The organism is Parabacteroides caeci (genome assembly GCF_023656795.1).
Lineage (GTDB): Bacteria > Bacteroidota > Bacteroidia > Bacteroidales > Tannerellaceae > Parabacteroides > Parabacteroides segnis.
Genome location: NZ_JAMOKT010000005.1, coordinates 1 through 172,162, shown reverse-complemented (window position 1 = coordinate 172,162; position 172,162 = coordinate 1). Strand labels below are relative to the sequence as shown.

Below are 172,162 nucleotides of genomic sequence, written 5' to 3'. Positions count from 1 at the left end.
CTTTGCCAAAGGCCACCATTTCTTCGTAAAAGTCAGCCCGAAGGCGTTCCTGAGCTAAATCCTTCTTGAGAGAGGCGATCTCACCCAGTAACTTTTTGTAATCTTCCTCTGTTACCTCTTTGCCTTGTTTCTTCATCATTGCTGCTTTTTGGGGGTTATCAACCTCAAAGATAGTTAATGCACGGTAAACTCGAGAACGACTTATACCCAGTTTTTCTACTATCGCGGCGACTTCCAGGCCTTCTACTACACGAAGGCGATAAATCTCATGACACATCAGATGATGCTCTCTCTCTTGATAATAATTCTTCTTTTTCATTGTTGATTCTTTAAAGAGTCAACCTTATTTACAAAAAGACAGCCTTGATAACGTCTGCCGGATTGATACGGGCCGTTCGTAGTATCTTAATTAGGATAACGACGGCTGTAAAGATCGTAATGACAAAGAAGATGCCGAACCAGAATAACGGATTGTTGTAGTTGAAACGGATAATCCAGTTTTTAAGCATTTCATCCGTGATCATCCACATAAGAGGGAAAACAAACAATGTCGCGATCAGTAGCAACCCAAGGTAGAACTTCATGAACAGGTACGATATGTTTTTCAATGACGCTCCATTGATTTTGCGGATAGCAACTTCTTTCTGCCTACGTTCCGTGTCTTGCGAAATAGCTGCGTAAATACCTAACAAAGTTATTATCAGACAAACTGTAGCAAAAAAAGTAAACACATTGCGGAGCATACGTTCTGTCGTTTGTATTCGGGTACATTCATCTTTTAAAGTATGTATTTCCGGCTGTATGCTTTCCGGGAGAAATTCTTTGACTGTTTGTTTAAGATAAGCTTTTCCTTCTTTTTCTTTTTCTGGCTGGAAGCGTACATAACAATTCCCTTGCTTTTGTAACAATCCGATTGCCAGAGAAGCAAAATGCTCAGATCCGTCAACGAAACGGATTAAAGAACTGGTGACTCCATTGATTTTGTATTCTTTGGGAGCATTATTTATCCGGACAATTTTATTTACCGGATTCTCTTTGATCGCATTCATGAATGTTTCGTTGATCAACAGGCTTTGTTCGTCGAGGAGTAATGAACCTGCAATCGGTTTGAGATGAAGAAAAGAACCGACATTGGCCGAAGCATACAGAATACCTCCAAATGTTTGTTTCTCTCCGTTTTCCCATATATAACTATTTATTCGGGTATTGGGTAATTTATCATGAACTTCAAGTATATCTTCTATCATACTATTTGCTTTCCATTTGGAAAGTAATATCGGATAGGTTGATTCCATATATTGGTAGTCGGTACGGACGAAAAATATTCTTTCTTTTTCATCGTTATTGAGTGAGCTGAATAGCTGTTGTTCTCCGGTTTGGGTTTGAAAAGTTGCTATTGCTGCCCCGGAAAGAAAGAAGAGGGCAATAAAATATTGAATGCCTAATAAGGTATTCCTAACACGGTGTCGGGAGAAGCGGATACCTTCTATCAGGGATATTCGGTCTAATCGGATACAAGCGATTCCGCAGATGATGGCGGACAGAATAATACAGCCTAATAGATATTCAACTATTTGACCGGACAGTGACAAGCTATCGAAATCTACTTTTATCCGGAAGAAAGAAAACTGAAATCCGGGTGTTAATAACTCGACAAGGCATAATGCGAATATTGTGGTAAAGAACAATGATAAACAAGATTCTGTGAAAAGTAGAAAAAATAGGTGTTTTTTGTCTTCCCCTATGCCTTTCCGGATACTGAACTCTTTTGTCCGGTTATAAAAATTACCAGTTATAAAAGAAAAGTAATTCAGTAGTGATGATAGAAAGATTAACAGGCCGATTAAAAAGATGAAGCCATAAAATAGTGTGTACCCTGTATTTTTATATTTAGTATGTCCTAGCTGGAAAGCTCTGACTGGCGAAGGATTTTTATCGAAAAGTAAAATCCTCAGGTTTAAATCGCGTAGCTGTTTATCCAGATCATCTGGTTTGAAATTCGGAAGGGTGAGAGCATACGTATTGCATCCTGTTCTTTCTTTGATTTGTTGTTCCAGAAATCCATCGAGAACGGATAGGGTCAGCGCTTCTATGGGCTCGTAAGGACTGATGCTGTTGTTGGCGGGGAAATCTTCAAATATCCCGCCAATGGTATATGCTTTCTGATCTTGTCCGATCACTTTTTTACCGATAGGGTTTTCGTCTCCGTATATTTTTTTTGCCGCTGATTGGCTTAACAAGAGAGTGTTCGGCTGTTTATTGATAGCAGAGATATCCCCGCATACCAAATGTCTGTCAAATACAGTAATGAAATTTGTGTCTGTTTCCATTACATATAGTTGATAAGGGAGCGTTTTACTTTCTGATATTTCGAAAGATAAGTTTTCCGGATTATTATAGGTTGCTCTTGTGATACATTCGATTATTGGAAATTGTTTGTTCTGGATATCTACTCCTAAAAATGCGGGAGTTCCAGATACAAGATGACCATCATCCTGTACCAATACGATTTCTGCGATCTGCTTTTTATTATTAAACTCATTGTCTTCATTCATCCAATAGCGTAATAGGTAAGTACATAGTGCAAAGCAGAACAGACCCACTGCAAGACCAGTGACAGAGATCAATGTTTGCCCTTTATTTTTTAGCAGGTTGCGCAAGGCAACTGTCAGATAGTGTTGTATCATGTTTCTCTTTTTTATTCACTTTTTACCGATTCCGCCGGATTTGCCAGTGCTGCTTCTTTTATCTGACGGAAGATGGAAAGGAGGACAATTATACAGGTAATGAAAAAGACGGCGATGAAAGGCCATATCGTCAGGTGGATGTGGTTGGCATATGTTTCCAGCCAGCGATTCATCAGGATATAGCCTATCGGTAAGGCAAACAGGTTGCTGATCACGACTAATATCAGGTATTCCCTGAAGAATAATTGCAGGATATGGTAAAAAGTCGCACCGTTCACTTTGCGGATGGCAATCTCTTTTTTACGTTGTTGGGCGGAGAGGCTGACCAGGGAGTAAATACCGAAAGTGGAGATCAGGATACAAAGGATTGCAATAATACTGAATACACTGAAAATGACTTTTTCCGGCTGGTTGAACTTATCCACTAAATCCGTTAGTGGAGTACATAAACTAGTGTCTGTCACTCCGCTTACGTTGAACTTTTTTGCTACCTGCCTGATATGTTCGGTTACTTCTTTTTTATGGCCTGGAAGATAACGGACATAGAAGTATTGAACAGGCGTATAATTCTTTGCATCTTTATCGGTATAAAGACGGAAAAAGATACTTAATACAGGAAATTGCATAGGAGCATAAATGTAATCGTTTATTATGCCCGATACTTTTTGGGTAGTTGCCGAATATTGTTTTTCATCATATCTGTAAATGCTTCTTTCCAATAAGTCTTTATAACCCAACTGACGGTAACCGGTTTCATTGACGAGATAAGAACCCGGATTACTCTCGTCCAGCCATTTTCCTTCTTTCAGGCCGATATGGAACAGTGAAAAAAATTCTTTACTGACCAGCATCAGATTATCTTCCCGGAACGGATCAGTTTCGGCCGGATCAAATGATAAATGTATAATTTCTGTTCCATACCAGTCTCCTTGTTCCGTAAATACCGGAGAGTTTACAGCTGTGTAGCAGACTTCTTGTATATAAGGATGATTTCGTAACTCCGGTTCGAGAACTCTCAGGTCATTCTCGTATGCATTTTCGTATCCCATATCCATCTGAAGCACATTTTCATACTCTACACCTTTATCTTTGTTCAGAATAAAATGCAATTGCATGAAAAGAATAATAGATGTAATGAAGAACAGCGATCCGATAAATATCTGACCGGCTATTAATCCTCTTTTCAGAGAAACGGACTGAGTGCCAGGGCTGCAAAGTATCCTGCGGATCGGCAGATAAGTAATTATCCAGAATAATAGCGTACTGGCGAGGATTGCTGTTATCGCATTAAACACTAATGCCGATTGGTCGATATGGCGGGATACGCCTTCGTACATTCCGTAACGATTCCAGGTGGTGTAACTGTCATAATAGGGATAAATGACTTCAATCAGGCAGAATGCCAATAAATAAGCGATGAACATGGGGAGGAATAATTCCGTCCAGCCTTTTTGCATCATCTCTTTGGTAGAAGCCCCGATACAAAGGTATGTCCTGTTTTTATTCTTTTTCCGTTGTTGCTGTCCGATAAAAAGGACCAGCAGGTTCATAAGGGCACTCATAAAGGCCATTAAACCGGCGAGCGCCAGGATATGAATGTTCCGTATCCTGTTATCCAGTTCCGGATGGCAATATAAATGAACTTCCGAAGGAGTCCGCAGGTTTATTTTCCATTGGTCTACATGCTCGTCTCCATAAGGATCATCAGCATGGCTTTTATAAGCTGCCAGTTTTTCTTTTACTTTTTTGATATTACAATCCCGGTGTAAACGTACATATGTTTTATTTCGGTTTACGTGTGTCATCGGTTTTACCTGATCGATTAAAAGGAATTCGAAGATAAAGTCTGAATTATCCGGATAATCTTTGATCACTCCGACTATGGTAGGGCGATACTGCCCTGTTAAATCAAAGACTTTCCCGATGCAATCGGTCGTTCCGAAAAATCTCATAGCCGTGCTTTGGGTGAGAACAACCGATTGGCCGTCGAGGACAGTCCCTTTGTATGTCCCGGCGACAAAGTCGGAACGGAACATTTCGAAAAAGGAATGATCGCAGACAAGCCCGTAAATATATTTGCTGCTATTATTTTCTTTTATCGTGAAATTGCAGTTTGCGAATTTGCATACTTGTTCGATCTCAGGCAATAGTTTTGTTAGTTCGGCCAGATCGTTCATATGTAACTGGTCCAGGTCGGCATCCGCTCCGGTTGCTTTTTTCACCAGTCCGGTGGTGGTCAGGCAATAAAGCCGGTCGCCGTTCGGATGAAAGTTATCGAAGTGTGTTTCCCACCACAGCCAGTAACCGCCCAGGATAAAGGCCGTGAAGCCGATTGCCAGTCCGATAATGCTGACCAGTGATTGGGTTTTATATTTGGCAAATTCCCTGAAAGTGACTTTTAAATAATGACGTATCATAAGATTAATTTTTTATTCGCTTTTTATGACTTCGGCCGGATTCGTTTCAGACGCTTTCAGTGTCTGGTAAAGGACGGTACAGATAATCAAAGCGCTTGTTGCTAACAATACTATGGCATACATCCATAAACCGATACTGATGCGATAAGGATATTGTTCCAGCCATCCGTGCATAAACAACCAGGCTAGTGGAAGGGCAACCGCATTGGCAATGACTACGATTGTCAGATATTCTTTGAAGAACATGCTGATAATTGTTTTCGACGAGGCACCCATCACCTTACGTACGGCTACTTCTTTCCGACGTTGTGCAATGTTGCTGGATGAAACGGAATAGATTCCGAAGATCGAGATCAAAGTACAGAGTATGGCCAGCAGGGAGAAGAGTTGCAGGCTGGCATCCTCCGATTTGTTCAACTGGTTGAAAATAGTTGTCATTGTCTGTATGTTAGGTACGGTGTCTCCTTCTTTCTTGTGTTTTTCAAAAACCTTACGTATTTCTTTTATGGCGGCCTGTTCATTTTCAGGCTTTACACGAGCGTAATAGTAGTAACTGTTCCATTTACTTCCGTCGAGTGTGATAACCATCGGGTGTATAGGATTGCGCAAGCTGGCAGATTGGAAGTTTTTAACGATACCGACAATTTCAAACTCTTTCCGTCCACGGGTTCCATCACCATGGACAGAACCATCCCATACACTGATCTTTTTCCCGATAGGATTGTCCATACCCATGATCCGGGCGGCTTCTTCATTGATGACTGCTGTCTTGCTTGGCATGTGCCACTGTTCCGGATCCGAGTCGCTATCGTTTATAAAACGACCTTTTAATAAGCTTATTTTGAATGCATCCAGGAATTTACTGCCTACTCCGATTACTTGGAAATTCGGGTTAAAATTGTCCGGTTTTCCTTCCCAGTGTACTTCATTTTGCGTATGAGGTTCGTGGGTGATGGAGAAGACACTGCATTCAACAAACTCATCGATTATAGGAAGAGTTGCCAGTTCGTGGGTGATTCCTTCACGGTCACGATAATCCATTGTGAGATGAATCAACCCCTCTTTCTGGAATCCTAGGTCTTTATGTTTCATTAATGAAATCTGTCGGAGCATGATGAAGGTGCTCATCAGGAAGAATACGCAAATGCCGAGTTGAATAGTCATGCTGACTTTGCGGAACGAACCCTTCCGGTTAGCAGAAATACCTCCGGACAACATCAGTGAAGATGTTCGTATGAAACGCAGTAATAAGGGGAATGAGACAACTATCAATACCCCCCAACTGACTAAAGTGATTATAATCAAACTCGTATAAAAATCAGGGTCGGCTATCTTCGTATCGAAGGTTTTACAGAACAGCGAAGAAGTGAGTTCCAGCAGACAAAAGGCTAGGACAAAGGCTATACTGGTTTGTAATGTGAGTTCGGTCAATAGCTGTATGATCAGCTCCCGTTTACCGGCACCGATCGAATTTCGGAGCCTTATCTCTTTTATGCGCTGGTAGATACGGTTTAGAAGGAGATTGATGAAATTGAAGAATACGCACAGTAATAGCAAAATGGTTGTTATGGCAAAAGTACGGATATAGGATAAGTTGAACGATAGCTCGCTTCCAAAAGTATGCCGCATGTCTGTTAACGGAATCATCTTTACCGCAAGCGTATTCAGGTAGTTGTTTTTCTCCAGATAGGTTTGCAACTTCTTTTTGAATATATTTGCACTGACATTGTCTTCCAATAGCAGATAAATTTCGTTATCCAACTGACTCCATTGTCTATCTTCCGGTATCCTGTCCGTCATTCTGGTGGTAAACTCGTCTAATTCGAATACATCCTGTTGGAATGCGGAATTAGCAGGCGCATCTTCTACAACCGCCACGATGGTGAGTGTTTCCCTGTAGCCGTTTTTCATCACTTTCCCGATCGCTTCCTCCGGGCTTTTGAAATATTTGAGGGCGAAAGACTTGGTTATGACAATTTCATCCGATGAATGCAATAGTTCTGTTTGTCGACCACTGAGAACTTTCCGGGGGAAAAGGGTAAAGAAGTTTTTGTCGATAAATATTTCTTTCGGGTCTTCCAGTATCTGATCGTTATATCTAAAAGTAGAGCCGAAATTATTGTATACCATTGCTGTTTCTTTTATCTCCGGGAAATCCTGTTTAAGTTTGCGGGCCAGGACGAGTGGTAATTTCCGCTCTTTTTTTCCGGTTTGTTTGTTGATGCCGTAAAGTGTGTACATTTGTTTGGACTTCGGATAAAAACCGTCGTACGAGGTTTCGTATTCCAGCCATTTCATCCCGTAGGTGAAACAGACGAGTCCGATAGCCAGTCCGATAACGCTGATAAATGTTTGCAATTTGTATTTGATAAAATTGCGTGAGGCGATAGTGATGTAGTGTTGTATCATGATTCTCTTTTAATAGTAATTTGTTTTGATCTTAATACAAAATATGTGCCAATGTTATAATGTTATGATAACTAACGATTTGTAATTCGTTGTTTTTCTTTGGGTAAGTGCGTATACGCACAGTAATTGTTCGTATATGCACTTTTTATTCAGATTTTATCGATACTGCCGGATTCGCTTTTGCTGCTTTTAAGGTTTGGTAAAGTACGGTGCAAATGATCAGTATGCTTGTGAACAATAGGATGGTTAAATACATCCAGGCACTGATATTGATCCGGTATGGATATTGTTCCAGCCATCCGCGCATGAATAACCAGGCTAAAGGCAAAGCGATCAAATTGGCTACTATTACAATAGATACATATTCGCGAATAAACATGCCGATAATCGTTCGGGAGGATGCCCCCGTCACTTTCCGGATAGCTACTTCTTTCCGCCGTTGGGTGATATTGCTGGAGGATACGGAGTATAGTCCGAAGACCGAGATGAGTGTGCAAAGTATCGCCAGCAGTGAGAAAAGTTGCAGGCTGGCATTTTCCGACCGGCTTAACTCTTTTAATACATCGTTGACCGTCGTTATTTCCGGTTGCTGGTCATACGGGAAAGTATGTTTTTTGTAAACGTTCCGGATCGCTTTGATGGCGGTTTGTTCATCCCCCGGATTTACTTTGACATAGTAAAAGTAACTACGCCACTGGGAAGGATTTAATATAATGACAACAGGGAGAATCGGATTTCTCAGGCTGGTGGACTGGAAATTCTTTACTAAGCCGACTATTTCTACGTCCTGTTGTTCGTTGTTCCAAAAGCTGATCTTTTTCCCGATCGGATCATGATATCCCATGATGCGTGCAGCCTCTTCGTTAATAAGTGCTTTGGAACCTACCAACCGTCTTCTTTTTCCTTTGGCCAGATCTGTGTCTTCAAGCTCCCGTCCTTTTAATAAAGGTATCTGGAATACGGACCGGAAGTTTTTACTGACTTCCAGCATATGAAAATTCACTTTAGTATCCGGGCTTTTTTCTTCCCACTCTACTTCTGTTAATGAATAAGGTTCGTGCATGATAGAGAAAAATGATGCAACCACCAGTTCTTTTACGATGGGAAGGGATGCGATCTCACGTGCGGTACCTTCTCTGTCATCATTCAGCATGGTAATCTGTATCAAGCCTTCTTTTTCGAATCCTAGATTTTTGTTTTTCATCAGAGAGGTTTGTTTGAGCAGGATGAAAGCGCACATCAGGAAAAATACGCAGATACCCAGTTGGATTGTCATTGCTATTTTGCGGAATCCGCTTTTCCGGTGAGGTGCAACACCACCGGATACCAGTAGTTGAGAGGTTCGGATAAACCGGAATGATATAGGAAGCGAGATCGAAAGAGTGATTATCCAGCTGAATAATGAGATTTTGATCATGTCGACATACAACTCTTTACTATCAATTGTCGTATGGAAAATATGCTTGAACAGGGGAAATGTAATTTCCATTAAACTCCAAGCAAATAAAGTAGCTATAAATATCATCAATGAATATTCCAGTAATAGCTGGCTGATCATTTCTTTTTTACAGGCTCCGATAGCGTTGCGCAGTTTCATTTCTTTGATTCGTATATAGGTCCGGTTGATTTGCAGATTGATAAAGTTGAAAAAGACGCATAGAAGCAATAATAATCCGGTTATAGCAAAAGTTTGGATATAAGTAAGATTAAAGGACAATTCGCTGCCGAATGTATGCCGGACGGCTGTGACGGGTATCAGCTTCAAAAAGATGGTCTCATTGTATTTGTGGATAGAGGTGTAGTCTGTTATCTTTTTTTCGAATGCGTCGATATGTGTGTGTTTATCCAGCAACAGATATATTTTAGCATTCAGATACATCCACTGGTTTGCCTCCGGTATCTCTTGTTCTGCTTTTCGTGCGTGTCGATCCAGTTCGAAGGCATCTCCTTTAAACTGGGAATTATCAGGTGTATCTTCCAACACGGAAACAATCCTGATATTTTTTTTCGTAAGCACTGCTTATTATTTTATCCAGTGCTTTTTCGGGAGTGCCAAACAGTTTAACGGCAAAAGAACGGGTTATTGCGATATCGCTTAATGATTGTAAGATATTGTCTTTTCTCCCACAAATTACTTTTCGGGGGAAGAAAGAGAAGAAATTTTCGTCGATAAATACTTCATCGGGATTCGATATACGTTTCTCGTTGTAGGAAAAATCAGATGCAAAATTCCCGTATATTTGTGTCGTTTCTATTACTTCCGGGAAATCCTGTTTTAATCTTCTTGCCAATATCAGGGGTAGTTCTTCCGTTTTCTTGCCGGTCTGTTTGTCTACCCCGTAAAGCATGTATATCTGTTTGGATTGCGGATAGAAGCCATCGTATGAGGTTTCATATTTCAGCCAGTTGATGCCGTATGCAAAACATACCAATCCGATAGCCAGACCGGCAATGCTGATGACGGTCTGCAATTTGTATTTGAAGAAATTACGTATGGCTATGATAAGATAGTGTTGCAACATGCTTGGTGAATGTTTATCAGTTATTTATTTCGTTATTCGCTTTTTATGACTTCGACCGGATGCAGAGTCAGATTTTGTTCTTTAAGCTGTATTTAATAACATCTCTGCCTCCTTGCCCGTTGGGAGACAAAGCTAATAAATACTCGCCGGATTTCTCTGTGGCTATTTTCCGTAAATTGCGGTCTGCTTGTAATACGGCTTGTTGTTTGCCGTCCCAGTCGAATACGTAAATAACCGAATTACCGGTAAAGTTTGTCGATCCGTCGAACAGACAGAATACATATTGTTCTGAACTGCAAATGTCGATGAAACATTTCTTGCTCTGCTCTGCATCCAAGTATTTATTGGAAATGTCGGGAACCGGTATGGTATAATAATCAGCAAAAGAAACCGATGCAGTCATATCACAATTCATATCGTAGAAGTTGACACAGTCGATAAATCGCAGGGCGGCAACGATCACTCCTTTTTCCTCGTTGAGCGTCAGGTCGCTGGCATACCCCTTTTGAAGGACTGTTGCCGGTATCGGAACCGTGATCTGAGGATAACCCGGAACAGCATATTGTCCGTTTGTTTTATTGGACGAAAAGAATACCTGTGGTTTGCGGGGATTGAACTGAACGGCATATAATTCCTTGGAAGTGATACAACAGTTCGTGCAAGCGTCTTCCAAGCCATAATCGGACATAGACTCCAATTCAGCAGAAAGAGCCGGAGATGTTTGATCCAGATCCATACGTTTCAATTTACGTGAATCGTTGTCCCAGACAGATACCTTGTTTTTATTATTCTTGTTGATATAATCATATTTAGTAAAAGACGGATAGGCGATTATAAAAGTATCTTTTTCTCTTTCTCCTATTCCGTGAAGCGATAAATCTTTTTTACTTCTTATTTGCAGAAGCGTGTCGCTATAATAGTCCATAAACGCGTAGTAATCGTTGGTAATCGCTACATCGTAATAGTTATGTATCCCTTGTCCGGCGAAAATAACTTCGCCGGATAGTTTGCTTGTAATATCCGTAGTCGCTTTATACGTTTTTACACTGTCTTTGCTGTTAGGGGTGGAACAGGCAAAGAATACGGAGAGACTGGTGAGTAGACATAGTAACTGTTTCATATTTGTCATGTATTTATTATTCGGAACGTATGATTTCTACCGGGTTTGTACGAGCGGCCTTTCGTATTTGCCAGATCAGAGTGAGAAATGAAATACCTCCGGTCAAAAGGATCGCGATGGCAAAAATCCACCAGGCAATATGGGCTTTGTAGGCAAAATCGACCATATATAAAGTGATGGCCAGCCAAGATAAAGGCAAACCGACCAGACAGGCTATTCCATATAATTGACTGTATTTGATAAATAACATTTGCCATATGGCTTTGGTCGTTGCTCCGTTTATTTTCCGAATCGATATCTCATGAAACCGTTGTTGTATATCGAATAGGGATAAACTAAACAAGCCCATAGCAGAAATCAATATGGCTATAATCGCGAAAAGGGAGGCGACACTGACCAATTGCTTATCCTCCTTGTAAATAGACAACACTTCATCTTTCAAAAATGTATAAGGGAGTTCATTTCCACATGACTCGTTGTATATTTTTCGAAGAAAGTCGATTGCTTCCTGTTTTTTATCCGGAACGATACAGACTAATAGACCGGATGAAAAGCCTTCTTTATAATAAAAGAAAATCATCGGTTCATAGCCTTTAGACAAATGTTGTGTACACATATCTTTAATAACTCCGATAACTTGATACCTGGGAGCCGGTTGCTCTTTCGTTTGCGGACTGTAAACAAGCAGGCGGTCCAGAATGACTGGTGTTTCATCGATATCTGTAATACCCAGTTCTCTTTTTGCCGATTCATTGATAACAATCGAAAGATCCATATCATTATCGATGGAGTCATTCCATAGCCGTCCTTCAATCGCCTTTATCCCCAGAATACGGAAGGAATTTTGATTGCTTACTTGGGTTCCTATACTTGTCCATTCTTTTCCCGGAATATGTGCCCAGCAATTTTGCCCTAAACGACTGATCGGGCCGGGAGAATAGCTGTGCAGCTTGATGAGCGAGGGAGTATTTTTCAGGTTTCTGTCCAGTTGTCGAACAATCAGATTGTATTTATTCCACATGCTCATATCGCTTCCCCGTGGCCCTTCTATTGGTGAGATTTTGATAATATTATCTGTTTCATATCCAAGATCGGTATTCAGCATAAAGTTTAACTGATGGATAGAATAGATAGATACGATGGTTAAAGCTAGTGTGATAATATATTGTAAACAAAGGAATACTTTTCTGGATATAGTAGATTCTCCGCCTCTCCCGATCTTTTTTAAAGAAGTTACCGGAGAAGAATAATTATATTGGAAGAAGGGGTATATGGCCGTGATAAAAGGCAACAGGAATAGAATCCCTACAGAAAGGCTGGCGTCAAATAAAAAATGCGAAGGAATTCGGATCATTAGAAAAGTATTGACCAGCAACGTCCCTGTTTCTATGAATACCCATGCCAGAAATAAAGCTACGAGAGTCATACATAAGTTTTCAGTATACAATTGAACGGCCATTTGCCGGGTATTTGCTCCGAATACTTTTTTCATACCGAATTCACGTGCCCGTTTCTGGATCAACACAGTGTAGACATTGATAAAATTGAATAATCCTACCAGCATGATCAATACGGCAATTGCTATTAGGATAAGTACGTGTGTATAATTCCCTACCAATCGTTTATCCAGGTATGTGACTACCTGTTGATCGAAATATAGCTTCTGTAAAGGGTAAAAGCAGATGCGCAGGCGGTTGGTGAAATTGGACATTTTACGGAATGCTTCGTATTCCTTGTTGACGGAGGCTGCAGAATGGCCTTTATGTAATTTGACAAGGGAATGGGGCATTGAATATTTTCTGTAGTTGGCCGATTCATTCGATATCAGTAGGTCGAAAGGCATGGAAAATCGGGTATTCGGTTTACCCATGACGGCAACGACAGTTACAATCTTTCCCATCGAGGTAGTGATTTGTTGACCGATCGGATCTTCCTTCCCGAATACTAATCGGGATAGGTCTTCCGAGATTATTGCGTCTTGCGGATTCTCTAATAATTTATTCCGGGACGTTTTTAGTATGGGGATCGGTACTATTTTCAGATAATTCGTGTCTGCGGCTAAAGAGGCAACATTGTACAGTTTGTTATCGACTGTAATCTGATCTTTGTCACTCGGGAATAGCGTAGATACAATTTCTACAGCCGGGTCTTCCAATGGGCTTGGGGTATATCCATATTCAGGTAACAGACCGTAGAGTCTTTTCTGGTGGGTTACTTCATCCTCCATCACTGTATAGCAAACCCTGTCTACTTCCGGAATAAAATGATCGGTAGTCATTTCTCCGTAGACATACCGGAATATCAATATACAACAGGCCAGGCTGAGTGCCAGACCCAGTATGTTGATTACCGTATAAAGCCGGAATCGGAGGAGGGTTCGTATAGCTAACAGGATGATTTTCATTTTTATTTATTCTGATTTAACGACTACCGCCGGATTTTGATTGGCTGCTTTCCAGATCTTCCAGCCGACGCTAGCTATGATAATAAGTTCGGTTACAATAAATAATAGAGGGTAGATCCATATATTTATTACTGTTTGTTTTACGTAACTCTCCAGCCAGTATCTCATTGCGAGATAGCTGACAGGGAATGCTATGGCTGTACTTATTGCGACAAGGAAAAGATATTCATTGAAGAATTTTTTCAGAATGCTTTTGGTTGTCGCTCCGTTGACTTTCCGTATGGCTATTTCTTTTTTACGCTGTTCGCAAGTCAAGGTAACGAGGGAAAAGACACCGAATATTGAGATAATAATGCAAACAGCAGAGGTGAAATGAAGCATCTTTAATAGCGCATCTTCCGATTTAAGGTACTTGTCGTACTCTTCTGTCGCATTGTAGATATATGTATATGTTCCTTTCATCTCTTTCTTAACGCTTTCCAAATGCTTTTTTATTGTTGTCCAACTTCCTTCTTTGTATTTGAAAATAATATCTTGGGGAGAATTATAAAATAGTTGTTTGTATTTCTCCGGAGACAAATATAATGTCGGATTGACTGGTGTCGTAGGAGATGCATTATAAGTATCTTTGATCAGTCCTTTTACTTGATATACGTCTTTAGGTTGAATAATACTTTTGCCTATGGGATCGTTCCATCCGAATGCTTTAGCTGCTGCTTCATTGATCAGTACTTGACCGGACAGATCGGAATCGTGGATCATCTCGCCTTTAAGTAAGGTGAGGTTATAAAATTGGGCAAGCGATTTCGTGCCGCAAACGACTTCCAGACTGATTGGCTGATCATTTTCCTTTTTATCGCTCCAATCTTCAATATGATAAGAAATCCGGCTTCGGTAAGGTAATAGGCTGCCATGTTCTGTCAGTATATCCGTTACTTCGGGCATTTGAGTCAGTGTCTGTTTATATTTTTCTGAATAAGGATAAATGGAGATGGAAGCGATATTTTTTCTTTCGATACCAATATCTGTATTTCTTAAATAGTGGAGTTGTTTAACCATGATGATGGAGCAGAAAATGATTCCGATGCTAATGATCAGTTGGAAGATAATACACACTTTGCGAAACATATTATTCCCCTGTCCTTTGGTAGCCCTTTTGATGGAAGATTGTAATGTTTTATGGTGGAAATAGCTAAGAACAATTAATATTAATGTATAGGAACAGAGTATGATAACTCCAATATAAACTAATGCTTCTGTAAATACGAGTGTTTTATTGGAATGAATCTCCGAGAGTTCCTTGAAAGATGGATACACAAGTTCGATTAGTACCATTCCAACCAGAAGTGCAATAAAGAACAATGTGAAAAATTCGGTAGATAAGAGTGCCAGTAATCCTTTAAAAGAGGCTCCGCATATTTGTCGTAAAGCGAGTTCCCTGTTTCTCATGTGTATTCGGGAAACAAACAATGTCAGGAAATTGAATAAGGTGCAAAGAATAACCAGTCCACCGGCTAATGAAAACAAGAGGATGTGATTGAATTTTATTTCTGTTTTAGTTTGCGGATGATCATAGCGTAAAGACGTCAGAGGTGTTACTACCAGTGGTGCTAATTTTATATCATCTTGTTTTATCTCCATTTTGTCCATTTTTTCCGAAAACTTATTAAAGTCGGTTTTGGGATATAATTTGATGTATGTCTCATGTGAGAAGTAGGTCCATTGCTTTTTATCGCTATCACTACAAACGAGTCCGAATGGAATATTACTGTGTTCTGACCAACCCTTTACAATAGCACAAATCTTCCTTTTTTCTTTATCGGCACCGAACTCTATTTCTTTCCCTATAGGATTTTCATTACCAAAAAGTTTCTTAGCTAATGCTTCTGTGATAGCCAGTTCTTCATTATAAGGAATGAGAAAATTAGTATTGCCTGATATGATCTTTATATCGAAGAAATGCATAACAGTAGAATCTGCTTTTAGTATCCTTGTTTCATAAGGTGTACCGTTTAATGCAATGTCGTTTGTCCATGAAGTCGTAGCGCAGGCAATCTCTATTTCAGGGCATGTTTGTTTTAAATATGCAGCTAAAGGTCTAGGAGTATTGCTCATTCCGGATTCGTCAAGAATACTTTTTTGCCGCACCAGATAAATCCGGTCGGCATCTTTGTGAAATGAGTCATAAGTCATTTCATAATGGATCCATAGACTTCCCAGGGCAAAGCAGGTGAACCCGATTGCCAGGCCGAAGATGCTGATAAACGATTGTGACCGGTATTTCAGCAAATTGCGTATTGCTATTTTGAGATAATGTTTTAACATACCTGTTTTATTCCGATTTAATAACTTCTGCCGGGTTCTGATTGGCTGCTCTCCATATTCTCCAACCTGTACATAAAGTGATGAGTGCTGCTAATACCAGTCCTATTGCCGGATAAATCCAGAAGTCTATCCGGGTCTGAAGTACATAACTTTCCACCCACGGTTTCATGATGAGGTAACCGGTCGGGAAAGCAATGGCAGAGGCGACCAGTAACAAAAGCATATATTTCAATAGGAAAGACTGCATGATATGAGGTGTTACTGCACCGTTCACTTTCCGGATGGCAATCTCTTTGCGGCGTTTCTCACAGTCGAGGGTGACGAGTGAGAAGACTCCGAACAGGGAGATCAATACACAGACCAGCGTCACGAAATCCAGCATCATCAGCAAAGCGTTTTCCGATTTCAGGAATTTCCCGTATTCTTCTTCCATATTATTGATCCGGCAATTTCTGACGTCCGGATTTAGCTTTCTCACTAATGCGTCCAGCCGTTGTTTGCAGTTAGTCCAGGTCCCTTCCTGATATTTGAACAGGATGGAACTGTCGTTAAATTCGGTTTTTTTCTTGAATACCATAAAGCCAGGCTTGCATGGTACTGTCGGAGGTGCAATATAGAAATCTTTAATGACACCGGAGATTATCCAGGGATTGTCGCCTCCGATTGTTTTCCCGACCGGGTGATCCATATTCAACTCTTTGATTCCGGCTTGGTTGATTAATATATGATCGCTGTTCCCATCGGCAGGGATCTCTCCTTCAAGAAGTTGGAATTCATAAAATTTGAAGTATGCCTGGTTACAGTCGAACATCTCTAAGCTGACGGAAGCAGTGGAATCCTGGCGTCCATCCCATCTGTCTATTGTACTATAAGAACGGGCATAGCGGGGGAAGATGGCTGAAATGCTATCGGGAAATATTTCGGTTATAAATGGGACTTTCGCCATTTCTTCTCTTAATCCGTCGATGGACGGATATGTATTAATACAGGCCCGGTTTGTCCGTTCGAATCCAAAGTCAGCCTGGTTCAGATGGTGGATTTGTTTCATCAGGATTACCGAGCAGAAGATAAAGCAGATACTGATCACGAATTGTGCTACCATGCTGACTTTCTGGAATATGTTTTTGCTTTTGCTTCCGGTTGAACCTTTTAGCATGGCATTCAGTGTCTTTTGCCTGAAATAATAGATCGGGTATAAGGATAATAAGAAAGAAAGGGAGGCTACGATTGCGGCATATTTAATGGCAGCCAGGTAGATATCCATATTATCCAGTTTTATTTCTGATAACTCCCTGAATGTCGGCAATGCTAGTTCTATCAGGATTAAGCCGGTGAATAAAGCGAGCAATAAGGTGATCGAATATTCGACTCCAAATAAAACCATCTGGTTTTTATCTGACGATCCGCAAACTTTCCGTAAGGCAATTTCGCGGCTACGCATCCGGATCCGTGTAATAAATAGAGTCAGATAATTGAATAAGGCACATAATATGACCAATCCGCCTGCCGAGGCAAACAGGAGGATATGTTCGTATTTGACTGTTACCACCCGATTGGGACGGTCATAGCGCATGGAGGTAATAGGTGTCAGTACGATCTTATCGACAGAAAATGTTGGGTCGGGCTTCGTCTTATATTCATCGAGCTTTTTTCTGAATGCCTGAATATCGGTACCTTCCCGCAGTCTGATAAATGTTTGCCAGGCAGAGGCATTCCATTCTTTTCCGAAACTGTTTGATTCAAGAAAATCGAACGGCAGATTACTATGCGTATCCCAGGGCTTAACGACTGCACAGATGACCTTATCTCCATAGATATCGATTTCTTTTCCGATAGGATCTTCTGCGCCGAACAATTGTTTGGCAAACCGGTCGGTGATAGCCAGTTTATTATTATTCTGAAGCATAAAATCCCGACTACCGCTGATTAGCTGAAAATCGAACATGTTTACTGTCGCAGAATCGACTCCGATCTTAAATGAAGTATATTCTTTTCCTTTATATTTGAATGCCATCCCCCAGGCTTGCATATTGCAGGCATCTTCCACTTCTGGAAATGTCGCTTTCAGGAAACCGGCTAACGGATAAGGCGTAATTTCCGATATGCCGCTGCTGGACATATATGATTCAACGCGTACCAGATAAATCCGGTCGGCCCCCTTATGGAAAGTGTCGTAAGTCTGTTCGTATCGTATCCACAAGGTAGACAGTGCAAAACAAGTAAAGCCGATAGCCAGTCCGATAATACTGATAATGGATTGTGATTTGTACTTTCTCAGATTACGGAATGCGAGTTTGATATAGTGTCTTAATAGGTTCATGATATTAATTGTTTTGTTTATTCGGATTTAATGACTTCTGCCGGATTGATCCGGGATATTTTCCAAAGTTGCCATATAATAGTGAAAGCAACTATGATCGCCATGACTAAAAATAAGATGATGAACGGCCATATACTTATGGAAATATGATTCATGTAATTTTGTAACCATCTGTTCAACAGCAATACTAATATCGGAAAAGCAATAGCAGCCGAAAGTGCCAGCTGTATCAGATTACTTTTGCAGAATATGGATAGAATGGTTCCGGAGGTAGCTCCGTTTATTTTGCGTATGGCCACCTCTTTTTTTCTCCGCTCTGTCGATAAAGTTACGGATGCATAAATACCCAGCAAACTGATAAGTATGCAAATAACGGAGAAGATAGAGGTCATCCGGAAGATTTTCTGTTCTTCATCCAACCGCCTTGTAACATCTTCTTTCATGCTGTGGATGTAAATGGGAGTGGCTGGATTTACATAGTGGGATAACGTTGTCTTTATCATCTTAGAAAACTCTTTCTGGTATTCCGGTTTTACTTTTACGATACAGGTCATATTGATATTGTTTTCAGGGAAAGGTAAATAAATACAAGGTAAAACCGGACGAGTATTCATCTCAAACTGGTTGTTGATAATATCGGGCACAATCCCAACAACCTGATAGTTTGTCATTCCATTTCTCCAGTAATCAATGCCTATTTGCATACCGATCGGGTTTCTGCCCAGCGATTTTGCAAAAGATTCATTCACAACAGCCTTGTCTGTTTCTGTTATTGTATATAGACGTCCATCCTTTGTTTTTTGATTGATTAAATCAAAGTAGTTGGCATCTGTATAAATATGGGTAAGCGTCTCTTTGGCTTCTCGTTCGCTGATTCCTTCCCAAGTGAAACGGCCTTCTCCCAGATGCCAGGCACCGGAAAGTCCCATTCCGCTACGGCAGATTGTTTCAACCTGTGGGTTCTGTTCTAGTTTTCTTATAACTTCCGGTCGAACGGGATATAGCTTGTCTCCGTTCAGAGAAACTTCGATAATAGAAGCTTTGTCTGCTTCAGTCAGTCCGAAGGTTAATTGATATTCCATAAGATTACTTTGTTCTTTTACGAACCAGGTTGTTCCCAGAAATAGAAAACAGATAATTAATTGTACGGAGATGAATGCATTACGCAAGAGACTGTTCTGCCGTATTGTTTGGTTACTGAACAAGCTTTGTCTGACTGATATTTTTCTGATTTTATAGATCACAAGCAGACAAAGAATGGCTATTCCCACTAATCCTATCAGACTATATTGAATTAAGAGCAGGAAGATATACGTCGGATCTAATGTAAAATATAGATTGAAACTGTTAACGTAAGGCATCACTAACTCTGCGAGTATGAAGCTCAACTGGCAAGCTGTAATAAAAGCCATCGCTGCTTCCGTGAACAGGAGTTTAAACAAAGACGTTCCGGAGGCTCCGTTTACTTGCCGGATACCACATTCTTTGATCCGGTTGGCAATACGGCCGATGATAAAGATGACATAATTGAATAAAGCGGTCAACAGGACAAGCAGACCGATAATAAAGAAGAATGTATTTATATGCTGGAATTCACTTTTAGGATAAAGCTCTGCCCGTTTTGCCAACGGTTGTAGTTGAATAGCAAGTTCTGCTGTCTCATTTTTCCATCTTGGGAACTTGAGTGTATAGTTTTTGAGCTTTTCATTTAGTTGTTTGAGGTTTATTCCTTCTTTTAGTTTGACATAAGTACAAAAGCCTTGATAATTCATAGGGGAGTTTGGATTGCATATATCATCGTTGGTCGTATTTAACTCAATGCCGCTAAATCTTTCCAAAGAACTTTGCTTGGGGAAATTTTCTATTACTCCCTGAACTGTAAAAGTTTCTTTCTTATCGTCGAAATCATTGATGTCGGTAAAAGATTTTCCTACAACATCAATGGTACCGAATAGTTTATAAGCAGTCTTCTCGGTTAATAAAATAGCATTAGGTGTCTGACTGAACTTCCTTATATCTCCGTTTATTACATGAATATGGAAGAAATCCAGAAAATTATCGTTTGCGAATAAGAAGGTTTCCTGAAAATAGTTGACAATGCTATCTGTTGTTTTTACTTCACATAATTTATCTGTGTAGCCTCCCATTTGACTATAGGAAACGGTCGATTCTATTTCTGGGAAATCTTTGGCTAAAGCATCAGCCGCATAATTTTCATAACATTCTTTGGGGCCTGTTTCTGATTGTGAATAAAGGATACAGATTCTTTCTATATCCTTGATGTTTTTGTCCCAGTTCAGGGAAACCCTCAAAGCATAGGAACAAAATGCAAAACAGGTAACGCCAACAGCTAATCCGACGATACTGATTAGTGATTGATGCTTGTTCTTTAGCAGATTACGAATTGCTATTGTTAGGTAGTGCTTTAACATTTTGTTTGTTCTTATATTAATATATTCCTATTCGGATTTAATGACTTCTGCCGGATTCCTGCCTGCGGCTTTCCATATGCGCCAACTTATGCACAAGGTAATAATAAATATGAGACAGATCAAAAGAACCGGATAAATCCAGGCGCTTATCTCTGTTTGTATCACATAATTCTCCAGCCAGGGCTTCATGATGAGGTAACCGACAGGCAAGGCGATGCATGCTGCCAAGCAAAGCAGCAACATGTATTCCTTAAAGAACATGCGTATAATCATTCGGGCAGTAGCACCATTTACTTTGCGGACGGCTATTTCTCTCCGGCGTTGTTCGCAGTTGAGGGTTACCAGGGAGAAAATACCGAACACAGAGATGAGGATGCAGACTACCGTAACGAAGTCGAGCAACTTGATCAGGGCATTTTCCGATTGGAGGAATTTGTTATACTCTTCTTCGGCACTGTCTAATCTGTAGAAGGTAAACTCCGGGTGCTTTTCTTTGATCAATGCGTCGATCCGTCGTTTGCATTCCGGCCATTGTCCTTCATGAAATTTGAAAAGCAGCACTCCGCTGGAACTGATCGAATAATAGTATTCCTGAACGGTGAACACAATCGGTTTCACCGGTATAGTAGGCGATTCTTTACAGAAGTCGCGTATAACACCGATAACCTGTAAACGGGTTGAATCGAACTTTTGGAAATATTTGCCGATCGGGTCCCGCCATCCGAACTCCCGGACTGCTGCTTCGTTGATCATCACTTTGTCCTTTTGATCGTCGTCCTTTAGCATTTTACCACTCAGAAGTTTCAGGTTATAGTAATTGCATATTTGTTCGCCACTGGGAATAAGTTCCAAGCGTATTTCATTTGCTGATGCCGGTTTTTCATCCCATTCCTTCGTTGTCATATATTGTTTTCCTGTGAAAGGAATGAAAGCATTATGATTGCCCGGAAGAATTGTTGTAATCATAGGTATTTGTTTCAGTTCTTCCCGCAGACTGGCTTCGGACGATTTGGTACTGAATACGAGAGATGCCCTTCCGGCCCGTTCCACGACACGGTCGGAATGTGAAAGGAAGTGTATCTGTTTAATCATTACGACCGTACAGAAGATAAATCCGATACTGATGATAAACTGGAATACCAGGAAGAACTTCTGGAAATAATTCTTTCCGTTCCCTTTCTCCGTCCCCTTGATTGCAGCGTTCAACGACTGGCGGCGGAAATATTGGATCGGGAATAAAGAGATAAAGAATGACAGTACTGCCACAAAAAGCGAATAAAAGATAGCTTCCAGGTAGATTCCGTTGGTGGCCGTATGGATTTCGGATAATTCCCGGAAAGTCGGTAATACCAGTTCGATCAGCAACATGCCGATGAAAATGGCGGCCAGCAAGGTCAGTAAATACTCTATGGAGAATAAACCCATCAGATGCTGGTCTGAGGAGCCGCACACTTTACGTAAGGCAATCTCTTTTCCGCGCATTCGTATCCGGCTGACGAACAATGTCAGATAGTTGAACAGCGAACAGAGGATAACCAGGCCGCCCGATAATGCAAACAGCAGGATATGATTGAATTTAACGGTCGCTTCCTCTATCGGATGATCGTAACGCAGCCGGGTGATCGGGGTCAATACAAAATGTTCCAGTAGCGTATGATCCTGTTTAATCGTATGTTCATATAGCTTTTTACTGAAAGCCTTGATGTCTGTTCCTTCCCTAACTTTGATATAAGTAGACCAGTTGAAAGCGCCCCAATATGCATATTGATGATTGGCTTCTATTATATCGAAGGGGATATTGGTATGTGTTCCCCATGATTGGACGACTGCACAGACCGGTCTTTTCTCATTATAAATCATCAATTCTTTTCCGATCGGATTCTCTTTACCGAATAGTTTTTCGGCAAGTTCTTCGGTGATGGCTATTTCTTTATTATCAGGTAACAGGAAATTGGTGTTTCCGCTTATCAACCGGACCGGAAATGTTTTCATCAGGGCGGAGTCCATATCTATTATACTGGATTGATGGGTAATTCCCTCATATTTGAATTCAGAATCGCCACCCCGTGTATTGCCGGCCTGTTCTATCTCAGGAAATGTCTCTTGCAGGTAAGCCGCCAGCGGGGAGGGGGTGACTGTCGATAAACCGTTTTTGCTGTTTTTGTCTTCGTTCCTGACAAGGAAGATACGTTCGGCTCCTTCACGGAAGTTGTCGTAAGTCATTTCATATCGTATCCATAATGTTGCCAGGGCAAAACAGGTAAATCCCATTGCCAGGCCGATGATGCTGACAATCGATTGTGTTTTGTATTTTAATAGGTTGCGTATAGCAATCAGTAAGTAATGTTTTAACATGGTTTCAATTGTAATTGTACATTGAAAAATACAAAAGATGTGCCAAATAGATAACTGCTTGGTGGATATGTTGTTATCGGCTGTATGGTGTTGGGGTCTGTGTGTGTATCCGCACGAATTACGTTCGTTTGCGCACGGTGCTGTGCGGATGGTACGGAATAATTAACGTATTCTTCCTTCTACTTTGCCGTAGAAAATGTAAAGCGGATTGGTTATATTTTATAGTTTTGCGGTTTATAACTCTATAAGTATGCAGATACCCGTATCACGATATATCTTTTTAGTGGCGATTTCTCTGTTTGTTAGTCTTCATATGCAGGCTCAGTTTCTGGATTACGGCTCCGATCCGGCACGGTTCAAATGGAACATTGTCAAGTTGCCCCATTATAACCTGGTGTATCCGCAGGGTAATGATTCGATGGCTTATAACTACGCCCTTTATCTGGAAAATGCTTATCCACATTTGCAGAAGACGATCGGGACAGGGATGCAGAAGAAATTTCCGGTGATTCTCCATCCGGCCAATATGTCGTCCAACGGATTGGTATCGTGGGCGCCGCGCCGTATGGAACTGATCACGACGCCTTCCTCCAAACTCGATGGGGTGAGCTGGGACAAACATCTGGTGCTGCACGAGTCGCGGCATGTCCTCCAGATAAGCAAGGTGATGCGTGGCTGGTTCAAACCTTTATATTATATAATCGGTGAGCAGGCGGCGGGTGTTGCTGCCTTTTTCATGCCGAGCTGGTTCCTGGAAGGCGATGCAGTGGGAACCGAGACTTCCATGTCAAACGGCGGTAGAGGGCGGTTGCCGGAATTCAGTATGCCTTACCGTGCCCAGATGCTGGGAGAAGGAAAGAATTACTCGTTCGATAAATGGTATCTAGGTTCTTATAATGATTATACGGGCGATTATTATGCATTGGGTTATAACCTGACTTCTTTTGCCCGCCACCGTTTCGGGGCGGATATATGGGATAAGACGACCACCCGGTATGTGAACCGCTTCTTTGCGATTCCGATGTTCAGCAATGCCTTTAAACATAATGCCGGGATAAGTATTGACGGACTGTATAATGAGACGTTCGACTTTTTGCGCGACGAATGGAGGAAGATGGACACTGCCGCTGTTATTCCTGATTATCTTTCGCCGAAACCCGGAAAATATACTTCTTACCGTTATCCGCAGGCTGTGAACGACTCGACGGTTATTGCCGTTAAATCAGGTTTGCAGGATATCAATTCGCTGGTTTCGGTAACGAACGGAAAGGAAAAGCGATTGTGTTATCTCGGAACGATCAACAGCCGTTTGAACCTGGCCGGCAACAAGGTGTACTGGACAGAGATTGTTCCGGGCCTGCGTTGGACACATGAAAATTATTCCGTTATAAAACAATATGATTTAGAAACGGGAAAGGTGACGATACTTACTCCCCGCGGGCGTTATCTGGCTCCGGCTATCGACAAGGACAACCGGACGGCAGCCGTTTCCCGTTTTACGGTAAGCGGTGAAAACCAGTTGGTGCTGGTCGACCTGGCAACGGGAAAGGAACAGCGTTATTTTACTGTTCCGGATAATGCCTTCATCAAAGAGCTAACTTACGATGATAATGGAATGATTACTGCCGTAGCCGTAACCGCTACCGGCATAAGTCTGCTGCAACTGGATACGCAGACCGGTGCATGGAGTGAATTGCTGGCAACCACTTCCGTAAATATTACCGCCCCGCTTTGGAGCAACGGCAAACTGTTTTTTGAATCGGGAGCCAACGGAACCAATAATATCTATTATCTGAATCCGTCGGATACGGCCACTTACCGGTTGACATCTGCCCGTTTCGGGGCTTTCGATCCGACTTTTACTCCCGGTAAAGACAAACTGCTTTATTCGGATTACCAGGCAGACGGGTATCGTATCGGTTCTTTGGCGGTGGATAGCCTGGAAGCGGAAAAGGCGGACTTGGGTGATCCTTATCATTCTCCGCTGGTTACTTCGCTGGTTGAACAGGAGCAGTTCAATCTGGATTCAGCCAAACTGACTCCTGTCGAGTTTAATCCGCGGCCTTACCGCAAAGGAGCGCATACGTTTAAGTTGCATAGTTGGGCCCCCTTCTATTATGATGTGGCGGAAGCGATGAATACGGGGGCTGACGATCTGAGTACGATCGTGAAACCGGGTGTTATGGTCCTTTCGCAAAACACGTTGAACACGGCTATCATGCAGGCAGGATGGTATTATCGTAAGGGTGAACATCATGGCAAATTATCATTTACCTATAAAGGTTGGTTTCCGGTCATCGATATCGCTGCCGATTATGGCGGTAAAGCATTCGATGTGACCTGGGTGACCAACGACAAGGATAAGGAAGTGGCACAGGCGGCAACCGTAAGACGCACCTTGCTGGAGGCTGAGGCGCGTGTCTACCTTCCTTTCAATCTTACCCGCAACCATTATATCCGGGGAATACAACTGGCGGTTGCCTATTATTTTACCAACGACAGGTATCAGCAATATGAAAGCCGTACATACAGCAATTTCCAGTATATCCTGCCGGAAGTATTGTTTTACAGTTACCGCCGGAAAGCCCAGCGTGATATCCTGCCCCGCTGGGGATATCAGTTGCGGTTGCAGTATCTCCAGTCTCCTTTCAATAAGGAAAACTACGGAAGCCTGTATGCCGGACGCCTGACGACTTATTGGCCGGGTATCCTGCGTAATCACGGATTGATGTTGCGTATGGGATACCAATACCAGAGTGTGGACAATAAAACCTTGTATTTGCCCAAACATTTAATAGATAAGCCTCGCGGATATAATTTCATGTATCAGACCCGTCAGCAGATAGCCTTTAAGGCTGATTATGCTTTTTCAGTCTTTTCACCGGATCTCAGCCTCGGGCAACTGGCTTATATCCGCCGCCTGCGGGCCAACCTATTCTACGACCTGAACCGTAACCAGGCTGCCAAAGGCCGTGACTGGACAACACAAAGTTCATTCGGTACCGACCTGATTTTCGACTGGAATGTCTTCCGGATGAGTTTCCCGCTGACAACCGGCGTACGGTTGATACAACCGATCGATTATGGCAAGTTCCAGGTCGAGGCACTGTTTTCTATCACATTTTAGGAAATTAATAAGTGCTCATCTATCCGGTCTGTGTCATCAATGTACCATAGCGAAGTGATGTTATGGCCTATATCTGACAAGGAGTGAAACAATGGCTATCACCAACAAAAGTTTTCTAGTTTTTTTCCTTCATTCCTTCATGTCTGTATTTATATATTTGTAAATCAGCTAATAGAAGATGAAGGCGATGAAGACAATGAGGGTTGCCACATGATGAATTTCATATTTTATCGTCACGCAGCGAACGACGTGCGGATATAAGTTACCCCCAAAATCCATCCAATGTACCTGGTGGCATAGTGGTATAAAAGGTATATCCTATCTACTTACTGGTAGATATCTAAGAAGTAACAGATATACTTCTATACCCAAAGTCCCGTATTCTTTCTTGTTTGTCAGCTGTCAAACGCTTGTTCAGTATCTGTCGTACGCTTATTTGACAGCTGTCAAACAAGCGTATGACAGATGCAAATAAAGAAAAGAGTTCCGACTAAAGATTTAAATATTAGTAGGATACATGCTTGCGGCATACTACTTGCCCTCTTGTAGATAGGCAGATAAATCCCCTTTACCCATATTTGCGATGGGAAATTTGAATTATGGTAAGATATTGGATGCTAATCTTCATTGCCTTCATTTGTAATAAGCTTTTTATTAGTATTATACCATGTGAGATGAAGGAATGAAGGAAAAATATTAGAAAACTTTTATTAGGAGTGGTACTCATGACGGAAGAACTGAACCACCCTGGTATCCTCATAGGCAGCTATTTATTTCCCGTTAAATAAATAGCTGCCAAAGACTATCTTAACATGATCTTTTGAGTTCCGCTTAACCCATACTGGTCTGTAAAGCGTACTATAACAGTACCTTTATTATTCGTATGAATTGTATTTACATTAGAGGCAGATCGGATAAGCCTGCCATCCATCGTAAATAGATCTACTTTTCTGACTGTCTCAGAGAAAATAAGATTGTTGGAAACTAAATCGAAATAGACAGAAGTTTCCGGCTGTTTAGCTATTCTGTCATTGCCGGTTGCTTTCAGTGAGTTTAATTTCCATGCAGCAAAACCGTTATTTGCTGAAAGGACGTATAGGATAGGAGAATTATCTGCAGCTATTCCGATCTCTATATCTCCGGCTATGCTTGGTTTATTTCCTAAAACGGGAGAAGAAGCCCATAATGTTTTTGTATCTGGTTTACCTGGCTCCAATGTGTAAACATCTACTTTGTTTTCATTTAAAACGGCCAGATAGTCCAATCCATCCTGAGTGAGAATATACCGGATAGCTGTACCTTCCAATGTGGATTGCGATTCACTTATTTGTTTCCCGTCACAATACAGGAACTTTCCTCCGTTTGCGTTCCAGTAAAACGATTTATCAGGTTTCACGGCCAGATGCCCTTTGCCGGATGAAGGGATTGTAAATTCTTCCTCCGTGTAAAAGCCATCCCATTTATTGGGAGCACCCATGCCAAACGTATAGACATAGTTTTCCGTTTCTGATTCAGTTGTTGCATATATTTTGGCTGTACCTTGATTCACACTGCCTGAGGCAAAGATGTTTCCTCCTAAAAATGCGGGACATTCAGAATCATAGGAAAAAGTAATGTCATTGAGACTTCCCTGATGTGTATTGTCCGGGAATGAAAAAGCATTCATGGTTTCTGTCTCTTCTACGACAAAAGTGGTCATTAGTATTCCATCTTCTGTAACAGTAGCATCATGCATTTCCCTACCCCAGATGCCGCTTATTGAAAGTTCCCCTTTTATGTGCCCTTTTTCGGCATCATATATGAATATATTTTTCCGGTATTCTCCGCTTGGTCCCCAGGTGTCTTCCCAATCTTTAGGCTGGTCCGGGTCGATATAAAGATTCTTGACAATATAAATGCACATCTCTCCGCCCACTGTTCCATAAGCCATTCCTGTTGTTTTATCCTGGTCGGATTCAAGGTCTGAATAGAAACCGGGAAGATTGTTCCCTTCTATTGAATTTTCCCATAACAGAGTAAAATGATCGTTCGAGCGATTGGCTGGTGCGTCGTATAATCCCGTTACTTTAAATGCGGCAAAACCGTTGTTTGAAGATAAGCAATAAATATACAAGTCATTCTCTTTCCATTTGAAATCGATATCCCCCATGTTCCCGCTCAGATCACCTAAAGTAGGGCATTGGGCAACACAATTGAATGAATGTAAATTCCCCGGAAGCATGGAATAGATTTTAGTCACGATGCCATTGCCCGGAAAAATACCTGAGGCATTGCTATAGGAGTTTAAGAGGTAATAATACCGTCCGTTATGAGGATTTGTTCCTATATATCGGATTGTCTGGGAAAGGGTTAACTCCGGAGTCATGTTCTGTGTATTGCCGGCATAAGAGCCATCGGGTGTAAGCATATGCAATGCTTTGTGGCTCCCTTTTACTAAAATGCTGCCATCCGGGTTGACAGTGCAGTTGTAAAGTGTGTTATTGTCGGGAACTTGTCCGAAGTCGGTTGCTGAAGTAGAAATTGATCCGTCTTTCCCCAAAGCGAAATGACGGATATATACCGGTTTGTCCGGATTGGGATTTCCCAGGCCTTCTGTTGATCCGGCTATCCAGAGTTTGGCAGTCCCGTCAGCGATATTCCCGGCAATACTTAGTTTTTCCACACGTATGTCGGTCGTTTCAGGAAGCGAAGTAATAACAGGTGTTGCATTGAGTCCGTCCCACATACAGAAATCAAGGCTGTTTCCGATAACCGACAGACTTACGGTATATATTTTCCCCTCTGCGATTTCAATATCGGCAATCTTATGGATGGAACCTAATGTGGAGGAATTAACCGGGTCCATATTCAGCCTGCCTGCCCAGTCACCTGTTCCGGCATCATAATAATTGATAGCATTGCCGTCGGTATTGCTGCCTGTCGTTATAAAGACATACTCTTTGTCTCCGAATTTCCCATAAGCCAGCCCTCTGTTGAGGTTTTCCCCTAAGCCGTCAACTCCTGAAAAGTCTTTTGCCTTGTCTAACGTGTTTTGAACATGGGATATCTGCCAGATACTGGTGATATCAACAGTCGCATACGATGCGCTCCCCAAAAGGAGCGTTGCCATAATAAAAGTAATTTTCTTATTCATAAACGATAATAATTAGGTAAAATATGAAAGTATTTCAATAATCAGGAATCAGTAGAAGGGCATCGGCAAAGAATGGTCCGACCGATCGCTCTCCTACTAATTTTAGTTGAGTTTCAGAATCTTTATCCAGCCAGTAAGAACCCAAGAGAGCCCAGTCCCCTGCTTTCTCCGTTGGATTGACAGTTGCTGTATATATATTCCGGTTAGCCGTTATCTCAAAGGAAATACAGGAACTCATCTCTTCCGGACTCATGGGCGTACAGTAATAATAAACAGAATAATTCCCAGACTCCCTGATCACAGGAAAAAAGGAAAAGAAGCAATCGTTCGGGGCGGCCCATGAAAACATAAAGCTGTTTTTATAATGATCGCCAAAACGTTTGAACCAATTATCCGAGTATTTTATTTTATCGATATCTGTATCGTCTACGAGTATGTCTGGTTTTGAGCCATCCAGATAAGGGTCTTCCCTTAACTTTTCTCTCAGTTCTTTTGAACTTACTTTTTGTATGGCGCAACCTGTCTCTGCGGCGATGGATGCAGCCATGCCTGCAACTTGTCCGAGCATCATAAACACTGGTTCCATTCTTATGGAGCCATACGCTATATGTGATGCCGAAAGACAGACGGAAACCAGTAAATTCTGACATTCATTATACCGTGGAAAGAGGCTACGGTATGAAATAGGGTAGGGAGGGAAGCCATGGTATTGCACGTCTCCTTCATTCTTTACCATTCCGTTCACGACTATTCTCCGGCAGTTATGAGAATCCATACCATAGGCAGCCAGTGCTATGCCGTCTTCTACAATTTCATTTCCCTGGCAATTATGTTGTGTCATTACATATTCACCTTTCAGCCTCCGGCCTTCCCTGATATATAGTTGGGGTGGAAAATTGTCATTGGCTGTGAATTCATCTTTTGCCCATCCCCATTCAGAGGCTTCTTTCCGTAATTTGGCCGGTACTTTTTCTTCATTTGCCAGGAAATATAATAATCCTTTGATGTAAAGTTCGTGTTCATAGGCTATCTTTTTACGTTCTTCCGGACTGCCTTCTATATAAGAGTGATTCATGCCGATCAGGTCCGTAGAAAAAGGACCGTTGTTATTTATGTCGTATTTCTTATCCGGCATGTCCCGGTTGATCGAAAGTATCTCTCCCAATTTATATTCCTTTTTCTCCAGCATACGAAGGAGTAATTCATATTGATCCGGGTTATACGTTTCCGGTTTTTCAAAAGGACGCCGGAGTTGTTGGTCATTTGTCAGGCACAGCCGGTAATTGTATGCCTGTACACTACTGTCTCCTGTCCCTTTGGAGGCTAAAGGATGATCGCTGATTCCCCAGCACAATCCGGAAGGAGGATTTCCTTTCTCTTTATATGGATCGATACTGTCGGGAAACTGGTGCTTGTCAAATAACTGAACCCCGTTTAATGTTTCGTTGTATATTGAATTATCCTCTCTGCCGACGGTATATGAAATACCTGCCGCAGCCATAAGATCTCCTTCATAAGAACAATCGATGAATTGCTTTGCTCTGATGGTGATGAATTCGGTAGTGCCTTCTTCTCCTATCCGTTGTAAACGGACGTATCTTATCCGTTTACCTGATTTCACAGCCGATATAAGCCGGTGGTTCTTTAAAACAGGAAATTCAGAACTGTCGATGTATTCGTCGAGTACCTTTTGAGCGACACTAGGCGGGAAAGACCATTGTTCGAATTTCTTATAATGTTGCCCTATTTTCCTGTAAAATAAGCGGGACAGACCTGTAATGGCATATTTATTGCCGATGTCCGTATAACCCAGTCCACCCGTAGTCATACCTCCCAGATGATCGGATGGCTCAATCAACAGTGCTGATTTTCCCATCTTTTCAACTGAATAGGCTGCTATGACGCCGGATGCGGTTCCTCCATATATACAGACATCCACTTCTGTTTGTTTATCCTGACAGGAAAAACAGGAAACCAGAAATAATATGGATACAATATAGTGTTTCATCGTATTTCAATATCCTGGATTTTGTTTTAATATCCCTTTATATTCAATGATATATTGGGTTGGTATCGGGAACAGTATCTGTTCCGGGCGTAAAACGCTGTTGGGCATCTTGCTGGCTACTTCATAAAATTTGCCGTGACGGACCAGATCCTGATAGCGGTGTCCTTCCAGATAAAATTCATGTGCACGCTCCATAAGTACTGCATCTCTGAATTCCTGCTGTGAAAGTCCGTTGGGTAAATTGGCCAGTCCCGTCCGTGGGCGTACTTTATTAAAATAGGCCCTTGCTTTATTGGTTGGCCCGTTCAGTTCGTTTTCTGCTTCAGCCATGGAAAGCCATACGTCTGCATATCGTTGACGCACAATGATATGGTTTGAGTTATGTCCGACCATTGCTGGATCTTCATCATATTTCATCGCAATAGCACCGATCATATTACTCCGGTTATATTGTTTCCCGTCTGTTCCAATATAAGATTGGGGTAATCCTGAAAGGCGACTGTCTGCCGGATCAAATGTGTCTATGAAAGACCATCTTACATAATACACCCCCCATTTTGTCCCTTTCCAGGGATAAGATGAAGGAAGGGATATGGCATGCCAGGTGTTGCCGTTATTAGGGATACTCTGTTTACGCGGCACTCCGTAAATAACTTCCTTGTTCCGTTGATTATTAATGCTGAAAATACTTAAATAGTCATCTTGCAGTTCATAATAGTTCAGGTCGATGATCTCCTGCCCATACTTTGACACCTTTTCCCAGTCTTTTTCGATCATATAAAGCTGCATCAGGATCATATAAGCTATTCCTTTGTTCATGCGGCCGTATTCTTCCTCGGGTGATTGATCTTTCGGATGTTTCAAATAAGGTAATGCCTGGTTTATCTCCTCCTGGATAATTTTGATGTATTCTTCTTTGGAGGGACGGGGAGTATATTCCACGATATTAGGATTCAATACCAATTCATCCGGAACGATAGGGACCGTACCGAAATAAATATAAAAATGGTGTAGGAGATAGGCGCGTATCACTCTTGCTTCCGCAATATAGAGGTTCTTGACATCTTCGGAGATATTGTCGAGAGCCTGTAAACGGAGAACAAACGCGCGGCAAGTCGTGACTTCTTTGACTTTGGAAAATTTGTCAAGCAAGTCCATTTCAGGCCGTGCGAAATTATCCGGGGTATAGCGGTGCTCCATGAACCAATCCCATCCGTTGTTTCCTCCCAGAATGTCGGCAGCCATGTCACTGATCAGAAACGCACCTAATTGATTCCCATTAATCCAGCCGCCATGGGGACCTTGCATGATTTCGTAAAGGGATGCCAGTGCCGCTTTACAATCATTCTCATTTTTAAAGAAATTCGATTCTTCCAGCTTTGAATATTCTTCCATCTCCAGTGTACAACTGAAACAGAAGAGGGATAATACTAACAGATAAATATTTTTCATATATAATAGATTTAATAGATGTAAAATCAATAACTGAATTGAAACCCTACGGAATAAGTCCGTTGATTGGGATAGGATGCTGCCCGGCTATCCGATTCAGGATCTAATCCTTTATAAGGTGTGATCAGGATCGGATTCTGTAAAGAGGCAAAAAACCTTAAACTTCCTTTCCGGAGGGGCAGCCTGTATCCGAAGTCGATGTTGCTAACCCTGATGAACCAAGCCTTCTGCAGGTAGTAATCGCCAATGCCATATCCGCTGAACCTCTGTAAAGAGGAAGGAAGAGTTCCTTGCCTGTTATCGCTGTTCCAACGGTCTTTTACATCGACCATCTGATTCAAACCTTGTTCCAAGTTGGTGACATCTGTCAGCAATGAATAAGTCGCATTGGTCATCCATCGGTTGAAAACGCCGTACATACTGATATTCATATCCAGGCTTTTGTATCTGAATGTGTTTGTCAAGCCTAATGTGAAAGGGGTATTGACTCCAATGCGTACCTTATCAGCGTTATCCAGAATACCGTCAGGCTTGCCGAGACGTTTGGGAATTCCGTTATCATCGAGCACCAGGTTACCGTTTTCATCTTTCAGGTAGCCATCGATGTCTTTGAATTTAATTGTTCCGGGAATAGCCCCGGTAGTATAAGGAAGAGTTTCCCCTTCCTGCACCAGTCCGTCGGATTGATGATACCATAATTCTCCGAAATATGCTTTTTCCGAATCATATATATCCGGCCGCCAGCTATCATCTCTTTTAAGCCATCTGTCCCGGTAGTAGGTGTAGGTCAAGTTGGTTTCCCATGAGAAGTTTTTACTTCGTATATTCTGGCTGTTCAATGTAAATTCAAATCCGTAGGTTTGTTTTTTTTGATCGAGATTAGCGGTGATACCGGTAGCTTCGCCTGTCGACAGAAGTGGTTTCCATCCTAAGATATCGGAGACTACCCGGTTGTAATAATCAAACGTACCCGACAATCTTCCCTGCCATAAGTCAAAGTCCAGTCCGAGATTGAAATCTGTTTGTGTCTCCCATTTTAAATCAGGATTCCCCAATCCGCCTAATTTGATGGAAGAAACGATCTGCTCTCCCCAGACAATAAGGTCACCGGGAATATAATAGTTTGAAAAGGCTGTTCCGATATTGTCATTTCCGGTTTGTCCATATCCGATACGCAGTTTCATTTGGTTAATAACGGAGCGCGTATCATCCATGAATTTTTCTTTTGCGATATCCCACCCGAGTGAGACGCCGGGAAAATATCCCCATTGGTGGTTTTTTGCGAAATTAGAGGAACCATCTACACGCAAATTGGCTGTCAGGAAATATTTTTCATCATATGAATAATTGACTCGTCCGATATAAGCCAATGCTTCCGATTTGCTTCCGTATGAACCTATATTCGGCCGGTCGGTAGCTAACCCCAGATAGTTCCATGAGAAGTTATCAGAAGGGAAATTCCATCCGGTTGCACGGGTGCCCTGCCGGTTAGTCTGGATATACTCGGTTACAAACATGGCAGTGAGGTGATGTTTATCCACAAATGATTTGTGATAATTTGCTGTAAATTGGAACTGATAATCATTCTTTTCTCCGACAGCCTTGTCTGCACGGCCACGGGTCTTTTCCCCTACGATTGTTGTAGTGGGAATATATGAAAATCCCTGGCTTATGTATATATCCGTGCCTCCTCTGATTTTCAGGTCGAGTCCCGTGAGCAAATTATATGAGAAGTAGATATTCCCTATTATACGGTCATTCTTGGTTTTATTCGACATTTCAAGTATTGAAACTGGATTCGATAGAAAAGAAGCATATTGGTTGATCGTGTAGGTACCATTGTTGTCTTTGACCTCAAGGTTAGGAGGAAACTGATAGGCTGTCCGCAACAGATCGGATGCTTCGGCAAATCCGTCCTGCAGAGGTACATTATCCATATTGGTGCGGTTGGCATGGAGGGTTATTCCCAGGGTCGCTTTATTACCAAACTTCTGGTCGATATTAATCTGGGCAGTGAACTTCTTATAATTATTGTTTTTTATCACTCCTTCCTGATTAAAATAGCCGAATGAGGCATAATACTTTGAAGACTGGCTTCCTCCCTGTATGTTTGCCCCGTAATTTTGAATCATGCCGACCCGGGATATTTCTTTAAACCAGTCAGTTCCTTGCCGTCCTTTCCATGTGTCAAAATCGTCCGCAAGATACCGGTCCCTGTATTCCGGCAATCCCGCATCGCCCCACTGCCTGTTGCCGTAAGGGGCTATTTGGTTGTCGTACATGAAGCGTTCTTTTATTGCACGGTTCGTTTCAGACATAAAATCGGACGCATTCAATAAATCCGGAGTGTTGTAAGCATGTGACCATCCTATATTTGCCACTCCTTCTACACGCGGCTCGATGCTTGTTCCCCGTTTGGTGGTTATGAGGATAACACCTCCTGCCGCTTTAGATCCGTAGATGGAAGTGGCAGAGGCATCTTTCAGTATATCGATACTCAATATATCATTCGGGTTGATTGAGGCAAGTGCGGCATCTGTGTCTCCTGTGCTGTATTCTCCGGTGGATACATTCGAAAAGGAAGAAGTGATCGGGAATCCGTCGACGATAATCAACGGCTGACGGTTAGAGGCTCCTCCCCTGATCTGAAGATTCACCCTTCCTCCCGGTTGGGCGGAGGCCAATGTTGTGGTTAACCCCGCTGCTTTTCCTCCGAGAAATTGGGTGACGGTTGCTCCTCCTATAGGTGGTATGGTGTTCATTTTTACACTGGTATGGGAACCTGTGATTTCTTTTCTTTTCAATGTCCCGTATCCGATAACGACAACTTCCTCCAGTGTTTTCTGATCTTCCTTAAGAACGACTTTGATGTTTGTCTTATTCCGGACAGGGATCTCTTGGGAGATGTATCCCAAGTAAGATACAACTAAAACTGCATCAGGCCGGGTATTCAGTATGAATTCGCCATTCGCATTGGTTATCACTCCTTGTGTAGAACATTTAACAGATACACTGGCTCCTATCAGAAGTTCTCCGGTCTCATCCGTTACAACTCCTGAAACCAATATTGTCTGTTTTTCTTCCAGGTGTTTCCGGGTGTTGAGAATGATATTTTTATTCTCAACCAGGTAATGGATGGGGGTATTTACAAGTGCGGAATGCAACAGGCTTTTTACATCGCCGGTTTTTAAAGGGACGGACGATAGCATCATTTTTATATCTATCTCTGTCTCATTATAAACAAATAAATAATCGGATTGTCTTTCAATCTGCTGAATCAGTTCGCCTAAAGTTATTTTACTTTTGGGCAATTGGATAGGTTGTGCACAGATGTTGGTGTGGATAAAAAGGAACGTCACTGCCAACAAATGGAAAAACAAACTAAAAGTGTTACAACGGGTTGATTTTTTCATCTTGTATTTTCTTTTTATGGTTTTTATTATCATTGTCAATAGATTATGTATGTGTGGGTGTCTTCTTCTTTCGTGAAAGAGAACTGATAGTTTTTCTGCAATGTCAGGAGTATATGTTCGATGCCATCCTTATTCCTGAATTTGCCGGTACACATTTGTGCTCCTATCTGCGGATTTTTCAATTCTATACTGACTTCATGTAATAGGGACAGATGGGCAAAAACATCTGATAACGGCTGGTTTTTGAAAGAATAGATACCGACCTTCCATAAGAAATTTTCATCCGGATCAATGGAAGAACGGATAAGGGTTCCATTGGACAGCCGTACTTTCTCGTTGGGTTGAAGACGCATATCTACTGTCTGGCTTTTATCCTGAAGACTGACAGCTCCTTCTATTAAGGAACATTCAAATAATCCGGACTTCTGATAAGAGAACACATTGAAGGAGGTACCCAATACCGTAATATCATACATTTCTGTTTGAACGATAAAAGGATTCTTTTTATCGGGAGTAACCTCGAAATAAGCCTCTCCGTCTAATTCCACTATCCGGGTATTTTCTTTTTTATTGTTCTGAAATGACAGTATCGAATTAGAGTTCAGCCAGACTTTAGTCCCGTCCGATAAAACCAGTTCCAGCCGTTGTCCCTGCGGACAGGTAACGGTCTTTACTGCCATTTGCGATTCTTTATCCGATACCAGGAGGTAACTTAATCCCAAACTTAATAAGACCAGAAATACTGCGGCTACTCTCCATAATACATTAACCGTTGAATGTCTCTTGATTTTCTTATCAGGAATGTATTCCGTATTCCAAATGGAGATGTCATGAAGTTTTCTAAGTTCCAGAAACTCCTTTTTATTCTTCTCTTCTTTCTCTATCCACGCCATGACGTCTTCTCTTTCACGGGTGGATATTGTTCCTTTAAGATATTTCTCAATCGTTTTTTGATCCATCTTTGTAGCTTTTATATAATTAATACGGATGAAATGAGCCTATCCCTAAAAGGGTGTATATAATTTCTCCCTTATTATTTGAAATAATCAGGGGCGTTTGGATGTAAATCCTTTAAACTTAAAGGGTGATTTATTCTTGGGGGGGCGGTTTTTCAGAAATAAAATAGGATATATGTTGTTTCCCTGTAAATATTAAGCATACAAGAATAGTATTACAGGTAAATAATCTTTCAGTTTTTTTCTCAGTAAAGACAATGATTTCGTTATATGGTATTCTACGGACTTTATACTTATTCCCAATTCGCCGGCTATTTCGTTAGCCGATTTATTATCAATGCGGCTGAGTTTAAATATTAGTCGTGTCTGTTCCGGTAATTGTTTCAGTGTATTATCTACTATCTTTTGGATATCAGATATAAATAGTTCCTGAGGTACTGTCGATTCGAGTAATGAAATCCGGAAGACCAGTTCGCGTTGTGAGATTTCCGTTAATTCTTCATGTGTTTTTGTGTTGACTTGTATCTTTCTTAAATGATCCAGACATTTGTTCCGGATAATAGTTAAAAGGAAAGCTTTACGTTGGACTGTGGTGTATGATTCATCCCAGTTTTCCCACAGCTTTATGAGTGCTTCGGATGCAATATCCTCTGACAAATGTTGGTCATGTAAATAGGATTGTGCATATACAAAGCTGCGGTGAAAATAATCAGGGTAATTTTCACTAAAAGTGATTGTTTTGGAAAGGGTCTCTTTGTGTAATTCCATTCTCCTTATAACTCTTTATGTACAAATTTAGCATTTTGGACTAAATAAAAAAAGTTATCTTTACTTTTAACTAAATTGGTCTGAAGTAAAGAAATGTCCGGATTTCTTTTGCTTTATATAAATACGAATTAGAAGGAGTGTACCCTAATTGAACGGGTGTTTTTTGTATAGCCGGTCTGTTTTAACCGGCTATTCCGTCTTGATCGCTTTTGCCGGGTTTGTCCGTGCCGCTTTTCGGATTTGCCAGATCAGGGTGAGCAGGGAAATACCTGCGGTGATCAGGAAAGCAATAGCGAAAATCCACCAGGATAACGGAGCTTTATTGGCAAAGTTTTCCAGATATTTCGTGATTGCCAGCCAGGAAAGAGGAGTGGCTATCAGGAAAGAGAATACGAGTAGCTTGTAATATTTCCGCAATAACAAATTCATGATGGCTCCTGTCGTTGCCCCGTTCACTTTGCGGATCGCTATCTCTTTGTAACGCTGTTGAATGTCGAAAAGGGAAAGGCTGAATAATCCCATAGAAGAGATCAAGATGGAGACGAGGGTAAAAACGGAATAGATCCGGGCAACCAACCGGTCCTTTTCGTACATGGCACTGATCTCGTCTTCTACAAAAGTGTATTCAAATTCTCCTCCGATAGTCTTGTCATGGAGTTCTTTCAGAAGTTTGATCGCTTCCGGCCGGCGTCCGGGGACAATGGATGCCATGAGTTTCCCCGGATAGTATAGTTCATTCTGCACATCTTTGAAAGTCATGATGACGGGAAGATTACGCTGGGAGAGATGCACTACCTGAAATTCGGGAGTAAAACCTTTTACCAGAAGCGAACTGATGCCATTATACGAATCTTTTTCCAGTTCCGTAGGAGGGATTCCTCTTTTACTGAATAATTTTTTGGCCGTTTCATTCATCAGGATTTCTTTTTCGCTCTTCGGAAAGCCGTCTGCGGAAACTGGTATTTGGTATAAATCAAAGAAACTTTTATATAGTTTGACATGAAGTACCTCCTGCCATTCTCCTCCGGGGATGCGCATACTGACCTTATCGTAGTTATCAGTTGGTAATTCATACGGACTTTCTCCATAGGAGAACGACTGGAACAGAGGGGATGCTTTGAGTGTTTCCTGTATGGCGGAGGAAACGCTTTCAGTCTGTTTCTGTTCTTCTTCACCATAGAACATCTTTGAAGAAGGACGTATAAACCAGGCTTTTATAATGTCTTTAGTCCGGTATCCCAGGTCTGCATGCAACATGAAGTGCAGTTGCTTCATAAAGAAGATGGATGATATGATCAGGCAACAAGTGATAACATACTGCACGACCAGAAACAACGAACGGGTAGCCATCTTGTTTTTTCCGGGGGTGACTCCCTGAAGTGAACGGATGGTTTGCCGGAAGCTATAGTTGAAAAATGGATATAACGTAATAATCAGTGGAAGTCCCAGCAAAAGAATAACGGTTAATATCATATTGAAAGAAGAGCCGACGGTGGCAGTGATACCTAACTGGTTTTCTTGTATCGGCAGGGTGATTTCGATAATCATCCAACTGAGAAAAAGGGAGATAGTTGTCAGTACCAGATTCTCTGCGTATAGCTGGATGAATAATTGTGCGGGTCTTGCCCCGAATACCTTTTTCATTCCCAGTTCCCGGCCTCGTTTAATGATAACGACCGAATTGATATGGATAAAGTTGAACAGTCCGATCAATAAAAGCAGGATCGCAACGAAGGAAAGGATTTTCAGGCTGTCCGGGTTTCCCTGGCGGAACGTATTTACTCCTTTGTCGACAGCTTTGTCCATGTATAGTTTATCCAGTGGGATGACCCGGAAAGAGAACGTTTTTTGGGCGGCTTTATGGTTTTCTGCTTTGAGTTTTTCGTTAATGCGATCCGCATCGATACCGGGATAGGCTAAAGCAACACTAAAGTAATTAACCGGCGGCCAACGCCATTGCAGTTCTTTAGATATCAACAGGTCGAAGGTTAAAGAACTGGGTGTCTCCGTTTCTCCGATAATTCCCTGGATAGTCAGTATATTTCCGTTATAGTCGACGTTCTTACCGATCGGATTTTCTTTACCGAACAGTTTCCGGGCGAATCGGTTTGTGATAACGGCTCCTTTAGGGTCGGCCAACAGTTGTGCACGGTTCCCTTCTACCAGCGGAAAATCCAGTATCTGAAGGAAAGCAGTGTCTGTAGCCAATACATGTGCTTTGAATTTGTTCTCATCTACCTGTATTTCGACATTACTGAGGGAGACAAAGGAGGTTTTTTTCTCTATTTCCGGTATATCCAGGGGATTGATATAGTTCTTTTTCAGGACCACATTATCTGTTGTAAATAAAAGAGGTATCCGTTCACCGCTTTCCCACTGACGTGCACTCAGATATATCCGCTCATGGTTGGTATTGAAATGGTCTGTTGTCGCCTCACTATAGACATACCGGCTGATAATGATCACACAGGCCAGGCTTAATGCCAAGCCAAGGACATTAATAACGGTGTATAAACGGAAACGCATCAGTGAGCGTATGGCTAGTAGGATGATTTTCATAGGAATATATTAATCAATAGTTACGTATTCTTATTATTTGAATTTAATAATCCTTACTACCGGATTATCATCTTCGTTAAGTGTCTTTATAAACTTTTCAACATTGCCTTTCAATTGCTTTTTCTTATATGCGTTTATTATTGACGATGGCTGAATCAAGTTGGCAATCCTATTCTTGGCTATGGCAGGAGAATTTCCTGGATTCCAATTAGTGCCATACTCTGCATCATAAAATGATATCCTGGTTACTTCCCCTGTTTCAAATTCATACATAAAAGACGGAATCTTACCTCCTCCCGAATTGAAATTTAATGATATTTCATCGACAATCATAAATTTTTCGGTTGTTAAAGAAGTAACCCATACTTTTCTTGGATCCTCAGAAACATGAACCGAAGGCTTACGAGTCAATATGGGAATTAACTTCCTGCCTGGAGTTAACTGATAGAGTGTATCAGACGATATATCAGCAAGCATAATATCTTGACCATAATACATACTTTCAGTATAAAACATATAAACAAAACTCCAACTATTTTTATCTATTTTAGCAAGACGAATTGAATATCTTTTAGGGAAATGAATATTCAAAACAGAAATCAAGCTACCATCCTTTTTTGACACAAGCCGGTAAGGATATTCTTTTGTATTACCTTCAAGGCCTGGATCTACAATCACGTCGTCATATACAAGCAGTGCTTCATCATCAACATTAAAAACTTTTGAATAATTATCAACCGTATTTATTTTCAAAGTTCGTTTGTATTCTCCTTTCAGCGAATAAACCAGAATGGATTGGTTACATACAAATATTTCTTCATTCTTTTCATCCAAAATTGTACCGGCGTCTCCAATCCATGCATATTCCCGGCCGCTTTGTCCTTTATGGTTGAAATGAGAATATATTTTACCGTTTCTATTGAAAACAAATATATTACCTCGCCAAGGTTCATGTATAAGAATATATTTGTCGGAAATACCAGAAAGCACAAGTCTATCTCCCAACAAAATATCATCAGTTGTCTCAAGCGGAATATATTCACTCTCAGCAATATCTTGAAGAAGTATCTCTTTCTTTGGATATTGTTTTGAAAAATCAATTATTGGCAAGTCCCCTTTTTTTGATTGGGAACTTACTGTCTGACTTCCGGTAAAGAAGAACAATATCAATAAGATAAGATTATTAATCTTCATAATATTTGATTTATCAGTTGGTTATATGATTATCCTTATTTTTATTCTGCTTTCATTGCTTTAGCCGGATCTGTTTCTGCCGCTTTCCGTATTTGCCAGATCAAGGTTGCCAGCGATATTCCGGCAGTTATGAGCAGGGCGACGGCGAATATCCACCAGGATACCGGCGCCTTATGGGCGAAGTCCTCCAGATACCGGTTGATAGCCAGCCAGGAGATTGGTGCGGCTATCAGGAAGGCTATTCCCAAAAGCATGTAGTATTTTTGTAAAAGCATCCGCATGACGACGATAGTGGTTGCCCCGTTTACTTTACGGATGGCTATTTCACGGTAACGCTGCTGTACGTCGAAGAGGGATAAGCTGAACAATCCGAGTGAAGAAATCAGGATGGCTATCAGGGCAAAGATCGAGTAGACCAACGTGATCTGCACATCATTCCGATAGAGTGCCTTATATTGATCTTCGATAAATGTATATTCAAAATTACCACCGATCAGTTCGTCATGAAGTTCTTTCAGGAATTGAATGGCTTCCCGGCGGCGTCCGGGGGCGATGGATGCAATCAAAGGTTCTTCATACCAACTGCTGCTGGGATGTATGATTATCGGGTTGTTTTGTAATTCCTGGTGGCAAAGGTTGAAATCTTTGAAAGTCCCTAATATGCGGTAAGGAGGATTGGCATCCATATCTCCGTCTAAATTGTACCATAAACGTCTTTCCGGTTGTATTTCAGTCGTATTGATATCGGTTATATCCAGTAACTCTTTTCCGGACTCACTAATATATAAGGTATAGTCCATAGATGGGGTTTCTTCGGACAGTTCCCCTTCTGTGAGTTTTATATCAAACAACTTCATCCATTCCGGGGAAACATATATTACCGAGAAGTCTTTGTATTCTCCTCCCAATCTTTTAAATTGGAAATCGTTCATGCCTTTTCCTACCGGACTGTCTCCATATGTCCAATGTTCAATAAGAGGGGAGGCGTTCAGTTTTTGTTTGAGCGCCTCTACTATCTTATTCGTTTTTTCACGTTCTTTTTCTGCGGCTTCCCGTGTGGGAAAACTATAAATCCGGTTATCTCTCACAAACTGGGCCTGAATGACATCTTTAGTTCGGATACTCGGATCGGTATTCAACATGAAGTGAAGTTGTTTGATAAAAAAGAGGGAACAGATAGTCAGCACAAAAGTAATAATGTATTGTGTGGTCAGAAATATTTTCCGTGAAACAACCGAGTTGCCATCCCGATTGATCGATCTTAATGAGGTTATGGGGGTAGAGTAATTATAGCGGATAAAAGGTATTAAAGAGGTGAGAAACGGGAGAATGAATAGGATACTGACCGATAGAATTATATCAAATAGTTTGTTGGCAACGGGAGTTATTTCCAACTGGTTGCGTACGATCGGATCACTTATTTCTACCAATACCCAACTGATGAACAGGGCGATACCTGCCATAAGAACATTTTCAAGGAAAAGTTGTCCGAATATCATTTTTGTCCCGGCTCCGAATACTTTTTTCATACCGAACTCCCGCCCTCTCCGTAAAATAACAACGGAATAGATGTTGACAAAATTGAATACGCCGACCAGTAGGATCATGGCAGCTACGAGCGACAAAATCCAGATATAAGTGAAGTTACCTGAGCGGAAAGATATCTTATAAATGTTTTTATTGAAATAGACTTCTGATAACGGGTAAAGTTGATGGCGGATACTGTATTTCCAGAGATCCATGCGCATGAACTTGTTATATTGGTTGTTTACTTGTTTATAATCAGTCTTGGGGTATAGTCGGACTAAATGAATACCCTTCCGGTTCCAGTGACGAGACAAACGGTCGGATATAACGAGGTCGAAGTGCAGGCTGCTTGCCGTAGTGGGTTCTCCGACAATACCGGCGATGGTCACTGTTTCCCCGATAGAGAGCTGTACTTGTTTTCCCAATGCATTTTTGTTTCCAAATAATTTCTGGGCGTATGATTGAGTGATAACAGCTTCATCTGGTTTGGAAAGTGTATTTGTTCCTGTCAGTAACGGGAATTGTACAATCTTAAAGCAGTTACTGTCTGCGATTAAAGTTTGACATGAATACTCTTTTTCCTTATACCAACAACTGACCTCATTATCCAGCCGGAGCAGAGTGGTACATTCTACAGCCGGATGTTCCAGTATGCTACTGAATGATTTCTCATTGTTCGGATTCATAACGGCAGAAAAAGAGATATCACCGGAACCTCTGTCTGTTTCTTCTGTCGTAGTATATAACCGTTCCAGATCCGGATAAAAATGATCTGTCCGTAATTCGCTGTAAACATACCGGCTGATGATAATCACGCACGCTAAGCTGAGTGCCAGACCTAATACATTGATGAGTGTATAGGTCCGGAAGCGCATTAAAGGGCGGATAGCCAGTAAAAGTATCTTCATTTTTTTAGTTTGTTATGTCTTTTTATTCTGCTTTCATTGCTTTAGCCGGATCTGTTTCTGCCGCTTTCCGTATTTGCCAGATCAAGGTTGCCAGCGATATTCCGGCAGTTATGAGCAGGGCGACGGCGAATATCCACCAGGATATAGGGGCTTTGTTGGCGAAGTTTTCCAGGTATTTGAAAATAGCCAGTAATGAAACCGGAAGAGAAATGACGAAAGCTAATCCCAATAGTTTGAAATATTTGCGTAGCATCATTTGCATGACTATACGGGTGGTTGCTCCGTTCACTTTGCGTATGGCAATCTCACGGTATCGCTGCTGAACATCAAATAGAGACAGACTGAATAACCCCAATGAAGAGATCAGAATGGCTATGACTGTAAATAAGGAATAGATGTAAGCCGCCTTTTTATCATCTTTGTAAAGAGCGCTGACTTCGTCTTCAACAAATGAATACTCGAATTCGCCGCCAACGGTATCGTTGTGGAGTTTCTTCAGAAAGGCGATCGCTTCCTGTTTCTTTCCAGGGACAATCGAGGCCATTAGCTTTTGGCTGTTGTAACTTCCGGAGTTGGAAATGACTAGCGGGGCGTTGGGCTTTGACAAGTGTGTGAACTTGAAATCCTTTACTACACCGATAACCTGATAGGGAGGATTGGTACTCATATCATTCCGGCTGGTTATCCATAAACGGCTCTCCGGCTGTAATAATGCTGTTTCTATATTGGTTATGCCAAACAGTTTTTGTGCCGTCTCGTTAATGATGAACTGGTAACCATATGTATTATCAATGGAGTCATTCCAGAACCGTCCTTCTTTTAACTGCAAACCATACATCTGTATATTTTCTGCGGACATGTACGCTGAGCAAACCTCTTTATATTCCCCTTCCGTAGTTTTCAGACGGATACCACTTTCCTGTATCGTGTGAGGGCTGTCTCCATATACCCATTGAAGGAAAAGGGGACTGGCATTCATTTTCTGCTTTATCTCACCATCCAGCCGGTTAATGTTGTTGAAATATTTTTGTCGGTCTTCATTGGGCATACTCCATACGTTGCTGGGGTGCTTGATGAACTGGGCTTTTATAATATCTTTGGTTTTATATCCCAAGTCTGCATTCAGCATAAAATGAAGCTGTTTCATAAAGAACTGGGAAACAATTATCAGGCAGCAGGTGATAATATACTGAAAAACGATGAAAACAGCACGTGAGACCACTGAATTACCGCTGGTATTTACAGAGCGAAGCGAAGTTATGGGCGGTGTGTAATTATATTTGATAAAAGGATACACGGAGGTTATGGCCGGTAACAGCAACAGGATACCTATTGAAAGCAAAAGATCGAATGTCAGATTATTTACCTGCGAGATACCCAGGGTCGATTCGATAGCTCCTCCGCTTATCTCGATTAATATCCAGGCAATAAAGAGGGCACAGCCTATCATTACAATGTTTTCACCGACGAGTTGAACCAGCATTTGGAAGGCTCTTGCTCCAAATACTTTTTTCATTCCCAATTCGCGTGCCCGTTTCAGCATCAGGACGGTGTAGATATTGATAAAATTGAAGATGCCGATAAGTAAAATTAAAAAAGCGACACCGGCGAGCACCAGGACATTGTTATAGTTTCCTCGCAGGTAAGTATCATCAAACATATTGACGGTCTTGTCGAAGTACGATTTGCCGAGGGGAAGCAGTTGGTTGGGGGTTTCCTTATTTCCTTCTTCCCGGCTACTGATAAATTCTTTATTCAGTTTATCGATATCAGTACCGGGAGCCAGTAATACGAGAGCGTGGAAAGCACGTCCCCATCTTTCTTGCAGTTGCAAGGAAACGAGCAGGTCAAACTGGATAGAACTTTTCTCGACAGGTTCGTCGAGAACCGTGGTGATCGTAATAGTTTTACCGTTGGAATGCTGTATGCTTTTTCCGACTATATCTTTGTCTGTGCCGAACAGTTTACGGGCAAAGTTCCGCGTAATAACAGCTCCTTGCGGGTCTTGCAGCGGGATTTGTTTATTGTCGGATACTACCGGATAATCCAGAATCTGCAAAAAGGTAGTATCGGCAACCAGGATACGTGCATTGTATTTTTTATCATTGACTGTTATATAGTCTTCTGTAAAAGAAGAGAACGGGGCCACTTTCTCGACAGATGGATTATTTATCAACCGGGCGTCTCCTATGCCTGTTTCGGGATTGAAATTGTAATAAAAACGAGGCCTTATTTCTTGTTCGAAATGTTGTGTGACCAGACATATACGATCCAGGTTTTTATTGAAATGGTCTACTGTCAATTCCCTGTACACGTGCCGTGATATGATCATGACACATGTCAGGCTCATTGCCAGTCCTAATATGTTGATGACTGTATAGAGCCGGAAACGTGAAAGAGACCGGATAGCAAGTAGTAATATTTTCATGGTAGTTCTTCTTCTGTCTTTTTTATTTCAAAATCAATTCTTCCGCGTCGCCAAAAGTACTGTATCCGGTGACAATAACCTTATCGCCTGCTTGCAATCCGCCGGTAATCTCATATTGCTGCGGGTTCTGTCGGCCGATGCTGATGTTTACTTTGCGTGCTTTTGTCCCGGCCTCGTTCAGCTTATAGATCCATTGGCCGCCGGTCGTCTGGAAGAAGTCGCCGCGTGGGATGACCAGCGCCTCTTCGGGTTGTCCCAGTTCGACCTGTACGCGGAAGCTCTTTCCGATGCGGACATTCTCGGGTGACTCTTCGGTAAAGACAAGATCCACGTCGAAGTTACGATCTTTTACTTCCGGTACGACCTTGGTGATGCGTAGCGGATATTTCTTTCCCTGCCAGGTGATGGTGGCGGGAAGGCCGGTTGTGATACGGTCGATATAGTATTCGCTGAGTGACGTATGTATTTTGAATTGATCCAGAACCTTGATCTCGGCGATGGCTTCGGTGCTTTGCACCTGCTGGCCCGGAGTTACCTTGACAAAACTGAGTTGTCCAGCCAATGGGGCGCGGACGATCAGGTTCTCCATGCGTTCCTGGGCACGGTCGTATTTCTTCCGTTCACGTTCCAGGTCATTCTTCATTAACTCACGACGGAGGATGGTGGCAGCGCTGTCATGGCGCAGACCTTCCAGTTGCAGGGCGGTACTTTGGGTTTTATATTCGAATTCGTCCCGCTGTACTTCCAGCTGCGCTTTACTTTTTACACCCATGCGGAACTCTTCTTCATCGAGGGCGAAGCTCTTTTTCAGGCGGTTGAGTTCATAGGTTGTCTGCAATGTTTGTTTTTGCAGGTCCAGGCTTTTCTGTTCCATTTCAATCTCTTTTTCCTGGAAGGAGATCAATTGTTTTTCCCATTCGTCGCGCTGGTCGTCGATGGTACGTATCAGGTCCGGATTGGTCAGGGAAAGGATGGTGTCTCCCTTCTCCATCATCGTACCTTCTTCAGCTACGATGCGTTCGACGCTACCGGCTTCGCGGGCGTTTATCTTAATGGTGAGGATGGGTTGAACCACGCCTTCCACATCCACATATTCCATGAATTTATCGGCCTGTGCTTCGCCAATGATGAGGTTGTCCGCTTCGGTGCGCAGTTTGCGTCCGCCTGATGCAACGATCGATACATACACCAGGAGGATGACAAAAGCGACACATCCGGCGATATGCCAGCGGTAACGGTAATATACGGGTTTCTTTTCAATAGGTTTGTCCATTATCTTATTTCATTAATTGTTCATAATCGAATGTCAGTTCACGGTTCCGTTCGAAGTCGTAGCCGGTCATGCTGCGCAGGCCGTAGTACAGGCTCCAATAATTATATAAGGCTGTTATATATTCTCTTCGTGCCCGGTCCTTTTCGCTGATGGAAGCATTGAGGTCGAGGATAGTCGATTTACCCAGCAGGTACAGTTTTTGGGCAACATCGTTCCTGCGTTGGGCGGTCTGGTCGGTTTTCTGTGCGATCATCACTTTATCAGCCTGTAGGTTGAACTGTTTGACCATTTTGATGACATTCAGTTCGAAGTCGTTGCGTGACTGCTCCACCTCGGTATATACTTTGTCGCGGTTGCTGAGGGCAACTTTTACCTTTCCTTTACCGACACCCCAGTCCAGGATCGGGATGCGTATGCCAAGGCTGACTAATTGTTGATCCAAAGGGTCCCGATAAGCCTCTTTCAGTTTTTCGTTTGTTTGCGTCAAGCCGAATTGCATATAGAGGTCGGCTTTGAAGCCGCGGGATGCTTTCGCCTGTGCTACGGCACTTTCGCTCTCCAACCGGCGGCGCTGGAGGTATTCCGGTTCCGGATTATTCTCGTAAGCCAGTTCGAGCGCTTGCTTTACTTCCACATTGAAACGGGGGATTTCTTCGTTTAAACTGGCAACCAGTTCCGACGCATTGGTGATACCCAGGTAGCTGCGCAATGATTGGATGCAGTCGTCTACTTCGATACGCGCGTTCATCATATTAGTCTGTTCGGTCAGGAGGTTCAGTTCCAGTTGTAGCATTTCATTTTCGGTGATCGTCCCGATATTGTACCGTCCCTGGGCATATTGATAGAGGGTGTCGGCATTTGCGTAATTATATTGTGCGATTTCCCAGTTGGTCTGTGCGGTGGCCAATTGGAAAAACTGTCGGGTTGCCTGTGCGGCGACCAGTTCGAGTGTTTCTGTCAGGTTCTTTTTTGATTCGGTATAACGGATAGGTTCGATTTTCCGATCCCATTTGAACTGGTTATATCCGAACAGGTTTTGTTCGTAGCCGAGCACGATGGGAGTGGTGTTATACGAACTTGTCTTTTCCGAAAACAGATCGAGTCTTTGCAAGGCCGTTTTCACGAAAAGGCTTCCTCCGGTGAATGGTATATTCTGATTGATCGTGAGTCCGGCATCCACCATCAACTGGTTGCGGTGTACGAAACTTTCGCCTCCGTCGGGCAAGGTCACCGAACTGATTGACCGGTTCAGTGAAGGGCTGGAGGTGAAGGTCAGACTGGGTAGCATGTTGGCACGATAGGAACGCCAGTTCCAGTAAGCCGCCCTGAAAGTGTGTCGGGCGGCGATGGCCTGTGGAGATTGTTCCTGGGCCATGCGTACGGTCTCAGATAAAGTGAGGCGTAACGTATCCTGCGAGTAAGCCGGGAAAGCGGCCAGTGCAGCAAGGATTATTGATAATATGTGACTTCTCGTATGTTTCATATATTATTAAAAACAAATAGTATGCCATGTTTTTAATGTCTTGAATATTAGATACTAAGTAGTATGTTCGTTTTTGTGGCCAGTGCGTCAGCGCACAAAAAACGTTCGTATTCGCACATCTTGTTTATTGTTTTAATGTTTATCTTTACCCCCACATATTTAATATACGCATACGATATGAAACAAGGGAAAATACTGATCATCGACGATAATGAAGATGTGCTTTTTGCACTGAATCTGCTGTTGGAACCTTATGTGGAGCAAATCCGTGTGACCACACAGCCGGAGCGTATCGAGCATTTTATGGAAAGCTATGTGCCGGATGTGATCCTGCTGGATATGAATTTCCGAAGGGATGCCATTAGCGGGCAGGAAGGTTTTTTCTGGTTGGAGAAGATCAAGAAGGCGGATCCGGATGCCGTCGTCCTTTTTATAACAGCTTATGCCGATACGGAAAAAGCCGTGCGTGCCATCAAAGCCGGAGCGACGGATTTTATCCCTAAACCCTGGGAGAAAGAGAAGTTGCTGGCCACCTTATCCGCCGCCTTGAAACTTCGTGAAAGCCGTACGGAAGTGCGGTCGCTGAAACGCCAGGTAGCGGCTTTGGAGAGTTCGGATGAGGAGGGTTTCGAAATTATCGGTGAGAGTAATGCCATGCAGGAAATCTTTGTGACAATCGAGAAGTTACGTCATACGGATGCCAATATCCTGATTCTGGGGGAGAACGGAACAGGCAAGGATCTTGTTGCCCGTGCCCTGTATCATCATTCGCCGCGTAACGGACAGGTCTTTGTGGGTATCGACCTGGGAAGCATTCCCGAATCGCTTTTTGAAAGTGAACTGTTCGGTTATGAAAAGGGAGCCTTTACAGATGCCCGTCGTGATAAGCCGGGGCGTATGGAGGTGGCAACCGGCGGGACTTTGTTTCTGGATGAGATAGGGAACCTGAGCATGCCGATGCAGGCCAAACTGCTTACTGCGATCGAGAAGCAGCAGATCACCCGGCTGGGGGCTACCCGTCCGGTTTCGATAGATGTCCGCCTGATCTCTGCTACCAATATGAATATTCGTGCAATGGTGGAGGAGGGGACTTTCCGCCAGGACTTGCTTTACCGTATCAATACCATCGAACTGCATATTCCTCCTCTTCGGGAACGTGGTAATGATATCCAGTTGCTGGCAGACTATTTTCTGACACGCTATGCCCGTAAATATAAGAAAGAGATAAAAGGTTTATCCCGCGAAGCCCGGAGCAAACTGCAAAACTATAACTGGCCGGGGAATGTCAGGGAGTTGCAACATGCCATCGAGCGGGCTGTGATCCTTTCTGACGGGCTGATGCTGAAACCGGAGAATTTTATGCTCCAGCCTTCCGTTACCAAAAAGAAGGCGGAACTGGAAGAACTCAACCTCAGCATTCTGGAGAAAGAAGCGATCGAGCGTGCTCTGCGGCGTGCCGACGGGAATGTGACCCGTGCCGCCGAGTTGCTGGGTATCACCCGTTTTGCCCTTTACCGGAAATTGGATAAATTGGGCCTATGAAACGGTATACCATCCTGATAAAGATCGTCCTGATCGTTATATTGTCGTTGACAATTGCGTTTCTGATACTGAAAAGCCTCTATTTTACTTCGGTAATGATGAGCGCTATCCTGATCGTATTGGCTTTCTCTTTGTATCTGGACCAACGGAAAACGATTCGCCGGATGGAACATCTGATTGCGAATATTCATTACGGAGACCTGAATCTGTCTTTTCCGGTTCCTACTTCCGGAGGGGCGGAAGCCGAGTTAACCCGTTCGATGAATGAGGCCCTGAATGCTTTCCGTTCCCGGCTTTATAATTCGGTGGTGGCGGAGGCTGAGACAGAAGCCTGGCAGAAACTGATCCGCGTACTGACGCATGAGATTATGAACTCGATCGCTCCTATTATATCCCTGTCGGAAACGGTGACTGAGCGTGCCGCCCTGAATGGTATGAATGAGCGCGATTATGCGATTATGCTGCAAGCGATACAAACGATTCACCGTCGGAGTAAGGGATTGCTCGACTTTGTGGAGAATTACCGCAAACTGACGCGTATACCGACTCCTACCATGCAAATATTTCCGATATCTGTTTTATTCAGCGATTTGCAGAAGCTGGTCCCGGCTGAAGGCATCCACGTTGTCTATTCTATCCGCCCGGCAGAATTACGGTTGTATGCAGACCGGAGCATGATCGAGCAGGTTCTGATCAATTTACTGAAAAATGCCGTTGAGGCGTGCTGCGACAGTGAATCCCCTGAGATTCGTGTAGAGGCTTTCCGGCAGGATGGGATGCCTGTGATAACGGTTTCGGATAATGGCAGCGGGATTGTCCCGGAGGCTTTGGATAAAGTCTTTGTTCCTTTCTTTACCACGAAACAAGGAGGATCGGGTATTGGATTAAGCGTTTGCCGTCAGATATTGAATCGTCATGGGGGAAATATAACCGTTACTTCGGAAATGGAGAAAGGGACGGTGTTCACCCTGCAATTTCCGGGTACACGTTCCATATAACAATAGTCTACAGAAGTTCTGTTATCTTTTTTTTCAGATCGTTGGGTTTGATCGGTTTGGCTACGTAATCGCTGAATCCGCTTTGTTTCACCCGTTGTTCGTCTTCGGCAAAGGCAAAAGCTGTCACGGCGATGATAGGGATAACGGTATTGTCTTTGCGTATCTCTTTCGTTGCCTGGTATCCGTCCATAAGCGGCATTTTTAGATCCATGAGGATCATGTCCGGATGATATTTTCTGTATAAGTCTACTGCTTCCTGACCGTTCCAGGCATGTACCAGGTTGTATTCCTTGAGGATTGCTTTTATATACGTGTAGTTGCTTTCGTTGTCTTCGGCAACCAGTAAGGTTGACTTTTTATTGTTATTCTCAGTAAAGGCATTATTCTGTATTTCTATTTGTACAGGTTCTGCCGCAGCAACGTGCGATTCTTCAATAACCGTATCGGGTAGGGTGAACCAGAAAGTCGAACCTTGTCCCAGTTCAGATTCCACGCCGATCTCTCCTCCCAGCTTCTGTACGATCATCTGGCTGATAGACAGTCCGAGCCCGGTTCCCTGAGCGAAACTGTCTAACTTGACAAAGCGCTGGAAAACGCTGTCTTTGATCTTTTTATCGATACCGCATCCTGTATCGGAGACAAAGAATAGTAATTTGCCGTCCTTATGTTTATAGCCGAAACGTATTCCGCCTTCTTTGGTGAACTTGATGGCATTGTTGATAAAGTTGGTTATTACCTGCGACAGGCGGTTCTTGTCTGTCCGGATGATGCAATGAGACATCTTTTCGACAAATGAAACCTGCACGCCTTCTGCTGCTTTCAGGCGGGAGGTCTGCTCTATATCACATAATAACTGATTGATATCGACATCTGAATAAACAAATTCGAGCGTATTGGCCTCGATCTTGGACAGGTCCAGAATATCATTGATCAATTGCAACAGGAGTTCATTGTTGTTATTGATAATATTGATGTATTCTTCGCGTTCCTCCAATTCTTCGGTCATGGCAAGCAGGCCGGAGAAACCGACAATCGCATTAAGCGGCGTACGTATCTCATGGCTCATATTTGCAAGGAAGGCCGATTTCAGGTGATCCGATTCTTCTGCTTTTTCCTTAGCCAGTCTCAATTCGTTCTCAGCTAGTTTCTGCTTGGTGACATTTTCTTTCTTGAATACTACCCCCAAAAGATTTTCCTTTGCATCGAGTATCGGGTTGGCAAATACATGTGTATATTCACCCGGGGCACATTGCTTGACGAGCTCAAACGGTTTCCGGCTTTCCATGGCGGAAATCAGTGCACATTCATCGCAGAATGGTTTTTGCCCGTCTTTAACCAGGCAACAGTTTCTAGGACCATATTGCGGACTGCAAGGCATTTTTATCTGATTCTCCCATTTGACCGAATAATCCGGTTTGATGAAACGGATAGAAGACTGAATGTTATTCATAATAATAACATTGTCTTTCTGCAGGTCCATCAGTTCGTCTTTCAACCGGTTGGTTCTGAACAGGAAGAACAGGATCATTATCAGGAAAAGCAACAATACGCATGCAACGATCAGCAGGATCTCAAATCTGTATTTGATAAACAGATTCCCCTCCACATTGATCAGCGTGGAATCGGCAGGCAGACGGTCTCTTTCTATATTGAACTCTCTTAGTTTTTTGGCATCGAAAGTATATCCGTTGGGAATACTTACTGCCTTCATCTCTTTTTGGAGTACTTTCTTTGTTTGGATATCGATAGCCTGTTTGGCAAGATCTTTACCGATGGAACGATATTTAGGCATGTAACCGCCTATTGCCCAATGGCTAAGTCCGATAGAAGTCAGTGTAATAGCCGGAAGATTCGGGTTACCTGCCATCATGGTGTAGGTTGCGTTACCTACATAATACCCGTCGTTTACATCTACACGCCAGGTTCCCAGTAGGATTACGGTTTCCTTTGGAAGTCTCTTTATTTGTTCAACAATGGTGTAGATATTATTTTTCCGGCCGTCCAGTAGTATGAGATTCTGGTCCGGGAACTTTTTCATTTCCTTTTTTACCAGTGCTTGCAAGGAGATACCTCCGTAGCTGTTATCCGTTATTAAAGCAAAATGTTTTGTTGCGGGATAAAGATTCAAAGCCAGTTCTATATTCTTTTTTATATCATAATTATAGATAAAACCAGACAGATAGAATCCGTTGGCTATGTAACTTTGGATATCGATACTCTCCGGGTCCCAGTCTGCCATTACGGTATTGGAGTCCGGCAGAATAACTGCATTTCGGCTAACCATCCCACACAGGATAGGAATATCTTTTAGGATCGGTTCATCCTGCGACAGGTAAGAAGACCATCCTTCCTGGCCTAGAATGACTATGGCCTGCGGAGTGTTCTCGTTGTTATATTTTTTTAGCAAGGTTGCCATTTTCCCTTTCCATAAAGGAGCCTCCGGCAAACTTTTACAGTTCATGTTTTCTATGATGACCGGAGCTGTACCTCCCAGACGTTTGTACTCCTCCATGAATTCGGAGATATTTTGCGTGGTGTTACGGGTATCCGGGTTATAGGAGCTGATAATAAGGATCGGATGGGTGTCTTCGGCATGAATAGGAACGACCATAATAAGACATACAAGTATGAATAGTATTTGTATGTGGCATATAATATTTCTTAGAATCACTTTCAACATTGATATCTTCTCTGTTACTGTCTGTTTCCCGGCTACAAAAATAGGAATTATTTGTGATCTATGTAGAACTATGGTCAATAAAAACAGAAGAAAATCAAGGGTATTATATTTCTATCATGATTCCTATACTGGGCAACATCGTTCCCGTCATGCGTTCTACCGGCTTCAATTCATACCGTTGTTCGCCTTTAGGGGCATCGGGGTTCAGTATTTTACCTGTTTTTATATAGACGTCCTGTTCTTTGTATTTCGAATTAAGTACGTTCTGAAGATCGATATAGAATCCGAGCATTACTTTTTTCAGATAAAATGTTTTATCTATGCGCAGGTCCAGCTGGGTGAATGGTTTCAGGCGTTCGCTATTGAAGCGGCTGTAGTCGTAATAGAGACTGCCGCTGGCATCCCAGGCTTCCACATAACTGCTTTTCTCCACATCGTAAGGCGTGTATGGTGCGCCGCCTACTACCCGGAGTTTGGTGCCTATGTCCCAGTTTTTGGGGAGTGAATAGGTGCCGCTGAAGGTGAACAGATGTTTGTTATCCCAGGCGGAAGGAAGGTATTTACCTGTATTTCTTCCGTCTTTATATTCACTGCGGACATAGGTGTAGGAAGCGATGAAAGTGAGTCCTTTGTAATTATACCAGCGTCCCATCAGTTCCATTCCGTAAGCTCGTCCGGTAGCGGTGGAGGTGACGGCTTCATTTCCCAGAACACCGTAGTCGGTTCCTTTCGAAGCCAAAGGAATGCTGTCGATGACCGACATCGGATAGCGGTTATAATGTTTGTAAAACCCTTCGGCTGTGAATTTAAGGAAAGAGGAGGGACGATATTCCAGTCCCAGTCCGGCCTGGTCGCTGCGGATATATTGAAGGGCGTTTCCTTTGTTGACATAATTCCCGTCGTTATCCTTAAATCCCATAACGGTGTACGGAGGTAACTCATAGTAACGCCCGGCGTTGGCATTCAGGTAGATATCGCCGGCTATCCGGTAAGACAACGAAAGGCGTGGCGAGAGTTGGTCAAGCATATTCTTCATTTTAGATGAATAATTGTTGGCATCGGCACGAAGTCCCAGCGAGGCGGTAAAACGCTCATTGTCGCTTTCGTAGATGGCGGTGGCATACAATCCCCATTTCCAGATTCCCAGGTCGGTCTGATAGGTGATCTCACGGGGAATAGTGGTAAATTGTTTCTGGAATGTATGGTTGGTATACTCCGAATAATCGATGTTGCCACCTGCCTGGAGTTGTATGTAAGGGAGGCGGAAGATATTTTCGCTACGGAGTTTGTTCTCTATCTCGTCCGAGCGGTAATTGAGCGTAAGATTTTCCGGCATGCTTTCGTCGTTATCCCGGTATTTGATGTTTTTGTTGTTCATCTGGCTACGGCTGACGATAACTGAATAGATGTTTTTCCCGGTATAATGCTTGTAGACGGCTCCCAGGGTATAGGTCTTTTGTTTTACAACCGGCAGATAAGCCAGGATATATTGGTTCTTTTCGCTCATATCTTTCATCCCGGTATTCAGTTTCATATCATCTATGGCTCCTAATCCGAGAAAAGTGAGTTCGTTTTTCTTGTTGAAAGCATGTTTGATCTTGAACTGGGCATCGGTGAAAGTCGGCAGGAACGGCAGTCCGATCATGTCGAACAGAAATTGCAGATATGAACGCCTGATGGAGACCTGGTAGGTTGTTTTGTCGCCCATCGGTCCGTTAACCGACAGTCCGACATCGGAGGCTCCGACCACCCCGCGCAGGGAGAACTTTTCTTTATTCCCGTCCTGTAGTTTGAAATCCAGCACGGAGCTTAATGCATTCCCTCTGGCAGCGGGAAATGCTGCCGAATAGAAGTTTACTTCGCGTATGAAATCAGGATTAATGATTCCGACCGGTCCGCCCGAAGCGCCTTGTGTAGAAAAGTGATTGATATTCGGAATTTCTACTCCATCCAGGAAGAAACGGTTCTCGGAAGGGCCGCCGCCTCTTACCATCAGGTCGTTCCGGAATGCAGCCGTGGAAGCGACTCCGGGAAAAGATTGTACGACACGCGATATGTCACGGTTACCTCCGGCACTCTTTTCTATCTCTTTGAAGCCTATAACGCGCAGTCCGAGCGGACTTTCGGCTGTTTTACGAAATGGGGAAGCCACAACACTGACTTCCTGCAGGTTTTCGCTGCCCGGCTCCAACTCGATCGGGAAAAATATATCTTTATTGGCAACGCGGAACTCGGCGGTTACTTCCGGCTTATATCCCAGGAAGGAAGCCTGAAGACGATAACTGCCGGGGGCGACTCCGGTGATCTCGAAATTACCGACGGAATCGGTTGCTGTTCCTTGTGTTGTGTTCCAGATCACCACTGTTGCGTAAGGCACCGGTTCACCACTTGCAGCTTCCTTTACGATCCCTTTTATGGAATAGCTTTTCTGGGCCTGCATGAACTGGATGCAGACAATAAATAATACCAGGAAGATATATGCTCTTTTATACATCGCTATCGGTTTTTTGGCAAAGATACTATAATATTAGGGAAGGATTGGTTCTAATAGGATATGAACTGTAATTATTGCATCATTACCGGGCGCATACTAGGATTCCCCAAGTTCTTATCCGGTGAAGGATGGAAATATCATATATTATGATACTGCATTTTCATATATTATGCGAATTAAGTATTATAATATATGAGAAAGTAATATCATAATAAAGGCTACTAATGTTCTTAGTATAGGGTTGACTTTGCCTGAAATAGGGTTAATGCATGCCTCTGCCTAACTCTGTTTAATTTTCCTTACCTTTGCAGTCAAATGCAAGTATAGTAGTGCAGAATCAGATGAAACGGGAATTACAGCAGACGGCTGACGGTAGCCATACATTATTTATACCGGAGATGGATGAACATTACCATTCGGTAAACGGGGCGGTACAGGAATCGCGCCATGTATTTATTGAAGCCGGATTGCATCATCAGGCAAAAAAGAATATCACTGTTTTTGAGATTGGTTTTGGGACAGGGTTGAATGCTTTCCTTACTTTATTGGATGCAGAAGAGAATAATCGCTCTGTGAACTATTATTCCATAGAACTTTATCCGCTTGGAGCCGAACTGGTCCGGGCGCTGAATTACGGCGACGTGATTTGTCCGGAAAAGAAAGAATGGTTTGAGGCCCTGCATGTTGCCACCTGGAATGACGCTGTAAGAATAACCGATCGTTTCACTTTGCATAAAATACAGGGAGATAGTAATCACTGTGAATTGCCGGAAGAAATAGACCTTGTTTATTTCGATGCTTTTGCTCCGGATAAGCAACCGGAAATGTGGAGTCAGGAGATATTCGATAAATTATATGCGCATATGGCGGAAGGAGGAATCCTTACCACCTATTGTGCCAAAGGAGTAGTCCGCCGTATGATGCAGAAAGCCGGGTATTCCGTTGAAAGAATACCCGGCCCTCCGGGAAAACGCGAAATGCTCCGCGCTATAAAGTCTTCATTATAGAAGTGCGTCGATTTTAGCTACGAAAGCCGATTTCTGTGCTGCACCTACTTGTTTGTCTACTAATTTCCCGTCTTTAAAGAAAAGAACGGTCGGAATATTGCGGATACCGAACTGGGCAACGACATCGTTGTTGTTGTCTACGTCCATTTTACCGATTGTAACCTTACCTTCGTATTCGGTAGCCAGTTCGTCGATGATCGGACTTACCATGCGGCAGGGGCCACACCATTCAGCCCAAAAGTCAAGGACCATAGGCTTGCCTGCGTTTACTAACTCTTCAAAATTTGCATCTGTAACTTCTAGTGCCATAATTATATATCTAATTTAAATTGTTCCCTTTTGAGGTGCCAAAAGTAGTAATTCTTTCCACACCGTACAACTTTACCCGTTAATTTTGAAATCAATAGTTGAATTCTCCTGCAGGAACTCAATCAGCTTGCCTGTTACGTTTAACCGGATATTCTGTGAGAAGAAATTTTGTGAAATATTATGTTCGCCATCTACCACTTTGAAATATAACAAGCTCTGTCCCGGATTGTTTTTGATGAGCACCGATAATTCATTGACTGTAGGCTCGTCGAGATCGTGGATCGGCAGAGTGATACTGATTTTTTCGATCAGCTTATCCTTTTCGTCCTGCAACAGGCGGATGGAACCGATATTGAAATCGAGTTCGTTTTCGTTCCAACGGCGAGGCTCTACGCGGGCTGTGATGAGCAGGTACATACCGGGTTTGCAATATTTGCTGTATTCGATATAGTTATTACCGAACAAAGCGATCTCTCCACTGCCGGTGAAATCTTCTATTTTAACTACTCCGTAAGGCTTTCCTGTCTTGGTCATTCCCTCACGGAAATCGGTTACGATTCCGCCTAACAACATTTCGCGCCCTTTCAGGCTTTCCCGGTCGTTGATCTCTGCCATGCCCGTATTGCATACGTATGTCAGAACGATACGATATTCATCCAGCGGATGGGCGGAGAGGTAAATACCTATCAGTTCCTTTTCTTTATTCAGGCGTTCCAGATCACTCCAACGCTGGCAAACCGGAATTTCGGGTTTGGCGATGGCTACAAGCAGGTCATCTCCACCGAACAGGGAGTTGGCTGCTGAGTTTTTATCCATCTGGAACTTATTGCCATAACGCACCAGCGTATCCAGAAAGACTTCGCCTTTGCCTGTTTCTGCAAAGAATTGTTCGCGCTGGATACCAAAATTATCGAAGGCACCGGCCAACGCAAGCGATTCGATATTTTTCTTATTACATGCTGTCAGGTTGACGCGTTCCACAAAGTCGAAGATATTTTTATACGGACCGTTTTTCTTCCGTTCCTCGATTATATTCAATACGGCCGATTCACCTACGCCTTTCACGGCGCCTAGCCCGAAACGGATGTTCTTGTTTTTATCTACGCTGAACTTCAGGATGGATTCGTTGACGTCCGGTCCTAATACCTGCATACCCATTGCTTTGCATTCGTCCATAAACTTCGTGATATCGACGATGTTGGACAAACTTCGGCTCAGAACGGCTGCCATATATTCGGAGGGATAGTTCGCTTTCAGGAAGGCCGTCTGATAAGCAACCCACGAATAGCAGGTGGCGTGGCTCTTGTTGAAGGCGTAGGAAGCAAACTTTTCCCAGTCGGACCAAATCTTTTCAAGCGTTTTTGCCTCGTATCCATTATCCTGTCCACCTTTCATGAACTTCGATTTCAGGTGGTTCATCTTGTCGATCAACTTCTTACCCATCGCCTTACGCAGAGCGTCACTCTCACCACGGGTAAAGTTTGCCAGCAAACGCGACAGAAGCATGACCTGTTCCTGGTAGACGGTAATACCGTAAGTGTCTTTCAGGTATTTCTCCATGACCGGTATATCATATTCGATCGGCTTGCGTCCGTGTTTACGGTCGATAAAGTCGGGGATATAATCCATTGGTCCCGGACGATACAGGGCATTCATGGCGATCAGGTCTTCGAATTTGGAGGGTTGAAGCTCCTTCAGGTATTTTTGCATACCTGCCGATTCAAACTGGAATGTACCGGTCGTTTTACCGTCGCAATATAATTTATAGGTTGCCGGATCTTCCAGGCTGATATGGTCGATATCGAGTTCGTGTCCGGTAGTCAGGCGGATGTTTTCAATAGCCTCTTTGATGATGGACAACGTTTTCAGTCCCAAAAAGTCCATTTTGATCAATCCGGTTTCTTCGATCACCGAACCTTCGTATTGAGTAACCAGCATTTCCTCGCCGGTTTCTTTATCTTTTGCCGTACTGACAGGCACGACGTCCGAAATATCATATCGTCCGATGATGACACCACAGGCATGTACACCGGTATTACGCACGTTGCCTTCCAGCATTTGTGCATATTTTAATGTATCGCGTGCCAACGGATCGTTACCGGTCGCTGCTTCTTTCAGTTCAGGAACGTAGTTGATCGCATCTTTCAGTTTGAACTTCTTCATATCCGGTATCTTATCCGGTACCAGCTTAGCCAGACGGTTCGATTCGGAAAGCGGAAGTTTCTGTACACGGGCAACGTCCTTGATGGCCGATTTGGTAGCCATTGTACCGTAGGTAATAATATGTGCCACACGGTCAGCTCCGTATTTTTCCGTTACCCAACGCAATACTTCGCCACGACCGTCATCGTCGAAGTCGGTATCGATATCGGGGAGGGAGATACGGTCCGGATTCAGGAAACGTTCGAACAGCAGGTCATACTTAATCGGGTCGATCTTGGTGATTCCCAGGCAGTATGCAACTGCCGATCCGGCAGCCGATCCACGTCCCGGTCCCACCGATACGCCCAATTCTTCGCGGGCAGCGGCGATAAAGTCTTGCACGATAAGGAAGTATCCGGGAAAACCCATTGTCTTCATGATGTGTAACTCAAAGTCCAAACGTTCCCTGACTTCATCATTCAGGTTGTCTCCGTAACAAACCTTTGCACCGTCGTATGTCAGTTTTCTCAGGTAGTCGGCTTCCAGCTTGATACGGTATAATTTATCGTATCCGCCGAGTTTCTTTATTTTGTCTTTGGCATCTTCTTCGCTTAATACTACGTTGCCGTTTTCATCACGGGTGAACTCTTCGAACAAGTCCTGTTCCGAGAATTTTTCGCGATATGACTCTTCTGTCCCGAAATCTTCAGGGATGGCGAAGGTTGGCATGATAGGACCACTGTCGATGGAGTAGAAATCTACTTTGTCTGCTATTTCAAGCGTGTTGCTGAGTGCTTCCGGGATGTCTGCAAAGATGGCATTCATCTCGGCTGTCGTTTTCATCCATTCCTGCTTGGAATAACGCATACGTGTCGGGTCGTCCAGATCCTTTCCGGTACTGAGGCAGATCAGGCGGTCGTGTGCTTCGGCATCTTCCTGATTAACGAAATGGACGTCGTTGGTAGCGATCAGCTTGACATTATGTTTGCGGGCGAGTTCGATCAGGACCTTATTCACTTCCTGCTGTTTGGGATACGTGGTGCAATCGGCGTTCGGGTCGTGTGTCTCGTGCCGTTGCATTTCCAGGTAATAATCTTCTCCGAACAGTTTTTTGAACCACAGGATGGATTCTTCAGCTTTATCTATCCGATCATGCATAATATGCTGCGGTATTTCGCCACCCAAACAAGCGGAACAGACAATCAGGTCTTCGTGATATTTCTCCAGTAATTCATGGTCGATACGCGGACGGCCGTAAAAACCTTCTGTCCAAGAGATGGAAACCATCTTGATCAGGTTTTTGTAGCCTTTTAGGTTTTTAGCCAGTATGATCAGGTGGTAACCGCTACGGTCTTCCTTCGCTGTTTTGTTATGCCTTCCGTTGCGGGCACAGTAGCACTCGCAGCCGATAATCGGTTTGAATATCTTTTTCTTTTCCGCTTCTATCAGGGATGGAATCTCCTGCAGGCGTGCCTGCTCTTCGGTGGAAAGAGTTTCTTTCCCTTTGAGGGCTTTCTGTTCTTTCTCCAGGTCTTTGATGGCTCCAAGCGGTTTCCCGTTCTTCTTGGAGACCTTGTTGAAGAACTCCTTTATACCGAACATATTACCGTGATCGGTAACAGCAATGGCGTTCATGCCGTCTTTTTGTGCCTTGTCAATCAGTGCATCGATCGAGGCTTGTCCGTCCAGCAGCGAGTACTGGGTGTGGACGTGTAGATGTATAAATGGTTCCATATATGATTGAAAAAACTTTTATATTTTACCAAACAAAGATACGACATTTGTTTGGTAAAATAGGTGCTGGTTTTCGAAACAGATATGTCTTTAACTATCCGTCTGTCCGAAAATGTCCTCAAACTGCCGCATTAATGCGGGCGGTGTGAGTTGGTATATCATTCCACTTTTTACAAACAGGTAATTACATAGATAAATAATGTTATTGAATGAGATATCCATCCGGATATCATGTTTGATCAGTTTGTGTAAAATAACATTGCGCTCTGTTTTATAAAAAGCTTTTGCCAGGTCCTTATCGAAATTGAAAAGGGTGATGATATTTGTATCGCATGTTATGTTCTATCTCGTGCCATCCTTCCGAAAGGGTAGTGCGTACCTGAATCTTGAAAGTGGAATCGATATTCTTGAAGCTTTCACTGTAACGCTTTTTCCAGGTGTTGAACTCCTCTAACCTTTTTCCGATCTTTCTTTTAGATAAAAATAAGAGAAAACCAATTTGGCTAACATTTGTTAGTTAGATAGTTATCTGTGATATTAATGTATATATTATTTGCTTGATTTTAGTTATTTTCTACATACGATGTCTGGAAATACGTTAAAATCATAGAATAAGTATCATCATTAGAAAAAAAAACTATCTTTGCTCATGGAAAAGAGGATATAATATGAAAAAGATAGGATTGGTAATAATATGGGTGATGTTGATGATTGTGCCGGCTACAGCACAGATCACTTGGGGTGTGCGTGGTGGTTTGGCTTATTCTTCGCTGGTGCAGAAAATAGACAACAATTATCAATCGGGCGCTCGTTTCGGATTTAGTGTGGCGGGACTGGCTCAGATTCCTTTATATAAAAGATTGTCGCTTCAGCCGGAAGTCGCTTTTGTGCATCAGGGTGGTAATTACTTGTCAAAAATCTCAGAAGGAGACGGTATGGATTTAGCTTATCCGAAAACAAAATGTAACTATTATTCTATTCTTGTACCTGTAAATCTGGTATATACCTTTCAGTTTACCGATGTTTATTTCAGTGTGATGGCCGGTCCGGCTGTCGATTTCTCCCTGTTTGGAAAAATGCGTACTAAGAATGTGGATAGCGATATCGTTTTCGGACAATCAGGCGAAGCCGATCTTAAAACTTTCGACTTGGGGGTAAACCTTGGGTTGCAGGTAGAATATTCAAATTTCTTCTTCTCCGTATCTGCCCTGTGCGGAACACTCGACCGACGTACCACCAAACACGACGGCGAATCATCCCTTTATCAGAATAATGTAACTTTCTCGTTGGGGTATTATTTCCGCCGGTAAATTTTTTCAATTAAATAGGAATTAGGGAAAAGCATAACTCTCCGGCAATTCCCTTTTGTTGTATATCTTCTGCTCATAATCGTTTGGGTGCGAAAAAGATGTACAAATGTTTTGTATTTCGAAGAAAAGCCGTACCTTTGCAAGCCGAATATTATCAAATTGTACTAAGAGTTTAGTTTCTAGCACATTATTACGTCAAGTGTCCGTAGTGATAATGACAGCGAAAAACTAGGCGCTTGTTTTTTAGAGTTATTAATTAATTAATTTATTAAGCAGTGGATACTTTAAGTTTTAAGACCATTTCTGCAAACAAAGCAACTGTAAACAAAGAGTGGGTCATCGTTGACGCTGATGGACAGACTTTGGGACGCCTTTGTGCAAAAGTAGCAAAGCTTTTGCGCGGCAAGTACAAACCCAACTTCACTCCTCATGTTGATTGTGGTGATAATGTAATCATTATCAATGCAGATAAAATCGTTCTGACAGGAAACAAATGGAACGATCGTATTTATTTGAGATATACCGGATATCCCGGTGGACAGATCGAGTACACACCTAACGACTTGATGAAGAAAGGTGCCAGCCATCTGTTCAGAAAAGTAGTAAAAGGTATGTTGCCTAAAAACCGTCTGGGTGCTAAGTTACTTGCTAACTTATATGTATATGAAGGAACAGAGCACAAACACGAAGCTCAACAGCCTAAGTCAATCGATATAAACTCACTTAAATAATAACTATGGAAGTAGTAAATGCAATAGGAAGACGTAAAGCAGCAGTTGCTCGCGTATTCGTTAGCGAAGGAACGGGAAAGATAACTATCAACAAACGTGATCTTGCAAATTACTTTCCTTCTACAATCCTTCAGTTCATTGTTAAGCAGCCGCTTGCAAAGCTGAATGTTGAAGAACAATATGATATCAAGATCAACCTTGATGGTGGTGGATTCAAAGGTCAGTCAGAAGCTGCACGTTTGGCTATCGCTCGTGCTTTGATCAAGATTAATCCGGAAGATAAGTCTGCCTTGAGAGCAGAAGGATTCGTAACTCGCGATCCTCGTTCTGTTGAACGTAAGAAACCGGGTCAGCCAAAAGCTCGTAAGAGATTCCAGTTCAGCAAACGTTAATGTTATTTGTGAGTTTCTTACAAGGACAAAGCGTTTAGTATCTAAATTGTCGGGATTTCTTTTGCATGCAGACATGCCGGGGGACTACCTGATAGTTGAAAATTAAACAGAAAGTAAACGATTTAAAAAGAAAAAAATGTCAAGAGTTAATTTTGATCAGTTATTAGAAGCTGGTGTACACTTCGGACACTTAAAAAGAAAGTGGAATCCCGCTATGGCTCCTTATATCTTTATGGAGCGCAATGGTATTCATATCATTGATTTATATAAAACAGTTGCTAAAGTAGACGAAGCAGCAGAAGTAATGAAAAACCTGGCAAAACAGGGTAAGAAAGTACTTTTCGTTGCTACTAAAAAACAAGCAAAACAAGTTGTCGCTGATAAGGCTGCTTCAGTAGGTATGCCTTACGTTATCGAACGCTGGCCGGGTGGTATGTTGACTAACTTCCCGACTATCCGTAAAGCCATCAAAAAGATGACTACTATCGATAAGATGACAAAAGACGGTACATTTGATAACCTGTCAAAAAGAGAAAAACTTCAGATCACTCGTCAGCGTGCTAAGTTGGAAAAGACATTAGGTTCTATCGTAGACCTGACTCGTCTTCCGTCTGCTTTGTTCGTTGTTGACGTGATGAAAGAACATATCGCAGTTCGCGAAGCTAACCGTCTGGGTATCCCAGTTTTCGGTATGGTTGATACTAACTCAAACCCGAACAACATCGACTACGTGATCCCGGCTAACGACGACGCTACTAAATCAGTAGAAGTTATCTTAGGCGCTATCTGCGAAGCTATGAACGAAGGTTTGCAGGAACGCAAAGCTGAAAAGATCGATACAGAAGCAGCAGGTGAAGGCGAAGGCGCTAAAAGAGAACGCAAAGCTAAAGCTGCTGTAAAGAAAGAACGTACTAAGAAGGAAGACGAAGATGCTTTGAACGCTAAAGTTGCCGACAAGTACGCTAAAGATATCGAAGAATAATTCGGTTGACAATTGCCGGTTGACAATTGACAATTAGAATATAAATACAATGGGCAATTGGCTTTTGACAGTAAGAGATTGTCAATAGGTAATTGTCCATTGTTCGTTAATAAAGAAGTAGAAAGAGTATAAACATTAAATAAGAAGGAAATAAGATTATGGCTGTAACTATGGCTGATATTACCAAGCTGCGCAAGATGAGCGGAGCTGGTATGATGGACTGCAAGAAAGCGTTGACCGAATCTGATGGCGACATCGAAAAGGCAATGGAAATTATCCGTAAAAAAGGACAGGCTATCGCCGCTAAGCGTTCAGACCGTGACGCTGCAGAAGGTTGCGTGTTGGCAAAGAAAGAGGGCGGTTTTGCTGCTGTTATCGCTTTGAAATGCGAAACTGACTTTGTTGCTAAGAACGAAGACTTCGTTGCTTTGACTCAGGCTATCCTGGACGCTGCTGTGGCTAACAAATGTCAGACTTTGGATGAAGTAAAGGCTTTGCCTATGGGTAAGGGTACTATCCAGGACGCTGTTACTGACCGTAGCGGTATCACTGGCGAAAAGATGGAACTGGACGGTTATAATGTGGTAGAAGGTGCTTACACTACTGTTTATAACCATATGGGTAAAAACCAGCTTTGTACGATCGTTGCTTTTAACAAAGAATCAGAAGAAGCTGCTCACAACATCGCTATGCAGATCGCTGCCATGAATCCTATCGCTATCGATGAAGCTGGTGTTCCTGAATCAGTAAAAGAAGCTGAAATACAGGTGGCAATTGAAAAGACAAAGGTTGAACAGGTACAGAAGGCTGTTGAAGTTGCTTTGAAGAAGGCAGGTATCAATCCTTCACATGTAGATAGCGAAGACCATATGGAAAGCAATATGGCTAAGGGCTGGATTACTGCTGAAGACGTAGCTAAGGCTAAGGAAATTATCGCAACTGTTTCTGCTGAAAAAGCTGCTAATTTACCGGAACAAATGATCCAGAACATCGCTAAAGGTCGTCTTAGCAAATTCTTGAAAGAAGTTTGCTTGCTGAACCAGGAAGATATCATGGATGGCAAAAAGACTGTAAAAGAAACAATGAAGGAAGCAGATCCTGAATTGCAGATTCTTGCATTCAAACGCTTCACTTTGCGTGCTGAATAATTTTGCGTTAGCAGAATAAAATAAAAAAGGGGCTTCGATTATCTCGGAGTCCCTTTTTCTATATATAAAAGTTTACTTTCTCTTATTTCAGTTTAGCCAAAGCCTCTTTGATACGTTTGATGGCTTCCACGATGTTTTCATCGCTGGTAGCATAACTCATACGGATACATTCGGGAGCACCGAATGAAGTACCGCCTACGCAGGCAACGTGTGCCTTTTCCAGCAAATACATAGCCAGGTCGTCAGCATCTTTGATTGTGTTGTTTCCGTCAGCTTTACCATAATAGTAACTACATTTCGGGAACAGGTAGAAAGCGCCTTCCGGCTTATTTACTTCGAATCCCGGAACTTCTTTAGCCAGATTAACGATCAGGTCACGACGGCGTTCGAATGCTTTACGCATTTCTTCAACCGGTTCCTGTGAGCCAGTGTAAGCAACTTCGGCAGCTTTCTGGGAGACAGAGCAAGGACCTGAGGTGTATTGACCTTGTAATTTGTTTACAGCCTTCACGATCCATTCCGGTCCGGCAATGAAACCGATACGCCAGCCTGTCATTGCATATGCTTTGGATACACCGTTTACAATAACGGTGCGATCTTTCATGCCGTCGACAGAAGCGATACTGTGATGTTTGCCGATATAGTTGATATGTTCGTAGATCTCGTCAGCAATAACGATGATATCCGGATGTTTTTTCAATACTTCAGCCAAACCTGCCAGTTCTTCTGCACTGTAAACAGAACCAGTCGGATTGGACGGAGAGCAGAGGATCAACGCCTTTGTCTTCGGCGTGATAGCTGCTTCCAGCTGTGCCGGAGTGATCTTGAAGTCCTGTTCGATACCTGCTGTAACGATTACCGGTTTACCTTCAGCCAGTTTGACCATTTCAGGATAGCTTACCCAGAACGGTGCCGGAATGATAACTTCGTCTCCGGGATTAACCAACACCAGAATTGTGTTACAAACGGATTGTTTAGCTCCGTTCGCGCAGGAAATCTGTGTAGCTGCGTATTCCAACCCGTTTTCATTCTTCAGCTTGGTAACGATAGCATTGCGTAATGCCGGATAACCGGGAACCGGAGAGTAGCGAGAGAAATTGTCGTCTACCGCTTGCTTGGCTGCTTCCTTGATGTGATCAGGTGTGTTGAAATCAGGTTCTCCCACACTCAGGTTGATAACATCGATACCTTGTGCTTTGAGCTCATTGCTCTTCTGAGACATCGCCAACGTAGCGGAAGGCGATAAACTTGCTAAACGATCTGAAACTTGTGTCATGACACTGCTGTTTGTATAGGTTATTTTAAATAGTTGCGACAAAAGTAATTAATAATCGGATTCTTTGCAACAAATTGCTAATTATTTGATGTTATGGAGAACATGTCCCATACGCTCCTTTTTTGTCTTCATATAAAATTCATTATATTTGTTCGGAGTGACTTCGATAGGAACGTTTTCCACAATTGTTAAACCATAAGCTTCCAGGCCTACACGCTTGATCGGATTGTTTGTCATCAAGCGCATTTTGGTGATGCCGATGTGCTTCAGGATCTGTGCTCCGACGCCATAATCACGTTCATCAGCCTGGTGTCCCAGATGCAGGTTGGCGTCTACCGTATCCAATCCCTCTTCCTGAAGTTTATAGGCTTTCATTTTATCCATCAGGCCGATGCCGCGTCCTTCCTGGTTCAGGTAGACGATAGCTCCGCGTCCTTCTTTTTCAATCATTTGCATGGCTTTGTGCAACTGTTCGCCGCATTCGCAACGCATAGAACCGAAGATATCGCCGGTTGCACAAGATGAATGTACGCGAACCAAGACCGGTTCTTCTCCGGATATATCACCTTTTATCAAAGCGATATGCTCCAATCCGTTACTTTTCTGCCGGAAAGGGATCAGGTGGAAATGACCGTACTGGGTTGGCATATCGACTTCTACACCTTTGTCAACAATGGATTCTGTTTTCAGGCGGTAGGCAATCAGGTCCTTAATACAAATGATCTTGATATCGAACTTTTTAGCTACTTCCACTAATTGCGGCAGACGTGCCATTGTTCCGTCTTCATTGATGATCTCGATCAATGCCCCCGCAGGATAGAGGCCGGCCAGACGGGCCAGGTCGACAGCTGCTTCGGTATGACCGGCACGACGGAGCACACCGCGTGAACGGGCTCGCAGCGGGTTCACATGTCCCGGACGTCCCAGGTCAGACGGCTTTGTCTGCGTATCAGCCAGTGCACGGATCGTTTCGGCACGGTCGAACATGGATACACCGGTCGTGCAACCTCCGCCCAGTTTGTCGACAGTTACGGTGAACGGTGTCTCAAGCATAGAGGTGTTTCTGGCAACCTGCATATCCAGGTCCAGTTCCTGGCAACGTTCTTCGGTGATCGGGGCGCATAATACACCACGACCGTATGTCATCATGAAATTTACTTTTTCGGGCGTTATCTTTTCCGCAGCAACAATGAAGTCCCCTTCGTTTTCACGATCTTCGTCGTCAACAACGATCAGGAATTTACCTTCACGAAAATCTTCGATTGCTTCTTCGATGGTGTTTAATTTGATCTCACTCATATCTTTTTTAATTTTTAATTTCTAAGTTCCGGATCATATCTTCCAATTCGCGGCTTGTTTTTTGTACTACTTGTATATCATGGCGTAATAATTTACGCTGGTATGTAGCAAGCAAATAGACCGGAAGCCCGACCGGGAAAAATATTCCGAATGCCAGTCCGATCTTTCCGTTGATATTTGCATTCAGTTGGTTGTATCCGCCGATAACGGGATAATCCATCAGTTTGTTCAGTACCAGATTCTGATCGGAGTTACCCAGTTCTTCAATGATACCTTCCATTTCTGTAGCCAGCTGTTCTGCCGTATGATCCTTTCCGCCTTGTTTCCAGAAAGTGAAATAGTTCAACCAGCGTTTATGGCTTTTGAGATATTCGGCACAGTTTTCCGCCAGCTTATCCAGGCGTGGCAACATGGCTGCATAGTCAGGATTAAAAATGATTACCTCTTTTTTCTCCACTTTACGTCCGGCCCGTTTACCTATAAAATTCTTTATGGCATTCAGATAAGTGTCCGCATTCAATATAACACTGTCATTAACAGCCTTATAAGTCAGGAAAATCCCTAGTGGTGCCAAAATAGCGGAACTCAGCCACATTCCTTCCCAGGCTTCCCATATACCGTCGCGTGCCATTTTAAATCCGATATTATCTATAATATAATAGAATATAAACAGGATTACGGAAATAACGACCGGCATTCCCAGTCCTCCCTTACGGATAATCGCTCCCAGTGGGGCACCGATAAAGAAGAAAACCATACAAGCGAAGGATAAGGTGAATTTCTTATGCCATTCAGTCAGGTGGCGGCGTACTTTGTAAGCCTCGTCTCCTAATGTTGCAGCTTTGAAATAATAATCGGCCTTTACACTTTCAATGTTTGATTTGGCACGGACCAATAAGGCGGCTTGCCCGCTTGGTGCTTCGGCTTTATACAAACTGTCGAAATTGATTATTTTGACCGGTTCGTTTGATATTTTGGTCAGGGAATCAGTATCGTTTACTGTTGCAGTATTGCCGGTTCCCATTTCTGCTTGTTGGGATAATTCCCTTTTTGGTTTGGAGAATGTCTTTTTATAAGACATGTCATACACATTTTTGGAATTGATCGCCTTGATACTGTCGAGCCGTACGGTCATGGAGTCAATAGAAGTCTGTAAATCCTTCAGTTGCTTACCCATATATTGGTTTTGCATAAAAGATTCATCCGTGCGGGTGAAGTTTGCATCGAAATCTATCAGAATATCTTTGGTGCTGAATGTCTCCCTGCGGTAGGGAACAGCTGTTTTCCGGTTGTTACTGCCTGTCTGGCCTTCGGACAGGTTTTCAAACGACTCCCCATTAAAAAGGGATAAGACCAGAAACAGCTTGTCCGCAGATGTTTTCAGTCTGCCGGAGTCTGCAAGGATCACACGTGCGTTATTGAAACCTTTCGAATAGTCATAGATCATGACATCTTTCAGCAATCCGGTCTGATTGTTTTTTTCTTTTACATATACATTATATCCTGTGATTTCCCCATAAAATACACCTTCCGGAATATCCAGCTCCGGCGACTTCTGGCGCATGGAGTAGAGAAGGGAATATAGTTTCACCTGTACGACAGGCATTGCATTGTTCTGGAAAAAGAAAGCGCCGATACTGATAATCCCGATTGTGATGATCAACGGCCGCATGATATGTATCAGCGATACTCCGGCAGATTTCATCGCCAGCAATTCCAGGCGTTCGCCCAGATTACCGAAAGTCATCAGAGATGCAAGCAAAATGGCCAAAGGTAAAGCCATGGGGAGGAGGAATAAAGCAGCATAAAAAAACATTTCGCCGAGCACAGGAATCCCCAGTCCCTTTCCCACCATGTCGTCTATGTACCTCCAAAGGAACTGCATGAGTACAATAAACAGACAGATACCGAAGGTCATAATGAACAACGGCAGGAAAGTCTGCAGCATAAATGTATATAATCGTTTTATCTTCAACATTGCCTATCCGGGTTGACGGGGCAAAAGTAGTGTAAAAAACGATAAGAACATTACATTATTCTCTAAAACAACCTAAATCCCGAGTGTACGTTTCAATTCATAGACTTGCGAGTCCCATAAATTGATTGAATCTTTCTTTTCATCCGGCTCGGCAAAGTCGGTTATTTCAAGAGCAGTTGCTCCGGTAAGTTCAACCGTGTGAATTAAAAATTCGAAGTAGACATTATCTTCTTCCTCATCTGTCCACCGGTAACGGATACTAATTTCCGGTTTTATCGACAAAACCTCTGCCTCCTGCTCATCCCTGTTCCACTTAAAAACATACGTGTTGTCATTGATCGTTACGTCATCAGCAAACCAGGCAGACAATCCTGGAGGGGTAGTGAGGTGATTCCATAAACTTCGTCGCGAAACTTTATCGAAAATGTATTCGATATGAAACTTCTCTTTTTTCATCTTTCATACAATTATTTGCGCAGCAAGTTACTCAAAAGATTCATATTTCCCAATATTATTAGAGTAAAAAAGCTTCTAATTTTTAACGCCTTAGCTGAAAGCCCTGAAAAATAAAAGATTTTTTTTCGCAAAAGTGTTGCATAATATAAAAATAACCTCTACTTTTGCAGCGTCAATAAGAAAAGTTGACGACATGATGGCGAGATAGCTCAGCTGGTTAGAGCGCATGATTCATAATCATGAGGTCCCCGGTTCAATCCCGGGTCTCGCTACTGCAAGGTTTACAAGAAATTGTAAACCTTTTTTGTTTGTATCTCCTCTGTTTCTTATCTCTCCATTTAAGCTATTATTCGGATAAATCCTGCGAAATGTACTTTTTTTGAAAAAATATTGCTAAAAAGTTTGGCGGAGTGATTTTTCTTGTATCTTTGTCATATAATAATAGTACAATGTTTCTATAATATAATATACATCTATATGATTAAGTTTTTATTGGATTATTCCAGCGGCGTACCGGTGTACCGTCAGATTATCGACCAGATCATATTTGGCATAGCATCCGGACAACTGAAATTGGGTGAACAGCTTCCTACAGTCAGGGCACTTGCTGTGGAACTGAAGGTAAACCTGAATACGGTATCCAAAGCGTATAAAGAATTGGAGATCAAAAATATTCTGGAGACTCAGCAAGGTACCGGCACTTTTATCAACAAAACAGAAAATGTGGTGTCGGAAAAGGAAAGGGAAGATAAGCTGAAAGAGATTTGCATGCAGTTTTCTTCCGTAGCGTTTAGTTATGGCTTTAATCTGGATGAAGTCATGCGGGAATTAAAAGACATTGAAACCTCTAAAAAATAATAGTTATGACAACAAATGTAATTAACAAGGGATGGTTTAATCCAATTTCTCTTACAGTATTGCTGGTATTGATTTCTGTATCGATCATTCTGTCTGTTTTACAGATTGTAAATGTTCAGGTCTTTGTGCTCTTAATCCTCTTTTCCGGATTATTTGCTACTTCTATCCGCATTGCCGACCAGTGGGAGCGGGCAGTGGTGTTGCGAATGGGTAAATTCAAAGGTTTAAGAGGCCCTGGCCCATTCATGATTATTCCTATTATAGATAGTGTCTCTGCTTATATCGACCAACGTGTGAGGGTAAGCGCTTTTAAAGCAGAGCAGACCCTGACCAAAGATACGGTACCGGTGAATGTGGATGCTGTTGTGTACTGGACGGTTTGGGACGTTGAAAAAGCTGCTTTGGAAGTTCAGGAATATCAAAAAGCCATCGAACATATTGCACAGACCGGTTTAAGAGACACGATCGGTAAACACGAATTATCCACTCTCTTGCAGGAACGTGATAAAATAGCCGAAGACCTGCAACATGTCCTGGACCGGAATACAAATCCCTGGGGAATCACTTGTCAAACCGTTGGTATTAACGACATCGCCATACCTCAGGACCTGGCCGACGCCATGAGTAAAGAGGCACAGGCCGAGCGTGAAAGAAGAGCACGCGTCATCCTGGGAACGGCCGAGACTGAAATTGCCGAAAAGTTTGAACTGGCTAGTCGAAAGTACACGGATAACCCGGTAGCCCTGCATCTCAGGGGAATGAATATGTTGTTTGAAGGCTTGAAAGAAAAAGGCTCTATGATTATTGTCCCCAGTTCGGCGCTCGATTCCATGAACCTGGGTGCCATGGGAGGTTTGGTTTCGTTGGCAAAAAGCAACGAGGCGTTTGCACACGAATGATATTTGTCTTAAAAATAGCGATTATGCGAGTTTACCTTTTTATTCTAGTATTATGTTGCTGTTTATTAGCCTCATGTAGTTCGATTGGTTCCGGTTTTCCCCTCGAAGAAACATTGACACAGGAATTAATGCCTTTGCAGGGGATAACCAATCCTATGCTGGTAGAAATAAAGTCTCCTTTTCTTATTTTAAAAAATTGGAAGATGCATGATAGTATATTTCATATATATGATCTTACCAGCCATGAATTGAAATGGGTTTTTGGTACAGAAGGACAAGGGCCGGGAGAGTTTATATCTCCGTCATTATTTCAAACGCAGCTCCCCGGTATTCTTATCGGTGATTTTGGAAAAAATGAGGTTATTCGTTTCGATATAGATCGAAACGGACAACCTGTGTTCAAAGAATCCCAGAAACTGGTTTATGACAATGCCCTCTATGATGCAGCCTTTATTAATGATTCTTTATATATTGCAGATCCTAAGTATATGCTTATTCCCAGTCTGTATCTTTTAGCTAGGGGGGATTCATTACCACGGAAGATATGGACATACAGAAATCCAAACATACTGGATTATTCGTTAGATCCTGATAAAGGTGAGGTATATGCGAGTGAAAACCATATTGTTTTTTGTTACAGTTATAAGAAGCAGATTGATTTTATGGATACTGCCTTTAACCTTGTCAAAAGAGTGAAATTTGAGTATGATGATCCGACTGATATTACAGGAGATAATTATGATGATGTCAAAATTAGTTATACTAGAGGATATTTAGGTAAGCGTTATTTCTATGCTATGTTTTTGGGAAGATCATGGAAGAAACATCGCGAAAATTTTACTAAGGGAACTTTTCTTGAAGTATTTGATTTGGACGGTAATCCAATAATCCGATATTATTTGGAAGGAAAGTGTCCGAGTAACTTTGCTGTGGACGAAGAAACTTTCACTCTTTATGGAGCAACAGAAGACGGGGAACCGGAAGATTATTTATTAATGTACAAATTAAAAGGACTGTCATAGCTTTATGAATATATGCCATCGGCAGTGGGAAAGAATATTTTAAATCGCGTATATCCCTCTTCTGTCGACAGGCTGAATCGGCATCGATGGTTTGTCAGTACCTCTCTGACAAACATCAGGCCGATCCCCTGTCCGGAAGATTTGGTGGTGAAGAAGGGGGTGAAAAGTTTTTGTTTGGCCTCCTCGCTTATTCCGGGACCATTGTCTTCTATAATAATGGATAAGGGGGAATGGTGAGTACTGATTTTTATCCTGCCGTTTTCCCCGATTGCCTCGTAAGCATTTTTGATGATATTGACCAGAACCTGTTCAAACTGGATGCCGTCTACGTGGATATATTGATCATTATCGGTCAGGGATAAAGACAATTCTATATTTCTTTGCCGGCATTCGATGCTGGTCAGTGAATACACCGAACGGGCCTGCTCATTCAGGGAGATCAGGGAAAAAGTCGGTTCGGGAATGCGGATAACCTGCGCCAGGTTGCTGATAAAACTGGCCAGATGCCCGCAACGGTCGAAAGAGGCCTCGATAGCCGGCAACACATATTCCCATTTGTTGCTCCCGTCCTGCTTGAAAATATCGGCGACAACATTCAGCGTGGAACCGATCGCCCCGACCGAATTATTCACCTCGTGAGACATCATACGGATGATGCGTTCGTATGAATCTTTCTCTATTTTAAGCAGTTCATGTGTGATCTCTTCAATCAATATGAAAGGATGGTTGAATCCCTGGTCGATAAAAGACGAACGGATACAACGGTATACTTTGTTTACCGAATTGCGGACCATCACATCGTCGCCCTGCTTTAATTGCCCTAAAGCGGGGGCCAGTTCGAATGTGGAATCGTTGAAAGTCTTCCCTTTGATTTCTGAAATATCGGAAATGTTTAATAGTTTCAACCCCGAAGGGTTTACTTCTACGATCTGTTTATCAAAGTTCAGAATGATAATCCCCTGTGGCGATGCGTGGATAAGCAGGTCAAGGAACTGGTTTTTTTCGCGTACTGCCAGTCGTTCACTCCGTAACTGTGAGATCATCCGGTTGAAAATCCCAATCAGTTCGTTGGCATCTTTATTTTTGACCAGACGTAAATGGGTTGAGAAATCCTGGTCTTTGAGTAATTGCATTCCGCTAAGCAGAATGTGATAGGGCTTGACCAGTTTATGATAGATAAAGGTAGCCAGCAGGAGCGATAAAATGGCAATGCACTGTATTACCCAGAAAGGAATCGGTTCATTCCGGAACAAAACGAACCCTATACCGCTCGATATACAAGCGATAAAGGCCGCGATCGTCCAGAATATCCATTTCGATTTCATTCGGGGAGTTTAATGTCGTACTTTTCGAGGCGGCGGTATAAAGTCTGTCTGCTCAGTCCCAATGCCGCAGCTATCCTGGAATGATTACAACCATACAATTCGACCGCTTTTTGTATCATGTTCCTTTCCACCATTTCGAGGGAGAGGATCGTGTTTCCGCCGGCAGGTTGGCTGGCAGGAACTTCAATATATTGCTGTTTGAAATCAATATCTGTGATGACATCCTTTCCTGAGATAAGAATTGTCCGTTCCACCAGGTTTTTCAGTTCGCGGATATTTCCGTGGAAAGGCAGTTTTTTCAGATATCCGAATGCTTCCTGCGATATTTCCGCTTCAGGCAGATTGTTCTGTTCCGCCTGTTTGCGGGCAAAATATTCAACCAGCAGGGGAATGTCTTCGGGACGTTCGCGTAAAGCCGGCATCTGTATGGTGATCAGGTTGATCCGGTAGAACAGGTCTTCGCGGAATGTACCTTGCGCCACCATCTCCGGGAGATTCTTGTTTGTCGCACAGATGATACGGGTATCCACCTGCCTGGGCTTGCTTTCGCCCAGCGGTTCGAATGTCTGGTCTTGTAAAACTCTCAATAGTTTTACCTGGCAAACCAGATCCAGTTCCCCGATCTCATCCAGAAAGATCGTCCCTTTGTCCGCCAGTTCGAACCGTCCGGTCCGGTCGTGGCGGGCGTCGGTGAAGGCACCCTGTTTATGGCCGAACATTTCACTTTCGAACAGCGACTGAGAAATGCCTCCCAGATTGACTTTGACAAACGGCTTGCCCTGCCGGTTGCTGTTTTCGTGGATTGCTTCGGCAATCAGTTCCTTACCTGTGCCGCTTTCGCCGGTGATCAGCACAGGGGCATTCGTCTGGCTGATACGTGAGATCGTATTTAAAACCTGTTGCAGAAGAGGAGATCTGCCGATGATCTTGTCAAAACGGTCCGTTCTTTCCGTTTTCCCGTTTTTCGGGTCCGGATTTTTTTCTTCGCTGTCCCTGAGTTGTATGGCTGTTTCTATTGTTTTCAGCAAAGCCAGGTTGTTCCAGGGTTTCGTGATAAAATCGAAAGCACCGGCACGTATGCCCTGGACAGCGAGGTTGATGGAACCCCAGGCCGTGATCAGGATAACCGGGACTGCCGGGCAAAATACCCGTACTTTGGCAAGCAGTTCCAGTCCTTCCTCCCCGGTCGTTGTGTTGCTATAATTCATATCCATCAATATCAATTGCGGACAGGTATGGCGCACGAAATCAATGGCCTCCTGCTGGTTTGCTGCCGTAGCCACTTCATATCCGGCCCGTTTCAGGACCAGGGTAAGCGAAGTCCGTACCGTTGTATCATCGTCACAGATAAGTATCATAACTTTTGTCTTTTTTGTTGATAGTTGTCAACTGTATTTTGTAAAGTTATAAATTTTATTCATCCCGTAAAGCCTCTGCCGGGGGAATCTTTGCGGCTTGCCGGGCCGGGTACCATACGGCTATCAGGGATATCGTTGCCAACAGACCGAAAGTCAATACATAGTTGATAAACTCCTGTTCCATTCCTATGCCTGCCTCCATTCTGTTGGAGATAGGGATGTCCAGCAATTCCAGTAATTCCGTCTGATTGATGTTAAGGCAGATATTTACACCCACCACACTGGCGATAAATAATATCAGCAATGTCTCCCCGAAAATCATCCGTTTTACTCCCTGCCGGGTTGCCCCGAGTGCCAGCCGCAGGCCTACTTCGCTCCGGCGTGTCTGCGTCCGGTACCAGAATGTCCCGATAATCCCCAGGAATATATTCAGGATCAGAAAAGCTGTGATGGCATATATCCCGTTCAGGTCGCCTGTCGGCCAGTTCATTTCTCTTGCATTTTTCGTCGATGAAAAGACGGAAGCCAGAAAATAAGGCCCCAGCATCAGTTGGTCACGCATTTCCCGGGTAAACCGTTCCGCAAAATCCTTGTCGGCTTCCGGACTTACACGGATATATATCTGCATATCCGCCAGGTCATATTCTTTTTTATCCAGCGGTTGTATCATATTGCTGTAAAAAGAATCGAAATAACCGTCTTTCATTTTATCGGCAGTTCCGATAATAGTGTAGACCGCCTTGTCATAGGTGGCGGTTAATTGTTTTGCGTCGGATAGCGGTACAGCATATTCCGAAGAACCGAACTCCCCGTTCCGGCCGGGGCTGATCACGATCTTTCTTGTTCCCGGTATCCCCCAATCGCTGAGGTTTTTGACCGTGTTTTTTATTTTGAACACATCGAAGAAACTGTCGCTGACCCATCTCATCCGTAGGGTTACCATATTGGCTGTGTCTTCATTAATATAATAACTGCTCATATAATTCGACCAGGCAAAAGGAGCGCCCCATTTCGAAAAACTCACACTTTCCACTCCCGGATAGTTGTTTACACGATTCAGAAAAGTCATAGCTAGCGCTTGTTTGTCCGTCTCTTCCGTCTGCCCGTCTTCTGTAGGGAATGCGGCACTGTCTGCCGGCTTTCTCTGCATATTGATCTGATAGGTATGTTCTATGTCGAAACCATTCGGTTCAAAATAACATTTTCCCATATAGAAAAGATAATCGACGCAAAACCAGAGTACACAGAATACAAGTACATACTCTAGGGTGATCCACGCATTCGTTTTACGTTCGTTCCAGATGATTTTAAATATGTGGCGTATCATAATCAGTTATCATTTTGATTGAGTGAATTAATAATTTTCATTCGTGAAGCCCGGTAGGCCGGTATTCCCGCAGAAAGCAGGTTGATGACCAGGCAGACGGCAAATACCGCCAGCAGGACCGGGATGGAAATCAGCGTATTGACCGGTATCGTACTGCCGGACGGAATATCGAGCAACCAGTCCCGCATCCGGAATACTACAACGTACGACAAGATCAGACCGATCACCCCGCCGATCAGCGAAGTAATCAGATTTTCAAAAAGCACCTGTATCAGGATCGTATATCTTTTTGCACCGAACGCTTTCCGTATCCCGATTTCTTCCGTCCGTTTTTTCATGCGCGAAAGACTCAGTCCTGAGAGGTTGATAGCCGGTATCAGCAAAAGTATCAGCAGGATGAAGATCATTTTCCTGTTCTGGATGGTGATCGATTTCGTAATATCCTCGACGCTGTTCCCCCAGATGTCTTTCTGATAGAATTGGTTGTCCAGCGGTCCTTTCATAAAAAGCGTCCAGGGTACATTTTCTATGTTGTATTTTTTCTCCATATTTCTCACCTCTGCGGTTATTGCCGCAAAATCACTGGTTTTTTCAGCCATTATAACCACATCGAAATATAGGTTTTCTTTTTTCAGGGATGAATAGGGGACCCATAGATCTCCGTAAGCCCGTTTGAATACCGGCGACACATCCTTCACGATTCCTATGATCCGGTATGGTTTGAAGTTGACCAGAATCGTTTGTCCGAGTGCTGTTTCTCCTTTGAATGCTTTTTTTGCCAGCGTTTCAGAAACGACAGCGACGGATATTCCGGAATTAAATTCCCCTTCGTTGAACGGACGTCCTTTTATAAAAGAAAAAGAAAATATTTTCCAGTAAGTGGCATCGGTGAGCCTTTGGCCTGCATTTATAATCTCGCTGGACCCTTCCCGGCTGACCAGTGTGGACGGGCGTTTGGGATCTACCGAATTAACGGCCGAAACATAGCGCGGAGTTTTCAACGGATACAGGTAATCTTTTACGACATCATACGATAGAGTGCCCGATTGCCAGCTGTTTTTTGTCGTGTCTTTTTTTACCTGGTAGTTGATATGTAAGGTTCGCTCCCTGTTTATTTCCGGTGTTGAACTGATGCCTTTTATTTCGTCGGCCACAATGATTGTCATAATCATCATGATTGCAAGTGCCGTTCCTATGATTGCGATGGCGCTGATAAACTTGTTTTGTTTCAGCATCAGCAGCGACTGTTTGAAATATATCCTGTACATAGTGGTTCCTTTATAAAATTATTCAACTCGTCTTCCGTCGAAAAAACGGACAATGCGTTGCGTCGACTCGGCAATATGCTCGTCATGCGTGACCATTACTATGGTTGTACCATCCTCATTCAACTGAAACAGAAGTTCCATAATCTCCGAACCCATTTTGCTATCCAGGTTTCCGGTTGGCTCATCCGCCAGAATGATCTGCGGATTCCCGACAATGGCCCGCGCCAAAGCTACACGCTGGCATTGTCCACCCGATAACTGTGTAGGTAAATGTCTCATCCGGTGTGATAGTCCTACCTTCTCCAATACTTTTTCAGCAGCTTCCCGTCGGCTTTTAGCCGTTGAATTACGGTAGAGCAGGGGCAGTTCTACGTTATCCAGTACATTCAGTGAATTGATCAGGTGAAAACTCTGAAAAACGAATCCCAGCATTTTGTTCCTGAACTCAGCCATTTCTCCGTCTTTCATCTGTGTGGTTTCCGTCTCGTTGATCAGGATTTTTCCCTGATCCGGCAGATCCAGCAATCCCATTAGATTGAGCAGGGTACTCTTTCCGCATCCCGATGGCCCCATAATAGAAAGAAACTCACCTTTTCTGATTGTGAGATTCACATTTTCAAGTGCAGTGGTTTCTACTTCCGTTGTGCGGTATACTTTTGTTATACCTTCCAGTTTGATTATTTCCATATTATCCTCAGTTTATCTGTCTCTATAGTAACAATGTATATGCCAAAACCCTATTGTGTTGAAAATGAGTGTCCGCTTTATGGGGAGGGTGTCCGAATACGGACAAATTTGTCCATAAACCGGAATAAAAAAAGCCCGCATTCTCAGATTGTCGTTTATAAACAACTTGAGAATGCGGGCTTATTAATTATGTAACCTCACGGTTATATTAATTAAGGTTTGCTTGCGGAATTAAGGGTTCACACAAGCAGAGTATAGGGTAAAATTTCACAAATTGTATTGTGTCTACAAATGTACTATGTTTGGTTGTATTTGTAGCACGTGTATTTCTATCATACGTGAGAGGTGTACCTGTCAATCTTTGTTTTGATTTATTGTGTGGGTGGTAAACATCTCAGTTGTGATCTGTTTGCCTATGCTATAAATGTAGACGTTGTAAAACAACGCTTATGTTATGAAAATTAACACATGTGTTACTATCATAAAGGGCGGTAAAGCTATCACGGAGAATCGCATATATGAAAAAAAACGGCGCACACGCGGAACTATCCGAATGTGCGCCTTTATGCATATAAAAAATTGAGGGTCAAATTTTAACCAATTGTAACATGTTGAATAACTGTACCCCAGTCTGTTACAACAATATTGCAATTATTTTTTGAGAGGTCAAAAGTAATTTCTGACTGTTCTCCTTCGTTTACAGACACTTTCTCTGAATTTTTGACATTTTTTGAAGAAAGGATCATGTTATCGTCTTTGTAAAGCTCTATAGTCACGTCGGAAGCTGGTAAAATAGCTGTGTTGTCAGCAATAACATTACCTTTTGCATCCATGGTTGCGGGGATGATATATTCAATTTCTTCACCTGTCAATTCACCGTTGTGATCAAAAGAAGCTTTTGTTTTCTTTACTTTATAATAAAAATTACCTTCTCTGGAGTCAAGGACTTTAATAACGCCTTTTGTGATCAGAGAAATAGAAGACACTTTGCGTTCGATCTTTAAAGTTTCAGCACTCGCCTTGGTGGAAGTGCTCTTTAAAGTAACCTGTCCGTAGAATAAATCTCCCGGTAAAGCGGCTGCAACGCCGTTGTTCTGCTTCAGGCTAACCTGTAGGTCAGAAATAATATTCGCTTTGCTCATGGCGCTGATATTTTCGCTATCGGAAGAAAGACCTGCCCATGCAACAACTGTGATCTGTTTTGAACCCGGACAACTGATCTCAACCGTTTTTGCCTGTAACAAATAAGTTTTGTCAAGAGACACTTGTGTGTAGTAGTCACCATTCTGATCAAAAACGAACAGAGTAGTCTGGTCTACGTCACCCTTAACAGTAATATCTTTGTTATCGGAATAAGCTTTCAGTACAACAGAGAAAGGAGCCTCGGTCTGAGAATCAGCGTTTTCAATTACGCCTTCGTCAATACCTGAGTAAGAAGAATCGCTATCAGCGGAACAGCTAGTGAAAGAAATTGCTGCAATCAGTGTGCAAACAATAAACAAACAATTTGTGAAAATTCTACCCTTTTTCATGACCTTAATTTTTTATATGCTTAAATTACCCTATACTGTCCAAGAGATTTTCTATCCGGTTAAGACCCTCATCAAAACCTTTTGTCTCTCGTTGACATTGCAAATATAGATACAAAAATGATATGATTATCAAATACATTGACAATAAAAGTTAAAACAATCAAGAAAGTTGCTGAAAGTATCACATTGGGTGGTGTAAAACTCTCAAAAGGCGGTAAAAGAGTCATTTTATACTCTTAAAATGAAAATGTATTTGATTAAAATATATTGGATGGCGTGATATGAATACATATTATATGATAGAAATACAACCTGTGTGGGGCGGGGATTTGTTGATTTGGCGATGGCGTTGTTGGTTTTTCTATATAATAATGTGTACATCTGTTTTTTTTGTGGGGAAGATATTTCTATTATTATCAGATATGAGCTATTTAACTATCAACTGGTTGTAACTGACTCCCCTCTAGAGAGGGGGAAGGGGGTGTGTCATATTCCCGCCTATACAACCTTCATAATCAGAGTTACTTAACTATTACAGGTTCATTTGCCGTCTGCTTCAGCTGACGGTTTACAAATTGTTTCTCTCTTTTGGCTTCAGCCACATTTCTTTTAGATAGAGATCTGTAAAAAATGTGACTAAAGTCCGGAGAAATAGATAATTTACCAATCCGTCAGCTGAAGCAAACGGCAAATAAACCTGTAACAAGGTCTGTTTTATTGACTGGCTTTAACACACCCCCTACCCCCTCTCAAGAGGGGAGTCAGTTACAACCGGTCACCATAGCAACACACTAAATAGTTCAATTATTTCTAATATCTCTTCTTTAGGTGGGGGTGGATTGAATGATATGGATTGGTTATTTTACGAAGGGTGGTAAATGTGTCATATATGATGTATTTGCCACTGATATTGATGTGAATATTGTAAATCAATGCTTTTGATATGTAAATTAACATATGTATTACTATCATAAAAGGCGGTAAAGCTATCACGGAGAATCGCATATATGAAAAAAAAGCGGCGCACACGCGGAACAATCCGGATGTACGCCTTTATGCATATAAAAAATTGAGGGTCAAATTTTAACCAATTGTAACATGTGTGATGACTGTGCCCCAGTCAGCAACAACAATATTGCAATTATTTTTTGAGAGGTCAAAAGTAATTTCTGACTGTTCTCCTTCGTTTACAGAGACTTTCTCCGAATTTTTGACATTTTTTGAAGAAAGGATCATGTTATCGTCTTTGTAAAGCTCTATAGTCACGTCGGAAGCCGGTAAAATAGCTGTGTTGTCAGCAATAACATTACCTTTTGCATCCATGGTTGCAGGGATGATATATTCAATTTCTTCACCTGTCAATTCACCGTTGTGATCAAAAGAAGCTTTTGTTTTCTTTACTTTATAATAAAAATTACCTTCTCTGGAATCAAGCACTTTAATAACGCCTTTTGTGATCAGAGAAATAGAAGACACTTTACGTTCGATCTTTAAAGTTTCAGCACTCGCCTTGGTGGAAGTACTCTTTAAAGTAACTTGTCCGTAGAATAAATCTCCCGGTAAAGCGGCTGCAACGCCGTTGTTCTGCTTCAGGCTAACCTGTAGGTCAGAAATAATATTCGCTTTGCTCATGGCGCTGATATTTTCGCTATCGGAAGAAAGACCTGCCCATGCAACAACTGTGATCTGTTTTGAACCCGGACAGCTGATCTCAACCGGTTTTGCCTGTAGCAAATAAGTTCTGTCAAGAGACACTTGTGTGTAGTAGTCACCATTCTGATCAAAAACGAACAGAGTAGTCTGGTCTACGTCACCCTTAACAGTAATATCTTTGTTATCAGAATAAGCCTTCAGTACAACAGAGAAAAGAGCCTCGGTCTGAGAATCAGCGTTTTTAATTACGCCTTCGTCGATACCTGAGTAAGAAGAATCGCTATCAGCGGAACAGCTAGTGAAAGAGATTGCTGCAATCAATGTGCAAACAATAAACAAACAATTTGTGAAAATTCTACCCTTTTTCATGACCTTAATTTTTTATATGCTTAATTACCCTATACTTTCGAGAGATTCTATCCGGTTAAGACCCTCATCAAAACCTTTTCTCTCATCTTGATGTTGCAAATATAGAGACTAAAATGATATGTGTATCAAATATAGTGGTAATAAAAGTTAAAACGATCAAAATAATTGCCGAAAATATCAAAATAGGTGGTGTAAATGTCTCAAATGAGTGGTATAAGTGTTATTTTAGCCCTTGAATCTGGTTCTGGTATTGATGTGTTTATCTCTTATTTGATAGAAATGGCTTGTGTGAGTGATACGAATACACCTGCTTTTGTTCTGCCGGTTAATAATAGTGCTTATTTCTGCTCCGGTCAATCCCTTTATTATTCTAAATATCACTGACAGATTGGTTTGAATATCGGAAATTGTGCGAAAAAAATATGATAATCATTTCTTTTTACGCAAATAATCTTGCATTGATGTTCGCTAAACGAAAATTTATTATCATCTTTGCATAGATGATTATACACAGTTGTGAGGAGATTTTACTGTTGGTTCTGAAATACTCGGGAAAAAATTATCTTAGAAATTAAAATATATATATCATTATGAATAATAGAACTTTGTTCAGGAAGTGGTCTGTCTTTCTTGCATGCTTTGCTTTTTGCGGTCAGCAGGCATTTGCTGCAGGAGACTCCGCTAACCCTTTGGAGATAACTGTTCTTGTAGTGGTCATTCTTTTGGCATTGTTGTTTGTCCTGGCGGCTTTTTATTTAAGAAAAATGTATGCCGGTTTTTCAAGCCAGTCCCAGAAGGCGGTAAAGGAAAAGGAGTTGCTTGCCCTGAGCCAGATTGAAACTGAGCAAAAAAATAATGAGTTGGAAGCTGCTAAGAAGGAGTTGGAGGAGCAGAAGGAGGCTATTGAGTCCAAAGCGGCAGAACTCGAATCTGAGAGAAATGAACTAGAATCTCAATATAATGTATTGTCAACAGCGAACAAAGAGCTGGTTCAGAAACTTTCCACGCAGGAGACGATGATCTCTACGCTGAACAGCAATAAAAAAGACCTGGAGCAGTTGCTCGTCACCAAGATCAAGGAGAGCGATGCCATGCAGCGGGAGGTTGCCGACAGGCTTTCGGAAGCTGAGTCCCGTTTGAAGGATGCCGAAATGATCCACGATAACTTCTTTATCGAGACAATCCACGAAATGCGTACGCCTCTTTCACTGGTGCTCGGTTCATTGGCGTTGGTGGTGCAGAATAAGGACGACGAAAAGGATATGTCCACCCAATTACTTTCGGCTTATCGTAACACACTTGCTTTGCAGGACCTTGCCGACCAGTTGATCGGGACCCGCCGGGCAAATGATGTTGCCAATTATCTGCGCATCGCCCGTTACGACCTGGTGGAAATATCCCGGCAGATCTGCGACCTGTTCGTCGACTGGGTTGCGATGAATAATGTCGATTTCCAAGTCAACACCCAGACGGCCATGTTATGGATCTGGCTCGACCGTCGTAAAATGGAATATGCTTTACGTACATTATTATCTAATGCATTTAAGAATACATTCGTTTACGGCAAAGTCACGCTGGATATTTCCGTCGTGAGGAAAGACGGGAAAGCATATTGCTCTCTGTCCGTACAGGATGAAGGGTTGGACGAGAATGAAAGCGCCCGCCGCGGTTTGAGGCAGGTGCACGATATGGTGGATGATATCGGCGGATTTTATAGCAACGAAACGACTTCGTCGGGCACTGTCTATACATTATTAATACCGTTAGGCAAACAGCACCTGATGGAACGTCGGGTGGAATTTGTAGAACCCGAAGCCGACCTGGTGAGATTGAACGACCGTCAGAAGGAAGAGATCGCCGAATTTATCCAGGTTGTCCCGCAGAAAAAGCTCACCGGCAAGAAAATCCTTGTCATCGATGACAGCGACCAGATCCGTTGGTTCCTGAAACATGTCTTTGCCAAGGAATATGAGATACTCGAGGCCCGTAATGGGGAGGAGGGAATAAAAGTTGCCTTTGCCAACAATCCGGACCTGATCCTTTGTGACGTGATGATGCCTGTGAAAGACGGTTTTCAAACCTGCAAGGAATTAAAGGCTGATCCGCGCACTTCGCAGACGCCGGTTGTCATGCTGACGGCAAAGGTGGAGAGCGAAGACATCATCGTCGGTCTCGAAGCCGGGGCGGACGATTATATCACTAAGCCGTTCGATGTGGAGATTCTTCGCAGCAAACTGAACAACCTGGTGAAACGCCGCGAACAATTGAAGCAGTTCTTCACCAAGTCGCTGGCAGGAACAAGCGCGCCGGATACGGATGAAAGCGATTCCGCCATACCGAGCAATCCGTTTATGGACCTGGTTGTTAAAAATATCGAGATGCATCTTGACGATTCCACCTTTGAGGCAAAGGTGCTCGCAGACTCATTAAACATGAGTCTGCCGACATTGTATCGTAAAATTAAGCAATTCTCTGATTGCAGTATCCTGGAACTGACCCGTACGATTCGTTTGAAAAAGGCAGCCGAGTTGATCCAGACGCAGCAGTATTCGGTGCAGGAAGTCGCAGAAATGGTCGGCTTCAACGACACGGCCACTTTCCGCAAACGTTTCACGGAACAATACGGAACGACGCCTTCGCAATATGGGCAGCCGTAAGATTTTATATTGTACGGATTTTAAATCTGTCGAAATGTTTTGAATAATTTGATTTATGTATCAATATGCTGCATAAATACTTTATGTGGTAACTAGAGAATCTTCCGGAATTGGTCTTTCGGAAGATTTTTTGTTACAATAATTAACGGTTCGATTCTGCTATAGCCCGCATCCAGTTCGTTTAAGAGAAATTGCCATCTCGTTTAAAACGAATTTTTTTTCGTTTTAAATGGATTGACGGTTTATTCAAAGCAAAAATCAATGTGAATATAAGTTAATTGAAGACTTTTAGAAAGATTTTTTACCCTCAAATTCTATGTTTTACGACATTTTATTCTTCTGGAATGTTCGAAAAACAAGTTGTGGTGTGAGTGATATAATTGAGGGAATTTCCTGTATATATCAGAAAAAAGTTTCGAATAGCCTGTTTTTTGGTTTTAAGTAATATTGTAATCCTGCTATTGCTGTCAATCTGATGAAATTAAACTCTTCGACATTTGCATAAAAAACGCCATCTCTGCCGTATGGCCGATATAATCTCTTCAATAACCACTTAAAATAGCATTTTGATATTTTATAAGTCGTTTTTCGTTATGAGGGTCTGTCAGGTGAGTAATGTGCCAAAGTGATAATCGAGAAATCTGTACTATCAGACAAAATCCTGGAATTTAAAGGCTGATTTATAGTTTTGCCTATTTTATGATAGAATCGCCTTTGCCCGAAAAGTACATAATTTATCCTCTTTTTGAAGATGATAGTTTTATCTATTAAGATAGAGAGAACCACCTATACCCCATCCTTTTCATAACAATTACTTTTGCTACATGAAAATAAGGTAAAATATAAATATAAGGATTAGGGTAAAGTCAATCCGAAATTATTAGATTATGGAGCATAATAAATTAATTACAAAACAAACCATTTTTTTGGCGTTGGCGATTGTAGCTCTGTTTGCTACAAGTTGCGTAAAAGACGACTTGGACGCGTGTCCGGGTTTGACGCTCAAAGTTGTGAATCAGGATAATGATGATGTCACTCCGCTGGGTGCAGTATCCTCTACAACACTCTATGTATTCGATGAGAATTTGAAATTACTGGAAACTCGTCTTTTAGACGAGACTCTGATTAAGAACCGTCAAAGCATACAGCTTAATTATCCGGTGAATACTAAACTGCATTTGGTTGCGTGGGGTAATCTGACAAAAGAAAATCAAATTGTTCCGGATGTAAAAAGCGCTGAAGATCTGAAGATCATGCTGAATACTAAGAATGGGCAGGCTGAGTCGCCGGATGATTTATTCTATGGCTCTAAGGATTATACTATCCAGCCCGGCGATAATCAGGAAATTGTGATTGCTCCGAAAGTAGGACAGGTTACTATGGTTACCCAAGGCTTGCAATACGCTATTAAAAATAATCCCGGTTTACGTTCTGCCTCTGCTTCCGATTATGAGTTTCAGTTGAATAAAACATTAAGCGGCTATAATTATAGAGGTGAACAGATCGGTGACAGCGTTTATTATAAACCTGAAAGCAACTGGGACGAAACGGCTACCGAATGGATAACGCCCGAACCTAGTAATGTTTGTGACGGGCAGCGTCTATCGTGTTCTTTTATAGGTGCAGATGGGATAAAACAGACCGTTGATCAATTCGAATATAAAGGGGTAGTTGGTCCGATTGACGTAAAAGTTTACGAAAACATTCAGATACAGTTTGAGTGGAATGACGAAGGAGCTTTTGTCGGTGCCAAAGTAACTGTTACTCCCTGGGGAGTTGTGGAAGATAATCCTGATTTGAAACCTAAAAATTAATCAATCATGATAAATATGAATAAGATATTATATGCAGGATTCGCTTTATTGCTATGTGCTTCCTGCTCAAATGACAATGATCGGGATATAACTTCGCTACCGGAAGCAAAGATTTCCTTGCAGGTGAAAGCCAGCGGTACGAACAAGAAAAGTCCCCTGAAAGCTATCACAAAAGCCGGTACGGATGCAAACGAACTTGCGGGTGAAGCTTACATTAATAATATTACTGCATTCGTGTTCAACGAAGACGGTTCACAATTGCTTTCTACCACTCCCTATTATCAGGAAACAACTCCAGCTGATGGTGAGTTGACTATTCCGAATATTCCGGCACGTGCAGCCAAGGCCCGGATCGTATTGGTCGGGAATGCAAACGGAACTTTGAGTAATATCACCTCATATGCAGGTCTTGAAGCCGCTCTTTGCCAACTATCATCACAGGTGCAGGATAATCTGACCATGAGTAGTCTGGTAATCGAAACAGAGGAATCACTGGTAGCTGGTGATGAAAATTATATCGGTTATGAATCAATGGGTAAGGATAATATCAACGGAATATCTACTCCGTTGGAGTTGACTCGTTTGGCAGCACGCTTGGACGTTGTCGGGATAAAGACAAATTTTACACGGCCTGAACTACTGAGACGTACCGTAAAAATTGAATCCATCACGGTGGCTAACCAAAAAACAGCTTCACATTTTTTCAGTCACGATTATTGGGGTACGGTTGTTGCCGACGGTAATCTTGGAACAAGTGCAACTACAGCTATGGATCTGGTAGTCGACAACAATACATCGCTCAGTGAAATAGCTTACCGTACTTATGTGATGGAGAATGACGGAAGCGAGCAGCCGACCGAATTGCTCATCAAGGCAACTATCAGCGCCAAAGATCCTTATCAGGCTCGGACACGCGAATTCAGGGCCGTTATCAATGAAAAAGGCTTGTCAGCTTACGGACATAATTTTGTAAAACGTAACTACGTATATAAGATAATCATATCGTTCAATGATGACAGTTTTGAAGAAGAGGAATTATATGTATCGGCTGATATAAATATCATAGTTGCTGAATGGGATAGGGAAATTATTGAAATACCTGCTATTGATAACTAATTAAATGTTCCGGTAAATCTCTCAAACGATGATTGTAAATCTATCTATTTAATATGATATAGAATCACCCGCATTTTTTGAGACTTTTGCCAATCTGATAATAATGAAACGTCCTCTACATTTGCAATGTCAAACAAAACAAAGAAGTTCAAACATTCTTTTAGTGTAGGGTAAACTAAAAATAAAATATATCAACAATTTAAACATTTTGTAATATGAAGATCAAGAATCTATTTATTATGTCATTGGCAGCGTTTTCATTCGTTGCATGTTCTAACGACGAAGAATTGTCAGTTCCTCAAACAGCCGACGTAGTGGTCAATCTGGCAAGCGTGGCTCCTGAAACAAAAGCAACAACAAAAGCATCAGCTTTTGGCGAAGATGCACTTAAGAGTCTGGAAGCTGAAAAGGATATTACTTCTGGTTCATTATACGTGTTTGAAGGAGCAACTTTTATCACAAAGGTCGCTATTACGGGCGAATCGGTTTCAGTGCCTAAACTGACTGTCGGTAAATCCTATACTTTTGCCGCAGCAGTTAATACAACAGATCCTAATGTAACAACGATCGCTGGATTGGAAGATGCAGTTATTGCGTTAGGAAGCAGTAAAGAGAAAGGTGCTTTTGTTATGTACGGCAAAGCAACTGAAAAAATTGGCGCAGCCGGTGGTGAGCCTGCAACACCCACCAGTGTTCAAATTACTGTAAAACGTGTACGTGCTGGTGTACAGTTAGTTTCTATTAAAACTAATTTCGGTGGAGAAGTTCCTGTATATGCTAGAGAAGGTGAAGCGTTTGTTAAATCGTTGAAAATATTAGGTACAAATCCGACATCTCAGTTGGATGGAGGTGTAATTAAGGCAACTTCAGGTAATATAAATGGTATTGAGGCTTCTTTCGGAGATGGTCTTGGCTTCGATTCTAATCTAACAAGCGTTGAAGTTAAAGACAACGGTGTTCGCGCATATTGCTGTCCGGGTGCGTTGACCTATGTCGTACTCAACGTTACTTATACATATCAGAAAAAAGATTATAACAGAGTATATAACATTACTACATTGAATACCCTTAATCAGGGTGAGGGTTTGCTTGCCAATACATTATACGGTTTGGAGGTTGTGTTGACCGGTGCCGGTTCTGAAGAAGAAGGTGAGCCTGATGCATTTAACTCTGCTACTGTAACTTTGGCTGTAGCCGACTGGTCTGATGGTCAGATTCATGATGTTCCTAACCAAGAGAATTAATAGAATAATACTTTCTGCAATAAAAAAGCTCTGTCAACCTTTTTGACAGGGCTTTTTTTCTTTAGGAAACCCCGACAACCCGATTCTCTCCCCTTTCTTTCCACGGGAAGCATTAAAAATCGGATTTTTCTCCGAATCAATTAGAATATCTGCACTCAATCACTTCCCTTTATTACCCTCAAGAAAAAATAAAGTATTTATCCTAAATTTAATGCATATGAAAGAAATTGCAATATTAAATCTGAACATTCTCCATGTAGAAGAAAGTTTCGGTTTCTTGAAACTGGTCAATGCAGAAACCCTTTTACTGAATCCCGGAGGTGGAGGAGACCGTCCGGAGATCGAATCTGTACGCTAATTTCCGTCGGCAGAAGAAAAAAGGAGGCTAATGCGTTAAAAACCATTAGTCTCTTTCTTTTTTTGACCTTCCAACCTTTGTAAATCTATCTCCCGTTAGGGGTGTAACTATCAATTTTCACTACTTTTCCACATTGCCACTTTTACCCCTTAAACATGAGATTTTGACCTATCCTCACTTATTTCGGCATACCCTACATTTGCAGTATAAAATCGAACGAGATAGTAAATAAAGCAATAAAATATAGGGTCATGAAATTACAGAATATCTTCGCATTAATCGTTACATTGATTGGTTTCGCAGCTTGTACTTCTGAGAGCGAACTACTTGATACCGCTGTAAACGATGATTTAGTTCCAGTAACAATAAGTTTAGGTTCTATACAGACAAAAGCCTCTGTCGGTTTAGATACAGATGAGGGCACAATCCAAAATGCAGTTATCGGTATTTTCGATAGCAAGGGGATACCGACAATTACTCCGATAGTATTAGAATCGGGTAATAGCGAATTGATTCGTATTCCTTTGGTGAAATCAAATGCTTATGCTTTTGTAAATGTTTCAACTGAAGATATTAATACATTGAAAAATATCAGCAGTATGAATGACTTTAAAAGTTATGCTATAACTAAACAGCTTACTCAGGTTGCTGCAGCTTTACCGAAGTTTGGAGAAAAAACAAATTTTACTCCGACTGCAAATGGTAATATCGAAATTCCGGTAAAGCAGTTGACAGCACGCTTGGATGTAAGAGTCTCTGTTGAATTAACAGAAAATGGTCAAACTGTTGATGCTTCTTTTGTAAAAGAAAGTCTTATGTGGACTGATATTTTTGCGGAATCATCTTCTACCTCTGGTAATGATGGAAATTTTACAACCATAATAAATAGTGTTACGTATGACAATGTAATAAATCGTACATATTCATATCCAGGTGTTACACCTTCTATAACTTTAGTAGGTACAATAAATGGTGAAAGAAGATCTTTTTCTTACACTTTTAATAGTACTTTGGAAAAAGATAATGTATATCTATTAAATGTAAAGATGAAAGGAGATGTTTCTAAACCTGTAACTATCACAGTAGATTATCAGATGGTTAACATGGGTAGAGAAAATATCAATGTTCCTGAATTTAATTAATAGAGAGAATAGGGTAATAATTATAAAAAGTTGATTGTATGAAAAAATATAGTTTGCATGTATTAAGTTTATTAGCGGGTATATTTTTATTATCTGCTTGTGTAGATGAACAAGCAATTAAATCTTCCACAGATGTGGAAGAAGGACGTGCTGTTAATTTATCTTTATCTTTTGCCACAGGTGATCCGGAAATAATACAGACGAAGAGTGCTTTGACAGAAGGTCGTGTATCTGATTTGTATGTACTCCTTTTTGATGAAAACGGAACACGTGTTCCTGTAACAAGTGAAAATAAGGGGTATTTTGAACATTTGAGTGGATTGTCAGGCTCTATTTCTTTTCAGACAACGACAGGTAAACGACGCATTTATGGTATAGCCAATCTAAAAAGCGATGCAACTCAAAGTCTCAAGAGTTCATTAGATAATATTGCTGAAGAAAGTGATTTAGCAACAATACCAGTCTCTTTAAAAGATAATATCGTTTCTTTTACTGGTAATTCTTTTCTTGCGTCCGGCTATTATACAAGTGGTAAAGAAGCAACAAACGAACCGGAAGAAGCAGAACTTGTTTCTATTGACTTAAACGATGGTGGACAAACTGTTATTAAAGATGATAATGGCAAAACAATCGATGGTTCAATTAAATTAATTCGTTTGTTTTCGAATATAACATTTTCTATAAGCAAAATTGGTGATAAAGTAGATTCGTTTGAACCAATTTCGTGGAAAATTGTTAATGTACCTGTGACATCTTCTCTGTATAAGGGGGGGAGTTCATCTTCAGAATCTTCAGATTATTTTCCTACTTCAGTCAGTCAGCGATTTGTTAATAATACATTTGAATTTGCTATGTTGGAAAACTTGCAGTCCTCTACTGATATTTCAGATAAAAATATTCGCGAAGCAGCAGACAAGCGTCCGTCAAATGCAACTTATGTTGAGTTGAAAGGACATTTTGTTGGCACAGGAAAGAGAGAGGGGTATCAGAATCCTGCAAAGGTCGATGCTAATGTAACATATTTCATAAGCTTAGGTATGGGGTCTGATAAGAATTCCACTGATTTAGGAGATTATAAGAGTAAAAGAAATAAGATTTATGTATATAATATTCAGGTAGCAGGTGTTGATGAAATTATAACAGAAGTGAAAGAAAAGAGTCCTTATCATAGAGCGGATGGTGATGTGACTTATGTCGAAGGTGAAGTTGATAATTATGATGCCCACTATGAAAGTAGTGTATATACTTTTAATATAAAAGATATAGATGCATATGGCACGGATTTCTTGGTTAAAACACCATTTACAACAGGATATATTAAACTCTCAGACGCAAAAGAGGAAAATGATGATTATGCTGAAAATTGGCAGTGGATTCATTTTATGGTAAATGAAAAATTTAGCGGACAGTATTCAGATAATAAGCAAAGATATCCCAATGAGAGTAATAAGTTCAAATTAATGGATGTGAAAAAATTCTCAGAGTATCTTAAAGAGAAAAAAAATTATCTTAATAATGAACTTAAAGTTACATGCTTTATTGATGAGTTTTATTATAAAAGTAAGAACTGGACAGAATTTGTAAATACTGAACCACGTGTTATGCAAATAATGTGTAACATTGATAGTTATACTCATAATACTAATCATTCCAGCTCTTTAAGAGAGGCTCGTTATACAATTTCCCAAAAATCAATACAAACGATCTATGCTTTAGATTCTAAAAAAACAGCTTGGGGTATTGAGTGGATAAATGAGACGGATCCTATCTCTGCTGATAATTATGGAAATAATACCAAGGGGGATAATATGAATAATGGATATGCCAATTTATTAGCAGAAACACAGTTAATAGGTAAAGATTGGTATGCTAATGGGGCGGATTTTAGTTCTGAATTAAAAAAAGCTTATGCAGCATGTATGTCTCGTAATAGGGATGAAAATGGTGATACCAAAATTAGTAAAGATGAAATGAAATGGTATTTGCCTGCTATTTATCAGTATATGGATATTTGGATGGGGACATTCGGGTTGCCGAATGGTTTCGCTCTTTATCAGAAGAACGGGGATTATGATCATTTTTATGCAAGTAACAAAAAACGTATTTTGTGGGCAGAAGAAGGGTCTTCGTTTGGAAATGATAATGATGGATCTGACACAGGTCGTGATTATGGGAGATCTATTCGTTGCATCCGCAATTTAGGCATGTCTAGTGAACAAGAAGCTGCAGGTACTTATCCGGATCAATATTATTCTGAGAACAATTTAGTATTTGATATGTCAAATATGAATAGTCAATCAATTCGGGAACAGTATTTGGAGGGAGAGTTGGATGAGCATGTTCATACTGACTTTAATGGTGCTAATGCTCCCTATAAAAAATTTAAGTTTGCGAAAGATGTTGTACCCAATTTTACAGTTAAAGTTTTAAGTTCAGAGAATAAAAGAGTTTATGCTACCGGAGGTGAAACTCATGAAAATAAATCAGGGTATTTTGAACAAGGGGAGGGACCAACAGGATATTCGCCAGATTACACCCAAAAATTCACTACAGGCTATGGCTGGAGGAAAAAAACTTATTATCGTTTTTATAAGGATGAGGAACAAGAGGTGTGGAAAGATAAAACTCAAAGTCAGATAACACGTACTGATTTAACAACTAATATGAGATTAGGTAATTCTCCATGTAAATATTATTCAGAGGATGGAGACTCAGAGGGTTGGAGGGTACCTAACCAAAGGGAGTTACAGATGTTGATACGTGCAGAAAAGACCGGAAATAAAACGGTGTATTCATGGACAAGTTATGCTTTTACGGAGAATCGTGTTTATATGTTTTATGAAAATATTTTACAATTAACAAGTCCTGGGAATCCAAAATATGCTAATCCTCTTTTATATATCCGTTGTGTGAAAGATGTAAAGTAAAATATATATAGCAGGTTGCGATTAATAAAAAGGTTGTAATTTAAACTGTGTCAGTAAAAAGGAAGTCGGTTTCCATTTTGCTGACACAGTTTTTTATGGATATTACAATAGACTGCATATTTTCTGACGTTTTTATTTTTAGTTCTCTACTTTTGTTCAACTAGAATACTCCAATTGACTGAACAGAAATGCAATTAAATGAAAAAAAGTGTCGTTTCGTCACGTGAAAACACATAGGTCTTCAAGGCCATAACCTCCCGCCGTACCTTTGTTTCATAATCATTTAAAACAAAATAGTATGGCATTAAAGTATGTAATAAAGAAAACTGTTTTCGGGTTTTTATGTCTTTTTCAAGAAAAAAGTGCCCGAATGTTCCCGTATCCTTCCGTAGGTTCCTTTGGCCCCTGACCGGTGTCTTATCTTTGTAACATCATCGAGAAACAAAGGTCTGACGGTGTTTGGATGAAAAAACGGTTGCGATTAGGAACATATATGGCAGTAAACCGATTTATTCCTATTTAAACCTTCTTATTCCGCTCTAAACCGCTCTATCCCGTTTTCATCGGAACGGCCTGCTGTACCTTTGTTTCGTAATCATAAAACAAATAGTATGGCATTAAAGTATGTAGTTAAGAAAACTGTTTTCGGGTTTGATAAAACCAAGACAGTGAAGTATGTAGCCCGTCCGTTGATGGCAGGTACAGTAGGTTATTCCGCTCTTTGCGATCAGGTAACCAAGGTTGGTATGGCGCCTCGCGGCGTAGTGAAAATGGTGACCGACGGTCTGATCGATGCGATCATGTGGAATCTGGAAAATCATTTGTCGGTGAAGCTGGGTGATTTTGGGACGTTCCGTCCAGCTTTTGGTAGTAAGAGCCAGGATACGGAAGAGGCTGTGAATGCGGAAACTTTGCGTCATCGTAAAATCATCTTTACTCCGGGTTCTTATTTCAAGGACATGCTGAGCGAAGTAAGCATCCAGAAGTTCGAAATCCCCAAAACCGATGAAACCGGCGGTTCTCAGGGCGGCGGTTCGGAAGACCGTCCGGAGATCGAATAGGTTTCGCTGGAGTAAGTGACGTATTAAAGTATCTAAAATATTGCTGTTTCAGAGAAGCAGTGAGAACAGGAAAAAAGCTTCTTCTATGAGTTTTTATTGAGGTCAATGCTTTGTTTATTAGAATGTTATTGTGTTTTGATATCCTGTTCTTATTGCTTTTTACCCCTTTGAGCATAGTATATCTTTGCAGTGTAATCGATTATTTATTGAAAACAAAGAATTCATTATATCCTTTTTTATAATCATTTAATAATAACTAGTATGGCATTAAAGTATGTAGTCAAGAAAACTGTTTTCGGGTTTGATAAAACCAAGGCAGTGAAGTATGTAGCCCGTCCGTTGATGGCAGGTACAGTAGGTTATTCCGCTCTTTGCGACCAGGTAACCAAGGTTGGTATGGCGCCCCGTGGCGTAGTGAAAATGGTGACCGATGGTCTGATCGATGCGATCATGTGGAATCTGGAAAATCATTTGTCGGTGAAGCTGGGTGATTTCGGGACGTTCCGTCCTGCTTTCGGCAGCAAGAGCCAGGATACGGAAGAGGCTGTGAATGCGGAAGCTTTGCGCCATCGTAAAATCATCTTCACTCCGGGTTCTTATTTCAAGGACATGCTGAGCGAAGTAAGCATCCAGAAGTTCGAAATCCCCAAAACTGATGAAACCGGTTCGGGCAGTGGCGAAGGCGGTGGTTCCGACCGTCCGGAAATCGAATAGGCACAATTCTTTCTCTGATTAACAAAGCAGGCACGAACCGGATAACGGGGTCGTGCCTGTTTTGTTTTAGTAAATATTTATGTGTCTCATACATTCCTATTCGAAAAAAATCACCATATTTGCAGTATGAGCAATTGGGAAAAACAGCAGGAAGTAAAGAAAGAAGGACGGGAAAGGGACAGATCTCGTAGAGAGAATCTGAGTAAATTCTTCTATGACTTGGCTAAACTGACGTTTGCTGCTATTGTTTTAGGTGAAATGTTAGTTTTACAGAAAGACATGGCAGATCCTATGAGTTGGTATATGATTTGTGTAGGAATTTTGCAAACATATATATTAGCGTATATTGGAAATAAAATATTAAAGTGAAATGATATGAACGGACTAGCATTATTTTTTACAATAGGTTGTGTTGTTGCCGGTGCTTTTTTAGCTTGGCTTTATACCAAGCCCGGCAAAAAATGGCTTGAGAATTTGTAACGGAATTTTCTCTTATATAGAATAGATAAACTATAAGAAACTCCGGGAAGTATCTGTAACAGGATATTTCCCGGAGTTTTTTTATGCCTTTTTCAACTGCTATCTATCGGCAATCCTATCCGAAAATGAGAGCTCAGGTGGTGTTTCTATCAAAACCGGCTAATTTGGTAGAAACACCCTATCAACTTGAAAGACTTGCCTATTATTGGGAATAAAGTAAATAACTACTTTTGTAAACGTTGAAAATCTTTCTTTTTAATTAGATTTGCAGGGTAAATGAAATTATAATAATAATGTATATGAAAAAAGTACTTTTCCTCTTTTTGCTTTTGGCAGGTATGACGAATGTCTATGGACAGAAGTTTGCGGTGAAGTCTAACTTGCTTTACGATGCTACTGCTACCATTAACCTGGGAGTAGAGGTCGGATTGAGCAAAAAGTGGTCACTGGATTTGTCCGGTAACTATAACGGCTGGATGCTGGGAGACGAAGCTCGTTTTAAACATTGGCTGGTACAGCCGGAAGCACGTTATTGGCTGTGCGAGAAATTTAACGGACATTTCTTCGGTGTGCATGCTCATTATGCCGATTATAATGTGGGCGGCCTGAAGATTCTGGGTGATAATATGGAAAATCACCGTTATCAGGGACATCTGTATGGGGCAGGTCTGTCGTATGGTTATCAGTGGTTGCTGAGTAACCGGTGGAGTATGGAAGCTGTGATCGGTGTGGGTTGGGCACATCTGGAGGACGACAAGTATCCGTGTGCTGTTTGCGGCTCTATCGAGAAAAGCCGTACCAAGGATTATTTCGGCGTGACAAAAGCAGCTCTTTCCTTTATTTATTTCTTTAAATGATCGGGACAATGAAAAACAGAAAGAATATCTATATTGTAGCCGCTTTGTTGGTGGCCGGTGCGGTTCCAACAGGAGCGCAAACGGGAAACAGTCCGATCAGTGTCGCTTGCAACGACCTGATGCAGAAAGGGGATTCACTTTATATCGATGCAACAATCCGGGTGAAGGGTGACCTGATCGAATCGCGTAAGTCATTGACATTGACTCCGCTGTTGGAAAGTGCAGACCAGAAAGAAGGACTTCCTTCCATCTTGCTGAACGGGAAGAACCGTGCAAAAGTCTATAAACGCGAAGTGGCGTTGAAGAATTTGCAGGATGAACCGCGTTATCAGGTGCTTCGTGCCAGTGATGCTTCGGAACATGTGATCCCTTACAAAATGACGATCGCCTGGGAACCGTGGATGAAAGATGCCCGTTTTGTATTGGCACAGGATCTGTGCGGATGTGGAAAAGAAGAAGCAGTGGGTCCGTTGCTGATCGCCGATAAGATCCGTATGGCACCGACGGAACGATATAAAGTGCAGCCGACACTGGCATATATCTCGCCGGAGGCTGAAACAGAGAAACATCGTGCCGAAGTGGGAACGGCTTATCTGGATTTCCAGGTGGGTAAATCGCAGATCTTGCCTGACTTCCGTAATAATGCGTCTGAATTGGATAAGATCAACAGTACGATCCGTTCGGTAACGTCGGACAAGAATATCACTCCGAAGGGTATTATATTGAAAGGTTATGCTTCGCCGGAAGGTTCGTATGCTTCCAACGACCGTTTGTCGGATAATCGTGTGAAGGCATTGCGCGATTATATCCGTTCGAAGAATGATTTCCCGCAGAGTTTCTTCACGCTGGAAAACGAACCTGAAGACTGGGCCGGTTTCAAAGCGCAGGCAGAGGCAGACTATGATATGCCGGCACGCGATGAAGTGCTTAGCATTATCAACAGTGATTTGCAGCCCGACCAGAAAGAGACTAAACTGCGTGCTTTGAAAGGCGGATCTGCTTTCAGCTATGTATTGAAAAATATCTTCCCGTCGTTGCGCCGTTCGGAATATCGTATCGACTATACGGTCCGTGAGTTTACGGTAGAAGAAGGTCGTGAGATTATCAAGACCCGTCCGCAACAGTTGAGTCTGAGTGAAATGTTTGCCGTAGCCAACAGCTATGAAACGGGAAGCAAGGAATATAACGATGTATTTGAAATTGCTGTACGCATGTACAGTTCTGATCCGGTGGCTAATCTGAATGCTGCTAATATCTCTATAGGAAAAGGCGATTACGAATCCGCTAAAAAATATCTGTCGAAAGCAGGTAATTCGGCTGAAGCAATCCATGCCCGTGGCGTTATAAAATTAATTGAAGGTGATCTTGACGGGGCGGAAACTTTGCTGAAACAGGCAAAAGAAGCCGGTGTGATAGACGCAGCAGCTAATTTGAGAGAATTACAGAAGAAAAGAGATGACAATGCTTTATTTGATAGTTTCAACATGCATAATTGATATGTATACCGTGTGGAATTGTAATAAATAGAGTCTATTTTTGCATCAGAATGATTTATGGAAAAGCATAAAAATAATAATATGGAACATGCTGCACAAGTCGAATACGTTTTAGTAAACGAGATTGACAACCAGAACGGAGTGCATCTGTATCTGGAAGGAAATAAATGGTGCGCCTATGAACGTTCCGCTTATTATCTGGCTCAGTTGAAAGTGCCGGTTGTAATAAAGAAGGAAATAGTTCGTGACGGATATGACGTGATTCTGTTGAAAGCTTTTTTTGAAGTGGACGACATGCGTTTGCCTCTTGCTCCGAAGACTATTTTGAAACAAGTGGCTGACGACAAGCTCTTATTTCAGTTGAACGATCAGATCGATGGCTTCCCCGAATGGAAGGCTTGTCAGCTGAATCAATTACCAGCATAAAAGGTGAAGCCGTGAGGCTTCGGTTAAGTATACTAAGTTGTAAAATTGAGGGTGTATTAAGTCCCCGGAAGTGAGTGGTTATCCTTCCGGGGCATTTTTTTTTAATTGAAAATTATGCGGGGGACTGGAAATAGACGATTAATCGGGCATCGGGGGATAAGGTGAGGGTAAACTCGGTTTCCAGGGCTTCGTTGAGGGAGCCTTGCCACCAGGATGTCAGGCGGCGTCGGGTGATGGGCCATCGGAGGCCTTCGGTGGTTATTTCTCCGCAGGGATACATGGAAAAGATGGATATTTGCTGGCCGGGTGTGCATGGTAGCGTTGTTGTCCGGAGGACGGGGATGAAGCGACCGTAATCGGAGAGCATTTCCACGACTTCGAATAGAGGGGCAAAGTCTGTCAGCAGGGAGATGTTTCCGAGCGTATGGTCTTCGCGAAGTCCCGTAGCTCCGAGAATCAGTACTTTCCGGTAACCGGAAGCGTGGGCGAAGCGTACAGCCTTGGTTAGGTCGTTTATCTCCTGATCTTCCACGGTATGGATACGGTCGGCATATAGCCGGAGCATTTCCGGAGGAATACTGTCCAGGTCGCCGACAATGGCCGACGGGACCAATCCCCTTTCATGAAGGTTCTGCACGGCCCCGTCGCAGGCAATGATGACGGGTGTTGCTTTTAATAATTCCAACGGCCCCGCTGTTTGCGGAAAACTGCCGTTAGCCACTACTACACAATCATATAATGTTTCCATTTGTATTTATTCCTTTCTTTAAACTTTATTCTTTTAATTCAGCTTCAATTTCTTCTATTGAAGGCAGGCTTCCCTTGAAATCTTCCGGGCATAGGCGAGTTAATTCGTATTCTGAGACACCGATGGGCTGACTAATTCCTTTCAATGAATATTCGGCAATAAAGCTATCTTTATTTTTACATATCAGTAAACCGATTGTTGGATTATCTGTCTGATGTTTTAATAAATCATTTACAGCAGTCAGGTAAAAACTTAATTTACCGGTATATTCTGGTATGAAATCGGTTGCTTTCAACTCGATAACAATATAACACCGTAATTTCAGATGATAAAAGAGTAAATCCAGATAAAATTCTTTATTACCTACTTTTAAAGGTATCTGGCGGCCAACGTATGCAAAACCGGCTCCTAACTCAATTAAAAATTTCGTGATATTGTCGGTTAAGGCATTTTCCAGTTCGCGTTCTTTATAGCTATCTGTAAGTGTAAGAAAATCGAAATTGTAAGGATCTTTTAGTAATTCCTGGGCCAGGTCACTCTGGACTGTTGGTAATAAGCGGGAAAAATTTGATACGGAATGCCTTGTTCGTTGGTAGTCTTGTTGTTTGATGGGTTGATCCAGAATACTGCGGCTCCAGCTATATTCGATGGTTTTATGGATATAGAACATAGCTTCTTCTGTGGATTTGCATTGAGCAATAATACGAAGATTATGGCCCCAGGGGATTTGGGATACTAACTCTTGAATATTAAATATATTTTCTAATTGGCCAACAACTTGTTGGCCAATTGTAATGTCTTTATAATAAAACAGATACCATTGTTTTATGTATTTGATATTGCTGATAGAGAAACCTTTCATATTAGGAAATTCCTGCTGTAGATCTGAACTTAATTGTTTTATCAAGCCATCCCCCCACTGTGATTGTTCCTGTTTGGAAACAATTTCCTTTCCAAGTTCCCAATATAGATTGATTAATTCTGCATTAACTTTCAGAGCCGCTTTGATTTGGCTGTTTCGTATACGGAATTTAAGATCGGTGAGCCATTGCTTGTATTCAATGTCAGATTTAAGAATTACATTCATAAGGTTTTGTTTTTTATAAGTTTGTAATACCTCACAAATGTAGAGTTTATTTTCAACATTTCATATCCGTTCTTTATTTATTCCTTTCTTTTTCCAGGTGAAATATCCGACGATGGCCAATATTGCGTAGCAAATGTACAAAAACATGGTTGGATAGAGGCCACGGAGGTAATAAAGATAAACGGATATGCAATTGACGATTACCCAGAAGATCCAGTGTTCGATGATACGGCGGGCCAGCATCCAGGTGGCTACGATGCCGACGGAGGTGGTGAAGGCGTCGCCCATCGGGATGGGGGAGTCTGTGAAGTTATGGAGTACGTAATATAATAGGGCGTATATAGCGAGGATAGCGGAAGCTATCCCTGCTATATACGGCCAGGTGATATGACGGTAGAAAATCGGGTCATCGGAAACTTTCTCTTCGGTGACGCTTTTTTTCGTGCAGGTCCATTTTTTGAAACCGTAAATGCTGATGGCAACATAGTAGATATTCAGTCCCATATCGGCATATATCTTTGAGAAGAAAAAGACAAATACGTAGACCAGGGAGGTGAGGAAGCCTACCACCCACATCGCTTTATGCTGCCTGATCTCTAATAACAGGTAGAGAAAACCTGTAATGACACCGAAATATTCTAATAGTTGCTCCATAATTTATATTTTTCTAGAACCTGATTGTTACTCTGGCCATGGCGTTTGTGCCGGCTTGGGTGAAATAACCGTCGTCTTTGTTGACGACACCTTTGCTGATGTAGGTATATACCCAGGCGTTTGTTTCATATTTCTCGTTGAAGAGGTTGTTGATGGTGACGTCGACGCCGATCTCCTTGACGAACTTCGGTTTGAAAACGTATCCGACACGCAGGCTGTTCACGAAATAGGGATCGATGGAACGGTCTTTGGTGGAGGTATTGTCGATGTATTGACGGCCTACAAACTGTGAGTTGAAGCTGGCGGAGAATCCTTTCAGGTTGAAATCGAACATGCTGTTGGCGATGATACCGGGAGAGAAGGCGATGTCGGTCGTTCCCAGATAATAACTTGCCTGGCCTCCGTTATCGAAGTCATCTATATAATGAGTAAAATTCTTTATTTTGTTGCGGCTCAGGGTGACGTTTCCGTTCCAGTCCAGCCAGTGGGTGATACTTACGCCTCCGGTCAGTTCAATTCCCATGCGGTAGCTGTCTTTGATATTGCTGGTCAATGCTTCACCGATTTCGCTGATTTTTCCGCTCAGGATCAATTGGTTGTTGTAGTCCATAAAATAAAGATTGGCTCCGACGCGGAAACGCTGGTTGCCGAAGCTGTAACCGACTTCGTAGTCGTAGAGTGTTTCGTGGGAAGGACGTTCGTTGGCCGCGGCTTCCGTAAAATTGTCGCGATTGGGTTCACGGTTGGCGACGGAGAAAGAGACGAAAGCATTATGACCGCCTTTCTGGAAATTGATACCGGCTTTCGGGTTGAAGAAGTTCCAGTATTTGTTGACGTAGATTTCCTTACCGGTATTGTCGTCGCTTCCTTTGATCGTATAGTGGATGCCGCGGTATTGTAGGTCGAGGTATCCGTTCAGGTAGGGGTGGAACCGGTAGTTACCCTTTACGTAAAAGTTATAATCCAGTTTGTTCCCTCTGTTACGGTAATATTCGTAGTCAGGCGAGGGGAGTGCTTCTGCATTTTTGACCCACATGACACGGCCGAAATGGTCGCCTACATATTTATTGACAGCTGAACCGAAGCTTATCTGGAGACGTTCGGAGCGATAGTTCGCACTGTAAACGACACCGTAAAAGTCGTTGTCCAGCCATTTGCGGCGGACGAGGTCGGAACTGACGATTGTGTCGCCTTTCCCGTTGATATAAGACTCGGGGAGTTTATATTTTGTAAATTCTTCATTAGGCTTATAGTCTTCGTAATATCCTTCTCCATGTGTGTAATGGAGAGTCAGGTTCATATTCCACAGGTCGCTCAGTCGCTGGCTTGCCATCAGGTGGTAGTTTTGCTGCCGGTAATTGTCTGTCTGGTTGTCGTAGAATTTTTTAACGCCGTTCTCTTCATATTCTCCGCAAGGGTTATAGGTCCGGTCGCTGTCCAGGTAAATGGAAGGGACACCGTTCCAGGCCTGATACGTTTTCTCTATATTGCCGAATGTCTGGAAGCGGATCAGGGTGTTATCGCCGTAATAGGTGGCAGAACCGAAATAAGAGTGCATATTGGCTGTCGCCCGGTCGATGTATCCGTCGCTTTGGACGTTGGAGTAGCGGGCGTCGAAAACAAAATGATCCCGGAGTACCCCGGTTCCTATTTTGACTGAGTTTTTGACGGTTCCGAACGAACCTGCCGAAAGGCTGTATTCGGCATACGGTTTCAGGTCCGGCTTTTGCGTTTGCATGGCGACGGTGGCACCGAAGGCGGCGGCTCCGTTGGTCGATGTCCCGGCTCCCCGTTGTATCTGTATGTTATCGACGGAAGATGCGAAATCGGACATGTTGGCCCAGAAAACGGTGTGCGACTCGGAGTCGTTGACCGGTACGCCGTTGACCGTGATGTTGATGCGGTTGGCGTCTGTGCCGCGGATACGGAAGCCCGAATAGCCGATACCTGTCCCGGCGTCCGAAGTCATGATGACGGAGGGGGATTGGGAGATGAGGTAGGGGATACCCTGGCCGTCGTTTTTACGGCTGAGTTCGTCTTTGGATACTTCGCTGTAAGCCACCGGAGTACCTTTGGCTACTTTAGTGGCGGTGACGACTACTTCGTCCAGTGATAAGTCACGTGAAATTTTGAGAGAATCGACAGGGTCGGGACGGTTTCCCGCTGCTGCGAATGTTGCCAGAGATCCGGCACAAATAATCAATACACTTTTCATCCTTTTTACCTTAATGTTTAAAAACCTGATAAATGAATAGGAGAGGTGTGTTGTGTGAAGAAGTATACCATGTTTTACAATTCCCTTCGCCGGCATTATCCGTATCAGGTAATATGGGTATAATCTCAGCCTGCGGCACGTACTGTATCGGTACGTGGCAAGCACCCCTTTGTATTCGGGGAGCAAAGATAGGGAAAGTCAGGGAATTGTACAAATGGAAAAAACCGCCGCGAATCACTTCGGGGCGGTTTCGACTCCACAATTTTCCATCAATTATGTTGTAATTATTTACTGTGGATATCTCTCTGTTTATTTGTTATTCAATAGTGGTGTACCAATTGCTCTTCATCCAGTTCAAAGGAGCGTACCAGCTGTCTTCCTTACCTCCCAGATGGGCATTCAGGTTGGCTGAGTTATAGTCCTTTTCGTCAGACGGATACTGGATGCGGTCCAGAGGAAGCGGAGTTGCGACAGACTGCGGGTCGCGTTTGAAATAGATTTCCGGATATCCGGTACGGCGGACAACGTTCCATGCTTCATATTCCTGAATGGCACCGTGATGGATCCAGCGCTGTGTTAGGATGCTCTTCTGCGGGTTACTGGCATCCCATTGTGTTTCGGCATATGCCTCTACTACAGCCGTAGAAGGAGGTGTCAGCGCGTCACGATAGGTACCGGTTGAATTCAAATCGAAATAGAATTCAGTGGAAAGTTTTATACCGTTGATATATTCGCTCTTGGCATTACCGGTAGCCCAGTTGTTGGCATAGGCTTCCGCCTTCATGAAAGCAACTTCGGCTGCTGTCATCCAGAGTCCCGGGAATCCGGGGTTACGGGTGAAGGTCGATGTATCCAGGGCTGCGTAATATTTAGCCGTACCATGCGTAGAGATACTCATATTCGTTTCCTGTTCCGTGAGTGTTTCAGACGGATCGAGGCCGATATATTCGTTATTCCAGTTGCTGTCATACAAGACTTCCAAACGTGGGTCCGGATTATTGGTGTTGGCATTCAGTGCACGTTGCATTGGACCGGACATGCGGTTGTAAGTTGAATTCTCGATTGCGTTTTGCAGGTCACGGTCAAAATCGAACTGGTCATCGTCGGTTTGTGTCACTGTGATATTATCAGAGTTTAGATCTACCATCGGATAAGTACCGGGATTTTCCAACATCGTTTTAATCGCAGCACGTGCCTCACTTACCAGGTCGCCGTTAGAAGCCAGGTGAGTAGCTACACGTAAACGCAGGGAATTCACATATTTACGCCATAAGGTGATGTCACCGTTGTTCACATAGTCTTCTGCATTCAGGTAAGTACTGGCATTGGCTGTAAGCGAACGTCCGTTGAGGTATGTGTTGACTTCGTCCAGGTCGCTCAGGATCATTTTATACAAGTCGATATCCGAATCGTATTTGGGTTTGGAAGCTTCTACGTCTCCTGTTGCCCATAATGTGCCGGCTTCAGAGAATGGTACTCCACCCCAGGCGGAACAAACTTCATAAAGTTGCTCTTCCATTACTGTACGTCCCAGCAGATAGAAGATACGATAGTCTTCTTTTTCTTCTTCCGGAAGGTTATTGAATTCGGTTTCCAATACCCTATACTGGGTGACAGTGTTGTAAAAGTTTCTCCAACGTTCGTTGAAATACCCCTGACCGGTACCGGCAAAACGGTCTTTACTGTTTGTATGACCGATTATTCCAGAGAAGAGACCGGAAGTAGTGGAAGATACATAATATCTGTAATAGACTGGATTCATCCATGTATTAGAGGCTTGCCATACCCCAACCATCAAGGCCGGGCATGATACCGTCTGTGTCTTTGACGGGTCCTGATATTGATCCGTGAATTTGTCGTCACTACAGGAAGACGTTGCCAGAAGGGCAGCACATCCAAGTGCGAGTGCATATATTTTTTTCATAAATCTTTCAATTTTAATATTCTATATTATTTTTCGTCAATTAGAAGCTTGCACGTAATGAGAAGCCGAATGAACGTGTTGTGGCTGTTGAACCACCAATCTGTGCCTGCGTGATCCAGGTTGTACCGTCTGTACATTCTGCATCGAATTCTTTCAGGCTCTTATAGAAGTAGAATAGGTTACGACCGTATACGGAAACCATCAGGTTCTTACAACCGAATTTGGAAGTGATGTTTTTCGGTAATCTGTAACCAAGGCTCAGTTCACGCATTTTTACATATGAATTCTTCTGTATTGCGTTTTCATAAGTGATGTTTCCGGAATATCCCCAACCGTATTGGTTGTAATATGATTCACCGGCAGTGATGATCGTTTTGTTTTCAGAACCGTCTTGTTTAACACCCGGCTGGATTACACCGTTATCGTAAACCATGTTACCGTTTACTGTAGATCCGGCAGGTTGGTCTGTCAAATGACGTTTTGAAGGGTCTGACAGGTCGTTTCCGTCTGCATACCAGGTAAGACCGCCACGTGAAGCATCACGGTTATCCAATGTACAATCCAGGATACCGAGTTCGGTCATATACTGGTAAGGCAAGTTCAGTACGTCACCACCAATACGGAAGTCGATAGTGGCATCCAGATAGAAATCTTTATAGCTCAATGAAGTGCTGATACCTCCGACAACTTTCGGCATGGCGTTACCTGCTCTCTGGCGTTCTGTATAGTCTACGATATACAGACCGTTATCGCCAACGACTTTGTTTCCGTTCTCGTCTTTTACCGTACCGTAAACATACCAGTCACCCATCGGGCGTCCTACTCTGGATTGCAGCACTGCGGCTCCGTTATCTACTGTAGAATGGTCGATAGAGTTGATGCCGTCTATCAGTTTCGTTACTTCGTTCTTGTTCCATGACCAGTTGGCGCGAATATCCCAGTTCCAGTCTTTAGTCTGGATAACTGTACCGTACATAGACATTTCAACACCGGCGTTCTTTAATTCACCGACATTCATCCAGATGGAAGTACCTCCTGAAGATGCTGATGTTGTAGTCTGAAGGATCTGGTCTTTTACTGTATTCTGGTAATAAGAAAGTTCGAAGCCCAAACGGTTGCCGAGGAACTTGTTTTCCCAACCCAATTCGAATTCGTATTTCTGTTCCGGTTGTATCTCATTGTTTCCAAGTGCCTGTGGGACCTGATTGTAGATATAACTGCCTACAGCGCTCTGGTTGTAACCGGTAGCTGCTTTATATATTTCCGGGGCGTTACCTACAACACCGTAGCTAAGACGAATTTTACCATAATCCAGCCATTCGGGTTTATTATCTTTCAGCAAAGATGAATAAATGACGCTACCGTTCACAGAAGGATAAACGAATGTGTTGGATCCGGGGTACAGTGTAGATGTTTTTTCCTGACGCACAGTTCCTTCCACATAAGCCCAACTGTCATAACCGAAAGAAGCTGTAGCAAAGAAGGCTTGTTTTAACAGCGATGCTTTTTTCATCGATGGATTTGCCGGTGTTAATCCGGAAGAGTTCAGGTGGAACCAGTTTTCAACACTCAGACCTCCGCGGGTACTCACTGAGGTGTCGAACTGACTTTCCTGGCGGGCAGACCAACCTGCGGTTGCAGCAACATTGTATTTTTCAGCAAATGTACGGTCAAACATCAACATGATATCACCATAATAGATCTCATACTTGGAGTTTTTCAATGTATAGGCTCCGGTATAGTTACCCGGCTGTCTGAATACGTTTGGCGTTTCCGTTGAGTTCTTATTCTCAATTACATTGTACGTCAAGTCTGTTGACAGACGGCCTCGCGCGGTCAAACCCGGAATGATTTCCCAACTTGGCGTTACACTCGCGATGAAACGGTTATTGTCTTCCAACTGTTCTTTACCTAAGATATTCCAGAAATACTCTGAAGACATCTGATAGTTGGCCGGATTCCAGTCCCAGGCTTCATCGGGTGTCAGTGTATTGCTGGTATAAGGGACGTTCATGTATCCCAAACTGGTAACAGTGCTGTTCTTCATTGCTGCGATGTCATCATATCCGGTGAACATACCTGCATAGTTTGTCAACAAGCGGCTGATACGGTAGGCACGGTTTTTAACATGCTGGCGCATATAGTTCGCCGAGTAATCCACTTTTAAGTTTTTCAGGATATTGGCGCTACCAGAAAGAGCAAAGTTGTGCTTGTTGTTGTGCGAGTTCAACTGTGTTGGCGTATTATCCATATAGGTATAGGAGAAACGCAGGTTGCCTTTTTCCGTTCCGTTGGTGATAGCCAGGTTATAAGTCTGGTTGATACCTGTCTGGAAAACATCGTTCCACTGGTTGTGGTCGATAGGCGCGTGAGTACGAATTGCCCCGTTATAATTGTATAATTGGGTGGTATAGTCGTATGGACGTCCCCATGAATAATAGGTATTACGCGGAGAGATTACCTGGTTCCCGTTACGGTCTGTACGGGTATTCTGGAAACCGGTTTGCTGTTCGAATTCACTTGCGGTGGCCAACAGGGCATTGTCGTATCCCGGACCGAATTCTTTCTGGATGCTCGGCATGTAGGCTACTTTGTCAAAGCTGACATTTGCACTGAAGTCTACACCGAGACCACTCTGGCCTTTACCGCTTTTAGAGGTAATCATCACAACACCGTTGGCTGCTTCAGATCCGTACAGGGCAGATGCGGCGGCACCTTTCAAGATAGAGATGCTTTCGATATCTTCCGGGTTGATGTCCACCATACCGTTGGATTCTACACGCTGGTTAGTCCAGTAACCGTCTTTGTTGGCGTCGCCGTTATGGATGGGCACACCGTCCATTACGATCAGCGGCTGTGTCGTACCGGTGATAGAAGACAGACCACGTACGGAGATGGATACGGAGGAAGTACCACCACCCGGAGCTGCCTGGATGCGCACACCTGAAGCCTTACCGTACAATGATGTAGCGAAGTCCGGAGTACCCGTTTTGATCAACTCTCCGGCATCGATTGTACTTACGGCATAACCTAGTTTTTTGGCGTCTTTCTTGATACCCATGGCGGTAACGACTACCTCGTCCAGTTTTTGAGTATCTTCAGCCAGTAGGACTGATAAGGAAGATTGACCGGTGTATGTCACTTCTTTTGTTGCATACCCGATGAAAGAAATCTGGATGACGCTTCCGTTCTTTACATCGTTCAGGCTAAAACTACCTTCTGTGTCGGTAATTGTGCCGTTTGTGGTTCCTTTCACAACTACAGATGCTCCGGCGATCGGGCCGAATTCATCTTCTACGGTACCGGTAACTTTCCCGTTCTGCTGGGAAATCGCGGTTTCATGCTTCTCTGGCGCAAAGTCAGCGGATGCACTTACGGGAAGTGTCATTGCTCCTGCGACAAGAATCAAGCTGACAGGTTTGAAGTTTTTCAACATAATAATTGATTTTATTAATAAATGAGGCGTTCTCTTTGTCCCCCTTCTTTTTCTTTTGCTCTATTTTGTTTAAAATGTGTATAGAAAACTTTAGATCCTGACGTTTAATAGTTGACGAATTCATAGTCCTAAAAGAACTCACGTGCTTTTATTATGTTGATAAGCTGGGTTTAATTTGCATATTATCAACTTGATAAACATGTGTTGGGCTTGGTGTGTATTCGACCTGTTGGAATTTGAAAAAATCAGAGATATATCAGAATGAAAAAATTAGTCCGTTTATGTCTGAATTATTGAAAAAAGCGCCTGTTTTTAACACAACTTCCCTGCTTTATGAAGAAAATTAACAGTTTACTCCCGGATAACAGATTGTTCTTCTACTGCGGTTCAATATTAATCTCTGAGCTGTTTTTTTGTAGCTATATTACATATCTATAGTGATTTATGGAAGATATTTATACTGCCTGAAAAGGTCGTGTTGTGCAATGTTTTCTTTTTTAACAATATGTATCGCTTTAATGTTTATTTTATATATTGATAAATAAATCTTCGCGATTTTTAGGATTGAGATATGAAAAAATATTATTTACGGTTAGTTAGGGGCATAATTGTTGGCGATATGTTAAAAAACGGACTATCAATCATTTTTTTTAAACAAAATGCAATATATTGAAACAATTATTCCATATATTTGCACTGTAATAATTGTATAGAGTTCTTTTAGAACTATGGTATATATCAATGAATTAAAGCCCTTTTCTGCCTTGTTTTTTATGTTTTCACCGGAATCCTTCCATTGTTTTAATTTCCTAAAAGATGTAACCTATATTAGGTATTGAGATAAAGAGAGTTTATCTTAGGCTGCAAAACGAACTTTTCTGATAAAAAGATTGTATTTGTTTGAAAACTCACTGATTATTTGTATATTTGCGGGCGATTAAGCGAAGATGAGGAGGGGGCGGGTAGTCCCCTTCTTTTGTTCTTAACAGTATGTTTATGATTGAAAAGGGAGTAATAACTCAGTTGGTTGAAGAAAAATTGGCTTCTTCCGACAATTATTTGGTTGACGTAGTAGTTAAGCCGGGAAACCTTATTATTATTGAGATTGATAATGATGAGGCAGTTTGCATTGATGATTGTGTGGAATTGAGCCGGTATGTAGAGGAGCATCTGGACCGGGATGTGGAAGACTTCGAGTTGGAAGTCGGTTCGGCAGGGGTTACTTCTCCTTTTAAAGTGCTTCGTCAATATGTAAAAAACATAGGGAACGAAGTGGAGATGCTGCTGAAAAGCGGTGTGAAACTGACCGGAGTATTGAAATCGGCCGACGAGAACGGTGCAGTAGTTACCGTTGAAAAGCAGGTAAAACCTGATGGTGCCAAACGTAAAGTTACTGTCCGGGAAGATCAATCCTATACATTCGATGAGATAAAATATACAAAATACCTAATAAGATTCAAGTAAAGAAAGATTATGGCCAAGAAAGAGGAAACAATCAGTATGATTGACACACTTGCGGAGTTCAAGGAGTTGAAGAATATAGATAAGGATACGATGATCAGCGTGCTGGAAGATTCCTTCCGTAACGTAATCGCTAAAATGTTCGGTACGGATGAGAACTACGACGTAATTATCAACCCTGAAAAAGGTGACTTCGAGATCTGGAGAAACCGCACGGTTGTGGCTGATGACGAACTGGAAGATTCGAATCTGCAACTTACGTTGACCGAGGCCCGTAAGATCGATGCCGACTGTGAAGTAGGAGAAGAAGTGACCGACGAGGTTCATTTCGCCGATTTCGGACGTCGTGCCATCCTGAACCTGCGTCAGACACTGGCTTCAAAGATTCTTGAATTGCAGAAGGATAGTTTGTATGCTAAATATAAAGATAAAATAGGTACAATCGTAGCAGCTGATGTATATCAGGTGTGGAAGAAAGAGATCCTGTTGCTGGATGACGAGGGTAATGAGTTGCTGCTCCCGAAATCAGAACAGATTCCTTCCGATTTCTATCGCAAAGGTGAAACCGTACGTGCGGTTGTACAAAAGGTGGATAATTATAATAATAATCCGAAGATTATCCTGTCTCGTACAGATAAAATGTTCCTGCAACGTTTGTTCGAACTGGAGGTTCCCGAAATTAATGACGGCCTGATCCTGATCAAGGCTATCGCGCGTATCCCGGGAGAAAGAGCAAAAGTGGCCGTTGAGTCATACGATGACCGTATCGACCCGGTAGGTGCCTGCGTAGGAATGAAAGGTTCTCGTATCCACGGAATTGTGCGTGAGTTGAGAAACGAGAACATCGATGTTATTAATTATACATCCAATGCGTCGCTGTTTATCCAGCGTGCATTAAGCCCGGCTAAAATTTCCTCTATACGAGTGAACGAAGAAGAACATAAGGCAGAGGTTTATCTTCGTCCTGAAGAAGTATCACTGGCTATCGGTAAAGGCGGTTTGAATATTAAACTGGCCTGTATGTTGACTGAATACACGATCGATGTATTCCGTGATGTGGAAGGAGCCGACGAGGAAGATATTTATCTGGATGAATTTACAGATGAAATTGATAGCTGGGTAATCGACGCACTGAAGAATATCGGTTGCTATACGGCCAAGAGCGTGCTTGCTTTGAGCCGTGAAGAACTTATTGAACGTGCCGACCTTGAAGAAACAACAGTCGACGAGGTACTTGCTATCTTATCTGCCGAATTTGAAGATGAAAGTCAGGAATAAAGTATTACGACAAAGTTAGATATGCCTATAAAATTAATACAAGTACAAAGAAAATTAAACGTAGGGATCAACACGGTTGTTGAGTTTCTACACAAGAAAGGTCATCCTGTTGAGGAGAATGCAAATCCCAACACGAGGATCAGTGATGAACAGTATGCTTTGCTCGTAAAAGAGTTTGGAAAGGATCTGCCTGAGGGTGGTTTTGAACGTCCGAGGGTAGAACGTCCTCACAGAGAGAAAGAGAGAGAGGCCGCTTCTGTGAAAGAAGAGAAGACCTCGGAAATAAAGACCGTGATCCCGGAAGAGTTCAAGCCTAAAATCGTAACGAAAGGCCGTATCGACCTGGACGGACAGCATAAAAAAGTTCAGGAGACTCCTGAAGTGAAAGAAGAACCGGTAGTAGCCAAGCCGCAGCCTGTCGTTGAACCGCAGCCTGTCGTTAAGCCTCAGCCGGAAGTCAAACCGCAGCCTGTTGCAGAACCGCAACCGGTTGTCGTTTCTGCTCCTGCTCCTGAAAAAAAGACAGCAGAAGCCCCTGCAAAACAGGAAAAACAGGAGGTTGCTCCTGTTGAAAAGCCTGTGGAGAAAAAAGAAGTAAAAGAGATAGTTGTGGAAAAAGAAAGAATCGAAGAGAAAAAACCGGAAGTTAAAGTGAAGCCGGAAACGACGACAAGCTCTTCTGAAGAAGTGAATAAAACGGCCGCAGAGGGTCAGACTTCTGCTGAATCGGAAGACAGTAGCTTGTTCCGTTTGAACACTCCGAAGTTCGAGTCGAATATCAAGGTAACCGGCAAAATTGACCTGAATGCCTTGAACCAGTCTACTCGTCCTAAAAAGAAAACAAAGGAAGAGAGACGGAAAGAACGCGATGATAAACGCGAAAAGTTCAACAACAATAACAGACCCGGACAACCGGGATTCCATAAAGGACCGAAAGATCCGAATGCCAAACCGGGTGCACCGGTGAAGCCGGGAGCTCCTGTTAAACCGGGCGAAGCTAATGCGGATGCGAAAAAGAAACGTAACCGTATCAAGAAGGACCGTGTGGATGTGAACAACACTCCGGGTACGAATTACAGCCGTCCCGCTAATCAGCATCAGCGCGACGACCGTGGCAAACCCCGTCTGAAAAAGCCGGTTAAGGCCGAAGTAAGCGAGGAGGATGTACAGAAGCAGATCAAAGAAACCCTGGCTCGTCTGACGAACAAGGGAAATAAGAATAATAAAGGTGCCAAGTACCGTCGTGATAAACGTGATGCAGCCGTTAAACGCGAGCATGAATTGCTGGAACTGGAAGAACAGGAAAGCAAGGTATTGAAGCTGACCGAATTTGTTACGGCAAACGACCTCGCCAACATGATGGATGTGCCTGTGACGAAGGTTATCGCTACTTGTATGAGTATCGGTATTATGGTTTCAATCAACCAGCGCCTGGATGCGGAAACGATCAATATCGTGGTCGAAGAGTTCGGGTTCAAGACTGAATATGTCAGTGCGGAAGTGGTGGAAGCCATCAATGCCGACGAAGAAGACGATAACGAAGAAGACTGGGTAGCACGTCCGCCTATCGTAACAGTGATGGGGCACGTCGACCACGGTAAAACGTCTTTGCTGGATAATATCCGTAAAGCGAACGTTATTGCCGGTGAAGCCGGTGGTATCACGCAGCATATCGGTGCTTACAATGTGAAGTTGGCCAGCGGACGCCGTATCACCTTCCTGGATACTCCGGGGCATGAAGCGTTTACCGCTATGCGTGCCCGTGGTGCCAAGGTAACGGATATCGCTATTATTATTGTAGCTGCCGACGATGCCGTCATGCCGCAGACCATTGAAGCGATCAACCATGCTTCGGCTGCCGGTGTACCCATCGTATTTGCTATTAATAAGGTAGATAAGCCGCATGCCAACCCTGAAAAGATCAAGGAAGAACTGGCTAATATGAACTACCTGGTGGAAGACTGGGGTGGTAAATACCAGAGCCAGGATATTTCGGCCAAGAAAGGCATGGGCGTTGAAGAGCTGCTTGAAAAAGTATTGCTTGAAGCCGACCTGCTGGATCTGAAGGCTAACCCGACAAGACGTGCAGTCGGTTCCATCATCGAATCATCCCTGGATAAGGGACGCGGATATGTTTCTACCGTATTGGTTGAAAACGGTACCCTGAAAATGGGTGATATAGTCTTGGCCGGTACACACCACGGACGTATCAAGGCTATGTTCAACGAGCGTAACCAGCGTGTGGAAAAGGCTGGTCCTTCCGAACCGGTTCTGATCCTTGGATTGAACGGTGCGCCCCAGGCCGGTGATACATTCAATGTATTGGAGACTGAGCAGGAAGCACGCGAGATTGCAACCCGCCGTGAACAGTTACAGCGCGAACTGGGTATCCGTACACAGAAAATGCTTACGCTGGACGATATCGGCCGCCGTATCGCTGTGGGTAACTTCCAGGAACTGAATGTGATCGTGAAGGGTGACGTGGACGGCTCCGTAGAAGCATTGTCCGACTCTCTGATCCGTCTGTCTACCGAAGAGATCCAGGTGAACGTGATTCACAAGGCTGTCGGTCAGATTTCCGAATCGGATGTGGTACTGGCTGCCGCTTCGAATGCGATCATCATCGGATTCCAGGTTCGCCCGTCCGTACAGGCTCGCCGTAATGCAGAGAAGGATGGCGTTGAGATCCGTCTGTACTCTATCATCTACGATGCGATCGAAGAGGTGAAGAGCGCTATGGAAGGTATGCTTTCTCCGGAAATCAAGGAAGAGATTACCGCTTATGTGGATGTACAACAGGTATTTAAGATCACGAAAGTGGGTACGGTTGCCGGCTGTATGGTTAAGGAAGGTAAGATCAAGCGTACAAACAAGATCCGCCTGATCCGCGACGGTATCGTTATCTATGCCGGCGAACTCGGATCGTTGAAACGCTTCAAGGACGACGTGAAAGAGGTTGTGGCCGGATTGGATTGCGGTTTGAATATTACGAACTTTAATGATATCCAGGTCGGCGACGTGATCGAGTCGTACGAAGAAACTGAAATAAAGAAAACTTTATAAACATGAACTGGTTAGACATTGTACTAGTATGTCTGGCAGGAATTGGATTTGTGAAAGGCCTGTTTGATGGAGTCATCAAACAGGTTGTTTCGCTTATAGCCCTGGTTGTTGCCATCTTTTTTTGTTCGAAGGCGGCAGCCTGGTTGAAGGGATATATCGTCGCCCTGAACTGGTTTCCGCCTGAAGGGGTGACCATACTTAGTTATGTGGCCGGTTTCCTGCTGATCGTGGGAGTGATCATGCTGGCTGGTGAGATCATGAGCCGGGTTGTCGGAGTTACGCCCCTCAGTGTGCTGAACCATCTGGGAGGAGGAGTGGTCGGGCTTTGTTTTATGTTAGGATTTGTCAGTCTTATACTGAATGCACTCGAAGGCATAGATAGGGGATCCGTGCTGATCCCGCGTCAGGCTAAGGTGGAATCCAACTATTATAATCCGGTTAAAGAGATTATTCCAACCATTTACTTCGATAAATTGTTTTGGGGAAAAGAGTAAATATCTTGAAGGTTTGTTATCCGGCAAGATGTATAATATATATAAATGTATATGGAAGATTCGAATAAGATAATAAATGAGGTAACGAGCAGCGACTATAAGTATGGTTTTGTTACTGATATAGATACGGAGATGATCCATCGCGGTCTGGATGAGGAGACCGTCCGTATCATCTCGGCCAAAAAGAATGAGCCTGACTGGCTGCTTCAATTCCGCCTGAAGGCTTTCCGCCACTGGCAGACGCTGGAGATGCCCACATGGCCTCATCTGAATATTCCGCCGATCGATTATCAGGACATAATCTATTATGCTGCTCCGAAGAAAAAGGAAGGTCCGAAAAGTCTGGATGAAATAGACCCGGAGTTATTGAAGACATTCGATAAGCTGGGTATTCCTTTGCACGAACGTGCCCAACTGGCCGGTATGGCGGTCGATGCCGTTATGGATAGTGTCTCCGTAAAGACAACTTTTAAGGAAACGCTGGCAGAGAAAGGGATCATCTTCTGTTCGTTCAGTGAAGCGGTACTGCATCATCCTGACCTGGTACAACAGTATCTGGGAAGCGTAGTGAGCTATCGTGATAATTTCTTTGCGGCATTGAACTCGGCAGTCTTTTCTGACGGTTCGTTCGTTTATATACCGAAAGGCGTACGTTGCCCGATGGAGTTGTCCACCTATTTCCGTATCAATGCGGCCAATACAGGACAGTTCGAACGTACACTGATCGTGGCCGACGATGAGGCATATGTAAGTTATCTGGAAGGATGTACCGCTCCGATGCGCGACGAGAACCAGTTGCATGCGGCCATCGTTGAGATTGTAGCCAAAGAACGTGCGGAGGTGAAATACTCGACCGTACAAAACTGGTATCCGGGTGATAAAGAAGGTAAAGGCGGTATCTATAACTTCGTGACCAAGCGCGGCCTGTGCAAAGGTGAAGGCAGTAAGATCTCGTGGACACAGGTGGAAACCGGTTCGGCCATTACCTGGAAATACCCGAGTTGCATCCTGGCCGGTGATAATTCTGTCGGTGAGTTCTATTCTGTTGCTGTAACCAACAATTACCAGCAGGCGGATACCGGAACGAAGATGATCCACCTGGGTAAGAATACGAAAAGCACGATCGTGTCGAAAGGTATTTCGGCCGGTCATAGCCAGAACAGTTACCGTGGCCTGGTGAAAGTATCTCCGCGTGCGGAAGGTGCCCGTAACCATAGCCAGTGCGACAGTCTGCTGCTGAGTTCTACCTGTGGTGCCCATACGTTCCCTTATGCCGATATACAGAATGAAACGGCTGTGGTGGAGCACGAAGCTACAACGAGCAAGATCAGCGAAGAACAATTGTTCTATTGCCAGCAACGCGGTATCTCCGTCGAAGAGGCCGTCGGCCTGATCGTAAACGGCTATGCCCGTGAGGTAATGAACAAGCTCCCGATGGAGTTTGCCGTCGAAGCACAGAAGCTGCTGACCATCTCCCTGGAGGGAAGCGTTGGATGACTCAGCTAAGGCGAAGGCATGCGCTTAAGCTAGCACGCGCAGTGCGTCCTACCTATGACGCATGATGCGTTCTACATTAGCGCGCACGGTGTGTCATAGGTAGAACGCACACTGTCGCCTTATCGTATCTGTTGCCTATATCCGGGAAGGGGAACTGCCGGGAGAAGGGAAGTATAATATATAATAACTATAAATATGTTAGAAATAAAGAACTTACATGCCAACGTGAATGGCAAAGAGATATTGAAAGGTATCGACCTTTCTGTAAAGGCTGGTGAGGTACATGCCATCATGGGTCCGAACGGTTCGGGAAAGAGTACACTCAGCAGTGTACTGGTAGGTAATCCGGCTTTCGAGGTAACTCAGGGCGAGGTGATCTTCAACGGGAAGAACCTGCTGGAGTTGGAACCCGAAGACCGCAGCCGTGAAGGTATTTTCCTGAGTTTCCAGTATCCGGTGGAGATCCCGGGCGTAAGCATGGTGAATTTTATGCGTGCCGCCTTGAATGAGCACCGTAAATATAACGGTCTTGAACCGGTTTCCGCAACCGATTTCCTGAAACTGATGCGTGAGAAACGTGCTATCGTCGAACTGGATAACAAACTGGCGAGCCGTAGCGTGAACGAAGGTTTCTCCGGTGGTGAAAAGAAACGTAACGAGATTTTCCAAATGGCTATGCTGGAACCTAAACTGGCTATCCTGGATGAGACGGACAGCGGCCTGGATATCGATGCGCTCCGTATCGTGGCAAACGGTGTCAATCAGTTGCGTACTCCGGAAAATGCAGCGATCGTGATTACTCACTACCAACGTTTGTTGGATTACATCAAACCCGATGTGGTACATGTATTATACAAAGGACGTATCGTAAAAACAGCCGGTCCGGAACTGGCTCTCGAACTGGAAGAAAAAGGTTACGACTGGATCAAGAAAGAGATGGGGGATGAGTGAGATGAGAGCCGAACAACAATATATCGATCTTTTTACCCGGTATGAGGACCTGGTGTGCCGTCATAGCGCTGCGGTGATGAATGCTCCGCGTGCTGAGGCTTTGGCTGATTTCGATCGCCTGGGTTTTCCTTCGGTAAAGAGTGAAGATTATAAATATACAGATGTAGCGCAGGCTTTTGCTCCTGATTATGGGGTGAACATAAACCGCCTGGCTATTCCGGTCAATCCTTATGACGTATTCCGTTGTGATGTCCCGAACCTGAGTACTTCTTTGTATTTTGTCGTGAATGATACTTTTTATGACAAGATGATGCCGAAAGCGCATTTACCTGAGGGGGTATACGCCGGCGGTTTGAAAAACTTTGCAGAGAAATATCCGGAAGTGGCAGCCCGCTATTACGGAAAAGCTGCTAAAAGTAGCCATGACGGTATAATCGCATTGAACACAATGCTGGCGCAGGATGGTTTCGTGCTTTATGTGCCGGAAGGTGTGGCTGTGGAACGTCCTATCCAGCTGATCAATATATTCCGTAGTGATGTGGATGCGATGGCTAACCGGCGTATCCTGGTTATTATGGAACCGCGTTCGGAAGCTAAATTGCTGATCTGCGATCATAGTATAGACGATGTGAAATTCCTGGCTACCCAGGTCGTTGAGATATTTGCCGGCGAAGGTGCTTACTTCGATTACTATGATCTGGAAGAAAGCAGCATTTCCACTTCCCGCTTTGCCTCGGTCCATGTGAAACAGGAGGCTTCCAGCAATGTCCTGGTAAACGGTATTACCTTGAATAACGGTCTTACGCGTAACAACTATTATATTGAACTGAACGGCGAATATGCAGAAACAACCCTTTGCGGAATGTCCGTTATGGACCGTGAGCAACAAGTGGATACGTATAGCCATATTACGCATGCTGTACCCAATTGTACAAGTAACGAGCTATTCAAGAATGTATTGAACGATCATGCAGTCGGTGCTTTCAGCGGCCGTATCCTGGTAAAGGAAGGTGCCCAGAAAACGGCAGCTTTCCAGACAAACCGTAATCTCTGTGCTACCCGTGAAGCCCGTATGTATAGTAAGCCGCAATTGGAGATTTATGCGGATGATGTGAAATGTTCGCACGGTATGACGACCGGGCAGTTGGATGAGAATGCTTTGTTCTATATGCGTAGTCGTGGTATTCCATTGAATGAGGCACGTATGATGCTGAGTGTTGCTTTTACATCGGATGTGATTGATCATGTGCGTCTGGATGCGTTGAAAGACCGTCTGCATAAGTTGGTTGAAAAACGTTTTCGTGGAGAACTGGCACGTTGTGCCGATTGCCGTATCTGCAAATAAGATATTATTCTGATTTTTATAAAGGCCCGGATAGATGTTATGTCTGTCCGGTTTTTTTGTCTATCTTTGTATTTCACCAATCATTTATTATCATATGCAATTGAGTCATATAGCGATTTGGACGAAAGAATTAGAACGTTCCCGCGAATTTTATACAACGTATTTTAATGGGAAAAGCAATGAAAAATACGTGAATCCCAAGAAAGGGTTTGCTTCTTATTTTGTGACTTTTGAGGGAGGTGCTTCCCTGGAAATTATGCAACGGACAGATATTACAAAAGAGAGGGATGGGCTGTTTATAGGTCTTGCCCACTTTGCTTTCTCTGTCGGTTCAAAGGAAAAGGTAGATAGTATGATAGAACTGTTTCGTGAAAATGGTTATACAGTACTCGGTGAACCACGAACGACGGGAGATGGTTTTTATGAGGGGGCCATTGCTGATCCTGACGGAAATATTGTGGAAATAATTGCCTGATATGGAGATACATATTGAACAAACGACAGACTATCCTTATGATTTGCTTCTGTTAGCGGATCCGAACCGCGAGTTGGTAGATCGTTATCTGAAAGCATCCGATTGTTTTGTTGCTTTGTGTGAAGGACAAGCCGTAGGAGTGATTGTCGTTCAGAAACAGTCTATAAACGGGGCAGAAGTATTGAATCTTGCCGTAGGTGAGTCTTTCCAGCGGAGAGGTATTGCACGCCGTTTGCTTCGCTTTGTCTTTGATGAATGGGCGCGATCGAATCGAATCGCTCTGTTGAAAGTCTGTACCGGCACTTCTGCTCCCGGTCCCATGATGTTGTACCAGCAGGAAGGTTTTGACCTGAAAGAGTTGGACCGTGATTATTTTGTACGTAATTATCCGGAACCGATCTGGGAAAATGGCATTCAGTGCCGCCACCGGTTAATCCTCGAAAAAGAACTGTAACAACTAATTTATATAAAATAAATACAGGAAAACCGGATAATAATCTTTCAAGCTGGTATGCAGCTTTTTCAAGGCTTTGGAAATATGATACTCGACCCCTTTAGTGGTTATTCCCAACGTTTCCGCAATCGTTTTATGAGATTTGTTTTCATAACGGCTCATAATGAATACGACTCTGGTTTGTTCTGGTAAACCGGCCAGGGTTTTATTGACTATTTCTTGTGCTTCGGCAGTAAATAGTTCGCCGGGATCACAGGCCTCCAAAGTCGATATGCGGGTATTCAGTTCCCATTCGGCATGATTCAGTAATTGTTCGTTGACATCTTCTCTTACCTGCAGGTGCTGCAAATAGTTCAGGCATTTGTTTTTTATGATAGTAAGAATATAGGCAGGCACATTCGAATCTTTTTCCAATGAATGACGATTCTCCCAGTAATACATCAGGGCTTCGATAGTAAAGTCTTCAGCAACAGCTATATCCCTTACATACGTATTAGCAAAGCGGATGAACCGGCCCTGATAATCTGTAAATAATTGATTGAATGCTTTTAAATCTGTTGTATTCTCCATTCCCCGAGATTTGTAATCGGTCGTAAATATAATAAAAATAATGTTACCGTTTCTCTCTTTGTTTGGGGGATTCTTATATAAAACAAAAGAACGACCTTCAATTGTTCTGAAAGATCGTTCTTTTATTTGGATTAGACTCTATTTTTCAACGAATATCCTCGTTCATTAATTTAGCCCAAATATTTCCCGGATACAGCTGAATAGCCTGATTAAAATCATTCTTTGCTGCCGACGGATTATTCAGCAGCAGATGTATCAGACCGGAATAATAGGAGATATTGCTCTGTTGTACGTTCTGATTGGCTTCACCGAACTTAGCATATGAATCCATCAGGTTTTGTTGCATGCGTTCCAGTGTTTTTTGCATATTGCTTAAAACAGCATCAGCTTTTTCATTTTTATTTAATTTCCTGAGAGATTTTATTTTGTAGTAATTCAGATCTGTCAGGTGGTCCCTGAAGTGTGTTTCAGCAGATTTTTCGAAACATTCCCAGGCTTTGTCTGCTTGTTTCATAGCTTCGTATGCAATACCGGATAAATAATATACCTTGGCTTCATAACCACCCCGGAGAGACGGAGCTACTTCCAAATTGGCAGGATACTGATTAGCCAGGTCGAATTCCCGGATCGCTTCTTTATACTGTTTTCCTTTTAGAAGTTGCATTCCTTTCAACATATGCGAATCGACATAGATGTCGTGTACCTGTCCGCCGCCTTCCCATAAATGGAAATGTCTGGTATCCATTATTTTTATTGCTTTATCATATTTTGCTGTGGCATTATAGAGCGTAAGCAACCGCATTACGGCATCGTCATGTTTCATGACGGTTTTCAGATGGGATTCCAGTCTTTTTAATCGCTGGGCTGCCGGAATATTCGCCTGCTCATATATTTTATCCGATTCTGTTAGTAATAACGGATCATTCGGGTTAGCATTGATTGCTCTGTCATAATACTTCATGGATTTTTCCAGGTCGTTCAGACATCCGTATCCGAAACCAACATTACGCGCTGCGATAGCGAAGGTAGGATCAGCCTCTGTTGCGTGTAGCCAGTGTTCTAGACCACTCTCTTTTTGTCCCAGATAATAGAGTAAGTTCCCCAGGTGATAGTGGAGGAGTGCATCATTCGGTCTTTCCTGCAATAGCGTTGTGAAAAGAACTATTTCTTCGATCCGGAAAGGATAGTTGTTCAACGGCGATAATGATGCAGCTTTATCCAGACAAGCCTGGAACTCTGTTGTATTCTTTCCTTTCAGCAGGTTATATGCTTTGTAATAATAAAGCAGCGGATAAGAAACATAGGGTTCACCTAAAGAAATGGCACTGTTCAGTAAGGTCAGTGCATCTTCTGTGGCTCCGATTGTCATGTAATTGTTCACGACCTCCAGCAATTCCTGTACGGCAATGATCCCTTTGCTGTTATGATTCGTTCCGGCTTTTAGGAAAGAAGCACCTAGTGAAACGGATAAGTTGGTTTCGGCAGCACTCCAGTAATCGAGCGGATCGATCTGCTGGATATAACGGATCGTTTCCTGTGCTTCCTCTTTCTTACCCTGCATCCGAAGAATGTATGCTTTGAGAGTAAGTGCCTGTAAGTCGCGTCCTCCTACGTAAAGCGATTGGATAATCATGTCCATAGCCCGCTTGTAATCCTTGTCTTTCACTGCCAGGACAGCCAGTTCATAGAAAGAACGATGTTTGAAGTCGGGAGTCCAGGTAGCAGCCCAATAAGCATCCGTCGCTTTGCCGATATTGTCTGTCATCTGATATAGATACCCCAGATAATAAAGCGCTTCCGTGTTCTTTACCGTTGTATAATCGTGAGACAAACGCGCCTGGGCACGTAACAGATGTTGTTCCGCTTTCTCCCATTTCCCCTGACGGATATAATGTTTCCCTACTTCGATATTTACGCGGGCATCCATCGAGTCACGTAAAAGAGCTTCGTTATAGAAATCCATATAATCCAGACGGGCATTGTTGAACTGGTCGACGCGGAGACCGGCTAGGTAAAGCTCTTCGTTTGTCTTATATTTTTTGACTGGTTTGGTGCCGTCGATGACTTTAGGCAGCGGTTTTTCTTCCTGTACGATCGGACGGTAATCGACCAGCAGGTTACCTTCAGCATCGTAAAGTGCAGTATAAAGTGTCGAGGGATCTGACGGATCGGGCACGGATACCTGTTCGAGGAAATATTTGTCCGGATCGATGTTGATCCGCCTATCCATTATTATCCGGTCTTTATATTTTACGACAACACGGGCGTTTTCGTACAAAGTAGTCGCGCAATAACCTACACGATAGTTGTTGCCTTCGGTCGGTTCAAAGTTTACGGCTGCATCATTCGTGGCATTCTTTACACCTTTGATACCTTTTACCGGATACCATATTTGGCAGAATTCGCGGATTTCGCCCGGGTTTATCCAGCTGTAATCCGGTTGGTTATCGGAATAACCGCCTACCATCAACTCCAGGTAATGTCCGTCGTTGTCGGATAGTATTTTGTTCCACATCTCGCCGTTCGCGTTGTTTCCCCATAAGAAGAATTTCTTTCCGGGTACGACATGGCGGTTGGCCACATGTACTGTTCCTGCATCTTTTCCATAGTCGTAACCGGCAAGGAAAGACATTTCGCTTCCCCAGGCAAAAATAGAGCGGGAGTTCCCTGTAAAGTTTTTCCACCAGGATAAATCGTCATTTTCCCCACTGCCGAGGTTTGCTTCTCCGATCGGCCAGTTTGTGAAGTATACTTTATGGTGGTCGGCTCCGAATTGTACATCAGGCGGGAATATCACCTGATATTGATCGTTACAATGGACGGATACATTTGCCCAGTACAGCATCGACTGGATCATCGGGGTCGGGTTGATCACTTTGATTTTTGCTTCCACCCAAGAACGGTTGGGGTATACCGATACACCTACCGACCATTTTAGCCGGTGACGTAATTCTGTTTCTCCCACCCAAATTGTCTTGCTTCCGTCTTCATTTTCTTTCATTGTCCAGTTGATGGGCATGTAACTGCTGGCACGGTGATGGTCGGGGATATTCCATTCGACACCTCCCGAAAGCCAGGCACCTAACATACCGATCAAGGCAGGTTTTACTCCTGTTTGGGTGTAAAAGAAAGGATAGTCGTTGGTTTTGTCGGAGGCGGCAAAGATACGACCGCCGATCTCTGGAAGAATGGCAATGTCGACATACTGATTGTCCAGCCGGAGTACATTGTAATCTTGCTGAACTTGCTTTTCTGTCAGGACATCGTAAAGGGGATAAGGATAAATATATCCTTCTGCTCCCTGATAAACACGGCCGGTAAAGAAGATCGGATCGATTTCCGGGGCACCGATCTGATAGGTCGGAATTTTTTCTGTTACAGACTTCATGTGAACCTCCTGACCTAAAAGAGGAGTTGCACATAACAATAATGCTGATAGAAGTTTAGAATTCATGGTATCGCAACTTTGATTTGTTATTAAGTATACTAAAAATAGAGTGAATTTGAGAGAGTAAAGAACTGTCCGGGATCACTCCCGGGACAGTTCCCAACAAGGTATAAGCCTTAAAAACAGACTTTTGACTAATACTTTATTTGAAGGAGCAATTCATCGAGTCAGGTTCGAATTCAGCTGGGCATCGGATGCTGGATACGGCAGATATATAGATTTTTCACCCTGCCAGGTTAGAGAAGCCGGTAATTCCACTTTTTCTTTTCGCACAATACCCGGAGCTACTTCGATAGCCGCATTGGCTTTACGTTCATTGAATGTTTGTTCCAGCAATTCCATACGCATCTGATCATCGCGGCGGGTTACCAAAGCGACAAAGTAACCGGCTACTTCCCAACCGTGTTCTTTCAAGGCAGCATTGGCAAATGTTTCTCCATTCATACCTGATTGTAGTGGTTCCAGGCCAGCGCGTTCACGTACCAGGTTTATACATTCGTAAGCCATTGCGTTCGGTGTACCCTCAGCACGTGCTTGTGCTTCGGCATACCATAACAATACTTCCGAATAGCGGATCAGGCGATGGCGATGATCGTTGGTCATTAAAGAAGTATTGGCAGGCTTCGTATAATCGTAATCACCTCCGTCTTCACTGATGGTAAAGGCACAGAACATAGGCTGCTGCTCGGGAATACTTTCGTCCCACCAATCCAGTAACTTTCCACCCTCTTTATTCCCTTCTAGAATCTTCGGGTTATAAGTTGCATCTTTTCTCGGACCGGTAGGGAATTCTTTCCAGAATTTGATTTCGCCCAGTGCATCGCCCCACCCGGTAAGCGATTCGAACAAGTGGCTATTTGTCATTTGTGAATCTTCAGACCATGTTCCTACTGCACTGGAGAAATTGATGCCGACAACTGTTTCATTTGTATAATTATGGCTTGGAGCATATACATATTTGTATTCCGGTTCCAGAATATATTCATATGTTCCGCTATTTACACCATCAATAACAGCTTTTGCCTGTTCTGCTGCTGAAGCATAATATTGTGTCTGTTTTAAAGGCCATCCTGCCATAGCCATATAGACGGCAGCCAGTGTTGCCTGGGCTGCCTGTTTGGTAATGAAGATGTTGGCTCCCTGGAATTTCTGGGGAGGTTTGGAATAGTCGGTCGGAAGTGTAGCAACGCAGTCTTGTAAATCTTTGACAATCTGGTTATATACATCTTGAATATTGGCTAAAGGACGTTCGTAGTTAACTTCGGTGTCCAGAATCAGAGGAATGGCCCCCCAACGACGAACCAGCCAGAAATAATGTACTGCACGCCAATATTTGGCCTGACCTAATGCTATATTTATTTCTTCTTGTGTCGTAGGGGTTTTAGCCCCATTTTCGATGATATAATTGGCAGCCTTGATCACGACGTAAGAGGTAGACCATGCAGCTTCTACCCCCTTATTGGCATCTGAGCCGCGGAATGCATCTACTTCAGCATAAGCTTGTTTATTACTGCCGGGATTAGCGGTTACGTCGTCACCTAACCAGGAAGGAATTGTTGGGTTTGTGTTGGTCTGTGTCAGACAGACATTCTTATACAATGCATAGGTTGCCATTGTTAATTCCTCCTGTGTAGAGAAGAAGGTGCCCGGTGTCAGTTTGCCTTTTGGATCTTCGTCAAGAAAATCACTACATGAGCTTGATAACAAGGCTATGCCTAAGGTATATAATATATATTTCGCTTTCATAATAATTATTCTTTATTTAATATTAGAAATTCATACGAACTCCGAATGTATATGAACGAGTCAACGGATAAGCTCCCAAGTCGATACCGTCGTTTACATCTACACTACCTGTTCCTGTATCCACAAATGAAATACCGGCTGGATCCATTCCTTTATAACTGGTTATAGTGAATAAATTCTGGCAACTGAATGTAAAGCGTAGATCGGCAAATTTGGATACAGCTTTCGGTAGGTTGTATGATAGGCTGATATTATCCAGACGAAAATAATTTGCTGATTCCAAATACTTGGTAGAGGTTGCCGCTGCCTGATAATTATTCCCTTTAACATTTACAGAAGGATAGCGGGCCGATTGTCCTTTTGTATCGAAATTATCATTCAAATACTCTTTTAATGTGATGAAGGCAAAGTCGCCAGTCATGGATGTTCCGGTATAACGTACCATATTAAAACGTTCTGCTCCGAATGAACCGGTAAAGAATACGTTCAAGTCCCAGTTTTTCCAATGCAAGCTATTATTCCAGCCCAAAGTAAAGTCAGGAGTGGCTTTACCGATAAAGGTACGATCTTTACTGTCGATTATACCATCCTTGTTCCGATCGACAAATGAATCATTACCTGCAGCATCCAATCCAGTCCATTCATAGCCATAGAATGCACCGATCGGTTGCCCTACTGTTATACGGGTAACGCCGTCTGTTGAAAACATGCCGCTAGCAATATTTGCTCCCTGGATAAAGTCCAGACCCGCCAGATCTTTTACTTCATTCTTTAGATAAGTGCCGTTGAAGGTCGTGTTCCAACTGAAATCCGAGCCTTCGAAAATATTTGCATTGATAGAAAAGTCAATACCTCGATTACTGATCTCTGCCGCATTCACCCAATAGGAACCTCCACCGTCATAATTCGGAATTGTCCGTTTTAACAGACCGTCTTTTGTTCGTTTGTCAAAATAGTCGAAAGAAACGTTCAATCTGCGATTCAAAATGGAAAAGTCCAAACCTAAGTCGAATTGGTGGGTTGTTTCCCACGATAGATCCGGGGTTGCGACAGTTTGTCCAATCCAATAACCTGTGTAATAGGCATTTCCTCCGAATGCATACATGGCTTGAGACATCAGTCCCAATGTTTCATACGGGTCAATGGCCTGACTGCCGATTAAACCGTAGCTGGCTCGAATTTTGAGGTCTTGTATAATATTCTGATGTTGCATAAAGTCTTCATTACCCATTGACCAGGCGGCAGCAATAGAGGGAAACCAACCCCATTTGTCGTTAAAAAATTTTGATGAACCGTCCGCGCGAATCGTTCCGGTCAGCATATAGCGGTCTTTGTAGTTATACATTATACGGCCTACACCGGACATCAGAGCCCATTTTGAATAATCATTTTTCGCATTGCGGGTACCAGCCATTTCAGCGTTCCACCATCCGACACTTTCGGTCATCAGATTATTTCCGCTGATATCCATATAGCGGTATTCGGATTGTGTAGCTTCATAAACGGCTGTGGCAGTCAAAGCATGGTCACCCCATTTCCCATTATAAGTCAGGTTGTTTGTCGTTTGTAAAGTCATACGATACGCATCATTGTTTCCCATACTGCTTGAACTGGACACCTTTGTTGTTGCGAAAGAGTAATTTTTCACGTCGTTGTAATCAATACCATTACTGGTAGTAAAAGTCAGACCAGGAAGAATGTTGAATTTTAAATCGATATGAGCATTGACGATATCTCTCATCGACTCTCCTATTTGTTCATTAAGCAGACCAACCGGATTTAACTGTGTAATAGCACTGTACGGGTCACGTGTATAAGTACCGTTTTCATTCATGATACCAAGTACCGGTGCATAATTCATTGCGATATTGACAATGTTACCTTTTGCTGCACTGAAATCTGCACTTCTTTTCACATTATGAGAGGCATTCACGTCGGCTGTCAGATGTAACCAGTCTGTCAGCTGCGAAGTGATATTAGCACGTGCTTGGTAGCGTTTGTTTGTATTTTCCTTTACGACACCTTCCTGACCGACATAGTTTCCGGAAACAATGTACTGGATTTTATCGCTACCTCCGGAAAGAGTCAATTTGTAATCCTGTGTGATACCATTTTGAAAGATTTCGTCCAGCCAATCCGTACCGGCTGTTCCGTTCTGGAATGCAGATAACTGTTCCGGAGAGAAGGTATCTTTCCGATATGTGTTATATAATGTAGCAAACTCATACGGGTTGAGTGTTTCGTAACGTTTGGCTACGGTACCGATACCGATCTGTGCATCGAACATAATCTGACGGACATTCGCTTTACCGGTTTTTGTCGTGATCAGAACGACACCATTTGCACCACGGGAACCGTAGATGGCAGTTGAAGACGCATCCTTTAATATCTGCATAGACTGAATGTCTTCCGGATTCAATCCTGTCAGACCACTTTCGCGCACAATACCGTCGATTACATACAACGGATCGTTGCTGCGATTAATAGAGCCGGAGCCGCGAACACGAATCTTAACGGTTCCTCCCGGCACACCGCTGTTTTGTACCTGAACACCCGACACACGACCCTGCAAAGCGTCTGATACCTGAGTGATCGGTTGATCTTTAAATGCTTTATTATCCAAAACGGCTACGGAACCTGCTAAATCGGCTTTACGAACTGTACCGTAACCTACGACAACAACTTCGTCGAGTGACTGGCTGTCTTCCTTCAGCATGATGTTATAGGAAGATTGGCTACCGACTGTAATTTCTTGCGGAAGATAACCGATATAGGAAATTTGCAAAATAGCATTTGTCGGAACATTTTCCAATGTAAACTTCCCATCCAGATCACTGATTGTTCCGTTTGTAGTTCCTTTGATAACAATATTAGCGCCGGTAACCGGTCCCATGTTATCTCTTACGATACCTGAAATTGTACGAGTGTCTTTCTGTTTTGTTTCAGTGTTTACAGGTGTCTCTTTTGGGGAAATGATTATCTGACGGTCAGATATGGAGTAATTATTTTCCGTACCGAAAAATAATTGATTAAGGATAGTATCTATTTTCTGATCTTTTACATTTATAGATACTTTACGGTTCAGATCAATTGACTTGTCTAGGTAAAAGAAGATAAACTCGCTGTTGTTTTCTATTTCATTAATAACTTCTTTAACCGTTTTGTTTTCGTAGTTCATGGTGAATGATGTCTCTTGAGAATATATCTCTGAGGCAAAACATGATCCTGCTGTTAAAAACGCAAAAAGTAAAAAAAACTTCATGACACGTATTAGTCTTTTGGATTGGGTTTTCCTTTGAGTAAACCTGGTGTTCTCATTCATGTTGTGTAACGATTTAAGTTTATAATACGGTTTAATGCATGTAAATTATTAGTGAGGGGAAATTTCTAAAATTTTATCCCTCTAAATCTAAGGTCCCATAATTTTGTGAGTTTTAATGTTTGACAATAATATAAATCTGTTCGCCTGTTTGCTCGACTTTGATCGGGGCGGCATTCTGAAGTGCACTGAGTACTTTCTCGGGGGTTTCCTTCAAATCCAGTTTTCCGCTACAAGTGAGTTCACTGACTTTTTCGTCCCAATGGATTTTAATCCCATAGTATTTGCAGAGCTTCTCAAGAACAACATCCAGCTTCTGGTGATTGAACTGATAATATCCGTCTTTCCAGGCAACATAATCTTGTGTGTTTACGTGGTACACGGATTCTTCATCACTCTTGTTGTCATATAGGAACAACTGATTAGGACTTAATGTATTTTTCCTTTTTCCTTTTGTTTCTATTTCAACTTTTCCTTTTACCAGTACAACATGACTGCTTGTTTCATTATCGTAGGCAGAGACACAAAACTGGGTTCCCAGGTCTCTGACCTCCATTTTTCTGGTTTTTACGATAAAAGGTCTTTTTTCATCGTGTACAATGTCCAGATAAATTTCTCCCTCTACGAATATTTCCCGGCTGTCGGCGGTAAATTGAGCGGGATAAATCACTTTTGAACCAGCGTTCACCCACATTTTACTTCCATCTGTGAATGTAATGGAAGAACGTTTTCCTATCGGGACAATTAATTGATTGAACGATTGAACTTTTTCTTCTTTTATATCTTCTTTTTCAATGTTTACTTCTTCCGAGTTTACATTGATATTTCCTTCCTTTGTATATTCCAACCGGGTGTCTTTCCCTTCAATAGATATCTTTTTTTCTTTTGAAAGGATCAGCTGAACGTTCTCCGACGGATTGTCGGTTTGCGGAATGGTACTTATCATAGCTTCATAATCGATCGCTTGTTCCTGATTGTATAAAGTATGCCATCCATAAGCGGAGATTATCAGCAAGGAGGCTGCTACAGAAACCGCTATTTTCAGGAAATGAATCTTCTTTGTGTGTTTATCGTATAACGTATTGGCTGTTTGTATACGTTTCCATAATTCTTTTTCATCGTCGACCGATAGAGCTGAATTGTAGGATATCCTTTTGATACTTTTTAAGAAAAAACGAGCAGATTCTATCTCTTCAGCAAGAGCGTTGTCAGCTTGCTGAAGTTTATGCCAGAACTTTCGGTCTTTTTCTGTCGGATATAATTCCGATAGCAGGAAATAATCGTCGTTCAGTAACTCGTCTGCTTTATATTTTGTATAATCTTTTCTCATTTATATCAAGAAGGATTTTATATAAGGAGACGTTGTTACCTATTTTATACTCACTAAAGAGAATTTTTTTTGAAAGAGTCGTTTTTTGTTGTACTATTTCATTGATAGGTAAAGTAATAAAAGGAATAATCCGGTAGAACTATAATTTTGTCTGATTTTTTTTAATGATCGTTGTATCAGGTTTTGTGCAGACTGATAATTCATATCCATTAATATACATATCTCTTCCATGCTCATTTCTTGAATAAACCGATAGTATATGATCTCTTTTTGGCGGGGAGTCAGTATGGAGAGAATCTCTTTGACTTTCTTTTGCTGATTTTTGTATTGTTCATTATTGATGAACTCGTCTTCCACTGTGGGTTCGAGTAAGAACGGAACTTGTTCCATCGTACTTCTTTCGTAGATTGATTCTTTATAAAGAGCACGTAATACACAGTTCTTTATGGTAACAAACAAATATACTTTAATATTATCGGGAACGATGAGACGCTCTCTGTTTTTATACAGTTGAGTAAAAACTTCCTGTATGCAATCTTTTATTAGTTCAGGGTTTGAGGTAAAACGAAGGCTGTACTGATATAAGGTTTGTACATACTCATTATACAACCAACTATACGAGTCGTTATCCCCTGCGATAAACTGGCTCCATTTTATTTTAGTCTCATTATCCTGCATATTGCTGTTTTGACATACAAATATAAAACAAATAAAATATAATCAAAACGTTTGATTTATGGATAAGTCAACTTCTTTCCAAAAATTCGTCCTATCCTTATTTTAGATAGAGGTAGGTGTAAATCAATTTAGACGTACCTCTAAATCAATTTACACCTACCTCTAATTTCAATTAGACGTACCTCTTTTGGAAAAGACTTTTTGATGAAGTCAGGAAATGTCCGTTATTTTCCGGGTAGGTCGTTCAGATGGTTTCAAAAACTGAAAAGTTCATGATCAGGGGATCAGCTTTGGATTCGTCTACAACTAATTTGATTGCATCGAGCGTTTGTGCTTCAAACCTGTTTATATGTTTATGGCCGATGCAGGTACCCGAAGAAAGGTCAATCCATTCATTATTCTTTTTACCTTTCAGGGTATATTTCAGAACCCGTTCTCCTTTTGAGATATCTTCCTGCAAGATGACACGGTTGATGCTGACCGGCTTGTCGAAAGAAATGACAAATTCCGATCCGGTGCCCGATGTTTGTTGCAGCGGATTACCATATTGGCGTGTAATCTCTTTGCCCAGCGCTTCCACCTGGCGGACATCGGCATCCGGAATAAGTCCCCTGTCGTCGATAACTAATCCCAACAGCATATTTGTGTTTCTTCCTACACTGGTTTCATATTTTGTCAGCAGTTCAGGGAGAGTGAACATCATGCTGTCCTGTCCGGCCGTCCAGAACCAGCCTCCCTGGAAGGAACGGTTCCAGCGCAGGGTGAAATCAGATTCCCCCGGACACCAGAACGGAGCGAAAGGATCGCCGTTCAAGCCATTTATGACACGCGTGCCGTCGGCATTGGTTGTCGAATCGGCAGTAGACCAGCACGGATAAGGGGCGACGCCTTCCTCATTGCCTACCCATCTGATCAGGTTTGGATGACCGTACGGACCCTGGAAAGCGATGGCATTGGGTTGTAGTTTCTGTACCAGGGATAGTACGTCTGCACCGCCCTGGTCTTTGGAAAGCACGCCGCCATCAAACCATATTTCAAATAATTCCCCGTAATTGCTCCATAACTCAGTCAATTGCTGAGTCACAATTTTGTTGTATTCTTCCTGAGTGACCGGACTGCCTTCCTGGACAACGCCGGGATTGTCTACATACAGATAACCGTTTGCCGTTGTGCTGGCATAGATTCCCGGTTTGATATTATACTTTTTACAGGAAGCGATAAAATCGGCAACAATATCACCTTCGCCGTTTTTCCAGGGAGATTGTTTGATACTGTAGTCGTGTGCCTCTGTAGGCCACAGGCTGAACCCACTGCAATGCTTGGCTACAAGTACGGCATATTTGGCTCCTAGTTTGTGCGCGGTTTCCAGCCATTGGTCGGTATTTAATTCTGTCGGATTAAAGATGGAAGCATTCGGGTGCGTGCCCCAATTTCTAAAGTTATAGTCCGGTTGGTAAACCGGCATGTCAAAATGGATCAATACACCCATTTCTGCTTCAGCCCAAGCCTGCTGGCGGGCATTCGGGGTAACAACTGTTGTTGTTTCGTTTGAAGAACAGGATATAAGAACCGACAGGGCTGCTAGTAATCCTGCAAATGTTTTTTTCATGATGAACTTATATTTTACGATGCAAGTATAATAAAAAAAGATGTAGGAGCGAAATCTTTCTCGCTCCTACAAATGAGGTCATTTTAATTAGCCCAACCCGGATTTTGAGGTAATAAGTTCGGATTGTAAGTAAATTCGTCGGTTGGTATCGGATACAGGTATAAACGATCGTACCATGTGCGGGTCATACCCGGATAAACAACACGGTATTCACCTGTTGCCGGATCGCGCGGACCTAAATAAGTTTTTATGTTTTCCAGTAACTTCCCTGCTTTCCATCTGCACAAGTCATTCCAACGGAGGCCTTCGCAAGCCAGTTCTACACGACGTTCGCGACGAATTTCGTTTAATAGCGGAGAGATGGGAACTTCCCATTTCGGCCAGTTCGGATCGGTAAATCCTACATCTGTAGTCAGATGTTTCATGCCTACACGGTCACGCAGTTTATTGATCGTTTTGTCCAGAACCGCCTGGTCGCATTCACCCAATTCGGCTTTTGCTTCGGCATAATTCAGAAGAACTTCACCGTATCGGTAGATCAGGTCATCCAGCGTACATTTAATATATTCGTTATCTTCCGCTAACGGAGAATACATTTTGTATAAGCGGTAGCCTGTATTTGAGAGATTACTGAATACCGGAGAATTTTCATATTCTTCAGAACCATCTGCCAATATAGCTATAGGACGTTCTGGTGTGTATATACATTGTTTCAAACGCGGGTCACGATTTTCAAACTCATCAGTGAATTTTACGTCACCTTTATACCGGTCGCTTAAAGCAATAGGTTTACCATCATCGCATAAGAATGATTCTACAAAGTCTTTGGTCATACCAGTATATGACTCGCGGACTGTACGAGGTCTGTTATTCATGCGTTTATCTGTCACATAGGCAGCAAAAAAGATTGCTTCCTTATTGTTTGAATAATCTTGTTGGTTGAACAGTGCATGATAGTCGTCTTCAATATTACCGGTAGAGTAAACAGTAAAATTACCACTATTGATAATTTTTTCGGCAGCATCTACACTAATACGTAGATACTTATCTGCATTTTCAAGATTTCTGTATTTTCTCCAGGTTCCTTCAAACAGACATACCCTGGATTTCAGAGTCAATGCAGCATATTTACTTAGACGTGAGTCTTGCATTGTTTCCGGCAACCATTCGCTGGCTTTGTCCAGGCAAGCACAGATAGAGTCGATAACAGCTCCGCGATCATTACGTGGATTGTATAGCTCTTCGGAAGAAGTAGTCAGGTCTGTTGTCAACCAGGGTACATCACCGAATCGAAGAACTTTTTCGTAATAGAACTTGGCTTTAAAGAAGTAAATCTCCCCTACATACTGGTTGATCTTTTCAGCATTCCCCTCAACGGTATGATAACGGCTCAAAAAATAATTACAACTTCTGATATTAGCCCAGTCGCCTTTAGCCCAACCCCCTCCGGCTGTAGGGATGGTGTAATCGCTCCAAACAAAATTATCCTTAGATTGAGGTGCCTGATTGTCTGAGGCATTGTCACTGTTATATATACCGGTATTATCCAGTGTTGTATAGAACTGGTTGGCAAAGTTTTTCAAGTCGCTTTCTGTCTTCCAATAAGTCTCGTCGTTGATCTTATCTTCCGGATACAAGTCCATAAAGTCGTTATTACATGCGGAAAATCCAAGTAATAAAGACATGCTTGCTATATAATATACTTTTTTCATTCTGTTCTTAATTTTAATTATTCTACAATGTTTCATCTTAGAATGTCAGGTTAGCACCAAAAGAGAATGACCGGATAAATGGATAAGCATTTACTGTAGCCAATTCAGGATCGAAAGTGTCAGGCATTCCGGAGAATTCAAACAAGTTGTCTGCATTGAAGTAAACTCTCAGCTTGGAGATTTTAGCCTTTTCCGTGATATATTTAGGAATAGTATAACCAAGAGCGAGCTGTTTACAACGGATATAAGCACCATTCAACATGAAACGGGTCTGGTTTTCATTTACAGCAGAACCGTTCATACGGGCACGTGGAAAGAACGCATCGCGGTTGTCTTCTCTCCAATAGTCATAATTCATCTTTTGGGGAACAGACCACTCAGATGTATAATGAGACAGATAGAATGTCTTTGACGGTATAATATCACGTTTCATAGTGCCCTGGAAGAATAACGTGAAATCGAAGCCCTTATACTCGGCTGTACCACGGATACCGAAGTTATAACGCGGTGTTTCATTACCGATGATCTTCAGGTCACCTGAGTTGTTGACCGTGTTTTCGCCTCTTGTAACCTCTCCGTCACCATTCAGGTCGGCAAATTTGATATCACCGGCATATTGCGTATAACCGACTATTTTTGACTGGTTCCATGAAGAGGCTTCTTCGTCAGACTGGAATAAACCATCTGTTACGAATCCCCAGATTTCACCCAGCTTTTTACCTTCATAATAATTGTCAGACAAGTTTTTTGTCGGATTATCATATTTGGTGATTTCAGCCTGATAGTCTGATAAAGATAGCGTCGCGCTATAGGCCAAACCATTCTGTAAGGCCGATTTCCAGGTTAAAGCTACTTCCCATCCACTGGTTCTCAAATCGGCAGCATTCATCTGAGGTTCAGAAATACCTAAAATGGAAGGTAATGTTTTTGATTTTGTCAACATGTCTTCTGTTGTTCGAACGTAATAGTCGAATTCTCCGGTCAGCTTGCTGTCAAACATAGAGAAGTTAAAACCTAAGTCCCATTGTTTAACTGTTTCCCAGGTTAGCTGGTCGCTTACCAATCCCGGAGCATATACACCCATCTGTTTTTCACCGCTAAACAGGTAGCCTACTTCACCTGTGGTATAGGTAGAAATATAGGGATAATACATGTCATTACCACCTTGCAGTAATACCTGATTTCCTAAAGCTCCGTAAGAACCTCTGATCTTGAAGTCATTTACGATATGGGCGATCGGTTTCCAGAATTTTTCCTGTGAAAGTCTCCAACCCAATGAGAATGTCGGGAAGAATGCAAAGCGGTCATCTTTCGGGAAACGTGAAGAACCGTCGTAACGGCCATTTACCTGTACCAGATATTTGTCGTCGTAAGCGTAGAACAGACGGAAGAAAGCACCACGGATGGCCCACTGGTTCATATAATCACTGGTTGAGCGGTCGCCGGTTGCCAGGTTCAGGAATGGAATATCGTTGGCGATCAGATTGTTTCTGCTCAGACTCACACCTTTATAAGTCGCATTTTCCTGGTTGAAACCGATCATTCCTTCCAAAGCATGTACTTTGTTGATTTTTTTCTTATAGGTAGCATATGCATTGAATACGTCGTACTGCGATTCTCTTTTGTTATAAGAGACCTGATTCGGAGATGTATGCGGGAAGATTGAACCCTGATTTCCATCAGCGTCATAGTCGATGTATTCGCGTACATGGTTCTTGAAAGAATAGTTATAGTAGTTATATGTATAATCGAAGTTGATTTCCAATCCTTCGAACGGGTTCAGTTTAGCGAATGCCGTTGCATACATATTATTGTTTCTCATTTCGGCAGAACCACCTTGTGATAACCAGGCTGCCTGATTCGTAAAGTAACCGTCGCCACAGTAACCGGCAAAATGTCCGTCCGGATGATAAACCGGCATCAGAGGGCGGCTGTCGCCCGGAATGGTGGCTCCCAAAGAGTTGCTACCGTATTTATTTTGTGGACCGGTATTCATTTTTACCATTGACAGAGTTGCTCTCAAGCCAACCTGCAACCACTTGTTCACCTTGTAGTTTACGTGTTGCAATACATTGAAACGTTTGTAATCTTCGTCTGTCCATTTAGAGATACCGTCCTGCTGGAACATACCGGCCGATGTCATATATTTTGCTGTTTCGCTACCGCCTTGTACACTGATGTTGTACTGTTGCATCGGATAACTTTTCTTATTCAAGGCTTCATACCAGTCGGTATTGCCACAATAACGGTATTTGCTGGCTGCATCGTCCGGATGATGGAATACCGGAAGATTATTGACCGGATCATTGTAATAATTTCTGACATGCTCCATAGTAATGTCATCGAAATAGTTACTACCGTTGCTTGTCGTGTTGGCATCATTCATCCATTGGGTATATTCCATGGAGTTCATATAATTGGCATGAACGGTCGGAACGTTGATGGAATAGTTTGCACTCAGTGAAACGACCGGTTTTTGTGATACGAAACCTGTCTTAGTGGTGATCAGGATTACACCGAAAGCGGCACGTGCACCATAGATAGACGCGGAAGCCGCATCTTTCAGAACGGTTACATCCTTCACATCCTGCGGGTTAATCAGGTTTGGGTCCATTTCGATACCGTCCACCAGGACCAGCGGACCTCCGCCGGATAAGTTTGTCGTACCACGGATATTGAATGTTGAGCCTGTTCCCGGAGCACCGTTGGAAGAGGAGATATTCAAGTTGGCGATTGCGCCCTGCAAACCGGCTCCCAGGTTAGTTAACGGACGGTCTTCGATCACTTCCGAGCCGACAGTTGCCACAGAACCTGTCAAGTCTGCTTTTTTCATGGTACCGTATCCTACGACAACGACTTCTTCCAATGTTTCGGAGTCTTCCTGTAAGATGATTTCCATTCTTCTTCCGGCGTTAGCTTTCACTTCTTCTCTGACATAGCCGATGAAAGTGATTACCAGCGTTGAACCTGACTTTGCGTTAATAGAAAAATTCCCTTCTACGTCCGTTGTAGTTCCGTTGGTTGTTCCTTTTTCAACAATGTTGGCTCCGATAACGGGGTCTCCATTGGTGTCGATTACTTTACCTCTGATTGTACTACTTTGTTGCGGAGCGGCAGCCATAGTCTGTTTACCAAGTACGATATGGTTTCCTTCTACAGAATATGTGATATCCGAATCAGCCAACAATTCTTCCAGCACTTTTGAGACAGGCTGGTTTTTAGCCTTTAACGACACCTTCTTGTTTACGTTTACCTGGTTGTTGTAGATAAACAGGTAATCAGTCTGGTGTTCTATCTCGTTCAGTACTGTTTCCAGTTGAACATTTTTCTTGTTAATACTGACCCTCGCATTTTGTGAATGTGTATTTTCTGCAAAAGTGCAGAACACACATACTAAGAGCAGGAATGTCGTGATTCTCATAATTCTGAAAATTTTTAAGGGTCGCGGTGCCCGATAATTACACCTCGACAAAGTGTTTTCTTTCATACTTTGTTGTGATTTGAAATTAATAAATTAATAATTTAGTTTGTGTTAATTGGATGTCTGCCGGCTATTGCCCCCCAGCTTTCATCGGCATTACGGTTAACAAATTTTTTATCCCATAAGCATTTTAATTTAGGTGAAACATATTGTTAAAATCATTTGATATAAATAATGTGATTGTCGTCATCCCGTTCATAGGCAAACTTTATATCTTTTTGTAAAACCCTCAATGCATAATCAACGCCGTCGGTTTGTCTGAACTTTCCTGTATACAAGTATTTTTGTACTTGTTTATTTGTGATATAGATGTTTATCCCATAGTATTTCTCAAAATCTTTCATGATCGATGCAAATGTCTCGTTCTTGAAACAGATCAGGCCTTCCCGCCAGCGGTAAGGCGTATAATCGTCTACCGGTTTCACCCGCAGTTTGCCTTCATATAGATAGGCTTTATTATTGGGGGTGAGCATCAGGCTTTCGTTTGCATCGGTCAGGGAAGAAATCCTCACACTTCCTTCCATCAGGGTTGTTTCAAATATTTCTGTTTCCGAATAAGAATCGACATCGAATTTAGTACCCAATACCTCTACGTTATAATTATTTGTTTGCACGATGAACGGTTTGTTTTTATCTTTTGTCACATCGAAATAGGCTTCGCCGTCCAGTTTTACCAGACGTTCCTTTTCGTTAAAGGTGATTGGGTATTGAATGGTAGTCCGTGCGTTCAACCAGACATTTGTTCCGTCTGCTAATGTAATATTGATGCGTTGTCCTGCCGGGACAGTGATTGTTTGCAATGCTATCGGAGTCTGTTCCGTTTGCATTTGCCGGTAGATAAAACTCCCGCCAAGCGTAAGGGCGATGACAGCAGCTATTTTGATTAACTCAGTTCTAAGAGAACTAAGGTTTATCTATTTCTCTAGAAAGAGTTTTAATATTTCTTTGGAAGGATTCAAAAACAGGTCCGGCAGGATAAAAAAAGAAATAAAATGTAAAGTATCATTTTATTTCAGCTCTATTGGGCGGATCGGATTTCTACCGCAGAAAGTTTCTTTCGCTAAAATTCCCCACTGTTTTTGTTTATGTGGGGAATTTTCCCCGCTACAAAGGGGAATAATCCCCACTGCAATGGGGGAAAATCCCCACTGCAATGGGGTGAGAGTTAGGCTTCGCAAACAAATCTAGAAAGATTTGAGCTATCAGTTTAGTGACTGGTTGTAACTGGCTCCCTTCTTGAGAGGGGGCAGGGGGTGTGTTAAAGCCAGTCAATAAAACAAGCCTTGTTACAGGTTTATTTGCCGTCTGCTTCAGCTGACGGATAAGTAAAGAATCTATCTCATTGGACTTTAGTCCCATCTCTTACAGTTTTCTATCTAAGAGACATGTGGCTGAAGCCAAAAGAGAGAAACAACTTGTAAACCGTCAGCTGAAGCAGACGGCAAATGAACTTGCAATAGTCAAGTGACTCTGATTAGGATGGTTGTATAGGTGGGAATATGACACACCCCCTTCCCCCTCTCGAGAGGGGAGCCAGTTACAACCAGTCACTTAAATAGATAGCTCAAATTTGATAAAATCAGAGCTGTTTCTGTCTTTATTGACACCACTGGAGACAATATCATATAAAGGAAAAATTGAGTTTGTAATATTTTTTTTGTATTTTTACTAGGGATATGCAAGTGTGAACTGCTATTAATATAGAAGGGTAATCCTAAACGACATAAAATGAACAAAGATATATTATATAAATTTTTTGAAGGCAACGCATCATTCGAGGAGGAAGCGGCTGTAAAACAGTGGATGGAAGAGTCTGCTGAGAACCGCCTGGCCTTTTTGAAAGAACGGAAATTGTTTGATGCCATGTTGCTTTTGGGGAATGAAGAAATAATTAAGAACGGAAAGAAAAGATTTTCTATAAACCTTAGTTCTCTTAGAACTGAGTTAATCAAAATAGCTGCAGTTGTCGCAATCACTTTGGGAGGAAGTTATTTTTATTATCAGTCTTCGTTGGAAAAAGAATTGATGGCGATGCAGACAATCACTGTCCCGGCAGGCCAACGTATTAATATCACATTGGTCGATGGCACAAATGTCTGGCTAAATGCCAGGACTTCACTGTCATATCCGGTGAAATTCGGTAAAAATAATCGTCAGGTGGTCTTGGATGGCGAAGCCTATTTCGATGTGACAAAAGATAAAAGCAAACCGTTCATCGTGCAAACGGATAATTATAACGTAGAGGTATTGGGTACCAAATTTGATGTAAATGCCTATTCAGAAACAGGCGAGTTTGAAACAACGTTAATGTCGGGTAGCGTAAAGGTAGCTTCAGCAAGCGACTCCACACAAAAAATAACTCTGAAACCGAACAATAAGGTTTATCTGCAAGATGGAAAATTGCATGTAACCGCTGTGGATGACTATAATCCTTACCGATGGAAAGAAGGTTTGATTTGTTTTAAGAATGAAACGTTTACATCCATTATGAAAGATTTTGAAAAATACTATGGATTAACAATTCAGGTGAAAAACAAGAATGTCTTTAAATACGTTTACACAGGTAAATTCCGACAGACAGACGGTATCGATTATGCGCTGAGGGTATTGCAGAAGGATATAAAGTTTACTTATCAGCGGGATGACGAGAACCAGATAATTTATATAGAATAAGATTGTAATAATGATATTATTAACTTTAAAAGAATGCTTATGAATAATATACATGATCACTAGCTGAAAAATGCCGGCAAACGCTGGGGGGCAATTACCGGCATTCAATCAACACAATTCAATTAAAAACTGTATTAACTTCAAATCATCAACAAAGGTATGAAAAAAAACTCTTTGTCGGGTAGGTATTATCCTAAAAGCCCGAAACTTAAACAAATCTTTAGAATTATGCGAATCACCACGTTCTTACTTTTAGTATGTGTGTTCTGCTCTTTCGCAGAAAATACACATTCACAAAATGCCCGGGTGAGTATTAGTAAACGTAATGCCCAACTGGACGAAGTATTAGGCGAAATCGAAAAACAGACCGATTATCTGTTTATCTATAATAATCAGGTAGATGTGAACCGTAAGGTCTCTGTCAAAGTTAAAAATGAGCCGGTATCGGCAGTCCTTAAAAATATCCTGAAGAATTCGGAAATCGATTTTGATATGGAAGGTACGCATATCGTACTAACCAAAGTAACAGGAAAAACGGATGCTGAAATCCAGCAACAGGCAAAAAAAATCGATGGAACGATACTCGATTCAAACGGCGAACCGGTTATCGGGGCGAATGTAGTTGTGAAAGGAACTACCAACGGAACGGTTACAGATATAAATGGCGAGTTTTCAATTGAAGCGGAAGCTGGCTCTATATTGAATATTTCTTATATTGGTTATTTGACAAAAGAAATACCGGTAGGAAATGAAACGAATATCCGTGTGGTATTGGTGGAAGATTCCAAAGCACTGGATGAAATTGTCGTAATCGGATACGGTACACAGAAGAAAGCCGACCTTACCGGTTCCGTGGCAAATATCAGTACCGAGAAGCTGAGTACGCAGAGTAATGTGAATATCGGCCAGGCCCTTCAAGGTAAAATTGCCGGGGTCGATATTGTGTCCCAGGGTGGCGCTCCGGGACAGAGCAGCCGTATCATGGTTCGTGGTATCGGTACCTTGAACAATGCCAGTCCGTTGTATATTGTGGATGGAATGTATATGAGTAGCATGGACCATCTGAATCCGAACGATATTGAAAGTATAGATGTGCTGAAAGATGCTTCTTCTGCTGCCATCTACGGTTCACGTGCTGCCAATGGCGTTATTATTGTTACCACAAAATCCGGTTCCAATACGGAAGGAAAACCGATTATCGATGCTTCGGTAAATGTCGGTGTGCAAACTCCGTCCAAATATCTGGATATGCTGGGTGCGGAAGATTGGGCGCGCCTGACAACCGTTTCCCGTCAGGCTATCGGTGCCAGTCCGCTTGAAATGGCAACCGATATGAAAGAAAGTAATGACTGGCAGGATGAAATGATGGGACCTGCCCTGATGCAGAATTATAACCTGACGGTCAGAGGCGGCACAAAGTATTTTACTTATTATACAGGTCTTGGTTATGTCAATCAGGACGGAACAATAAAAGGTACGAATTACCAACGCTATAATGCCCAGTTTAAATCGGAATATAAGCGTGGTTGGTTTACTTTTGGAAACAATGTCGTGTTCAGTTCACAACAGAATAATCCTTTGTACGGTTTTGCACGTGGTGGTTATCTGGGTATTATCCTTCAGTCTATCCCGACTCTTCAAAAATATGATCCGACCAACGAAAAGGGAGGCTATGGTAAAGTGTATGGTGATGCAACCGATATTCCTAATCCGCTGGGTATCCTGGATGAAAACCTGACGCGCAGGACATGGAACGCTTACAATGCTTATATCAACCTGTATGCAGAGGTTAAATTGCCTTTAGGATTTAAATACCGTCTGAATGCAACTCCTGATCTCTCCTTTGAGCGGAATACGTCTTATGAAAATATTTATGATTTCGGTTTGCGTAATAATGCAGTGTCCAACATGACCGAATATCGTTATCAAAAGAATAATTTCCTGATTGAAAATCTGTTGACATTTGATCAGACATTCGGTAAACATAAAATCAGTGCTTTGTTGGGATATTCTTATCAGAATTATCATACCCGTTATATACTGGCTTCCGGTAAGGGGTTGCCTGAAGGAATAACTGAAGTAGGTGCTGCTACACAGGACCGTATGAATGATACATGGTCGAAAGAGAGCGCGTTGACCTCAATCATTTCCCGTGTATTCTATTCATATGATAATCGTTATTTGATTACGGCAACTTATCGCCGGGACGGTTCTTCCAAATTTGCCAAAGAGAATCGATACGGACATTTCCCCTCTGTTTCGGTCGGTTGGAATATCGCAGAAGAACATTTTATGGAACAGTCAAAGGATTGGATGGACCAGTTGAAGTTGAGAGCGGGATATGGTATCCTGGGTAATCAGGAAATTGACGACTATATGTACACCAGTGTTATTACATCCAATATTAATTATCCGGATGGCAACGGCGGTTTGATCAGTGGTGCATTCCCCAAAGATTTTGCGAATCCGGCAATTAAATGGGAAGAAACGGAAATGACCAATATCGGTGTAGATATGGCTTTTATGAACTCACGGTTGATGGTCACGGCTGACTGGTATCGTAAGAATACTAAAGATATTTTGTTGACAGTGCCTATTCCTATCTCGACAGGTGGTGCAAACGATCCCGTCCGTAATGCCGGTAAAATCAAAAATACAGGTGTGGAATGGACTGTGGGTTGGAATGATGCCCCTTCAAAAGATTTTTCTTATGGAATTACCTGGACCGGTAATGCGATGAAAAATGAAGTAGTAGAAATGGGAGATGCCAATCAAGTTATCGAAGGTGGTAAAAACCGTACCAATGTAGCTACAACCCGTACGTTGGCCGGCTATCCGATCGGTGGTTTCTGGTTGATCCCAACAGAAGGTCTGTTCCAGAACCAGGCGGAGATAGATGCATATGTAAAGGATGGTAATTTGATTCAGCCGAATGCAAAACCCGGAGATATCCGTTTCAAGGATTCTAATGGTGACGGAAAAATTACGGATGACGATCGTGTCTATTGCGGCAGTCCGTTCCCGACACTGACTATGGGATTAAATCTGAATGCAAGCTACAAGGGATTTGACCTTTTATTGGGCATGCAGGGTGTTTTTGGCAATAAAGTGTATAATGGAACCCGTTTAGAGTTGGAAGGTGTAAACAAAGGAACGAACTTCCTGGCTTCTACACTCGATTACTGGACTCCGGACAATCCCGGTGCATCGCATCCCCGTTTAGTTTGGGATGATCCGAACCAGAACACCCGGCCCCAGAGTGATCGTTTCCTTGAAAACGGTTCATTCTTCCGTCTGCGTAATGTCCAGTTAGGATATACATTCCCGAATCGTTGGTTCCAGGATAAAATACAAAAACTGCGTGTATATGTGAATGCGGAAAATTTGTTTACAATCACAGGATATAGTGGTTACACTCCTGACATCAATAATGCAGACAATGCAACGTCCCGTGGTTTCGATAATTTTGTTTATCCGACAAACAGAGTATTCATGTTGGGACTTAATCTTACATTCTAAAAAATCATGTCATTATGAAAACATTAAAATTAATCATATTCGTTTTTATTGCCGTTGCACTCAATAGTTGTGAAGGCAAACTGGATCTGACTAATCCGAATAAGCCGACCGGAGAAACTTTCTGGAAGACGGAAGCCGACTTCAGACAGGCTATGGCCTCTTGTTATACGCCGCTAAAAAACTGGAATGGCGGATATTATGGAACCCGTGGACTGATGGCCCGTATTTCACGTGCGGATGATATTGAGTTCCGTAATGATATTCAGGAAATATATTCAATGCATCGTTTCACGAATGATCCGAACAATGCAGTGGCAAATAATATCTTTTATCAGTTCTACAATGCTATTTACAGGGCTAATTCTATTTTGCAAGAAATAGACGGTAAAGATTTTACAGAAGAGTTCATTGACCAGATTCGTGGCGAAGCTCTTTTTATCCGCGGCATGTATTATTTCCAGCTGGCAAAAGAGTTTGGTGATGTTCCTCTGCGGTTAACAGCTTCTCAGGATCCGGCAACTTTCCAGTTGGCTAAATCGAGCCAGGCGGAAGTGTACGGGCAAGCCGAAAAAGACTTTATCGAGTCAGCATCTCTGCTGCCTTTGGCAAATGATAAAGGGAAGCCGACACGGGGAACTTCGTATGCTTATTTAGGTAAATTGTATGTGTATATGGAAAAATGGCAGGAAGCTAAAAATACCCTGGAACCATTGACTAAAGCTCCGTATACGTATAAACTGGTAGATGATTTTACCTGGAATTTCGATGAGGAGCATGAAAACAATGCAGAAAGTATTTTTGAAATCCTCTATGAGCCGGTAGGCGGATCGGACCAGTGGGATAATGGTGAAACAGCCAATTCTGCCCAGTCGACCACCATTGCCGTTGAATATGCGGCTGGTGCTGTTGGCGGATGGTTTGAGGCAAAACCGACCCAGAAGATGATGGATATTTTCAGGAAAGAAAGAGCGGCAAACGGAGAGTATGATTATCGTACATTGACATCTGTGGCCTGGGATTATCCCGGTTGTATGTATTATATGAAGCCTATTCAGGAAGTATTATCCGGTGAAGACCTGAGTTCATACTGGATCCTTAAATATCAGAATTCCAAAACTCGTGAACAGGAAGTGGAAACAATTCCTTCCTATATCAACGAACGTGCTATGCGTTTTGCCGATGTGATTCTGTTATTGGCTGAGTGTGAACTGAATCTGAATAATACGGTACAGGCAATCGGTTACATAGACCAGATACGTACCCGTGGAGGTAACTTGCTTCCTTATTCCGGCAAGACAGATGCTGCATCGGTTAAGGAAGAACTGATCCATCAGCGTGCTATTGAGTTCTTTAAAGAAGGGGAACGTTTCTATGACCTTCGCCGTTGGGGGTTACTTGAACAGGAGTTGAAAGCGCAGGATCCAATCCGTTTTGCCAGCTTCCAGAAACGTCATTATTATTTGCCCATACCGGCTAAAGAGATACAAACCAACTTGTTGTGTACTCAGAATGGTGACTGGTAATTGAATAGAATAAGTTGACAGGATAAGGCCGTTACCGTCTGGCAACGGCCTTATTTGTCTCTGATAACAAAGTAAAACATATTTGTATGAAATCGAATAAAATAATAGTTGCTGTATTTTTAAGTATCAGTTTTAGTATACAGGGACAGGCGCAATCGACGGTAGGAGTCACTCATTCCGGCCAATCTACCGGGCAAACACCTTTTCCCGTAGATACGTATGCAGAATTGCGTAATCCGGCAACAACGGATCCGGGATTATGGAAAAATGTAAAAGGGACAAGTGTAAGTTGGGGTTCTACCGATATACGGTATAAAAAAGAAGAGCCGGCACCAGTCGGCCGGATAAGTAAAGAGATCGAACTGACGGCATGGAAGGGAGAACGTGTTGCTTCCCAGTGGGTTGTATGGGGTGATCAACCTTTACATAATCTATCCTTTTCTGTAACGGAACTGGTTCATAAAAATAAGAAAAGCAAGATTGGTCAGGATCGGTTGCTGTCAGGTTTTGTTCGTTATGTAATGACAGACGAACTGAATAAGGATGGAATGGGGGGATGTGGCTCCCGTCCGGATGCTGCTGCATTTGATTCGTCATTGGTTGCTGATCCGATAGATCACCTGACAAAAGTGCTTTCTTTACCGGAGCGTACTACCCAGGGAGGATGGGTACGCGTATGGGTTCCTCAAGATTGCCCGGCTGGTATTTATGAGGGCAAAGTGGTTTTGAAAGACGGGGATAAAACACTCGGGGAACTTGTTTTGAAAATCAATGTGAAAGATCGCATCTTGCCTATGCCGTCCGAGTGGATTTATCATCTTGACTTATGGCAGAATCCGTTCGCAATAGCACGTTATCATCAGGTTGAACCCTGGAGTAAGGCTCATTTTGATTGTATGCGTCCCTATATGGAGATGTATCGCCAGGCGGGAGGAAAGGTCATAACTGCCTCCATCATGCATAAACCCTGGAATGGGCAAACGTACGATTATTTTGAAACGATGATTACCTGGATGAAGAAAGCAGACGGTAGCTGGTCTTTTGATTACACTGTTTTCGATCGGTGGATAGAGTTTATGATGAGTGTCGGTGTAACGCAGGAAATAAACTGTTATTCGATGGTTCCCTGGAGGTTATCTTTTCAGTATTTCGATCAGGCAACCAATAGTCTGAAGTTTATAGAGATGAAACCCGGTGACCTGGAATATGAAGATATATGGGGAACTATGCTGAGGTCGTTTGCTGCTCATTTGAAAGAAAAAGGCTGGTTCGATATTACCCATATTTCTATGGATGAACGTCCTATGGCGGTTATGCAGGAAACATTGAAAGTGATACATAAGGCCGATCCAGGCTTCAAGGTTTCTTTAGCCGGTGCTTTACATGAAGAACTGTCTGACGAGCTGGATGATTACTGTGTGGCATTACGGATGAAATATTCAGAAGAGATGAAGGCTAAACGCAGAGCTGAGGGTAAAGTCACTACCTTTTATACCAGTTGTGAAGAACCTCGTCCGAATACATTTACCTTTAATCCGCCTGCCGAATGTGAATGGTTCAGTTGGTATGCGGCGAAAGAAAATCTGGATGGTTATTCCCGCTGGGCATTGAACAGCTGGGTGATCGAACCGTTGCTTGACAGCCGCTTCTATACCTGGCCGGGAGGAGATACTTATTTTATCTATCCGGGTGCAAGAACCTCCATGCGTTTTGAACGTCTGATTGCCGGTATTCAGGCATTTGAGAAAATCAGGATTTTGAGAGAGGAGTTCAATTTGTCGGGGAATCAACAGGCAAAAGCTAAAATAGATAAGGCATTGAGCCTGTTTGATGAAAATACGCTGGAAACTGTTCCCGCTTCAGTTGTTATATCTAAAGCAAATAAGATCATAAATAGTTATTGATATCGATCTGCCTTATAAATTGTAATCTCCGGACTTTAAAATTGAACTGTATGACACAGAAAGAGGGGCAGTATAAAGTGGATATTTATAAGAATGGCGAATGTATAAAGAGTAATTCGCTTTCTCTGAAAGCCGGAATATCCCGGTCGATAAGGCTGGAGGGAATAAGAATGGATGATATTGTATTTGTTTCTATCCGCTAAATAAGCCGAAAAAATGCGATTGTTGTTTGTATATATTGGTGATGATGCGGTAGAATTAGTTTTTTATAATGTATCTTTGGATGCCCAACCTTATGATAGTAATATGCGAGAGGAAAGAAAATTATATTAGATATAAAATAACTATAGAAAATGAAAACTCAACTTGTATTATGTATTGGCGGTTCCTTGTTGGCCGGGATGTCCGCTTGTAAAGACAAAGCTCCGGAAAAAGAAGTTCCGATGAATGTTATTTACATTTTGGCCGACGATCTGGGATATGGGGATATCGGTTGTTATGGTCAGCAGAAAATCAAGACGCCGAATCTCGATAAGATGGCGCGGGAAGGAATGCTGTTTACCCAGCATTATGCCGGCTGTACGGTCAGTGCCCCTTCCCGTTGTTCATTGATGACCGGTTTGCATACCGGACATTCGCAGATACGCGGAAACAAAGAAATTGCTCCGGAAGGGCAACAGCCGATGGAGGCTGATACCTATACTTTGGGTAAACTGATGAAGTCGGCAGGATATGCAACCGGTATCTTCGGCAAATGGGGGTTGGGGTATCCGGGTTCTTCTTCTGTTCCTTCTACGATGGGATTCGATGAATTTTTCGGTTATAATTGTCAGCGTCAGGCTCATTCTTATTATCCGGATCATCTGTGGCATAATAATGATACGGTATTCCTGAGTGAGAATGATAACAATGGACGTAAAGTGTATTCGCAGGATCTGATCCACGAACAGGCCTTGAAATTTATTCGTGACAACAAGGATAAGCCGTTCTATGCCATGCTGACGTACACCTTGCCGCATGCGGAATTAAATCTGCCGCACGATTCTATCTACCAGATGTATGAAAATACTTTTGAAGAAGTTCCTTATGATAAAGGAGGATATTATCCGTCAGAAAAGCCATATGCGTCTTTTGCGGCTATGGTAACACGGTTGGATAAATATGTAGGCGATGTAATGGCGGAATTGAAAGAACTGGGATTGGATAAGAATACGATCGTGATCTTTACCAGCGATAATGGCCCGCACAGGGAAGGGGGAGCCAATCCGGATTATTTCCTGAGTTACGGTCCGTTGAAAGGGGTGAAGAGGGATGTCTACGAAGGCGGTATCCGTGTTCCGATGATTGCCTGGAATCCTGCCAAGATCAAAGCCGGAGTGAAAACGGAACATATCAGTGCTTTCTGGGATGTGATGCCGACTTTGGCTGAACTGACAGGTGTCGCTTTGCCTCAGACAGGCGATGGCATCTCTTTCCTGCCGACTTTATTCTCTAAAGAAGGACAGAAGCAACATGAATATCTGTATTGGGAATTTCATGAACAGAATGGCCGTGAGGCTTTGCGTTGCGGTGACTGGAAACTGATCCGTCAACCGATCGTCGGTGAAACGATTCTGGAACTTTATGATCTGAGCAGCGATCTGCATGAAGATAACAATCTGGCTCAACAAAATCCGGAAAAGGTAAAAGAGCTGGAAGCGTTAATGGATGGTGCCCGTACCGAATCGCCTTTATTCAATTTCGGCAGGTAATATCAATACATCTTAGTCACAAATAAAATAAATAATAATGAAGAAGCTAGTAACGTATCTTGTATTGCTTTTTTGCTGCCTTCCTTTATGGGCGGCACATCAACCGGAGTTCTCGACTGCCGGATTCTTCCGTATGGATAATTCCGGACGTGAGGTTTTCTCGATGAATCCTGCCTGGCGTTTTTATAAAGGAGGTCTGGCTGGTGCAGAAGCCAAAGATTTTAATGATAAAGACTGGACGGTGGTTTCCTTGCCGCATGGCATCGAATACCTGCCGACAGAAGCCAGCGGCTGTATCAACTATCAGGGAGAATCCTGGTACCGCAAGCATTTCACACCGGATGTTGCTTTGAAAGGAAAAAAGCTGTTCCTGCATTTCGAAGCCATCATGGGTAAGAGTAAAGTATTTGTGAACGGAAAACAGCTGACGGAGCATTTTGGCGGTTATCTGCCGGTAGTGGTGGATGTGACAGAGGCACTGGACTGGAACGGTGATAACGTGATTGCAGTCTGGACCGACAACAGCGACGATCCTTCCTATCCTCCCGGAAAGGCACAGGATGTATTGGATTATACTTATTTCGGAGGAATTTACCGCGACTGCTGGCTGGTAGCCCATAACAACATCTTTATCACAGACCCGAATTATGAGAATGAGATTGCCGGAGGCGGCTTGTTCGTCGCTTTCGATAAGGTCTCGGATGCTTCGGCCGAAGTTTTGTTGAAAATACAGGTACGTAACGAAACGAAGAAAGCATTTACCGGTGTGGTAGAATATGAATTGCAACAACCGGATGGCAAGCAGGTCGCTTTTTTGAATGATAAGATCAGGATAAAAGCAGGTAAAGCCATGACAAGTTCGGATAAACTGTTGGTGAAGGAACCGCTGTTATGGAGTCCTTCTTCTCCTGCATTATATAACCTGTTGGTTCGTATCCGCGATGAAGAAGGGAATGTGATTGATGGTTATCGCCGCCGTATCGGTATCCGTAGCATTGAGTTTAATGGGAAAGACGGCTTTTGGCTGAACGGCAAACCTTATGATAAGCCATTGATCGGGGCAAATCGTCATCAGGACTTTGCCGTTGTTGGCAATGCCGTGGCAAATAGTATCCATTGGCGTGATGCCAAAAAACTGAAAGATGTCGGTATGGAGGTAATCCGTAACGCCCATTGCCCGCAAGACCCGGCTTTTATGGATGCTTGCGACGAACTGGGGTTATTCGTTATTGTGAATACGCCCGGCTGGCAGTTCTGGAACGATGCGCCTGAGTTTGCGCAACGTGTTTACAGCGACATCCGTAATCTGGTGCGTCGTGACCGTAACCATCCTTCGGTATGGCTTTGGGAACCGATCCTGAATGAGACCTGGTATCCGGCAGACTTTGCCAAAAACACTAATGATATCGTGCATGCCGAATATCCTTACCCCTCCTGCTATTGCGGCAGTGACAGCGAAGCACGTGGTCATGAAGTATTTCCGGTGCTCTTCGCTCATCCCCAGAATGCAGATCCAATGTGGGCGCTGAAGCATGCGGACGATTCAAAGACTTATTTTACCCGTGAGTGGGGAGATAACGTAGACGACTGGAACTCTCATAATTCTCCCAGTCGTGTTGCCCGCAATTGGGGTGAACAGGCCATGCTGATACAGGCACAACATTATGCTTCTCCGTCTTATCCTTATACCAGCTATGACGCTTTGTTTCAGACTTCCCCCCAGCATGTGGGTGGTTGTTTATGGCATTCGTTCGACCATCAGCGTGGTTATCATCCGGATCCTTTCTACGGAGGAATCATGGATGTATTCCGCCAGCCTAAGTTCTCTTATTATATGTTTATGGCACAGCGTCCGCCGGTGAAGACCGGTCTGATAGCTGAAACGGGTCCGATGGTTTTTATTGCTCACGAAATGACACCGTTCTCAGGAAAAGACGTAGTTGTTTATTCCAATTGCGATGAGGTGCGGCTGACTTACAACAAAGGAGGAAAAACATATACTCATAAGAAGGATAAGAACCGTAAGGGGATGCCTTCGCCTGTTATCACTTTCCTTGATGTTTATGATTTTATGATAGATAAAGCCTTGTCGAGAGAACAGAAACAAGCTGATGTTTATCTGCTGGCAGAAGGACTGATAGACGGAAAAGTAGTTGCTACCCATAAAGTAACCCCTGCTCGCCGTCCTGAGAAACTATTGCTTTGGGTGGATAACGAAGGTACGAACCTGGAAGCAAACGGCTCTGATTTTGTAACAGTTGTTGCCGCCGTAGCTGATAAGCAAGGCAACATCAAGCGGCTGAACAATTACTTCATCAAGTTCCATATCGAAGGTGAAGGTCGTATCCTGGGAGGTTCCGATGTGATGGCAAATCCGGCTCCGGTGAAATGGGGAACAGCTCCGGTACTGGTACAGTCTACCTTGAAACCGGGGAAGATCAAAGTCATGGCCAGTGTCCTGATGGAAGGCTCCCAGATGCCGATCAGCGCAGAACTTGAACTGGAAAGTACCCCGGCCGTTTATCCGTTACTCTATAATCAATCGGAGGCCGCTCTTATTCCTCTGACTGTAACCGGCAAGACAGATATGCAAATGAGCAAATCATCAGCCGAACGCGAAGTAGAACGTCTTCAAAAAGAAGTGAATGCCTTGAAACTGAAAGAGGTGGAAAGACAGCAGACAGAGTTCGGAGAACAGAGATAGGGTTATTACAGAAAGATTTGAATGTTTTATGACGTTGTGGACCCGAAGGGTTCAATTGTGAATAGCCCCCGGTGAAACCGGGGGAATATATTGGTCCCAATCGGTGAGCCCCGAAGGGGTTCAGCCATAGCATGTTGTTCGCCCCCTGCGGGGACGTACCATCCGGCAGATATTGGGTCCCCCGGCTTCACCGGGGGCTATTCACAGTTAGTCCTTTCAGGACAAGCAGCGACACTAAAACATTCAATTCTGATAAATTTTGAACTATTCGATAGAGGAAATCGCAGAAATGGTCGGTTTCAATGATACGGCCACCTTCCACAAATGTTTCATGGAACAATACGGAACGACACCTTCGCAATATGGGCCGCCGTAAGGCCGATATATAGTTATATTTACCTGAAAACCCGTTTTAAACGAGCACTAACTTCGTTTAAAACGGGTTTTTTCTCGTTTAAAACGGGGTTACAGTCCGTTTAAGACGAATTTCATCTCGTTTAAAACGAGATTTTTGCAACAATTTGCCCGGAATGTTTCATTTCTGAATAAATATCGAACCCATAAACACCTCCATTCTCTTTCTTTTTTTGAATAAAACAAATGTTTGCCTTAATTTTGCGGTTAATTCTAATCCAAAAGAACGAATGAAACTGAATAAGATACCGCATACTTACACAATTATATCCGTTGTAATCCTGATCTGTGCCGTCCTTTCCTGGATCATTCCTGCCGGCGAATATTCCAGGGAGGTACGGGCAGTCAATGGTACCGAACGTACGGTTATTGTAGATAATTCCTTTCATGCAGTCGATCCCGCTCCACAGAGCTGGCAGGTCTTCGGTGTGTTGCTGGAAGGATTCGAGAAACAGGCTGGCATCATAGCTTTCCTGCTGATTATCGGGGGAGCTTTCCAGATTATGAACAGTAGCCGGGCGATCGATACCGGGATACTATCTTTTCTGCGCAGTTCGCGTAAGGTCGAGAAATATAGACTTTTCCGGATGATTGGAGTGAATAATGTCGTGATATCCTTGATTATAACCCTGTTCAGTTTGTTCGGAGCCGTATTTGGCATGAGTGAGGAGACGCTTGCGTTTGTCATCATTATTGTGCCGCTTGCCATATCGATGGGGTATGATTCCATCACAGGACTCTGTATGGTTTATGTGGCGGCACATGTCGGTTTTTCAGGAGCTATCCTGAATCCGTTTACAATCGGAATCGCGCAGGGATTGTCTGACTTGCCGCTGTTCTCCGGTTTCGGTTACCGGTTGTTTTGCTGGGCGGTACTTACTTCTATCCTGATCGTTATCGTTCTCCGTTATGCGGCAAAGGTGAAAAAGAATCCGAGGCTGTCTTCTATGTATGAGGCGGATGCCTACTGGCGGGAAAAGGGAGAAATTGCTTCCGAAGAGGTGCAGGAAGAAAAGACGACCCGTTCCGCCTGGGTTGTCTACCTATTGTTATTGCTTTCATTGATCGGCTTTTCGATCTATTACCCTTCTACCACATTTGAAGTAGGAGAGAGTGCTGTGAGTTTTCCGGCAGTACCGGTGTTTACCACCCTTTTTGCTTTGACCGGTTGGTTGGGACTGCACAAGTCGAATCAGTTTTTTATTTTGAACTTATTGGGCTATACTATTGTCTTTCTGGTAGTAGGCGTGATGGGATATGGATGGTATCTGATGGAAATATCGGCTATCTTCCTGGCTATGGGACTGCTGTCCGGGTTTGCCAATAACGAGGGAGCCGACGGGATCATCAGCCAGTTCCTGACCGGAGCTAAAGATATGCTTTCGGCTGCACTGGTAGTCGGACTGGCGGGCGGGATTATCCAGATACTACAGGACGGGCGTATCATCGATCCGATCCTGCATAGTATGGCTACTTTAATGGGAGAGGCCGGAAAGATTGCTTCTCTCGGAGTTATGTACCTGATCCAGACTACGATCAATATTATTATCCCTTCCGGTTCGGCGAAGGCGGCATTGACTATGCCGATTATGGCACCATTCTCGGATGTGATCGGTATTTCCCGCCAGGCAACAGTGCTGGCGTTCCAGTTCGGTGACGGGTTTACCTATATGATCACACCAACTTCCGGTGTTTTGATGGGGGCGCTCGGCTTGGCTCATATACCTTATGAAATATGGGTGAAGTGGTTTTTCCGCATTCTTATCCTGTTTATTTTGCTGGGAATGTTATTGTTAATTCCCACAGTTTTAATACCTTTGGATGGATTCTAATCACTTATTCTTAAATACTGCGATATGAAAAAGAACTTTTTAGGGCTGTTGGCCTGCTTGGGCATGATGATTGCCTTACCGTGTTGTAAACCGTCACCTGCTGAGTGGAAATTGGTTTGGGAAGATAACTTCGACCAGACCGGTAGTTTTGATCCTGCTTCATGGAGTAAGATCCCCCGTGGCAAATCTGACTGGAATAACTATATGTCCGATTTTGACTCTTGCTATGCCATGCGTGACGGGAAGTTGGTATTGCGCGGCCTGGTTAATTACAGTCTGCCGACCGATACGGCGGCCTATATAACCGGTGGTGTTTATACAAAGGATAAAGTAGGCTTTAATAACGGGCGTCTGGAAATTCATGCAAAGCTGAACGGAGCGATCGGCGCATGGCCTGCTTTCTGGCTGCTGCCCCAAGATGGCAAATGGCCCGGTGGAGGTGAGATCGACATTATGGAGCGTCTGAACAATGATAGTATCGCTTATCAGACAGTCCATTCCCATTATACTTTTGATCTGGGCATTAAAGATAATCCGAAACAGGGGAGTACCGGACTTATCAACCCGGATGATTTTAATACCTACACGGTAGAAATGTATCCGGATAGTCTGGTGTTTTTCATAAATGAAACCCGTACGTTTGCCTATCCCCGGATTGAAACGGATAAGGAAGGGCAGTTCCCCTTTAATGACGGTAAATTTTATCTGTTGCTGGATATGCAGTTGGGCGGTAGTTGGGTAGGTGCTGTTGATCCTGAAGATCTGCCGGTAGAAATGGAGATAGACTGGGTTCGCTTCTATCAGAAATGATAAAAAGAACTTCATAGGGTACAAGAAAGCCTTTCGCGTAGAAACGAAAGGCTTTTTTTATATTCTTATATCTGTATAAATGAATAAATCGCCGTTGTTAAAATAAACATCGTATCTTTGGCGTTTGTTATACGACTAAAGATACACGAGCTATGTTAGATATACAGTCTATCCGGAAAGATTTTCCAATACTGGAACATAAGATATACGATAAACCGCTCATTTATTTCGATAACGGTGCTACAACGCAGAAGCCCCGGTGTGTGGTTGAAAAGATAGAAAGCGGTTATTATAATGTGAATGCCAACATCCATCGCGGAGTGCATTTTCTGAGCCAGGCTGCAACCGAAGCGCATGAAGAAGCACGTAAAACCGTACAATCATTCATGAATGCGCGTTCTTCCAATGAAATTATTTTTACACGCGGAACGACGGAAGCGATCAATCTGATAGCTTCCAGCTTCACCGACGAGTGTATGTCGGCTGGCGATGAGGTGATTGTCTCTGTTATGGAGCATCATTCCAATATCGTCCCCTGGCAGATACAGGCAGCCCGCAAAGGAATAGCCTTGAAAGTGATCCCGATGAATGAAAAGGGGGAACTGGATATGGAGCAGTTCCGTGAACTCTTCTCGGAACGGACGAAGCTGGTTTCCGTAACCCATGTCTCGAATGTGCTGGGTACAATAAATCCAGTGAAAGAAATAATTGAGGAAGCGCATAACCATGATGTGCCGGTATTGATAGACGGTGCGCAGGCTGTGCCTCACCTGGCAGTCGATGTGCAGGATCTAGATGCTGAGTTCTATGTATTCTCCGGTCATAAAGTATACGGACCTACCGGTATCGGTGTGTTGTATGGAAAAGAAGAATGGCTGGACAAGCTGCCTCCTTACCAGGGTGGTGGCGAAATGATCGCGACTGTCTCGTTTGAGAAGACGACATTTAATGAATTACCGTTTAAATTTGAAGCCGGTACCCCTGATTATATCGGTAGTACGGCTTTGGCAGAAGCCCTGCGTTATGTCAACCGTTTGGGGATGGATAATATCGCCGTTTACGAAGACGAACTGTTACGTTATGCGACCGAAAAGCTGAATGCAATCGAAGGAATGCGTATTTTCGGGCAGGCCGACCATAAGGGGGCAGTTCTTTCTTTTCTGGTAGGCAATATTCATCATTATGATATGGGGATGCTGCTCGACCGTTTGGGAATTGCCGTGCGTACCGGTCACCATTGTGCCCAACCGCTGATGCAGGCTTTAGGCATTGAAGGTACCGTGCGTGCTTCTTTCTCTTTTTATAATACGAAAGAAGAGATTGATACTTTTGCTGCCGGGGTAGAACGTGTAAGAAAAATGTTTTAATAAGTAGTCTATGTTATATTACCTGAAGAAATATCCAATATCCTTGACAATCATTCTGGTTGTTATTTATCTGTCGTTTTTCAGGCCGCCTTCGATGGAGATTGGAAAGATCCCGGGAATAGACAAGGTAGCCCATATTTGTATGTATGCCGGATTGTCCGGTATGCTTTGGATCGAGTTTTTACGTAATCACCGGAAATATGATGAGGTCTTGTGGCATGCCTGGATAGGAGCCGTGCTTTGTCCGATCCTGATGAGCGGGGCGATTGAATTATTGCAGGAATATTGTACGTCATACCGGGGAGGCGACTGGTTTGATTTCCTGGCAAACATCACAGGAGTTGCATTGGCAACCTTATTCTCTTATTTCGTGTTGCGCCCTTGGATGATAAAAAAGAAATATCAGAATTAATTAGTCTATATAAATCAGGATTATTATTTTTGTATGGTATAAATATGACAATCTTATGACAGCATTAGAATTACAAAAGCGGAAGAACTGGGCATTGGAGGTATTGCAATCATGTAATAGTGAAGAAGCAATAGCTCATATGGAGATTCTGGCCCGTAAGTTGCTGGGCATGAACAAGCAGGAGTTGCAACGTCCGAATTGTTTCACTTTGGAAGAAGTGAAGGAGATGTTGAAGGAGACGGAGCGGGACAAAAATAATGATGTTTACGTTAGTGAGCAGGAAATGCGTGACTTTTTTAGGTCTTGGCAATAAATGGAAATACGTTCAAGTAAACTATTCAAACAGCAGGTAGTCGCTTTATTAAGTTATTTAAAAGTTACTTATGGGTTCTCTCTAGCTTCTCGTGTTAAGGATGAGTTAGAAGAAAAGATATTTCTTTTGAAGGCTTTCCCGAATATGGGAACTATTGAGTTGCTTTTGGAAGAGGAGCCTTTGACTTATCGTTATCTTGTAGTCAAACATAATAAGATTCTCTATACTGTTGAAGATAATTATATTTTTATCCATTTATTATGGGATTGCAGGCAAGATTCTTATCGTTTGATTGGTTTAGTAAAAGAAGTTGATTAATATGTTGTTACCTTATTTGGAAGCGAACCGGATAGAAGCCGGATGTGATGAAGCCGGACGCGGATGTTTGGCCGGATCGGTATTTGCCGCTGCTGTTATTTTACCTCCTGATTTCAAGAACGAAGATTTGAATGACAGCAAACAGTTGAGCGAAAAGAAACGGTATGCCTTGCGCCCTGTTATAGAGAAAGAGGCAATAGCCTGGGCTGTCGGTATCGTTACTCCTGAAGAAATTGATAAGATAAACATACTGAAGGCTTCTTTTCTGGCTATGCACCGTGCCATCGACCAGTTGCAGGTAAGACCGGAGCATTTACTGATAGATGGAAATCGCTTTACTCCTTATCCCGATATAAATCATACGACAGTGGTGAAGGGGGATGGTAAATATCTGAGTATCGCCGCTGCCTCCATCCTTGCCAAAACTTATCGTGACGATTATATGGACGAACTAGCCAAAGAGTATCCGGATTATCACTGGACTGAAAATAAAGGTTACCCCACTAAAGCCCACCGTGAAGCAATCCGTGCAATCGGAATTACTCCTTATCACCGTAAAACATTTACTTTATTACCGGAACAATTAACATTGAATTTTTAGTTTTTATTCTTCATCTTTCAATTAATGCCATTGCACTGAGTAACCCCTATTTATTAGTAACACCGGCGGACCTGAAGGGTTCGATTATGAATAGCCTCCGGTGAAGCCGAAGGAATAGTGGTTTCCCTCCAGTGAGCCCCGAAGGTGTTCAATCATAGCTTGTTGTCGTTATTCGCCCCTTTCAGGGACGTGGTGTTTGGCGGATATCCGAATCCCCCGGCTTCACCGGGAGCTATTCACAGTTAGTCCCTTCGGGACATTCACCATAACCAAAAAGTGTTTAGTGCTCTCTTTGGGCTCTTTTTTTTAACATAGTTCACATAGGACTAGGTCTTTTAAGAAGATAAAGGGGCTTTTCTCTGCAAGAAAGAAGTAATTCATAGCCTTGTTTTATTAATTTTTGCATTAAAGTATGTTGTTTTTGCAAAAAATACTATATTTGCAATCGGTTTCTTAACCTAGTCCTATGTGAACTATGTTAATAATACCACTAGTGTTGATATTTTGAAAAACTTAGTTTGATAAAATATGCAGGTAAATCGATCTGATAGTTTGCTATTGGATTGTCTTCTTTGGATACTTCTAAGATATTAATGTTATTGTTGATTTTTAGAAAAAAAACGCTAATTGTCTGTTATGATATAAAACGCTAAAAAGCTCCTGTCATCTGTATTGAGGGAGATACTATACATCTAAAAAAGTCAATATAGAATTGTCTAACTTTTTATTCTTGGTTGATTATGAGGTACAATAGTAGCTAATAGAGGAGATAGAAGGATCGTTCCTTTTAACCTAATCCGTGAATAGTTTTTTTATTCAAGTTCTAATCGTTAATTAATTAAGTTATGAATAATTACACAAAGAAAGTTGCCTGCATGGCCATTCCTTTGTTTTGTCTTAATTTGACCATGGCGGCTGAAAGCAATCTTTCAGACCTTGATATCCGGAAAGCCGTAGCAATAGAGGAAGCTGCATCGGTAAATCAGAATACCCGCAAAGTGACTGGTGTCGTTAAAGATGAAAACGGGGAGCCGGTAATTGGAGCCAGTGTTGTTGAAGTAGGCACAACGAATGGTATTATGACAGATATGGACGGAAAGTTTGAATTGTCCGTCAAAGCTAACGGTTCATTACAAGTCTCTTATGTAGGTTTTGTAACCCAGACTATAAAACCTGGAAATAAAAACAATATTCAAATCATATTACAGGAAGATAACCAGGCATTGGACGAAGTGGTGGTTGTCGCTTTCGGTAAAAGTACGAAAGAGGCCTTCACCGGTTCTGCCGGTATAATGAAATCGGACGACCTTTTGAAAGCACAGGTTAGTAATCCGGCTCAGGCTTTGGCAGGGCGTGTAGCCGGTGTACAGCTAAGCAATTCATCTTCACAACCGGGTAGTTCGCCTTCTATTACAATTCGTGGTTTCGGTTCAATCTCTTCAGATACAGAACCTTTGATCGTTGTTGACGGTATGCCTTTCGATGGTGACCTGAACCTGATAAACTCGAACGATATCGAGTCGATGACCGTATTGAAAGATGCAGCATCTAATGCTTTGTATGGTGCCCGTGGTGCCAATGGTGTTATCATGATTACTACAAAGAAAGGTAAGAATGGTGATGCAAAAGTATCAGTTGATGCCAAATGGGGGGCTAACTCGAATGGTCTCCAGAATTATAAAACGACAAACGCCCAGCAGTTCTACGAAACTTATTACAAGATGTTGTATAACTATTATATAACTGAACCGGGCGGTTCTATGTCGGCAACAGATGCTCATGCTTTGGCAAATCAGCATCTGACAAATTCATCCAGTGGTGTCGGTCCGGGTTATATGATATATACGGTTCCTGAAGGACAAGACTTTATTCAACAGGGTGGCGTAATGAATCCGGGAGCGACTATGGGAGCACTTTATGATTATAATGGTCAGAAATTCTGGTTGCAGGCCGATGACTGGGAAGAGATCGGGTTGCAGAACGGCTTCCGTCAAGAGTATAACGTATCGGTATCCGGTGCTTCCGAGCGTATAAACTATTATACCTCTATAGGATATTTGGATCAGGACGGTATCCAGGAAGGGTCCATGCAAAAACGTTTAACTGCACGTGCAAAATTGGATTACCAAGCAAAGAAATGGTTGAAAGTCGGTGCAAACTTCAACTATACAAAATATAATTACAGCCAGACGTCCGAAGGTACGATCGGTACTGGAACCATCTGGAGTACAATAAAGAGCCAGGCTCCTATTTACCCTGTTTATCTCCGGGATGCGAACAAGAATATTATGATCGACCAGTGGGGAGAGAAAATGTATGACTTTGCACAAGCTTATGATCTGACTCGTGCAGGCGGTGTAGGAGGTAACTGTATCTTCTCTAACAAATACCGTTCGGATGAAACAACAGGTAATTCTTTTATTGCCAGTGGTTATGCAGATATTAATCTGACTCAGGATCTGACATTCACGTTTAATGCCAATGCATATGATTATGATCGTCGTTATACCTATGCAACCAGTCCTTTTGTCGATTACTATACCAGTTCTTCTGATAATGGTTACCTCTCGAAAGCATCTTACCGTACTTTCACTTATAATACGCAACAGTTATTGAATTATAACAAGCAGTTCGGTAAACATGATGTCGGAGCAATGGTCGGTCATGAATATTATAATTACAAATATGAATCATTGAGTGCTTCCGGACGTAATTTCGGAATCGATGGAACACGTGAACTGGCTACTCTTTTGAATTTGAATAATAATCCGTACTCTTATTCAAATTCCTATAATAATGAAGGTTACTTCTTCCGCGCCATGTATAACTACGATGCGAAGTACTTCGGTTCGGTATCTTATCGTCGTGATGCTTCTTCACGTTTCGCGAAAGAACACCGTTGGGGTAACTTCTGGTCGGTCGGCGGAGCTTGGCTTATTTCAAAAGAGGCTTTCTTCAATGCTCCCTGGGTAAACTCCCTGAAGCTGAAAGCGTCTGTCGGATCGCAGGGTAATGACAATATCGGTGATTATTTGTATGCCGATTCTTACAAAGTGGTAAATAATGATGATCAGGCTGCTTACCAGTGGCGTCAGAAAGGTTCCGGTGATATTACCTGGGAAACCAATACAAACTGGAATATAGGAACAGAATTTGATCTTTTCGGCGGACGCCTAAGTGGTAGCTTGGATTATTTCTATCGGAAAACCAGTGATATGTTGTTTTCTTTGAATACACCTCCCTCTATTGGTTACACTAGTTATTTCGTTAACTTGGGTGATATGCGTAATGCCGGTCTTGAACTGGTTTTACAGGGTACCCTGATCAGTAATAAGGATTTCAAATGGGATGTTAACTTCAATATTTCTCATGTAAAGAATAAAGTATTGACTTTACCGGATGCAATCAAAACAACAAAAGTAGACGGACATAACGGTTATGTCAATCTGGATAAATCGTTTGTATCCAAATACAAATATTTTGTGGCAGAAGGTCTTTCACTGTATACTTGGTACTTGCCTAAATTTGCCGGTCTGGATCCTGAAACAGGAGAATCTTTATTCTATAAAGATATTCTTGATGAGGCAGGAAATGTCACAGGACAGGAAACAACCAAGGATGCAAGTCAGGCAACCGATTATCTGATTGGTGATGCTCTTCCTTCTTTCTATGGTGGTTTGGGTACTTCATTATCCTATCGTGGTTTTGACTTCTCTATCAACTTGAACTATCAGTTGGGGGGAAAGGCTTACGACTATACTTATCAGACATTGATGCACACAAGTACCACTACGTCTACAACCTGGCATAAGGACATCTTAAATGCCTGGTCACCGGAAAATACAGGTTCAAGTGTTCCGCGTTTACAGTTTGCAGAAAAGTATTCACAGAATCCGCGTTCAGACCGCTTCATAACCAATGCAAGCTATCTGAATATCCAGAACATCAACTTGGGATATACATTGCCTTCCAGTCTGACACAGAAGTATAATATCCAGAATATACGTGTTTATTTCTCGGGTGAAAACCTGTTCTATTTCTCGGCACGGCAGGGATTCGATCCTCGATATACATTGAAAGGATATAGTAATCCGGAACTTTATTCTCCGATACGTACTATCTCGGGTGGTATTTCATTGACATTCTAAACACTAAAAAGAAAACATCATGAAGAAATATAAGATTTTATTGGCTACTGCGGCTCTTTTGGGGCTAAGTAGCTGTATCGAAGAAACATTGCCGACAGAATATGTGCTGAATGACCAAATTCAAGCATCGGAATCGGCTTTACAGGGGATGGTCAACTCTATTTATACTTCGATGGGCGGGTATATAAATGATGACGGTGGCATAGAAATGATTTCGTATGGTAGTATGCGTGCCATGCTTGAACATAGTACGACCCAGTTTGTTTGTTCTGGTGCGAATGGGTATAACACCATGGGAGCTTATTGCTATGGAGCGATCAGTGCTACAGGTTCCAATCGAGGATTGTATCCTTCTTATCTCTACTATTCTTATATTAAGAATGTAAACGACATTATCGGGATGATCGATGTAAACGATTTGGATGATACGAAAAAGGGATATTTGGGCGTCAGCTATGCTTACCGTGCACTTTATTATCTGGACCTGGTTCAGATTATGGAATACAAGAAACCAACCGATAGCCGTTACAGTTATGTAAGTCCTGAAAATGACTTGACGAATCTGGGGGTGCCTATCGTAACAGAGAAGACAACATCGGAAGAGGCTTCCAACAACCCGCGTGCAACAGTGGATGCAGCCTACGATTTGATATTGAGTGACCTGCAACAGGCAGAAACATATCTGAACGGATATACCCGTACTGATAAAACCCAGCCAAACCTGGCGGTTGTGTATGGTTTGTATGCCCGTACATATGCTAATCTGGCTTCTCGTGTGAAAACATCCGCTACCTATAAAGACGAAGCATCCTATTGGCAGAAATCCGGTGAATATGCAGATAAGGCTATTTCTGTAGCCGGTTGTACTCCATTGACAGAAGCAGAGTGGACTGACCCGGTTAATGGTTTTAACAATCGTAACTCTCAGAATTCATGGATGTGGGCGACTTCTATTTCCGAAGGTAACACCACTGCTGCTACGGGAAACAATCAGTCATTCTCTTTTGCTATGATCTTCGGAACAGAAACGACTTTCAGTGTGTATGGTTGGCGTGTCGGTCGTTCACTCGATCGTAAATGGTACGAACGCCTTTCGGACAACGACTTCCGTAAGAAATCATGGTTGGATCCCAGCTTTTTCTATGAATCGAAAAATCAGAAAGAGGGTGAGCCGTATTTGGTGGAGAGAGATGCTGATGGTAAGTTCATTAATAACAAATGGGCATTGAACGATGTAAGTACAAGTACTACTCAAAGTGATTGGAGTGATGATTATTCTGGATTCGGTCCTGATAAATATCAATATAAGTACAACAGTTCTGCCTCATGGATTCGTTCACGTATCAATTCGTCCAACGGTTTCCAGTCATGGCCGTGGTTGTATGTAAATATGAAATTCCGTCCGCATAACGGAGACTATCGTACTCATACCATCGGCGGTGCAGTCGATTATCCGATCATGCGTATTGAGGAAATGTATTTCTTGAAAGCTGAAGCGGCACTTCATACATCGGGAGTACCTGCGGCAGCAAAAGCATTGGAGGATATTGTGAAAACACGTAATTCCGCTTATACCTGTACAGCTACTACTGCCGATGCATTCCTGGATGAATATGTTTTCCAGAAAGGTATCGAGTTCTGGGGTGAGGGAATTAATTATTTTGATGCTAAACGTTTGGAAGTTGGTATCCACCGTGCTTACAAAGGTTCCAACTGTGAACGTTATCAGCATTGTATTGATATGGATGGTGCCTATGTAGGTTGGACTCCGGGCTGGAACCAGGCTGAATTGAATGCCAATCCTGCCATCTTCCATTATAATAATCCGTATACGAATCCGACGACTTATTATGTATTTAAGTCTAATGATGAGCTTAGGCCGTATTATGGTACCGAAATCACTGAATAAGAAGGGTTATTTGAAATAGTAGAAAGGTATGTCGCGGTTGTCGGCATACCTTTTTTATTTGAATTATCCTTGTTCTTTTGTCCGGAAAGCCAGTGCGTACATTCGCATTTGCTTGACCATAGCCACCAGGCCGTTTGAGCGGGTAGGGGAAAGGTGCTCCTTCAATCCGATCTGCTCAATGAAATAAAGATCGGTATCCAGGATCTCCTGCGGAGTATGGCCGGACAGGACGTTGATCAGTAAGGATACGATACCTTTTACAATCACAGCATCGCTTTCGCCTTTGAATATAATTTTGCCGTCCTCGTAGTCTGCCTGAAGCCATACACGGCTCTGGCAACCTTCGATCAGGTTACTTTCTGTTTTATACTTTTCTTCCAGCGGGGGAAGTGAGTTGCCTAAATCGATCAGCAACGCATACTTGTCCATCCAGTCGTCGAAGGCTGAGAACTCTTCAATAACGTTATCCTGAAGTTCGTTGATAGTCATCGTTTGTATTATTTCTTTTGTCGGTTATATATTACTTCCAGAACCGTTTGCCCTACCGCTTTAAGGGTTTCGCGGTCGATATTTTCCATATTGTCCTTTTGTGTATGCCAGTACCAACCGAAACCGCTTTTGCTGTCAGGGTCGTAGTTGATAATGTCGATACAAGGGATATTGCGTCCTTTGATCACATATTCGTGATCATCGGTGATGGCGCCGCCTGTCGCATTGATGAAATACCTGCCGTATCCGAGGTTGCGTGCCGTGCTCCATACCATTTCCACAATGTTGCCAGCCTTGCTCAATGAAGTCTGTTCCTTGAAGAAAGTGGCGTTTTTAGCTCCGACCATATCCAGCAGGATACCGAAGTCGGCGCGGTAATTGGGTACGTGCGGATTCTTTGCCCAAAACTGGGTCCCCAGGCACCAGGTGTCGGGTTTATAATCGTCTACAAACTCCGGTGTACCGTAATCTTCAGCATCAAAGAAGATGATGTCAATACCTACTCCGGGATCTTTTTGCCCGATCTGCCGGGCTATTTCAAGCAAAGCTCCTACACCGCTGGCTCCGTCGTCGGCTCCGTCGATCGCTTTGCGATGATTAGCCGGGTCGGGATCGTGGTCGGAATAAGGACGCGAATCCCAATGGGCGAAGAGCAGGATACGTTTATCGTTTTCCGGGTTGAAAGAGCCGATGATGTTTTTGGCTTCCAGTCCGGTATTGTCGTAGGCGGTAAGCATGGCTTCCTGTTCGTATACTTTGGCCCCGAAACGTTTCAGTTCGGAGGCGAGATAGTTGCCGCATGCTTTATGGGCATCGGTGTTCGGTACGCGCGGGCCGAATTTAACCTGGTTTTCAACATAAACATAGGCGCTGTCGGCATTGAAAGAAGGCGTTGTTGTTGTCATTGGCGTCTGGCTGACTGTCGTTACTTCCTGTTGCTGGTTCTTTGCCTGGCTACAGGCGAGCAATGAAAAAGCAAATAGAGCTATATACAAAACGTGCATCATATCTGTTAGTATTTCTTTATTATCATCCGTTATAGGCCGACTGCACACGTGACATGACACGCAGCAGGTTGCCTCCCCATATCTTTGCAATATCATTCTCTTTGTAGCCGTCTTTCAGAAGGCGCAGGGTGATATTGATAAGTTCGTTACTTGCCCGGCATCCGATCAGTTCGCCGTCGCCGTCGAAATCGGAGCCGATACCCACATGGTTGATACCGATCAGGTCCACTATATGATTAATGTGGCGTATGGCATCGGTAAGCGATGCTTTTTCAGCATCTTCATTGATGAAGCCTTTATAAAGGCATACTTGTACTACGCCTTGTTTTTCGGCCAGTGCTTTCAGTTGCTCATCTGTCAGATTGCGCGGATGGTTGCACAGGGCGCGTGCCGAAGAATGTGAAGCGATGATCGGTTGTGTACTGACTTCCAATGCGTCGTAGAAGGTACTTTCGGCAGCGTGCGACACATCTACCAGGATGCCCAGCCGGTTCATTTCGGCAACCACTTCTTTTCCGAAAGGACTTAGTCCGCCCCATTCTGCTTCTCCGCGGGCAGAGTCGCATATGTCGTTGTTCCCGTTGTGGCAAAGCGTGATATAGCTGACGCCCAGTTCTTTGAAACGGGCTATGTTTCGAATATCTTTACCTATGGCATAACCGTTTTCCAAACCCAGCATGATCGCTTTCTTGCCGGCATCTTTCGTTACCCATACTTCCTGTGAAGTCCGGGCGATGTTCATTCTGCCGCGGTTAATTTCCATTTGGCGATGAATTTCGTTCAGCCGGTTCATGGCAAAATCGGTTGCCTGCTGCAATGATTCGTCATCCCGTTTGCCTTGCGGGATATAAGCGACCATGATCGCAGCGTCGACCATTCCTTCTTCCATCAGTGGCAGGTTTACTTTGCCTCCCTCTTTCAATCCGATATTGAACTGGCCGGGGAAGATCATCGGTGTGTCCGTATGAGAATCGAGTATGACGTTCCGGCTATGGATGCGTTTTGCTTCCTTAAACAGGCGAGCCGTTTCCACATGATGTCTGAACAGTTCGAGCATAAGTTCGTCGTCGTTGGCTGCCATTGCTTCGGGATGCCATTGCACGCTGAAGATCTCTTTTTCGGGATGCTCCATGGCCTCGTTGATACCATCCGGGGCAACTGCCGTTTCTTTAAACTCGGGTGCGATATCTTTGACTGCCTGATGATGGAAAGAGTTGACGAATATATCCGGTTCTTTCTTTAACAGATCGAACAGGCGCGAAGAAGTATCGGTGATCCGTATGGAATGGGAAGCCTGTTCGCGCGGCATCGTCTGGCTGTGCTTGAACAGTGTGGCTTCGTGTTGTGAATGGATATCCTGGTACACGGAACCGCTGAAGGCTACATTGATAAGCTGGTGGCCGCGGCAAATACCCATGACGGGTAACTGGCGATTAGTTGCCAGCCTGAGCAAGATCAGGTCGAACTCGTCGCGGAAAGTATCCACGTCCTGTAATTGCGGAACGGGTTCCTCTCCGACATAAAGCGGGTTGATATCTCCGCCGCCGCTCATCAGCAGTCCGTCCAGTCCGGATACGATTGCCGTAAGTGCTTCCATATCTGTAATGACAGGGATCAGCACCGGTGCGCCTCCTGCTTTCACTACGGATTGCACATAGGTCTCGGCTATACAGGAAAGTCCGTCTTTCCGGTTTGAAGATATTCCTATGCGGGGAGGCTGAAGTTTTTCTTTTTTCGGACTGAAATTGTCAACTTCCCTGAATAAGGCTTCTAAACTCGGACGACGGACTTGATAATTCATAACTATACTTTTTAATTGACAATTGAAATTGACAACTGACAATTATAGATAGTTGCTAATAAATTGTCAATTGTCTATTGTTAATTGTCCGCTGATTAAGCGTCAATATTTGCATAAGTTGCATTCTCTTCGATAAACTCGCGGCGCGGACCTACTTCTTCACCCATTAACATGGCAAAAATCTGGTCTGCTTCTGCTGCGCTGTCGATCGTGATCTGCTTCAACGTACGGTTTTCAGGATTCATGGTCGTATCCCATAACTGGTGGTCGTTCATTTCTCCCAAACCTTTGTATCGTTGTGTATGGATCTGGTTCTCGTTACCTCCACCATATTTATCGATGAATGCCTGGCGTTGTTGTTCAGTCCAGCAGTATTCTTCGACTTTACCTTTTTTACAGAGGTAAAGGGGAGGAGTCGCCAGATAAACATATCCGTTTTCGATCAGGGCACGCATTCTGCGGAAGAAGAAAGTAAGAATCAATGTGGCAATGTGGCTTCCGTCCACGTCGGCATCGGTCATGATGATTACCTTGTGGTAGCGGAGCTTGCTCAGATTCAATTCCTTCGGATCTTCCTCTGTACCAATAGTAACACCCATTGCACGGAAGATGTTCTGGATTTCTTCACTTTCGAATACTTTGTGGTCCATTGCCTTTTCTACGTTCAGGATCTTACCACGAAGCGGCAGGATAGCCTGAAACACACGGTCGCGGCCCTGTTTAGCCGTACCGCCTGCCGAGTCCCCTTCGACCAGGAATAATTCGCAGATTGCAGCGTCTTTCGAAGAACAGTCAGCCAGTTTACCGGGCAGACCGCCACCAGTCATCGGCGATTTGCGCTGAACCAGTTCACGTGCTTTACGGGCAGCCTGACGTGCTTGTGCTGCCAGAACAACCTTTTCTACAATTATTTTGGCTTCTTTCGGATGCTCTTCCAGATAGTAAGTAAGTGCTTCTCCGATGGCCTGGTCTACGGCACCGGTCACTTCACTGTTACCCAGTTTTGTTTTTGTCTGTCCTTCAAACTGCGGTTCGGCCACTTTGATAGAGATAACGGCTGTCAGACCTTCGCGGAAGTCATCGCCTTGGATCTCTACTTTTGCTTTTTCCAGCAACTTGGAGTCTTCAGCATATTTCTTCAGTGTACGTGTCAGACCACGACGGAAACCGGCGAGGTGCGTACCACCTTCAATCGTATTAATATCATTTACATAGGAGAACACGCTTTCGTTGAAAGATGTGTTGTATGTCATGGCTACTTCAACAGGAATACCCTGCTTTTCTGTAACGATATGGATAACGTCAGGAATCAGGGATTCTTTGGAACGGTCTACGTAACGGACGAACTCTTTCAATCCTTCTTCCGAGCGAAATACTTCCGACTTATAAGAACCGTCTTCTTTCGTTACACGCTTGTCCGTCAATGTCAGGCTGATACCTGCATTCAGAAAAGCAAGTTCGCGTAAGCGGGTAGCCAATATATCGTATTTGTATTCAGTAACAGTAAAGATACTGCCGTCCGGTTTGAAAGAGATAGTCGTTCCAGTCGTATCGGCTGTACCGACAACTTCTACACCGTGCAACGGTTTACCACAAGAGAATTCCTGCATATGGATTTTACCTTCACGGCGGACTTCTGCTTTCAGGTAAGTGGAAAGTGCGTTTACGCAGGAAACACCCACACCGTGCAGACCTCCGGATACCTTATAGGTACCTTTGTCAAATTTACCACCGGCGTGTAGAACGGTTAATACTACTTCCAGGGCAGATTTGCCTTCTTTCTCATGAATACCTACCGGTATGCCACGGCCGTCGTCTGTTACTGTGATAGAGTTATCTTCGTTTATAACTACGTCGATCTGGGAACAAAATCCGGCTAGTGCTTCGTCAATAGAGTTGTCAACAACTTCATACACCAGATGGTGCAGACCTTTTTCGCTAGTGTCGCCAATGTACATGGACGGCCTTTTTCGTACTGCTTCTAACCCTTCAAGTACCTGAATACTGTCCGCAGAGTATTCTCCGGAAGCATTCTTCATTTCTTCACTCATGAGTTTCTATCCTTTAAAATCACTAAATTTCTATATATCTAAAAATGCTAACAAATGTAGTGAAAATAATTGACTTAGATGGTACAAATGTAGTGAAAATAGCAAAAAAAGCAGGGTGGAGAAAGTGTGATGGGAGGTATAAAAACAAAGCAGTCGGGTCACAATTGATCCGACTACTTCTGTAAAGTAGCCCATAGGGGAATCGAACCCCTCTTTCAAGAATGAAAATCTTGCGTCCTAACCGATAGACGAATGGGCCATCTGGGTTAAAAAAACCGGGCGTTAAAGTCCGGCTTATACTATATAAGTATAACCTATTCCTTATGCAAGTTTGTTAACGTGCTTTGTCAATTTGGATTTCAGGTTGCCAGCTTTATTCTTGTGAATAACGTTTTTCTTAGCAAGCTTATCCAACATAGAGCACACCTTCGGTAACAGAGTCTGAGCTTCGTTTTTGTCTTCAGTGGCACGCAAAACACGCATTGCATTTCTAGCAGTTTTTGCATGATATCTGTTCTGCAAACGTCTTGCGTTAGTCTGTCTGATCCTTTTGATTGATGACTTGTGATTTGCCATTTCTTAGCTATTCTTTATTGAATTTTTTAATCTTGTTTATTGTAGCCCATAGGGGAATCGAACCCCTCTTTCAAGAATGAAAATCTTGCGTCCTAACCGATAGACGAATGGGCCATCATGTCAAAGTTCTCACTTTCAGCGTTCTGGGATTGTTGATTTCCCGATTGCGAGTGCAAAGATAGATGTTCTCCCTGAACTACCAAAACATTTCAAGGGAAAATTTAATAGATATTCCTGTTTTAACTTCTATTTAGAACTTATGTCCTGTAAATGTATTTCGAGAGCCTTGACGGAAATGTTTATTTCCCAGATACATACGCATAGGGAAGCGGCCAGCAGCAGCAGTGCGACACCGAATATCCAGGCAGCAATGATTTGCCATGAAATATAGATAAAGAACATGGAAATTACGCAAAGGAGCAGACTGAGTATCCCGAGTATCTGCATCGAACGGGTCAGGTAAAGCCGTTTGCGGAGGTTTGCAATCTGTGCAATATCTTTCGGGTCGTGTGTCTGCTGGTGTTTTTCTTTCAATGCGCGGACCACGCTGGCGTACGACAGGAAACGGTTGGTGTAGGCCAGTAATATTAATGATATGGCTGAAAACAAAAGCGACGGGGTAGTAAGATCTAACATAACTCAAATGTATTTATACACTAGTGTCCCGTTAAAATCGGGACGAGTTATTAATTAATCAAATAATCCCGGAATAAGGGGATTAAATTGTTCTTTGACATCATTGAAATTAGTCTTATTAAACAGCTCTTGTAAATGCGT

Annotated in this window: 112 protein-coding genes, 3 tRNA genes, 1 pseudogene and 1 riboswitch; of the genes and pseudogenes, 53 read left to right on the top strand and 63 right to left on the bottom strand. The window is 42.8% G+C overall.

The window, feature by feature from the left end; all coding sequences use genetic code 11:
• From NBH15_RS04305 to NBH15_RS04250, 12 genes are all read right to left on the bottom strand, one after another.
• A partial coding sequence (locus tag NBH15_RS04305; RefSeq protein ID WP_250822078.1) for a hypothetical protein occupies positions 1-319 on the bottom strand: 319 nt, incomplete at its 3' end.
• A 28-nt stretch (positions 320-347) separates the two neighbouring features.
• Positions 348-2,687 (bottom strand): ABC transporter permease, encoded by a 2,340-nt coding sequence (locus NBH15_RS04300; RefSeq protein WP_250822077.1) that lies wholly within the window; start codon positions 2,685-2,687, stop codon positions 348-350.
• An 11-nt stretch (positions 2,688-2,698) separates the two neighbouring features.
• Entirely contained in the window at positions 2,699-5,104 is a 2,406-nt protein-coding gene (locus NBH15_RS04295; protein WP_250822076.1) for an FtsX-like permease family protein, read from the bottom strand.
• Positions 5,105-5,116: 12 nt separating this feature from the next.
• Positions 5,117-7,513: an ABC transporter permease gene (locus NBH15_RS04290; protein ID WP_250822075.1), complete on the bottom strand. Its 2,397-nt coding sequence runs from the start codon at positions 7,511-7,513 to the stop codon at positions 5,117-5,119.
• 145 nt (positions 7,514-7,658) lie between these two features.
• Positions 7,659-9,530, bottom strand: coding sequence for an ABC transporter permease (locus tag NBH15_RS29325; RefSeq protein ID WP_250822074.1), 1,872 nt, complete (start codon positions 9,528-9,530; stop codon positions 7,659-7,661).
• Positions 9,478-10,035, bottom strand: a complete 558-nt coding sequence (locus NBH15_RS04280; protein ID WP_233566828.1) for an ABC transporter permease — start codon at positions 10,033-10,035, stop codon at positions 9,478-9,480. Before NBH15_RS04280 ends, NBH15_RS29325 begins: the two co-directional genes overlap by 53 nt.
• Positions 10,036-10,102: 67 nt before the next feature.
• Positions 10,103-11,155: a BF3164 family lipoprotein gene (locus NBH15_RS04275; RefSeq protein ID WP_128133281.1), complete on the bottom strand. Its 1,053-nt coding sequence runs from the start codon at positions 11,153-11,155 to the stop codon at positions 10,103-10,105.
• 16 nt (positions 11,156-11,171) lie between these two features.
• Positions 11,172-13,559, bottom strand: coding sequence for an ABC transporter permease (locus tag NBH15_RS04270; RefSeq protein WP_128133280.1), 2,388 nt, complete (start codon positions 13,557-13,559; stop codon positions 11,172-11,174).
• A gap of 6 nt (positions 13,560-13,565) precedes the next feature.
• Complete coding sequence (locus tag NBH15_RS04265) at positions 13,566-15,884, bottom strand: ABC transporter permease (protein WP_244050294.1); 2,319 nt, start codon at positions 15,882-15,884, stop codon at positions 13,566-13,568.
• A gap of 7 nt (positions 15,885-15,891) precedes the next feature.
• A complete protein-coding gene (locus NBH15_RS04260; RefSeq protein ID WP_250822073.1) occupies positions 15,892-18,204 on the bottom strand; it encodes an ABC transporter permease in 2,313 nt (770 codons plus the stop codon).
• A 17-nt stretch (positions 18,205-18,221) separates the two neighbouring features.
• Positions 18,222-20,636 carry an ABC transporter permease gene (locus tag NBH15_RS04255; RefSeq protein WP_128133278.1) on the bottom strand — a complete coding sequence of 805 codons (2,415 nt, stop codon included), beginning with the start codon at positions 20,634-20,636 and terminating at the stop codon, positions 18,222-18,224.
• Positions 20,637-20,663: 27 nt separating this feature from the next.
• Complete coding sequence (locus NBH15_RS04250) at positions 20,664-22,991, bottom strand: ABC transporter permease (protein ID WP_250822072.1); 2,328 nt, start codon at positions 22,989-22,991, stop codon at positions 20,664-20,666.
• Positions 22,992-23,241: 250 nt separating this feature from the next.
• On the opposite strand from NBH15_RS04250, the gene NBH15_RS04245 reads away from it, so the two are divergent.
• Positions 23,242-26,118, top strand: coding sequence for a TolB family protein (locus NBH15_RS04245; protein WP_250822071.1), 2,877 nt, complete (start codon positions 23,242-23,244; stop codon positions 26,116-26,118).
• Positions 26,119-26,920: 802 nt separating this feature from the next.
• Here NBH15_RS04245 and NBH15_RS04240 read toward each other — a convergent pair.
• From NBH15_RS04240 to NBH15_RS04185, 12 genes are all read right to left on the bottom strand, one after another.
• Positions 26,921-29,251: a hypothetical protein gene (locus NBH15_RS04240; RefSeq protein WP_250822070.1), complete on the bottom strand. Its 2,331-nt coding sequence runs from the start codon at positions 29,249-29,251 to the stop codon at positions 26,921-26,923.
• 34 nt (positions 29,252-29,285) lie between these two features.
• Positions 29,286-31,259 carry an FAD-dependent oxidoreductase gene (locus tag NBH15_RS04235; protein WP_250822069.1) on the bottom strand — a complete coding sequence of 658 codons (1,974 nt, stop codon included), beginning with the start codon at positions 31,257-31,259 and terminating at the stop codon, positions 29,286-29,288.
• A gap of 6 nt (positions 31,260-31,265) precedes the next feature.
• Complete coding sequence (locus tag NBH15_RS04230) at positions 31,266-32,711, bottom strand: RagB/SusD family nutrient uptake outer membrane protein (protein ID WP_186959933.1); 1,446 nt, start codon at positions 32,709-32,711, stop codon at positions 31,266-31,268.
• 26 nt (positions 32,712-32,737) lie between these two features.
• A complete protein-coding gene (locus tag NBH15_RS04225) occupies positions 32,738-36,124 on the bottom strand; it encodes a SusC/RagA family TonB-linked outer membrane protein (protein WP_250822068.1) in 3,387 nt (1,128 codons plus the stop codon).
• A 35-nt stretch (positions 36,125-36,159) separates the two neighbouring features.
• Positions 36,160-37,083: a FecR family protein gene (locus NBH15_RS04220; protein ID WP_128133272.1), complete on the bottom strand. Its 924-nt coding sequence runs from the start codon at positions 37,081-37,083 to the stop codon at positions 36,160-36,162.
• A 192-nt stretch (positions 37,084-37,275) separates the two neighbouring features.
• Positions 37,276-37,848 carry an RNA polymerase sigma-70 factor gene (locus NBH15_RS04215; RefSeq protein ID WP_128133271.1) on the bottom strand — a complete coding sequence of 191 codons (573 nt, stop codon included), beginning with the start codon at positions 37,846-37,848 and terminating at the stop codon, positions 37,276-37,278.
• A 189-nt stretch (positions 37,849-38,037) separates the two neighbouring features.
• Positions 38,038-40,407, bottom strand: coding sequence for an ABC transporter permease (locus NBH15_RS04210; protein WP_250822067.1), 2,370 nt, complete (start codon positions 40,405-40,407; stop codon positions 38,038-38,040).
• A 33-nt stretch (positions 40,408-40,440) separates the two neighbouring features.
• A complete protein-coding gene (locus NBH15_RS04205) occupies positions 40,441-41,601 on the bottom strand; it encodes a DUF4934 domain-containing protein (protein ID WP_250822066.1) in 1,161 nt (386 codons plus the stop codon).
• 41 nt (positions 41,602-41,642) lie between these two features.
• A complete protein-coding gene (locus NBH15_RS04200; RefSeq protein WP_250822065.1) occupies positions 41,643-44,036 on the bottom strand; it encodes an ABC transporter permease in 2,394 nt (797 codons plus the stop codon).
• 22 nt (positions 44,037-44,058) lie between these two features.
• Positions 44,059-46,464, bottom strand: a complete 2,406-nt coding sequence (locus tag NBH15_RS04195) for an ABC transporter permease (RefSeq protein WP_250822064.1) — start codon at positions 46,462-46,464, stop codon at positions 44,059-44,061.
• Between the two features lie 22 nt (positions 46,465-46,486).
• Positions 46,487-47,737 (bottom strand): efflux RND transporter periplasmic adaptor subunit, encoded by a 1,251-nt coding sequence (locus tag NBH15_RS04190; RefSeq protein ID WP_250822063.1) that lies wholly within the window; start codon positions 47,735-47,737, stop codon positions 46,487-46,489.
• A gap of 4 nt (positions 47,738-47,741) precedes the next feature.
• Positions 47,742-49,220, bottom strand: a complete 1,479-nt coding sequence (locus NBH15_RS04185) for a TolC family protein (protein WP_244050289.1) — start codon at positions 49,218-49,220, stop codon at positions 47,742-47,744.
• 177 nt (positions 49,221-49,397) lie between these two features.
• Between NBH15_RS04185 and NBH15_RS04180 the strand changes: the two genes are divergently transcribed.
• Positions 49,398-50,762: a sigma-54-dependent transcriptional regulator gene (locus NBH15_RS04180; protein ID WP_128133265.1), complete on the top strand. Its 1,365-nt coding sequence runs from the start codon at positions 49,398-49,400 to the stop codon at positions 50,760-50,762.
• Positions 50,759-51,760, top strand: coding sequence for a sensor histidine kinase (locus tag NBH15_RS04175; protein WP_250822062.1), 1,002 nt, complete (start codon positions 50,759-50,761; stop codon positions 51,758-51,760). The genes NBH15_RS04180 and NBH15_RS04175 overlap by 4 nt, the downstream gene beginning before the upstream one ends.
• A gap of 7 nt (positions 51,761-51,767) precedes the next feature.
• On the opposite strand, the gene NBH15_RS04170 is transcribed toward NBH15_RS04175, so the two are convergent.
• On the bottom strand, positions 51,768-54,440 hold the full coding sequence (locus tag NBH15_RS04170) for an ATP-binding protein (RefSeq protein ID WP_250822061.1): 2,673 nt from the start codon (positions 54,438-54,440) through the stop codon (positions 51,768-51,770).
• A gap of 103 nt (positions 54,441-54,543) precedes the next feature.
• Positions 54,544-56,880, bottom strand: coding sequence for a TonB-dependent receptor (locus NBH15_RS04165; RefSeq protein ID WP_390574344.1), 2,337 nt, complete (start codon positions 56,878-56,880; stop codon positions 54,544-54,546).
• Positions 56,881-57,275: 395 nt separating this feature from the next.
• Between NBH15_RS04165 and mnmC2 the strand changes: the two genes are divergently transcribed.
• The gene (mnmC2, locus tag NBH15_RS04160) at positions 57,276-57,941 is read left to right on the top strand and encodes a tRNA (5-methylaminomethyl-2-thiouridine)(34)-methyltransferase MnmC2 (RefSeq protein WP_250822059.1); all 666 of its coding nucleotides are present in this window, start codon (positions 57,276-57,278) and stop codon (positions 57,939-57,941) included.
• On the opposite strand, the gene trxA is transcribed toward mnmC2, so the two are convergent.
• Both trxA and dnaE read right to left on the bottom strand, forming a co-directional pair.
• Positions 57,936-58,250 carry a thioredoxin gene (gene trxA / locus NBH15_RS04155; RefSeq protein ID WP_007655346.1) on the bottom strand — a complete coding sequence of 105 codons (315 nt, stop codon included), beginning with the start codon at positions 58,248-58,250 and terminating at the stop codon, positions 57,936-57,938. The two genes, mnmC2 and trxA, sit on opposite strands and share 6 nt — an antisense overlap.
• 72 nt (positions 58,251-58,322) lie before the next feature.
• Positions 58,323-62,126, bottom strand: a complete 3,804-nt coding sequence (dnaE, locus tag NBH15_RS04150; protein WP_250822058.1) for a DNA polymerase III subunit alpha — start codon at positions 62,124-62,126, stop codon at positions 58,323-58,325.
• Between the two features lie 668 nt (positions 62,127-62,794).
• On the opposite strand from dnaE, the gene NBH15_RS04140 reads away from it, so the two are divergent.
• The 5 genes from NBH15_RS04140 to tsf all read left to right on the top strand — a co-directional run bounded on the left by NBH15_RS04140 (position 62,795) and on the right by tsf (position 66,689).
• Positions 62,795-63,436, top strand: a complete 642-nt coding sequence (locus tag NBH15_RS04140; protein WP_128135422.1) for a porin family protein — start codon at positions 62,795-62,797, stop codon at positions 63,434-63,436.
• A gap of 275 nt (positions 63,437-63,711) precedes the next feature.
• The gene (rplM, locus tag NBH15_RS04135) at positions 63,712-64,167 is read left to right on the top strand and encodes a 50S ribosomal protein L13 (protein WP_007655343.1); all 456 of its coding nucleotides are present in this window, start codon (positions 63,712-63,714) and stop codon (positions 64,165-64,167) included.
• A gap of 5 nt (positions 64,168-64,172) precedes the next feature.
• Positions 64,173-64,559 carry a 30S ribosomal protein S9 gene (gene rpsI, locus NBH15_RS04130; protein WP_007655341.1) on the top strand — a complete coding sequence of 129 codons (387 nt, stop codon included), beginning with the start codon at positions 64,173-64,175 and terminating at the stop codon, positions 64,557-64,559.
• A 136-nt stretch (positions 64,560-64,695) separates the two neighbouring features.
• Complete coding sequence (gene rpsB / locus NBH15_RS04125) at positions 64,696-65,541, top strand: 30S ribosomal protein S2 (RefSeq protein WP_128135423.1); 846 nt, start codon at positions 64,696-64,698, stop codon at positions 65,539-65,541.
• 158 nt (positions 65,542-65,699) lie between these two features.
• Positions 65,700-66,689 (top strand): translation elongation factor Ts, encoded by a 990-nt coding sequence (gene tsf / locus NBH15_RS04120; RefSeq protein ID WP_128135424.1) that lies wholly within the window; start codon positions 65,700-65,702, stop codon positions 66,687-66,689.
• An 82-nt stretch (positions 66,690-66,771) separates the two neighbouring features.
• Here the strand turns inward: tsf and NBH15_RS04115 are convergent, their stop codons facing one another.
• From NBH15_RS04115 to NBH15_RS04100, 4 genes are all read right to left on the bottom strand, one after another.
• Entirely contained in the window at positions 66,772-67,965 is a 1,194-nt protein-coding gene (locus NBH15_RS04115) for a pyridoxal phosphate-dependent aminotransferase (protein ID WP_128135425.1), read from the bottom strand.
• An 81-nt stretch (positions 67,966-68,046) separates the two neighbouring features.
• Positions 68,047-69,264, bottom strand: coding sequence for a bifunctional 3,4-dihydroxy-2-butanone-4-phosphate synthase/GTP cyclohydrolase II (locus NBH15_RS04110; protein WP_007655333.1), 1,218 nt, complete (start codon positions 69,262-69,264; stop codon positions 68,047-68,049).
• 7 nt (positions 69,265-69,271) lie between these two features.
• Positions 69,272-71,212, bottom strand: coding sequence for an LptF/LptG family permease (locus NBH15_RS04105; RefSeq protein ID WP_244050728.1), 1,941 nt, complete (start codon positions 71,210-71,212; stop codon positions 69,272-69,274).
• Between the two features lie 102 nt (positions 71,213-71,314).
• Positions 71,315-71,698, bottom strand: coding sequence for an START-like domain-containing protein (locus NBH15_RS04100; protein WP_122328081.1), 384 nt, complete (start codon positions 71,696-71,698; stop codon positions 71,315-71,317).
• A gap of 198 nt (positions 71,699-71,896) precedes the next feature.
• Here NBH15_RS04100 and NBH15_RS04095 point away from each other — a divergent pair.
• From NBH15_RS04095 to NBH15_RS04080, 4 genes are all read left to right on the top strand, one after another.
• Positions 71,897-71,970 (top strand) — tRNA-Met (locus NBH15_RS04095).
• Positions 71,971-72,175: 205 nt separating this feature from the next.
• Positions 72,176-72,556 (top strand): GntR family transcriptional regulator, encoded by a 381-nt coding sequence (locus tag NBH15_RS04090; RefSeq protein ID WP_007655329.1) that lies wholly within the window; start codon positions 72,176-72,178, stop codon positions 72,554-72,556.
• A 5-nt stretch (positions 72,557-72,561) separates the two neighbouring features.
• Positions 72,562-73,455 carry a slipin family protein gene (locus NBH15_RS04085; RefSeq protein WP_128135420.1) on the top strand — a complete coding sequence of 298 codons (894 nt, stop codon included), beginning with the start codon at positions 72,562-72,564 and terminating at the stop codon, positions 73,453-73,455.
• A gap of 23 nt (positions 73,456-73,478) precedes the next feature.
• Positions 73,479-74,477, top strand: a complete 999-nt coding sequence (locus NBH15_RS04080) for a BF3164 family lipoprotein (protein WP_010801717.1) — start codon at positions 73,479-73,481, stop codon at positions 74,475-74,477.
• A gap of 2 nt (positions 74,478-74,479) precedes the next feature.
• Here the strand turns inward: NBH15_RS04080 and NBH15_RS04075 are convergent, their stop codons facing one another.
• From NBH15_RS04075 to NBH15_RS04045, 7 genes are all read right to left on the bottom strand, one after another.
• Positions 74,480-75,802, bottom strand: coding sequence for a sensor histidine kinase (locus NBH15_RS04075; RefSeq protein ID WP_250822057.1), 1,323 nt, complete (start codon positions 75,800-75,802; stop codon positions 74,480-74,482).
• Positions 75,799-77,160 (bottom strand): sigma-54-dependent transcriptional regulator, encoded by a 1,362-nt coding sequence (locus tag NBH15_RS04070; RefSeq protein ID WP_010801719.1) that lies wholly within the window; start codon positions 77,158-77,160, stop codon positions 75,799-75,801. Before NBH15_RS04070 ends, NBH15_RS04075 begins: the two co-directional genes overlap by 4 nt.
• 55 nt (positions 77,161-77,215) lie before the next feature.
• A complete protein-coding gene (locus NBH15_RS04065) occupies positions 77,216-78,487 on the bottom strand; it encodes an ABC transporter permease (protein WP_244050281.1) in 1,272 nt (423 codons plus the stop codon).
• A gap of 2 nt (positions 78,488-78,489) precedes the next feature.
• Positions 78,490-79,755 carry an ABC transporter permease gene (locus NBH15_RS04060; RefSeq protein WP_250822056.1) on the bottom strand — a complete coding sequence of 422 codons (1,266 nt, stop codon included), beginning with the start codon at positions 79,753-79,755 and terminating at the stop codon, positions 78,490-78,492.
• Between the two features lie 18 nt (positions 79,756-79,773).
• A complete protein-coding gene (locus tag NBH15_RS04055) occupies positions 79,774-80,442 on the bottom strand; it encodes an ABC transporter ATP-binding protein (protein ID WP_128135417.1) in 669 nt (222 codons plus the stop codon).
• A gap of 593 nt (positions 80,443-81,035) precedes the next feature.
• The gene (locus NBH15_RS04050) at positions 81,036-81,974 is read right to left on the bottom strand and encodes a FimB/Mfa2 family fimbrial subunit (RefSeq protein WP_244050280.1); all 939 of its coding nucleotides are present in this window, start codon (positions 81,972-81,974) and stop codon (positions 81,036-81,038) included.
• Between the two features lie 1,083 nt (positions 81,975-83,057).
• Entirely contained in the window at positions 83,058-83,996 is a 939-nt protein-coding gene (locus NBH15_RS04045; RefSeq protein WP_250822055.1) for a FimB/Mfa2 family fimbrial subunit, read from the bottom strand.
• 204 nt (positions 83,997-84,200) lie between these two features.
• Between NBH15_RS04045 and NBH15_RS04040 the strand changes: the two genes are divergently transcribed.
• From NBH15_RS04040 to NBH15_RS03975, 14 genes are all read left to right on the top strand, one after another.
• Positions 84,201-84,380 (top strand): hypothetical protein, encoded by a 180-nt coding sequence (locus NBH15_RS04040; RefSeq protein WP_233567524.1) that lies wholly within the window; start codon positions 84,201-84,203, stop codon positions 84,378-84,380.
• Positions 84,381-84,586: 206 nt separating this feature from the next.
• On the top strand, positions 84,587-86,653 hold the full coding sequence (locus NBH15_RS04035; RefSeq protein WP_250822054.1) for a response regulator: 2,067 nt from the start codon (positions 84,587-84,589) through the stop codon (positions 86,651-86,653).
• Between the two features lie 887 nt (positions 86,654-87,540).
• Positions 87,541-88,467 (top strand): FimB/Mfa2 family fimbrial subunit, encoded by a 927-nt coding sequence (locus tag NBH15_RS04030; protein ID WP_128135413.1) that lies wholly within the window; start codon positions 87,541-87,543, stop codon positions 88,465-88,467.
• A gap of 15 nt (positions 88,468-88,482) precedes the next feature.
• Complete coding sequence (locus NBH15_RS04025; protein ID WP_250822053.1) at positions 88,483-89,583, top strand: fimbrial protein; 1,101 nt, start codon at positions 88,483-88,485, stop codon at positions 89,581-89,583.
• A gap of 215 nt (positions 89,584-89,798) precedes the next feature.
• Complete coding sequence (locus tag NBH15_RS04020; RefSeq protein ID WP_250822052.1) at positions 89,799-90,827, top strand: hypothetical protein; 1,029 nt, start codon at positions 89,799-89,801, stop codon at positions 90,825-90,827.
• A 217-nt stretch (positions 90,828-91,044) separates the two neighbouring features.
• The gene (locus NBH15_RS04015) at positions 91,045-91,185 is read left to right on the top strand and encodes a hypothetical protein (RefSeq protein ID WP_250822051.1); all 141 of its coding nucleotides are present in this window, start codon (positions 91,045-91,047) and stop codon (positions 91,183-91,185) included.
• A 251-nt stretch (positions 91,186-91,436) separates the two neighbouring features.
• Positions 91,437-92,327: a hypothetical protein gene (locus NBH15_RS04010; protein ID WP_250822050.1), complete on the top strand. Its 891-nt coding sequence runs from the start codon at positions 91,437-91,439 to the stop codon at positions 92,325-92,327.
• Positions 92,328-92,365: 38 nt separating this feature from the next.
• Positions 92,366-95,254 (top strand): hypothetical protein, encoded by a 2,889-nt coding sequence (locus NBH15_RS04005; protein ID WP_250822049.1) that lies wholly within the window; start codon positions 92,366-92,368, stop codon positions 95,252-95,254.
• A 611-nt stretch (positions 95,255-95,865) separates the two neighbouring features.
• Positions 95,866-96,315: an HU family DNA-binding protein gene (locus tag NBH15_RS04000; RefSeq protein ID WP_186959893.1), complete on the top strand. Its 450-nt coding sequence runs from the start codon at positions 95,866-95,868 to the stop codon at positions 96,313-96,315.
• 261 nt (positions 96,316-96,576) lie between these two features.
• A complete protein-coding gene (locus NBH15_RS03995; protein WP_007655285.1) occupies positions 96,577-97,029 on the top strand; it encodes an HU family DNA-binding protein in 453 nt (150 codons plus the stop codon).
• A gap of 126 nt (positions 97,030-97,155) precedes the next feature.
• Positions 97,156-97,398, top strand: a complete 243-nt coding sequence (locus tag NBH15_RS03990; protein ID WP_128134716.1) for a DUF6722 family protein — start codon at positions 97,156-97,158, stop codon at positions 97,396-97,398.
• Between the two features lie 410 nt (positions 97,399-97,808).
• Positions 97,809-98,366 (top strand): DUF3575 domain-containing protein, encoded by a 558-nt coding sequence (locus tag NBH15_RS03985; RefSeq protein WP_007655282.1) that lies wholly within the window; start codon positions 97,809-97,811, stop codon positions 98,364-98,366.
• A gap of 8 nt (positions 98,367-98,374) precedes the next feature.
• Positions 98,375-99,862 (top strand): DUF3868 domain-containing protein, encoded by a 1,488-nt coding sequence (locus NBH15_RS03980; protein ID WP_128134718.1) that lies wholly within the window; start codon positions 98,375-98,377, stop codon positions 99,860-99,862.
• A 57-nt stretch (positions 99,863-99,919) separates the two neighbouring features.
• The gene (locus tag NBH15_RS03975; RefSeq protein ID WP_233567359.1) at positions 99,920-100,288 is read left to right on the top strand and encodes a hypothetical protein; all 369 of its coding nucleotides are present in this window, start codon (positions 99,920-99,922) and stop codon (positions 100,286-100,288) included.
• Between the two features lie 112 nt (positions 100,289-100,400).
• Here the strand turns inward: NBH15_RS03975 and NBH15_RS03970 are convergent, their stop codons facing one another.
• The 6 genes from NBH15_RS03970 to NBH15_RS03945 all read right to left on the bottom strand — a co-directional run bounded on the left by NBH15_RS03970 (position 100,401) and on the right by NBH15_RS03945 (position 110,352).
• Positions 100,401-101,036 carry a thiamine diphosphokinase gene (locus NBH15_RS03970; RefSeq protein WP_186959891.1) on the bottom strand — a complete coding sequence of 212 codons (636 nt, stop codon included), beginning with the start codon at positions 101,034-101,036 and terminating at the stop codon, positions 100,401-100,403.
• Positions 101,037-101,061: 25 nt separating this feature from the next.
• Positions 101,062-102,123 (bottom strand): PDDEXK nuclease domain-containing protein, encoded by a 1,062-nt coding sequence (locus tag NBH15_RS03965; RefSeq protein ID WP_250822048.1) that lies wholly within the window; start codon positions 102,121-102,123, stop codon positions 101,062-101,064.
• A 60-nt stretch (positions 102,124-102,183) separates the two neighbouring features.
• A complete protein-coding gene (pnuC, locus tag NBH15_RS03960) occupies positions 102,184-102,777 on the bottom strand; it encodes a nicotinamide riboside transporter PnuC (protein ID WP_128134720.1) in 594 nt (197 codons plus the stop codon).
• A 13-nt stretch (positions 102,778-102,790) separates the two neighbouring features.
• Positions 102,791-104,992 (bottom strand): TonB-dependent receptor, encoded by a 2,202-nt coding sequence (locus NBH15_RS03955; RefSeq protein WP_250822047.1) that lies wholly within the window; start codon positions 104,990-104,992, stop codon positions 102,791-102,793.
• A gap of 63 nt (positions 104,993-105,055) precedes the next feature.
• Positions 105,056-105,171: riboswitch (TPP riboswitch) on the bottom strand.
• A gap of 137 nt (positions 105,172-105,308) precedes the next feature.
• Positions 105,309-106,916, bottom strand: coding sequence for a SusD/RagB family nutrient-binding outer membrane lipoprotein (locus NBH15_RS03950; protein WP_244050277.1), 1,608 nt, complete (start codon positions 106,914-106,916; stop codon positions 105,309-105,311).
• Positions 106,917-106,956: 40 nt separating this feature from the next.
• On the bottom strand, positions 106,957-110,352 hold the full coding sequence (locus NBH15_RS03945) for a SusC/RagA family TonB-linked outer membrane protein (RefSeq protein WP_250822046.1): 3,396 nt from the start codon (positions 110,350-110,352) through the stop codon (positions 106,957-106,959).
• A gap of 996 nt (positions 110,353-111,348) precedes the next feature.
• Between NBH15_RS03945 and rimP the strand changes: the two genes are divergently transcribed.
• The 9 genes from rimP to NBH15_RS03900 all read left to right on the top strand — a co-directional run bounded on the left by rimP (position 111,349) and on the right by NBH15_RS03900 (position 121,370).
• Positions 111,349-111,816 carry a ribosome assembly cofactor RimP gene (gene rimP, locus NBH15_RS03940; protein ID WP_186959885.1) on the top strand — a complete coding sequence of 156 codons (468 nt, stop codon included), beginning with the start codon at positions 111,349-111,351 and terminating at the stop codon, positions 111,814-111,816.
• Between the two features lie 9 nt (positions 111,817-111,825).
• A complete protein-coding gene (nusA, locus tag NBH15_RS03935) occupies positions 111,826-113,091 on the top strand; it encodes a transcription termination factor NusA (protein WP_128134724.1) in 1,266 nt (421 codons plus the stop codon).
• 21 nt (positions 113,092-113,112) lie between these two features.
• Complete coding sequence (gene infB / locus NBH15_RS03930; protein WP_186959884.1) at positions 113,113-116,154, top strand: translation initiation factor IF-2; 3,042 nt, start codon at positions 113,113-113,115, stop codon at positions 116,152-116,154.
• A 2-nt stretch (positions 116,155-116,156) separates the two neighbouring features.
• Complete coding sequence (locus NBH15_RS03925; protein ID WP_250822045.1) at positions 116,157-116,648, top strand: CvpA family protein; 492 nt, start codon at positions 116,157-116,159, stop codon at positions 116,646-116,648.
• Positions 116,649-116,699: 51 nt separating this feature from the next.
• The gene (gene sufB, locus NBH15_RS03920) at positions 116,700-118,145 is read left to right on the top strand and encodes a Fe-S cluster assembly protein SufB (protein WP_128134726.1); all 1,446 of its coding nucleotides are present in this window, start codon (positions 116,700-116,702) and stop codon (positions 118,143-118,145) included.
• Between the two features lie 195 nt (positions 118,146-118,340).
• Positions 118,341-119,096: a Fe-S cluster assembly ATPase SufC gene (sufC, locus tag NBH15_RS03915; RefSeq protein WP_007655266.1), complete on the top strand. Its 756-nt coding sequence runs from the start codon at positions 118,341-118,343 to the stop codon at positions 119,094-119,096.
• Positions 119,089-120,441, top strand: coding sequence for a Fe-S cluster assembly protein SufD (gene sufD / locus NBH15_RS03910; RefSeq protein WP_128134727.1), 1,353 nt, complete (start codon positions 119,089-119,091; stop codon positions 120,439-120,441). Before sufC ends, sufD begins: the two co-directional genes overlap by 8 nt.
• Positions 120,442-120,535: 94 nt before the next feature.
• On the top strand, positions 120,536-120,916 hold the full coding sequence (locus NBH15_RS03905; RefSeq protein ID WP_128134728.1) for a VOC family protein: 381 nt from the start codon (positions 120,536-120,538) through the stop codon (positions 120,914-120,916).
• Between the two features lies 1 nt (position 120,917).
• The gene (locus NBH15_RS03900) at positions 120,918-121,370 is read left to right on the top strand and encodes a GNAT family N-acetyltransferase (protein WP_128134729.1); all 453 of its coding nucleotides are present in this window, start codon (positions 120,918-120,920) and stop codon (positions 121,368-121,370) included.
• Between the two features lie 3 nt (positions 121,371-121,373).
• Here NBH15_RS03900 and NBH15_RS03895 read toward each other — a convergent pair whose 3' ends face one another.
• From NBH15_RS03895 to NBH15_RS03850, 10 genes are all read right to left on the bottom strand, one after another.
• On the bottom strand, positions 121,374-121,940 hold the full coding sequence (locus NBH15_RS03895; protein ID WP_128134730.1) for an RNA polymerase sigma-70 factor: 567 nt from the start codon (positions 121,938-121,940) through the stop codon (positions 121,374-121,376).
• 145 nt (positions 121,941-122,085) lie between these two features.
• Complete coding sequence (locus tag NBH15_RS03890) at positions 122,086-125,394, bottom strand: DUF5107 domain-containing protein (RefSeq protein WP_250822044.1); 3,309 nt, start codon at positions 125,392-125,394, stop codon at positions 122,086-122,088.
• Between the two features lie 153 nt (positions 125,395-125,547).
• The gene (locus tag NBH15_RS03885) at positions 125,548-127,134 is read right to left on the bottom strand and encodes a RagB/SusD family nutrient uptake outer membrane protein (protein WP_128134046.1); all 1,587 of its coding nucleotides are present in this window, start codon (positions 127,132-127,134) and stop codon (positions 125,548-125,550) included.
• Positions 127,135-127,156: 22 nt separating this feature from the next.
• Positions 127,157-130,456: a TonB-dependent receptor gene (locus NBH15_RS03880; RefSeq protein ID WP_250822043.1), complete on the bottom strand. Its 3,300-nt coding sequence runs from the start codon at positions 130,454-130,456 to the stop codon at positions 127,157-127,159.
• A 112-nt stretch (positions 130,457-130,568) separates the two neighbouring features.
• Entirely contained in the window at positions 130,569-131,783 is a 1,215-nt protein-coding gene (locus tag NBH15_RS03875) for a FecR family protein (protein ID WP_128134045.1), read from the bottom strand.
• 93 nt (positions 131,784-131,876) lie between these two features.
• On the bottom strand, positions 131,877-132,461 hold the full coding sequence (locus NBH15_RS03870) for an RNA polymerase sigma factor (RefSeq protein ID WP_128134044.1): 585 nt from the start codon (positions 132,459-132,461) through the stop codon (positions 131,877-131,879).
• Positions 132,462-132,705: 244 nt separating this feature from the next.
• Positions 132,706-134,070: an alpha-L-fucosidase gene (locus tag NBH15_RS03865; RefSeq protein WP_128134043.1), complete on the bottom strand. Its 1,365-nt coding sequence runs from the start codon at positions 134,068-134,070 to the stop codon at positions 132,706-132,708.
• An 83-nt stretch (positions 134,071-134,153) separates the two neighbouring features.
• The gene (locus NBH15_RS03860) at positions 134,154-135,782 is read right to left on the bottom strand and encodes a RagB/SusD family nutrient uptake outer membrane protein (RefSeq protein WP_128134042.1); all 1,629 of its coding nucleotides are present in this window, start codon (positions 135,780-135,782) and stop codon (positions 134,154-134,156) included.
• A 37-nt stretch (positions 135,783-135,819) separates the two neighbouring features.
• Positions 135,820-139,203, bottom strand: coding sequence for a TonB-dependent receptor (locus tag NBH15_RS03855; RefSeq protein WP_250822042.1), 3,384 nt, complete (start codon positions 139,201-139,203; stop codon positions 135,820-135,822).
• Between the two features lie 218 nt (positions 139,204-139,421).
• On the bottom strand, positions 139,422-140,090 hold the full coding sequence (locus NBH15_RS03850) for a FecR family protein (protein ID WP_128134040.1): 669 nt from the start codon (positions 140,088-140,090) through the stop codon (positions 139,422-139,424).
• Between the two features lie 901 nt (positions 140,091-140,991).
• On the opposite strand from NBH15_RS03850, the gene NBH15_RS03845 reads away from it, so the two are divergent.
• The 17 genes and pseudogenes from NBH15_RS03845 to NBH15_RS03765 all read left to right on the top strand — a co-directional run bounded on the left by NBH15_RS03845 (position 140,992) and on the right by NBH15_RS03765 (position 165,461).
• Positions 140,992-141,936, top strand: coding sequence for a FecR family protein (locus tag NBH15_RS03845; protein ID WP_186959872.1), 945 nt, complete (start codon positions 140,992-140,994; stop codon positions 141,934-141,936).
• A 159-nt stretch (positions 141,937-142,095) separates the two neighbouring features.
• Entirely contained in the window at positions 142,096-145,455 is a 3,360-nt protein-coding gene (locus tag NBH15_RS03840; protein WP_244050274.1) for a TonB-dependent receptor, read from the top strand.
• 14 nt (positions 145,456-145,469) lie between these two features.
• The gene (locus NBH15_RS03835; RefSeq protein WP_128134038.1) at positions 145,470-146,978 is read left to right on the top strand and encodes a RagB/SusD family nutrient uptake outer membrane protein; all 1,509 of its coding nucleotides are present in this window, start codon (positions 145,470-145,472) and stop codon (positions 146,976-146,978) included.
• An 86-nt stretch (positions 146,979-147,064) separates the two neighbouring features.
• Positions 147,065-148,882: a DUF4091 domain-containing protein gene (locus tag NBH15_RS03830; RefSeq protein WP_250822041.1), complete on the top strand. Its 1,818-nt coding sequence runs from the start codon at positions 147,065-147,067 to the stop codon at positions 148,880-148,882.
• A gap of 50 nt (positions 148,883-148,932) precedes the next feature.
• Positions 148,933-149,085 (top strand): hypothetical protein, encoded by a 153-nt coding sequence (locus NBH15_RS03825; protein WP_199676285.1) that lies wholly within the window; start codon positions 148,933-148,935, stop codon positions 149,083-149,085.
• Positions 149,086-149,235: 150 nt separating this feature from the next.
• Positions 149,236-150,633: an arylsulfatase gene (locus tag NBH15_RS03820; RefSeq protein WP_128134035.1), complete on the top strand. Its 1,398-nt coding sequence runs from the start codon at positions 149,236-149,238 to the stop codon at positions 150,631-150,633.
• A 37-nt stretch (positions 150,634-150,670) separates the two neighbouring features.
• Positions 150,671-153,337 carry a glycoside hydrolase family 2 protein gene (locus tag NBH15_RS03815; protein ID WP_250822040.1) on the top strand — a complete coding sequence of 889 codons (2,667 nt, stop codon included), beginning with the start codon at positions 150,671-150,673 and terminating at the stop codon, positions 153,335-153,337.
• A gap of 265 nt (positions 153,338-153,602) precedes the next feature.
• Positions 153,603-153,713: pseudogene (locus NBH15_RS03810) on the top strand (helix-turn-helix domain-containing protein); the annotation flags it as partial.
• Between the two features lie 268 nt (positions 153,714-153,981).
• Entirely contained in the window at positions 153,982-155,583 is a 1,602-nt protein-coding gene (locus tag NBH15_RS03805; protein WP_250822039.1) for a YfcC family protein, read from the top strand.
• 24 nt (positions 155,584-155,607) lie between these two features.
• A complete protein-coding gene (locus tag NBH15_RS03800; protein WP_443146935.1) occupies positions 155,608-156,393 on the top strand; it encodes a glycoside hydrolase family 16 protein in 786 nt (261 codons plus the stop codon).
• Between the two features lie 152 nt (positions 156,394-156,545).
• A complete protein-coding gene (locus NBH15_RS03795) occupies positions 156,546-157,760 on the top strand; it encodes an aminotransferase class V-fold PLP-dependent enzyme (RefSeq protein ID WP_250822038.1) in 1,215 nt (404 codons plus the stop codon).
• Positions 157,761-157,770: 10 nt separating this feature from the next.
• Positions 157,771-158,172, top strand: a complete 402-nt coding sequence (locus NBH15_RS03790) for a VanZ family protein (protein WP_250822037.1) — start codon at positions 157,771-157,773, stop codon at positions 158,170-158,172.
• A gap of 55 nt (positions 158,173-158,227) precedes the next feature.
• Entirely contained in the window at positions 158,228-158,485 is a 258-nt protein-coding gene (locus NBH15_RS03785; RefSeq protein WP_250822036.1) for a hypothetical protein, read from the top strand.
• The gene (locus NBH15_RS03780) at positions 158,486-158,803 is read left to right on the top strand and encodes a type II toxin-antitoxin system RelE/ParE family toxin (protein WP_250822035.1); all 318 of its coding nucleotides are present in this window, start codon (positions 158,486-158,488) and stop codon (positions 158,801-158,803) included. It begins immediately after the preceding gene.
• Between the two features lies 1 nt (position 158,804).
• The gene (gene rnhB / locus NBH15_RS03775; protein ID WP_186959857.1) at positions 158,805-159,404 is read left to right on the top strand and encodes a ribonuclease HII; all 600 of its coding nucleotides are present in this window, start codon (positions 158,805-158,807) and stop codon (positions 159,402-159,404) included.
• Positions 159,405-160,249: 845 nt separating this feature from the next.
• Complete coding sequence (locus tag NBH15_RS03770) at positions 160,250-163,552, top strand: SusC/RagA family TonB-linked outer membrane protein (protein WP_244050271.1); 3,303 nt, start codon at positions 160,250-160,252, stop codon at positions 163,550-163,552.
• A gap of 19 nt (positions 163,553-163,571) precedes the next feature.
• A complete protein-coding gene (locus tag NBH15_RS03765; RefSeq protein WP_250822034.1) occupies positions 163,572-165,461 on the top strand; it encodes a RagB/SusD family nutrient uptake outer membrane protein in 1,890 nt (629 codons plus the stop codon).
• Between the two features lie 63 nt (positions 165,462-165,524).
• Here NBH15_RS03765 and NBH15_RS03760 read toward each other — a convergent pair whose 3' ends face one another.
• From NBH15_RS03760 to NBH15_RS03725, 8 genes are all read right to left on the bottom strand, one after another.
• Entirely contained in the window at positions 165,525-165,950 is a 426-nt protein-coding gene (locus NBH15_RS03760) for a SufE family protein (RefSeq protein WP_244050269.1), read from the bottom strand.
• An 8-nt stretch (positions 165,951-165,958) separates the two neighbouring features.
• Complete coding sequence (locus NBH15_RS03755) at positions 165,959-166,954, bottom strand: M20 family metallopeptidase (RefSeq protein WP_250822079.1); 996 nt, start codon at positions 166,952-166,954, stop codon at positions 165,959-165,961.
• A 25-nt stretch (positions 166,955-166,979) separates the two neighbouring features.
• Positions 166,980-168,758, bottom strand: coding sequence for a gamma-glutamyl-gamma-aminobutyrate hydrolase family protein (locus NBH15_RS03750; RefSeq protein ID WP_250822033.1), 1,779 nt, complete (start codon positions 168,756-168,758; stop codon positions 166,980-166,982).
• 95 nt (positions 168,759-168,853) lie between these two features.
• Positions 168,854-170,809 (bottom strand): DNA topoisomerase (ATP-hydrolyzing) subunit B, encoded by a 1,956-nt coding sequence (gene gyrB, locus NBH15_RS03745; RefSeq protein WP_244050267.1) that lies wholly within the window; start codon positions 170,807-170,809, stop codon positions 168,854-168,856.
• A 187-nt stretch (positions 170,810-170,996) separates the two neighbouring features.
• Positions 170,997-171,068, bottom strand: a tRNA-Glu gene (locus tag NBH15_RS03740).
• A 62-nt stretch (positions 171,069-171,130) separates the two neighbouring features.
• Positions 171,131-171,385 (bottom strand): 30S ribosomal protein S20, encoded by a 255-nt coding sequence (gene rpsT, locus NBH15_RS03735; protein WP_250822032.1) that lies wholly within the window; start codon positions 171,383-171,385, stop codon positions 171,131-171,133.
• A gap of 42 nt (positions 171,386-171,427) precedes the next feature.
• Positions 171,428-171,499, bottom strand: a tRNA-Glu gene (locus NBH15_RS03730).
• A gap of 132 nt (positions 171,500-171,631) precedes the next feature.
• A complete protein-coding gene (locus NBH15_RS03725) occupies positions 171,632-172,021 on the bottom strand; it encodes a DUF2721 domain-containing protein (RefSeq protein WP_250822031.1) in 390 nt (129 codons plus the stop codon).
• Positions 172,022-172,162: the final 141 nt, after the last annotated feature.

Bases quoted from the DNA above. Each gene is read 5' to 3' on its own strand.
- rpsT (WP_250822032.1), bottom strand. From the start codon at position 171,385: ATGGCAAATCACAAGTCATCAATCAAAAGGATCAGACAGACTAACGCA.
- NBH15_RS03990 (WP_128134716.1), top strand. From the start codon at position 97,156: ATGAGCAATTGGGAAAAACAGCAGGAAGTAAAGAAAGAAGGACGGGAA.
- infB (WP_186959884.1), top strand. From the start codon at position 113,113: ATGCCTATAAAATTAATACAAGTACAAAGAAAATTAAACGTAGGGATC.
- NBH15_RS03805 (WP_250822039.1), top strand. From the start codon at position 153,982: ATGAAACTGAATAAGATACCGCATACTTACACAATTATATCCGTTGTA.
- NBH15_RS04075 (WP_250822057.1), bottom strand. From the start codon at position 75,802: ATGAAATCGAAATGGATATTCTGGACGATCGCGGCCTTTATCGCTTGT.
- NBH15_RS04280 (WP_233566828.1), bottom strand. From the start codon at position 10,035: ATGTTGCAACACTATCTTATCATAGCCATACGTAATTTCTTCAAATAC.
- NBH15_RS04175 (WP_250822062.1), top strand. From the start codon at position 50,759: ATGAAACGGTATACCATCCTGATAAAGATCGTCCTGATCGTTATATTG.
- NBH15_RS04165 (WP_390574344.1), bottom strand. From the start codon at position 56,880: ATGCAGGCCCAGAAAAGCTATTCCATAAAAGGGATCGTAAAGGAAGCT.
- sufC (WP_007655266.1), top strand. From the start codon at position 118,341: ATGTTAGAAATAAAGAACTTACATGCCAACGTGAATGGCAAAGAGATA.
- NBH15_RS03825 (WP_199676285.1), top strand. From the start codon at position 148,933: ATGACACAGAAAGAGGGGCAGTATAAAGTGGATATTTATAAGAATGGC.
- NBH15_RS03995 (WP_007655285.1), top strand. From the start codon at position 96,577: ATGGCATTAAAGTATGTAGTCAAGAAAACTGTTTTCGGGTTTGATAAA.
- NBH15_RS03980 (WP_128134718.1), top strand. From the start codon at position 98,375: ATGAAAAACAGAAAGAATATCTATATTGTAGCCGCTTTGTTGGTGGCC.
- NBH15_RS04265 (WP_244050294.1), bottom strand. From the start codon at position 15,884: ATGTTAAAACATTATCTCAAAATAGCAATACGCAATTTGCTGAAATAC.
- NBH15_RS04300 (WP_250822077.1), bottom strand. From the start codon at position 2,687: ATGATACAACACTATCTGACAGTTGCCTTGCGCAACCTGCTAAAAAAT.
- NBH15_RS03760 (WP_244050269.1), bottom strand. From the start codon at position 165,950: ATGACTATCAACGAACTTCAGGATAACGTTATTGAAGAGTTCTCAGCC.
- NBH15_RS03855 (WP_250822042.1), bottom strand. From the start codon at position 139,203: ATGAGAATCACGACATTCCTGCTCTTAGTATGTGTGTTCTGCACTTTT.
- NBH15_RS03780 (WP_250822035.1), top strand. From the start codon at position 158,486: ATGGAAATACGTTCAAGTAAACTATTCAAACAGCAGGTAGTCGCTTTA.
- NBH15_RS04090 (WP_007655329.1), top strand. From the start codon at position 72,176: ATGATTAAGTTTTTATTGGATTATTCCAGCGGCGTACCGGTGTACCGT.
- NBH15_RS03830 (WP_250822041.1), top strand. From the start codon at position 147,065: ATGAAATCGAATAAAATAATAGTTGCTGTATTTTTAAGTATCAGTTTT.
- NBH15_RS04040 (WP_233567524.1), top strand. From the start codon at position 84,201: ATGAGTGGTATAAGTGTTATTTTAGCCCTTGAATCTGGTTCTGGTATT.
- NBH15_RS04010 (WP_250822050.1), top strand. From the start codon at position 91,437: ATGAAATTACAGAATATCTTCGCATTAATCGTTACATTGATTGGTTTC.
- NBH15_RS04200 (WP_250822065.1), bottom strand. From the start codon at position 44,036: ATGAAGATACTTTTACTGGCTATCCGCCCTTTAATGCGCTTCCGGACC.
- NBH15_RS04205 (WP_250822066.1), bottom strand. From the start codon at position 41,601: ATGAAGATTAATAATCTTATCTTATTGATATTGTTCTTCTTTACCGGA.
- NBH15_RS03835 (WP_128134038.1), top strand. From the start codon at position 145,470: ATGAAAACATTAAAATTAATCATATTCGTTTTTATTGCCGTTGCACTC.
- NBH15_RS03950 (WP_244050277.1), bottom strand. From the start codon at position 106,916: ATGAAAAAAATATATGCACTCGCACTTGGATGTGCTGCCCTTCTGGCA.
- nusA (WP_128134724.1), top strand. From the start codon at position 111,826: ATGGCCAAGAAAGAGGAAACAATCAGTATGATTGACACACTTGCGGAG.
- NBH15_RS04220 (WP_128133272.1), bottom strand. From the start codon at position 37,083: ATGGATCAAAAAACGATTGAGAAATATCTTAAAGGAACAATATCCACC.
- NBH15_RS03770 (WP_244050271.1), top strand. From the start codon at position 160,250: ATGAATAATTACACAAAGAAAGTTGCCTGCATGGCCATTCCTTTGTTT.
- NBH15_RS04295 (WP_250822076.1), bottom strand. From the start codon at position 5,104: ATGATACGTCATTATTTAAAAGTCACTTTCAGGGAATTTGCCAAATAT.
- NBH15_RS03845 (WP_186959872.1), top strand. From the start codon at position 140,992: ATGAACAAAGATATATTATATAAATTTTTTGAAGGCAACGCATCATTC.
- NBH15_RS04105 (WP_244050728.1), bottom strand. From the start codon at position 71,212: ATGCTGCAGACTTTCCTGCCGTTGTTCATTATGACCTTCGGTATCTGT.
- tsf (WP_128135424.1), top strand. From the start codon at position 65,700: ATGGCTGTAACTATGGCTGATATTACCAAGCTGCGCAAGATGAGCGGA.
- NBH15_RS04255 (WP_128133278.1), bottom strand. From the start codon at position 20,636: ATGTTAAAGCACTACCTAACAATAGCAATTCGTAATCTGCTAAAGAAC.
- NBH15_RS04080 (WP_010801717.1), top strand. From the start codon at position 73,479: ATGCGAGTTTACCTTTTTATTCTAGTATTATGTTGCTGTTTATTAGCC.
- NBH15_RS04055 (WP_128135417.1), bottom strand. From the start codon at position 80,442: ATGGAAATAATCAAACTGGAAGGTATAACAAAAGTATACCGCACAACG.
- NBH15_RS04115 (WP_128135425.1), bottom strand. From the start codon at position 67,965: ATGACACAAGTTTCAGATCGTTTAGCAAGTTTATCGCCTTCCGCTACG.
- NBH15_RS03925 (WP_250822045.1), top strand. From the start codon at position 116,157: ATGAACTGGTTAGACATTGTACTAGTATGTCTGGCAGGAATTGGATTT.
- rimP (WP_186959885.1), top strand. From the start codon at position 111,349: ATGATTGAAAAGGGAGTAATAACTCAGTTGGTTGAAGAAAAATTGGCT.
- sufB (WP_128134726.1), top strand. From the start codon at position 116,700: ATGGAAGATTCGAATAAGATAATAAATGAGGTAACGAGCAGCGACTAT.
- NBH15_RS03850 (WP_128134040.1), bottom strand. From the start codon at position 140,090: ATGCAAACGGAACAGACTCCGATAGCATTGCAAACAATCACTGTCCCG.
- NBH15_RS04100 (WP_122328081.1), bottom strand. From the start codon at position 71,698: ATGAAAAAAGAGAAGTTTCATATCGAATACATTTTCGATAAAGTTTCG.
- NBH15_RS04140 (WP_128135422.1), top strand. From the start codon at position 62,795: ATGAAAAAGATAGGATTGGTAATAATATGGGTGATGTTGATGATTGTG.
- NBH15_RS04005 (WP_250822049.1), top strand. From the start codon at position 92,366: ATGAAAAAATATAGTTTGCATGTATTAAGTTTATTAGCGGGTATATTT.
- NBH15_RS04260 (WP_250822073.1), bottom strand. From the start codon at position 18,204: ATGAACCTATTAAGACACTATATCAAACTCGCATTCCGTAATCTGAGA.
- NBH15_RS03750 (WP_250822033.1), bottom strand. From the start codon at position 168,758: ATGAATTATCAAGTCCGTCGTCCGAGTTTAGAAGCCTTATTCAGGGAA.
- NBH15_RS03865 (WP_128134043.1), bottom strand. From the start codon at position 134,070: ATGAAAAAAACATTTGCAGGATTACTAGCAGCCCTGTCGGTTCTTATA.
- rnhB (WP_186959857.1), top strand. From the start codon at position 158,805: ATGTTGTTACCTTATTTGGAAGCGAACCGGATAGAAGCCGGATGTGAT.
- pnuC (WP_128134720.1), bottom strand. From the start codon at position 102,777: ATGGAGCAACTATTAGAATATTTCGGTGTCATTACAGGTTTTCTCTAC.
- NBH15_RS04025 (WP_250822053.1), top strand. From the start codon at position 88,483: ATGAATAAGATATTATATGCAGGATTCGCTTTATTGCTATGTGCTTCC.
- NBH15_RS03955 (WP_250822047.1), bottom strand. From the start codon at position 104,992: ATGAAAAGTGTATTGATTATTTGTGCCGGATCTCTGGCAACATTCGCA.
- NBH15_RS03905 (WP_128134728.1), top strand. From the start codon at position 120,536: ATGCAATTGAGTCATATAGCGATTTGGACGAAAGAATTAGAACGTTCC.
- NBH15_RS03725 (WP_250822031.1), bottom strand. From the start codon at position 172,021: ATGTTAGATCTTACTACCCCGTCGCTTTTGTTTTCAGCCATATCATTA.
- NBH15_RS04070 (WP_010801719.1), bottom strand. From the start codon at position 77,160: ATGATACTTATCTGTGACGATGATACAACGGTACGGACTTCGCTTACC.
- NBH15_RS04250 (WP_250822072.1), bottom strand. From the start codon at position 22,991: ATGTTAAAACATTACTTACTGATTGCTATACGCAACCTATTAAAATAC.
- NBH15_RS03965 (WP_250822048.1), bottom strand. From the start codon at position 102,123: ATGAATGTAATTCTTAAATCTGACATTGAATACAAGCAATGGCTCACC.
- NBH15_RS04195 (WP_250822064.1), bottom strand. From the start codon at position 46,464: ATGAAAATATTACTACTTGCTATCCGGTCTCTTTCACGTTTCCGGCTC.
- NBH15_RS04185 (WP_244050289.1), bottom strand. From the start codon at position 49,220: ATGAAACATACGAGAAGTCACATATTATCAATAATCCTTGCTGCACTG.
- NBH15_RS04190 (WP_250822063.1), bottom strand. From the start codon at position 47,737: ATGGACAAACCTATTGAAAAGAAACCCGTATATTACCGTTACCGCTGG.
- NBH15_RS03970 (WP_186959891.1), bottom strand. From the start codon at position 101,036: ATGGAAACATTATATGATTGTGTAGTAGTGGCTAACGGCAGTTTTCCG.
- NBH15_RS04065 (WP_244050281.1), bottom strand. From the start codon at position 78,487: ATGATACGCCACATATTTAAAATCATCTGGAACGAACGTAAAACGAAT.
- NBH15_RS04230 (WP_186959933.1), bottom strand. From the start codon at position 32,711: ATGAAAAATATTTATCTGTTAGTATTATCCCTCTTCTGTTTCAGTTGT.
- NBH15_RS03755 (WP_250822079.1), bottom strand. From the start codon at position 166,954: ATGCACGTTTTGTATATAGCTCTATTTGCTTTTTCATTGCTCGCCTGT.
- NBH15_RS04045 (WP_250822055.1), bottom strand. From the start codon at position 83,996: ATGAAAAAGGGTAGAATTTTCACAAATTGTTTGTTTATTGTTTGCACA.
- NBH15_RS03875 (WP_128134045.1), bottom strand. From the start codon at position 131,783: ATGAGAAAAGATTATACAAAATATAAAGCAGACGAGTTACTGAACGAC.
- NBH15_RS03840 (WP_244050274.1), top strand. From the start codon at position 142,096: ATGAAAAAAAACTCTTTGTCGGGTAGGTATTATCCTAAAAGCCCGAAA.
- NBH15_RS03870 (WP_128134044.1), bottom strand. From the start codon at position 132,461: ATGCAGGATAATGAGACTAAAATAAAATGGAGCCAGTTTATCGCAGGG.
- NBH15_RS04015 (WP_250822051.1), top strand. From the start codon at position 91,045: ATGAAAGAAATTGCAATATTAAATCTGAACATTCTCCATGTAGAAGAA.
- NBH15_RS03985 (WP_007655282.1), top strand. From the start codon at position 97,809: ATGAAAAAAGTACTTTTCCTCTTTTTGCTTTTGGCAGGTATGACGAAT.
- NBH15_RS03945 (WP_250822046.1), bottom strand. From the start codon at position 110,352: ATGTTGAAAAACTTCAAACCTGTCAGCTTGATTCTTGTCGCAGGAGCA.
- NBH15_RS03785 (WP_250822036.1), top strand. From the start codon at position 158,228: ATGACAGCATTAGAATTACAAAAGCGGAAGAACTGGGCATTGGAGGTA.
- mnmC2 (WP_250822059.1), top strand. From the start codon at position 57,276: ATGAAACGGGAATTACAGCAGACGGCTGACGGTAGCCATACATTATTT.
- NBH15_RS04050 (WP_244050280.1), bottom strand. From the start codon at position 81,974: ATGAAAAAGGGTAGAATTTTCACAAATTGTTTGTTTATTGTTTGCACA.
- NBH15_RS04240 (WP_250822070.1), bottom strand. From the start codon at position 29,251: ATGAATAAGAAAATTACTTTTATTATGGCAACGCTCCTTTTGGGGAGC.
- NBH15_RS03975 (WP_233567359.1), top strand. From the start codon at position 99,920: ATGGAAAAGCATAAAAATAATAATATGGAACATGCTGCACAAGTCGAA.
- NBH15_RS04275 (WP_128133281.1), bottom strand. From the start codon at position 11,155: ATGAAACAGTTACTATGTCTACTCACCAGTCTCTCCGTATTCTTTGCC.
- NBH15_RS03885 (WP_128134046.1), bottom strand. From the start codon at position 127,134: ATGAAAGCGAAATATATATTATATACCTTAGGCATAGCCTTGTTATCA.
- NBH15_RS04110 (WP_007655333.1), bottom strand. From the start codon at position 69,264: ATGAGTGAGATCAAATTAAACACCATCGAAGAAGCAATCGAAGATTTT.
- NBH15_RS04180 (WP_128133265.1), top strand. From the start codon at position 49,398: ATGAAACAAGGGAAAATACTGATCATCGACGATAATGAAGATGTGCTT.
- sufD (WP_128134727.1), top strand. From the start codon at position 119,089: ATGAGTGAGATGAGAGCCGAACAACAATATATCGATCTTTTTACCCGG.
- NBH15_RS04060 (WP_250822056.1), bottom strand. From the start codon at position 79,755: ATGTACAGGATATATTTCAAACAGTCGCTGCTGATGCTGAAACAAAAC.
- NBH15_RS04270 (WP_128133280.1), bottom strand. From the start codon at position 13,559: ATGAAAATCATCCTGTTAGCTATACGAACCCTCCTCCGATTCCGGCTT.
- dnaE (WP_250822058.1), bottom strand. From the start codon at position 62,126: ATGGAACCATTTATACATCTACACGTCCACACCCAGTACTCGCTGCTG.
- NBH15_RS03860 (WP_128134042.1), bottom strand. From the start codon at position 135,782: ATGAAAAAAGTATATTATATAGCAAGCATGTCTTTATTACTTGGATTT.
- NBH15_RS04210 (WP_250822067.1), bottom strand. From the start codon at position 40,407: ATGAAAATCATCCTACTAGCCATACGCTCACTGATGCGTTTCCGTTTA.
- NBH15_RS03815 (WP_250822040.1), top strand. From the start codon at position 150,671: ATGAAGAAGCTAGTAACGTATCTTGTATTGCTTTTTTGCTGCCTTCCT.
- NBH15_RS03900 (WP_128134729.1), top strand. From the start codon at position 120,918: ATGGAGATACATATTGAACAAACGACAGACTATCCTTATGATTTGCTT.
- NBH15_RS03880 (WP_250822043.1), bottom strand. From the start codon at position 130,456: ATGAATGAGAACACCAGGTTTACTCAAAGGAAAACCCAATCCAAAAGA.
- NBH15_RS03795 (WP_250822038.1), top strand. From the start codon at position 156,546: ATGTTAGATATACAGTCTATCCGGAAAGATTTTCCAATACTGGAACAT.
- trxA (WP_007655346.1), bottom strand. From the start codon at position 58,250: ATGGCACTAGAAGTTACAGATGCAAATTTTGAAGAGTTAGTAAACGCA.
- NBH15_RS04290 (WP_250822075.1), bottom strand. From the start codon at position 7,513: ATGATACAACACTACATCACTATCGCCTCACGCAATTTTATCAAATAC.
- NBH15_RS04085 (WP_128135420.1), top strand. From the start codon at position 72,562: ATGACAACAAATGTAATTAACAAGGGATGGTTTAATCCAATTTCTCTT.
- NBH15_RS04215 (WP_128133271.1), bottom strand. From the start codon at position 37,848: ATGGAATTACACAAAGAGACCCTTTCCAAAACAATCACTTTTAGTGAA.
- NBH15_RS04030 (WP_128135413.1), top strand. From the start codon at position 87,541: ATGGAGCATAATAAATTAATTACAAAACAAACCATTTTTTTGGCGTTG.
- NBH15_RS04035 (WP_250822054.1), top strand. From the start codon at position 84,587: ATGAATAATAGAACTTTGTTCAGGAAGTGGTCTGTCTTTCTTGCATGC.
- NBH15_RS04170 (WP_250822061.1), bottom strand. From the start codon at position 54,440: ATGTTGAAAGTGATTCTAAGAAATATTATATGCCACATACAAATACTA.
- NBH15_RS04000 (WP_186959893.1), top strand. From the start codon at position 95,866: ATGGCATTAAAGTATGTAGTTAAGAAAACTGTTTTCGGGTTTGATAAA.
- NBH15_RS04020 (WP_250822052.1), top strand. From the start codon at position 89,799: ATGAAGATCAAGAATCTATTTATTATGTCATTGGCAGCGTTTTCATTC.
- NBH15_RS04245 (WP_250822071.1), top strand. From the start codon at position 23,242: ATGCAGATACCCGTATCACGATATATCTTTTTAGTGGCGATTTCTCTG.
- NBH15_RS03790 (WP_250822037.1), top strand. From the start codon at position 157,771: ATGTTATATTACCTGAAGAAATATCCAATATCCTTGACAATCATTCTG.
- NBH15_RS03765 (WP_250822034.1), top strand. From the start codon at position 163,572: ATGAAGAAATATAAGATTTTATTGGCTACTGCGGCTCTTTTGGGGCTA.
- rpsI (WP_007655341.1), top strand. From the start codon at position 64,173: ATGGAAGTAGTAAATGCAATAGGAAGACGTAAAGCAGCAGTTGCTCGC.
- rpsB (WP_128135423.1), top strand. From the start codon at position 64,696: ATGTCAAGAGTTAATTTTGATCAGTTATTAGAAGCTGGTGTACACTTC.
- NBH15_RS03800 (WP_443146935.1), top strand. From the start codon at position 155,608: ATGAAAAAGAACTTTTTAGGGCTGTTGGCCTGCTTGGGCATGATGATT.
- gyrB (WP_244050267.1), bottom strand. From the start codon at position 170,809: ATGAGTGAAGAAATGAAGAATGCTTCCGGAGAATACTCTGCGGACAGT.
- NBH15_RS04235 (WP_250822069.1), bottom strand. From the start codon at position 31,259: ATGAAACACTATATTGTATCCATATTATTTCTGGTTTCCTGTTTTTCC.
- NBH15_RS03895 (WP_128134730.1), bottom strand. From the start codon at position 121,940: ATGGAGAATACAACAGATTTAAAAGCATTCAATCAATTATTTACAGAT.
- NBH15_RS03890 (WP_250822044.1), bottom strand. From the start codon at position 125,394: ATGAATTCTAAACTTCTATCAGCATTATTGTTATGTGCAACTCCTCTT.
- NBH15_RS04225 (WP_250822068.1), bottom strand. From the start codon at position 36,124: ATGAAAAAATCAACCCGTTGTAACACTTTTAGTTTGTTTTTCCATTTG.
- NBH15_RS03820 (WP_128134035.1), top strand. From the start codon at position 149,236: ATGAAAACTCAACTTGTATTATGTATTGGCGGTTCCTTGTTGGCCGGG.